Origin of the sequence: Pseudomonas sp. NFX183 (genome assembly GCF_047943075.1) — a bacterium.
GTDB lineage: Bacteria > Pseudomonadota > Gammaproteobacteria > Pseudomonadales > Pseudomonadaceae > Aquipseudomonas.
This window is the reverse complement of sequence record NZ_CP181333.1, coordinates 5,607,930-5,838,615: the sequence shown is the minus strand read 5'-3', so window position 1 is coordinate 5,838,615 and position 230,686 is coordinate 5,607,930. Positions and strand designations below refer to the sequence as shown.

The 230,686-nt window shown below is 62.0% G+C and carries 187 protein-coding genes and 4 pseudogenes (2 of these 191 only partly in view); 86 read left to right on the top strand and 105 right to left on the bottom strand.

All coding sequences use genetic code 11. The features are described 5' to 3' along the window. Together ACM530_RS27195 and ACM530_RS27190 are read left to right on the top strand one after the other, a co-directional pair. Positions 1-456: the 3' portion of a PP2C family protein-serine/threonine phosphatase gene (locus ACM530_RS27195; protein ID WP_416363648.1), read on the top strand. It extends 276 nt beyond the left edge of the window; the window shows 456 of its 732 coding nt (coding positions 277-732); its start codon lies off the left edge, out of view; it ends in the stop codon at positions 454-456. Continuing rightward, a complete protein-coding gene (locus tag ACM530_RS27190) occupies positions 453-1,295 on the top strand; it encodes a serine/threonine-protein kinase (RefSeq protein ID WP_416363647.1) in 843 nt (280 codons plus the stop codon). The genes ACM530_RS27195 and ACM530_RS27190 overlap by 4 nt, the downstream gene beginning before the upstream one ends. Positions 1,296-1,303: 8 nt before the next feature. Here ACM530_RS27190 and ACM530_RS27185 read toward each other — a convergent pair whose 3' ends face one another. The 4 genes and pseudogenes from ACM530_RS27185 to ACM530_RS27170 form a co-directional block, all read right to left on the bottom strand. Continuing rightward, positions 1,304-1,633, bottom strand: a complete 330-nt coding sequence (locus ACM530_RS27185) for a DUF6388 family protein (RefSeq protein ID WP_106577839.1) — start codon at positions 1,631-1,633, stop codon at positions 1,304-1,306. Between the two features lie 51 nt (positions 1,634-1,684). Beyond that, positions 1,685-1,924, bottom strand: coding sequence for a hypothetical protein (locus tag ACM530_RS27180; protein ID WP_416363646.1), 240 nt, complete (start codon positions 1,922-1,924; stop codon positions 1,685-1,687). 121 nt (positions 1,925-2,045) lie between these two features. Beyond that, positions 2,046-2,501 (bottom strand): annotated as a pseudogene (locus tag ACM530_RS27175) (6-aminohexanoate hydrolase); the annotation flags it as partial. Further along, a complete protein-coding gene (locus ACM530_RS27170) occupies positions 2,423-2,704 on the bottom strand; it encodes a hypothetical protein (RefSeq protein ID WP_416363645.1) in 282 nt (93 codons plus the stop codon). The pseudogene ACM530_RS27175 and the gene ACM530_RS27170, both read right to left, overlap by 79 nt. Before the next feature lie 248 nt (positions 2,705-2,952). Between ACM530_RS27170 and ACM530_RS27165 the strand changes: the two genes are divergently transcribed. Continuing rightward, positions 2,953-5,025, top strand: a complete 2,073-nt coding sequence (locus ACM530_RS27165; RefSeq protein WP_416363644.1) for a PTS sugar transporter subunit IIC/EAL domain-containing protein — start codon at positions 2,953-2,955, stop codon at positions 5,023-5,025. Here ACM530_RS27165 and ACM530_RS27160 read toward each other — a convergent pair. From ACM530_RS27160 to ACM530_RS27150, 3 genes are read right to left on the bottom strand one after another with little or no spacing between them, the layout of a single operon-like run. Continuing rightward, positions 5,022-5,870 (bottom strand): metal-dependent hydrolase, encoded by an 849-nt coding sequence (locus ACM530_RS27160; protein ID WP_242197269.1) that lies wholly within the window; start codon positions 5,868-5,870, stop codon positions 5,022-5,024. The two genes, ACM530_RS27165 and ACM530_RS27160, sit on opposite strands and share 4 nt — an antisense overlap. A 15-nt stretch (positions 5,871-5,885) precedes the next feature. Beyond that, the gene (locus ACM530_RS27155) at positions 5,886-6,776 is read right to left on the bottom strand and encodes an SDR family NAD(P)-dependent oxidoreductase (RefSeq protein ID WP_145164432.1); all 891 of its coding nucleotides are present in this window, start codon (positions 6,774-6,776) and stop codon (positions 5,886-5,888) included. Continuing rightward, positions 6,773-8,308: a flavin-containing monooxygenase gene (locus ACM530_RS27150; RefSeq protein ID WP_416363643.1), complete on the bottom strand. Its 1,536-nt coding sequence runs from the start codon at positions 8,306-8,308 to the stop codon at positions 6,773-6,775. Before ACM530_RS27150 ends, ACM530_RS27155 begins: the two co-directional genes overlap by 4 nt. Before the next feature lie 275 nt (positions 8,309-8,583). Between ACM530_RS27150 and ACM530_RS27145 the strand changes: the two genes are divergently transcribed. The 11 genes from ACM530_RS27145 to ACM530_RS27095 all read left to right on the top strand — a co-directional run bounded on the left by ACM530_RS27145 (position 8,584) and on the right by ACM530_RS27095 (position 22,783). Beyond that, positions 8,584-9,582, top strand: a complete 999-nt coding sequence (locus tag ACM530_RS27145; RefSeq protein WP_416363642.1) for an alpha/beta fold hydrolase — start codon at positions 8,584-8,586, stop codon at positions 9,580-9,582. A 258-nt stretch (positions 9,583-9,840) separates the two neighbouring features. Next, complete coding sequence (locus ACM530_RS27140) at positions 9,841-11,121, top strand: alkane 1-monooxygenase (RefSeq protein WP_145164426.1); 1,281 nt, start codon at positions 9,841-9,843, stop codon at positions 11,119-11,121. A 134-nt stretch (positions 11,122-11,255) separates the two neighbouring features. Continuing rightward, positions 11,256-11,750, top strand: a complete 495-nt coding sequence (praA, locus tag ACM530_RS27135) for an alkane oxidation protein activator PraA (protein WP_416363641.1) — start codon at positions 11,256-11,258, stop codon at positions 11,748-11,750. Between the two features lie 134 nt (positions 11,751-11,884). After that, entirely contained in the window at positions 11,885-12,370 is a 486-nt protein-coding gene (praB, locus tag ACM530_RS27130) for an alkane oxidation protein activator PraB (RefSeq protein WP_145164422.1), read from the top strand. Between the two features lie 125 nt (positions 12,371-12,495). Then, entirely contained in the window at positions 12,496-12,990 is a 495-nt protein-coding gene (locus ACM530_RS27125) for a hypothetical protein (RefSeq protein WP_416363640.1), read from the top strand. 116 nt (positions 12,991-13,106) lie between these two features. Next, the gene (locus ACM530_RS27120) at positions 13,107-14,561 is read left to right on the top strand and encodes an outer membrane protein transport protein (protein ID WP_145164418.1); all 1,455 of its coding nucleotides are present in this window, start codon (positions 13,107-13,109) and stop codon (positions 14,559-14,561) included. 280 nt (positions 14,562-14,841) lie between these two features. Next, entirely contained in the window at positions 14,842-17,367 is a 2,526-nt protein-coding gene (locus ACM530_RS27115; protein WP_416363639.1) for an acyl-CoA dehydrogenase, read from the top strand. A 149-nt stretch (positions 17,368-17,516) separates the two neighbouring features. Continuing rightward, positions 17,517-18,860 (top strand): 3-oxoacyl-ACP reductase, encoded by a 1,344-nt coding sequence (locus ACM530_RS27110; RefSeq protein ID WP_416363638.1) that lies wholly within the window; start codon positions 17,517-17,519, stop codon positions 18,858-18,860. Between the two features lie 3 nt (positions 18,861-18,863). Continuing rightward, positions 18,864-19,754 (top strand): MaoC family dehydratase, encoded by an 891-nt coding sequence (locus ACM530_RS27105; protein WP_416363637.1) that lies wholly within the window; start codon positions 18,864-18,866, stop codon positions 19,752-19,754. Beyond that, entirely contained in the window at positions 19,751-21,049 is a 1,299-nt protein-coding gene (locus ACM530_RS27100; protein WP_416363636.1) for an acetyl-CoA C-acetyltransferase, read from the top strand. Before ACM530_RS27105 ends, ACM530_RS27100 begins: the two co-directional genes overlap by 4 nt. 30 nt (positions 21,050-21,079) lie before the next feature. Beyond that, the gene (locus ACM530_RS27095) at positions 21,080-22,783 is read left to right on the top strand and encodes an AMP-binding protein (protein ID WP_404488008.1); all 1,704 of its coding nucleotides are present in this window, start codon (positions 21,080-21,082) and stop codon (positions 22,781-22,783) included. Positions 22,784-23,231: 448 nt separating this feature from the next. On the opposite strand, the gene ACM530_RS27090 is transcribed toward ACM530_RS27095, so the two are convergent. The 5 genes from ACM530_RS27090 to ACM530_RS27070 form a co-directional block, all read right to left on the bottom strand. Further along, positions 23,232-24,209, bottom strand: a complete 978-nt coding sequence (locus tag ACM530_RS27090; protein WP_262206574.1) for a 2-hydroxyacid dehydrogenase — start codon at positions 24,207-24,209, stop codon at positions 23,232-23,234. Next, a complete protein-coding gene (locus ACM530_RS27085) occupies positions 24,206-25,504 on the bottom strand; it encodes an MFS transporter (RefSeq protein ID WP_106577856.1) in 1,299 nt (432 codons plus the stop codon). Before ACM530_RS27085 ends, ACM530_RS27090 begins: the two co-directional genes overlap by 4 nt. 45 nt (positions 25,505-25,549) lie before the next feature. Continuing rightward, on the bottom strand, positions 25,550-26,491 hold the full coding sequence (locus ACM530_RS27080) for a sugar kinase (RefSeq protein WP_262206573.1): 942 nt from the start codon (positions 26,489-26,491) through the stop codon (positions 25,550-25,552). After that, a complete protein-coding gene (locus ACM530_RS27075; protein WP_416363635.1) occupies positions 26,484-27,266 on the bottom strand; it encodes a sugar phosphate isomerase/epimerase family protein in 783 nt (260 codons plus the stop codon). The genes ACM530_RS27080 and ACM530_RS27075 overlap by 8 nt, the downstream gene beginning before the upstream one ends. A gap of 86 nt (positions 27,267-27,352) precedes the next feature. Continuing rightward, a complete protein-coding gene (locus ACM530_RS27070) occupies positions 27,353-28,411 on the bottom strand; it encodes a LacI family DNA-binding transcriptional regulator (protein WP_347341001.1) in 1,059 nt (352 codons plus the stop codon). A gap of 369 nt (positions 28,412-28,780) precedes the next feature. On the opposite strand from ACM530_RS27070, the gene ACM530_RS27065 reads away from it, so the two are divergent. The 3 genes from ACM530_RS27065 to ACM530_RS27055 all read left to right on the top strand — a co-directional run bounded on the left by ACM530_RS27065 (position 28,781) and on the right by ACM530_RS27055 (position 35,388). After that, positions 28,781-30,646: a hypothetical protein gene (locus tag ACM530_RS27065; RefSeq protein WP_416363634.1), complete on the top strand. Its 1,866-nt coding sequence runs from the start codon at positions 28,781-28,783 to the stop codon at positions 30,644-30,646. A gap of 132 nt (positions 30,647-30,778) precedes the next feature. Next, the gene (locus tag ACM530_RS27060) at positions 30,779-32,854 is read left to right on the top strand and encodes a hypothetical protein (RefSeq protein ID WP_416363633.1); all 2,076 of its coding nucleotides are present in this window, start codon (positions 30,779-30,781) and stop codon (positions 32,852-32,854) included. A gap of 251 nt (positions 32,855-33,105) precedes the next feature. Next, on the top strand, positions 33,106-35,388 hold the full coding sequence (locus ACM530_RS27055) for an autotransporter outer membrane beta-barrel domain-containing protein (protein WP_416363632.1): 2,283 nt from the start codon (positions 33,106-33,108) through the stop codon (positions 35,386-35,388). Positions 35,389-35,460: 72 nt separating this feature from the next. Here ACM530_RS27055 and ACM530_RS27050 read toward each other — a convergent pair whose 3' ends face one another. From ACM530_RS27050 to ACM530_RS27040, 3 genes are read right to left on the bottom strand one after another with little or no spacing between them, the layout of a single operon-like run. After that, entirely contained in the window at positions 35,461-36,102 is a 642-nt protein-coding gene (locus ACM530_RS27050; protein ID WP_106577860.1) for a DUF1345 domain-containing protein, read from the bottom strand. A gap of 52 nt (positions 36,103-36,154) precedes the next feature. Next, positions 36,155-39,244, bottom strand: a complete 3,090-nt coding sequence (locus ACM530_RS27045; RefSeq protein WP_416363631.1) for a multidrug efflux RND transporter permease subunit — start codon at positions 39,242-39,244, stop codon at positions 36,155-36,157. Positions 39,245-39,262: 18 nt separating this feature from the next. Beyond that, positions 39,263-40,420: an efflux RND transporter periplasmic adaptor subunit gene (locus ACM530_RS27040; protein WP_416363630.1), complete on the bottom strand. Its 1,158-nt coding sequence runs from the start codon at positions 40,418-40,420 to the stop codon at positions 39,263-39,265. Between the two features lie 288 nt (positions 40,421-40,708). Here ACM530_RS27040 and ACM530_RS27035 point away from each other — a divergent pair, with 288 nt between their 5' ends. Both ACM530_RS27035 and ACM530_RS27030 read left to right on the top strand, forming a co-directional pair. After that, positions 40,709-41,410 carry a response regulator transcription factor gene (locus ACM530_RS27035; RefSeq protein ID WP_145165677.1) on the top strand — a complete coding sequence of 234 codons (702 nt, stop codon included), beginning with the start codon at positions 40,709-40,711 and terminating at the stop codon, positions 41,408-41,410. Positions 41,411-41,413: 3 nt separating this feature from the next. Continuing rightward, positions 41,414-42,715 (top strand): ATP-binding protein, encoded by a 1,302-nt coding sequence (locus tag ACM530_RS27030; protein WP_242197208.1) that lies wholly within the window; start codon positions 41,414-41,416, stop codon positions 42,713-42,715. Here the strand turns inward: ACM530_RS27030 and ACM530_RS27025 are convergent, their stop codons facing one another. The 3 genes from ACM530_RS27025 to ACM530_RS27015 all read right to left on the bottom strand — a co-directional run bounded on the left by ACM530_RS27025 (position 42,716) and on the right by ACM530_RS27015 (position 44,604). Continuing rightward, positions 42,716-43,390 carry an anti-sigma factor domain-containing protein gene (locus ACM530_RS27025; protein WP_416363629.1) on the bottom strand — a complete coding sequence of 225 codons (675 nt, stop codon included), beginning with the start codon at positions 43,388-43,390 and terminating at the stop codon, positions 42,716-42,718. Further along, positions 43,387-43,914: a sigma-70 family RNA polymerase sigma factor gene (locus tag ACM530_RS27020; RefSeq protein WP_416365131.1), complete on the bottom strand. Its 528-nt coding sequence runs from the start codon at positions 43,912-43,914 to the stop codon at positions 43,387-43,389. The genes ACM530_RS27025 and ACM530_RS27020 overlap by 4 nt, the downstream gene beginning before the upstream one ends. A 168-nt stretch (positions 43,915-44,082) precedes the next feature. Then, positions 44,083-44,604: a DUF3455 domain-containing protein gene (locus tag ACM530_RS27015; protein WP_416363628.1), complete on the bottom strand. Its 522-nt coding sequence runs from the start codon at positions 44,602-44,604 to the stop codon at positions 44,083-44,085. Between the two features lie 137 nt (positions 44,605-44,741). Between ACM530_RS27015 and ACM530_RS27010 the strand changes: the two genes are divergently transcribed. Further along, positions 44,742-45,521 (top strand): methyltransferase domain-containing protein, encoded by a 780-nt coding sequence (locus tag ACM530_RS27010; RefSeq protein ID WP_416363627.1) that lies wholly within the window; start codon positions 44,742-44,744, stop codon positions 45,519-45,521. A gap of 81 nt (positions 45,522-45,602) precedes the next feature. After that, positions 45,603-46,388, top strand: coding sequence for a sulfite exporter TauE/SafE family protein (locus tag ACM530_RS27005; protein ID WP_145165672.1), 786 nt, complete (start codon positions 45,603-45,605; stop codon positions 46,386-46,388). Positions 46,389-46,963: 575 nt separating this feature from the next. Here ACM530_RS27005 and ACM530_RS27000 read toward each other — a convergent pair. Beyond that, positions 46,964-48,202 (bottom strand): acyl-CoA dehydrogenase family protein, encoded by a 1,239-nt coding sequence (locus ACM530_RS27000; protein WP_416363626.1) that lies wholly within the window; start codon positions 48,200-48,202, stop codon positions 46,964-46,966. A 265-nt stretch (positions 48,203-48,467) separates the two neighbouring features. On the opposite strand from ACM530_RS27000, the gene sfnG reads away from it, so the two are divergent. Further along, entirely contained in the window at positions 48,468-49,553 is a 1,086-nt protein-coding gene (sfnG, locus tag ACM530_RS26995) for a dimethylsulfone monooxygenase SfnG (protein ID WP_242197192.1), read from the top strand. On the opposite strand, the gene ACM530_RS26990 is transcribed toward sfnG, so the two are convergent. Beyond that, positions 49,537-50,637 carry a GNAT family N-acetyltransferase/peptidase C39 family protein gene (locus tag ACM530_RS26990; RefSeq protein WP_145165669.1) on the bottom strand — a complete coding sequence of 367 codons (1,101 nt, stop codon included), beginning with the start codon at positions 50,635-50,637 and terminating at the stop codon, positions 49,537-49,539. The genes sfnG and ACM530_RS26990 overlap by 17 nt on opposite strands. A gap of 94 nt (positions 50,638-50,731) precedes the next feature. On the opposite strand from ACM530_RS26990, the gene ACM530_RS26985 reads away from it, so the two are divergent. Beyond that, positions 50,732-52,318, top strand: coding sequence for a RimK family protein (locus tag ACM530_RS26985; RefSeq protein ID WP_416363625.1), 1,587 nt, complete (start codon positions 50,732-50,734; stop codon positions 52,316-52,318). Positions 52,319-52,324: 6 nt separating this feature from the next. Continuing rightward, positions 52,325-53,263 carry a magnesium transporter CorA family protein gene (locus tag ACM530_RS26980; protein ID WP_416363624.1) on the top strand — a complete coding sequence of 313 codons (939 nt, stop codon included), beginning with the start codon at positions 52,325-52,327 and terminating at the stop codon, positions 53,261-53,263. 628 nt (positions 53,264-53,891) lie between these two features. Here the strand turns inward: ACM530_RS26980 and map are convergent. Beyond that, complete coding sequence (gene map, locus ACM530_RS26975; RefSeq protein ID WP_416363623.1) at positions 53,892-54,647, bottom strand: type I methionyl aminopeptidase; 756 nt, start codon at positions 54,645-54,647, stop codon at positions 53,892-53,894. Continuing rightward, entirely contained in the window at positions 54,647-54,847 is a 201-nt protein-coding gene (locus ACM530_RS26970) for a ParD-like family protein (protein WP_003190946.1), read from the bottom strand. Before ACM530_RS26970 ends, map begins: the two co-directional genes overlap by 1 nt. 271 nt (positions 54,848-55,118) lie before the next feature. On the opposite strand from ACM530_RS26970, the gene ilvA reads away from it, so the two are divergent. Together ilvA and ACM530_RS26960 are read left to right on the top strand one after the other, a co-directional pair. Continuing rightward, positions 55,119-56,141 (top strand): threonine ammonia-lyase, biosynthetic, encoded by a 1,023-nt coding sequence (gene ilvA / locus ACM530_RS26965; protein WP_416363622.1) that lies wholly within the window; start codon positions 55,119-55,121, stop codon positions 56,139-56,141. Positions 56,142-56,361: 220 nt separating this feature from the next. Next, positions 56,362-56,625 (top strand): DUF1652 domain-containing protein, encoded by a 264-nt coding sequence (locus ACM530_RS26960; RefSeq protein WP_145165664.1) that lies wholly within the window; start codon positions 56,362-56,364, stop codon positions 56,623-56,625. Between the two features lie 90 nt (positions 56,626-56,715). Here ACM530_RS26960 and ACM530_RS26955 read toward each other — a convergent pair whose 3' ends face one another. The 10 genes from ACM530_RS26955 to ACM530_RS26910 all read right to left on the bottom strand — a co-directional run bounded on the left by ACM530_RS26955 (position 56,716) and on the right by ACM530_RS26910 (position 68,146). After that, positions 56,716-56,985: a DUF2790 domain-containing protein gene (locus tag ACM530_RS26955; protein ID WP_416363621.1), complete on the bottom strand. Its 270-nt coding sequence runs from the start codon at positions 56,983-56,985 to the stop codon at positions 56,716-56,718. Between the two features lie 221 nt (positions 56,986-57,206). After that, the gene (locus tag ACM530_RS26950) at positions 57,207-58,145 is read right to left on the bottom strand and encodes a carbohydrate kinase family protein (protein WP_416363620.1); all 939 of its coding nucleotides are present in this window, start codon (positions 58,143-58,145) and stop codon (positions 57,207-57,209) included. A gap of 12 nt (positions 58,146-58,157) precedes the next feature. Further along, positions 58,158-59,639 (bottom strand): xylulokinase, encoded by a 1,482-nt coding sequence (gene xylB / locus ACM530_RS26945; protein WP_416363619.1) that lies wholly within the window; start codon positions 59,637-59,639, stop codon positions 58,158-58,160. A 138-nt stretch (positions 59,640-59,777) separates the two neighbouring features. Continuing rightward, a complete protein-coding gene (locus ACM530_RS26940) occupies positions 59,778-61,259 on the bottom strand; it encodes a mannitol dehydrogenase family protein (RefSeq protein WP_242197165.1) in 1,482 nt (493 codons plus the stop codon). A 16-nt stretch (positions 61,260-61,275) separates the two neighbouring features. Further along, positions 61,276-62,379: an ABC transporter ATP-binding protein gene (locus tag ACM530_RS26935; protein ID WP_416363618.1), complete on the bottom strand. Its 1,104-nt coding sequence runs from the start codon at positions 62,377-62,379 to the stop codon at positions 61,276-61,278. Between the two features lie 39 nt (positions 62,380-62,418). Next, positions 62,419-63,249: a carbohydrate ABC transporter permease gene (locus tag ACM530_RS26930; protein WP_016968929.1), complete on the bottom strand. Its 831-nt coding sequence runs from the start codon at positions 63,247-63,249 to the stop codon at positions 62,419-62,421. 10 nt (positions 63,250-63,259) lie between these two features. After that, complete coding sequence (locus ACM530_RS26925) at positions 63,260-64,186, bottom strand: carbohydrate ABC transporter permease (protein ID WP_106577881.1); 927 nt, start codon at positions 64,184-64,186, stop codon at positions 63,260-63,262. A gap of 191 nt (positions 64,187-64,377) precedes the next feature. Then, a complete protein-coding gene (locus ACM530_RS26920) occupies positions 64,378-65,661 on the bottom strand; it encodes an ABC transporter substrate-binding protein (RefSeq protein WP_404488404.1) in 1,284 nt (427 codons plus the stop codon). A 217-nt stretch (positions 65,662-65,878) separates the two neighbouring features. Beyond that, a complete protein-coding gene (locus ACM530_RS26915; protein WP_416363617.1) occupies positions 65,879-66,784 on the bottom strand; it encodes a helix-turn-helix domain-containing protein in 906 nt (301 codons plus the stop codon). Between the two features lie 72 nt (positions 66,785-66,856). Beyond that, positions 66,857-68,146, bottom strand: a complete 1,290-nt coding sequence (locus ACM530_RS26910; protein WP_416363616.1) for a glycosyltransferase — start codon at positions 68,144-68,146, stop codon at positions 66,857-66,859. A gap of 171 nt (positions 68,147-68,317) precedes the next feature. Between ACM530_RS26910 and tpx the strand changes: the two genes are divergently transcribed. The 7 genes from tpx to ACM530_RS26875 all read left to right on the top strand — a co-directional run bounded on the left by tpx (position 68,318) and on the right by ACM530_RS26875 (position 81,157). After that, a complete protein-coding gene (gene tpx, locus ACM530_RS26905) occupies positions 68,318-68,818 on the top strand; it encodes a thiol peroxidase (protein WP_416363615.1) in 501 nt (166 codons plus the stop codon). Between the two features lie 229 nt (positions 68,819-69,047). Beyond that, the gene (locus ACM530_RS26900; RefSeq protein ID WP_145165656.1) at positions 69,048-70,352 is read left to right on the top strand and encodes an MdtA/MuxA family multidrug efflux RND transporter periplasmic adaptor subunit; all 1,305 of its coding nucleotides are present in this window, start codon (positions 69,048-69,050) and stop codon (positions 70,350-70,352) included. Then, positions 70,349-73,450, top strand: a complete 3,102-nt coding sequence (locus ACM530_RS26895; protein ID WP_145165655.1) for an MdtB/MuxB family multidrug efflux RND transporter permease subunit — start codon at positions 70,349-70,351, stop codon at positions 73,448-73,450. Before ACM530_RS26900 ends, ACM530_RS26895 begins: the two co-directional genes overlap by 4 nt. Beyond that, positions 73,447-76,554: an efflux RND transporter permease subunit gene (locus tag ACM530_RS26890; RefSeq protein WP_416363614.1), complete on the top strand. Its 3,108-nt coding sequence runs from the start codon at positions 73,447-73,449 to the stop codon at positions 76,552-76,554. Before ACM530_RS26895 ends, ACM530_RS26890 begins: the two co-directional genes overlap by 4 nt. Then, positions 76,551-78,020, top strand: coding sequence for an efflux transporter outer membrane subunit (locus tag ACM530_RS26885; protein WP_416363613.1), 1,470 nt, complete (start codon positions 76,551-76,553; stop codon positions 78,018-78,020). The genes ACM530_RS26890 and ACM530_RS26885 overlap by 4 nt, the downstream gene beginning before the upstream one ends. Positions 78,021-78,259: 239 nt before the next feature. Next, entirely contained in the window at positions 78,260-80,356 is a 2,097-nt protein-coding gene (locus tag ACM530_RS26880; protein ID WP_416363612.1) for a putative bifunctional diguanylate cyclase/phosphodiesterase, read from the top strand. Between the two features lie 54 nt (positions 80,357-80,410). After that, complete coding sequence (locus tag ACM530_RS26875; protein WP_416363611.1) at positions 80,411-81,157, top strand: SDR family oxidoreductase; 747 nt, start codon at positions 80,411-80,413, stop codon at positions 81,155-81,157. 246 nt (positions 81,158-81,403) lie between these two features. Here ACM530_RS26875 and ACM530_RS26870 read toward each other — a convergent pair whose 3' ends face one another. The 5 genes from ACM530_RS26870 to ACM530_RS26850 form a co-directional block, all read right to left on the bottom strand. Then, positions 81,404-81,910 carry an N-acetylglucosamine transferase gene (locus ACM530_RS26870; RefSeq protein WP_416363610.1) on the bottom strand — a complete coding sequence of 169 codons (507 nt, stop codon included), beginning with the start codon at positions 81,908-81,910 and terminating at the stop codon, positions 81,404-81,406. A 6-nt stretch (positions 81,911-81,916) separates the two neighbouring features. Further along, on the bottom strand, positions 81,917-82,573 hold the full coding sequence (locus ACM530_RS26865) for a hypothetical protein (RefSeq protein ID WP_416363609.1): 657 nt from the start codon (positions 82,571-82,573) through the stop codon (positions 81,917-81,919). 103 nt (positions 82,574-82,676) lie between these two features. Next, complete coding sequence (gene mapR / locus ACM530_RS26860) at positions 82,677-84,086, bottom strand: GntR family transcriptional regulator MpaR (RefSeq protein ID WP_416363608.1); 1,410 nt, start codon at positions 84,084-84,086, stop codon at positions 82,677-82,679. A gap of 72 nt (positions 84,087-84,158) precedes the next feature. Then, complete coding sequence (gene ccoG / locus ACM530_RS26855; RefSeq protein WP_416363607.1) at positions 84,159-85,568, bottom strand: cytochrome c oxidase accessory protein CcoG; 1,410 nt, start codon at positions 85,566-85,568, stop codon at positions 84,159-84,161. Between the two features lie 184 nt (positions 85,569-85,752). After that, positions 85,753-85,992: a DUF3203 family protein gene (locus tag ACM530_RS26850; protein ID WP_242197143.1), complete on the bottom strand. Its 240-nt coding sequence runs from the start codon at positions 85,990-85,992 to the stop codon at positions 85,753-85,755. Between the two features lie 123 nt (positions 85,993-86,115). On the opposite strand from ACM530_RS26850, the gene ACM530_RS26845 reads away from it, so the two are divergent. Then, on the top strand, positions 86,116-86,631 hold the full coding sequence (locus ACM530_RS26845; RefSeq protein ID WP_416363606.1) for an MgtC/SapB family protein: 516 nt from the start codon (positions 86,116-86,118) through the stop codon (positions 86,629-86,631). Here the strand turns inward: ACM530_RS26845 and ACM530_RS26840 are convergent. Together ACM530_RS26840 and ACM530_RS26835 are read right to left on the bottom strand one after the other, a co-directional pair. Then, a complete protein-coding gene (locus ACM530_RS26840; protein WP_416363605.1) occupies positions 86,620-87,636 on the bottom strand; it encodes a M10 family metallopeptidase C-terminal domain-containing protein in 1,017 nt (338 codons plus the stop codon). The genes ACM530_RS26845 and ACM530_RS26840 overlap by 12 nt on opposite strands. A 244-nt stretch (positions 87,637-87,880) precedes the next feature. Further along, positions 87,881-88,039 carry a hypothetical protein gene (locus ACM530_RS26835; RefSeq protein WP_178119749.1) on the bottom strand — a complete coding sequence of 53 codons (159 nt, stop codon included), beginning with the start codon at positions 88,037-88,039 and terminating at the stop codon, positions 87,881-87,883. 204 nt (positions 88,040-88,243) lie between these two features. Here ACM530_RS26835 and ACM530_RS26830 point away from each other — a divergent pair, with 204 nt between their 5' ends. From ACM530_RS26830 to ACM530_RS26815, 4 genes are all read left to right on the top strand, one after another. Then, positions 88,244-90,232, top strand: coding sequence for an alpha-1,4-glucan--maltose-1-phosphate maltosyltransferase (locus tag ACM530_RS26830; protein WP_145165644.1), 1,989 nt, complete (start codon positions 88,244-88,246; stop codon positions 90,230-90,232). A gap of 90 nt (positions 90,233-90,322) precedes the next feature. Continuing rightward, complete coding sequence (gene treS, locus ACM530_RS26825) at positions 90,323-93,670, top strand: maltose alpha-D-glucosyltransferase (RefSeq protein WP_416363604.1); 3,348 nt, start codon at positions 90,323-90,325, stop codon at positions 93,668-93,670. After that, positions 93,667-95,904, top strand: a complete 2,238-nt coding sequence (glgB, locus tag ACM530_RS26820) for a 1,4-alpha-glucan branching protein GlgB (RefSeq protein WP_416363603.1) — start codon at positions 93,667-93,669, stop codon at positions 95,902-95,904. Before treS ends, glgB begins: the two co-directional genes overlap by 4 nt. Before the next feature lie 90 nt (positions 95,905-95,994). After that, positions 95,995-97,122, top strand: coding sequence for a diguanylate cyclase (locus tag ACM530_RS26815; protein ID WP_416363602.1), 1,128 nt, complete (start codon positions 95,995-95,997; stop codon positions 97,120-97,122). A gap of 3 nt (positions 97,123-97,125) precedes the next feature. Here the strand turns inward: ACM530_RS26815 and ACM530_RS26810 are convergent, their stop codons facing one another. The 3 genes from ACM530_RS26810 to ACM530_RS26800 all read right to left on the bottom strand — a co-directional run bounded on the left by ACM530_RS26810 (position 97,126) and on the right by ACM530_RS26800 (position 100,594). Then, complete coding sequence (locus ACM530_RS26810; RefSeq protein ID WP_416363601.1) at positions 97,126-99,312, bottom strand: response regulator; 2,187 nt, start codon at positions 99,310-99,312, stop codon at positions 97,126-97,128. Positions 99,313-99,484: 172 nt separating this feature from the next. Beyond that, positions 99,485-100,336: a CAP domain-containing protein gene (locus ACM530_RS26805; RefSeq protein ID WP_145165639.1), complete on the bottom strand. Its 852-nt coding sequence runs from the start codon at positions 100,334-100,336 to the stop codon at positions 99,485-99,487. Between the two features lie 81 nt (positions 100,337-100,417). Next, positions 100,418-100,594: a hypothetical protein gene (locus ACM530_RS26800; protein WP_416363600.1), complete on the bottom strand. Its 177-nt coding sequence runs from the start codon at positions 100,592-100,594 to the stop codon at positions 100,418-100,420. Positions 100,595-100,602: 8 nt separating this feature from the next. Between ACM530_RS26800 and ACM530_RS26795 the strand changes: the two are divergent. Next, positions 100,603-100,779: pseudogene (locus ACM530_RS26795) on the top strand (LysR family transcriptional regulator); the annotation flags it as partial. Between the two features lie 56 nt (positions 100,780-100,835). Next, positions 100,836-101,507 carry a GNAT family N-acetyltransferase gene (locus ACM530_RS26790; RefSeq protein WP_416363599.1) on the top strand — a complete coding sequence of 224 codons (672 nt, stop codon included), beginning with the start codon at positions 100,836-100,838 and terminating at the stop codon, positions 101,505-101,507. A 63-nt stretch (positions 101,508-101,570) separates the two neighbouring features. Here ACM530_RS26790 and ACM530_RS26785 read toward each other — a convergent pair. Together ACM530_RS26785 and ACM530_RS26780 are read right to left on the bottom strand one after the other, a co-directional pair. Next, a pseudogene (locus ACM530_RS26785) lies at positions 101,571-101,948 on the bottom strand (hypothetical protein). 112 nt (positions 101,949-102,060) lie between these two features. Further along, entirely contained in the window at positions 102,061-102,663 is a 603-nt protein-coding gene (locus ACM530_RS26780) for a TetR/AcrR family transcriptional regulator (RefSeq protein WP_416363598.1), read from the bottom strand. Between the two features lie 81 nt (positions 102,664-102,744). Here ACM530_RS26780 and ACM530_RS26775 point away from each other — a divergent pair, with 81 nt between their 5' ends. Further along, the gene (locus ACM530_RS26775) at positions 102,745-103,344 is read left to right on the top strand and encodes an NAD(P)H-dependent oxidoreductase (RefSeq protein WP_416363597.1); all 600 of its coding nucleotides are present in this window, start codon (positions 102,745-102,747) and stop codon (positions 103,342-103,344) included. 1 nt (position 103,345) lies between these two features. Here ACM530_RS26775 and ACM530_RS26770 read toward each other — a convergent pair whose 3' ends face one another. Both ACM530_RS26770 and ACM530_RS26765 read right to left on the bottom strand, forming a co-directional pair. Then, a complete protein-coding gene (locus ACM530_RS26770) occupies positions 103,346-103,735 on the bottom strand; it encodes a hypothetical protein (RefSeq protein WP_145165634.1) in 390 nt (129 codons plus the stop codon). A 32-nt stretch (positions 103,736-103,767) separates the two neighbouring features. Continuing rightward, positions 103,768-105,024 (bottom strand): 3-phosphoshikimate 1-carboxyvinyltransferase, encoded by a 1,257-nt coding sequence (locus ACM530_RS26765; protein WP_106577909.1) that lies wholly within the window; start codon positions 105,022-105,024, stop codon positions 103,768-103,770. 329 nt (positions 105,025-105,353) lie between these two features. Here ACM530_RS26765 and ACM530_RS26760 point away from each other — a divergent pair, with 329 nt between their 5' ends. After that, on the top strand, positions 105,354-105,983 hold the full coding sequence (locus ACM530_RS26760) for a lytic polysaccharide monooxygenase auxiliary activity family 9 protein (protein WP_145165632.1): 630 nt from the start codon (positions 105,354-105,356) through the stop codon (positions 105,981-105,983). 7 nt (positions 105,984-105,990) lie between these two features. Here the strand turns inward: ACM530_RS26760 and ACM530_RS26755 are convergent, their stop codons facing one another. Beyond that, on the bottom strand, positions 105,991-106,545 hold the full coding sequence (locus ACM530_RS26755) for a UPF0149 family protein (RefSeq protein WP_369302290.1): 555 nt from the start codon (positions 106,543-106,545) through the stop codon (positions 105,991-105,993). A 60-nt stretch (positions 106,546-106,605) separates the two neighbouring features. Then, positions 106,606-107,874, bottom strand: coding sequence for a chloride channel protein (locus ACM530_RS26750; protein ID WP_416363596.1), 1,269 nt, complete (start codon positions 107,872-107,874; stop codon positions 106,606-106,608). Positions 107,875-108,066: 192 nt separating this feature from the next. On the opposite strand from ACM530_RS26750, the gene ACM530_RS26745 reads away from it, so the two are divergent. Both ACM530_RS26745 and nudC read left to right on the top strand, forming a co-directional pair. Then, complete coding sequence (locus ACM530_RS26745) at positions 108,067-108,879, top strand: crotonase/enoyl-CoA hydratase family protein (protein WP_369302288.1); 813 nt, start codon at positions 108,067-108,069, stop codon at positions 108,877-108,879. A 5-nt stretch (positions 108,880-108,884) separates the two neighbouring features. Next, positions 108,885-109,718, top strand: a complete 834-nt coding sequence (gene nudC, locus ACM530_RS26740) for an NAD(+) diphosphatase (RefSeq protein WP_119741944.1) — start codon at positions 108,885-108,887, stop codon at positions 109,716-109,718. Here the strand turns inward: nudC and ACM530_RS26735 are convergent. The 3 genes from ACM530_RS26735 to ACM530_RS26725 all read right to left on the bottom strand — a co-directional run bounded on the left by ACM530_RS26735 (position 109,686) and on the right by ACM530_RS26725 (position 112,440). Continuing rightward, entirely contained in the window at positions 109,686-110,465 is a 780-nt protein-coding gene (locus ACM530_RS26735; RefSeq protein WP_119741946.1) for a TSUP family transporter, read from the bottom strand. The genes nudC and ACM530_RS26735 overlap by 33 nt on opposite strands. 194 nt (positions 110,466-110,659) lie before the next feature. Continuing rightward, positions 110,660-111,376, bottom strand: coding sequence for a phosphatidylcholine synthase (pcsA, locus tag ACM530_RS26730; protein ID WP_145165627.1), 717 nt, complete (start codon positions 111,374-111,376; stop codon positions 110,660-110,662). Positions 111,377-111,525: 149 nt separating this feature from the next. Continuing rightward, on the bottom strand, positions 111,526-112,440 hold the full coding sequence (locus tag ACM530_RS26725; protein WP_416363595.1) for a class I SAM-dependent methyltransferase: 915 nt from the start codon (positions 112,438-112,440) through the stop codon (positions 111,526-111,528). Between the two features lie 191 nt (positions 112,441-112,631). Here ACM530_RS26725 and mdeB point away from each other — a divergent pair, with 191 nt between their 5' ends. Then, positions 112,632-115,310, top strand: a complete 2,679-nt coding sequence (mdeB, locus tag ACM530_RS26720; protein ID WP_416363594.1) for an alpha-ketoglutarate dehydrogenase — start codon at positions 112,632-112,634, stop codon at positions 115,308-115,310. A gap of 125 nt (positions 115,311-115,435) precedes the next feature. Here the strand turns inward: mdeB and ACM530_RS26715 are convergent, their stop codons facing one another. Next, positions 115,436-115,924 carry a DUF1289 domain-containing protein gene (locus ACM530_RS26715; RefSeq protein WP_416363593.1) on the bottom strand — a complete coding sequence of 163 codons (489 nt, stop codon included), beginning with the start codon at positions 115,922-115,924 and terminating at the stop codon, positions 115,436-115,438. A gap of 152 nt (positions 115,925-116,076) precedes the next feature. Further along, the gene (locus ACM530_RS26710) at positions 116,077-117,327 is read right to left on the bottom strand and encodes a ribonucleotide-diphosphate reductase subunit beta (RefSeq protein ID WP_034108883.1); all 1,251 of its coding nucleotides are present in this window, start codon (positions 117,325-117,327) and stop codon (positions 116,077-116,079) included. A 328-nt stretch (positions 117,328-117,655) separates the two neighbouring features. On the opposite strand from ACM530_RS26710, the gene ACM530_RS26705 reads away from it, so the two are divergent. Both ACM530_RS26705 and ACM530_RS26700 read left to right on the top strand, forming a co-directional pair. After that, entirely contained in the window at positions 117,656-117,994 is a 339-nt protein-coding gene (locus tag ACM530_RS26705) for a GNAT family N-acetyltransferase (RefSeq protein ID WP_416363592.1), read from the top strand. 32 nt (positions 117,995-118,026) lie between these two features. Beyond that, a complete protein-coding gene (locus tag ACM530_RS26700) occupies positions 118,027-118,653 on the top strand; it encodes a helix-turn-helix transcriptional regulator (RefSeq protein ID WP_145165623.1) in 627 nt (208 codons plus the stop codon). On the opposite strand, the gene ACM530_RS26695 is transcribed toward ACM530_RS26700, so the two are convergent. Beyond that, positions 118,641-119,021 carry a RidA family protein gene (locus ACM530_RS26695; RefSeq protein ID WP_416363591.1) on the bottom strand — a complete coding sequence of 127 codons (381 nt, stop codon included), beginning with the start codon at positions 119,019-119,021 and terminating at the stop codon, positions 118,641-118,643. The genes ACM530_RS26700 and ACM530_RS26695 overlap by 13 nt on opposite strands. Continuing rightward, positions 119,018-119,983: a threo-3-hydroxy-L-aspartate ammonia-lyase gene (locus tag ACM530_RS26690; RefSeq protein ID WP_416363590.1), complete on the bottom strand. Its 966-nt coding sequence runs from the start codon at positions 119,981-119,983 to the stop codon at positions 119,018-119,020. The genes ACM530_RS26695 and ACM530_RS26690 overlap by 4 nt, the downstream gene beginning before the upstream one ends. A gap of 113 nt (positions 119,984-120,096) precedes the next feature. On the opposite strand from ACM530_RS26690, the gene ACM530_RS26685 reads away from it, so the two are divergent. From ACM530_RS26685 to ACM530_RS26675, 3 genes are all read left to right on the top strand, one after another. Beyond that, positions 120,097-120,714 (top strand): LpxA family transferase, encoded by a 618-nt coding sequence (locus ACM530_RS26685; protein WP_404488405.1) that lies wholly within the window; start codon positions 120,097-120,099, stop codon positions 120,712-120,714. Positions 120,715-120,806: 92 nt separating this feature from the next. Then, the gene (locus ACM530_RS26680; RefSeq protein ID WP_416363589.1) at positions 120,807-121,325 is read left to right on the top strand and encodes a sigma-70 family RNA polymerase sigma factor; all 519 of its coding nucleotides are present in this window, start codon (positions 120,807-120,809) and stop codon (positions 121,323-121,325) included. Next, complete coding sequence (locus tag ACM530_RS26675; protein WP_416363588.1) at positions 121,322-122,242, top strand: FecR domain-containing protein; 921 nt, start codon at positions 121,322-121,324, stop codon at positions 122,240-122,242. The genes ACM530_RS26680 and ACM530_RS26675 overlap by 4 nt, the downstream gene beginning before the upstream one ends. Before the next feature lie 7 nt (positions 122,243-122,249). On the opposite strand, the pseudogene ACM530_RS26670 reads toward ACM530_RS26675, so the two are convergent. After that, positions 122,250-122,327: pseudogene (locus ACM530_RS26670) on the bottom strand (hypothetical protein); the annotation flags it as partial. A 275-nt stretch (positions 122,328-122,602) separates the two neighbouring features. On the opposite strand from ACM530_RS26670, the gene ACM530_RS26665 reads away from it, so the two are divergent. Continuing rightward, positions 122,603-122,818 carry a TOBE domain-containing protein gene (locus tag ACM530_RS26665; protein WP_003173733.1) on the top strand — a complete coding sequence of 72 codons (216 nt, stop codon included), beginning with the start codon at positions 122,603-122,605 and terminating at the stop codon, positions 122,816-122,818. A gap of 527 nt (positions 122,819-123,345) precedes the next feature. On the opposite strand, the gene ACM530_RS26660 is transcribed toward ACM530_RS26665, so the two are convergent. Both ACM530_RS26660 and ACM530_RS26655 read right to left on the bottom strand, forming a co-directional pair. Next, the gene (locus ACM530_RS26660; protein WP_416363587.1) at positions 123,346-126,693 is read right to left on the bottom strand and encodes a hypothetical protein; all 3,348 of its coding nucleotides are present in this window, start codon (positions 126,691-126,693) and stop codon (positions 123,346-123,348) included. A 188-nt stretch (positions 126,694-126,881) separates the two neighbouring features. Then, positions 126,882-128,027 carry a MalY/PatB family protein gene (locus ACM530_RS26655; protein ID WP_416363586.1) on the bottom strand — a complete coding sequence of 382 codons (1,146 nt, stop codon included), beginning with the start codon at positions 128,025-128,027 and terminating at the stop codon, positions 126,882-126,884. Between the two features lie 98 nt (positions 128,028-128,125). On the opposite strand from ACM530_RS26655, the gene ACM530_RS26650 reads away from it, so the two are divergent. Continuing rightward, complete coding sequence (locus tag ACM530_RS26650; RefSeq protein ID WP_416365141.1) at positions 128,126-128,287, top strand: hypothetical protein; 162 nt, start codon at positions 128,126-128,128, stop codon at positions 128,285-128,287. 40 nt (positions 128,288-128,327) lie between these two features. Here ACM530_RS26650 and ACM530_RS26645 read toward each other — a convergent pair whose 3' ends face one another. From ACM530_RS26645 to ACM530_RS26620, 6 genes are all read right to left on the bottom strand, one after another. Further along, entirely contained in the window at positions 128,328-129,404 is a 1,077-nt protein-coding gene (locus tag ACM530_RS26645; RefSeq protein ID WP_416363585.1) for a nucleoside hydrolase, read from the bottom strand. 28 nt (positions 129,405-129,432) lie between these two features. Then, positions 129,433-130,743: an MFS transporter gene (locus ACM530_RS26640; RefSeq protein WP_416363584.1), complete on the bottom strand. Its 1,311-nt coding sequence runs from the start codon at positions 130,741-130,743 to the stop codon at positions 129,433-129,435. A 295-nt stretch (positions 130,744-131,038) separates the two neighbouring features. Continuing rightward, the gene (locus ACM530_RS26635) at positions 131,039-131,671 is read right to left on the bottom strand and encodes an N-carbamoylsarcosine amidohydrolase (protein ID WP_416363583.1); all 633 of its coding nucleotides are present in this window, start codon (positions 131,669-131,671) and stop codon (positions 131,039-131,041) included. Between the two features lie 195 nt (positions 131,672-131,866). Further along, positions 131,867-132,619 carry an Asp/Glu racemase gene (locus ACM530_RS26630; protein WP_145165612.1) on the bottom strand — a complete coding sequence of 251 codons (753 nt, stop codon included), beginning with the start codon at positions 132,617-132,619 and terminating at the stop codon, positions 131,867-131,869. A gap of 14 nt (positions 132,620-132,633) precedes the next feature. Further along, complete coding sequence (locus tag ACM530_RS26625; RefSeq protein ID WP_416363582.1) at positions 132,634-133,431, bottom strand: alpha/beta fold hydrolase; 798 nt, start codon at positions 133,429-133,431, stop codon at positions 132,634-132,636. Further along, a complete protein-coding gene (locus tag ACM530_RS26620; protein ID WP_242197067.1) occupies positions 133,428-134,561 on the bottom strand; it encodes an FAD-dependent monooxygenase in 1,134 nt (377 codons plus the stop codon). The genes ACM530_RS26625 and ACM530_RS26620 overlap by 4 nt, the downstream gene beginning before the upstream one ends. Positions 134,562-134,867: 306 nt before the next feature. Between ACM530_RS26620 and ACM530_RS26615 the strand changes: the two genes are divergently transcribed. The 4 genes from ACM530_RS26615 to ACM530_RS26600 all read left to right on the top strand — a co-directional run bounded on the left by ACM530_RS26615 (position 134,868) and on the right by ACM530_RS26600 (position 140,815). Further along, positions 134,868-135,920 carry a 2,5-dihydroxypyridine 5,6-dioxygenase gene (locus ACM530_RS26615; RefSeq protein WP_416363581.1) on the top strand — a complete coding sequence of 351 codons (1,053 nt, stop codon included), beginning with the start codon at positions 134,868-134,870 and terminating at the stop codon, positions 135,918-135,920. Positions 135,921-136,045: 125 nt separating this feature from the next. After that, positions 136,046-136,480: a MarR family winged helix-turn-helix transcriptional regulator gene (locus ACM530_RS26610; RefSeq protein WP_315975600.1), complete on the top strand. Its 435-nt coding sequence runs from the start codon at positions 136,046-136,048 to the stop codon at positions 136,478-136,480. Between the two features lie 319 nt (positions 136,481-136,799). After that, positions 136,800-137,291 carry a (2Fe-2S)-binding protein gene (locus ACM530_RS26605; protein ID WP_242197058.1) on the top strand — a complete coding sequence of 164 codons (492 nt, stop codon included), beginning with the start codon at positions 136,800-136,802 and terminating at the stop codon, positions 137,289-137,291. Beyond that, positions 137,288-140,815, top strand: coding sequence for a molybdopterin cofactor-binding domain-containing protein (locus tag ACM530_RS26600; RefSeq protein ID WP_416363580.1), 3,528 nt, complete (start codon positions 137,288-137,290; stop codon positions 140,813-140,815). The genes ACM530_RS26605 and ACM530_RS26600 overlap by 4 nt, the downstream gene beginning before the upstream one ends. A gap of 123 nt (positions 140,816-140,938) precedes the next feature. Here the strand turns inward: ACM530_RS26600 and ACM530_RS26595 are convergent, their stop codons facing one another. Beyond that, positions 140,939-141,586, bottom strand: a complete 648-nt coding sequence (locus tag ACM530_RS26595) for a TetR/AcrR family transcriptional regulator (protein WP_262206458.1) — start codon at positions 141,584-141,586, stop codon at positions 140,939-140,941. 159 nt (positions 141,587-141,745) lie between these two features. Between ACM530_RS26595 and ggt the strand changes: the two genes are divergently transcribed. Continuing rightward, positions 141,746-143,470, top strand: coding sequence for a gamma-glutamyltransferase (ggt, locus tag ACM530_RS26590; RefSeq protein ID WP_416363579.1), 1,725 nt, complete (start codon positions 141,746-141,748; stop codon positions 143,468-143,470). Here the strand turns inward: ggt and ACM530_RS26585 are convergent. Then, complete coding sequence (locus tag ACM530_RS26585; RefSeq protein ID WP_262206460.1) at positions 143,464-143,625, bottom strand: hypothetical protein; 162 nt, start codon at positions 143,623-143,625, stop codon at positions 143,464-143,466. The genes ggt and ACM530_RS26585 overlap by 7 nt on opposite strands. Before the next feature lie 197 nt (positions 143,626-143,822). On the opposite strand from ACM530_RS26585, the gene xth reads away from it, so the two are divergent. Then, a complete protein-coding gene (gene xth / locus ACM530_RS26580; RefSeq protein WP_416363578.1) occupies positions 143,823-144,617 on the top strand; it encodes an exodeoxyribonuclease III in 795 nt (264 codons plus the stop codon). On the opposite strand, the gene ACM530_RS26575 is transcribed toward xth, so the two are convergent. From ACM530_RS26575 to ACM530_RS26560, 4 genes are all read right to left on the bottom strand, one after another. Beyond that, on the bottom strand, positions 144,614-146,122 hold the full coding sequence (locus ACM530_RS26575; protein WP_416363577.1) for an FAD-dependent oxidoreductase: 1,509 nt from the start codon (positions 146,120-146,122) through the stop codon (positions 144,614-144,616). The genes xth and ACM530_RS26575 overlap by 4 nt on opposite strands. Positions 146,123-146,204: 82 nt before the next feature. Next, positions 146,205-146,726 carry an AAA family ATPase gene (locus ACM530_RS26570; protein WP_145161200.1) on the bottom strand — a complete coding sequence of 174 codons (522 nt, stop codon included), beginning with the start codon at positions 146,724-146,726 and terminating at the stop codon, positions 146,205-146,207. Beyond that, a complete protein-coding gene (gene pnuC / locus ACM530_RS26565) occupies positions 146,723-147,286 on the bottom strand; it encodes a nicotinamide riboside transporter PnuC (protein WP_262206463.1) in 564 nt (187 codons plus the stop codon). The genes ACM530_RS26570 and pnuC overlap by 4 nt, the downstream gene beginning before the upstream one ends. 830 nt (positions 147,287-148,116) lie before the next feature. Continuing rightward, positions 148,117-149,751, bottom strand: coding sequence for a methyl-accepting chemotaxis protein (locus ACM530_RS26560; RefSeq protein ID WP_416363576.1), 1,635 nt, complete (start codon positions 149,749-149,751; stop codon positions 148,117-148,119). A 229-nt stretch (positions 149,752-149,980) separates the two neighbouring features. Here ACM530_RS26560 and ACM530_RS26555 point away from each other — a divergent pair, with 229 nt between their 5' ends. Then, the gene (locus ACM530_RS26555; RefSeq protein WP_416363575.1) at positions 149,981-150,811 is read left to right on the top strand and encodes an undecaprenyl-diphosphate phosphatase; all 831 of its coding nucleotides are present in this window, start codon (positions 149,981-149,983) and stop codon (positions 150,809-150,811) included. Beyond that, a complete protein-coding gene (locus ACM530_RS26550; RefSeq protein WP_416363574.1) occupies positions 150,808-151,191 on the top strand; it encodes a DUF1294 domain-containing protein in 384 nt (127 codons plus the stop codon). Before ACM530_RS26555 ends, ACM530_RS26550 begins: the two co-directional genes overlap by 4 nt. Here the strand turns inward: ACM530_RS26550 and ACM530_RS26545 are convergent. From ACM530_RS26545 to ACM530_RS26535, 3 genes are all read right to left on the bottom strand, one after another. After that, on the bottom strand, positions 151,180-151,536 hold the full coding sequence (locus tag ACM530_RS26545) for an MmcQ/YjbR family DNA-binding protein (protein ID WP_145160428.1): 357 nt from the start codon (positions 151,534-151,536) through the stop codon (positions 151,180-151,182). The two genes, ACM530_RS26550 and ACM530_RS26545, sit on opposite strands and share 12 nt — an antisense overlap. Continuing rightward, a complete protein-coding gene (locus ACM530_RS26540) occupies positions 151,533-152,441 on the bottom strand; it encodes a LysR substrate-binding domain-containing protein (protein WP_416363573.1) in 909 nt (302 codons plus the stop codon). The genes ACM530_RS26545 and ACM530_RS26540 overlap by 4 nt, the downstream gene beginning before the upstream one ends. 112 nt (positions 152,442-152,553) lie before the next feature. Then, positions 152,554-153,933 carry an NAD-dependent succinate-semialdehyde dehydrogenase gene (locus tag ACM530_RS26535; protein ID WP_416363572.1) on the bottom strand — a complete coding sequence of 460 codons (1,380 nt, stop codon included), beginning with the start codon at positions 153,931-153,933 and terminating at the stop codon, positions 152,554-152,556. A gap of 158 nt (positions 153,934-154,091) precedes the next feature. Here ACM530_RS26535 and ACM530_RS26530 point away from each other — a divergent pair, with 158 nt between their 5' ends. Then, entirely contained in the window at positions 154,092-155,018 is a 927-nt protein-coding gene (locus ACM530_RS26530) for an AraC family transcriptional regulator N-terminal domain-containing protein (protein WP_416363571.1), read from the top strand. Here the strand turns inward: ACM530_RS26530 and ACM530_RS26525 are convergent. Beyond that, positions 154,984-156,174, bottom strand: coding sequence for an MFS transporter (locus ACM530_RS26525; protein WP_416363570.1), 1,191 nt, complete (start codon positions 156,172-156,174; stop codon positions 154,984-154,986). The two genes, ACM530_RS26530 and ACM530_RS26525, sit on opposite strands and share 35 nt — an antisense overlap. A gap of 233 nt (positions 156,175-156,407) precedes the next feature. Here ACM530_RS26525 and ACM530_RS26520 point away from each other — a divergent pair, with 233 nt between their 5' ends. Together ACM530_RS26520 and ACM530_RS26515 are read left to right on the top strand one after the other, a co-directional pair. Further along, a complete protein-coding gene (locus ACM530_RS26520; RefSeq protein ID WP_106577978.1) occupies positions 156,408-157,019 on the top strand; it encodes an FMN-dependent NADH-azoreductase in 612 nt (203 codons plus the stop codon). 241 nt (positions 157,020-157,260) lie between these two features. Next, positions 157,261-158,298, top strand: a complete 1,038-nt coding sequence (locus ACM530_RS26515) for an alpha/beta hydrolase family protein (RefSeq protein WP_369302260.1) — start codon at positions 157,261-157,263, stop codon at positions 158,296-158,298. Here ACM530_RS26515 and ACM530_RS26510 read toward each other — a convergent pair. The 3 genes from ACM530_RS26510 to ACM530_RS26500 all read right to left on the bottom strand — a co-directional run bounded on the left by ACM530_RS26510 (position 158,292) and on the right by ACM530_RS26500 (position 162,728). Further along, on the bottom strand, positions 158,292-159,467 hold the full coding sequence (locus ACM530_RS26510) for an MFS transporter (RefSeq protein ID WP_145160442.1): 1,176 nt from the start codon (positions 159,465-159,467) through the stop codon (positions 158,292-158,294). The genes ACM530_RS26515 and ACM530_RS26510 overlap by 7 nt on opposite strands. A 293-nt stretch (positions 159,468-159,760) precedes the next feature. Next, a complete protein-coding gene (locus ACM530_RS26505) occupies positions 159,761-161,347 on the bottom strand; it encodes an ABC-F family ATPase (RefSeq protein WP_106577981.1) in 1,587 nt (528 codons plus the stop codon). 142 nt (positions 161,348-161,489) lie between these two features. Further along, complete coding sequence (locus tag ACM530_RS26500) at positions 161,490-162,728, bottom strand: MFS transporter (RefSeq protein WP_242197904.1); 1,239 nt, start codon at positions 162,726-162,728, stop codon at positions 161,490-161,492. Positions 162,729-162,883: 155 nt separating this feature from the next. Between ACM530_RS26500 and ACM530_RS26495 the strand changes: the two genes are divergently transcribed. Beyond that, positions 162,884-163,696 (top strand): class I SAM-dependent methyltransferase, encoded by an 813-nt coding sequence (locus ACM530_RS26495; RefSeq protein WP_416363569.1) that lies wholly within the window; start codon positions 162,884-162,886, stop codon positions 163,694-163,696. A 137-nt stretch (positions 163,697-163,833) separates the two neighbouring features. Here the strand turns inward: ACM530_RS26495 and ACM530_RS26490 are convergent, their stop codons facing one another. Beyond that, a complete protein-coding gene (locus tag ACM530_RS26490) occupies positions 163,834-164,220 on the bottom strand; it encodes a TIGR03067 domain-containing protein (RefSeq protein ID WP_145160446.1) in 387 nt (128 codons plus the stop codon). Between the two features lie 372 nt (positions 164,221-164,592). On the opposite strand from ACM530_RS26490, the gene ACM530_RS26485 reads away from it, so the two are divergent. After that, positions 164,593-165,936, top strand: a complete 1,344-nt coding sequence (locus ACM530_RS26485; RefSeq protein ID WP_416363568.1) for an LPS O-antigen chain length determinant protein WzzB — start codon at positions 164,593-164,595, stop codon at positions 165,934-165,936. Positions 165,937-166,191: 255 nt separating this feature from the next. Beyond that, positions 166,192-167,091 (top strand): lipid A hydroxylase LpxO, encoded by a 900-nt coding sequence (gene lpxO / locus ACM530_RS26480; protein ID WP_145160448.1) that lies wholly within the window; start codon positions 166,192-166,194, stop codon positions 167,089-167,091. An 18-nt stretch (positions 167,092-167,109) separates the two neighbouring features. On the opposite strand, the gene ligD is transcribed toward lpxO, so the two are convergent. Both ligD and ACM530_RS26470 read right to left on the bottom strand, forming a co-directional pair. Beyond that, positions 167,110-169,620, bottom strand: coding sequence for a DNA ligase D (gene ligD, locus ACM530_RS26475; protein WP_416363567.1), 2,511 nt, complete (start codon positions 169,618-169,620; stop codon positions 167,110-167,112). A 24-nt stretch (positions 169,621-169,644) separates the two neighbouring features. Next, positions 169,645-170,496, bottom strand: coding sequence for a Ku protein (locus ACM530_RS26470; protein WP_416363566.1), 852 nt, complete (start codon positions 170,494-170,496; stop codon positions 169,645-169,647). Positions 170,497-170,679: 183 nt separating this feature from the next. On the opposite strand from ACM530_RS26470, the gene ACM530_RS26465 reads away from it, so the two are divergent. Then, positions 170,680-170,994: a hypothetical protein gene (locus tag ACM530_RS26465; protein WP_416363565.1), complete on the top strand. Its 315-nt coding sequence runs from the start codon at positions 170,680-170,682 to the stop codon at positions 170,992-170,994. 12 nt (positions 170,995-171,006) lie between these two features. Continuing rightward, positions 171,007-172,164 (top strand): PQQ-dependent sugar dehydrogenase, encoded by a 1,158-nt coding sequence (locus ACM530_RS26460; RefSeq protein ID WP_416363564.1) that lies wholly within the window; start codon positions 171,007-171,009, stop codon positions 172,162-172,164. A gap of 47 nt (positions 172,165-172,211) precedes the next feature. Here the strand turns inward: ACM530_RS26460 and ACM530_RS26455 are convergent, their stop codons facing one another. Then, entirely contained in the window at positions 172,212-172,706 is a 495-nt protein-coding gene (locus ACM530_RS26455; RefSeq protein WP_416363563.1) for a DUF1348 family protein, read from the bottom strand. Positions 172,707-172,759: 53 nt separating this feature from the next. Then, a complete protein-coding gene (locus ACM530_RS26450) occupies positions 172,760-173,323 on the bottom strand; it encodes a TetR/AcrR family transcriptional regulator (RefSeq protein ID WP_145160461.1) in 564 nt (187 codons plus the stop codon). A 124-nt stretch (positions 173,324-173,447) separates the two neighbouring features. Between ACM530_RS26450 and pssA the strand changes: the two genes are divergently transcribed. Both pssA and ACM530_RS26440 read left to right on the top strand, forming a co-directional pair. Beyond that, the gene (gene pssA / locus ACM530_RS26445; protein ID WP_416363562.1) at positions 173,448-174,791 is read left to right on the top strand and encodes a CDP-diacylglycerol--serine O-phosphatidyltransferase; all 1,344 of its coding nucleotides are present in this window, start codon (positions 173,448-173,450) and stop codon (positions 174,789-174,791) included. A 372-nt stretch (positions 174,792-175,163) separates the two neighbouring features. Continuing rightward, on the top strand, positions 175,164-175,508 hold the full coding sequence (locus ACM530_RS26440; RefSeq protein WP_416363561.1) for a hypothetical protein: 345 nt from the start codon (positions 175,164-175,166) through the stop codon (positions 175,506-175,508). Between the two features lie 75 nt (positions 175,509-175,583). Here the strand turns inward: ACM530_RS26440 and efeO (ACM530_RS26435) are convergent, their stop codons facing one another. Genes efeO (ACM530_RS26435) through efeU form a run of 4 tightly spaced genes read right to left on the bottom strand, consistent with a single transcriptional unit; the run spans position 175,584 to position 179,806 of the window. Next, positions 175,584-176,402: an iron uptake system protein EfeO gene (gene efeO, locus ACM530_RS26435; protein ID WP_145160465.1), complete on the bottom strand. Its 819-nt coding sequence runs from the start codon at positions 176,400-176,402 to the stop codon at positions 175,584-175,586. Between the two features lie 26 nt (positions 176,403-176,428). Beyond that, on the bottom strand, positions 176,429-177,733 hold the full coding sequence (efeB, locus tag ACM530_RS26430; protein WP_404488130.1) for an iron uptake transporter deferrochelatase/peroxidase subunit: 1,305 nt from the start codon (positions 177,731-177,733) through the stop codon (positions 176,429-176,431). Between the two features lie 14 nt (positions 177,734-177,747). After that, entirely contained in the window at positions 177,748-178,950 is a 1,203-nt protein-coding gene (gene efeO, locus ACM530_RS26425) for an iron uptake system protein EfeO (RefSeq protein ID WP_145160469.1), read from the bottom strand. Positions 178,951-178,960: 10 nt separating this feature from the next. After that, positions 178,961-179,806 (bottom strand): iron uptake transporter permease EfeU, encoded by an 846-nt coding sequence (efeU, locus tag ACM530_RS26420; protein WP_145160471.1) that lies wholly within the window; start codon positions 179,804-179,806, stop codon positions 178,961-178,963. 167 nt (positions 179,807-179,973) lie between these two features. On the opposite strand from efeU, the gene ACM530_RS26415 reads away from it, so the two are divergent. From ACM530_RS26415 to ACM530_RS26405, 3 genes are all read left to right on the top strand, one after another. Further along, entirely contained in the window at positions 179,974-180,990 is a 1,017-nt protein-coding gene (locus ACM530_RS26415; protein ID WP_416363560.1) for an AraC family transcriptional regulator, read from the top strand. 188 nt (positions 180,991-181,178) lie between these two features. Further along, complete coding sequence (locus tag ACM530_RS26410; RefSeq protein ID WP_416363559.1) at positions 181,179-182,609, top strand: glutamate decarboxylase; 1,431 nt, start codon at positions 181,179-181,181, stop codon at positions 182,607-182,609. Positions 182,610-182,677: 68 nt separating this feature from the next. Then, positions 182,678-184,378 (top strand): aspartate:alanine exchanger family transporter, encoded by a 1,701-nt coding sequence (locus tag ACM530_RS26405; RefSeq protein WP_416363558.1) that lies wholly within the window; start codon positions 182,678-182,680, stop codon positions 184,376-184,378. 291 nt (positions 184,379-184,669) lie between these two features. On the opposite strand, the gene ACM530_RS26400 is transcribed toward ACM530_RS26405, so the two are convergent. The 18 genes from ACM530_RS26400 to ACM530_RS26315 form a co-directional block, all read right to left on the bottom strand. Further along, complete coding sequence (locus tag ACM530_RS26400; protein WP_145160480.1) at positions 184,670-186,085, bottom strand: efflux transporter outer membrane subunit; 1,416 nt, start codon at positions 186,083-186,085, stop codon at positions 184,670-184,672. Continuing rightward, complete coding sequence (locus ACM530_RS26395) at positions 186,082-189,261, bottom strand: efflux RND transporter permease subunit (protein ID WP_416363557.1); 3,180 nt, start codon at positions 189,259-189,261, stop codon at positions 186,082-186,084. The genes ACM530_RS26400 and ACM530_RS26395 overlap by 4 nt, the downstream gene beginning before the upstream one ends. Before the next feature lie 15 nt (positions 189,262-189,276). Then, positions 189,277-190,518 (bottom strand): multidrug efflux RND transporter periplasmic adaptor subunit MexE, encoded by a 1,242-nt coding sequence (gene mexE / locus ACM530_RS26390; protein WP_145160484.1) that lies wholly within the window; start codon positions 190,516-190,518, stop codon positions 189,277-189,279. Between the two features lie 208 nt (positions 190,519-190,726). Continuing rightward, positions 190,727-192,070 carry a TolC family outer membrane protein gene (locus ACM530_RS26385; protein WP_145160485.1) on the bottom strand — a complete coding sequence of 448 codons (1,344 nt, stop codon included), beginning with the start codon at positions 192,068-192,070 and terminating at the stop codon, positions 190,727-190,729. A 22-nt stretch (positions 192,071-192,092) separates the two neighbouring features. Then, entirely contained in the window at positions 192,093-193,610 is a 1,518-nt protein-coding gene (locus ACM530_RS26380; RefSeq protein ID WP_145160487.1) for a DHA2 family efflux MFS transporter permease subunit, read from the bottom strand. Continuing rightward, entirely contained in the window at positions 193,607-194,674 is a 1,068-nt protein-coding gene (locus tag ACM530_RS26375; RefSeq protein ID WP_145160489.1) for an HlyD family secretion protein, read from the bottom strand. Before ACM530_RS26375 ends, ACM530_RS26380 begins: the two co-directional genes overlap by 4 nt. Positions 194,675-194,701: 27 nt before the next feature. Next, on the bottom strand, positions 194,702-195,508 hold the full coding sequence (locus tag ACM530_RS26370) for a DUF3050 domain-containing protein (RefSeq protein ID WP_242196963.1): 807 nt from the start codon (positions 195,506-195,508) through the stop codon (positions 194,702-194,704). 62 nt (positions 195,509-195,570) lie between these two features. Then, positions 195,571-196,521 carry a fatty acid desaturase family protein gene (locus ACM530_RS26365; RefSeq protein ID WP_369302246.1) on the bottom strand — a complete coding sequence of 317 codons (951 nt, stop codon included), beginning with the start codon at positions 196,519-196,521 and terminating at the stop codon, positions 195,571-195,573. Between the two features lie 10 nt (positions 196,522-196,531). After that, positions 196,532-197,359 carry an SDR family NAD(P)-dependent oxidoreductase gene (locus tag ACM530_RS26360; protein ID WP_416363556.1) on the bottom strand — a complete coding sequence of 276 codons (828 nt, stop codon included), beginning with the start codon at positions 197,357-197,359 and terminating at the stop codon, positions 196,532-196,534. Beyond that, positions 197,356-198,498: an acyl-CoA dehydrogenase family protein gene (locus tag ACM530_RS26355; protein WP_145160497.1), complete on the bottom strand. Its 1,143-nt coding sequence runs from the start codon at positions 198,496-198,498 to the stop codon at positions 197,356-197,358. The genes ACM530_RS26360 and ACM530_RS26355 overlap by 4 nt, the downstream gene beginning before the upstream one ends. A 3-nt stretch (positions 198,499-198,501) precedes the next feature. Then, complete coding sequence (locus ACM530_RS26350; protein ID WP_145160499.1) at positions 198,502-198,945, bottom strand: type II toxin-antitoxin system RatA family toxin; 444 nt, start codon at positions 198,943-198,945, stop codon at positions 198,502-198,504. Positions 198,946-198,961: 16 nt separating this feature from the next. Beyond that, positions 198,962-200,227, bottom strand: a complete 1,266-nt coding sequence (locus ACM530_RS26345) for an aspartate aminotransferase family protein (protein ID WP_416363555.1) — start codon at positions 200,225-200,227, stop codon at positions 198,962-198,964. Then, positions 200,224-201,288, bottom strand: coding sequence for an SDR family oxidoreductase (locus ACM530_RS26340; protein ID WP_145160503.1), 1,065 nt, complete (start codon positions 201,286-201,288; stop codon positions 200,224-200,226). The genes ACM530_RS26345 and ACM530_RS26340 overlap by 4 nt, the downstream gene beginning before the upstream one ends. A gap of 182 nt (positions 201,289-201,470) precedes the next feature. Further along, positions 201,471-202,199 carry a helix-turn-helix domain-containing protein gene (locus ACM530_RS26335; protein WP_145160505.1) on the bottom strand — a complete coding sequence of 243 codons (729 nt, stop codon included), beginning with the start codon at positions 202,197-202,199 and terminating at the stop codon, positions 201,471-201,473. 84 nt (positions 202,200-202,283) lie between these two features. Then, positions 202,284-203,681 (bottom strand): isochorismate synthase, encoded by a 1,398-nt coding sequence (locus tag ACM530_RS26330; RefSeq protein ID WP_416363554.1) that lies wholly within the window; start codon positions 203,679-203,681, stop codon positions 202,284-202,286. Then, positions 203,678-203,983, bottom strand: a complete 306-nt coding sequence (locus ACM530_RS26325; RefSeq protein WP_416363553.1) for an isochorismate lyase — start codon at positions 203,981-203,983, stop codon at positions 203,678-203,680. Before ACM530_RS26325 ends, ACM530_RS26330 begins: the two co-directional genes overlap by 4 nt. After that, positions 203,983-204,738, bottom strand: a complete 756-nt coding sequence (locus tag ACM530_RS26320; RefSeq protein ID WP_416363552.1) for a thioesterase II family protein — start codon at positions 204,736-204,738, stop codon at positions 203,983-203,985. Before ACM530_RS26320 ends, ACM530_RS26325 begins: the two co-directional genes overlap by 1 nt. Then, positions 204,735-206,390, bottom strand: a complete 1,656-nt coding sequence (locus ACM530_RS26315) for a (2,3-dihydroxybenzoyl)adenylate synthase (RefSeq protein ID WP_416363551.1) — start codon at positions 206,388-206,390, stop codon at positions 204,735-204,737. Before ACM530_RS26315 ends, ACM530_RS26320 begins: the two co-directional genes overlap by 4 nt. 224 nt (positions 206,391-206,614) lie before the next feature. Between ACM530_RS26315 and ACM530_RS26310 the strand changes: the two genes are divergently transcribed. The 12 genes from ACM530_RS26310 to ACM530_RS26255 all read left to right on the top strand — a co-directional run bounded on the left by ACM530_RS26310 (position 206,615) and on the right by ACM530_RS26255 (position 229,044). Next, on the top strand, positions 206,615-207,508 hold the full coding sequence (locus ACM530_RS26310) for a helix-turn-helix transcriptional regulator (protein ID WP_145160513.1): 894 nt from the start codon (positions 206,615-206,617) through the stop codon (positions 207,506-207,508). Positions 207,509-207,663: 155 nt separating this feature from the next. Further along, complete coding sequence (locus ACM530_RS26305) at positions 207,664-211,932, top strand: amino acid adenylation domain-containing protein (RefSeq protein ID WP_416363550.1); 4,269 nt, start codon at positions 207,664-207,666, stop codon at positions 211,930-211,932. After that, entirely contained in the window at positions 211,929-217,259 is a 5,331-nt protein-coding gene (locus ACM530_RS26300) for an amino acid adenylation domain-containing protein (RefSeq protein WP_416363549.1), read from the top strand. The genes ACM530_RS26305 and ACM530_RS26300 overlap by 4 nt, the downstream gene beginning before the upstream one ends. Beyond that, positions 217,256-218,305 (top strand): Gfo/Idh/MocA family oxidoreductase, encoded by a 1,050-nt coding sequence (locus tag ACM530_RS26295; RefSeq protein ID WP_416363548.1) that lies wholly within the window; start codon positions 217,256-217,258, stop codon positions 218,303-218,305. The genes ACM530_RS26300 and ACM530_RS26295 overlap by 4 nt, the downstream gene beginning before the upstream one ends. Beyond that, the gene (locus tag ACM530_RS26290) at positions 218,302-220,029 is read left to right on the top strand and encodes an ABC transporter ATP-binding protein (RefSeq protein WP_416363547.1); all 1,728 of its coding nucleotides are present in this window, start codon (positions 218,302-218,304) and stop codon (positions 220,027-220,029) included. Before ACM530_RS26295 ends, ACM530_RS26290 begins: the two co-directional genes overlap by 4 nt. Continuing rightward, the gene (locus ACM530_RS26285) at positions 220,026-221,714 is read left to right on the top strand and encodes an ABC transporter ATP-binding protein (RefSeq protein ID WP_416363546.1); all 1,689 of its coding nucleotides are present in this window, start codon (positions 220,026-220,028) and stop codon (positions 221,712-221,714) included. Before ACM530_RS26290 ends, ACM530_RS26285 begins: the two co-directional genes overlap by 4 nt. 158 nt (positions 221,715-221,872) lie before the next feature. Further along, the gene (locus ACM530_RS26280) at positions 221,873-223,948 is read left to right on the top strand and encodes a TonB-dependent siderophore receptor (protein ID WP_416365130.1); all 2,076 of its coding nucleotides are present in this window, start codon (positions 221,873-221,875) and stop codon (positions 223,946-223,948) included. Next, positions 223,948-224,217, top strand: a complete 270-nt coding sequence (locus tag ACM530_RS26275; RefSeq protein WP_145160526.1) for a hypothetical protein — start codon at positions 223,948-223,950, stop codon at positions 224,215-224,217. Before ACM530_RS26280 ends, ACM530_RS26275 begins: the two co-directional genes overlap by 1 nt. Next, the gene (locus ACM530_RS26270; protein ID WP_416363545.1) at positions 224,214-225,701 is read left to right on the top strand and encodes a PepSY-associated TM helix domain-containing protein; all 1,488 of its coding nucleotides are present in this window, start codon (positions 224,214-224,216) and stop codon (positions 225,699-225,701) included. The genes ACM530_RS26275 and ACM530_RS26270 overlap by 4 nt, the downstream gene beginning before the upstream one ends. A 13-nt stretch (positions 225,702-225,714) precedes the next feature. Beyond that, positions 225,715-226,941, top strand: coding sequence for a RhtX/FptX family siderophore transporter (locus ACM530_RS26265; protein WP_416363544.1), 1,227 nt, complete (start codon positions 225,715-225,717; stop codon positions 226,939-226,941). Further along, the gene (locus ACM530_RS26260; protein WP_347340999.1) at positions 226,938-227,204 is read left to right on the top strand and encodes a LysR substrate-binding domain-containing protein; all 267 of its coding nucleotides are present in this window, start codon (positions 226,938-226,940) and stop codon (positions 227,202-227,204) included. The genes ACM530_RS26265 and ACM530_RS26260 overlap by 4 nt, the downstream gene beginning before the upstream one ends. Before the next feature lie 121 nt (positions 227,205-227,325). Continuing rightward, positions 227,326-229,044: a hydrogenase maturation protein gene (locus tag ACM530_RS26255; protein ID WP_416363543.1), complete on the top strand. Its 1,719-nt coding sequence runs from the start codon at positions 227,326-227,328 to the stop codon at positions 229,042-229,044. A 17-nt stretch (positions 229,045-229,061) separates the two neighbouring features. On the opposite strand, the gene ACM530_RS26250 is transcribed toward ACM530_RS26255, so the two are convergent. Next, entirely contained in the window at positions 229,062-229,976 is a 915-nt protein-coding gene (locus tag ACM530_RS26250; RefSeq protein ID WP_028616088.1) for a LysR substrate-binding domain-containing protein, read from the bottom strand. A gap of 247 nt (positions 229,977-230,223) precedes the next feature. Here ACM530_RS26250 and ACM530_RS26245 point away from each other — a divergent pair, with 247 nt between their 5' ends. Beyond that, positions 230,224-230,686, top strand: the start of a protein-coding gene (locus tag ACM530_RS26245) for a zinc-dependent alcohol dehydrogenase family protein (protein WP_416363542.1). Its footprint extends 560 nt past the window's final position; the window shows 463 of its 1,023 coding nt (coding positions 1-463); its start codon is at positions 230,224-230,226; its stop codon lies beyond the right edge, outside the window.

Sequence of the window (230,686 nt, the reverse complement as noted above, 5' to 3'; positions counted from 1 at the left end):
TCTGACGCGCACGGCGACGTCACGATGGGCAGTACGGTGGTGGCATTGCTGCTTGAGCAGGGGCGTGCCGCCTGTGTGTGGGCGGGGGACAGTCGATGTTATCTGTGGCGCGAGCGAAGGCTTTACCAATTATCGCGCGATCATTCACTGCAGCAGCGCCTCATGGATGAGCGCCAATTGAGTGTGGCGCAAGCTCGGGCCCACCCGGAGGCCAGGGCATTGACCCGGGCCATCGGTGCGCGAGCGCTGCTGCAGCTTGAGGTGCTGGAGCTCAGCACCCGGCCAGGGGACGTATTTCTGCTGGCCAGCGATGGGTTGTATCAGGCGCTCAGTCACGCTGACCTGGGGCGTGCGTTGAGCGTGGGCACGCCGCAGCAGGTGGTCGACCGTTTATTTGCAACGGTATTGCGCAGGCCCGCGCGGGATGATTTGACCGCCGTGGTGGTACAGCCATGAATGACACATCAATGGCGCCAGGCTTACTCGCCGGGCGTTATCACCTCGAACGCGAATTGGGCAGGGGCGGGATGGGCGTGGTTTATCGCGCTCGTGACTTGTTGCACGAGCAATTTGGTGCGTCCTGCTCCAGCGTGGCAATCAAGCTTTTGGGCGAGACTTTGTCTCAGTGCCCGGACGCGCATGTGCTGCTCTACAGCGAGTTTTCCCTGACCCGCAGCCTGCGCCACCACGGTGTGGTGCGGGCATTTTCCTTCGAGGTTGATACAACCAGCCAGGCCGCGTTTTTCACGATGGAATTGATGCATGGCATCACGCTTGACCGGCTGCTGCCCGAGTGCCCCGCCGGTTTGCCCTGGCGAGAACTGCAACCGATGATCCTACAGCTTTTGGATGCACTGGTTTACATCCATCAGCAGAACGTACTGCACGGCGATATCAAACCCGCCAATGTCATGGTCAGCGAAGAAGGTGTGCGGTTGTTTGATTTCGGCCTGGGCCATCAGCAAGTGCCGGGGGCGGCGGGGTTGCCGAGTTTGAATCGCGACCGTTTCAACGCGTGGACACCCGCGTATGTTGCCCCGGAATTACTCGCCGGCGGGGCGCTGAGCGCCGCCGCCGACCTGTATGGCGTGGCTTGCGTCGTGTACGAGCTGGCCCATGGGCAACGCCTGGGTGGATGTCAGCCCATGCACGCGTTGGTTCGGCCTCGGCAACTGCCCAAGCGCTGCTGGCCAGCCTTGCGCTCGGCCCTGGCGGTTGACCCTGAACGCCGAGTGCTGAGCGTCGCCGAGTTACGCGAGGCGATAGCCAGCCACCCTCGACGCGGGTGGCTGTAACCCAACGCTCAATGGGCCAGGCCATGCAGTTGGCAGTAGTCGGCCCAGCTCAACCCGGCCATTTGTGCGACTTCCTTGTGCACTTCAAGGCGCTGGGCTTCGAAGGCCTCGGGTGAATCGGCCGTCAACTTGAGTGTCAGCTCCCAGGCAAACAGGTTCTGTCGTTCAGCTTCGGCTTCGAAGGCTTCATGCAGGCGTTCGGCGCGATACTGCTCCAGGGTTTCGCGCTTGGCCTGAGCGGCCAGCGGGTTCAGGGTGTCCAGTTGCGTGGCCACCTCCGGATGTTCGGTCAAGAATCTGTCCAGGGCGCGCTGGTGGTTATCGCCGGGTTGGGACAAGGTAAAACTCCTGGGGGCTTGGGCGCCGGTAGCGGGCCTGTGGTGAGGTGTTCAGCGTCGCAGGTATTTGCGAAAGCGGCGGCTTATGCGATTTCGTATCGGCTCAAGCAAGAAAAATAACAGGTAGGCACCCAGCATCACTGCCAGGTCCAAGTCCAGCCAGGTTTCTTCGACGGGTCCGGTGAGGTGTTCGATGGCATTTCTTGCCATGAACAACAAAGTGACGCCGACGACCCACAGCAGGGCGTTGAACATCAGTGGACGCAGGTTGTGGGACAGCTTGTATTGCATCTTGAACAGTTCTCCTTGATGTTGGGCTCCGTTTCCTACGGGAGCCAAAACACGCCGATAGTACATTTTGAGGAGGGCTCACGACTTGGCGCAGATCATGTTGCCCGATGATGGATGTTGCTCAGGTGCTCGGGTTTTCGAGCAGGTAGCGTGCCAGGGCCGCATAGGCCGGCAAGGTGACACCGTCGTTCGCGGCACTGGCCGCAACCGGATGGGAGGCAAAGCGCACAATCACCATCTCGGCCGCGGGGTGGATGTAGATACTCTGGCCGTGGACGCCGCGGGCCATATAGGCGCCATCGGGGTTGTGAGTGACCCACCACATGGCACGATAACTCCATCCCTTGAGTTGACTATAGCCTGCCTTGGCAAAAGCCTCTTTATCGCCGCCCTGGCGAATATCCTTGACCACGCTTTCAGGCACGATCTGCTGGCCATTGAAGCTGCCGCCATTGCGCAGCATTTCACCGAAACGGGCCATGTCCCGCAGCCCGGCGTTCAAGCCGCCACCGGCAAACGGTGTGCCGATGGAGTCCACGGTGAAATAGGCGTCCTGTTCACTGCCCAGCCGGCTCCAGTTCGCCAGCGCATGGCGGGGAAGCGAAAATAGCTGCCATCGTCAAAACGCACGGTGCGGTCCGGCGGCGGCGGGGCGCCGACCATCCATTTGAGGCGAGCAGGACCGCTGGCCTGGGCGTCAGGAAAATCTGTAACGCTGGCGTAGACGGCGGCGCTTGAAAAACCCAGTAATACAAAGGTCAGCGGCAGGATTGCTCGCATCGGCAGGCACCTTGATGGCGTATAAAGCACAGGGAGCAAGGCCTGGGCTCGAGTCCGTTCGAGAATTAAGCTGCAAAGGATGGGCTAACTCACCCTGACCAACAAGGATCAGGGGGGTTAAATTAATTCTGAATAATTGCGCGTGTCACGGCAAAAGCCTTTCGCTCCCGGTCTCTGGCCGTGTAGCGTTGCAGGGGATTTCGAGGCTGCCGACCACGGGCAGAGGGCGATGGGCAGGGGGACGGGTCATGGCGCAAACGCTGTTCAAACTTTTCCTCACCCAGCGCCTTGCGGCCTTGGCCAGCACGGAATCGTTACGGGCCATCCGTGAAGGCCTGTTGTGGATTTTGCCGTGTTTGCTGGTGTCGGCCGGTTTCCTGATTCTTTCCGAGTGCGCCAAGGCGCTGGGGTTTGATCCGCAGGTGGTGGCCTTTTTGTCTGGGCTGCATAACCAGATCAGCTCGGTGATCCCGCTGTTGGTGGCAGCCTCCATTGGTTACATGCTGGCGATCCAGTATCGCCTGCCGCAATTGCCGGTAGCGTTCCTGTGCCTGGCGCATGTGGTGGTCGCCACGTTCGTCTTGCGCGATTACCCGCGGGCGTCGGCGACGTTTGTACTGTTTATCGCCATCGCCTCGCCGTTGCTGAATGTACCGGCGGTGGCCTGGCTGCATCGCTTTCGCTGGACGCGTCTGGTCAACGAAGACCTGGTGGGCCATAACCTGCGGGGCACCATCAACATGGTGGTGCCGGGGACTATCACTGCGCTGTCGCTGGTGGCGATGTTGTCGTTGCTGTTGCAGATACCGTCCGTGGCGCAGCTGCAAGGGCCGCAGGTGCTCGATGCGCTGCAATCGCCCTATGGCAGCGGTTTGTTTGTGACCCTGATGAATTCTGTGCTGTGGTTTTTTGGCATTCACGGCGCGTATGCCCTGCAGCCGTTGTTCGATGTGCTGGACCAGGCGGTGCTGCTCAATGGCGCCGCGCTGGCGGCGGGTGAGCCGATCAAATACGCGCTCAACAGCGGCCTGCTGGGGTGTTTCGCGTTTATCGGTGGGTCGGGCGGTGCACTGTGCCTGTTGCTGGCGATCCTGCTGTTTTCCAGGAGCCAGTCCATGCGCCTGCTGGCGATGGCCAGTCTGCCGTTGTCGTTATTCAATGTCAGCGAGGTGCTGCTGTTCGGCTTGCCGATCATTCTCAATCCGCGCTTGTTCATTCCGTTTTTACTGGTGCCGGCGTTCAATGCCATGCTGGCGCTGACGGCGGTACACCTGGGCTGGGTGTCACCGGCGGTGGCCAGCGTGCCGTTTACTGCACCGGTGCTGCTCAACGCCTACCTCAGTACCCACGGCGACCTGGCGGCCGTGGTGCTGCAAGTGGCGCTACTGGGCATCGGCACGCTGGTGTATGCGCCTTATGTGCGCGCCATTCATCGCCAGTCCAGTGGCGGCAGCACCGTGTACCTCAAGTCGCTGGACATGACCTTTCGCGGCCTGGAGGAGAAGGGCCGGCTGCTGGAACTGGACCCGGTGCTGGCATCCCACAAGGTGCTGGCGCGCCAGGCCGTCGAGCTGAGCCGTATCCAGCAGATCAGCGACTATGAGTTCTACCTCGAATTCCAGCCTCAGGTCTCGACGCGCACTGGGTTGTGCACTGGCTGCGAAGCACTGATGCGCGCCCGCGACAGCCAGGGCACAGTGCACTCACCCTGGGAGTTTCTGCAGTGGCTGGCGCAGGCGCGGTTGATGCCGGACGTGGATGTCTGGGTGGCCTCCCAGGCCGTGCGCCAGTACCAGCATTGGAAGAAAATCGGCTTTGCCCTGCCGATGACCATCAATATCTCCAGTACCACCCTGACGAATGCGGCCTATGGCGAGCGCCTGGTGGGCATTCTCGCCCAGGCCCATGGGCAAGTGTCGGTGGAGATCACCGAAGATGCGTTGGTGCGCGATGTTCCGGCCACACGCCAGACGATCCAGAAATTGCAGGCGATTGGCGCCAAGGTCTATATCGACGACTTCGGCACCGGGTTTTCCGCGTTGAGCTATCTGCACCAGTTTCCGGTGGACTTCATCAAGATCGACCGCAGCTTTGTGGTGGCCCAGCACGACCCCCAAGGCGCCCGTGTGCTGACCGGCATGCTGCGTTTTTGCGAGGCGCTGAACCTGGGGGTGGTGGTCGAAGGCGTGGAGACCGCCGAGCAATTGGCCTTCCTCAATACCGGCACCGAGCTGTTTGTTCAGGGCTGGTATTTCAGCAAGGCGCTGCCCGGCGATCAGCTGGAGCGCTTTGTGCGCGAGCGTGCGGCCACTCGGGATTAAGCTGGCGTGGCGGCGAATTCACGCTGCGTTTGCTCGATTTCTTCGACCAGCTTGTCGATTTGCGCCAGCCGCGCGCGGTTGTCGTGGTCCCAGGGGTGAAAACTCGGTTTGAAGTAGTGCAGCCATGGCCGCAGCATGCGCGGGAACACGCCCTTGGGCCCGTAGAGAAACTTGAGCATGCGCCAGAAGCCCTTCACGTGCCCACCGGCCTTGCGGTCGGCAATCAGCAGGCGCAGGTGGAAATCCATCACCACCAGCCAGAACAACACCGTGGTGGTCAGCATGGTGCCGGTGCGCAGCAGGTAACGCCCAGGCCCGGGCTTGATCACAGTGTTCCACACATCGAACGCCACGGCTTTGTGTTCGGTTTCTTCGAGGGCGTGCCAGTACCACATTTGCTGGTAGCCCTTGAGTGACTCGCCAAAGCGCGTGGGGTCGCTCAGCAGGATTTCCGCGAGCATTGCCGTGTAGTGCTCGAGGGCGATGGTCACCGCCAGGTTGAACGACGGTGGCAGGTGTTTTTTTTGCAGGTCGAGGATGAATTTGAGGCGCCGGTCCAGGGTGTGCGCCGGTAGGCCGGCAGCTTGCATCAGGTCGTTATAGGCCACGTGCTCGCGGCTGTGCATGGCTTCCTGGCCGATGAACCCCTGGATCTCCTTTTTCAACTCCGGATCGTCGATGCGCTGGCGGTAGTGGCGCACGCTGTCCATGAAAAACAGTTCGCCCTGGGGAAACAACAGCGACAGTGCGTTGAAGAAGTGCGTGATGAACGGGCCTTGTTCGTGCCAGTTCTTGATGCGCTCGGCAGGCAACGCAAAACGGATATCGCGACGGATGGGCAGCATCGTGGGTACTCCTGTTCAGAGACGAGGTTCGTCGTTGGTTTCAAACACCTGCGTGCGCTGTTTGGGCGCCATGCGCTTGCTGGCAAACACCACCAGAGCTTGATAAGCGGCAGGCAGGCAACGGGCGAGCAGGTCGAGGAAATACGCGTCGCGGCCGATCAGCACGCGGCGTTTGTTGTGGCGCACGCCCTGCAGGATGACCTTGGCGGCCTGGTCGGCGTCGGTGATGAAGAGCTTTTCGAAGTCGGCGCGGGCCTGTTGCTCGTTGTGGATCAGAAAGCCGGTCATGTTCGCGTCGATGCGGCTGCTGCGGCAGATATCCGTACGGATTCCCCCGGGGTGTACACAGGTGGCGGACACCCCGCAGCGTTGCAGATCGAGTTCCTGGCGCAGCGATTCGGTAAAGCCGCGCACCGCAAACTTGCTCGCGTTGTAGCCGCTCATGCCGGGCTGGGCAAACAGGCCGAACACACTGGAGGTGTTGACCACGTGTCCGTCGCCGCTGGCCTTGAGGTGCGGCAAAAATGCCTTGGTGCCATGCACCACGCCCCAGAAGTTGATGCCGATGATCCACTCCAGGTCTGCGTAGTCGACGCCTTCGACGGTGCTCGACAGCGCCACGCCGGCATTGTTGAAAATCAGGTTGACCTGACCGTGGTCGGCCACGCAGCGGGCGGCCCAGTCGTGCATGGCCTGGCGATCGGACACATCCAGCACGTGGGTGGTGATAGTCACCGGGGACAGCGTCGAGGTCTTGATCAGCGCCAAGGTCTGTTCCAAACCCTGGCTGTTCTTGTCCGCGAGCGCCAGGTGGCAGCCTTCGCGTGCCAGCGCCAGGGCCAATGCGCGACCCATGCCGGACGCCGCGCCAGTGATTGCCGCCACGCGGCCGTTGAATGACTTCATGACAGGCTGCCTTCTGCGGTGGAGTGGGGCGTCGAAACCGGGCGGGGTGTCGAGGCGGGCAACGGCTCGGCGACGTAGTCCTTGAGCGCGAAGTGCCGCGTGTCACGTTTGAACCGCCAGGTTGAACCGGGCCACAACGTGGTGTTTTTGCCGGTGCGCGGGTCGAGGTACCAGCTCTGGCAGCCGCCGGTGTTCCAGATGGTGCGCTTGAGCCGGGCTTGCAGCTGCTGGTTATAGGCCAGCTCCACGGTGGGTTTGACCTCGACCGTGGCGATGCGCTGGCGCTGCATTTGCGTAATGGCATCCAGGATGTAGGTGACCTGGGCCTCGATCATCAGAATCATCGAGTTATGCCCAAGGCCGGTGTTCGGCCCAACGATCAAAAACAGGTTTGGATAACCCGGCACGGTGGTGCCCTTGTACGCGTGGGCGCCGTCGCGCCAGGCGTCCATCAGGTCGATGCCGTCGCGACCGATGATGCAATCGCGGGGCAGCGGGTCGGTGGCCTGGAAACCGGTGCCGAAGATCAGGCAATCGGCCGGGTGCTTGATGCCATCGGCCGTGATCACGCCATCCGCTTCGATGCGCAGCACCGTGTCGCTGACCACCTCGACGTTGCTGCGCGACAGCGCCGGGTAGTAGTCATTGGAGATCAGCACGCGCTTACAGCCGATGGTGTAGTCCGGGGTGAGGGTCTTGCGCAGGGAAGGGCGCGCCACTTGTTTGCGCAGGTGGCGCAGGGCGATTTTCTGCACCATTTTCATCAACCGCGGGTGCAGGGCAAACCCCACCACGCGGCCTTCCAGCGCCCAGTAGAAGGCGCCGCGCACCAGGCGTTGGGTGAAGGGCAGGTGCTTGAAGGCCCAGCGCTCGACCCGCGAAATTTCGCGGTCGGGCTTGGGCATGATCCAGGGCGGCGTGCGCTGGAACAGGTCCAGATGCGCCACCTGCGGCGCGATCTGCGGGACGAACTGGATGGCACTGGCGCCGGTGCCGATCACCGCCACGCGCTTGCCCTTCAATGAATATTCGTGGTCCCACTGCTGGGAGTGGAAGCGCTTGCCCTTGAAGCTGTCCAGCCCCGCAATATCCGGCAGCGCCGGGCGCGACAACCCGCCCATGCCCGACACCAGCACCCGCGCGCTGATCTTGCGGCCATCGCTGAAGCTCAGTTGCCAGCGTTGCTGCTGTTCATCGAACACCGCACGTTCAAGGCCCATGTTGAAGCGCAGGTAGGGCGTCAGCTTGAAACGCTGCGCGCAGTGTTCAAGGTAGGCGCGGATCTCCGCCTGCGGAGCGAACTGCCGCGTCCAGTTGGGGTTGGGCGCAAACGAAAACGAGTACACATGCGACTGCACATCGCAGGCGCAGCCTGGGTAATGGTTGTCGCGCCAGGTGCCGCCGAGCGTCTCGGCCTGTTCGGCGATAAAGAAGTCGGTGATCCCGGCTTCCTTGAGTTTGATCGCCATGCACAGGCCGGCAAAACCGGAACCGATGATGGCGATGTCGATTGAATCGCTGTGGGCATTCATGGCTTGTCCCTCGTGGGCATCGATGTGCTCCTGTTTTTGTTGTGTCTTTTAGATAGAACACCATTGCAAAGAAAAATTGAATTAATTATTTTAAAAAAGATTTTAAATAATCTACCTGAAAATTTCGCCTACGCTAGGACCTTGTTACGCATGTGCGACTTGTCCGACGGACGAGCACGGTATGCATGAAGTTTAGGTCCAGGGTGTGGACGATGGCTGAGGCCTTGATCAATACCGGTCAGGTCGCCAGCGGCAGGGAAGCAGAGGACCGAGCTATGGCTGTTGAATGGGTTGTCGCTGCGGGCGTGTTAGGAGTGGCGAGTGCGCTGTTGTGGGGCTTCAGTGCCTGGATGACGCGGCGTATAGAAGCCACTGTTCCGATCAACGGGCGCTTCGTCGAGGTCGATGGCGAGCGCTTTCATTATGTCGAGGAAGGCGCAGGCCCGCCGCTGGTGATGATTCACGGGCTGATGGGCAGCAGTCGCAACCTGACCTATGCCTTGTCCGCCCAACTGCGTGAGCGTTTTCGCGTGATCACGCTGGACCGTCCGGGTTCGGGCTATTCCACCCGGCAAACGGGTACTGCGGCAGACCTGCCGGCCCAGGCTCGGCAAATCGCGGCCTTCATCAAAACCCTGGACCTGGATAAACCGCTGGTGCTGGGGCATTCCCTCGGCGGGGCGATTTCGCTGGCGCTGGCGCTTGACCATCCACACGCGGTGTCCGGGCTGATCCTGGTGGCGCCGCTGACGCATCCCCAGCGTATGTTGCCGCCGGTGTTCCTGTCCCTGGCGGTGCGCCCGGGCTGGTTGCGACGGTGGATGTCACACACACTGACCGTGCCCGTCGGCCTGCTGACCAGAGGCGCGGTGGTGAAGGGCGTGTTCGCCCCAGATGCCGCGCCGTCAGACTTCGCCACGCGTGGCGGCGGGCTGCTGGGTATGCGTCCGGACAACTTCTACGCCGCCTCCACCGAGATCAATACGGTTAACGACCATTTGCCCGACATGGTCAAGCGCTACCCGCAACTGACCCTGCCAATCGGCCTGATCTATGGGGCGCGCGACAACGTGCTGGACTTTCACAAGCACGGCCAGGCCCTGGCAAGCAAAGTGCCCGGGCTGAAGATGCAGGTGGTGGAGGGGCGTGGCCATATGCTGCCAATTACCGCCACAGAGCGCGTGGCTGCGCTGGTGGAGCAGGTGGCCAAGCGCGTTCGCCCTCCGCAAAGCGCTGCTGTGCTGCACCCGCCATTTGCCTTGGCGAGCAAATAATGGTGTCACCCGACTCGCGGCACAACGGCGTCGATGCCTGCTTTAGACACCTGACCAAACGGCTGAAAAAGAGACTGGCCGGTCACGTCAAAAAGCCTTCGAGAAACTAGTTGACGACCTAACGATTCCGCGCTATTTATTTAAAAAAATTATTTCAATGTATAATTTGAAACAATTTTTGAAGTGCCTAAGAGCGAATAAAATAATGAAAAAAACGCCTTTTATCGCATCTCCAAGCTGTCTCGTCCGGAGGCTGCCATGAACCAGACTCTGGTCACTTCCACCGTCTGGACCGACGGCAAACGTCATTTGTGGTGGCTGGGCATCATGCCCCTGGCGACCCCATTGCTCTCCGGCGCCCTGGCCATCACCACAGGCGTACAGCAATTGTGGTGGGTCGGCGTGCTGGTGATCTTCGGCTTGATTCCATTGATCGACGGCCTGCTCGGTGAAGACGTCAGCAACCCGCCAGAATCCGCCGTCAGCAACCTTGAATCGCAAAGCTACTACCGCTGGATCGTCTACACCGGCGTGCTGTTCGTGATCACCTCAGTGGTAGTGACCGGCTGGCTGGCCGCCGGTGGCATCGACTGGATCATTAACGGCGGCCTGCTCAATGCCACTGCAAGCCTTGATCCGTCGAGCTGGCTGGCGAAGACCGCAGCGTTTATTACCGCGCGCACCGAGTTGCACGGTGAGATCACTTGGTTCACCTACCTGGGCATGGCGCTGTCCACCGGCGCCGCCACCGGCATTGCAATCAACACCGCGCATGAGCTGGGGCACAAGCCCAAGCCGCTGGAAGTGTTCCTGGCCAAGGTCACCCTGGCGCCGACCTTCTACGGGCACTTCTACACCGAACACAACCGTGGCCATCACGTACGCGTGGCCACACCGGAAGACCCGGCCAGCTCACGTCTGGGTGAGAGTTTCTGGGCGTTCCTGCCGCGCTCGGTGTGGTTCAGCGCGGTGTCGGCCTGGAACCTGGAACGCGAACGTCTGCGCAAACTCGGCCTGCCGGCACTGCACTGGAAGAACGCCGTACTCGGCGCGTGGATGTACAGCGTGGTGTTGTGGGGCGCGATGATTGCCTGGCTCGGCGCGGCCGTGATTCCCTTCCTGATCATTCAGGGCATCTACGGGTTCTCGTTGCTGGAAGTGGTGAACTACGTCGAGCACTACGGGCTTAAACGCCAGAAGTTGCCCAACGGTCGCTATGAACGTTGCTCGCCGCGGCACTCGTGGAACAGTAACCGTATTGTCACCAATATCTTTCTGTTTCAACTGCAACGGCATTCCGATCACCATGCCAACCCCACCCGTAGTTATCAGTCATTGCGCCACTTTGATGAGTCGCCGCAACTTCCTTATGGTTACGCGAGCATGATTGTCTGGGCCTATGTGCCGTACTTGTGGCGACGTCGCATGGACCATCGTGTGTTGAATCATTACGCCGGCGATATCACCTTGACCAATCTTCAACCGTCACAACGTTTGAAGTATCTGGAGAAGTACAGCAACAGCGCCAAGCCGTTTTGAGGTGAAGTAACACAGCCGTGGGTGAACTCGGGATCTGTGTATCGCGCAGGTTTTTATCGCCCAAGGTTTATCAGTTTGATGGCAAGAAAGTTGTTTGACCCTACAACAATAACTTCAAGGGAAGGACGTACATAATGCACAGCCCTGCCACGTTCACCGCACATATCATACTGGCCGCACTGGGCCTGATTGTTTACCACCAGGCCCAGGCCGCACGCATCGAGCCGGCCGGCAGCGCCTTTACTGCCCAGGGCCCGATCAGCTTTTCCAAGGGTGCGCTGATCAGCGCCGATTGCACCATCAAGGTGGCCGGCAAGGTCGCAGCCGATGGTTCATCGGTGAATGTCGATAAAGTTGAATTCGACGGCGGCCTTAAATGCAGCCGCGTCGAGGCAACCAACTTGCCCTGGGTGTTAGTTGCCAAAGACGCCAAAAGCGGCTCCATGTCAAAGATCAGCGTCGATGTTCACGCCTTCGGCCTGGGCGGCAAGTGCGGGCCTTCTACGGCCGATGGCACGTGGGACAACGCCACCCGAAAGTTGGAAGCCACCAATGTTCCGATTGGCGAAGACTGCAAGATCAAAACGGTGTCGATCACGATGCCGCCGACCTTCAAAGTGGTCGAATAAACCGATTAATAAGATGCAGCGGTAATTGAATTGAGATTTGGCTGGAAAGGGAAGTTCTGCAGTTTCACCGTGACCTCTCGATCATGGCCATTACCCCTGGCGAAATGACTCGCCATAACATGTGAGGAAAAACAATGAAAAGCTTGAAAACCCTCGTTTGTGCAACTTCTTTTGCTCTGTGCTTTGGCGCCGCTTCGATGGCCAGTGCGGCGTCCATCACCCCGGATGGTCCGTTCACGACCAACCCCGGCACCATCGTTGTGAAGTCGCCCTCGTCGTTCGGTGCGGCCGTAACCTGCGGCATCACCTTTACCGGCAACGTCAGCGGTGGCGTGGCGTCCATCAACGGTGCTTCGCTGACCGGCGGCGGTCTCTGCGCCTTGCCGACGCTGACCAACCTGCCTTGGGTGCTGACCGCTGCAACCGGCACCACCGGTACCGTGACCAACGTCGGCTACAAGATCACCTCGCTGCCCTCCACCAACTGCGGTCCTACCCCTATCGCTGTGGCGTGGACTGCGGCCAGCAAAACCCTGTCGGCCAGCAATCAATCGCTGAGTGGCAACTGCACCGTGGTGTCCCTGAGTGTTGTGGCGCCAACGCTGACGGTTAACCCGTAAGCGCGCAACTGCGTAAAGGGCTGATCACCCGTTGAAAGGCCGGTGCCTCGCGTGAGGCGCCGGCTGCGGGAAAACCACCGGCGGAGCCGGTTGGGTACGGTACTTATTGTCTGGGGAACATGACAATGCAAAGCCTTAAGAAAACGGCCCTCCTGGGTTCGATGTTATTCACCCTGGGCGCTGTCTCGTCCACTGCAGGCGCAGCCACCTTTGTCCCGGCGGGCGCTGCATTTACCGCCTCGGGCTCAATCGCCACCGCGGTAAAGCTGCTGGTGTTTACCCCGGTTCCATGCACGATGACACTCAGTGGCCAAGTCGCGGCGGACGGCTCAAGCGCATCGATCACCGGTGCCACGTTCACCGGTAATGCGCTGTGTGGTATTTCCGGCCCGTTGAACTTGCCGTGGACACTGGTGCCGACCAATGCCACCACCGCAACGCTTTCTGGCTTTACCGAAAAGTTTCCGTATGACAGCTGCCTGACGCCAAGTGTGCTGACCACACAATGGAGTGCCGCCGACGGCACGTTCAGCATTGCCGGCCCACACACGGTGAACGCCACCTGCAGGGTCACGGCCTTCAACTTCAAACCTTCACCTGCCCTCACGATTAATCCTTGAAAACATCAACGCTTTAGCGCGTGGGCGCGCACAACGTGAAACACGATCCCTGATCGAACGAACAGAAAGACGAGACGGCTGGGCCGGCTCAGAGTGATAACAATAAGGAGTGCCTCATGAATAATAAAAAACAACAGGTGCAGGCTTTACTGGGGTTGGCGTTGATGGGCGGGCTGATGGTAGCCGTGCCTGTGCAAGCCGGCGGTTTTTCCACGCCGACGTATGGCGCACCGGGCTGGGGGCGAGCGTTCGGCGGGGGTTCCTTGTTCAAGAACGACCCGAGTTCGGCGTTCAACAACCCGGCGGCAATGGCTTTTGTTGACCATAACGTTGCGCAAATGACCGTCGATTACGCGCGGATCAAGATCAAGTACAAAGGCCAGGCCAATGACTACCAGGGCAACCCGGTATCCAATACACCGTTTAACCCCGATGGTACTTTCGACCCCGCGCAGGCCGTGCTGAATAACAATGACGGCGGCCAGGGCGGGTTCACTGCATGGCTCCCCACCGGGTTCATGGTGATGCCGCTGGGTGATCGGTTTTCATTCGGTCTGGCCCAAGTCGTACCGCAGGGCATGCGCACCACCTGGGATGAAGGCTCAAAGTTTCGTGACTTTGCAGTGGACACCAAGATTGAGACCGTAGGGTTGACCGGGTCCTTGTCGTTCAAGGTGCGCGATGACCTTTCCATCGGTGCCGGGATGATCGTTCAGCACAGTAAAGGCTTCGTCAGCCAGAATATCGATTTGCTCGCCGCCGCTGCCAACTCCAAGTCTGAATTGGGCGGCATTCCGTTCCCGGCTGGCCTGGGTACGTCGCTGATTCGGGTCAAAGTCGATAATACGTCGGTGGGTTGGTTCACGGGGGTGGTCTGGAAACCCACCGAGCAAGACAGCCTCGGCCTCAATTACCACGCCAAAATCAAGAACAAGATGGAGGGCAAGTACAATATTCGCGCCGACGCCTTCTCCTATCAGCTGATGACGGCCCCGAGCCCGTTCGGCGGTACCGGGACTATCCCGGAAGTGGCCTATCCGGGGCTGAAATTGATGCCCGACGGCGCCAATGCCAGTACTCAACTGGACATCCCGGCAACAGCGGGCCTGGACTGGGTGCACCAGTTCAATGACCGCCTGACCATGGGTGTGAGTGCGGTGTGGACCCAATGGTCGTCCTTCAAGGACCTGACCCTCAAGTCCGACGGCAACACGATCGTGTCCATCCCCTACAACTACCGCGACTCGTGGATGTACTCCATTGGTGGCGATTTCAAAGCGACCGATGAGCTGACATTGCGTGCCGGTGTGGCGTCCGACCAGACGCCGACCCGTAACTCTACACGCGACCCGCGGATTCCGGACGGTGACCGGTACTTCCTGTCGCTGGGCGCAGGTTACGACGTGAAGGCGATTCCAGGCTTGACGCTGGATCTGGCGTATTCCCATCAGTTCGTGCAGGAGGTCAATCTCAAGACCAAGAACGTGGACCGATTGGGCGCCGCGAGCCTGGACGGTAAGGCCGAATCGTCTGGTGACGTAGTGGCTGTTTCGGCAACCTATGCCTTTTAAGTCCGTCACGCAGCGCTGAGGATAAGGGCGGCAAGCGCATCTTGGCGCCCTTGTTCAAAGGCTCTAGAGCGGGGGGTCGCCCTCGCAAGGTGTGCAGCACCGCATTTTCTGATTCAACAGGCTGACGTGCTCAGCCTGGTTTTTTTTGCCAAGGCATTAAATAAAAATTTCAAAACAAAATTTGAATTTGTCTTTTCAAGTTTGTAGTGTGGCTTTACGCCGCCGCTCATTTCGAGCGGCCTGCGCATCGCCCATGCCCTGATTAGGTAGAGGTATCCCCATGGTTATCTGGTTATTAGTGGGTGTCGCAGCAGCGATTGCCCTGGCGTATCGACAAGCCGCGGCTGCGCTGTGGCTGGGCGTTGGCTTGATCTGGCTGGCGCTTGGTTACCTGTTCAACGTGGTGGCCGGTGTGGGCACCAGCGTTGCGGCGCTGCTGGTGGTGGTGCCCGCGCTGCTGCTGACGATCAAACCCTTGCGTCGCACGCTGTTGACCAGCAAGGCCTTGGGCCTGTTTCGTACGATCATGCCGGCCATGTCCGACACCGAACGCGCCGCCATCGAATCCGGCACCGTGTGGTGGGACGCCGAGCTGTTCAGCGGCAAACCCAATTGGGATCGCCTGCTCAACGCTGCGCCGGCCAGCCTCAGCGCCGAAGAACAAGCCTTCCTCGACAACGAGGTCGAAACCCTCTGCGACATCGCCAACGACTGGGAAACCACCCAGATCTGGCAGGACATGTCCCCCGAAGGCTGGCAGTACACCAAGGACGCCGGGTTCCTGGGCATGATTATTCCCAAGCAATACGGCGGCAAAGGCTTCTCCCACTACGCGCATTCCCAGGTGGTGATGAAGCTGTCGACACGCTGCTCGGCGGCGGCGATTTCGGTGATGGTCCCCAATTCCCTGGGCCCGGCGGAATTGCTGCTGCATTACGGCACCGATGCCCAACGCAATTACTACTTGCCCCGCCTGGCGCGGGGCGAAGACATCCCGTGCTTTGCCCTGACCAGCCCGTATGCGGGCTCTGATGCCGGCGCAATTCCGGACGTGGGCGTCGTCTGCAAAGGCCTGCACGAGGGCGAGCAAGTGCTGGGTTTCAAAGTGACCTGGGACAAGCGCTACATCACCCTCGGCCCCATCGCGACGGTGCTGGGCCTGGCGTTTCGCGCCGAAGACCCGGAGGGCCTGCTGGGCAAGGCGGGCTCGCTGGGCATCACCTGCGCGTTGATCCCAACGTCTCACCCAGGCGTCAACAGCGGTCGTCGTCACTGGCCTCTGAACGCGGTATTCCAGAACGGTCCTACCACCGGCAAGGATGTGTTCATTCCCCTGGAATGGGTGATCGGCGGCCGCGAACAGGTCGGTAACGGCTGGCGCATGCTGATGGAATGCCTGGCAGCCGGGCGGGCGATTTCTCTGCCCTCGGCCAACGTCGGCCTGGGCAAAGTCGCGGTACGCGGCACCAGCGCCTACGCGGCGATGCGCAAGCAGTTCGGCCTGCCCATCGGCAAGTTCGAAGGCGTGCAGGCGCCGCTGGCGCGCATGGCCGGGCATTTGTATGCCTGCGACGCGGTGCGCAAGGTCTCGGTGGCGTCGCTGGATGCCGGCGAAAAACCTTCGGTGATCTCGGCCATTGCCAAGTACCACGTCACCGAGCGCGCGCGGATCATTGTCAACGACGGCATGGACATCGTCGCCGGCAAAGGCATCTGCATGGGCCCCAACAACTTCCTGGCCCGTGCCTACCAGCAAAGCCCGATTGCGATCACCGTGGAGGGTGCGAACATTATGACCCGCTGCCTGATCATCTTTGGCCAGGGGCTGATTCGCTGCCATCCGTACGTATTCCGCGAAATGGAAGCCGCGCGTAACCCGGACCGGCGCCAGGCACTGGAAGCCTTCGACCGCGCGATGTTCGGCCATGTGAGCTTTGTCGTCGCCAATGCCGTACGCGCCGGGGTGCACTCGCTGACGGGTGGCCGGCTGCTTTCTGCACCGGCCAAGACCGAGCCGGCGCTGGCGTCCTACTACCGCCAGGCCAATCGGCTGTCGGTGGTGCTGGCGTTGATCTCGGATGTGTCCATGGGTGTGCTCGGGGGGGCACTCAAGCGCAAGGAAAGTATCACCGGGCGTCTGGGCGATATTCTGTCGCAGTTGTACATCCTGTCCTGCGTGCTCAAGCGCTTTGAGGACGACGGCCGGCCCCAGGCCGACCTGCCGCTGGTGCACTGGGCCGCCCAGGATGCGCTGTTACGTGCGCATGAAGCGCTGGCCGAAGTGCTCGATAACTACCCCTCGAACGCTGCTGCGGCAGTGGTGCGTGGCTTGAGTTTTCCGTTCGGTATTCCCCTGCGCAAACCGTCGGATCGCTTGCTGGCCCAAGTCGCCGAGGTGGTGCAGACGCCAGGCGAAACCCGCGACCGCCTGTTGGCCAATTCCTACATCCCGCGCCCGGAAATCGACAAGCTGGCCTACGGCGAATTGGGCTTGCGCCTGTTGCCGCAGGTGGAGCTGATCGACGCTCGCCTCAAGTCGGCCGTCAAGCAAGGCCTGATCGAACCGATGCCGATTTCCGCCACCGCGTTCAGCGGCTGGCGCGTCAAGGCGCGGGCGCTGGACCTGATCAGCGACGAGGAAGACATCTTGCTCGGCCGCTATGTGGAATACGCCGACCATGGCATCCAGGTCGATGATTTCCCGCAGGACTTTGGTTTGCTCGAGGCGTTGCAGCAGCGCAAACAAGCCTTGGAGCCGAGCGCCAAACGTCGCACACCCCAAAGCGAAAACGCCTCGGTCAACTAGGAGAAACACGATCAAGGTGGGAGCGGGCTTGTCTGCGATGGCAGCGCCTCGGTGCCTGTGAACGACCGAGTCGTCTGCAGCCCAGGCAAGCCAGCTCCCACCGGCATCGGGTTTATAAAGCCAGTGTGTGTTGTGAGTGAATGCTTACTATGAGTGACAGCTACCTTTCCTTCGTCAACTCCCCTTGGGGCCGGCGCCTCGCCCGGGCCATCGGCCTGCCGCAGCCGTTGCCGTTGCAGCGCCATCGCAGCGGCCAGCAGGGCCTGGTCAACCCGGTCATCGTCGCCGGGGCAGGGCGGTTATCCACGCAGGTGCAACAGATTTTTGCCGCCACCGACACCGTCGCGGCCACGCCGGCGACGCTCCGGGCGCCGTCCACGGTCAAGGTGCAGGGCGCGGTGTTCGATGCCACGGCGGTGCTCGATTTGCAGCAGCTCGACGAGCTCTATGTCTTCTTCCACGCCAACGCCAAGCGCCTCAGTCAGCATGGCCGCGTGGTGGTGCTCGGCACTGCGCCCGAACATTGCCGGGACTTGCCCCAGGCCATCGCCCAACGCGCCCTCGAAGGCCTGGTGCGCTCACTGGCCAAGGAGCTGCGCCGGGCGATCACCGTGCAATTGATCTATGTCGCGCCGGGCGCCGAAGACGCCCTGGACAGCAGCCTGCGGTTTTTTCTGTCGCGCCGTTCGGCCTATGTGTCCGGGCAGGTCGTGCGCCTGCAAAAACCGGTGGATGGCGAGGTTGCCGTCAACTGGGATAAGCCGTTTGTTGGGCGCCGCGCATTGGTCACCGGCGCGTCGCGTGGGATTGGTCTGGCCATCGCCCAGGTGCTGGCCCGCGACGGCGCCCACGTGGTGTGTGTGGACGTGCCCCAAGCCCATGCAGCGCTGCAGCAGGCCGCCGCCAGTGTCAACGGTTCGGCCTTGCCGCTGGACATCACCGCAGCCGACGCGGCCGCGCTGTTGCAGGCACATGTCGAACAGTACGGTGCTTTTGATGTGGTGGTGCACAACGCCGGGATCACCCGTGACAAGACCATTGCCAAAATGACCGAGGCGGCCTGGCGCAGTGTGCTGGCAGTCAACCTGGAAGCGCCGTTGCAGTTGAGCAATGCGTTGCTGCACCACCAGGGGTTGAGCCCGGGCGGGCGGATTGTGTGCGTGTCGTCGATCTCTGGCATTGCCGGCAACCTGGGGCAGAGCAATTACGCCACCTCCAAGGCCGGTGTGATTGGCTTGGTGCACGGCCTGGCACCGTTGGCGGCAGCGCAGCAGGTCACGGTCAACGCCGTTGCGCCCGGTTTTATCGAGACACAGATGACCGCCAGGATTCCACTGATGATCCGCGAGGCGGGGCGGCGCATGAACTCGATGTCCCAAGGCGGGCAACCAATTGATGTGGCCGAGACCATTGCCTGGCTGGCGCACCCGGCGTCCGGCGGGGTCAACGGCCAAGTCGTACGCGTGTGCGGCCAAAGCCTGCTGGGAGCCTGAGCCATGGACTACGTGACGCAAATCATCGACCCGCCACCGTCGCGCACCCAGTTGTTGCTCGATGGCGTGCGCGCGCTGCGCAAACCCAAGCTTGAGGGTGCGCCGTTGCTGCCCAGGGAATGCCTGGTGCGTTCGGCGGTGGCGCTGTCGGCCAGCGCTATCGCCGCGTATGGCCACGCCTGTGGTTTCCGGCGCGAGCAGGGCGTGCCGCTGTCCTATCCGCACGTGCTGGCGTTCCCGTTGCACCTGATGCTGCTGACACGGCCGAGCTTTCCGTATCCGGCCAGCGGCATGGTGCACCTGGCCAATCGGATTCATCAGCACCAGCGTTTGCACGAAGGCCAGGCGTTGCGCCTGGAAGTAGGTTGCGAGCGCTGGGTGGCGCACCCCAAAGGCCAGGCGCTGATTATCGCCACGCGGGCCTACGGCGCCGACGCGCTGGTGTGGCAGAGCGACAGCCTGTACCTGCGCCGTGACGTGAAAGACCCGGTCGGCGAACCGTGGGAAGACGTGCTGACGTTGCAGGAAGACGGGCTGTTGCGCAGCCAGCGCTGGGCAGTGCCGGCCGACCTGGGCCGACGTTTTGCCAAGGTGTCGGGGGACTTCAACCCGATTCACACCTCGGTGATCGGCGCCAGAATCTTTGGCTTTCGCCGCGCCATCGCCCACGGCATGTGGACCCTGGGCCGCGCACTTGCCGCTCAGCAACCGCCGGGCGGCCTGGAACACGCCCAGGCGCATTGCGACTTCAAACTGCCGATCTTCCTGCCCGGCCAGGTCACCCTGTGGAATCGCCCCGTTACCGGCCCGCGCCGTGAGTTCGAAGTGCGCAATGCGGCGGGCGATAAACCGCATATGCGTGGGCTTTTTGTCTGGAATGAGAACCGTCAATGAGTGACTACAGCTTCAACCCGGCCCCGACTCGCCGCGTGGCGATTATCGGCGGCAACCGTATCCCGTTTGCCCGCTCCAACAGCGTGTATGCCCACGACAGCAATCAGGACTTGCTGGTTGCCGCCCTGCAAGGCCTGGTTGACCGCTACAACCTGCATGGCCAGCGCCTGGGCGAGTTTGCCGCGGGGGCGGTGATCAAGCATTCGCGCGATTTCAACCTGGCGCGCGAGTCGCTGCTGTCGACCACATTGTCGCCCGAAACCCCTGCGTACGACGTGCAACAAGCCTGCGGCACGGGCCTTGAAGCGGCGTTGCTGGTGGCGAATAAAATCGCCCTGGGCCAGATCGACGTCGGCATTGCCGGCGGTAGCGACACCACCTCGGACGCGCCCATCGGCATCAACGAATCCCTGCGCCACACCTTGCTCACGGCCAACCGCGCCAAGGGCATGGGCGATAAGCTCAAGGCGTTGCTGAAGGTGCGCCCGTCGATGTTGTTCAAGCCGTTGCTGCCGCGCAATGGCGAGCCACGCACCGGCCTGTCGATGGGTGAGCACTGTGAAGAAATGGCCAAGCGCTGGCAGATCAAGCGGCTGGCCCAGGATGAGTTGACCCTGACCAGCCACCAGCGCCTGGACGCCGCTTACACCCGTGGTTTTTTCGACGATCTGATCAGCCCTTATCGCGGCCTTGCGCGCGACAACAACCTGCGGGCTGACACCAGCCTTGCGAAACTCGCCGGGCTATCCCCCGCCTACGACCGTCAGAACGGTACGCTCACGGCGGGCAATTCCACGCCGCTGACCGATGGCGCTTCGGTGGTGCTGTTGGCCAGTGAGGCCTGGGCTGCCAAACACGGCTTGCCGGTGCTGGCCTACCTGCGTACCGGCGAAACAGCGGCGGTGAATTTTGTCGATGGCACCGAAGGCCTGTTGATGGCCCCGGCCTATGCCGTTCCACGCATGCTCAAGCGTGAGGGCCTGAGCTTTGCCGACGTTGACTTCTTCGAGATTCACGAAGCGTTTGCCGCCCAGGTGCTGTGCACGCTCAAGGCCTGGGAAGACGCCGATTACTGCCGTGAGCGCCTGGGACTGGACGCACCGCTGGGCGCCATCGACCGCAGCAAAATGAACGTCAACGGTGGTTCGCTTGGCTGTGGCCACCCGTTCGCCGCGACCGGTGGCCGGCAGTTGGCGGCACTGGCCAAAACCATCCATGACAATGGTGGCGGGCGCGGCTTGATTTCGATCTGCGCGGCGGGCGGGCTGGGTGTTACGGCCATCGTCGAAAAGTAGTGCGATAAAAACAACAACAAGGAGACTGCCATGAACGCTGTAAGCCTGGAACGTACCGAACGGATCTGGTTGAACGCTTACCTGCCCGGCGTGCCGGCGGACATCGAGGCCGGTATCGAGGACTACCCGTCGCTGCGCGAGGTGTTCCTTGAACACCTGGAGAAATTTCGCGAGCGCGTCGCTTACGTCAGCATCGGCACCGAAATGACCTATGCCGACTGGCGGGTGCAAGGCATCGCGTTTGCCGCGTGGCTGCAGGGTCAGGGCGTGAAAAAGGGCGACCGCGTGGCCTTGATGATGCCCAACTGCTTGCAGTACCCGATCTGCCTGTTGGGCACCATCCTGGCCGGCGCGGTGGTGGTCAACGTCAACCCGCTGTACACCTCCCATGAGCTCAAGCATCTGCTCAAGGACAGCGGCGCCGAAACCGTGGTGATCTTCGAAAACTTCGCCCACACCCTGGAAAAGGTCGTGGCCGGCAGCAGCGTCAAGCGCGTGGTGGTGGCGGCCATTGGCGACTTGCTGGGCACCTTCAAGGGCGCGGCGATGAATTTCATCTTGCGCCGTGTGCAAAAGCAGGTGCCCGGTTTTAACCTGCCCGGCGCGGTGCGCTTCAATCGGGTGCTGAAACAGGGGCGGGCGCTGAATCACTTCCCGGTGGCCATGAACCTCGACGACCTAGCCTTTTTGCAATACACCGGCGGCACCACCGGGGACGCCAAGGGTGTGATGCTCAGCCACCGCAATATCATCGCCAACCTGTTGCAGGCCAAGGCCTGGGTCGGCGACCAACTGGACCAGGACCAGCAGGAAACCAACGTCACCTTGCTGCCGCTGTACCACATCTTTTCGCTGACGGTGAACTGCCTGATGTTCATGTGCCTGGGCGGGCGCAACATCCTGATCGCCAACCCGCGTGATGTGAAACGCGTGCAGATGATCCTGCGCAAGGAGCGCTTCAACGGCATTGCCGGGGTCAACACGCTGTTTAATGGCTTGCTCGAAAACAAAGCGTTCTGCGCGCGCGACTTTTCCGCCCTGCGCCTGGTGATCGCCGGCGGCATGGCCACGCACACGGCGGTGGCCAAGCGCTGGAAAGAAGTCACCGGGCTGCCGATCATCGAGGGCTATGGCCTTACCGAGTGCTCGCCGGTGGTGAGCATCAGCCCGATCAATATCGCCCGCATGCGCGAGATGGAGTTCACCGGCAGCATTGGCGTGCCGTTGCCCTCGACCTGGGTGCGTTTTATCCGCGAGGACGGTGAACTGGCCGACACCGGTGAGCAAGGCGAACTGCAAGTGCGCGGGCCGCAGGTGATGCAGGGTTACTGGAAGCGCCCCAAGGAAACCGCCGAGGTGCTGGATGCCGAGGGCTGGCTGTCGACCGGTGATATCGGCGTGATGGACGAGCGCGGCTATATCCGCCTGGTGGACCGCAAGAAAGACATGATTCTGGTCTCGGGCTTCAATGTGTACCCGAATGAAATCGAAGACGTGGTGGCCATGCACCCGGGCGTGGGTGAGGTGGCGGCGGTCGGCGTGGAAGATGGCGTCACTGGCGAAAGGGTGAAGATCATCGTGGTGCGCAAGGACCCGAACCTCACGCAGGAGCAGATCCTCGCCCATTGCCGCGAATACCTGACGGGTTACAAAGTGCCGCGGTATGTGGAGTTCCGCACCGCCGAGCTGCCCAAGACCACCGTCGGCAAAGTGCTGCGCCGGGCCTTGCGCTGATTTGAATGTGTCGGTGATCCAAATGTGGGAGCGGGTTTACACAGCAAGCTACGTTGGATGAACACGGTCAATGTGGGAGCGGGTTTGCCCGCGAATGCAGTGTGTCGGATTGCACATGCGGCACTGACCCACCGCCATCGCGAGCAAGCCCGCTCCCACAGGGATTGGGTTTACACAGCAAGCTAGGTTGGATGAACACGGTCAATGTGGGAGCGGGCTTGCCCGCGAATGCAGTGTGTCAGTTTGCACATTTGGCACTGACCCACCGCTTTCGCGGGCAAGCCCGCTCCCACCTTTTAAAGTGCAGTGCACCATGTAGCGGGTGTACTCGGTCACATGTGGGAGCTGGCTTGCCTGCGAAGGCATCCACTGGGTACACCTGATGTACCGAGGGGGCTGCATCGCAGGCAAGCCAGCTCCCACTTTGGGTCTGTGCAAGTCTCAGGAATCAGTGTTTCCAGGCAGCCGGGTTCACCAGGTTTTTCGGGCGGTCGCCGGCCAGCGCCGCCAGCAGGTTGTCCACCGCACATTTAGCCATCGCTTCGCGTGTTTCATGGGTCGCCGAGCCGATGTGCGGCGTGGCCACCACATTGTTCAAGCGCAATAGGGGCGAGTCGTGGTTCAACGGCTCACGCTCGAACACGTCCAGGCCCGCTGCCCGAATCGTGCGTTGCTGCAGCGCCTGAACCAGCGCCGCCTCGTCCACCACTTTGCCGCGCGAGATGTTGATAAAGATCGTCTCCGGGCCCATCAGTGCAAACTCTTCAGCGCCGATCAGCTTCTCGGTTTCGGCGGTCAGCGGCAAGGTCAGGCAGACAAAGTCGGCTTCCTTGAGCAAATCCACCAGGCTGCGGTACTGCGCGCCAAAGCGCTCCTCCACCAACGGCTTGGGCGAGTGGCTGTGGTAGATCACCGGCATGCCAAAACCAAAGTGCCCGCGTTGGGCCAAGGCTTCGCCGATGCGGCCCATGCCGATGATGCCGAGGGTTTTGCCATGCACGTCGGTGCCGAAATGGGACGGGCCGATGTTCTTGCTCCATTGGCCGGCCCGCACCATGTCGGCCAGCTCCACCACCCGGCGCGCCGTGGCCAGGATCAGCGCAAAACCGGTATCGGCGGTGGTTTCGGTGAGCACGTCCGGCGTGTTGCTGAGCAGGATGCCGCGTTGGGTCAGGTAGTCGATGTCGTAGTTGTCGACACCCACCGAGACGCTGGCCACCGCTTCAAGGTGTGGCGCCAGGTCGAGCAGCTTGGCGTCCAGGCGCAGGCTGGCACCCAGCAGGCCCTGGGCGCGGGGCAAGGCCTCGCGCAGCTTGGCCAGGCCGGGTTCGTCGAGGGCTTCGATCAGCGTGACGTCGGCCTGCTCATGCAGGCGGGCCATCAAGGGCGCAGAGAGTTTCTTGTATAAAACGACAGACTTTTTCATCGGGTTTTCACCTTCAATCCAAGGGTCGGCATCGGCGCGCGTTCACGGTCGCTGGCGCCGGGCTTGAGGAAAATCGTCAGCACCACCGACAGCATCAGCGCACCGCTCATCAGCAGGTACGAAGCGCCAGGCGAACCGGTGGTGCTGTTGAGGTAACCCACCAGGTACGAACCGCCGAACGAGCCCAGCGCGCCCATGCTGTTGATCAGCGCCATGGCGCCGCCGGCGACGTTGGCCGGCAGGATCTCCGGCACGATGGCAAAGAACGGCCCGTAGGGCGCATACATGCAGGCGCCGGCGATGACCAGCAGGCTGTAGGACCACCAGAAGTGTTCGGCGCCCAACGCGTAGGAGGCGTAGAACGCAATGGAGGCAATCAGCAGGGGTGGCCACACAAAGCGTTTACGTTTTTGCAGTTTGTCCGAGCCCCAGGACACCGCGAGCATGCCGATCACCGCCGCCAGGTAAGGCAACGCTGACAGCCAGCCGGCTTCGACCATGTCCATTTGCAGGCCGGCCTTGAGGATCGACGGCAGCCACAGCACAAAGCCGTAAACGCCGATGCTCCAGCAGAAAAACTGCAGCGCCAGGATGATCACTTTGGGCGAGCGGAAGGCCTCGGCGTAGTTCTTCACCGCCTTGATCCCGACTTGCTCGGCGGCCAGCGCGCTTTCCAGGTCTTTTTTGTGCTGCTCACTCAGCCACTTGGCGTCGGCGGGTTTTTCATCCGCCAGCTTCCACCAGATAAACGCCCAGATCACCGCCGGTATGCCTTCGATGATAAACATCCAGCGCCAGCTGAAATGCTGCACCAGATAGCCCGACACCACTGACATCCACAGCATGGTCACCGGGTTGCCGAGGATCAGGAAGGTATTGGCGCGCGAGCGTTCGGCCCGCGTGAACCAGTGGCACAGGTACACCAGCATCGCCGGCATCACGGCGGCTTCGACCACCCCGAGCATGAAGCGAATGGCGATCAGCATGTAGGCGTTGGACACCACGCCGGTCAGGGTGGCAAGGCCGCCCCAGAGGATCAGGCTGACAAAAATCAGCTTTTTAACGCTGCGCTTTTGCGCGTAGATCGCCCCCGGCACCTGGAAGAAAAAGTAGCCGAGGAAGAACAGCGCGCCCAGCAGCGAGGACATGCCGGGGGTGATCATCAGGTCTTCGGCCATCCCGGAGGCGGCGGCGAAGCCGTAGTTGGCGCGGTCCAGGTACGCCAGGCTGTAGGTGATAAACACGATAGGCATGATGTACCACCAGCGGCGGGTGGCGAGTTTCAAGGTATCCATGGAGTTGCTCCTGAGCTTGTTGTAGTTGTGGCAACAGGGTGTAAGTCATGCAACGGATCGAGTGGGTAACTCCGCACGGGTGGGCAAACCTTCCATGTCGCCGCGGCTCTGCACGGCGCGGCTGCCGATCCAGTTGCCGCGCTGTACCGCTTCGGGGAAGCTGAGATTTTCCAACAGGGCGCTGATCATGCCGACGGCAAAACCATCGCCGGCGCCGACGGTGTCGACGACTTTTTCCACCGGCACGGCGGCAACGAAGCCCTGGTCCATCTGGGTGCGGTAATAGGCGCCGTCCGGCCCAAGCTTGATGGCCACGGCCTCGGCGCCCTGGTCGAGGTAGAACGCGGCGATGTCGGCCGGGTCTTCAAAGCCTGTGAGCAAGCGACCTTCGCTCAAACCCGGCAAGACCCAATCCGCCATGGCGGCAAGGGCGTTGATTTCGGCGATCATCTGCGCCTGGCTGGCCCATAACGATGGGCGCAGGTTGGGGTCGAACGACACGCTGTGCCCGGCTTTGCGCATCTGTGTCATCAACTCGCGGGACAGCTCACGGGTGGCCTCGGACAACGCAGGCGGAATGCCGGTGGCGTGCAGGTGACGCGCCTGCAGCAGCGTGGGGCTGATGGCGGCGATGGACAGGTGGCTGGCCGCCGAGCCTTTGCGGAAGTATTCCACTTGAGGGTCTGCGCCGGCCTCTTCGCGAGACTTGAACTGAAAGCCGGTGGGGTGCAGGGGATCGACCGCCACATGCCGGCAATCCAGGCCTTCCTTTTTGAGCGTGTCGACCACAAAACGCCCGAGGGAATCATTCCCCACCCGGCTCAGCCAGGCCACATTGAACCCCAGGCGCGACAGGCCAATGGCGACATTGCTGTCGGCGCCGGCAATGCGTTTGTGGAACTGAGCCACCTGGGCCAGATCGCCGGTCTGCTCGGCGACAAACATCGCCATGGTTTCACCAAACGACAGGATATCGATCTCAGACATGGGCATTCTCCGCACGCGGTTGGCCAAGGACGGCGAGGGCGGCGACCTGTTGCGCGGTGACCTCGATCAGGTCATCGCCCTGCAACGGGAATTCCACGGCCCGGGTAATACCTTGAGTCATATGCTTGAGCAGTTGTTCCCACAGATGCAGGTCGGTGGCGCCGGGCGGCAGGGCCACCAGCTTGCCATCCTGGCGCCGGGCCACGGCCTTGCAGTGCAGGTAATCCACGTGACGACCGAGCAAACGTGCCGCGGTGAGGGCGGACTGGTCCTGCCATTGCCAGTTGCCGATGTCGAACGTCATCTTGACGGGCAGGCCCAGGCGCTCGACCTCGGTGAAGAACCGCTGCATAGGCTCTATCCGTCCGCCGTGCAGGGTCTGGTCGTTTTCCACCAGCAGTTGCACCGGGTGCCGGTTGAGCAGGGCGTGCAGGCTTTGCAGGTCGTTGGTGTCGGTGAAGTAGCCGAGGGAGACTTTCAGCCAGCGCGCGCCGAATGCCTGGGCGCGGTCGAGGGTGTCATTCAGCTCGGGGTTGGGCTGGGCGCGGCCGGCGACCCACAGTTCCAGCGGCGAGGAGTACACCGATTCCAGGCCATGCGCGGCCGCAGCCTGGGCCAGTGTGGCCGGGTGTTCGGTGGTCAGCAGTTCTTCACGCCATTCGATGCGTTGGGCGCCGGCAGCGCTCAGCACGTCGACAAAACTCAGTTGGCCCTGTTGGCGAACGAGCTCGGCGCCGTAGCTGGAAAGGCTGATGGAGACGGGGTATTTGTGCATTGTTGTTTACCTCTGAAACCGGTTTCATTTTTATACGCAAAACAATATGGGAGCGGGCTTGCCGGCGATGGCGGTGTGTCAGGCGACTACGGCTTCGCCTGGTAAACCGTCATCGCAGGCAAGCCAGCTCCCACAAGGGATTGTGTGGAACCACGGATGATTAATTCCGGCAAAAAATCCAGGGTGCGCGTCGGCGCGTCATCGCCGCGCAGGCGTTTGAGCAGGCAGTCGAAGGCACTGGCGCCGATCGCTTCAGTAGGCTGGGCGAGGGCGGTAATGCCATTGCCCACCAGCGGGTACCAGTCCAGATCATCCAGGGCGATCAGGCCGACATCCTCAAACAGCCGGCAGCCTGAAGCCTTGAGCGCACGGGTACAGGCCAGCGCGGCAATACCGTTGGCGCAGAACAGCGCTTTCGGGCCGGGCGTGGCAAGGAAGGCTTGCAAGCGGCTTTGCAGCGCGTCGTCCAGTTCCAGTACCGCGCCGGTCAGCCCTGGGCGGCTGGCGATCTCGGCCTTGAAACTGGCCTGGCGCTCCAGGCGTGAACTGGTGCCATCGGCAGCTTCGCTGACCAGCAACACGTCGCGATAACCCTGCTGTTGCAAATGTTCGACGGCGATGCGCACCGCTGCGGCGTTGTCCAGCCCCACCAGGTCGCTGTGCAATGGCTCGACCTTGCGGTCCACCAGCACCAGCGGCATTTCCTGCTGCAGTTGCAGCAGTTGGTCAAGGTGATGGCCGAGGGTGTTCACGATCAGCCCTTCGATGTTGTACGAGCGCAGGGCTGCCAAATGCTGGCGCTCCTGCTCGTCATCGCGGTCGGTGTTGCACACCACCAGGCTGTAGCCGTGCTTGCGGCAGGCGGTTTCGACGCCATGCATCACGGCAATGGAATAGGGGTTGCGGATATCGGCCACCAGCATGCCGATCAAGCGTGTGCGCCCACGTTTCAAACCACGGGCCATCTGGTTGGGGCGGTAGCCAAGTTCGCTGATGGCCTGTTCGATACGCTGCGCAATGGCGTCGGAGAGCAGGGCCCGGTCATCACCGATAAAACGCGACACGCTGGCTTTGGACACACCGGCGCGCTCGGCAACGTCAAGCATGGTCACGCGGCTGCGCTGGGCGGCGGAAAATGGAGTCACGATTACGGGCCTTTCTTATTGGAGTTAGCCGTTTCACCGCCTGAGACAGGCTCTGAAACCGGTTTCATAAAATGCCAGGCGGCGCCTTTCGTCAAGGAATATTTAGAAATAGACGCGTGCACAACGCTGAAAAAAAAACGACGAGTGGATGGGCCTACCTGTTAGTTCTGACAGTATCCGTGCGCAGGCTTTAGGCGTTTAATTTTTCCATGGCAGGCGCGAAGACCTTGCTCTCGTGACTCGCCGTGCTGAAACTTTTCCTGAGGCCGGAACATGTCAACTATCCGAAAGCCCTACACGCGTTCCCGGCCTTTAACCAAACTGGCTGTCATTGGCGACGGCTTGGATCCCGTTACGGTCCCAGGTGTTGTGACCACCGACGGCAGAGGGGTTGTGCCGCTTCAACTGCTGCTCAGCCCGTTGAAGGTGCGTATCCCCGCCTGGGAGCCGATGCCAACGCCTGCTGTCCCGGGTGACCCGGCAGATCCGGTGCATACGTGTGAACTTTGGTGGGAGAGCGATGATGGCATCAGGCTTCTCGACCGGTTCCTGATCGGGCCGCCACCACCGGATATTCCGGCGTTTTTTGAGCGTGAAATCAGCATGCTCAACCTGCGCAGCCGCACTCGAATTGCACGCCTTTACTACACCGTCCGCAACGTCGGCGGGCAGAGCACCAGTATGCCAGTGACGATCACGATCGACCTGGAACCGCCAAAATTGATCGCCCCGACGGACATGGCACGCTTTGTCGTGCCGCCAGAGCCGGCGATCAACGCCCAGTATTTGACCGACAATCAGCCCACGGCTTTTTACATTCCGGTCTACAACATCGGGGCGCCCAATGACCGTATTGAATTCTTTTTATCCAATTCGCCCGCGCCGCCGTTGAAGCTGGCGGACGGTGGCTCGCTGGTAAATTTCAGCACCACGCCACCCACGGCAACCTTGAACTCAGATGCGTTTCGCGACCTGAACAATGGCCCTGGGTACCTGTTCTATCGAATTTATGACGAGGCCGGCAATTTCAGCACGTTGAGCAGCGGGCTGCCTTTTGTGCTGTCCCTGGGGCTGCCCGCGCCGAGCATTCGTCCTCCGATCTACAACGATGAGTTGATCAAGCGCAATGACGCACGCGTGGATGAAGGCGGCGGGGTGTTCGTGCGCATAGACAGCTACCCGGGCTGGTCCGCCGCGGCCAGGCATGAAGTGATTGTGTATTGGGATGACCGGCCAACCACGCGCCGCCTGGTGACGCAATTGCCATTCGACGTGGACATCCCCTGGACGGTACTCAGGGGGCCGAGTCCGGTTCTGGCGGCACAGACCGTAGCGGTGCGCTACGAAATCTTCGGGCTCAACCCTTTGCCGACGTCGTTCAAGTCGCTTTCCGTCAATGTGAACCTGACGATCGCCGGCCAGGATCACGCCAATGCACCGGCATTGCTGAACCCGACATTGGCGCCGGTGGAAATTGTGGGCCGCACAGGCACCAACACACTGGTTGATGCGGACCGAGGTTACCCCGTGCGCGTGCGAGTGCGGCTGTTTGATACGCCCCGTGTGGGGGACTCGATGAGCCTGTACTGGAACGGGGTGGGCCCGGTGGCCACCTATGCTGTGAGCGCCGCTGATAGTGCCGGTAGCTGGGTGTTTTTCAGCGATGTGCCGTGGTCCGTGATCAGTGGCGGCACTGGCGCGGTGTACGCGGTGCATTACACCACCACGAACGGCTTTAACGAACAACGCTCCCCCGTGACCAATGTGAATACCCAGCTTGTCCCACTGCCTGCACCGGTTATACAGCACACGCTGACTAATGGTTACTTGACCTGCAGTTCGCAAACCAACCCGGTTAACGGCGTGCCCTGGTCAATGTTGAAAGATGGCGTGCGATGGTTAATAACGCCCAACCCCGCGTTACGGGTGGGCGACATGATCAAGTTTGTGTGGCAAGGCTTCAATGAGAATAACTGGAGCACATTAAATACAAGCGTTGTCGTCACTCGGTCACTGTTATGGGAGCCCGCACATACAGTCGCCGGTGCAGTTATTGTTCTGGATTCGTTTGATATGACGCTGCTGCCGGTGCGCAAGTACGGATCGGCGACCGGCAGTTATGAAGTATGGCGTGAGGGTGTGAAAGTTGGCGAGTCACTCCCGGGGCGAGTCAGGGTTGATTTGACCTACGGTACAGGGCGGTATTGTTCTGCGAATGGAATCGTGTCGGGTTGAATCATCGGTGTGTGTCATGTGTGCATTAGGTATTTGGCTTTTTACGGTAAGGCTTCGTGGTGGATAAACAAAGTTTATTCACTTGGCGAAGCGCATTTTGGTCTTAGCGGTTTAACTGTCCGGAGCAAGATAATGGAACTTACAAACAGACAAATCATAGATGCTTTTGTACCTAGGGCGCCCTCCGATTACACGCCCGAAAGATTTCAACTTGGCGTGTTTGCTGACCAAGTGATTGGATACACGGGGTTGCTGACGCGTGCGGCTTCAAAAGGACAGTCCACCAATTTGAATATTCCCCTGTGGGACGGCGCAAGTACCGACCCTGCGGCGATGGATGTATTAACTGTCGAGATTGCTCCGTACCTGGATCTGAGTGGTTTGGATGTAGAGGCCGAAGATGCCTATTTCGGCTCCAGCAGCACCCGGTTTCAACGCCGATTGACAAGTCAACCCGATCCAGTGCCGGTGGCAATACCGCAAGCCTATCGTCCCCCTGGTGTGTATTTGGTCAGGTACCGGGTGCTCATCGCCGACTCGGGCGTCGATAACTTTTCAGTCCCGCAGCTGCTGGTCGTCGACGAGACGTCTCCCTACGACCGCCCCCGCGTCAATCCGCCGGAACCCTCGCTGCCGGTGGGCTTGGTCGGGCCTCTGGACCTTGCCTATATTCAGAGTCAGCCAAACCAGACGGCGCTGTTTCCGATTCCCTATGATGCGCAAAACGGGTTATCCGATGGCGATTACGTCGAAATGTTTTTCGGCTCTTCGGATAAGCCTTACGCGTTTGCGCCGCCTAACCCGGAAACAAAATTCCGGATTGATCCGGCTGTGCCCCTGACGCTTCCGTTGCCGGCGAGTGTTGTCGCGGCTGAGCGCAGGGGCAACTACAGTATGCGCTACCGCCTGTTTGACGTGGCCGGCAACCCCTCCGAGCTCTCGTACAGCCTGGATCTGGCAGACTTGGCACAGGCGCCATTGCCCACCGAGTTTTCTGCGCCAACGGTTGAACTGGCAGTGCCCGGCGACGGCCTGATTGACCGTGCTGATGTGGTGTCGGGAGGCGGCGTGCGAGTGCTGGTTCCCAGCTACACGAATGCGCTGCGCCCCACCGATGAAATCGTCGTTACGCTGAGCTCAGCGTTCGCCTCAATTCCGGTCACGGTGGCGCTGGGCACTACTGCATTCCCGGTGCCAGCTCTGTTCACTGCGGCCAATGTGGATACGCTGTACGGGCCTCAAACCCCCGGCAAGAACCGGGTGCCTGTGACGGCTTCGTACGTCGTGCGTCGCGGCGCAACCACCTATCCGACGCCGCCTTTGGAAACACCGTTCGATCTTGACCTGTCTATCGTTGGGCCTGTGGGGCCGGTGATCGTGGGGCCTGGGAACTTGAATCCCAACCTGTCGCCAGTGGTGGTCCAGGCGATGCGCGCCGGGGGCACATTCGGGCCTGATAACCATCTGGAGGCTGATGACGTAAATCTGGCAGCAAGGGCTCGGATCCCATTGTGGACGACGCCCGCATTGCCCGCCGACTCACTGCCGTTCACAGTGACCTTGAATTATGGTGGCCGTCTGCAAGCGCAGAATGTCGTGACCCTGCCTGCCAGTGGGTTCGTGGATTTCACCATTCCCTTCAGTGACATCAGAAACTTGGGCGGCCCTACGCAGTTGGCGTCTTACACCATCACGTCGGCGGCCAGTGCAAACCCGAGTGTGTCGGTCAATACAACGGTGATCGTCGACTCTGTCATTTTGCGAATGGAAGCGCCGAGAGTCCTTAATAATACCGGTACGCTGAACTGCGACACGCTGAGGCCGATTAACAGTGGCAGACTGGTCATTCATATTCCAGGCTCGGATTATTTGAGCGCGGGGCAACTTATAAACGTGACGTTCGTCGGGTTCCAGAATAATACCCAGACACCACCGTCCGTGGTCACCGAGTCTCGAACTTTTACAGTGCCCGACGCCTCGGCTGCCAGTATTGGATGGGACCTTACATTTGACGTAAGTTCTACGGTCTTGTTTAACCCGATCAACGCCAACCGCTCGTTGTTGACCCAAGGTTCGGCAACAGTAACCTTTGATACTCAATATCTGGGGCAAACAGTGCCTTCGCTTCCCGCCAATTATCGTGTGCGGGGTTTCCGTCCTGGCACGGGAAGTTCCAACTATTGCGCCGGCGGCGTGGTGCCCGCTTAGTTTTAAATACAGGGGTAGTTACCAAAGAGGGGCGGCATCCTCTTTGGTACTCCCAACTTTGTATTGATTCCTTTAAAGGCGCAGAGGGCGCCATAGCCCCACAGCAGCTGTTGATTTTTATCAGATTGATTGGGAGAAATCCTACAGATTTTAAGCGAGTGCTCGTCAATCATGGCGCCGCTTAATGGGCTGGGTCCCACCAGATTTGGAACCCGCCCTATTGTTTCGTGCAGGAACTAGAGGTTCATTATATGTCGGCAGTATTTAACTTCAAACCAACACCCTTGAGCCTTGCGTTGTCAGCCCCGGCCGTCACGTTAATGTTCCTGGTGGCTCCCACTGCGCACGCGCAAACCCAAGTCATTTTGCCCAATACGTCGATATCGGCCGCTACGCCGCTTGATAACTATGTGCTGTCTGGCGGATCAAGCTTGATTGCGCACGGTGCGACGACCCGGCAGATTCAAATGGTTAACGCCGGTTTGACGCTGGAGCCGGGCAGCAAAACGTTAGATATCGAAGCCCGACTGCAATCGAAAGTGGTCGTTGATAACTCCCAGGTGACGGCGCGCCCCACGATCACCCAGGCCATTTCGGTCGCGGGTAACAGCAGTGCATTAATCACCAATAACAGTACGGTCACCAATGCCACGGGTTGGGGGGTGAGTGTCACCCGAACGACAGGCGGCACGGATGGTTCGTCCCTCACGGTAAAAGACAGCAGTGTTATCGGTGCAACTCGCGGTATTTCCGCCGCCGGCTACGGCACGGTGAACCTGGACAATGCCCGCGTCGACGCTACGGCTGCGACAGGTATAGGTTTGGTACTTCTTAATGCCGATGCTGTGGCGCGCAATAACAGCCTTATTACTGGCGGGGTGAACGGCGTCAATATGCGCATGGAGGGGGATCTGACGCGGACCAACTCCTTGATCCTGGATAATTCCGTGGTTCAGGGCAAAAGCGGCTCAGCCATCCTGGTCAATCCGCCGCTCACCAACAGCACCAAGGCTGATATCCAGGTTCTCAACGGTTCGAACCTGCTCAGCGGTAATGGTGTGCTGCTTCAAGTGGACAATAACTCCAGCGCCAACCTGTTCGTCGACAACAGCCAGTTGATCGGCGACGTGGTCATTGGCGCGGGCAGCACGGGCATGGTGCAACTCAACAACAATGCCTCGCTCACTGGCCAGTTGCGCAATGTCGAGCAACTCGATGTCAACAGCAATGCCCAGTGGGTGCTGGTGGGTGACAGTCAGGTCAATACCCTGAAAATGGGCGGCGGCAACGTAGTCTTTGGCGCCCCGGGCCAATTCTTTCAACTGAACACCAATAACCTGACCGGTAACGGCACGTTCAAAATGCACACCAACTTCAACACCGGCGAGACCGACCTGTTGAATGTCAATGGCAACGCCGAAGGCAATCACCAACTGTTGATTGGCGCCAGTGGCTCGGAGTTGGCCACCGGTGAGGCCATCAAAGTGGTACACACCGAAAGCGGCGGCGCCAGGTTCGGGTTGGTGGGCGATACCGTCGATGTCGGCGCTTTCGAATATGGGCTCAAGCAGGAAGGCACCGACTGGTACCTGGACACCGAGAAAAAGGGCACCAGTACCAGCGCCAAAGCCGTGCTGGCATTGGCCAACGCTGCACCTGCGGTACTGGTGGGTGAGTCGAGCATTTTGCGCACCCGCATGGGCGAAGTCCGCTTTGGCCAGGGCAAGAGCCAGGGCCTGTGGATGCGCGGCTACGGCAACAAGATTGACGTGGCGGCCAACAGCAACGGCGTGGGCTACTCACAGAACCAGACCGGCCTGACCATTGGTGCCGATACGGCGCTGGATGCGGGTGATGGCCAGTGGACGCTGGGTGTCATGGGCGGTTACAGCAACTCAACCCTGGGCCTGAGCCGTGGCAGCAGCGGTATGGTCAACAGCTACTACCTGGGTACCTATGCAACCTGGCTGGATGAAGAAAGCGGCGTGTACGTCGACCTGGTGGGCAAGGTCAACAAACTCAAAGGCCAAAGCCAGGTCAACATGAGCGACGGCCAACGTGCCAAAGGCAAATACACGCAAGACGCGGTGAGCGCATCTGCCGAGGTGGGCAGAAACATCAAGCTTGATGATGAGGGCCTGTATGTTGAACCGTTTGCCCAGTTGTCCATCGCCGCCATTGGCGGCGCCAACTACACCATGGACAACGGCCTGAAGGCAAAGAGCGATCGTGCCACGTCAGCCATCGGCAAAGTGGGGGTTACCCTGGGCAAAAATGTCCAGCTGGACAGCGGCAGCATTCTGCAGCCGTACCTGCGCACGGCGGCGGCGCGTGATTTCAGCCCGGACAACCGGGTGTACATCAACGATCAGAGGTTTAATAACAACCTCTCGGGCGCGAGCATCGAGGTCGCGGGCGGCATGGCTGTTTCGTTGTCGAAAAACCTTAGCCTGCATGCCGAAGTCAGTCACAGCAAAGGCAAGGCGTACGACATGCCTTGGGGCGCAACTGCAGGGTTGCAGTACGCCTTCTAAAGTACGTGTGCACGTGGATAGGGGAAGCGTTGGCTTCCCCTTTTTTTCGCCCGTCTGATCAGCGCGCTGGGCCTAACTGAACAAGCCTGCGGCAATGTTGATCGAAAAACCCAGAATCGCCGTATTGAACAAAAAACCGATCAACGACTGGCCCAGCACCACTTTGCGCAGACCGCGCGTGGCCACGCCCACATCGGCTGTTTGCACCGCCACGCCGATGGTGAACGAGAAGTACAGGAAGTCCCAATAGTTGGGGTTGCGCAAGCCTTCGGCAAAACGCAATGCCGGCTCCTCGCCCTCCCAGGTGTAGAAAAGGCGCGCGTAGTGCACGCTGAAAATCACCCCGGTCAACAACCATGAGCCGACCACGGTCATGCCGGTAAAGCCGTAGTGCAGCAGGCGCGCTGTGCTGTCGAGGTCTTTGCTGCCCACCAGGTTCACCGTGATGGTCGCAAGGCTGGCAATTGCCGCGATGCACACCATGAACAGCACCAGCCCGGCGTTTTCGTCTTCAATCTCGGCGATGCGTTTTACGTCGTCGGCGCGAGCACGGGTCGCCAGCCACAGCATCAGCAGCAGGTAGGTCCAGACGCCGGCGTTCCAGCCGATGAGGATTTTGCTGATCAGCGTATCGGCAGGCGCCAGAATGCCCACGGCAAGGCCGAGTACGGCGGCGGATGAAAGGCGAGGGTGGGTGCGGGCGAGGAAGGCCATAGGTGCTCACAACAAGAGAGGTTGTGAGCACCATAGCGCATTTTCGGACGGGTTATGGACGCTTGCGCACCCACTTCATGACGACCACAAAGAACACCGGCACAAACACCACTGCCAGTGTTGCGGTGATCATCCCGCCGATCACCCCGGTGCCAATGGCTTGCTGGCTGGCGGAGCTGGCGCCAGTGGCAATCGCCAGGGGCACCACGCCGAGGATAAACGCCAGCGACGTCATGATGATCGGCCGCAAACGCAGGCGCGCGGCTTTCAAGGTGGCGTCGATCAGGTCCTCGCCTTGCTCATACAAGTCCTTGGCGAATTCGATGATCAGGATCGCGTTCTTAGCCGACAAGCCGATGATGGTGATCAAGCCGACCTTGAAAAACACATCGTTAGGCATGCCGCGCAAACTCACCGCCAATACCGCGCCGAGCACGCCCAGCGGCACCACCAGCAACACCGAGGTCGGGATCGACCAACTTTCATACAGCGCCGCCAGGCACAGGAACACGATCAGCAGCGACAGGCCCAACAGCAACGGCGCCTGGGAGCCGGACAAACGCTCCTGCAGCGACAAGCCGGTCCATTCCTGGCCCAGCCCTGCGGGCAGTTGGCTGACCAGGCGCTGGATTTCTTGCATGGCTTCACCCGTGCTGTGGCCTGGCGCCGCTTCGCCGCTGATGGCGATGGCGGGGTAGCCGTTGTAGCGGGTCAGCTGCGTCGGGCCCTGGGTCCATTTGGCTTCGACAAATGCCGACAATGGCACCATCTTGCCGGTGTTGTTACGCACATTGATCTTCAACAAATCCGCCACCTGGCTGCGCTGATCGCCTTCGGCCTGCACCACCACCCGTTGCATACGGCCCTGGTTGGGGAAGTCGTTGATGTAGGCCGAGCCGATGGCTGAAGACAACACATTACCGACGTCAGCAAAGGAAACCCCCAGTGCATTGGCCTGCTTGCGGTCCACTTCCAACTGCACTTGCGGCGCCTCGGCCAGGGCGCTTTCACGCACATTGGCCAGGATCGGGTTTTTCTCGGCGGCCGCCAGCAGCTCAGTACGCGCCGCCATCAAGGCGGCATGGCCGACACCGCCACGGTCCTGCAACCGGAACTCGAAACCACTGGAGGTGCCCAGGCCATCTACCGGCGGTGGCAGAATCGCATAGGCAATCGCATCCTTGAGCTCGCTGAACGCGGCGTTGGCGCGGTCGGCAATTGCCGCCGCCGAATCGTCGCTGCTGCGTTTGGACCAGTCCTTGAGCGTGGTGAACGCCAGCGCCGCGTTCTGCCCGGAGCCAGAGAAACTGAAGCCCATGATCATGGTGGTATCGCCCACCCCAGGCTCCTGGGCGTTATGCGCCTCGATCTGCTCGGCCACCTGCACCGTGCGGTTCTTGCTCGCACCCGGTGGCAGCTGGATGTCGGTGATGGTGTAACCCTGATCTTCCACCGGCAGGAACGAGGAGGGCAGGCGGCTGAACATCCAGCCCAGGCCCACCAGCAGCACCAGATAGATCAGCAGGTAACGGCCGCTGCGTTTGAGGGCGTAGGCCACCCAGCCTTCATAACGGTCGGTCAGGTGTTCAAAACGCGTATTGAACCAACCGAAAAAACCGCGCTTGGCGTGGTGCTCGCCCTTGGCAATCGGCTTGAGCAACGTGGCGCACAGGGCCGGGGTCAGGGTCAAAGCCAGGAACGCCGAGAACAGAATCGAGGTGGCCATCGACAGCGAAAACTGCTGGTAAATCACGCCCACCGAGCCCGGCATAAAGGCCATCGGCAGGAACACCGCGACCAGCACCAGGGTGATGCCGACGATGGCTCCGGTGATCTGGCCCATGGCTTTGCGCGTGGCCTCCTTGGGCGACAGACCCTCGGTGGCCATGATGCGCTCGACGTTTTCGACCACCACAATCGCATCGTCCACCAGAATGCCGATGGCCAACACCATGCCGAACATGGTCAGCACGTTGATCGAAAACCCCAGCAACAGCATGGTGGCGAACGTGCCCATCAGCGCAATCGGCACCACCAGCGTCGGGATCAGCGTGTAGCGCACGTTCTGCAGGAACAGGAACATCACCGCAAACACCAGCGCCATGGCTTCCAGCAAGGTGTAAACCACCTTGGTGATCGAGACTTTGACGAAGGGCGAGGTGTCGTACGGGATCTTGTACTCCACATTGGCCGGGAAGTAGCGCGACAGCTCGTCCATCTTCGCCCGCACCAGCGTTGCGGTGCTCAGCGCGTTGGCACCTGGCGACAGCTGCACACTGACGGCGGTGGACGGCTTGCCGTTCAGGCGCGTCGAAAACTGATATTCCTGGCTGCCGATTTCCACCCGCGCCACATCGCCGATGCGCACGGTGGAGCCGTCCGGGTTGGCCTTGAGCACGATGTCGGCGAACTCCGCCGGCGTCGACAGCTGGCCTTTGACCAGAATGGCGGCGGTGATTTCCTGGGTGCTGGTGCCCGGCAAATCACCGATGCTGCCCGCCGAGACCTGCGCATTCTGTGCGCTGATCGCGGCGTTGACGTCGGCGGGCGTAAGGTTGAAGCCAATCAGTTTCTGCGGGTCGATCCAGATACGCATCGCACGCTCGGCGCCATACAGCTGCGCCTTGCCCACGCCCTCGATGCGCTTGAGCTCGTTCATCACGTTGCGCGCCAGGTAATCGCTGAGCGCCACGTCATCGAGCTTGCCGTCGTTTGAGGTCAGGGTGACCAGCAGCAGGAAGCCGGCGGAAACCTTTTCCACCTGCAAGCCTTGCTGGGTCACCGCTTGCGGCAAACGCGGCTCCACCGCTTTAAGGCGGTTTTGCACATCAACCTGGGCCATTTCCGGGTTCGTGCCCGGCTGGAAGGTGGCGGTGATCGTGGCCGAGCCCAGGCTGCTCTGGGATTCGAAATACAGCAGGTGATCGGCGCCGTTGAGCTCCTGCTCGATCAGACTGACCACGCTTTCGTCCAGGGTCTGGGCCGAGGCGCCCGGGTACACCGCGTAGATTTCCACCTTCGGCGGCGCGACGTTGGGGTACTGGGCCACCGGCAATTGAGGTATGGCGAGCGCGCCGGCCAGCAGGATAAACAGGGCGACCACCCAGGCGAAGATCGGGCGGTCAATAAAGAACTGCGGCATTGTCAGGTATTCCTTTGCTTAGCGGGCCGAGGCCTGGGCATTCGGCGCAGGGCTGTCGTCCACTTCGACTTTTTCACCGGGGCGTGCGTGTTGCAGGCCTTCGACGACGATGCGGTCACCGGGTTTGAGGCCGTTGCTGACGATCCAGCGATCCTCGATCACCGCGCCAAGCTCCACCGGTTGCTGGCTGACGACCTGCTCGGCGTCCAGCAAGAGCACCATCGGGATGCCGGCGCTGTCACGGGTAATGGCGCGTTGCGGCACGCTGATGCCCTGTTTGTCCACCGCCTGTTCCAGGCGCACGCGCACAAAGCTGCCGGGCAACAGGTCGAGGTCCGGGTTGGGGAATTCGCTGCGCAGGATGATCTGCCCGGTGCCGGGGTCGACGCTGATTTCGGCAAACAGCAATTTGCCCGGCAGCGGGTACAGGCTGCCGTCGTCCTCGATCAGCGTGGCCTTGGCCTGGTCCTGGCCGACCTGCTTCAAGCTGCCGGCACGGAAGGCGCGGCGCAGGTCGTTCAACTCGCGGGTGGACTGGGTCAGGTCGGCGTGGATCGGGTCCAGTTGCTGGATGATCGCCAGCGGCGTGGCTTCGTTTTGCCCGACCAGCGCGCCCTCGGTGACCAGCGCGCGGCCGATGCGCCCGGAGATCGGCGCGGTCACGGTGGCGTAGCCCAGGTTGAGTTTGGCGCGCTCGACGGCGGCTTTGTTGGCGGCGACTTCGGCATTGGTCTGGCGCACGGCGGCGCGGGCATTGTCGTAATCCTGGCCGCTGATGGCGTTGCCTTCGACCAACTGGCTGTAGCGCTGCTCCTGCAGACGCGCCTGGAACGCGTTGGCCTGCGCCTTGCTCAGGTTGGCCTGGGCGCTGTCCAGGTCGGCTTTGAACGGGGCCGGGTCGATGCGAAACAGCACGTCGCCCTGTTTCACGTCGTGACCTTCCTTGAACACGCGCTGCATGACCACACCGGCCACCCGCGCGCGCACTTCGGCAATACGCGGCGCGGCGATCCGCCCGCTCAGTTCACTGGTGATCGACAAGGGCTTGGCCTGCAGGGTCTCTATGCGCACTTTGGCCAGGGGCATTTGCGGCGCCTCGTCCGCCGACTGGTCACACGCGCTCAGGGCGAGCGCCAGGGCCAGCAGGCAAAACGGCGCAAACAGATTCTTTGACATGCTCATATCCCAATATTGACTGGCGCATCCTAAAGACACCTGCGCCGTGGTGCTGTGAAGCTGTGTAGCTCGTCTGTGAAGAAATGTAAGGCGCGACCCATAGTCGCCTGAGGGCGTATATCCTTGCACAATCCTGCAAACAGCAAAGATCACATGTGGGAGGGGGCTTGCCCCTAATGGCGGTGGATCAGCCGATAAATCTATCCACTGAACCACCGCTTTCGCGAGCAAGCCCGCTCCCACATTGGGTTTCTGTACACCTGATGAACTGCATTATTTGGAAACACCATGCCCAACATCCTCCTGGTGGAAGACGACGCCGCACTCTCCGAGCTGATTGCCAGCTATCTGGAGCGCAATGGCTACCATGTCAGCGTGCTCAGCCGTGGCGACCACGTACGCGAACGCGCGCGCCTCAACCCGCCGGACCTGGTGATCCTCGACCTGATGTTGCCCGGCCTCGATGGCCTGCAGGTGTGCCGCTTGCTGCGCGCAGACTCGGCAGGCTTGCCGATCCTGATGCTCACTGCGCGCGACGACAGTCACGACCAGGTGCTGGGCCTGGAAATGGGCGCCGACGACTATGTCACCAAACCCTGCGAGCCGCGCGTGCTGCTCGCCCGTGTGCGCACCTTGCTGCGCCGCAGCAGCCTGTCCGAACCTCAGGCGGCCAACGACCAAATCGTCATGGGCAACCTGTGCATCGACCTGTCGGAGCGCACCGTGAGCTGGCGCGAGCAGGCCGTGGAGCTCTCCAGCGGTGAATACAACCTGCTGGTGGTGCTGGCCCGGCACGCCGGTGAAGTGCTCAGCCGCGACCAGATCCTGCAGCGCCTGCGTGGTATCGAGTTCAACGGCACCGACCGCTCGGTGGACGTGGCCATCTCCAAGCTGCGCCGCAAGTTCGACGATCACGCGGGCGAGGCGCGCAAGATCAAGACCGTGTGGGGCAAGGGGTACCTGTTCAGCCGTTCCGAGTGGGAATGCTGATCCATGTTTCGTGTCCTGCTGCGCCTCTACCTGATCACCATCATCACCTTCAGTGCGGCGATCTTCCTGATTCCGCGGTTGGTGATCCAGCTGTTTGAACACCGTTACATGGACTACAACGTCGAGCAGACCCGTGGCCTGCAGACGCTCATCGTCAAACAATACCTGCGCGCGCCGGTTGAGCGCTGGTCCCAGGTGACCGAGCAATTGGGCCGCGACTTCGCGCCGCTGAAAGTCAAACTGCTGTTACGCCAGGACGCCAGCTACACGCCCGCCGAAGAAAAGCTGCTGGAGCAGGGCAAGCCGGTGATCCGCCTTGGCGAATGGGGCTGGATGGAAGAAATCAGTTCGCCGGTCAACCAGCAGTTTGCGGTCAAGCTGACGATTCCCCCCGACCCGATGGACATGAACCTGCTGTACTGGTCGATGAACGTGCTGATCGGTGCCGCGCTGCTGGCTTGCCTGCTGTTCTGGCTGCGTCCGCACTGGCGTGACCTGGAGCGCCTGAAAAGCACCGCCGCACAACTGGGCAAGGGCAACCTGGGCGAGCGCACGCAGATTCCGCCCAGTTCCAACATTGGCAGCCTGGCGTCGGTGTTCGACACCATGGCCGACGATATCGAGCGCCTGCTCAATCAGCAGCGCGACCTGCTCAATGCGGTCTCCCATGAACTGCGCACGCCGCTGACCCGCCTGGATTTCGGCCTGGCGCTGGCGTTGTCCGAAGACTTGCCCCAAGCCAGCCGCGAGCGCCTGCAAAGCCTGGTGGCGCACATTCGTGAGCTGGACGAGCTGGTGCTGGAATTGCTGTCCTACAGCCGTCTGCAAAATCCGGCGCAACTGCCGGAGCGAGTCGACGTGGTGCTCGACGAGTTTGTCGACAGCGTGTTGGGCAGCGTCGATGACGAACTGGAAAACCCCGAGATTGTCATCGACGTGGCGCTTGATTGCGCGGTGGAGCGCTTCAGCCTCGACCCGCGCCTCACCGCCCGCGCACTGCAAAACTTGTTGCGCAATGCCACGCGCTACTGCGACAAGCGCATTCAGGTGGGCGTCAAGGTGTGTGCCAAGGGCTGCGAGATCTGGGTGGATGACGATGGCATCGGCATTCCGCTAGACCAGCGTGAGCGGATCTTCGAACCTTTCTATCGCCTGGACCGCAGCCGCGACCGCGCCACCGGAGGCTTCGGCCTCGGCCTGGCCATCAGCCGGCGTGCGATGGAGGCCCAGGGCGGCACGTTAACGGCCCAGGCGTCACCCTTGGGCGGGGCACGGTTCCGGCTGTGGTTGCCCAGCGTCGGCTGATCAGAGCACCTTGACGGCGCGGCCGATCGCCTGGATCGGCCCGGTGGGTTTGCCGGTCGGCGAGCCATTCGGGTCTTCCAGGGTCAGCTCGAACAATTGGTTGGGCGCCAGTGGCGGCAGTTTGTCCAGCGGCACCGACAGCGTCTGGCCTGGCTTGACCAACCCCAGCGACACCGGGCCTTGCCAGCCATCCGCCTTGGTCCAGAACTGCAGCGCCTTGTCGGCAGGCACTTGCATCATACCCAACGGAATCAACTGGATCTGCTGAGTATTGCTGGCCTGGATCACCCAACCCGGAGCCTGGCTTTGCGGCGCCACCAATACCACCACAAAAGTGGGTTCAGCAGCGGGCGGGCGGGTCAGCAGCAGCGTCGCCAGTACCCACGTTGCCACCAGCCCCGCGCCGGCCAAACCGCGCCATAGCGCCAGCAGGTTCCACCACGGTGTGTGCAGGTCGGCGGGCGTGACGGTGCGCTCGATGCGCCGCCACAGCTGGGCAGAAGGGGGCACCGGTTCGGCCAATGCGGTCAGCGGCAAAAGGCGCTGCTCCCATGCGTCCACCGCCGCGCGCAACTCGGCATCCTCGGACAAGCGCTGCTCAACCTCGGCGCGTTGCGCGGCGGGCAGGGTGCCCAGCACGTATTCGCCTGCCAGTTCGTCCAGAGGGTTGCTCATGCCATGCACTCCCGCAGCGCAGCGAGGCTGCGTTTGATCCAGGCTTTGACGGTCCCCAGCGGGGTGTCCAGTTTCTGTGCGATTTGGCTGTGGGAATAGCCGTCGACATAGGCATGCAGGATGCACGCGCGACGGGCCGGGTCGAGCTGCTCAAGGCAGGCGTGGACCTGCCCCGAGCGCGAAGCGAATTCAACGGTGTCGGTTGTGGCGATGTGCTCGTGCGCGTCGCCCAGGGGTGCTTCGCGGTAGTGATTGCGCACGGCATTGAGCGCCAGGTGCCGGGTCACGCTGAACACCCAGCCGCGCGCCGAGCCGCGGTTGGGGTCGAAACTGCCGGCGCCCCGCCAGATCCTGATAAACGCGTCATGCACGATGTCTTCGGCCAGGGATTTGTCCCTGGCAATGCGAAAAGCCACGCCGAGCAAACGGCTGCTGTCCTGCTCATAGAGCTGGCGCAAGGCGCGTTGATCCCCACGGGCGCAGGCCAGTAGACAGGTTTCGTAATCAAAATCGGCGTCAGGCAAGGCCACGTGTTTCCACCATTGTCATAACAATCGCCACCGCACTGCAGGGCGCCGGCATGCCGGCGAAAAAGGGCACGGGCGCAGCGTAAACCCAGGTGCCCTGTGTCATCGTTGACGACCCTCGCCGGCAAGCTGGCCCTTACAAGGGCAGCGTAGCCGAGTTTGTTCTCAGTTGGCCGCCCAGAAGATGTAGTCGGCCTGGTACTTCACCACTGCCTGCGTGCCTTTGTTGGCAGCGCTGCACTCGGTGCTCGGCGCCACGCCACCCTTGAGCGCCACGCGCTGGATATAACTCACACCGCTCATTGCGCCTTTGCCTTCGGCCGGGTTGGCCTTGACCAATTGGTACGGCAGGTTGCCCGCACTGGACGGCGCCACGGCCAACTGCGTGCCGGTGATTTTCGAACCGTCTTGGGCTTGCCATGTAGCCGGTGGGCCGAAATAGGTGCCCACTGGCTTGCCGCTGCGGTCATTCAACACCGCCTTGGGGCCGACAAACGTCCACTCGGTCTGGCCGGGGGCGTTAGCTTTGTCGCGGCATTCGTAGGTGATTTCGCCGACGCCTGTGGTCTCCAGCGCCACCTTGTGCCCATCCGGCACCTTGATGCCGTCGGGCAGGCCGGTCTGGGCGAAAGCTATTGGCGCGGCGGCCAGCAGGGCGGTCAGGCAGAACAGTGCTTTAGCGTTCATCGGTGTTTCTCCATTGAGTAAAACAGCGGGGTCACTGTCAGCACTACCCAGGCCGCGCTCGATTGGATGCAGTGATTAGAAAATAAATGCACAAGGGCGCAAACTGTGCCCCCGCTTTACCCGAGGAGAGATTGGCAATGACTGGTGTTCACACGTCTGCTCAACAGGGTTTCTCTACCCAGGCCGTCACTTACGCCCAAGGCCGGCCCGACTATCCACGACAACTCACCGGCTGGCTCACTGATGCGCTGCACATCGATGCGCAATCGACAGTAATCGACCTGGGCGCCGGTACCGGCAAGTTCACCCGTTTGCTCAGCACCCTGGCGCCAACGCTGGTGGCGGTCGAACCGGTCGAAGCGATGGGCGCGCAGCTCAATAAACTGTTACCCGATGTGCGCCTGGTCAATGGCACCGCCGAATCCATTCCCCTGGAAACCGCCGTCGCCGATGCGGTGGTCTGTGCGCAGGCGTTCCATTGGTTTTCTACCGAAGCCGCGCTGGCAGAAATCCACCGCGTGCTCAAACCCGATGGGCGCCTGGGGCTGGTGTGGAATGTGCGTGATGAATCGGTGGATTGGGTCGCCGCCATCACCGACATCATCACCCCCTATGAAGGCGACACGCCGCGCTTTCATACAGGCCGCTGGCGCGAAGCCTTCACCGGCGAGTATTTTTCCGCGCCCGAAATGACCTGCTTTGCCTATCAGCATGTCGGCAGCCCTCAGGAGGTGATCATGGATCGCTTCCTGTCGGTGAGCTTTATCGCGGCGCTGCCCGCCGCCGAGAAAGCCCGCGTGACTGCGCAATTGCAGGCACTGATCGACACGCACCCTGCCTTGCGGGGGCGTGACACTGTGGCGTTTCCGTATCAGACGCAGGCCTACGTCTGTCAACGGCTGACACAAAAGGCATAAAGTCAGATCATATTGATATAAGTCGTTATAAGAAAAATCGCTATCCTGCGGCCAGAAATTTATAAGGCCGCGGGTAGCTGTATGGATGTGGGTAACTTTGGTTTTGTCATCGCCGGCCTGGTGGTTGGTTTTATCGTCGGCATGACCGGTGTCGGTGGTGGGTCTTTGATGACCCCGATCCTGTTGTGGTTTGGCATCAACCCGGCGACCGCCGTGGGCACGGACTTGTTGTACGCGGCCATCACCAAGTCAGGTGGCGTGCTGGTGCACAGCAAGAACAAGAATATCGACTGGACCATCACCGGTTGGCTGACCTTGGGCAGTGTGCCTGCGGTGCTGCTGACCCTGTGGTTCCTTGCCAGTCTGCATACCGACCCCAGCGCCATGAATGCGGTGATCAAGCAGGCGCTTGGTGTGGTGTTGCTGCTGACGGCGCTGGCGATTCTGTTCAAGAAAAGCCTGCTGGCTTTTGCACAGCGGCATGCGGGTGATGACTATCACATGAGCTCGCGCAACTTGAACCTGTTGACGGTGGTGACCGGTGCGATCCTTGGCACCATGGTTGCCCTGACGTCCATCGGCGCGGGTGCGCTTGGGACCGTGGCGCTGTTTATTCTGTACCCGTTTCTGGCGACGCGTCGGCTGGTGGGTACCGAGATTGCCCATGCTGTGCCGCTGACGTTGGTCGCGGGCCTGGGGCACGCGAGCATGGGGAATATGGATTGGCATTTGCTGGGCTTTTTGCTGATGGGGTCGTTGCCGGGGATTTACCTGGGGAGTCACATGACCGGTAAGGTTCCTGATGGTGTGTTGCGTCCTTGTCTGGCGGTTATGTTGATGACTATTGGCTATAAGTTGGCGTTCTGACGTTTTCAGGTTTCTGAGTGGGGTGAGTACATATCCGTTGCTGCGGTAGCGGCGGCTGGCGGTTCCGCTCTTACAGCGGGTCACTTTTGGCTAAATCACAGCAACACACCTCTATCTGATGCACAGACACCCAAATGTGGGAGCGGGCTTGCCCGCGAATGCGGTGGTTCAGTCAGCCCATGTGTCACTGGCACACCGCCTTCGCGAGCAAGCCCGCTCCCACAAGTTGACCGAGTTCAGCCTCCAACACCGCACTGCTTTGTTTTTCTGTGGGAGCTGGCTTGCCTGCGATGCAGGCACCTCGGTCCATCAGGCCCACCGGGTTGATGCCATCGCAGGCAAGCCAGCTCCCACATTTGATTGAGTTCAGCTTCAAGGATCAGGTCGGCTACCAGGCCGCCGTGCTCTGCTTTTGATCTCAGGCACACCGAAGCGTGAGCGAGGTGCCGAGTGCTGGGGCTAGAGCCCTTTGGTTACTTTGGGGCTTTTCCAGAGTGACCCGCCGTAAGGGCGGAACCTATCTCAGCCATCATCCAACCAACGGATATACCCCCAACCCTGAGCGATCAAAAAGCCTACCCCTTGGCCGGTCCATTCCCGATCTGCCACACAAACGGCGGCTCAGTCCCGTTAATCACCCAATCCCCCACAATCCGCGCCTTGTAGATCACCGGATTATGCGACGACACCGTCCGGGCATTGCGCCAGTGGCGATCAAGCGCTTTACCCTGGCGCACATCCGACGCCCCCAGCGCATTGAACAACTCCGTGGTGGCCCGCTGCACCAGCGCCGACACCACCACCTGTGCCGTCGCCGATTCAATCTCGGCTGCCACATTCGCCTCCCGCTCGGCCACCTCATCCCCGGCAAACCGCGCCAGGTATGCCTGTTGCGCCGGCACCGCAGCCTTCAACGCACTGGCCTCGGCGGCATACACCAGCGCCGCCACTTCACCCACCACTTGTTGAACCTGCGCATCCTGGCTGACATGCGCGGCATTGCCGTGGCTGTAAATGCGTTTGCGACTGCGCACCTGATGAGCCACGTCGCTGAGTGCCGCACGACCAATCCCGGCCAGGCTCGCCAGCAACACCAGCTGATAAAACGCGGTCTGGTACTTGAACCGGGTGGCAAAGTCGATAACGTTTTCCGCGTCCACCACAGCATCGGTAAAACGGCTGGTGCCACTGCCCGTGGTGCGCTGGCCAAAGCCGTCCCAGTCATCGCTTTGCACCACGCCAGGCTGGCGCGTGCGGGTGGCGGCGATCACATCGGCGCCGGTATCACTGCGCTGGGCGTACACGTCGATCCAGTCGGAGAAAAGGCTGCCGGTGCTGTAGAACTTTTCACCGTTGAGTTTCCATTTATCGCCGTCGGGGCTCACCTGAGTGACCACCTCGCCGATGGCCACATTGCCGATTTCGGTCCAGGCGCAGCCGACGATGTCGCCCTCGACAAAGCGCTTGAACCACAGGTCGCGGCCAGCGCTGGGTGGCGCATTCAGACGGTCCTCGGCGAAGGCGAAATGCCCGCGCAACGCCTGGGGCACATTCGAATCGGCAGCGGCCAGCTCGATCAGCAACTCGAACAACTGCGGCAGCGACGCGCCACCGCCGCCGTATTCCACCGGCACCCGCACGGCGCCAAAGCCGGCCTGCTTGAGCCATTGGATCGGTTCATAGGGCAGGGCGCGGGTCTGTTCGCGCGCTACCGCACCTGCGGCAATGCGCTGGAAGATCGGCCGAAAACGCGCGGCCAACGTGGGGTAATCGACACCCGTGGACAGCGGGTTGATGACGTGTTGTTCGGTCATGGGGGGCAGCTCCTTGGCAGTATCAGTCCTTGGGTGATTGCACAGTTCGTGCCGATGGCTGCAGCCCGTGTTTGCGGGGGATGAAAGCCATTCACTGTTGCTCCGGCAACAGCGGATCGACAAATCGGTGTAATCCATGACATTGACAGCTCAGCCCTGTGAGATGGGGATTTTTACCGCGACGCCCATGGCCAGGGCGTTTGCACCGGCCTGGCACGCTTGCTGCTCTAGCCCTGGAACATCCCTTCGTGCGAGGTACTGCCAGATGAGTCAGCAAGCCGTGAAATTTGCCTATTGGGTGCCCAACGTCAGCGGTGGGCTGGTGGTCAGCAAGATCGAGCAACGCACCCATTGGGGCATCGACTACAACCGCAAACTGGCGCAGTTGGCCGAAGCGGCCGGTTTTGAATACGGCCTCACGCAAATTCGCTTCACCGCCGGCTACGGCGCGGAGAACCAGCATGAATCCGTAGCCTTCAGCCATGCGCTGCTGGCGGCGACCACCACGCTCAAGGTGATCGCGGCCATCTTGCCCGGCCCGTGGCAGCCGGCCTTGGCGGCCAAGCAACTGGCGACGATCGACCAGCTGACCAATGGCCGTATCGCGGTGAACATCGTCAGTGGCTGGTTCAAGGGCGAGTTCCAGGCCATCGGCGAACCCTGGCTGGAGCACGATGAGCGTTATCGCCGTTCCGAGGAGTTTATCCGCGCGTTGAAAGGCATCTGGACCCAGGACGACTTCACCTTCAAGGGCGACTTCTACCGCTTCAACAATTACACCCTCAAGCCCAAGCCCCTGGGCCAGCCGGAAGTGTTCCAGGGCGGCAGCTCACGCGCGGCGCGGGACATGGCGGCGCGCGTGTCGGACTGGTATTTCACCAACGGCAACACCCCGCAAGGCATCAAGGCTCAGGTCGATGACATTCGCGCCAAGGCGGCGGCGAATAACCATTCGGTCAAAGTCGGCGTAAACGCCTTTGTGATCGCCCGCGACACCGAAGAAGAAGCCCGCGCGGTGCTCGCCGAGATCATCGACAAGGCCGACCCGGAGGCCGTGAATGCCTTTGGTGACGCGGCCAAGCAGGCCGGCAAAGCCTCACCGGAAGGCGAGGGCAACTGGGCCAAATCCAGTTTCGAAGACCTGGTGCAGTACAACGACGGCTTCAAGACCAACCTGATCGGCACACCGCAGCAAATTGCCGAGCGCATCGTCGCGCTCAAGGCCGTGGGCGTGGACCTGGTGCTGGCGGGCTTCCTGCACTTCCAGGAGGAAGTCGAGTACTTCGGCAAACGCGTGTTGCCGCTGGTACGTGAGCTGGAAGCCAAGGCCGGGATCAAGCAAGTGGCTTGAACAGCACCACCGCCGCGCGCAACTTGTTGTTGCCAAAGCGGCACATGCGTTCGAACTCCCCGTGGCTGACCGGCAAGTGCTGGCAGTCCAGGGGCTGGCGGTGCTGGCTGTGGTCTACATCCGGGTCGTGCAGGTAGACAAAGTCGTCGTCGCAATCGGTGACCATCACCCAGTGTGGCGACTTGGAGCGGGTGAGGCGGTAGCTGCTGATCAACACCAGCGGCTGCCCGCCATCGCGCAGTACCTGCGGCAAATCCAACGCGCCGCCGAACACCTGCTCGACGTCGCTGCCGGCCAGTTCTTCTTCGAACGCCTCGTGCACCAGGCGCATGACGTCCTTTTTATGTTGGTCGCGCACGCCGTCCAGAAACAGCGGGCCGCGCACATTCACCTGCATGCGTACGCGAAAGCCCCGACGCCACGCCGCCAGGGCCAAGCCTTGCGGGCTGCAGCCGCCGTGGCCGGCGGTCATGAACACCGTGGTGGCTTCACGCCAGATTTGCAGCTCTTCGCGCCGCCCGGCCACGCGCGTCGGCACCAGTGCGCCCATGGCCATCAGCAGGCACGCGGCGCCACAGGTGAAGTCGGTGGTTTGCTGGTAATACGGCACGTTTTGCGGGCGCGCGTCCTGGTGCTGGACGATGCGTTTTTCCAGGCGCAGGGCCGGTGCATGGTCTTCGTAATAGTCATTGATCAGCGCGAAGCGCCGGTAGCCATTGCGCTCGTACAGGGCGAGGGCGCCGGGGTTGTCGGTGCGCACTTCCAGGCGCAGGTAGGCGCAATCATGCGCCACGGCGCAGGCTTCGATGCGCGAAAGCAGCTGCTTGCCCAGGCCCATGCCGCGTGCGTGTTCGGCGATGGCGATGGAATACAGGCGGGCCAGTGAGGTGCCGCGATGGAACAGCACCAAGGCGTAACCGAGCAAAACGCCGTCATTTTCCGCGACTAGCAACTGGCCATGAGCGCGGCTGATCATCCACTGGAAACTGCGCGGCGAGAGCCGGTCGGTGGTGAAACAGTGCTGTTCCAGTGCCACCAGTTCGGGCACGTCAGCGGGGGTTGCAACGCGAAAGGAAAGAGCCATATGACCGCCGTAAAAGTTGCGTAACGAAACGGGACTTCTCTAAAAGATCGTGCTTAATAGAAAAGGTCGAGTTCTCTAAAGCGGATCAAATATTATGTCGGCGGTACAAAGTCATTGGCGTGAAGTATCCGAGCAAACTGTCGCGGCGACAATAACTTCCACGGGTTATTTTTCTGCTCCCCTTAAAGGCTCCAGTCAAGTCGTGATCATTGTCGAGCGCAAGGAAGATTGGGCCTCCTACTTTCCCAGCGAAGACATCGTCACCGCGCAGGAATACCTTGAACAAACCCGCGAGAGCGAGACGGGCAAGCGCGTGCAGGTGATCAACCTGTGCCGCAGCTATAAATACCTGGGGCATGGTTATTACTGCTCGCTGTTGGCCGAGGCGCGCGGGCACAAGGTGATTCCGTCGGTGCGCACCATCAGTGAACTGACGAAAAAGTCGCTGTATGGCCTGTCGCTGGATGACCTGGATAAAACCCTCGATAAAGCCTTGAGTCATCACCTCTACAGCAATACCGAAGGCTTTACCCTGACACTTTACTTTGGCCTGACCAATATAGAACCGTTGCAGGAGTTGGCCCGTCAGTTGTTTGAAACCTTCCCGTGCCCGATTCTGTTAGTTGAGTTTCGCAAGAATAACGGCTGGCACATCGAAGGGGTCAAATCCGGCGTATTGCACAAGTTGCGTGATGACCAGGAAGACCAGTTTGCCCACGCTCTGGACAACTTCAGCCGCAAGATCTGGCGCCAACCGCGTTCACGCAGGCTGGCCCGTTACGACCTGGCCATCCTGCACGATCCGCAGGAGCAATTGCCGCCCTCCAATGCCCGCGCCCTGGAAAACTTCGTGCGGGTCGGCAAGGGCCTGGGCATCGATGTGGAACTGATCGAGCGCAAGGATTACTCGCGCCTCGCCGAGTACGACGCCTTGCTGATCCGCGAGACCACCAGCGTCGATAATCACACCTACCGCTTCGCCAAAAAGGCCGAGAGCGAAGGCCTGGTGGTGATGGATGACCCGGCGTCGATCCTGCGCTGCACCAACAAGGTGTACCTCACCGACCTGCTCAACAGCCACCAACTGGGCATGCCGGCCACCGAGATTCTGTACAAGGAGCGACCGGAAGATTTCGAGCGGGTGGGCGAGCGCCTGGGCTTCCCGCTGGTGTTGAAGATCCCCGACGGCTGTTTCTCGCGCGGTGTGATCAAGGTGGAAAGCCAGGAGGCGTTGCTCAAGGCCACCGCTGAATTGTTCGAGCATTCGGTGCTGTTGCTGGCCCAGGAATTTTTCTACACCGAGTACGACTGGCGCATCGGTGTACTCAACCGCAAGCCGATCTTCGCCTGCCAGTACTTCATGTCCAAGGGTCATTGGCAGATCTACAACCACAAGGCTATCGGCCAGGACATCAACGGCGAATGCCGCACCCTGGCGGTCCACGAAGCGCCCAAGGCGGTGGTGGAGCTGGCGGTGAAGACCGCCAACCTGATCGGCGACGGCCTTTACGGTGTTGACCTCAAGCAGTCCGGCGACAAGGTGGTGGTGATCGAGGTCAATGACAACCCGAACATGGACGCCGGTATCGAAGACGCCTACCTGCAAGACGACCTGTACGCGCTGGTGCTGGAGGAGTTCGTGCGGCGCCTGGAGTTGAAGCGCCAGGGCCAGGTGTGGTGACGCGCGATGATCCAGCGCTTTGAATTGACCGGTGGAAAGTTGTGCGGCGCAGGAGGTGATGATGCGCCGATCATGTTGTTCAACAACCCGGACCTGGCCGAACGTGAATGGCTGCGCGACCGCCACAAGCTGGATGAACATGCGCTGGCCTCGGCCCTTGACCCGGATGAAGTGTCACGCATCGAATTTCACCCCGACAACCTGTTCCTGATCTGGAAACGCCCGGAAAACTACTCCGGCGGCGGCAGCCTGGTGTTTGAGGTGTCGTCGTGCGGCTTGTTGTTTTCGCAGGATCGCCTGCTGGTGATTGCCACCGATGAAACCCCGCTGTCGGGGCTCGGCGCGCGCCGGCCGCTGCACACGCCGTTGGATGTGCTGCTTGATTTGTTGCTCAACAGAATCCACCACTACCTGGGCCACCTCAAGGTGATCAAGCTGGTTGCGCGCGAATTGCAGCAACAGTTCAACGCGTCGATGAGCAACCATCATCTGATGCAGATGTTCAGCCTCAGCGAAAGCCTGATCTATTACATCAATGCGCTGCACAGCAACGGCGCGGTGCTGTCGCGGCTGCGTAATCATGCTGAAAAAGAGCATTTCAGTGCCGAGATCCTAGGGTTGATCGACGACCTGATCATCGAAAACCATCAGTGCTACAAGCAGGCGGAGATCTATTCCAATGTGTTTTCCGGATTGATCGACGCGCGTGGCAACCTGATGAACAACAGCATGAACAACCTGCTGCGCAAGTTGACCCTGATTAACGTGGTGTTCCTGCCGCTTAACCTGATTGCCAGTGTGGGTGGCATGTCGGAGTTCAGCATGATGACGGCGGGTACGCCGTGGTGGGTGTCGTACCCGCTGCTGATGGCCGCGATGGCGTTGGGGGCCGGCTTGATGGTGCTTGGGCTCAAGCGAATCGCGGGCGGGGCAAGTGTGGTGTGAGTACCTAGCCGTTGCTGCGGTAAGGCCCGCTTGGTTCTACGCTGGGGGCCTGCGTTCCACAGCGCATCACCCTGATGTCATCCGATCCAAAAATGTGGGAGCGGGCTTGCTCGCGAAGGCAGTGTGTCAGCTACACATGAGTTGACTGACCCACCGCCTTCGCGGGTAAGCCCGCTCTCACAATTTGACCGAGTTCACCTACCAGCACCGCAGTGCTTGGCTTTTCTGTGGGAGCTGGCCGAGTACACACGACCCCCATCTACCTGATGCACAGAGATCCAACTGTGGGAGCGGGCTTGCCCGCGAATGCGGTGGTTCAGTCAACTCATGTGTAGCTGACACACTGCCTTCGCGAGCAAGCCCGCTCCCACAAGTTGACCGAGTTCAGCTGCCAGCACCGCAGTGCTTGGCTTTTCTGTGGGAGCTGGCTTGCCTGCGATGCAGGCACCTCGGTCCATCAGGTACTCCGGGTTGATGCCATCGCAGGCAAGCCAGCTCCCACATTAGAGTGGGTTCAGCTTCCAAAATCAGGCCGCCTCGGCTTTGCTTGTGATCTAACCACTCAACTGCCGTCACCCCAAAAATGGGTATGCCCCAGCACCAGCCGCCACACCCACATCTACACGCTTCAATCCGCTACCTGCAAGGTAAGCACCTCAAACCCGTCGGCCGTTACCGCCACGGTATGCTCCCACTGCGCCGACAGGCTGTTGTCCTTGGTCACCACCGTCCAGCCATCTTTCAAGTCGCGCACCTTGGCGCTGCCCTGGTTAAGCATCGGCTCGATGGTAAACACCATGCCTTCACGCAGTTCCAGGCCGGTGCCGGGGCGGCCGAAGTGGAGGATTTGCGGTTCTTCATGCATCTGGCGGCCGATGCCGTGGCCGCAGTATTCGCGCACCACGCTGTAGCCGTTGGCCTGCGCATGGCTCTGGATTGCATGGCCGATATCACCCAGGCGCGCGCCGGGCCTGACTTGGCGAATCCCAGCCCACATGGCTTCAAAGGTCTGTTCCACCAGGCGCCGCGCCTTGGGCGCCACGGTGCCGATCATGTACATCTTGCTGGCGTCAGCGATAAAACCGCCTTTTTCCAGGGTGATGTCGATGTTGATGATGTCGCCGTCCTTGAGAATATCCTTGGCGCTGGGCATGCCATGGCACACCACCTCGTTGATCGAGGTGTTGATGCAGAAGGGATAGTCATATTGCCCCAGGCTTGCCGGGCGGGCTTTGAGGTCGTTACGAATGAACGCCTCGACGGCGCTGTCCAGCTCCAGGGTGGAGCGGCCGGCGGCGACAAAGCCGTCAAGCATGTCGAAAACCTGGGCCAGCAGGCGTCCGGATTCACGCATCACTGCCAGTTGGGCGGCGGTCTTGATCATCAACTGCGCCCCCGGATCAGGTCGGGCTTGTCCAGCAACAGCTTGTTGATCAGCTCGTTGTAGGGCAGGTGTGGGTTGAGTTCGGCGAGCAGGCCGATCTTGATCCAGAACTCGGCCTGGGCGTTAATGGAGCGGTCCATGGCAGCGCTGGCCAGGCGAAGTTGTTCGTGCAATTGGTCGGTGATCTTGACGATGCCCATGACGTTCACTGTGTGGTGTTGATATACAAAGCGTATACGTTTCGTATGCTGTCCGTAAACCCCTGCCGGATAAAGGTTGGTTGGGCATTGACGTGGCCGGTGAGTGGCGGTTAATTTCGTGACATGACATTTCAAGCCTTCCGCAGCCAGCCAAGCATTATTACCGCCATTCCTCATTTGGCGGGATAGCACACGGCTGTACCCAAACCCGCCCTAGAGGCGGGTTTTGTTTTTCCGTCTCAGGGCCCTGTAAAAAAGCCAGGAGATACCCATGAGCATGTGCCCCGTCCCCCACACCGCTGATACGGCATTGCTTGAACACTATGTGAAAAAGATTCTCGCCGCCCCGGTATATGACCTGGCAGTGCGCACGCCCTTGCAAGCGGCACCGGCGCTCTCGGCATTGCTGGGCAATCAGGTGTTGCTCAAGCGCGAAGACCTGCAGCCGACTTTTTCTTTCAAAATCCGCGGGGCGTACAACAAATTGGTGCAGCTCACGCAGGCGCAAAAGGCGCGGGGCGTGGTGACGGCGTCGGCGGGCAACCACGCCCAAGGTGTAGCGCTGGCGGCGCGCGAATTGGGGATCAAGGCAAGCATTGTGATGCCGTGCACCACGCCTGAGCTGAAGGTGCTCGGCGTTCGCTCCCGAGGCGCCGAGGCGGTGCTGCACGGTGAGAGCTTTCCGTTTGCCCTGGCGCATGCCCTGCAATTGGCCGAGACCTCGGGTTGCACCTTTGTCTCGCCGTTCGATGACCCGGTTGTGATCGCCGGCCAGGGCACCGTGGCGATGGAAATTCTGCGCCAGCAACAGGGCGCGCTGGACGCGATCTTCGTGCCGGTGGGCGGCGGCGGTTTGATCGCCGGGATCGCGGCGTACGTCAAATACCTGCGGCCCCAGGTGCGCATCGTCGGTGTCGAGCCTGAGGGGTCCAGCTGCCTGTTGGCGGCGCTGCGCGCGGGCGAGCGCGTGGTGTTGCCCAGCGTGGACGGGTTCGCCGACGGCACGGCCGTGGCGCAGATCGGCGCTTATGGTTTTGAAATCTGCCGCGACTGGGTGGATGAAGTCATCACTGTCAGCAACGACCAGCTGTGCAGCGCGATCAAGTTGATCTATGACGATACGCGTTCCATCACCGAGCCATCCGGGGCACTGGCGGTAGCGGGCATCCGCAAGTACGTGGCGCAAAACGCGCTGCGTGGGCAAACCTTGGTGGCGGTGAATTCCGGGGCAAATATCAACTTTGATAGTTTGCGACATGTTGCAGAAAGAGTCGCAGCGCAGGGTTCAAATTAGTGCATAACCGTTTAATCAACGCTGTTCGCCGAGAATTTGCACGCAGTTCCCAGACTTATATAACCGCGCGTGCCGCTTATGAGGAAAAGTTACAACGAGAATGGATTTTGCCGAGTACGCTGGTGATTGTAAGCGTCTTCCAGGGTCGGTAAGACGTGGCAGACACGCATCTGCCGGACATAACAATCTGTTGGCAGTCTCATGAAAGGAGAGGTTGGCCATGCTTTCGGAATTAGAACTTCGCAGTATTATTGAAGGAAGTTTCTTGCCTAAACGGTGCGAATGCACCAAAGCCGAAGATGCTTCGTTGACGATCAAAGTCTATGACGACCGTGACCGCGACCGAGTGGATTTGGAAGTAAAAGGTATAAACGCTGACAAACTCGACAGCAGTCGAGCCATTTGCAACCTGATCAGCGGGTTGCGTGAAGACCTCAAGCACACCCATTCGCCCGCTCTGCAAAGAGTGGGAGGGCGCGGCTAGTCATCAGGCGTTGTGCGAGGTTGAGTCACTGGGGAACTGCGGGCCTGGTAGAAGCCAGGCCCAATACGGTTCTGTCGCCAGTGTGAGGAATCAATTCTGGAAATCGCAGGCTTCGGACATTTTCCGGTAGCCGACGTCTTCGACTTTGCCCGCGGTGTCGACAAACTTGATATCGGCGTTGATGACTTTGCAAACGTTGGTGTCGGTTTCATGCATCGCAATCACCGTTTTAACGTTCATGGGCATGCCGTACTGGTAGGGCACCGGTTTGGACGCTGTGGCTTGGGTATCTGCCTGGGCCAGGCCCGAGACGGTTGCCAGCGCCAATGCGCCGGCAAGCATCAAAGTGCGCAGTTTCATGGTAGTTCTCCGCAAGTGGGTACACCTTCACTCTCGGCTCGCGGGATTAACCATCGATTAATTTTGCCTTGGCTGACAAAACCTTCATCTTTTTTACCAGCGCACGGTGTTGGCCGACATACAGCCCAACGCGTTGGATGTACCCGTCGCGGTCAGCAGGCTCTACTCGCCCTGACGCTGACTGCAAGCCACGAAAATACGTGGCCTGCAGTCATGGGCAATCAGCCCAGCTGAGCGCGGTACGGCAAGTCCGGCCCGGTCTTGCTGCACGTCAGGGCGGCGGCGCGAATGGCGAAGTCGAGCATGCTGTCGATCTGCTCGCGCGACAGCTGTTGCAAACCCTCTACCGAATCAAGCTGCTGCTCGGTCAGCCAGGCAATCAACGCCGCCTGGAAGGTGTCACCGGCACCCACGGTGTCGGCGATCACCACCTTGACCGCCGGTGCAGACCAACTGCCGTGCTGGCGACTGAACACCGTTGCGCCGTCGCCGCCTCGGGTCAGAAACACCAGTTGGCAACGGTGCTGCAACCAGCCTTGCAGCACGCTTTCCGGCGACTGGTCGGGGTAGAGCAGGTGCAGGTCTTCGTCGCTGACTTTGATCAGGTCGGCATGCTTGACCAACTCGCTCACGCGATCACGCCACAGTTGGATATCCGGCTGCGGGTTGAGCCGCACGTTGGGGTCCAGGCTGATCAGGCGTTTGCCGCTTTCGCGCTTGACCAGGTTCAGCAGCGTGTCGCCGATGGGTTGCACCACCAGCGAAAACGAACCGATGTGCAGCCCACGAATTTCATGGCCCAGCGTGGGCAAATGCACCACCCGCAGCTGGCGGTCGGCGCAGCCTTCGCCGCGAAAGCTATATTGCGGTGAGCCATTGGCGCCCACAGCCACCATCGCCAGCGTGGTCGGCGCGGGAAATTCCACCAGAAATTGCTCACTCACGCCCTCGTCCTTGAGCACTTGCAGCAAGCGCTGGCCGAGAAAATCATTGGACAACCCGCCGAACAACGCGGAGTCGATGCCCAGACGGCGCAAGCCTACGGCCACGTTGAACGGCGAGCCGCCGGCAATCGCCTTGTAATTGACCTTGGACGCCTGACCGCTGGCATCCTCCTCGCTGAAAAAATCAAACAGCGCTTCGCCACACACCAGATACATAGTCGTTCGCTCTTAAAGGGTTGCCACGAGTTGTTGATAGCGCTCGTAAGCGTGTTGGTAGGCAGTGACACTGGCCGCCACCGGCAGCGTGCGGCTGGCCGGGTCGACGCTGACGCATTTGTCGCACAAGCTGGCCAGGGACTCGCCGGACTGGCTCCACGCCGCCTGGATCGCCGCGCCCAGGGCGGCGGCTTCGCTTTGTTCGGTGCAGACGACTTCGGTGTTCATGATATCGGCGACCATCTGACGCCACACCGGGCTTTTTGAACCGCCGCCGATCAGGCGGATGCGCAGGCTTTGCAGGCCGGTCTGGCGCAGCAGGTCCAGGCCATAACGCAGCCCAAAGGTAGTGCCCTCGACCACCGCACGGCACAGGTTGGCGCGCGTCAGGTTGGTCATGGTCAAGCCGTGCACGCTGCCGGTGGCGTGGGGCAGGGCGGGCACACGTTCGCCGTTGAGAAAGGGCAGCATGCTGACGCCGTCGGCGCCAATCGGTGCCTGGGCGACCAAGGCGTTGAAGGCGGCCAGGTCGAGGTCGAACAATTCGCGTATCACGCCGGTGGCGTTGGTCAGGTTCATCGTGCAAATCAACGGCAGCCAACCGCCGCTGGAGGAGCAGAAGGTCGCCACCGACGCTTGTGGGCTCACAGTCGGCTGATCGGCAAACGCATACACGGTGCCCGACGAACCCAGGCTCATGGTGATCACGCCGGGCGCGATGTTGCCGGTGCCGATGGCGCCCATCATGTTGTCGCCGCCGCCGCTGGACACCCTGGCGTTGGGGTTGATGCCCAGGCGTTCGGCGATGGCGGGCAGGATCGTGCCCACGCTTTGATTCGCCTCGATCAGTTCAGGCAGGGCAGCTTGCAGGCGGCCGCTGGGGTCGATGTGCTGAAGCAGCGCCACGTCCCATTCGCGCGTGCGCACGTTGAAATAGCCGGTGCCCGACGCATCGCCGAATTCCGCGACGGCGCGGCCGGTGAGCCAGAAGTTGAGGTAATCGTGGGGTAGCAAGATATGCGCGATGCGTGCGAACACGTCCGGGTGCTGCTCGCGGGTCCACAGCAGTTTGGACACGGTGTAACCCGGTGCAATCGCCACGCCGAGGCGTTCCAGGGAGCCGCTTTCGCCACCCAGGTGTTGCAGCAGGCGGTCGTTTTCCGGTGCGGTTTCGGTGTCGCACCAGAGTTTGGCCGGGCGCAGCACCTGGCCCTGGTCATCCAGCAGCACCAGGCCGTGCTGCTGGCCGGAAACGCCGATGCCGAGGATGTCCTGGCCGTCCACGCCGGCCTGCTGCAAGGCGCGGTGCGTGGCTTCGGTAAAGGCGTCCAGCCATTCCTGGGTATGTTGTTCGCGCCGGCCATTGGCGCCGCTGATCAGCGTGTGGCTGGCGGCGCCCAGGCCCAGTACCTTGCCGCTTGTGGCGTCGAGGACGATAGCCTTGGTGCCTTGGGTGCCGCAGTCGATGCCAAGGTAAAGGTTTTGCTGGGTCATGGTGGAGTGCTCAGCAGTGTTGTTGTTTTGGATTGAAAACCCGATCAACGGTGGGAGGGGTTTGCCCCCGAAAGCAGTGGGTCAGTGAAAGGCATTTGACCGATACACCGCCATCGGGGGCAAGCCCCTCCCACATTGTTAAGCCGGTTTCTTCAGGAGGTGCTGCAGGGTTGCGGTAACGCCGTTATCGCGAAGGCTTGCATAGCACCGCTCAAACGCTGCCACAAACTCGGGAGAGTTGGGAATAGCCTTGCCAAAAATCTCCTCCACACCCAGCAACCGCTGGCTGATCAACGCATCATCGCTCACCAGTCCCTGACAGAACGCCGCGCGCGGATCAGGGATTTTGTAGCTCACGCCATTCTCATCGACGCCCTTCAAGTACAGCGCCCAGGCCGCGACCACCAGCGCCGCGCGCTCGGTCTCACGCCCATCCGCAATCAGACGGTTAATGGTCGGCACGGTGAACTTGGGAAACTTCGACGACCCGTCCGAACACACCCGCTCCAACTGGTCGGCAATCGCCTGATTGGAGAAGCGATCCACCAGGGTCTGCTTGTACTCGGTCAGGTCGATGCCCGGCACCGGCGCCAGGTTGGGTGTGACGTCCAGGTCCATATAGGCGCGCATATAAGCCACAAACACTGGGTCGTTCATGGTCTCGTGCACAAACCGGTAACCCTTGAGAAAACCCAGGTAAGTCAGGGCCAGGTGGCTGCCGTTGAGCAGGCCGATCTTCATCTCTTCGTAGGGCGTGACGTCATCGGTGAACTGTACGCCGACCTTTTCCCAGGCCGGGCGTCCATTGACGAACTTGTCTTCCAGCACCCACTGCACGAAGGGTTCGCACACCACCGGCCAGGCATCGTCGATGCCATGGTCGTCATGCAGCTGCAAGCGGTGGGCGGTGCTGGTCATCGGCGTGATGCGGTCGACCATCGCGTTCGGGAAGCTCACGTTGGCCTTGATCCACGCGTGCAGCTCGGCGTTGTGCAGGGCGGCGAAGGCCAGCAGCGCTTTGCGTGTGACGGCGCCGTTGTGCGGCAGGTTATCGCAGGACATCACCGTAAACGCCGGCACACCGGCCGCGCGACGTTGAGTAAGCGCCGCGCAGATAAAGCCGAACACGGTTTTCGGCGATTTGGGGTGCGCCAGGTCATGCTGGATCTGCGGCAGGTGGGCCATGAACTCGCCGTTGCTGTCGTCGATGCAGTAGCCGCCTTCGGTGATGGTCAACGAAACGATGCGAATCTGCGGGTCGGCCAGCTTGTCGATCAACGCCTGGGCGCCGTCTTCGGCCAGCAGCATGTCGCTGATCGAGCCGATCACGCGCACTTCGGTGTCGTCGGTATCGCCCAGTTCATACAGGGTGAACAGGTAATCCTGGCCAGCCAGGTCATCGCGAGCCTTGCGGTCTTCGGCGCGCAGGCCGACCCCACAGATGCTCCAGTCGAGGCCCTCGCCCGTGTTCATCAATGCATCGGTGTAATACGCCTGGTGCGCGCGGTGGAAACCGCCGACGCCGATATGCGCGATGCCCTGCGTGGTGCTGGCAATCGCATAGGCCGGGATCTTCACGTGCGGCGCCAGTTGGGTCAGGTTCTGTTTATTCAGTTTCATCACAAATCTCACGAAATCAGGCGGCAGCGCGCAGTGGGCGGGTCACGGCCACGCCGTCGGTGTCGAACAGATGGCAGTGCGCCGGGTCCAGGTGCAGGTGCAGGGTCTCGCCGTACTGGCTGGCCATGTCGCCACGAATGCGCATGGTCAGCGGCTCGCCGTTGGCAGTGATCACGTGGCAGAAGGTGTCGCTGCCCAGGCGTTCGCCAACGTCGGCGGTGACGGTCAGCGTGGTTTGGCCGGGCGAGGCGATTTCCAGGTGCTCCGGACGAATGCCCAAGGTCACCGCGCTGCCGACGCTCAGGGTGGCGCCGCTCAATGGCAGGCTGATGCTGGTGCCGGCGTCCAGTTGCACGTCGCAGCCATGGCCTTCGACGCGGGTGACTTTGCCCTTGAGAAAGCCCATTTTCGGCGTGCCCAGAAAGCCTGCCACAAACAGGTTGGCCGGCTGGTGGTACAGCTCCAGCGGCGAGCCGACTTGTTCAATGCGGCCGCTGTTGAGCACCACCACTTTGTCGGCCAGGGTCATGGCTTCGACCTGGTCGTGGGTCACGTAAATCATGGTCGCCTGCAGCTCTTTATGCAGACGCGCGAGCTCCAGGCGCATCTGCACGCGCAGGGCGGCGTCGAGGTTGGACAGCGGTTCATCGAACAGGAAGATCTTCGGGTTACGCACAATCGCGCGGCCGATGGCCACACGCTGACGCTGGCCGCCGGACAACTGTTTGGGCTTGCGCTCCAGCAGCGGGCCGAGCTCAAGGATGCGCGCCGCTTCGCTGACCTTGCTGTCCACCAGCTTCTTGTCGACGCCGGCCAGGTCCAGGGCAAACGACATGTTCTTGCGCACGCTCATGTGCGGGTACAGCGCGTAGGTCTGAAACACCATCGCCAGGTCGCGCTTGGCTGGGGTGACTTCGGTGATGTCGCGACCATCGAGCTCGATGGTGCCTTCGGTGACTTCTTCAAGGCCGGCGATCAGACGCAGCAGGGTGGATTTACCGCAGCCCGAGGGGCCGACAAAGACCACGAATTCCTTGTCGTTCACTTCCAGGTCGATGCCCTTGATGATGGAAAAGCCTTCGAAGCCTTTTTGCAGATTCTTGATTTTCAGGTTGGCCATGGGATGGGCCTCCGCTTTGAATTTTTTATTGAAAGACCGTTATTTCACGGCGCCGAAGGACAAACCGCGCACCAGCTGTTTCTGGCTGATCCAGCCGAAAATCAGGATCGGCGCACAGGCCAGGGTCGACACGGCCGACAATTTGGCCCAGAACAAGCCTTCGGGGCTGGAGTAGGAGGCGATCAGCGCGGTCAGCGGCGCGGCATTCGAGGAGGTCAGGTTTAACGACCAGAACGCCTCGTTCCAGCACAGGATCAGCGACAGCAATACCGTGGAAGCCAGGCCACCCTTGGCAATCGGCAGCAGCACGCGGACCATTTCCTGCCACAGCGTGGCGCCATCCAGGCGGGCGGCTTCGAGGATGTCCTTGGGAATGTCTTTGAAGTAGGTGTAAACCATCCATACCACAATCGGCAGGTTGATCAGGGTGTAGATGATGATCAGCGCAATGCGCGTATCCAGCAGGCCAAAGCTCTTGGCCAGCAGGTAGATCGGCATCAGCACGCCCACCGGCGGCAGCATCTTGGTGGACAGCATCCACAGCAGCGTGCCCTTGGTGCGCTGGGTTTCGTAGAACGCCATGGAGTAGGCGGCCGGTACCGAAATCAGCAGGCACAAGGCCGTGGCGCTGAACGAAATCACCACGGAGTTCCAGGCGTAGGCGAAGTAGTTGCTGCGCTCGTTGATGTGCAGGTAGTTCTCCAGCGTCGGCGTGAAGATGAACTGCGGCGGGGTGGCGAACGCGTCGATTTCGGTCTTGAAGCTGGTCAGCACCATCCAGAAGATCGGGAAGAAAATCAGGATCGCGATGGCCCAGGCCAGGGTGCCGAGCAACAGGCTTTGCAGGCGGCGGGATTGTTGAAGCGTCATGGCGCGGCCCTCAAGGCTTGTCAGTCAGGTTTTTGCCGATCATCCGCACCAGGATGATCGCCGCGATATTGGCGATGACCACGGCAATCAAGCCGCCGGCCGAGGCCATGCCCACGTCGAACTGCACCAGCGCCTGGTTGTAGATCAGGTAGGCGAGGTTGGTCGAGGCGTAACCCGGGCCACCGTTGGTGGTGGTGAAGATTTCGGCAAACACCGAGAGCAAAAAGATCGTTTCGATCATCACCACCACGGCAATCGGGCGCGCCAGGTGGGGCAGGGTCAGGTGCCAGAAGATCGCGATGGCGCCGGCACCGTCCAGGCGTGCGGCTTCCTTTTGTTCCTGGTCCAGGGACTGCATGGCGGTCATCAGTAGCAGGATGGCGAAGGGCAGCCATTGCCACGACACAATGATGATGATCGACAGCAATGGGTAGTGCGCCAGCCAGTCCACGGGCTCGGCGCCGAACAGCTTCCATACGGCGGCGAGAATCCCCGACACCGGATGAAAAATCAGGTTCTTCCAGATCAGCGCACCGACGGTGGGCATGATGAAGAACGGCGAAATCAACATCACCCGCACCACGCCACGGCCGAAAAACTCACTGGCCTCAAGCAAGGCGCTGATCAACACGCCGAACACCACGCTGATCAACAGCACGCTGCCCACCAGCAGCAAGGTATTGGTGGCGCCGGGCAGGAAGCCCGAGTCGGTGATGAAGTACGTGAAGTTTTCCAGGCCCACGAATTGGTTTTCGCCGGGGTAGAGCAGGTTGTAGCGGATCAGCGAAAAGTACAGGGTCATGCCCAGCGGCACGATCATCCACAGCAGCAGCAAGGCCACCGAGGGGCTGACGAGGAACCAGCCGGGGTTGGCCAGGCGGCTTTTGCGCGGCTTTTCAGGCGCGGCGGTTTGCACTTTGGCAGTGGTGGTATTCATAGGGTCAGAACCAGTCAAGTACGTGCAGAGCGAGAGTCGAAGCGCGGTCAGTGTGGGAGCTGGCTTGTGTGGGAGCTGGCTTGCCTGCGATGGCATCAACTCGGTTTAAACAGAAAGACCGAGGTGTCTGTATCGCAGGCAAGCCAGCTCTCACATAAAGCAGTTCCCACATTTACAGGGGGATGCCTGCTTTACTTGGGATAACCCGCCCGCTTCATTTCACGTTCGGTGGTGGTCTGCGCGGCGGCCAAGGCTTGATCCACCGTTTGCTGACCGGTCAGCGCGCCCGAGAAGAACTTGCCGACCTGGGTACCAATCGCCTGGAACTCAGGAATGGTCACCAACTGGATACCGATATACGGCACCGGCTTGAGGGTCGGTTTGGTCGGGTCGGCGACTTTCAGCGATTCCAGCGTTACCTTGGCGAACGGTGCGGCCTTCATGTATTCGTCGCTGTAGGTCGACTTGCGCGTGCCTGGCGGTACGTTGGCAATGCCGTCGGTCTTGGCCACGAGCTGGCTGTATTCCTTGGACGTTGCCCAACTGGTGAAGACCTTGGCGGCGTCCTTGGCTTTGGAGCTGGTGGGGATCGCCAGGCTCCAGGAGTACAGCCACGACGTGCCCTTGTCGGTCGTCTCGTGCGGGGCGAAGGTGAAGCCCACGTGGTCGGAGACCTTGCTCTGAGTCTTGTCGGTGACAAAGGAGCCGGCCACGCTGGCATCGACCCAGATCGCGCACTTGCCGCTGTTGAACAGCGCCAGGTTTTCGTTGAAACCGTTGCTGGAAGCGCCCGGCGGGCCGGATTTCTTCATGTTGTCGACGTAGAAGTTCAGCGCGTCCTTCCACTCGGGGCCGTTGAATTCGGGTTGCCACTTCTCATCGAACCAGCGCGCGCCGTAGCCGTTGGCCAGGGTCGTGATCAGCGCCATGTTTTCACCCCAACCGGCTTTGCCGCGCAGGCACAGGCCGTACTGCTCTTTGGTCTTGTCGGTGAGTTTGGCCGCGAATTCGCCGATCTGGGTCCAGGTCGGGTGCTCGGGCATAGTCAGCCCGGCGTCCTTGAACAGGTCGGTGCGGTAGTAGGTGATCGAGCTTTCGGCGTAGAACGGCAGGGCGTACAGCGAGCCCTTGACGGACAAACCGTCACGCACTGAAGGGAAAACATCATCGAGGTCGTAGGACGCCGGCAGATCTTTCATCGGCTCCAGCCAGCCTTTGGCGCCCCAGAGTGCGGCTTCGTACATGCCGATGGTCAACACGTCGAACTGTCCGCCCTGGGTGGCGATGTCGGTGGTCAGGCGTTGGCGCAGCACGTTTTCTTCGAGCACCACCCAGTTCAACTTGATGTCCGGATGCTCGGTCTCGAAGGTCTTCGAGAGTTTTTGCATGCGGATCATGTCGCTGTTGTTGACGGTGGCAATGGTCAGGGTTTGCGCGCCAAAACTGACGGCGCTGAGGGTCATGCATACAGTCATGCAAGAACAGGCAAGCAGCGTTTTTGCTGTGAACTTCATCGCGCACTCCATTTCTGCGCCCAGGGGCTACAGAAGGACAGTTATTGTTGTTGTGTCTTCCCACGAACAGTCAGGAAGAGTGTGCGTTGATTACAGCCTTCAAATGGGGTTATGACAAATCCTTGGGCGCACTTGGACTGATACTTTTTTGCACTCATCACTTTGCTTGCTGAACCAGTTAAGCCAGGTTCTGTTCCGTCAGCCGCTGCACCGCCAGGCGCCGGTAGTGGGAGGGCGTCATGCCTTTGAGCTGCTGAAAGCGCCGGTTGAAGTTGGAGATGTTGTTGAAACCCGACTCGAAGCACACGTCGGTCACGGCTTTATCGCCGTCTGCCAGCAATTCGCAGGACTTGCTGATGCGCAGCCGGTTGACGAACTCGATAAAGGTGCGCCCCGTGGCCTGTTTGAATACGCGGGAAAAATACGTCGGCTTCATCCCCAGGTATTCCGCGACTTCCTCCAGCGACAATTCGCGGGCGTAGTGGGCGAAAATGTAGTCCACCGCGCGGTTGGTGCGGTCGATGCTGTGCTCGTCCGCCAGTTGCGGGGTGGTCACGCCAGACAACAATTGGTAGTGCTCACACGCGCTCAGCACTTCCAGCAGGATAAAGAAATGCCCCAGGCGCGCCATGCCCTGGGCCTCTTCGATGCGTTGCATCAACGTCATGGCCTGGGCGATGGTTTTTTTGCAGCGGAACTCGATGCCGTATTGCGCACGTTCCAGCAACGGCGCCAGGCTCTTGAGTTCGGTAAAGATCTGACTGCCGCCCTCAAACAGCTCGTCGGTGAAGTTGACCAGCATGTCGCGCTTGGGCACGACCTCGTCTTCCTCCACCTGGCTGATCCAGTTGTGGGGCAGGTTGGGGCCGGTGAGGAACAGGCTTTCCGGATAAAAATTGCCGATGTAGTCGCCGATAAATACCTTGCCGGAGCTGGCGACAATCAAGTGCAGCTCGTATTCCTTGTGGAAATGCCAGCGCACCAGCGGGCAGGGGAAGCCGTGTTGGCGATAGATGATGGACAGACCGTTGTGATCGTCCATCAGCTCGTAGGAAGGGTCGGTGACTCGCGTTGCTCGGGTCATGCTGCCGTCGCTTTATTGTGGTTGCTGCCAAGGATAATGCCCCCTTGCGCGCGACCTCGCCAGCCTCGGTGTTTACACGCTGCGGTTTTTGGCCTCGATCCACTGGGACATGTACTGCGTACTTTTATGCGCATGGTGGCGCAGCATGCTGCCGGTGAAGTTGTCCCGGCGATGGGCCGCGAGCTGGAGGCGGCACTGCTCCAGGCATTGCACCAGCGCCGGGCCGTGCAGGGCCTTGTCGTAGCGGCGGGCAAGCAGGCGGCGGCCATCCTCCTGGGCCTGGGTCCACCGTTCGCGGTCCTGGTACAGCGCCACGGCGGCCGCTGCCAGGGCTGGCGCGCTGTGTTCGACCGCACCCGGCCACGGTTGCTCATCACCCATGCCTTCGGCGCCGATGGGCGTGGTGACATTCGGCGTGCCGCAGAGCATTGCGTCCATCAGCTTGCCCTTGATCCCGGCGCCGAAGCGCAGCGGTGCCAGGCAGATACGCGCGGCGCCCATGACTTGCAGGGCGTCTTCGGCCCAGTTCATCACATGAAAGCCCTGCGCCGGGTTGTGCAATGCCGTGGCCTTGGGCGGGGTGTAGGAACCGTAGATATGTAACTGTGCTCCTGGCAATTGCTGACGGATCAGCGGCCACAGGCTGCTCTTCATCCACAACACCGCATCCCAGTTGGGCGCATGGCGGAAATTGCCAATGCTCAGGAAGTGCGCGCGGTCCTCGAACGGTGCGAAGGGTTCGGTCGGCGGTTCCAGCATCAACGGGCACCCGTGGAGCAGGGCGGCGGGCACCTTGAACTGTTCGGTGAGCAGGCGGATTTCCACGTCGGAGATCACCAGGCTGATATCACAGCGGTAAATCGCTGCGATCTCGCGCTTGGCCAGGTCGGTGTCGGCCATCCGCCGGAATTCTTCCTTTAACGCTGGATTGAACAGTGCGCTGAAGTCATCGCTCTCGGGGTGGGCCTTGAGGTGGTCCTTGAAACGCTGGTGGCGAGCGTCCCGCAAGCTCTGCAAGTCGGACGTTTCCAGCACGCGCAGGGCGTCCGGGCAGCATTTCTCCACGCGCCAGCCGAATTGCTCTTCCATCATGAAACGGTCGAACACCACGATATCCGGGGCCAACTCACGAATAAAATCATCGAAACTGCTGTTATTGAGCTGGATGGCGCATTCGGTGATGCCCAGCGCCGGCAAGTCGGCCTTGTGCTCGCCCACGGTTGCCGGGCTGCTGAACGTGATGTCCCAGCCCTGGTCCAGGAAGCTCTGCAATATCTGCATCATGTGCCCGCCGGCGGCCGAGGAGCGTGGTTCCGGCCAGACATAACCAATGACCAGGACTTTGGTGGCGGGCTGATTCATCAACAACGAATTCCTTGAAGGGCGGGCGAAAAGCGCGCAATTAAACCATAGCCGTTGTTAATCGGGCGCCCGCGTGACAATTTACGCCCGGCCATAGGTAGCTTCGCCCGTTTGTGGTTAACTTCCGCGTCTCGAATTCGTTTCAATAAACCCAGCATAAGGATTCTCTTCATGGCTCAAGTCACCCATCGTGGTAACCCAATCAAGGTTGAAGGCGAGCTGCCGCAAACCGGTACCCAGGCCCCCGATTTCATCCTGACTGCCGGCGACCTGTCGGACGCAACCCTGGCCACCTTCGCCGGCAAGCGCAAAGTACTGAACATCTTCCCAAGTGTTGACACCCCAACCTGCGCCACTTCGGTACGCAAGTTCAACGCCCAGGCCAACGACCTGAACAACGCCGTGGTGCTGTGCATTTCCAGCGACCTGCCGTTTGCCCAGGCCCGTTTCTGCGGCACTGAAGGCCTGGAAAACGTGAAGAACCTGTCGGATTTCCGCGACCCGGGCTTCGCCGTTGACTTCGGTGTGTCGATTGTCGAAGGCGCGCTGCGCGGCCTGACCGCCCGTGCCGTTGTGGTACTGGACGAAAACAACAACGTGCTGCACAGCGAGTTGGTCAGCGAAATCGGCCAAGAGCCGAACTACGAAGCCGCCCTGGCTGTTTTGAAGTAACTGTTTCAGCGCATTACTGTCTTTTCGCAGTAACACGCTTGATAGATGATTGCGGCCTGGCCTAGTCCAGGCCGTTTTCATTTAGAGTCAGCGGCTTAGCTAAATAGCCCATAAACTAAGGCCAGAAGTTAAAAGTTGTAATCCAAGGTAAATAGCCGGTAAAGGCGCTTTTCTTAATGCGCCTCAGTGCTTATCTTTCAGCCTCCCAAAGTAGAAGCTCTCGCGCCCAATGGTTGATCACTCCATGCAATCCTCCCCCCGCAACTCCCGCCGCTGGCTGTTCGGCCTGCTCGTGCTGCTGGTTATCGCCGTCCTGTGCTGGAAATTCTGGCCCGGCAGCCATAAGGATGCCGGCGAGAAAAAACCGGCCGGGCATGCCGGCAAGTCGGGGATGATGCGCCCGGGCTTCGGCGGTTCCACCGGCCCGATTCCCGTGCGCGTGGCGCCGGCGGTGCTGGGTGAGTTCCCGGTGTACTACAAGGCCTTGGGCACGGTCACCGCGCTCAATACCATTAACGTACGCAGCCGGGTGGGCGGTGAGCTGGTGAAGATTGCCTTTGAAGAGGGGCAGATGGTCAAGGCCGGCGACCTGCTGGCGGAAATCGACCCGCGCAGCTACCAGAATGCCTTGCTGCAGGCCCAGGGCACGCTGTTGCAGAACCAGGCGCAGTTGAAAAACGCCCAGGTTGATGTCCAGCGTTACCGCGACCTGTATGCCCAGGACAGTATCGCCAAGCAGACCCTGGACACCGCCGAAGCGCTGGTCCTGCAATATCAGGGCACGGTCAAGACCAACCAGGGCGCGGTAGACGACGCCAAGCTCAACCTCGAATTCACCAAGATCCGCGCGCCTATCGGTGGCCGGGTGGGCTTGCGTCAGGTCGACGTGGGCAACCTGGTGGCGGCCAACGACACGACCTTCCTGGCGGTGATCACCCAGACGCAGCCGATCAGTGTGGTCTTCACCCTGCCGGAAAACACCCTGGACACCGTCCTCGCCCGTTACCACGCCGGCAACAAGCTGCCGGTGGAAGCCTGGGACCGTGGCGACGCCAAAAAACAGGCCGTGGGTGTGCTGCAAAGCCTGGACAACCAGATCGACGTGACCACCGGTACCCTGAAATTCAAGGGCCGTTTCGATAACAAGGACCAGGCGCTGTTCCCCAACCAGTTCGTCAACGTGCACCTGCTCGCCGACACCTTGCACAACGTGGTGCTGGCACCGTCTGCCGCGATTCAGTTTGGCAACAACGGCACCTTCGTCTACAAGCTCGACGGCGACAAGAAGGTCAAGGTCCAGCCACTGGTGGTCGGCGATACCGATGGCGACAACACCGTGATCAAGGAAGGCCTGGCGGCCGGCGACCGCGTGGTGATGGAAGGCACCGACCGCTTGAAGGATGGCAGCGAAATCGAAGTGGTCAACGACAGCAGCGAGGTGCCGACCACCCCGACCGAGCACCTGCAAGGCAAGCCTGCGGCAAAAGGGGAGACCGGCGCTAACGCCGGCAAGGCGCAAAAGGTCGGTTCATGAACCTGTCGCGGCTGTTTATCCTTCGCCCGGTTGCCACCACGCTGAGCATGCTGGCCATTGTCCTGGCCGGCATTATTTCCTATCGCTTGCTGCCAGTATCGGCCTTGCCTCAGGTGGATTACCCGACCATCCGGGTGATGACCCTGTACCCCGGCGCCAGCCCCGATGTGATGACCAGCGCGGTCACCGCGCCGCTTGAGCGCCAGTTCGGGCAAATGCCCGGCCTGACCCAAATGGCGTCCACCAGCTCGGGCGGTGCGTCGGTGCTGACCTTGCGTTTCAACCTCGACATCAATATGGATGTCGCCGAGCAACAGGTGCAGGCCGCGATCAACGCCGCGACCAACCTGCTGCCCAAGGATTTGCCGGCACCGCCGGTGTACAACAAGGTCAACCCCGCGGACACCCCGGTGCTGACCCTGGCAATTACCTCCAAGACCATGCTGCTGCCCAAGCTCAACGACTTGGTGGATACGCGCATGGCGCAAAAAATTGCCCAGATCAGTGGCGTCGGCATGGTCAGCATCGCCGGCGGCCAACGCCAGGCCGTGCGCATCAAGGTCAACCCCGAGGCCCTGGCCGCCAATGGCTTGAACCTGTCGGACGTGCGCACGCTGATCGCCGCGTCCAACGTCAACCAGCCCAAAGGCAATTTCGACGGCCCGACGCGGGTGTCGATGCTGGACGCCAACGACCAGTTGGTCTCGCCCCAGCAATACGCCGAATTGATCCTGGCCTACAACAATGGCGCGCCGCTGCGCCTCAAGGATGTGGCACAGATCGTCGACGGCGCCGAAAACGAGCGCCTTGCCGCCTGGGCCAACGAAAACCAGGCCGTGCTGCTGAATATCCAGCGCCAGCCGGGCGCCAACGTGATTGAGGTCGTCGACCGTATCAAGGCGTTGCTGCCGAGCATCACCGACAACCTGCCGGCCGGCCTGGACGTGACGGTGCTCACCGACCGTACCCAGACCATCCGCGCCTCGGTCACCGATGTGCAACATGAATTGCTGATCGCCATTGCGCTGGTAGTGATGGTGACGTTTCTGTTTTTGCGCCGTGTCAGCGCCACGATCATTCCGTCCATCGCCGTGCCGCTGTCGCTGATCGGCACCTTTGGCGTGATGTACCTGGCGGGCTTCTCCGTCAACAACCTCACGCTGATGGCCCTGACCATCGCCACCGGGTTTGTGGTCGACGATGCCATCGTGATGCTGGAGAACATCTCGCGCTATATCGAGGAAGGCGAGACGCCGCTCAATGCTGCGCTCAAGGGCGCCAAGCAGATCGGCTTCACCCTGATTTCCCTGACCCTGTCGCTGATCGCGGTGTTGATCCCGTTGTTGTTCATGGCTGACGTGGTGGGGCGGCTGTTCCGCGAATTCGCGATCACCCTGGCGGTGGCGATCCTGATTTCCCTGGTGGTCTCGCTGACCTTGACGCCGATGATGTGCGCGCGGCTGCTCAAGCGCGAACCCAAGGAAGAAGAACAGGGCCGTTTCTACAAGGCCAGCGGCGCCTGGATCGACTGGCTGATCGAAGCCTACGGGCGCAAGTTGCAGTGGGTGCTCAGGCACCAGCCGCTGACCTTGCTGGTGGCCATCGCCACCCTGGGTCTGACGGTGGTGCTGTACCTGGTGGTGCCCAAGGGCTTCTTCCCGGTGCAGGACACCGGGGTTATCCAGGGTATTTCCGAAGCGCCACAGTCGATTTCGTTTGCCGCGATGAGCCAGCGCCAGCAAGAGCTGGCCAAGGTGATCCTGGCTGATCCAGCGGTGGAAAGCCTGTCGTCCTATATCGGTGTGGATGGCGATAACGCCACCCTCAACAGCGGGCGCCTGTTGATCAACCTCAAGGCGCACGGCCAGCGCGACTTGAGTGCGGCCCAGGTGATCACACGGCTGCAGCCGGAAATCGACAAGCTGGTGGGCATTCGCCTGTTCATGCAGCCGGTGCAGGACCTGACGATCGAAGACCGCGTCAGCCGCACCCAGTACCAATTCAGCATGTCGTCGCCCGACGCCGACCTGCTGGCGCTGTGGAGCGACAAGCTGGTACACGCCCTCAGCCAGTTGCCGGAACTCACGGATGTGGCCAGCGACCTGCAGGACAAAGGCCTGCAGGTGTTCCTGGTGATCGACCGCGACGCCGCCTCGCGCCTGGGCGTCAGCGTATCGACCATCACCGACGCACTGTACGACGCCTTCGGCCAGCGGCAGATTTCCACCATCTACACCCAGGCCAGCCAGTACCGGGTGGTGTTGCAGGCGCAATCCGGTGAAACCCTCGGCCCGGCGGCGCTCAACCAGATCCATGTGAAAACCACCGACGGCGGCCAGGTGCGCCTGTCGAGCCTGGCCCACGTGGAGCAGCGTCAGGCGCAGTTGGCGATCGCGCACATTGGCCAGTTCCCGGCGGTGATGATGTCGTTCAACCTGGCCCCCGGCGTCGCGCTGGGCAAAGGTGTGGAACTGATTAATCAGACCCAGAAAGACATTGGCATGCCAGTGGGCGTGCAGACCCAGTTCCAGGGCGCGGCGCAGGCGTTTGAGGCGTCGCTGTCGAGCACCTTGCTGCTGATCCTGGCGGCGGTGGTCACCATGTACATCGTGCTGGGCGTGCTCTACGAGAGCTACATCCACCCGATCACCATCCTCTCGACCTTGCCATCGGCAGCGGTGGGGGCCTTGCTGGCATTGCTGCTCAGCGGCAATGACCTGGGCATGATCGCGATCATCGGCATCATCCTGCTGATCGGTATCGTGAAAAAGAACGCGATCATGATGATCGACTTCGCCCTCGACGCCGAACGCAACCAGGGCCTGGACCCGCAGACCGCGATCTACCAGGCGGCGCTGCTGCGTTTCCGGCCGATCCTGATGACCACCCTGGCCGCCCTGTTTGGTGCAGTGCCGTTGATGCTGGCCACCGGCTCCGGCGCCGAGTTGCGCCAGCCCCTGGGCCTGGTGATGGTCGGCGGCTTGCTGGTGAGCCAGGTATTGACCCTGTTCACCACGCCGGTGATCTACCTGTACTTCGACCGTCTTGGCCGCCGCTGGCGCAAAGAGCCGCAAAGCCTGGAGCCGGTTGAGTCATGAACCTGTCCGGACCGTTCATTCGCCGGCCGGTAGCGACCATGCTGCTGAGCCTGGCGATCATGTTGCTCGGCGGCGTCAGCTTCAACTTGCTGCCAGTGTCGCCGCTGCCGCAGATCGACTTCCCGGTGATCGTGGTCTCCGCCAGTTTGCCCGGGGCCAGCCCCGAGGTGATGGCGTCCACCGTGGCCACGCCGCTGGAGCGCTCGTTCGGCGCGATTGCCGGCATCACCACCATGAGCAGTTCGTCGAGCCAGGGCTCGACGCGGGTAATCCTCGCCTTTGACTCCGACCGTGATATCAACGGCGCGGCGCGCGAAGTGCAGGCGGCCATCAACGCCTCGCGCAACCTGCTGCCCAGCGGCATGCGCAGCATGCCGACCTACAAGAAGATCAACCCGTCCCAGGCGCCGATCATGGTGCTGTCGCTGACCTCTGACGTGCTGCAAAAGGGCGAGCTGTACGACCTGGCCTCGACCATTCTTTCGCAAAGCCTGTCGCAGGTGCCGGGCGTGGGTGAAGTGCAGATCGGCGGCAGTTCCCTGCCGGCGGTGCGCATCGAGCTGGAACCCAAGGCCCTCGACCAGTACGGCGTGGCCCTGGACGACGTGCGCAACACCATCGCCAACGCCAACCAGCGCCGGCCCAAGGGCTCGCTGGAAGACAGTGAGCGCAACTGGCAGATCCAGGCCAACGACCAACTGGAAAAGGCCAAGGATTACGAGCCGCTGCTGATTCGCTACCAGAACGGCGCGGCCCTGCGCCTGGGCGACGTGGCAAAAATCAGCGACGGCGTTGAAGACCGCTACAACAGCGGCTTTTTCAACAATGACTCGGCGGTGCTGCTGGTGATCAACCGCCAGTCCGGCGCCAACATCATCGAGACGGTCCGGCAGATCAAGGCCCAGCTGCCGGCGTTGCAGGCGGTGTTGCCGTCCAGCGTCAAGCTCAACCTGGCCATGGACCGTTCCCCGGTGATCACCGCGACCCTGCATGAAGCCGAGATGACCTTGCTGATTGCCGTGGCCCTGGTGGTGCTGGTGGTGTACCTGTTCCTGGGTAATTTCCGCGCTTCGTTGATTCCGACCCTGGCGGTGCCGGTGTCGTTGGTGGGCACCTTTGCGGTGATGTACCTGTTCGGCTTCTCGCTGAACAACTTCTCGCTGATGGCGCTGATTCTGGCCACGGGCCTGGTGGTGGACGATGCCATCGTCGTGCTGGAGAACATTTCCCGGCACATCGACGATGGCGTGCCGCCGATGAAGGCGGCGTATCTGGGCGCGCAGGAAGTCGGCTTTACCTTGCTGTCGATGAACGTGTCGCTGGTGGCGGTGTTTCTGTCCATCCTGTTTATGGGCGGTATCGTCACCAACCTGTTCCGTGAGTTCTCCATCACCTTGTCGGCGGCGATCATCGTCTCGCTGATCGTCTCGCTGACCTTGACCCCGATGCTCTGCGCGCGTTGGCTCAAACCGCACATCAAAGGGCATATGAGCGGTTTGCAGCGCTGGAGCCACAGGGTCAACGAACGCATGGTGGCGGTGTATGCCACCAGCCTGGACTGGGTACTGCGCCACCGACGCCTGACCCTGCTGAGCCTGTTGCTCACCGTGGGCGTGAACATCGCGCTGTACGTGGTGGTGCCGAAAACCTTCATGCCGCAACAGGACACCGGTCAGTTGATCGGTTTTGTGCGCGGCGACGACGGGCTGTCGTTCAATGTGATGCAGCCGAAGATGGAGACCTTCCGCAAGGCGGTGCTCAAGGACCCGGCAGTGCTCAGCGTGGCCGGCTTTATCGGCGGCAACAACGGCACCAACAACGCGGTGATGCTGGTGCGCCTCAAGCCTATCGCCGAGCGCAAGATCTCGGCCCAGGCGGTGATCGAGCGTATTCGCAAGGAAGTACCGCTGGTGCCGGGCGGGCGCTTGTTCCTGATGGCCGACCAGGACCTGCAATTTGGCGGCAGTCGCGACCAGACCAGCGCGCAGTATTCCTACATCCTGCAAAGCGGTGACCTGGCCGCGTTGCGCCTGTGGTACCCGAAAGTGGTCGCCGCGTTGCGCGAGCTGCCGGAGCTGACCGCCATCGACGCCCGTGAAGGCCGTGGCGCGGCGCAGGTGACGCTGGTGGTCGACCGCGACCAGGCCAAGCGCCTGGGCATCGACATGAGCATGGTCACGGCGGTGTTGAACAACGCCTACAGCCAACGGCAGATTTCCACCATCTATGACAGCCTCAACCAGTACCAGGTGGTGATGGAGGTCAACCCGAAATACGCCCAGGACCCGATCACCCTGAACCAGATGCAGGTGATCACCTCCACCGGCGCGCGGGTGCCGCTATCGACCATTGCCCACTACGAAAACAGCCTGGCCGACGACCGGGTCAGCCATGAAGGCCAGTTCGCCTCGGAAAACATCGCGTTTGATATGTCGCCCGGGGTCACGGTGGAGCAGGGCACGGCCGCCATCGAGCGCGCGATTGCCAAGGTGGGCTTGCCCGAAGACGTGATCGCCAAGATGGCCGGCACCGCCGACGCGTTTGCCGCGACCCAGAAGGGCCAGCCGTTCATGATCCTCGGCGCGCTGGTGGCGGTTTACCTGGTGCTGGGCATTCTGTATGAAAGCTACATTCACCCGCTGACCATCCTCTCGACCTTGCCGTCGGCCGGTGTCGGCGCGTTGCTCTCGATCTACCTGCTGGGCGGCGAGTTCAGCCTGATCTCACTGCTGGGCTTGTTCCTGTTGATCGGGGTGGTGAAGAAAAACGCGATCCTGATGATCGACCTGGCCCTGCAGCTGGAGCGCCATGACGGCATGAGCCCGGTGGAATCGATCCGCAGCGCGTGTCTGTTGCGCCTGCGCCCGATCCTGATGACCACGCTGGCCGCCATTCTCGGCGCCTTGCCGTTGCTGCTCGGCTCCGGCGACGGCGCGGAGATGCGCCAGCCGCTGGGCCTGACGATTATTGGCGGCCTGGTGTTCAGCCAGATCCTGACCCTTTACACCACCCCGGTGGTTTACCTCTATCTTGACCGCGCGCGCCACCGCTTCAACGCCTGGCGCGGCGTGCGTACCGATGCTGCCTTGGACACTGCGCTATGACCGATTCAACCTTGACCCAATTGGCCATGAGCATGCCCCGTGGTTTGCGCGTTGCCAGCCTGCTGCTGTGCGGCGCGTTGCTCAGCGCCTGCGCCATCGGGCCTGACTACAAACGTCCGGATGTCATCGAGCCGGTGCAATTCAAAGAAGCCCAGGGCTGGAGCCAGGCCACGCCCAGCGATTCGCTGGCGCGGGGCGCCTGGTGGGAGCTGTACGGCGACCGCCAGCTGAATGACCTGGTGACGCGCCTGAACAACGCCAACCAGACCGTGGCCCAGGCCGAAGCGCGTTTTCGTCAGGCCCAGGCCCAGGTGCGCAGCGCGCGCGGTGCGTTCTTTCCAACGGTGGACCTGAGTGTCGGAAAAACCCGCGCCAGCCAGGGCACCGGCAGCAGTAACGCCAGCCTGAGCAGTTCCAGCAGCGGTATCCGCGACACCCTCAACGCTCAACTGGGCGTGAGTTGGGAGGCGGATGTGTGGGGCAAATTGCGCCGCGGTCTGGAGGCCAATGAAGCCACGGCCGAGGCCAGCTCGGCAGACCTGGCGGCGATGCGCTTGAGCCAGCAATCGGAGCTGGTGCAAGACTACTTGCAACTGCGTGTCATGGATGAACAGACGCGGTTGTTGCAAGCCACGTTGGACACTTATCAGCGTTCGCTGCAAATGACCGAAAACCAATACCGCGCCGGTGTATCCGGCAAGGATGCGATCGCTCAGGCGCAAACTCAGCTCAAGACCACCCAGGCCAGCCTGATCGACTTGATCTGGCAGCGGGCCCAGTTGGAAAACGCCATTGCGGTATTGATCGGCGAGGCACCGGCCAACTTCAACCTGGCGGTGAGCAAAGATATTCCAGCCTTGCCGCAGATTCCCGTGAGCCTGCCGTCGCAACTGTTGGAGCGCCGTCCGGACATTGCCTCGGCTGAGCGCTCGGTGATCGCGGCGAACGCAAATATCGGTGTGGCCAAGGCGGCTTATTATCCGGATTTGACCTTGAGTCTGGCCGGCGGCTATTCCAGCAGCACCTACGCCGACTGGATCAGCTTGCCGAACCGCTTCTGGTCGGTGGGGCCGAAGTTGGCGATGACGTTGTTCGACGGTGGGCAGCGTTCGGCGGAGGTTGATCGCAGCGTGGCCTCGTATGACGAGACGGTCGCCAAGTATCGCCAGACGGTGCTGGATGGTTTTCGCGAGGTTGAAAACTACATGGTGCAGTTGAAGGTGCTGGAGGATGAGGCGGTTGTCAGCAATGAAGCGCTGGAAGCTGCGCGCGAATCGCTGCGGTTGACGCAGAATCAGTACAAGGCCGGGTTGATTGCGTATCTGGATGTCGTCACGGTGCAGGCCACGGCCCTTAGCAATGAGCGGACCGTGCTGACGTTGTTGCAGACGCGGTTGGTGGCGAGTGTGCAATTGATCGCGGCGCTGGGCGGTGGGTGGGATGGGCAGGTGGCGTTCAAGGAGTGATTGAGCCGCTGTCCGTTGCTGCCCTCTAGAGCTGGGAGGGGGCAAGCCCCTCCCGAAGTCGCCGATCCAGACGCCACTTCAAGCCCCGACCACCGCAACGTTAAGCCAGTAGATTGACGTCAAAGCGCCACTAATTGCCCCATGGTAATTAATCAACGCGCCCATAATTATTCTCGCTACAATCGCCCGCTTTGCCACTTGGCACGGGCGCTCCAGGCCCGTCAGTTCTGAGACATTCCATGCTGATCGGTAGCTATTCCCCCTCCTTGGTCGTGATTTCCTTGTTCGTCGCGATCCTGGCGTCCTACACCGCGCTGGACCTCGCCGGCCGTCTCGCGACCGCCAGGGGCCGCGCCGTGTATGTGTGGATGACGGGCGGCGCATTGGCGATGGGCGTAGGCGTGTGGTCCATGCACTTTATCGGCATGTTGGCCTTGCGCCTGCCGTTTGCCCTCGGGTTTGACCTGGGCGTCACCGCGCTGTCCCTGCTGATCGCCGTGTTGTCCAGCGGCTTTGCCTTATGGTTGGTCAGCCAGCCACGCCTGCCTGCGTGGCAACTGGCGTTCGGTGCGCTGATCATGGGCGCGGGCATCAGCAGCATGCACTACACCGGCATGGCCGCGATGCGCATGACGCCGGGCATCGACTACGACCCGACCCTGTTCGGCGCTTCATTGTTGATCGCGGTCATCGCGTCCGGCGCTGCGCTGTGGATCGCTTTCAACCTGCGTCGCAACACGCCTTACGTACGCCTGGCACGCGGTGGCGCAGCCGTGGTGATGGGCATCGCAATCGTGGGCATGCACTACACCGGCATGGCCGCCGCGCGCTTTGATGACAACAGCTTCTGCGGCGCCGCACTGACGGGCCTGAGCGGCAAGGGCCTGGACAACCTGGTGCTGGTGACCACGCTGGCGGTGTTGGTCATCGCGCTGCTGACTTCGTTGCTCGACGCTCGCCTGGAGGCGCGCACTGCCGTACTCGCCGACTCCCTGACCCTGGCCAACCAGGAACTGACGCACCTGGCCCTGCACGACATGCTCACCGGCCTGCCCAATCGCACCTTGCTCGCCGACCGTATTCAGCAAGCCATTCAGGCGGTGAAGGAGCAGGGCGGTTGCTTTGCCCTGATGTTTATCGACCTGGACGGGTTCAAACCGGTCAACGATGCGTTTGGTCATCACATGGGTGACCAGTTGTTGCGCGAGGTTGGCCTGCGTTTGCGCGAGGACCTGCGCGGCCATGACACGTTGGCCCGTATCGGCGGGGATGAGTTTGTGTTGCTGGTGCAATTGACGCAGCCGGATGACGCCGTCGGCCTCGCCGAACGTCAGGTCGGGCTGATCAACCGTGCCTTCAAGGTCGCCGAGCATGAACTGAAAATTTCCGCCAGCATCGGTATCGCGCTGTTTCCGGGCAACGGCGATAACCCGCAAGAGCTGTTGATGAACGCCGACGCCGCCATGTACCACGCCAAGGGCATGGGCAAGAACGGCTACAGCTTCTTTGATGCGTCGATGAACACCAACGCACGCAAGCAGTTGCAGTTATTGCAGGACCTGCGCAACGCCCTCGAGCACGAGCAATTTCGTCTGTACTACCAGCCCAAGTTCGATGCGGTGAGCGGCATACCGGTCGGCGCCGAAGCGTTGCTGCGCTGGGAGCATGGGCAGCAGGGTTTGTTGTTGCCTGCGACGTTTATCGACCTGGCGGAAAAGACCGGGTTGATTATTCCTATCGGCGAGTGGGTGTTGAACGAAGCCTGTCGTCAGATGCGTCTGTGGTATGTGCAGGGCTATGAAGACTGGCGCATTGCGGTGAACCTGTCGGCCTTGCAGTTTTGCCATCCGGGGCTGGTCAAGAGTGTTGCCGCAGCCCTCGACCGTCACCAGTTGCCGGCCAATAGCCTGACCCTGGAAATTACCGAAACCACCGCCATGAGTGACGCCGACGCGAGCATGACGGTGTTGCAGCAGTTGTCGGACATGGGCGTAGACCTGTCCATCGATGACTTCGGCACCGGTTATTCGAGCCTGATGTACCTCAAGCGCCTGCCCGCCAATGAGCTGAAGATCGATCGCGGGTTTGTCCGCGACCTGGAACACGACAGCGACGATGCCGCTATCGTTTCCGCCATCGTCGCCCTCGGTCAGGCCCTGGGGCTGCGGATTGTCGCCGAAGGCGTGGAGACTGATGTGCAGCAGAGTTTCCTCACCCGCCTGGGGTGCAACTCGCTGCAAGGCTTTCTGTTGGGGCATCCCTTGCCGGCTGACGGTTTCATGGCCGACATCCAGCGTGTCGAAGAGGCGGTAGCGCCTGACAAAAGCCGTGCGTGACGAGTATTCTTGGCCCCAACCCTAACCATCAGGTTGAGTCAGGAGACCGCACGCATGGACAAAGTCGTCATCATCACTGGGGGCAGCCGTGGCATCGGCGCTGAGACGGCATTGCTGGCCGCTCGCGAGGGCTACCGCATCTGCATCAACTATCAGTCCGACGAAAACGCCGCCCGTAGCGTGCTCGAACAGGTTCGCGCCCTCGGCGCCCAGGCGATTGCAGTGCGTGCGGATGTCAGCATCGAAGATGAAGTGGTCGCGCTGTTCAGTCGCGTGGATGCCGAGCTGGGCCGTGTCACCGCGCTGGTGAACAACGCCGGCACCGTGGGGCATAAGTCGCGGGTCGACGAGATGTCCGAATTCCGCATCCTCAAGATCATGAAGACCAACGTGCTCGGGCCGATCCTGTGCGCCAAGCATGCGGTGCTGCGCATGTCGCCAAGGCATGGCGGGCAGGGTGGCAGTATCGTCAACGTGTCGTCAGTGGCGGCGCGCCTGGGTTCGCCGGGTGAATACGTCGACTATGCCGCCTCCAAGGGCGCACTGGACACCTTCACGCTGGGGCTGTCGAAAGAAGTTGCCGGCGAAGGGATCCGCGTTAACGCCGTGCGGCCCGGCTATATTTTTACCGACTTCCACGCCCTGAGTGGCGACCCGGACCGGGTCAGCAAACTGGAATCCGGCATTCCGATGGCCCGTGGCGGGCGCCCGGACGAAGTGGCCGAGGCGATTATCTGGTTGCTGTCGGACAAGGCCTCGTACACCACCGGCACCTTCCTTGACCTGGGCGGCGGTCGCTGATCAGCGCTGTTGACCGGCTGCTGAGTGAGGCGCCCAAAGGGCGCCTCACTGCGACGCTCAGGGCAGCTTGATCTGATACGCCGCCAACTGCGCCTTGTGTTGCGCCTCCACCGTGCTTGGGTCGACGCGTTTGGCGAACTGGGTCAAGTCGCGTCGGGCGTTTTCCTTGTCGCCCAGCCGGTCATAGGCCAGCGCTCGCTGGTAGTAGGCCCACGCGTAGTCAGGCTGTTTGATCAGTCCGGCGCTTTAGGCTTCGGCGGCTTCGCGGTACTGGCCGAGGTCGTAGAGCGCCAGGCCCAAATGATAGAACGTCGGCATGTTGAACCCGGCGCCTTTGCCATTCTCACCCAGGCCGGCATCCAGATTGGACTGCACCAGTTCGAGGGCTTTTTGCGGGTTGCCATTGAGGCGGTACAGGTAGCTCAGTTCCAGGGTCGAGCGCGGTTCGGGGTGTGGGTTGGTGGCAATGGATTTTTCGCGTGCGCTGATGGCTTGCGGATACTGCTTGAGGTTTGTGTAGGCCACTGACTGCAACAGGTACACGGTGCTCTTGATTTTGGGCGGCAGAGTGTTCTTCGTCAGGCACAGGTCTGACTCTTGAATCACCTGCTGATTTTGCTCGGCTCTCATGGCCTTGCTGGTGTTGACGCAATGCTGCAGGTTGAGTTCGGCGGGGGTTGGCTGGTGCGCGCAACCGGTGACGACTGCGGCAACGGCCAGCAGGGCGAAACCACGAATAGAGGCGTTAGGCATGCTTGGTCAGTCCAGCAGATTGGCGTTGAGGTCGGGGCGATAGACTTGCAGCAGGGCGGGCGTGACGGTGCCTTGCAAGGAGCAGAAGACCTTCGTACGGCCCTCGGTCGGCCCTTTTTCCAGGCTCAGCGTACGCTCTACAAAGCCAAAGGGCGTGGCCACGCCCGGTCCCGCCAAGCCTTCGGTGCGCCACTGGCCGATCGGGTCGCCTACCCGGCGAATATCGGCGCGGCTGACGCTGCCTCGTTCTGCTACCAGGCGTGCGTGGTCGGCGATCAAGGGTTTGAGGCGCTCGGCAACATCGCTCACCGAACCTTCGGCGACGAATCCCCAGAACAGCAAATTACCGACATTGGGCAGCGACATGGCTTCATTGTGATACCCCACAAGGCGCACGCCGTTGACCACCAGTGGTTGCTCAAAGGCCTGATAGCGGCCACCTTCCTGCAGTGGGTTCATGACCACTGGAGCGCTGACGTTGCCCTGTTTGGCCACGCGCAAGGTGCCGGCGGGCAGGGGGGCGGCGTTGAGGGTTTCGAAAAAGCGTGCGTCACAGCGGGAGAAATCGCTGAACAGCTGATCGGGGGTGGCGGCAGTGGTTTGGCCCTGGGCCTGGCTGGCAAGCGCCAGCAAGCAAAGGGCGGATAACAGTGGGCGAAGCATCGGCGTCATCCATGAGCGTTGAGGGGCGGCGAGTGTAACAAGGCCCAAACGTCTGCGCTAACCGGATAAGCCTTGCCCGGCGGTCTGGCTGCGGCAAGCCTGTTCAAAACGAGCGCACGATCCGCCCCAGCGTTTCCATCGCTTTCTCCGACGCCTCGGTCCACGGGCTGCCGTAATTCAAGCGAATGCAATTTCTGAAGCGCTGGGTCGCCGAGAAAATCGGCCCCGGCGCAATGCTGATGCCTTGGGCCAGGGCCATTTGGAATAGCTTCAGCGAGTCGGTTTGCTCCGGCAGTTCGAGCCACAAAAAATACCCGCCAGCCGGCTGGCTGACCCGTGTCTGGGCCGGGAAATAGCGGGCAATGGCCGCCAGCATCGCGCTTTGCTGTTCTTCCAGGGCATAGCGCAACTTGCGCAAATGGCGGTCATAACCGCCGTGCTGCAGGTAGTCGGCAATCGCCGCCTGCGCCGGCATTGAAGGGCACAACGAGGTCATCAGCTTCAAGCGCTCGACCTTCTGCGCATAGCGCCCGGCGGCCACCCAGCCAACGCGGTAACCCGGGGCCAGGCTTTTGGCAAAGGAGCCGCAGTGCATCACCAGGCCTTCGGTGTCGAAGGCTTTGGCCGGTTTGGGCGCTTGCTGCCCGTAATACAACTCGGCGTACACGTCGTCTTCGATCAGCGGCACCTGGTGACTGCGCAGCAGTGCCACCAACGCCTGCTTTTTGGCCTCCGGCACGGTTGCGCCCATCGGGTTCTGGAAGCTGGTCATGGTCCAGCAGGCCTTGATCGGGTAGCGCGCAAGGCTTTGCGCCAAGGCGCTGAGGTCAATGCCATCGCGTGGGTGCACCGGAATTTCCACGGCCTTGAGCTTCAGACGCTCCAGCACTTGCAGGCAGGCATAAAACGCTGGCGCTTCGATGGCGACCAGGTCGCCCGGCTCGGTCACGGCCTGCAGGCACAGGTTCAGCGCCTCGAGCGCGCCGTTGGTGATCAGCAACTCTTCCATCGGCAGCATCAGGCCGCCGACCATGTAACGCAGGGCAATTTGCCTGCGCAGCTGCGGGTTGCCCGGTGACATGTCGGTCACGACCAGGCGCGGGTCCATTTCGCGGCTGGCACTGGCCAGCGAACGTGCCAGGCGTGGCAAAGGGAACAGCATCGGGCTGGGAAAGGCCGAGCCGAAGGGCACGGTGTTGGGGTCTTTGATGGAGTCCAGTACCGAGAACACCAGTTCACTCACATCGACTTCGGTGGATTCGTGCACATGCTCACTCACCACCGGCTCGGAAAACGGGCTCGGTGCGTGGGTGTTGACGAAGTAACCGGAACGCGGCCGCGCGCGAATCAGCCCACGGCGTTCGAGCAGGTAGTACGCCTGGAACACCGTGGACGGGCTGACGCCGTAGGTCTGGCTCGCATAGCGCACCGACGGCACGCGCTGGCCGGGCCCGAGCACGCCGGAGCGGATCAGTTCTGCGATGTCATCGGCGAATTTTTCGTAGCGTTTCATGAAGGCCTTAAAAACAGTTTTCTCATTATGAACACAGGGCAAACAGTGCTACGGGCCTGTGTCAGTTGGACCTCAGCGGTTCATCGGCGCCACAAAGCGGCTGTCGGCCGCACTGTAGATCCAGGGCTCATCCACATCCGTCACCTTGAACCGCAAGGTCTGTGAACTGCTCGCCGGCTTGTCGGCAAGCAACGCCACCGACACCGGCACATCGCTGATTTCCCCTGGCGCCAGGCTGAGCTCGGTCTTGCCTTGCAGCACGAACCCCTCGGCGTCCACCAACGCCAGGCGATAGTGCTGGCGCTGCTGGGTTTTGTTGATGACCTTGAGGCTGTAAATGTTTTCGATCAAGCCCTGGCTGTTTTCGCGGAACATACCGCGGTCCTTGGTGACGTCGAGCGATACCATCGGCCGTCCTACCAAGGCCACCACCAGTGCGGCGATCATCACCAGCAGCACGGCACTGTAGCCGATCAGTCGCGGCCGGAGCAGGTGGGTTTTGCCGCCCTGCAGTTGATGCTCGGAGGTATAGCTCACCAGCCCGCGGGCATAGCCCATTTTGTCCATGATCGAATCGCAGGCGTCGATGCAGGCCGCGCAGCCGATGCACTCCATCTGCAAGCCGTCGCGAATATCAATACCGGTGGGGCACACCTGCACGCACAGCTGGCAGTCGATGCAGTCACCCAGGCCGACGTCAGCGGGCGTCACGTCTCGTTTGCGCGGGCCGCGGTGTTCTCCACGCGCCGCATCGTAAGAAATGGTCAGGGTGTCCTTGTCGAACATCACGCTCTGAAAGCGCGCATAGGGACACATGTGCATGCACACCGCCTCACGCAGCCAGCCGGCATTGATGTACGTGGCCGCGGTGAAAAACAGCACCCAGAACAGGCTGACGCCGCCCATTTGCCAGGTCAGCAGCTCCAAGGCCAGGGGCCGGATGGGCGTGAAGTAGCCGACAAACGTCAGCCCGGTCAACACGCTGATGCCCAGCCACAACGTGTGTTTGGCCGAGCGCCGCGCCAGCTTGTTCAGGCTCCACGGCGCCGCGTGCAGCTTGATACGCTGGTTGCGTTCGCCTTCGGTGACCTTTTCACACCACATGAACAGCCAGGTAAACGAGCTTTGCGGGCAGGTGTAGCCGCACCACACCCGGCCTGCGAACACGGTGACGGCAAACAGGCCGAAGGCGCAGATGATCAGCAGCGCCGACAACAGGATGAAGTCCTGGGGCCAGAAGGTTGCGCCGAAGATGTGGAATTTGCTCTCGGCCAGGTCCCACAGCACGGCTTGGCGCCCACCCCAGTTCAGCCATACGGTGCCGAAAAAAGCCAGGAACAGCACCGCGGCGCCGGCTACGCGCAAAGTACGAAACAGGCCGGTGAAGCTGCGGGTATGGATCAGGGTGTCGCTGGATTTGGCCTTCACCTTCTTTGGGTGTATGGGCTCAAAGGTTTCCACGGTTGGGATTCTTTCGCTCATGGTCGTTCGCTCATCAGCCTCCATCAGGCGGATGAACTATGGACGCCGCTCTGTGTGCATAACAGACTCAGCTAGGGCGATAAAAAGCGGATCAGATGGGGTTCTTCTACAAAACTGCGGCCAGTTGCTGCACTCCGTGGTGCCAGGAGTGCAGCGGCAATAAGCGCACATTGATACAGATTAATCAAATCACCGAATCACTGTCGGTCGCCTTCAAGTGTTTGCGTCCATCCACGGCACCGGCGACGGTCAAGGCATCGGCTTCGGCCTCGGTGATGTAGACCCTGTCGTTATCCAGCGTCACAAAAGACATGGCCTTGAGGCTGTCGGTGCTGACCGTTACCTCGGATGCAGGCAGGCTGCGCTCCTGGCCGTTTTCATCGACCTTGAAGTAGCACGTCTGGTTATCGATACGTACAGGCATGGTGATCTCCTTTTCCATTGGCGGGTGATCATTAGGGGTCACCCGGTTGCCCGGCGTTCCAGGCAACTGACTGGCGGTCGCCGTTGTCCATGCTTAACCCATAATCACAAAGGACCGCTTTCCATGGATGCCTGGTGGAGCGAAGTGTGGCAAACCCTGCAAGCCGAATTTGCCGACATCGGCGATGCGAAACAACTCACCCAGATCACCGTGCGCTTGCTGATCGCCGCGCTCCTGGGCGGCATTCTCGGGTTCGAACGGGAACAGAAGGGCAAGGCGGCGGGTGTACGCACCCACATGCTGGTGGCGTTGGGCGCCGCGCTGTTTGTACTGGTGCCGCAGACGTCCGGCAGCCAGGCGGATGCGATGAGCCGGGTGCTGCAAGGCGTGATTGCCGGCATCGGATTTCTCGGCGCCGGCACCATTCTCAAAGGCAAGGAAGATGAGCAGGGCCAGCACGTCAAAGGCCTGACCACGGCTGCCGGCCTGTGGATGACGGCGGCAATCGGGGTTGCCGCCGGCATGGGCCGCGAATCGACAGCGGTGCTCAGTACCTTGCTGGCCTTGGCGGTATTCAGCGTGATGCCCCGGATCGTCAGGGCGTTCGAGCATGATGATGACCGCCGATCAGGTGAGTAGATCGGTTTCCTTCACCTGGCCAAATATCTTCGCAACCAGCGCAGGCTCCCCTTGGTTGCCGGAAATCACCAGCACGCTGGCGTTGTGCGCACGCGAGTATTTCAGCTGCATCTCACCACTGGCGCCGGATAACTGGTTGACCCAGTGCAGCGGTTTATTCAGTTGCCGGCGAATGCCGGTGACGTCCAGCTTGTCCCGGTCGGTGACGAAGTTTCTGATTTCACACGGGTGGTCAAGCGTGGACTCAAGCGTGTGAGTGAAACTGTAGGTTTTGGGGTGGTTTTTACAGTCGGCCTCGTAGTGATCCCGTCGCTGCCAATCCTCAAGATGCGCATATTGCAACGGCTCGGTCACCTTGCGGACCTGAGTGGCAATGTCGCAGAGGTGTTTACCCTTGGCCTCCAGGCTGCGCATGGAGTCCTGAATGCTGATCAGGGGCGCGTGCTCCTGGCGGGCGAACGCGCGAACCATGTCAAAGCGACTGCCCGGCGAGGCTTTCATCAAACTGGCTTTCAACGCGAACAGCGCCGCCTCCACGTAGTTGCGATAGGCGCCGACCTGCTCGGTTTCGATGGGGCTCAAGACTGCGTCGATCGAATCTTTGTTGAGTTGGGTTTCGATCCTGGCAAGGATCTTGAAGCAGGACGTTGCGTTGGGGCCGCTTAACAGGCAGTTGAGGTTGTCTGGGGTCAACAGCCGGTCGATGGTGTTGAAGTTGGCTGTTGACTCTCTGGACCCAGGGTCGCGCATCAGGCGCTCAACGGTTTTGCGGTCCAACTGGTCGCAGAGCTGCTTGAGCTGTTTTTCCAGGGCAGCCTGGTCGGCGGCTGGGGGTGGGGCTCCGTCTGCACGCATCGGCTCGCGGGTGGTGCTTGGTGCCGACCGCAGCAGGGCGTCCAGTGCTTGAGCAGACACGCTTACGGGTGAGGGTGAAATGGGGTGGGCGTGAAGATGGCCTGGGGTGACTTCGGCGCGGGCGCGCGACGGCTGATGGATGGTCGACATGATAAATCCTCAAAAACAAATCGGACGAGCGCTGGGGCCAGGGGCTTGGAAATGGAATCAGCGCAAAATCAGTATGAGAACGACCACGTCAGTTGGGGTTAGGGGTTTGCCTTTTAAGTGGGTGGGAATTTTCTGCGTCAACGCCCGCTCGCGAGTCACGGTTCAGCGGCCAGTGCTGCGCCGGAGTACCAGGCTGACCCGCGAACTAACCCCGCGAGCGGATGCAGAAACTGCAACATCTGCGTCACAGAATGACCGGTGGCTCGCTTGTTGGCGGTTCCTGCACCGGCGGTGGGTCGTTTTCAGGGGGTTCCTGTTCGGGAATCGGCTTCGGCTCAGCGGGCGGTAACGTTGGGTCGTCGATGTTCGGATCAGGTGTTTCAGCCGGAATCGGGATATTCATCGGTGTGGCCTCCTTTGTGCTTTGCTCTACCGGTGGACATCCGCCTGGGGGAATTGATTCCCCGCCCAATGGCGACATATCCACCTGAACTTTTCACCTGACGCCAGGCTCGGACCTATTACGGCCTTGCTCAGGGAGAGCGTTGCCCTATCAGAATTCGGATCAAGCAAAGAGCGTCCACAGGGCGTAAGGGGAAGATGCTCGATGACTGCTGAAACACTGGCTCCAGACGATTCCATTTTGCCGCTATCCCAGGCGTTGTTATTGCCCAGGATCGCTATCGAAAGTACCGCGCCTGTAATCGACGGCGGCGAATTTGCCGTGAAAGCCGTGGTCGGCCAGCGCATCAATGTCACCAGCAAGGTCTTTGCTGACGGCCATGACAAGCTTGCCGTACTGATCCGCTGGCGCCCGTTGCAGGACGAAAGCTGGCACAGCGTGGTGATGGCCGACGTCGGTAACAATGGCTGGGAAGGCGCGTTCACCGTGACGCAGCAAGGCCCCCACGAATATTGCATTGAAGCCTGGATCGATACCTTTGCCAGCTTTTGTTATGAGCTGCGCAAAAAACACGAGGCCGGCGTGCCGGTCAGCCTTGAGCTGCAGGAAGGTCGCAGCCTGGTGTTGCAGGCCGCCGAGCGCAGTGACAACGAGCTGCGCGATCGCCTGATGCTGCTGCACCACGAACTGTCGGGCTTGCTGGAAACCGAGCAGGTCGCGCAGTTTCTGCACGAAGACAGTGCACACCTGATGACCCAGGCCGACCATCGTGCCTACTTGAGCGTCAGCCCGGTTTACCCGGTTGATGTGGAGCGCACAGCGGCGCAGTTTGCCAGCTGGTACGAGTTGTTTCCGCGCTCGATCACCGACGATCCTGCCCGCCACGGCACGTTCAACGACGTTCACTCGCGCCTGTCGATGATCCATGACATGGGCTTTGACGTGCTGTACTTCCCGCCGATCCATCCGATCGGGCGCAGCCATCGCAAAGGCAAGAACAACTCTCTGACCGCCGGCCCCGATGATCCCGGCAGCCCGTACGCGATTGGCAGCGAGGAGGGCGGCCATGAAGCCATCCACCCGCAACTGGGCAGCCGCGATGACTTCCGCCGGTTGGTCAAGGCCGCCGCCGACCACGGCCTGGAAATCGCTCTGGATTTTGCCATCCAGTGCTCCCAGGACCACCCGTGGCTCAAGCAGCACCCGGGCTGGTTCAACTGGCGCCCGGACGGCACGATCAAATACGCCGAGAACCCGCCGAAGAAATATCAGGACATCGTCAACGTCGACTTCTATGCCGCCGATGCGATCCCCAGCCTTTGGACTGAGCTGCGCGACGTCGTGCTGGGCTGGGTGGAAGAGGGCGTGAAGACCTTTCGGGTCGACAACCCTCACACCAAACCGCTGCCCTTCTGGCAATGGCTGATCAGTGACGTGCGCGGCAAGCACCCGGACGTGATCTTCCTCGCCGAAGCATTCACCACGCCTGCAATGATGGCGCGTCTGGGCAAAGTCGGTTATTCGCAGAGTTACACCTACTTTACCTGGCGCAATACCAAGGCCGAGTTGAGCGAGTACTTTGCGCAGTTGAACGAATCGCCTTGGCGCGAGTGCTACCGACCGAATTTCTTCGTCAACACGCCGGACATCAATCCCGGCTTCCTGCACGAATCCGGGCGGCCGGGCTTCTTGATCCGCGCCGCACTGGCCACCATGGGCTCGGGCCTGTGGGGCATGTATTCAGGGTTTGAGTTGTGCGAAGCCGCGCCGGTGCCGGGCAAGGAAGAGTACCTGGATTCAGAGAAGTACGAGATCCGCCCGCGTGATTTCACCGCGCCCGGCAACATCATTGCCGAGATCGCGCAGCTCAATCGTATCCGCCGACAGAACCCCGCGTTGCAGACGCACTTGGGGTTGAAGCTCTACAACGCCTGGAACGACAACATCCTGTACTTCGGCAAACGCAGTGAAGACGGCAGCAATTTCATTCTCGTCGCGGTGAACCTTGACCCGTTCAATGCCCAGGAAGCGCATTTCGAGTTGCCACTGTGGGAACTGGGCTTGCCGGACGATGCCCAGACCCAAGGCGAAGACTTGATGAACGGGCATCGCTGGACCTGGTACGGCAAGACTCAGTGGATGCGGCTGGAGCCGCACATGCCGTTTGGAATTTGGAGAATCACCACCTCCTGAAACCAGCCAGTCACCTGCGGGCGTCGGTACACGGCGCCTGCAGGGAGCGCGCTCCACCAGTTGGTTTTTCAGCATTTTCAGGAGTTACCAATGGCGAAGAAACCCAAGGCTGCCACCTTTATCAAAGACCCGCTCTGGTACAAGGATGCGGTGATTTATCAGGTTCACGTCAAATCCTATTTCGACTCCAACAACGACGGCATCGGTGACTTTCCCGGGCTGATCGCCAAGCTCGATTACATCGCCGACCTGGGCGTAAACACCATCTGGCTGTTGCCGTTCTACCCCTCGCCACGCCGTGACGACGGCTATGACATCGCCGAGTACCGTGGCGTGCACAGCGACTACGGGACCATGGCCGACGCCAAGCGTTTTATTGCCGAAGCGCACCAACGCGGCCTGCGGGTCATCACCGAACTGGTGATCAACCACACCTCCGACCAGCATCCCTGGTTCCAGCGTGCGCGCAAGGCCAAGCCGGGTTCGGCCGCGCGCGACTTCTATGTGTGGTCCGATGACGACCAGAAATACGACGGCACCCGGATCATCTTTCTCGACACCGAAAAATCCAACTGGACCTGGGACCCGGTCGCTGGCCAGTACTTCTGGCACCGGTTCTATTCTCACCAGCCAGACCTTAACTTCGACAACCCGCAGGTGATGAAGGCGGTGCTGTCGGTGATGCGTTATTGGCTGGACATGGGCATCGATGGCCTGCGCCTGGACGCCATTCCGTACCTGATCGAACGCGACGGTACCAATAACGAAAACCTCCCGGAAACCCATGACGTCCTCAAGCAGATCCGTGCCGAGATCGACGCGCATTACCCCGACCGCATGCTGCTCGCCGAAGCCAACCAATGGCCGGAAGACACGCAGCTGTACTTCGGTGACAAAAAGGGTGACGACGGCGATGAATGCCACATGGCGTTCCACTTCCCGCTGATGCCGCGCATGTACATGGCGCTGGCTCAGGAAGATCGCTTCCCTATCACCGATATTTTGCGCCAGACCCCGGAGATTCCCGCCAATTGCCAGTGGGCGATCTTCCTGCGCAACCACGATGAATTGACCCTGGAAATGGTCACCGACAAAGAACGTGACTACCTGTGGAATTACTACGCCGCCGACCGTCGCGCGCGGATCAACCTGGGTATTCGTCGACGCCTGGCGCCGCTGATGGAGCGTGATCGCCGCCGTGTCGAACTGCTCAATAGCCTGCTGCTGTCGATGCCGGGCACGCCGACCCTGTATTACGGCGATGAGATCGGCATGGGCGATAACATCTACCTGGGCGACCGCGACGGCGTGCGTACCCCGATGCAGTGGTCCATCGACCGTAACGGCGGCTTTTCCCGCGCCGACCCGGCGAGCCTGGTGCTGCCGCCGATCATGGACCCGCTTTACGGCTACCAGTCGGTCAACGTCGAAACCCAGGCCCAGGACCCGCACTCGTTGCTGAACTGGACCCGGCGCATGCTCGCGGTGCGCAAGCAGTCCAAGGCCTTTGGCCGTGGCAGCTTGAAAATGCTCTCGCCGAGCAACCGCCGCATCCTGGCCTACACCCGTGAATTCACCGGCGAAGACGGCCGCACGGAAATCATCCTGTGCGTGGCCAACGTGTCACGCAGTGCCCAGGCCGCCGAACTGGACCTGTCGGCGTTCGCCGGCATGGTGCCGGTGGAGATGCTCGGCGGGAATGCCTTCCCGCCGATTGGCCAGCTCAATTTCCTGCTGACCCTGGCGCCTTACGGTTTCTACTGGTTTGTACTGGCGGCGGAAAACCAGATGCCGAGCTGGCATGTGGAACCGGCGCAAAGCATCCCGGACTTCACCACACTGGTATTGAAAAAACGCATGGAAGAACTGCTCGAAGAACCGTGCCGCAGCACCCTGGAACAAACCTCGCTGCCCGCCTGGCTGCCCAAGCGGCGCTGGTTTGCCGGCAAGGACACCGCCATCGACAGCGTGCACATTGCCTACGGCGTGCGCTTTGGCGACCCGCAGCACCCGGTGCTGCTCAGCGAGATCGAGGTGAGCAGCGCTGGCCAGGTCAGCCGCTATCAGCTCCCGTTCGGCTTTCTCGGCGAAGACCAGCTCACCAGTGCGCTGCCCCAGCAATTGGCGCTCGCCCGTGTACGCCGTGCGCGTCAGGTCGGTTTGGTGACCGACGCCTTCAGCCTTGAGCACTTTATTCGTGCGGTGATCCATGGCCTGCAAGCCGGCACCGTGCTGAACACCGGCGAAGGTGATTTGCGCTTTGAGGCCACGCCGCATCTGGCCAAACTGCAACTGGGCGACGAGCCGCAGGTGCGCTACCTGGCCGCCGAACAGTCCAACAGTTCGGTGGTGGTAGGCGAAAGCCTGGTGCTCAAGCTCATCCGCAAAGTCAGCGCCGGCGTGCACCCGGAGCTGGAAATGAGCGCTTACCTGACCGAAGCCGGTTACCCCAATATCTCGCCGTTGCTGGGCTCGATGGTGCGTCGTGACGGTGAAGGGCAAGACAACCTGCTGATGATTGCCCAGGGCTACCTCAGCAACCAGGGCGATGCATGGGCCTGGACGCAAAACAGCCTGGAGCGGGCGATTCGCGACGAATTGGCCGAAGCCATGTCCGAACAGGAACAGCACTACAACGCCCTCGGCGAACTGCAAGACTTTGCTGGTTTGCTCGGCCAGCGCCTGGGTGAAATGCACGCGGTCTTGGCGGCAAAAACCACCAACAAGGACTTCAAGCCTGAAGTCACGAGCGTCAAGGACACCCAGGCCTGGGCCAAGGACGTGGGCGCGCAGATCGACCGCGCGCTGCACCTGCTCAAGCTTCATCAAAGTCAATTGAACCCTGCCGATCAGGCGTTGGTCAGTGAATTGCTGACGCAGAAAAAAGCCATCGGCACGCACGTTCAGGCCCTGGCGAAAGCCACGGCTGGCGGGTTGCGGATCCGGGTTCATGGTGACTTGCACCTGGGCCAGGTACTGGTGGTCAAGGGCGATGCTTACTTGATCGACTTTGAAGGCGAACCGGCGCGGCCGCTGCATGAGCGGCGCGGCAAGCACAGCCCCTATAAAGATGTCAGTGGCGTGCTGCGCTCGTTCGATTACGCCGCCGCCATGGCCTTGAATGTGCAAGGTGTGGATCACTCGCCCGAAGCGGACATTGCCCGCAAGCGCGTGACCGACCGGTACTTGAGTGAAGCACGTCAGGCATTTACCCAGGCTTATCATCAGGCGACGTCTACACTGGCGCATGACTGGCAGGATGCCAAGGGCCAGAGCGCTGCGCTGACGTTGTTCAGCCTGGAAAAGGCCGCGTACGAAGTGGCCTACGAAGCGGAAAATCGCCCGACCTGGTTGCCGGTGCCGTTGCAAGGTTTGCACGGTCTGCTCAGCGGGCTAACACCTATATCGAAAAATGCACGCGGTGGGGAGACGTCATGAGCTTTACAAATAAAGAACCGCTGCAACCGAAACTGACTGCAATGCCGGCGTCCAAGGACGTCGAAGCACTGGTACGCGCCGAACACCATGACCCGTTCTCGATTCTCGGGCCACATGATGACGAGCAAGGCGGCCAGTTCATCCGCGCGTTTCTGCCCGAAGCCCTGAGTGTTCAGGTGCTGGCGCGAGACAGCGGTGAGACGCTCGGCAACCTGGACGCCAGCCCGGTGCCAGGTTTGTTTGTCGGCCACTTCAAGACACGCCAGAGCTACCTGCTGAAAATCCAGTGGGCCGGCGGCGAGCAGATCACAGAAGACCCTTACAGTTTCAGCCAGTTGCTGCTCGGTGAAATGGACTTGTACCTGTTTGCCGAAGGCAATCACCGTGACCTGAGCAGTTGCCTCGGCGCGCAAGTGACCAGTGTCGATGGCGTGCAGGGTGTGCGCTTTGCCGTGTGGGCGCCGAACGCCCGGCGCGTGTCGGTGGTGGGTGATTTCAATATCTGGGATGGCCGTCGCCATCCGATGCGGTTGCGTCACCCCTCGGGCGTCTGGGAAATCTTCATTCCACGCCTGCAACCGGGTGCGGCCTACAAGTACGAGATTCTCGGTGCCCACGGCATCCTGCCGCTCAAGGCCGACCCGATGGCGCTGGCGACCCAGCTGCCGCCCGACACCGCCTCGAAAGTCGCCGCCCCGTTACAGGTGGACTGGCAGGACCATGAGTGGATGCAGTCGCGCGCCGACAAGCAGAAACCCTCGGCGCCGCTGTCGATTTATGAGCTGCATGTCGGTTCCTGGCAATGCGAGCTCGACGAGGCCGGTGAAGTCTCCCGCCAGTACGGTTGGCGCGAGCTGGCCGAGCGCTTGGTGCCGTATGTGCAGCGGCTGGGCTTCACCCACGTTGAGCTGATGCCGATCATGGAGCACCCGTTCGGCGGTTCCTGGGGTTATCAGGCGTTGTCGCAGTTTGCTCCGAGCGCGCGCTTTGGCTCGCCGGAAGATTTCGGCTTCTTCGTCAACGCCCTCCATCAGGCCAATATTGGTGTGATCCTCGACTGGGTACCGGCGCATTTCCCCACCGATACCCACGGTTTGGCCCAGTTCGACGGCACCGCGCTGTACGAGTACGCCAACCCGCTGGAAGGCTTCCATCAGGATTGGGACACGCTGATCTACAACCTGGGCCGCACTGAAGTGCACGGGTTTATGCTGGCCTCGGCGCTGCACTGGCTCAAGCACTTCCATATCGACGGCCTGCGGGTGGATGCCGTGGCGTCGATGCTGTATCGCGATTATTCGCGCAAAGCCGGCGAGTGGGTGCCTAACCGCCATGGCGGCCGCGAGAACCTGGAAGCCATCGACTTCCTGCGTCATTTAAACGACGTGGTGGCGCTGGAAGCACCGGGCGCACTGGTGATCGCCGAAGAATCCACCGCGTGGCCGGGTGTGAGCCAAAGCACCCAGCAGGGCGGGTTGGGCTTCAACTACAAGTGGAACATGGGCTGGATGCACGATTCGCTGCATTACATCCAGCAGGATCCGGTGTACCGCGCCCATCATCACAACGAGCTGAGTTTTGGCCTGGTGTATGCCTGGTCCGAGCGCTTTATCCTGCCGATCTCCCACGATGAAGTGGTGCACGGCAAGCATTCGCTGATCGACAAGATGCCCGGTGACCGCTGGCAGAAGTTTGCCAACCTGCGCGCATACCTGAGTTTCATGTGGATGCACCCCGGCAAGAAGCTGCTGTTCATGGGCTGCGAGTTTGGGCAGTGGCGCGAGTGGAACCATGACCAGCAACTGGATTGGTACCTGCTGCAATACCCTGAACACCAGGGCGTGCAGAAACTGGTTGGCGACTTGAACCGCCTGTACCGTGAGGAACCGGCGCTGCATGAGCAGGATGATGCGCCCCAAGGTTTCCAGTGGCTGATCGGCGACGATGCGATCAACAGCGTCTATGCCTGGCTGCGCTGGAGCAAGGACGGCAAGCCGGTGCTGGTCGTCGCTAACTTCACCCCGGTGCCGCGTGAAGCCTACGCCGTCGGCGTGCCGTTTGCCGGGCGCTGGAGCGAGGTGATAAACAGCGATGCCGACATGTACGCCGGTTCCAACTACGGCAACGGTGGGGAAGTGTTCACGCAGGAGGAACCACGTCATGGGCAGCCGGTGTCACTGTCGTTGAATGTGCCGCCATTGGGTGTGCTGATTCTGCGGCCGGAAACGCTTTAAGGGCGCCAAGGTGCTGGATTCTGTTGTCCGCAGTACTGGCAGGGTGCCACAATGGCGCCCTAGTCGCGGGAGTCGAAGCAGGCGTATTGAATGAACGGCCTAGAGCATGGGCAGGACCAGGATGGTTTGATAGAAGAACTGGTGCGAACCGACCGTTTGCATCTGCTGTTTCGTCAATCCTTCGCTGCCATTTTCGGCAGTTACCTGGCCGCCGTCATGCTCTGCTGGTTGTGCTGGGACCGCTTTGACCACACCGTCATGCTGGTCTGGTTATCGGTGCTGGCAGTGACCTCGCTGCTGCGGGTGCAGATGTTCATGCAATGGTTTCGCTGCCCGAACAGCGAACGTACCCCCGACCGCTGGGAGCGCCGTTACTGGGTGACGTTGATGCTATCCGCGGGTGTTTGGGGCATTGGCGCCCTGGCGGTGATGCCCACCGACGACCGCGTCTCCCAGGTGCTGGTCATGTTGTTCACCGTGGGCATGTCGGTCAGCGCCGTCTCGTGTTATTCCGCTTACCGTTACATGACGCTGGGCTCCATGGCCCTGGTGCTGTTCCCCTGCACGCTGTGGCTGCTGTTCCAGCCCTCGTCGATGCAAGTGGGCGTGGGCGTGGTGGTGCTGGTGTTCTCGACCTTCGCGGCAAGCGCCACGCGTAAATTGGCGGATGCCCTGGAAAAAGCCTTTCGCCTGACCCGGCAGATGGAACGTGCGCACACGATTTCGACGCGCGCCGCCCAGACCGACGAACTCACCGGATTGATGAACCGCCGCGCATTCTTCGAACATGCCCAAGTGCTGTACGCGCAATGTCGCCATAACCAGCAGCCGTTATGCGCGCTGATGATGGACATGGATCACTTCAAAGCCATCAATGACACCTACGGTCACCAGGCCGGCGACCAGGTCTTGCGCCAGATTGGCGAGGTGATCAGCGCATCGTTTCGCCAGGCTGATGTGTACGGGCGGCTCGGCGGCGAGGAGTTTGCGGTGTTGTTGCCCAATACCTCGCTGGAAACCGCACGGGATATCGCCGAGCAACTGATCAAGGCCATCTCTGGCCTCGCTGCCGAACCGGTGCAGGGCCTGACCGCCAGCCTCGGTGTGGCGACGACCCGCAGCCTCGATCAGGACCTGCATAGCCTGATGAACACCGCCGACCAGGCGCTGTATCGCGCCAAGGCCATGGGCCGTAACCAGGTGGCAATCGCGGAGTAGGCGTCAGGCGCGCTGCATCGACTTGGCCAGCACGCGCGCCACCTGGTCGGCAGAGTAGGGCTTGGCCAGGAACTCGACCCCTTCATACCCACTGTCGGCCAATTCTTCGCTGTAGCCGGAGGTCAGCACCACCGGCAGGTCCGGCCGACGCTGGCGCAGCAGTCTGGTCATCGCCACGCCGGTCATGCCCGGCATTACCACATCGGAAAAAATCGCGTCGAAGCCCATCACATCGGCACCGGCCAATGCGAGTGCCTGTTCGGCGTCGGTGGCCCAGGTGGTCTGGTAACCGAGGTCCTGCAGGATCTGATTGGCAAAGCGGCCCACTTCGAGGTTGTCTTCGACGATCAGAATATGCCGCTGCGCGGTATCGTGGACCAGCGAGCCGTCCTCCTGGGGCAGGCTGGCCTGCACCGTCTCGGCCTCTGCTTCGGGCAAGTACAGGGTAAACACGCTGCCTTGCCCGAGGGTGCTGGACACGTCGACGTTACCGCTCGATTGCTTGGCGAACCCGAACACCTGCGACAAGCCAAGGCCCGTGCCTTTGCCCACCGCCTTGGTGGTAAAGAACGGCTCGAAAATGCGCTCGACAGTGTCGTCGGCAATGCCGCTGCCGGTATCGGCCAGCGCAATCGCCACAAACGGCTGCTGTACTTGCACATCGCCACGGATCAGTGGCAACGCTGCCACCGTGGCGACGCGCAGTGTCAGGGTGCCGCGGCCGTCCATGGCATCGCGGGCATTGAGCGCGATATTGATCAGCGCGGTTTCAAACTGGCTCGGGTCAACGCGCACATAGCATGGCAGGCGCGGCAGTTCGATCTGCACAGTGATACGCGCGCCGGTCACGCTTTCAAGCATCTCGCCGATGTTCTTGACCCGCTCGCACACATCGAAGACTTCCGGGTTCAACGGCTGGCGCCGGGCGAAGGCGAGCAACTGGCTGGTGAGCTTGCTGGCGCGCTCGACGGTGTCTGAAACCGCGCTCATGTAGCGTGTGCGTCGCTCTTCAGACAGCCCCGGCTGGCGCAGAAAATCCACCGAGGAGCGAATGATCGTCAGCAGGTTGTTGAAGTCATGGGCCACGCCGCCGGTCAACTGGCCGATCGCCTCGAGCTTTTGCGACTGGTGCAACGCCGCTTCAGCCTGGGTCAATGCGGCGGTGCGTTCTTCCACGCGTTGTTCCAGGGTGGCATTCAGTTCGGTGATCGCCGCCAGGCCGTCGCGTACGGCGGCGTCGGCGCGCACACGTTCTATATGCGCCCAGGAGCGCTCGGTGACTTCACCCACCAGCGCCAGGTCGTACGGTGACCACAGGCGCGCGAATTTATGGTGCACGGCCATCAGTGCCGTCAGGCGCCCATCCTTGATCAACGGAAAACACACCGTCGCCGTCACGCCCAGCGACTGGTAGGCGGCGGCTTCCTCGTGGCTGAACTCCACGCGGTTGTCATTCACCACAAACGGCTCGCCTGCACGCAGGCACCTTACGGCCTGCTCGCCGAAATCCGCCAGGCTGTAACGCCCAACAATACTCGGCGAGCCCGGTGCGGCCCAGTTGTCGCGGATGGTGAAGCTGTCTTCGTCGGCTTCCATGTCGGCGTAGGCGCAGATGGACACCTGCATGTGCTCGGCGAGCAGGCGCGTGGTGAGGGTCATGATGGCTTCGGCGTCGGTGGCGTTGGCCACCGCGCTGCCAATCGCATCCAATACGGCCAGGCGACGGCTGAGGAATACGGTTGCGGTGGTTTCGGTGACGGTATTGAGCATGCCCACGACCGCGCCCAGCGGGTCGCGCACAGGGCTGTAGCAAAACGTGAAATACGATTGCTCCGGGCCGTTGCCACGTTCAATCACCAGCGGGTAATTCTCGACATAGGTCGCGTGCCCTTCAAAGGCCGCGTGGGCGATGGGGCTTACTTCATCCCAGACTTCGCGCCAGGTTTCACTGAAAGGACGGCCCAACGAGTAGGGTTTATCGCCAAGAATGGGGACAAACGCATCGTTGTAGAGCGTGATCAAGTGTGGCCCCCAACTGATGGACTGGGGGAAGCTTGAGGCAAAGCACAGCGCGACCGTTGTTTTGAGTACGTCGGGCCAGTGTTCCAGCGGACCCAATGGCGTACTCGCCCAATCATGCTGACGCACGCGTTCGGCCATGTCGCTGCTGCCTTGCAGCCAATTCATCATTGGGAGAACACCTTGTTTGCCAGAGTCTTCAGCGCGCCTGAACATTCATGGCGCCCAGCTACAGACACAGTTGATCGTCAGCAGTTCAGCGCAATTATCGGCAAGATGGCACTTTGATTTCCTACGCGTTCGAGCAGGCTTGCTTCGGCCGGGTTGGGCGCTTGCCCAACCGCTATTGCGTGCCGAACAAACCGGTCCAGTAAATGCCCGCGTCACTCTTTGGGTCCATCGCATAAGCGGCGCCCAACTCGCGAAATTGCGGGTTCATCAGGTTGGCGCAATGCCCTGGGCTGGCGAGCCAGCCATCCACCACCTTGCGCGGCGTGTCGAGGCCGGCGGCGATGTTCTCGCCGATATTTTTCGCGATATAGCCTGCCAGTTCGGCGCGATCACCCGGGGTGCGGCCGTCGTGGTCCAGGTGGTCGAAGAAGTTGCCGTTGGCCATATTGCGCGTGTGGCTGTTGGCGGCGCTGGCCAGGTCGTCGTTCCACGACAATGGCGTGGTCGCGGCAAATGCCTGGGTGCCGCACTGGCGCGGCTGTTCACGGGCGGCGTTGATCAGGTTGAGCAGCTGCCGGCCTTCGGTCTGCCAATCACCCAAACCGCTGGAAAGCAGCGGGCGGGCAAGCACAATGCGCCAGTCCTCGCCGCTGTTGCTCACGCCGATGTCGACAAATTGCGGGTCCAGCACCACGCGGCAGAAACTTTCACGCACCGCCTTCATGGCCGCCTGGGCATCCTTGGGCCCCGACAGGCTGATGGCTTGCACGTTGACCATCGGGTACGCAGCCCGCGCGAGCGCTTGCTGCAAATCGCCGACATTGGTGGCCGGCAACACCAGCCGCGTGTCGCTGGCCAGCGGTGGCAGTTCCTGTGAACCCTGGTCACCGCAGCGCTGCACCTGGCTGCGGTACTGGTTGATCTGTTGCACCAACTGACTTTCTTCATTCGCCATCGCGCTGGCGCAGAACGCCAGACTGGCGGCCAGCGTCGTAAGACCCATCATCAATGACAGAACGCGCATGGACGTTACCCTTGAGCTTGAAAGTGCCCATGATGCGCGATGTAACCCGGTCTGGCGCAACGCCTTTTTTGTTTTTTTGCCTCAACGGGTGTTCTGCGTGCCGTTCACGGCGCTGTGGCGGCGCCAGGCAAAGCGGCTTGCAAGGATGATCAAGACCAGTGCCACGGCAAAGGTCACGTGCAGGCCATTAGCCACGGTTTGCGCGGTTGCATGGGTGAGATCGGGGCTGGCCCAGGCAAATACTGCGCCCAGGCCCAAGGTGCCGACTGATCGCCAGCGTGCCCGAACGCTACACCGCCCACCAGCGCGATGGGCTGTACAGCTTTACGCTGCCGCTGACGCTTGCGTCGTTTACCGTGGCCATGCTCTGACACCCGTAGCTGGATGCCGACCTGGCCCATCGCTGGTTGCGTGGTTGTTTGCGCGAGGTGTGCGGGCAATGAACCGGTCGCAGCAGGTACAATCGCCGCTGCCTTGACGCGAAACCCCAGGAATTTGCATGTTCAGCCTTACCCGCTACACCGCGCCGTGCCCCGAGCCGATCAACAGCCAGATCCTGCAGATGGTGGTGGATAACCTCACCGACATCAGCAGCGTCGCGCTGCCGCCCAGCAACCTGCTCTACAACATTTACCAGTACACCACCGGCTTTGAGGTGCACCTGTACCTGCAAGCGCTGGATGGCTCGAAGGGCATCGCCGTTGAGCTGGTGGTGGCGATGGATGAGGACACGCTGGTCGGCTTTTGCCTCTATCTGCCGGTGAAAGACGACCCGCAAGCCTGCGGTATCGCGTTCATGGCGGTGCAGGCGGGTAGGCGCCGCCAGGGTGTGGCGCGCGCAATGATGCAGGACGTGCTCGCGCGTTATCCCCATGCCGAGTTGGCGTGTGCCGTAGAAAAGGTCCCGGCGTTCACGGCCATGGGCTTTCAGGTACGCGGCGCGCGCGACACGCAGGTGCTGATGAACACGCGCGATTACGGCACTGACGGCCTGATGGGCGTGCTCGACGTGGCGGCGATCTATCGCTCGCTGGAGGTGCGGCAGATTCATACCTATCTGCTGCAAAAATACGGCAAGCGCGCGATGGTGGATGCCGAGAAGCAACGCGACCGGCATCTCGATCAGCTGGCGCGCAAGGTGCAGCTATATGTGAATGAGCACTTGGCGTGAAACGGCCAACCGGTGGCGAGGGCGCTTTCCCTTGCCACCGGTACGCTGTATTGGCCTCAAGCCTTATGGCTTGGCCAGGTTCCAGTTACCGCCAACGCCGTCACCGGTGATGTCGCCCGGCTTGCTGTCCTTGACCCAGGTGTACAGCGCCTGGCCTTTTTAGGCCCATTGCCTGCTGCCGTCGTCGCGGGTGATCACGCTGTAGCCGTCGGCTTCTTTCGCCGCGGCCTGGGCAGTGAACGCGGGCCAGTTGGCCAGGCACTGGCCGTTGCACGCCGATTTGCCGGCACTGTCTTTGGCGAAGGTGTAAAGGGTCATCCCCTGGCTGTCCACCAGCACTTTGCCCTTGGCGCTGTCGGCCACCTTGGCCGGGGCGGCGAACGCCGTGGAAGCCGCACAGGCAATCAGGACGGCAGCAGCGAGGGAGAGTTTTTTCAGCATGACGAGCTCCTGGGGGTTTTTGGATTTGGGTACCGGCCTTGTGCTGTATTCACAAGCCGTACTCAGGTAAACACCCGTCACGACGCTTTATTCCTGCGGCGCAAATAATGATTTACCCGCGGCTGCGATTGACCATGCCCAGGATCGTCGCGAGCAGCTCCTGCTGCGCCTCATCGCGGCTGATCTCGCCGCTGGCTGCCGCCTGGGACAGCGCCTCCGCCGCGCCCAGCATTGCCCGCAAGCCGGCTTGCGACACGGTGGCGCCGGGTGCAAACGGCGCCAGGGCGTCGCGGCACTTGTCGAGAAAGATCGCCTCGTATTTGCGCTTGAGGGTTTCCAGTTCCGGCGAACTGCTCAGCGCGGCAATCACCCCCGGAATTTCCCGCCCCTGCAGCAACACACAATCGACATAGCACGCGGCGATCACCTGCGCGCGGTCATCGAGTGTTGCGCCACTGCTGTCGAGGGCTTCGGCAAACAGCTGGTTCTGGCGCCCGTCGAAATCTTCGTACAGCGCGGCGAGCAAGCCTGCGCGGGTGACGAAATGGTCATAGACCACCGGCTTGGTGACGCCCGCCAGTTCCGCGAGACGGCCCAGGGTCAGCGCTTCGGTGCCTTCCTCGCGCACCAGTTGCCAGGCCACATCGAGCAGTTGGCGCAGACGATCTTCGCGCGCAAGGCGCCGGCGTGGAGCAGGGGATTCTGTGCTTGACATGCTTATATACCAAAAGTAACTTGATGGAGTAACTTACTAAAAGTAGTTTAGCCCAGCCTAAACGCAAAGGGAGTCAATGTCATGCATGCTCTGATCGTTGTTGCTCATCACGACCCGCAATCGCTCACCCACAGCCTCGCCGCGCAAGTGGCGGCAGGGCTCACCGAGGCCGGCCACACGTTCGAGATCGCCGACCTCGCCGCCGAAGGTTTCGACCCGCGCTACACCGCTGCCGACCACCGCGTGCACCGCAGCCGTGCCGCGCCACCGGCCGACATCCTCGCTGAACAAGCACGCATCGACCGCGCCGACGCGCTGGTCATGGTGTTCCCGATCTACTGGTGGTCGCTGCCGGCCTTGCTCAAAGGCTGGGTCGACCGCGTGTTCGTCAACGGCTGGGCCATCGACTACGGTCTCGATACGCCGGTGGTGAAAAAACTGCGGCACTTGCAGGTGCACCTGCTGGCGGTCGGTGCAGCCGATGAAAGCGCATTTGATCGCCACGGCTATGCCAAGGCGATGCGCACGCAAATTGACTACGGGATTTTTGATTATTGCGGCGCTCAGGTGGTGACGTCCGAGTTGCTGCTGGAATCCGAGAGCGGGGGAGCGCAAGCGCATTTACAGGCGGCGAAGGTCGTGGGGCTGGGCCTGTTTGAGGACGAAACCGTAGCCGGGTGATTCAACCTTCGCGAAACAGGTCGTGGGCATCGAGCAAGCGGTAGGCAATCTCCGGGCGTTTTTCCATGCCGCGACGAATCGCTGCGGGAATCGATTGCCGGGTCTTGCGACACATGCCCGGCAGGTCGTCGATGACGATCTGAATCCCGCGCATGCTTTTGACCTCGGTGTGCCCCGGTGCGACATGCACGCGGATGCCCAATTGCTCATACATCCGCTGTTGCATGTGTTCGAGGTCTTGCAGGCTTTTGAGGTCTTCGAGGCGCTCGAGCAGGCGTTTTTCTTCCTGGCGTGTCAGGTGAAGAATGCGCAGGTCGGCGTCGGGCGCTTGCAGCAGTTGCTCACGCTCGCACACGCAGGCGCCGGGTGGGCAGGGCGGGCGAATCGTCATGTGCATTCCCTCCCCATTCCGACGCCGCTGCTTCAGTAGCTCAGTGCGACCCCAAGACTGCCCAGGGCCTTCCAGTACTCAGGATAGGTCTTGGCCACGCAGTCCGGGTCTTGAATACGGATCCCCGCGACCTTCAACCCGGCCAGCGCAAAGCACATGGCGATGCGGTGGTCGGCGTGGGTGTCGATCAGCGCGTTGCACGTGGTGCCGGCCAGTGCAGGGTCGCTGGCGACCAGCAGGTCATCGCCTTCGATGGTGGCCAGGCCGGGGCGAATTTCGTTGAGGCCATCGTGCAGCGCCTGCACCCGGTCACATTCCTTCACGCGCAGGTTGGCCAGTTCAGTGAAGCGCACCGGGGTGTTATTGAAGGCGGCCAAGACTGCCAGGGTCGGGATCGCGTCCTGCATTTGCGAGCCGACCACGTTGGCCTGCATGTTCGGGAACTGGGCGATCACGGCCTGGGCCTTGGCGTCCGGCTGAGTGAAGTCCTGCGCCGCCACGCCGATGTCGATGCGCCCGCCGGTCAACACTTCAGCGGCCCACAGGTACGTTGCAGCGGAGGCATCGGGTTCGATCAGGTAGTCATGGGCGGTGTAGCCGGTGGGGGCGACGCGCCAGGTGGTGTCGTCGACCACTTCGACCTGTGCGCCAAAGGCACGCATGCAATCCAGGGTCAGGTCCACGTAGCCACGGGCGCCGATGTCCTTGCCGGTCAGCGCCACTTCAATCGGCGCTTCGCCGCAGGCGGCAAGCATGAGCAAGGCCGACACATACTGGCTGGACAAACCGCCGTCGATTTCAAAGCGTTTGGCCTGGACCTTGCCCACGCCGTGCACGGTCACCGGCGGGCAACCCGTGGGGCTGTCGACGCGGATGCCGTTCTGGCCAAGGGTGGCCAGCAGCGGGCCGATCGGGCGTTTTTGCATGTAGTCGTCGCCGTCCAATACCACGGTGCCTTCGACCGTTGCCACGGCTGCCGTGAGAAAACGCATCGCGGTGCCGGCATTGCCGAGGAACAACGGCTGCGCGGGCAATTGCAGTTTGCCGGAGCCTGTGACCACGAAGGTGGTGTCATCCGGCTCATCGATGGTCACGCCCATCTGGCGCAGGGCCACCGACATGTGGCGGGTGTCATCGCTCTTCAGCGCGCCGCTCAAACGGCTGGTGCCCTTGGCCAGCGCCGCCAGCAACAGGGCGCGGTTGGTAATGGATTTGGAGCCGGGAGGAGCGACCTTGCCGTTCAGGGGGAAATTGGGCGGTGTAACGGTCACGGTTTTCTGCGAACTCAAGGTACAAGGCTCCTGATCAAGGCAAGGTGGTGTGGAGTGGCCGACGGGCGGACCCGAATAATCAGCCAAACACGCCACGCTTGTCGAGCAGGGATCGTTGTACGGCGCGTATTACGGCGTGATCCACTTGCGGACAGGGCGTGTAGCCTTGCTGCCTTTAGCCGGGTAGGACAAGCAACCCTCGCGGTGCAGGACAACAGCCTTTACTCCGCGAAACGGCGTCGCTGTACGAATGTTCCGAAAGAAGCATCGACTGGACAATAAAACCCACCGTGGTAAGTTCGAGGCACGCCCCATGACGGGGCGCTTTCAATCAAGGAGTGAATGAAATGAACAAACCTCAGACGCAACTCAGACACGGCCGTGTCGTGACCCCCGCCAGCCGAGGCTCGGTGGCCGTGGAACGTGGGCTGCTGGGCAACTGGCAAGTCAACGAAATGGAAGGCGGCAAGAACTTCCCGGCACTCACCGCCGGGCCTTTCCCTGCGCCATATCAAACCGATGATCAAAGCGTCACGCCGCCGGCCGACGGGCACATCCTGAGCGGCGGCAAAACCGACGAGCGCGATTGCCTCAACTTCACCGACGAGGAAATGAGCAAAAAGCTCAACACCCCGTTCACTTGGCCATTGCTCAATGTCGAGGCCGGCCAGGTGTTCAAGGTGCAGTGGGAATACACCGCTGCCCACGTCACCCGGGGTTATCGCTGGCTCATCACCAAGGATGGTTGGGACCCCAAGCAGCGCATCAGCCGCGCCCAGCTTGAGGCAAAGCCATTCTTTGAAGACTTCTACACCCAGGTGCCGTATTACCAGCACGCCGATGAGATGAAAGCCAAGGTCGAACACCAGGTGACTTTGCCCAAGGGTAAAAAAGGCCGCCACGTGGTGGTGTTGATGTGGATCGTGGCCAACACCGGCAACGCCTTCTATCAGGCGTTTGACCTGGACTTCAAATAAGCCCGGCTCAGCGTTTGCTCAACCAGTAATCATGTAGCGCCCGCGCAGCCGGTTCGATTGCGCTGACCCGCTGTTGATGGGCGTTTACATCCAGGTCCGCCGGCAATTCGAAGTTGTCCTGCTCGGCGCACCAGGAAATTTTCTCCAGTTGCCCGGCCAGTTCGGCGGGCAATTCGGGCCAGTGGCCGATCGCGGCGCCACGGATATAGCCAAAGCACCATTCCTCCGCCAGCGTGACGACATGGCCCTGATGCTCCGTGTCATCAAATCGAGCCTTGAAGGCTTGCGCGTCGGTCGCCAACTGCGCGGCCAAGGTATTCATATGGCGCACGCACAGTTCGAGAAAACGTTGGGCCTCTTCCACACTTTCCCAGTCCGGGTTCTGCCCACCCCAGATCGCCGGGAACCACTCAGCGACGTCCACTTGCGCCGGGCTTGAGACCAGCGCAGTGAAGTAGCCGTCGAGTTCGGCCAGGTTCAGCACCGAGTGATCGTCGCCGTACTTGAGCAGGGTTTCTTCGATGAATTCGAAATCGGCGGGGGCGAGGGGTTGGGCGTGCATGGCAATTCCTTTGAGCGTCGAGCGCCGCTTTGGGGCGGCTTAAAGCGCGAAGGATGGCGCTTAGGCGGGCTTTTTTCCAGCGTTTTCCCAGCGCGCAAGCAGTTTGCTCACGCACAGCGAGCCGACCACCGCCAGGATGATCGGCACCAGAAAGTCATGGTCGATCCGGGTAAATTCCGCCACCAGCACAATTGCCGTCAGCGGCATGCTCATGCTCGCCGCCAGGAACGCCGCTGCGCCGATGATCGCAAACGCGCCCAGGGGCACGCCGGGCCACGCCAGGCTCCAGACGCCGCCAAGGATGATCGCCAGCAGCGCGCCATTGGCCAGGGCCGGGGTCAGCAGCCCGCCTTCGGCCCCGGCGCGCAGGCTGCTGGCCGTGATCAGCACTTTGACCAGCAGCAGGATGGCGGCCAGGCCGATTGTCAGTTCATTGTCGAAACCCAGTTGCGCCGGGCCCTTGCCGTTGCCGAGGATCTGCGGCAGCAGCATGGCCAGCGCACCGATGAGGGTGAAGTTGATCAACGCCAGTACCGGCAAACGCCAGCCGCGCGCGGCGTTTGCCCTGGCGGCACTGGTAAAGCGACTGAAACCGTAGGCCGCCACGCCAAACACCGGGCCACACGCCACGGCCCAGGCGATCAACGTCGGGCTCAGCAGAAAATGCGGCACCACGTATTGCGACTCTGCGCCAAGGCCGATCCACGCCACCGAAGCCCCAATTGCCGACGTTGCCAACGCAATCACCGCCGCTGGCCAGCTGAATGCGCCGACCAGCACTTCCAGCACAAACACCGCGCCGCCCAATGGCACGTTGTACACCGCCGCCAGGCCTGCACCCGCGCCGCAGGCGACGATCAGCCGATGCATCGACGGTTCCAGTCGCGCCCGTTGCGCTAACCATGTGGCCGCCAGCGCACCGACTTCGCGCGGCGCCACTTCACGCCCCAGCGGCGAGCCGAGGGCCACGGTGATGATTTGCAGGATGGCGTGGGCGAGGGTGGTCTTGGGCGGCATGATCGGCATCTTTTCGCCAACCGCCTGCTTGATGCTCACCAGCGGGCGGCCGTAGCGATAAATCGTCCACCAGCCCACACCCGCAACCAGGCCGCACATGACCAAGACCAGTAACCGACGCTGCGGCGCGGCTGCGGTCACGCCCAAAAGAAAGGTTTCATGGCTGATCAGGCTGTCGAGGCTGTAGCCGTACGCCAGGTGCTGAATGGCGTGCAGCAGCAATGCCAGGAGCATCCCGCCAAGCCCGGCGCCAATGCCAGTCAGCACGACCACCAGGGCCAGAATCAACGATGAGCGAAACGTGGTCGGCATAGACGGCTCCAGGAAATGGCCAAGATTGTATAGCCGATAAAGTCGCGTCCCTGGGTGAAATGTATCGGCAGGCCATGAACCGCGGCCCCACAACATTTCACTACGTTTGCCAGTCCCGTTTTTGGCCGATGCGCCGCCGCGCTCCCTTGTTATAGTTCGGCCCTTATCACTCGCCAGTCAGGGATCACTGCCATGTCCGAATACCAAGCTTTCGTCGTCGAGCTCAGCGGCAACGTCGCCCATGTGCAGATCAATCGCCCGGAAAAGATCAACGCGATGAACGCGGCGTTCTGGACCGAAATCATCGACATTTTTCAATGGATCGAAGACACCGACGCCGTGCGCGCCGTGGTGCTCAGCGGCGCCGGCAAGCATTTTTCTTCCGGCATCGACCTGATGCTGCTGGCCTCGGTGGCCAACGAGTTCGGCAAGGACGTGGGCCGCAATGCGCGCTTGTTGCGCCGCAAGATCCTCGAGCTGCAAGCCTCGTTCAACGCCGTCGACAATTGCCGCAAACCGGTGCTGGCGGCGATCCACGGCTACTGCATCGGCGGCGCCATCGACTTGATCAGTGCCTGCGACATGCGCTACGCCGCTGAAGACGCGCAGTTCTCGATCAAGGAAATCGACATCGGCATGGCCGCCGACGTGGGCACCTTGCAGCGCCTGCCGCGCATTGTCGGCGACGGCATGCTGCGTGAACTGGCTTACACCGGCCGCCAGTTCGGGGCTGAGGAAGCGCGCAGCATCGGCCTGGTCAATCGCGTGTATGCGGACCACGCAAGCCTGTTGGCTGGCGTAATGGACATTGCCCAGCAAATCGCCGCCAAGTCGCCGATTGCCGTGACCGGCACCAAGGCGATGATCAGCTACATGCGTGACCATACGGTCAATGATGGTCTGGAATACGTTGCCACCTGGAACTCGGCTATGTTGCAATCCAACGACCTGCGCGTGGCCATCGCGGCCCATATGAGTAAGCAGAAACCCGAATTCGTGGATTGACTGACATGACCCCAGGCTGGATTACCACAACGCTGCTGGACAACGACGCCCCCGGTGGCTGGGCCGTTGCCCGCAGCCGTGAAGGCTTTTTGCATGACACCAATGGCCCGCTGTTTCCGCGCGAATGGCTTAAGCGCCAGGACCTGTCGGTGTTCGCCGAACACGGCATCGGCCACCTCGACGGTGAGCCGGTGTACCTGCTGGAACTGAACTCGGCAAGTGATGTGCCGGGCTGCAGCTGGCAGGGTTTGCGCGCGTTCATGCTGCAGGGCGACCACACGCTGTACAAAGTGCTCGGCTACGCGGCGCAGATCGGCACCTGGGCGCGCGAGCACCGGTTTTGCGGCAGCTGCGGCCAGGCCATGGTCCAGGTGCCGCGTGAGCGTGCGATGCATTGCCCGGCCTGCGACCTGCGCAGCTACCCGCGCATTTCGCCGAGCATGATCGTGTTGGTGACCCGGGGCGACGAGATCCTGCTGGCGCGTTCGCCGCGTTTTGTCACGGGCGTCTACAGCACGTTGGCCGGGTTTGCCGAGCCGGGTGAGTCGGCCGAAGACTGCCTGATCCGCGAGGTGCGCGAGGAAGTGCAGGTGGAGGTCAAGAATATCCAGTACATGGGCAGCCAATGCTGGCCGTTCCCGCATTCGATGATGCTCGGCTTCCATGCCGAATATGCCGGTGGCGACATCGTGCCCCAAGCCGACGAGATCGAGGACGCGCAGTGGTTCAACATCCACGACCTGCCGCCGTTGCCGGCGTCACGGTCGATTGCGCGTTACCTGATCGACCTCTACCTGGCCCGTCGTTTAGGCCACGCTGAACCAGTGTTGCCAGGCTAGGCGCACGGTCAGGCCGAGGACCACGGTGATAAACACCGGGCGAATGAATTTGGCGCCGCCGCTGATCGCGCTGCGTGCGCCAAAGAAGGCGCCGCACATTACCGAGAAGCCCATCGCCAGACCGACGATCCAGTCCACCGAGCCGTTGAAGATGAACACCGACAGCGCCGCCGCGTTGCTGACGAAGTTCATGCTGCGCGCTACGCCACTGGCCTTCACCAGGTCGATGGGGTGCAGCAGCATCGTGCTGACCGTCCAGAACGCGCCGGTGCCGGGGCCGGCCACGCCGTCGTAGAAGCCCAGGCCGAAGCCCTGGGTGGATTGCCATTTTTTCTTGATCGGCGCGTCGGCATCCAGCGGCGCCTTGGGCGTGCCGCCAAACAGCAGGTACACACCGCAGCCGAATACGATCACCGGGAGCATTTTGTTCAGGGTTTCGGCGGGCAGGTAGTGCGCGACCACCGCACCAGCGAGGGCGCCGATCAGCGTGCCGACGATGGCATGCACCCATTGGCGCGGGTGAAAGAGTTTGCGCCGGTAGAAGGTAAAGCTGGCCGTGGCCGAGCCAAAGGTGGAACTGAGTTTATTGGTGCCCAGCACCAGGTGGGGCGGCATGCCGGCGGTCAGCAGGGCTGGCGTGGTGAGCAGCCCGCCGCCGCCGGCGATGGCATCGATGAAGCCGGCGATAAAGGCCACGATGGCCAGGATGGCGAGGGTGGTGAGGTCTACGCTGAGTTCGAAGGGCATGGGCAGGGCTTATTCTTGGCAGGGCGCAGCAAAGGGGCTGCGCCAAAGGTCGCCATCTTACCTGCCGGATGTACACAGATCCAAATGTGGGAGCGGGCTTGCCTGCGATAGCGGTGGGGCAGGCCCAACTGCTGTAACTGACCCGGCGCCATCGCAGGCAAGCCAGCTCCCACCTTTAAAGCGTGCCCGCCTTGCTATTTATGGGTTCCCAGCCACTCCAGGGCTGTGCGCCACACACAAATGCCGAGGAAATACGCCGACATCAGCGACCACAACCCGAACGTCCATGGGTTGGTATTCGGGTAGTCCACCACCATCAAAAAGCTGCACAGCAACCAGATTGTGGTGACGGCAATGTTGATCGGCATAAAGCGCTTGACCCGGAACGGGTGCAAAAACTTCATCGGCGTCACGGTCAGCAGCGCCAGGCCAATCACCGTCAGCAAGGTGACCCAGGCGTCCGGCTGAATGATGTACACGCACAGGGCAACCACGTTCCAGGCGGCGGGGAAGCCGACGAAGTAGTTGTCCTTGCTCTTCATGTTCACATTGCAAAAGCAGAACAGCGACGACACCAGAATCACCGACACCGTAAACAGGTGAGTGAAGTCCGGCAGGTCGATATAGCGGTAGATGAACAGCGCCGGAATAAACACATACGTCAGGTAATCAATCACCAGGTCCAGCACCGAGCCATCGAAGCTTGGCAGTACCGTGCTGACATTCACTCGTCGGGCCAGGGAGCCGTCAACGCCATCGACTACCAGTGCCAGGCCCAGCCAGAGCAGGCAAGCCTTGGGTGAGTTTTCCAGCAGCGCAAGCGTGGCCAAAAAGGCCAGCACCACGCCAGTGGCGGTAAAGCCGTGGGCGCCCCAGGCTTTGAGTCTGGCTACATGCAGGGTCGATATCACGGGCGGTTCTCCAAAAGGTCAAACAGGGCAGCCGACAACGTAACGCCGTCGAGTCTGGCCAGGGAATGCAGGTATCGACCGGGAAGGGGGGGATAAGGTTCACCACCCCGGTGTACCACTTAGCGTAGCAAGCGCAGGACGTTTCAGCATCAACCCTGACGGAACACCAGCGCCTTCAAGCCACTTTGGGGGTCGATATCCGGAAATTCAGGCGGGTTTTGCAGCCGCTCCACAAAGCGCAGGCCCGGTGCTTCGCGGGTGACGCCGTCGATCAGGAAGTCTTCGCCAAACGCCGGGTCGTTCATGCACGCCAGTACGCTGCCCTGTGGCGTGAGCAAATCCGGCAGCCGGCGCAGCACGCGCTGGTAGTCCTTGGTCAGCAGGAAACTGCCTTTCTGGAAGGACGGCGGATCGATGATGACCAAGTCATAAGGCCCGCTGTGGGTGACCTTGGCCCAGGACTTGAACAGGTCATGGCCCAGAAACGTAACGTTGCTCAGGTCGTGACCGTTCAGGCGATGGTTGTCGCGGCCACGGCTGAGGGCGCCACGGGCCATGTCGAGGTTGACCACATGGTCGGCGCCGCCTTCGATGGCCGCGACCGAAAACCCGCAGGTATACGCGAACAAATTGAGTACGCGCTGGCCCTTGGCCTGCTCACGCACCCAGTGACGGCCATAACGCATGTCGAGGAACAGCCCGCTGTTCTGTTTTTTACCCAGATCGATCAAGTAACGCAGGCCGTCTTCGGTAATGGTCAGCTCATCAACAGCGTCACCCACCAGCCATTCGGTGGTGCTTTGCGGCAGGTAGCGGTGTTGCAGGGCGACGGTATAGGCGCTGAGCTGTTCTTTGAGCATCTGTTTCAACGCTTCCAGCTGTTCGGCCTCCGGCGCTTTGAACAGCGACACCATAATCACCCCTTGCAACCAGTCCACCGTCAGTTGTTCCAGGCCCGGCCAGCAGCGGCCACGGCCGTGGAACAGTCGCCGGGTCTCGGCGGGCGGGCTGGCCAGGGCGGTGAGCAGGTGGGCGTGCAGGGTGGCGAGTGCGTCTGGGGTCATCGGTCAGCGTCGGTCATTGAGCGGGCGGCATTTTAAACACAGTTGCAGTGTTACGTGTGGCTTGAGCACAACGTGCTGGAAAAAGGCAGATTGGCAGTGATTCATGCTCAAAATGCTCGAACCTGCGCCTGATAACAGGCAAAAAATCCTTTAGCGCCAGCATAAACTGGAAAAAAAGCCCGGAGGTGCGCATGAATGGTTTCGCCAGTGCAGTCAATCACACGGCGTTGGATCAAGTAGAGCTGGACGAGTGGCGTGACGCGCTGGCCTCGCTGGTGGCCAACGCCGGTCCCGAACGAGCGCGGCAGGTCCTCGACCTGCTGGCCCGCGAAGGCAGCGCCCCGTACATCGACTGGAAACCCCGCCACGGCACGCCTTACATCAACAGCATCAGCGTTGCGCAGCAGCCGGCGTTTCCCGGTGACCTCGCCACCGAAGAGCGCCTGGCCTCGCTGGTGCGCTGGAACGCGCTGGCCATGGTGGTGCGCGCCAATCAGGCGTACGGCGAACTGGGTGGCCATATCGCCAGCTACGCCAGTGCCGCTGATTTGTTCGAAGTGGGCTTCAACCACTTTTTCCGCGCCCGCAACCCAGACTGTGGCGGCGACCTGGTGTTCTACCAGCCGCATTCCGCGCCGGGCATTTATGCGCGCGCCTATCTGGAAGGCCGCTTGAGCGAAGACGACCTCGCACACTACCGCCAGGAGATCGGCGGGCAACAAGCGGGCGCACGGGGGCTCTCCAGCTACCCGCCCCCGTGGTTGATGCCGGACTTCTGGCAGTTCCCCACCGGTTCCATGGGGATCGGCCCGATCAGCTCGATTTTTCAGGCGCGTTTCATGCGCTACCTGCAGCATCGTGGGCTGCTCGACACCACCGACCGTCACGTCTGGGGTGTGTTCGGCGACGGCGAAATGGACGAGCCGGAAAGCATGTCGGCCCTGACCCTGGCCGCCCGCGAAGGCCTGGACAACCTGACCTGGGTGGTCAACTGCAACCTGCAACGCCTCGACGGCCCAGTGCGCGGCAATGGGCGCATCATCGATGAACTGGAGGCGTTATTTGCCGGGGCCGGCTGGAATGTAATCAAGCTGGTCTGGGGTTCAGACTGGGACGCCTTGCTTGCCCAGGACAGTGGCGGCTCGCTGGTGAGCACGCTGTCGCAGACCGTCGACGGGCAATTCCAGACCTTCGCCGCCAAAGACGGCGCCTACAACCGTGAGCACTTTTTCGGCCAGAGCGAGTCACTGGCCAAGTTGGTCGAGGGCATGAGCGACGAACAGATCGACCGCCTCAAGCGTGGCGGCCACGACATGGTCAAGATCCACGCCGCCTACCACGCCGCGCGCCGGGTCAAGGGCCAGCCGACGGTGATCCTGGCGCAGACCAAAAAGGGTTTCGGCATGGGCGAAGCCGGGCAGGGCAGGATGACCACGCACCAGCAGAAGAAGCTGGATCGGCAAGCGCTGATTGCCTTCCGTAATCGCTTCCAGTTGCCGCTGACCGACGAGCAGACCGAGTCGCTGAGCTTCTTCAAACCGGCCGACGACAGCCTTGAATTGCGTTACCTGCATCAACGCCGCCAGGCGCTGGGCGGTTACGTACCGAGCCGCAGCCAGGTCGCAGCGCCGGTGGCGGTGCCGCCAGTGACGGGTTATGCCGGTTTCGCCACGGCGGCTGACGGCAAGGAAATGTCCACCACCATGGCCTTCGTGCGCATGCTCACCAACCTGCTCAAGGACAAGGCCCTCGGCCCGCGCATCGTGCCGATCGTGGCGGATGAGGCGCGCACCTTCGGCATGGCCAACCTGTTCAAGCAGATCGGCATCTATTCCAGCGTCGGCCAGCGCTACGAGCCCGAAGACATCGGCTCGATCCTCAGCTACCGCGAGGCCACCGACGGGCAGATCCTCGAGGAGGGCATCAGCGAGGCCAGTGCCATCAGCTCGTGGGTGGCAGCGGCCACCAGTTACTCAGTGCACGGCCTGCGCATGTTGCCGTTCTACATCTATTACTCGATGTTCGGCTTCCAGCGCGTCGGCGACCTGATCTGGGCCGCCGCCGACCAGCGCGCCCGCGGCTTCCTGCTTGGCGCCACGGCCGGACGCACCACCCTGGGCGGCGAAGGATTGCAGCACCAGGACGGCAGCAGCCACCTCAGCGCCGCCAGTGTGCCTAATTGCCGCGCCTACGACCCGGCGTTTGCCGGCGAGTTTGCGGTGATCCTCGACCACGGCATGCGCCAGATGCTCGAGCACGATGTGGACGAGTTCTACTACGTAACGCTGATGAACGAAAACTACCCGCAGCCGAGCCTGCCGCAGGGTGTGGAGTCAGCAATTATCAAAGGAATGTACCGCTTGCAAGGTGCGCCAGATGCCCAAGTGCGCTTGCTGGGTTCGGGCACGCTGCTGCGTGAGGCCCAGGCTGCCGCGCAGTTACTGGCCGAGGATTGGCAGGTGGCGAGCGAGGTGTTCAGCGTCACCAGTTACAGTGAGCTGGCGCGGGATGCGCGGGAAGTGGAGCGGTGGAATCGCTTGCATCCCCAGGACGCCAAGCGCGTCAGCCATGTAAATGACTGTCTGCCCAACGGCGCGCCGGTGATTGCGGCGTCCGACTATGTGCGGGCGGTGCCGCAGATGATCGCTTCTTACCTGAGTTGCAGCTACACCGTGCTCGGCACCGACGGTTTTGGCCGCAGTGATACACGGGCGGCGTTGCGGGATTTCTTTGAAGTAAATCGCCATCACCTGGTGCTGGCGGCGCTGACAGCGTTGGCGGAGCAGGGGAGTGTGGCGCGGGAGGTGTGTCAGCAGGCGATTGAGCGCTATGGCTTGCAGACGGAGCGCGAAGCGTCCTGGGTTTGCTGACTGGCGAAAATCCAAATGTGGGAGCGGGCTTGCTCGCGAAGGCGGTGAATCAGTCAGCAGATTTATTAACTGACAGACTGCATTCGCGAGCAAGCCCGCTCCCACACTTTAGGGTTGCGGTGGTGTTAGAACGTGGCAATCAGGGCTGGCCCAAACGCCTCCTTCAGAAACCCCGGGGCGATGTAACGCTCATAGTGCGCCTCGGACAACAGAAAAAACTCGCGATCAATCGCGTCGCGTAAATCAGTCAGGTTGCGCTCCCGAAATTCCGGCAACAACGCCAGGCCATACGCATCCAGTCTGGAAATCACCCGCGCACCCCGCGCAATCAACTGGTACGCCCAGCAATACGGCGACTGGTGGGGCATAAAGCGAATCTTGCGGTCTTCCAACTGCTGGCGCAGGCGTTGTGGGTCGAACACTTCCAGCTTGCTGGCCATCACCTGCACCAGCAACTGCTCCAGGCGCAGCCACACGGCCTGCTTTTCGTCGGCGTTGTAGCCGTTCCACTGAATCACTTCATGGTGATAACGCTTGCAGCCCCGGCAGACCAGGTCACCGTAAACGGTGGAGCACAGGCCGACGCAGGGCGTTTTGATGGTTTGATTGGGCATAAAGGGCAATTTGCAAAGTCTATAGAGCACCGCAGACCCAATGTGGGAGCGGGCTTGCTCGCGAATGCGGTGAGTCAGTCACCGGATGCATCGACTGACACACTGTATTCGCGAGCAAGCCCGCTCCCACACGTTTAGATCTGTGTTGTTGATCAGTCCCAGCTCAGCGCGCCGCCGGTCTGGTACTCGATCACGCGGGTCTCGAAGAAGTTCTTCTCTTTCTTCAAGTCCATAATCTCGCTCATCCAAGGAAACGGATTCGTCGTCCCTGGATACTCTTCCTTCAACCCAATCTGCGACAGTCGACGGTTCGCGATGAATTTGAGGTAGTCCTCCATCATCGCCGCATTCATCCCCAACACCCCACGCGGCATGGTATCCCGCGCATATTCAATCTCCAGTTGAGTCCCTTGCAGAATCATCTGGGTCGCTTCTTCCTTCATCTCGGCATCCCACAAATGTGGGTTTTCGATTTTGATCTGGTTGATCACATCGATACCGAAGTTCAGATGCATCGACTCGTCGCGCAGGATGTACTGGAACTGTTCGGCCACGCCGGTCATTTTGTTGCGACGGCCCATCGACAGGATCTGGGTGAAGCCGCAATAGAAGAAGATGCCTTCCAGGACGCAGTAATAGGCGACCAGGTTGCGCAGCAACTCTTTATCAGTCTCGACGGTGCCGGTTTCGAACTTCGGATCGGAGATCGAACGGGTGTACTTCAGGCCCCAAGCGGCCTTTTTGGCGACCGATGGGATCTCGTGGTACATGTTGAAGATCTCGCCTTCATCCATGGCCAGCGATTCGATGCAGTACTGGTAGGCGTGGGTGTGGATCGCTTCTTCGAAGGCCTGGCGCAGGATGTACTGGCGGCACTCCGGGTTGGTGATCAGGCGGTACACGGCCAGCACCAGGTTGTTGGCAACCAGGGAGTCGGCGGTGGAGAAGAAACCGAGGTTGCGCATGACGATGCGGCGCTCGTCGTCGGTCAGGCCTTCGGGGTTTTTCCACAGGGCGATGTCGGCGGTCATGTTGACCTCTTGCGGCATCCAGTGGTTGGCGCAGCCGTCGAGGTACTTTTGCCAGGCCCAGTCGTACTTGAAGGGCACGAGTTGGTTGAGGTCGGCGCGGCAGTTGATCATGCGTTTTTCGTCAACGGCGACGCGGGCGGCGGAGCCTTCGAGCTCGGCGAGGCCTTCGGCGACGTCGAGTTTGTCGAGGGCGGCCTTGGCGCGCACGATGGCGGCGGAGTCGTTGGCAGTCACATTGCGCGCTTCCAGTGCGGCCGCGGCGCCGGCGCCGTCAAGGCGGTCCATGTTGGCTTCGCTGGCATGCCCGGCGTTGGCGCCCTTGATCACCGCTGCACCGGTGTCTTCGTTGTCGACTTCATCCCAACTCAGCATTGAAATACTCCTTCCTGATCTGTTCTGACGGCGTGTTAACCCGTCCAAAAATATGCGGTTTGCAGGCTACCTGGCATTGAAATGCTGCGCATAGTGTGGTCGGTAATTACCGATACTGCACACTATGTAGTGGTCTGTTTTGTTTGTGGGCACACTATATGGTGTGTAACAAAGTAGGTCAACGCACAAGATGTGCGGTCATCGGTCGCTGCCCGGCGCCCATTCAGCTATAAAGCCTGGGTTCACTGGCCACACACGCAAACTCAAGGGAATGAAAAAAATTCTGATCCGCGCAGCCGCCCAGGAAGACGCCTAAAGCATCTTCGCCGTGCATCAAAACTCGGTCGAAAACCTGTGCAACGCCGATTACGGCCCTGAGCAGATTGCAATGTGGCTCGATGGTCGCTCGCCTGAGACGTACCGCGCGGCCATTGCCGCGGGCAGCCTGTGGCTGGCGTATACCGATAGCCTGCAAGGTTTCGTCGAGATTGACGGCCATCAAATCAGCAAATTGTTCGTGCGCGGTGATGCGGCCGGGCAGGGCATTGGTGCGCGTTTGCTATGTGAAGCCTTGCAGCACATCCAACACGCGGGCCATGCCAAGGCCTACCTGGAAGCAACCCTTCCATGGTTGAAACGCCACAATGAGGGACAGCGGTCAAATTGACGTCCTGTCCAGGACTGGATATGTTGTCTTGCATGAAAAAGACCTCTCCCGAACAAACCACGCTGATCAGCCAGCTCGAACAGATCGCCGAAGGCTTGAGCAAAACCTTCAGCCCGTTCTGCGAAGTGGTGCTGCACGACTTGCGCGACCCACAGCACGCGATCCTGGCGATCCACAACAACCTCTCCGGGCGCCAACCCGGTGACCCGGCCACCGAACTGGGCCTGGCGCGCATTGCCGACCCGGACTACCCGCAGGTCCTCGCCAACTACCAGAACCAGTTCGCCGATGGGCGCCAGGTCAAAAGCACATCGATCGGCATCAAGGACACCAGCGGCAAGTACGTCGCGGCCTTGTGCATGAACGTCGATCTCTCGTTGTTCCGGGGCTTGCAGAGCATGCTGGAGCAGTTTGGTTCAGTCAGTGGCGACCAGCCCAATGAGTCCCTCGACCCGTCCGGCGCCGATGTGATTCGTGCGCGAATCGACCAGTTCGCCGCACGTCTGGCGACCACGCCGCGGGCACTCAAGGCGGCGGATCGGCGGCTGCTTCTGCAAGAGCTCAAAGACTCTGGTTGCATGGACGTTCGCCGGGCCATGGAAACTGTCGCCTCGCACCTGGGCGTGTCGCGCGCGGCGGTCTACACCTACGCCAAGTAACGCGCCAGCGCTTCAATCTCTACCAGATACCCGTGATGCAACTCGGGCACCGGCACCACCGCGCGGGCAGGGCGGTGCTCGCCCAGCGCGGCGGCGTAAATTCGGTCAAATTCCGGCCAGTGGTGAACCCCGGCCACGTACACCGTGACCTTCACCAAGTCCTGGGGCGAACCGCCGGCGGCTTTCAAGATCGCCAACACATTGTCCAGCGCCACCTGCGCCTGTTCGGCAAACGACGCCTCAAGGTTGTGGCGACCCTGCGCGCTGACCGGCAATTGCCCGGAGATATACAGCGTGTCGCCATGGCGGACGGCCTGCGAATAATGCCCTGCTGGCGGCGCGGCAGCCGCGGTGTGAATGATGTTCATGGCGCCTCGCTGAGCAGGGCGGCGTAGCGCTGGATATCGACGTTGCCGCCGGTGACGATAAGCCCCACGCGCTGGCCCTTGAACCGCTCGCCCAGTTGGCGCAACGCAGCCAGGCCAAGGCAGCCGGTGGGTTCCACCACCATCTTCATGCGCTGCATGAAAAAGCGCATGGCTTCCACCAACTGCGCGTCGGAGACGGTGACGATGTCGTTCACCTGATCACGGATGATCGGGAAGGTGTAGTTGCCCAAGTGTTGGGTTTGCGCACCGTCGGCAATGGTCGCCGGCGTGTCGATATGCACAATGCTGCCGGCACGCAAGGAGCGTTGGCCGTCATTGCCGGCCTCCGGTTCGACGCCGAACAGTTGGCAATCCGGCGCCAGTGCACGGGTCGAAAGCGCTGTGCCTGAGAGCATGCCACCGCCGCCCAGGCCGACAAAGAGCGCGTCCAAAGGGCCGGTGAATTCCAGCAGTTCCTTGGCGGCCGTGCCTTGGCCGGCGAGGATGTGCGGGTGATCGTAAGGCGGGATCAGCGTCATTCCTTGCTCGATGGCCAGGGTACGGCCGATGTGCTCGCGGTCCTCGGTGAAACGGTCATACAGCACCACGCTGGCGCCATATTCACGGGTCGCGGCGACCTTGGCGGCCGGCGCGTCGGTGGGCATCACAATCGTCGCCGGCATGCCCAGCAAACGCGCCGCCAGCGCGATGCCTTGGGCGTGGTTGCCTGAAGAAAACGCCACCACACCGGCCCTGCGCTGCTGCGCATCAAACTGCGAGAGGGCGTTGAACGCGCCGCGAAACTTGAACGAGCCGGTGCGTTGCAGGTGCTCACATTTGATGAACACTTCGGCGCCGGTTTCGGCGTTGAGGGTGCGCGAGGTGAGCACCGGCGTGGTGTGCGCGAAGCCCTCCAGGCGCTGGGCGGCGGCGATGACGTCTTGATAGGTAGGCAATTGCATGCGACGGACCTTGTGTGCGTGTTTGGATAAAATATCCACATCAAGACAAATAGTAAAGCTTGCTGTGTTCATGCTAGCGTTTCGAGCTTCTCTGAATGCTCGAGGGTTCGACGTTGATCCGACTCACCGACTACATCGCCAACCTTGCCCAATCACCGCTGGCGCCGTGGGCCGACCTGGCACCCTGGGTGTTGGTCGCCCAGGCGCCCGCCATCGTGCGCCAATTGCTCACCGAACTGGCGCTTGATGATTACGTCATTCACGATGAAATCGCCGTGCACCGCACCGCGACGGTCGAACCCGGCGCCTTGCTCAAGGGCCCATTGATCATCGGCGCCGAGTGTTTTATCGCCAGCGGTTCGCTGCTGCGCGGTGGCTGCTGGCTGGAGGCGCAGTGCATCATCGGGCCCGGCGCCGAACTGAAAACCTCATTGGTATTCAAGGGCAGCAAGCTGGCGCATTTCAATTTTGTCGGTGATTCGGTGCTTGGCCACGGGATCAACCTGGAGGCGGGCAGCATCGTCGCCAACTACCGCAATGAGCGGGTGGACAAGGAGGTGCTGGTGCGCATTGACGGGCAGTTACAGCGCACCGGTTGCGACAAGTTCGGCGCGTTGCTCGGCGATCAGTGCCGGATTGGCGCCAATGCGGTGCTGGCGCCGGGTGCCGTATTAGCTCCTGCCAGTGTGATCGGGCGCGGGCAAGTGTTCGACGCAGAAACGTCTGTATAAACGCAATGTTGAAAAGGGCATGGTGCACCGGCACGATATTAAATAGAATGAATCTCATTTGAGACTCACTCGCGCCGCGCAGGTCGCTTGCCATGAATGATGCTGTTGTCCCGACCCACGCCGCCGAACCCACCTTGTCGAGCTTGTACCGCGACCACCGCAGCTGGCTCGAAAGCTGGCTGCGGCGGCGCCTGGGCAATGCCTGGGATGCGGCGGACCTGAGCCAGGACACGTTCCTGCGCGTGCTCGCCAGCGCCCAGCCGATTGCGCAGATGCAGGAGCCGCGCGCGTACCTGGTGACGGTCGGCAAGCGTTTGCTGGTCAACTTTCATCAGCGGCGCAGCCTTGAGCAGGCTTACCTGACGGCCTTGGCAAGCCTTCCGCACGCCTGTGTGCCGTCGCCGGAGCAACGCTGGTTGCTGCTCGAAACCCTGCAGGCGCTGGATGAGTTGCTTGACGGCTTGCCCGTGCTGGTGCGCCGCGCATTTTTGTGGAGCCAACTTGAAGGCCTGGGTTATCGCGAGATTGCCGAGCGGCTCGACGTTTCTGAGCGCACCGTGAAGCGCTACATGGCGCAAGCTTACGAACATTGTTTGCTGGCCGAGCTGTGAGCCGCGAGGTCGCGCGCGCCGCCGCGCAGTGGCTGGCCTTGCTGGAATCCGGCGCTGCCACCGAACGTGATCACGCCGCGTTGCAGCAGTGGCGCGACAGCCACCCCCAGCACGAACAGACCTGGCAGAAAGCCCAGACCCTGCGCCAGCGTTTCAGCGACGTGCCGCCGGCATTGGCAATGGCCAGCCTCGACCGCCCGCAACCGTCGCGGCGGGCCATTCTCAAGCGTGCGCTGGGTGTGGCGGCGCTGGTGCCAACCGCGTGGCTGGTCAGCCGGCAGTTGCCCATCGAGGCGTGGCGGGCCGACGTGCACACCGCCACCGGCGAGCGCAGGCGCCTGCCGTTGGCCGATGGCAGCAGCGTGCAACTCAACACGGCCACGGCGGTGGATGTTGATCTCCAGCAGCGGCGCATCACGTTGGTAGACGGTGAGCTGGCCGTGAATGTGCCGGGCGCGGCGTCGATGACCGTGAACACCCGCTACGGCGAGGTTCACGTCAGCCAGGCCGAGGTGTGTGTGCGCCAATTGGCGTCCGGTTGTTTGGTCTCGGTGCTCAAGGGCGTGGTGCAGGTGCGCGACGTGCAGGGGCACGTGGCGACGTTGAGCAGCGGGCAGCAGGCGCCGTTGCAGGCCAAAGGGCTTGGCGCCTGGGTAGCGTTCGATGCGCTGCAACTGGGCTGGCGCGACGGCGTGTTGACCGCACAGAACCAGCCGCTGGGGGATTTTCTGCGCGAACTGTCGCGTTATCGCCCAGGCGTATTGCGCTGGGACCCGAGCCTGGAAATGCTACGCGTCACCGGCAGCTTCCGGCTGGACGACACCGACCGCATCCTCACGCTGCTGTCCCAGACGTTGGGGTTTGAGGTGCGAGCGCGGACGCGGTATTGGGTGACCTTGAGCCGCACGCTGGTTTGACGCTTTAACCCTTGGTGGCCGCGATCAACTCGGCCGCCACCAGGAACATCCACGCCAGGCTCGGGATCGAGCGCAGCCCGGCAAACGTGGGCTCCAGAATGGTATGTTCCTTCATGCTTTATAGGAATATGCAGTCTCTGTGCCATCTGCCTCCACGGCGCATTTGCTCAGGTTTACGCCGCCGCTGCTGCGATGGCAGCGGGCAGTTTGTTGATCAGCTGTTGCCAGGCGAACACTTCTTATATATCCATATAGAATAAATAAAGAGTTATATATTCCTTTTAATGTTCGGTTGGATGGCGCATTTTGAGGGCCTGCGCATTCGTGCGGATTGACCCAACAGCCAAAAGGAAAGCCGACATGACCATTAAAGCGATCAACGTGCGCAACCAGTTCAAGGGCGTCATCAAGGAGATTCTGCTGGGGGAAGTGGTGTCCGAGATCGACGTGCAAACTGCGTCCGGCATCGTGACGTCAGTGATCACCACGCGCTCGGTGCGCGACCTGGAATTGAAAGTGGGCAGCGAAGTGATTGCCTTTGTGAAGTCGACCGAAGTTTCCATTGCCAAGCTGTAAACCCGTGGTTGAAGCAAAAGCAGATTAAGTGCAGATCTGCTTTTTTGTGGGCGCTGGCTTGCCGGCGATGCGGGCACCTCGGTGCATCAGGCCTACCCAGTCGATCCCTTCGCAGGCAAGCCAGCTCCCACATTTGACCCAGTACACCCATTACCTTGATGTACTCAGATCCAATGTGGGGGCTGGGTTGCTTGGGTAGGTCACTCGGGAGGCCGGGTGCCTATCCATTGCTGCAGCCTTAGTGGTTGTCGGGGCCTGTCAGACCACGTGCAGATCTGCTTTTCTGTGGGAGCTGGCTTGCCGGCGATGCGGGCACCTCGGTGCATCAGGCCTACCCAGTTGATCCCTTCGCAGGCAAGCCAGCTCCCACACTTGACCCAGTACACCCTATGCCTGATGTACTCAACTGCAAATGTGGGAGCGGGCTTGCTCGCGAATGCGGTGGGGCATTCAGCTTTTCTGTCACTGACACACCGCCTTCTCAAGCAAGCCCATTCCCACATGGATAGAGGCCAGCCTAGTGAACCTCAGTTGATGCGCGGGCCGCCGCCGCCCGGTTGATGCGGTTGCGGTTTGTCCGGGGGCGCATCGCTGGGCAGGCTCTTGGGTGGCGTGTTGGGGTCTTCGTAGTGCTTGTGCAGGTCCCCATCCAGCCGATTGCTCGACGACCCGCCTTTTTGCGGCGTCTGGTCGAAGTGCTCCCATTCCGATTGCTGGAAGCGAAAGATGCTGTCATCGGTCGGCGTGTCGCGGCCGTGGTAATGGTGGATTTCGTAGTGGGCGTACTCGACCTTGTCGGCCCAGTTGTCCTGCAATAAGCCGTCGCCGGCCAGATCGCGGTACCAGTCGTTTTCTTTCTCGGTGGCTTTCTGCTTTTTGTTGTGGTCGACAAAGTAACCGATGATCCCGCCCACCACCGCCAGCACCACGCCCACCAGGAACAATGGCCCGGTCAAGGCCGCCGCGGTGCCTGCGCCAAACAGTGCCGCCGCGCCGAGTACCCCGGCCGACGCACCGAACGCACCGCCCGCCACCTGCAGGCCGCCAGCCGCCTGGGCCAGCGGGTCTTTACTGTCCACGCCACTTTTGATCGCCAGTGCGCCCAACACGATATCGGCGAACCCGCCGGCGATGTCCGTGGCCGGGCCGAGCACCTTGATGACCGAGCCGGCAATTTTCGCTGACTTGGACGCGCCGAGCTTGGCCGCGCCTGCAGCGGCGAGGCCATCATCCAGGTGAGTCGCCAGGCCTTCGGTGGCCTCGGTGACGGCTTTGTCGCCTTCACCAAACATCTTCGAAATGCCGTCGTACTGGCTGTCGGGCACGGCATCGAGTGCGCTGGTGATCTTGGCTTTTACATCGGAGGGCAGGTCGTTGACGCGGAACTCGAAGTTCGGCTCCTGCAGGCCGGTCTTGCCCCAGATTTCCGGCAGCGTCTTGTCCAGGCCAAGGAAGTCCACCAGGCCGCCTTTGCCCAGGGTCTCGCCGATCTTGTCGCCCAGGCGCACGAAGTGGCTGGAACCGCCGGCAAAACTCAAGAAGTCCTTGGCGATGGACATGCGCTGCGCGGGCGTTTCACCGAGCTTGCCGCCTTTGCCGACCAATTGGTAAATCGCCGAAAACAGGGTCACGCCAGCGCCGAGAGAACCCAGGATGCCCTTGCTGTTGAGGGTATGAAACACCTCGCCGAGCATGCCGCGGTCGGCGACCGGGATATAGGGTTTGCTCAACGCGGTTTTCAGGTCGGCCTCGCTGATCGAACCATTGTTCTTGTAGACCTCGCCCAACTCCTCCAGGGCTTTGGTCACGCCAGCGGATTTTTCCTTGCCCTGCAGGCCTTCGTTGAGAAATTTCTCCAGGGTTTCCTGGGTGCGCCGTGGCAGGTCGAGCAGGGTGCCTTTCAATACGCCTTTGAGCAGGCCGAACAGGTCTTTGGTGGCCAGTTCCTTGTTCTCGTCGGAGATCTTGCTCGGGTCCGAAAGGATCGCGTTGAGGTCGGTGGTCAAGCCGTCGGCCTGAATGTTCTGCGCCGCCTTGCTGGCCGCTTCCGGGTCGAACAACGACAGCGAGGTGAGGGTGTCGCTCAGGTCTTTCTGCGCCTCAGAGGTTTTGCCCTGGTCTTGCAGGTCCTTGAGGTACAGCACGTAATCCGGGCTGGACGTCAGGTCCAGGAGCTTTTGCTTGATCTCGTCCTTGTTTGGCAGCTTGTTGATCGCGTCGTCCATTTTCGACTTGTAGTCGGCCTGCACGGTCGGGTCTTTGAACAGCTCGCCGATCTGCTCCTGTACCGCCTTGCCGTCGATGATGTCGTGCATATCGGCCGAGGTCAGCTCGGTCTGCTTGTCATCGAACTCGCGCCAGGTGGTGTTGAACGGGCGCTTGGCTTCTTCGTAGCCGGTAATGCCGTGGCCATTCTGGTAGGCGGCCTGGGCTTCCAGCGCGCGCACCAGCTTGGCGCGCGGGTCGTCTTTGGGAATCGAGCCGTCCTTGACGCCGGCGCGGTAGGTGTCGATCAACTGGGTGGTGGCCAGCTCGCTGACGCTCAAGGTTGGCGACTTGTCGTCTTTCTCATCGGCATGCACGCCGGTGTCCATGTTCAGCACGTCGAGGTCACCGGCCTTGGGCAGGTTGTGCTGGGTGCGCGTGTCATCGACCGCGCCGGCACTGGAGGCGTCCCACTTGGCCTTGACGTCATCGTAGAGCTGCGGGCTGAGTTCCTTGGAGACGATGACCTTGCCTTCGCTGGTTTCGTAGCGGATCAGGCCATCGCCCAGTTCGTCGGGCGAACCGAACGTGATGTCGGTGTTTTTCAGGAAGTCATTCGGCCCGGCCAACTTATAGCCTTCGCTTTCGCTGGTGTGGATCTTGTCCCAGGTCTCGTGGGCGGTGGCGACGCTCTTGAACAGCTCGGGGCTGACGTCGGAAGACACCACCACCTTGGTGCCGTCATGCAGTTCGTAGGTGAGGATGCTGTCTTTCTGGTCGTTGTTCCAGCTGAACGTCTTGTAGTCATTCAGGCCCGGCACCGGCGTGTTGGCGTCGGCCAGGGCTGCCCCGTTATTCAGCTCGCCTTCCACCACGGCCTTTTTGCCAGGGTCGGTGTAGACCTCGTGCAGGCCCGCCAGGTAGTCGAACAGCTTGGGGTTGTCGTCACGGGCCACGACCATCTTCTGGCCGTTGCTCTCAAAGCGGATCAGGCCCGGGCCGACTTCATCCTCGGGGCCGACCGTGGTACCGGCGTAGGGCGGCCACACTTCGTTGTCGCTGGCGCGTTTGTAGCCGGCGTCTTCGCTGCTGGAGAGGCCGGTGAAGCTCGCATAGTCATCCTTGGCTTTCTGGAAGGCTTCGGGGTTGTCACGCTGGCTGACCACGACTTTGGTGCCGTCCTGGGTTTCATAGCGGATCACGCCCGGGCCGGTTTCGTCGGGCGGCCCGAGGGATTTGTAGTCGGCGAGCTTTTCCGGCGCTTTTGCATCCGCGCCAAGGCTCTGGTAGCCCGCGTTCTGGCTGGCCACCACGCCCGTGAGCGATTTGAAATCGGCACTCACTTGCTTGAACAGCTCCGGGCTGTCCTGTTCGCTGACGATGACTTTCTTTCCGTCCTGGGTTTCATAACGAATCAACCCAGGGCCGACTTCATCGGGCGGGCCGATGGCCTTGTAGTCGGCGAGGGCGGGCGGTGGTGTGGCGTCCTTGGCGGCCAGTGTATAGCCCTGTTGCTGGCTGGCATCGAGCCCCGATGGCGTCTTGTCCTGGGACTCGACTTTTTTGTGGGCGCTGTTTTTGAGCAGCACATGAAAAGCGGTGCCCGACTTGGATGGCGTGCGGGGAAGGGTTTTGGGATCGGACGAGCGATCAAGGGGCTGGGTCGCCATGCCATGAAACTCCTGCTGTTGCCGGTGGGACGGATGGGCAAAAACAGTAACAGCAGGGTTTCGGCATTCGTTGCGAAACGTTGTGAATTAACGCCGGCGACCCGCGCTAACGGGCTCATCCGACCGGGTTGTGCAAGTCGATAGCCCGAGATTCGAGGAGGGCTGGCCCCGGCGATGGGGCCAGTCGCTTAGCGGTTTTTCAGGCTGCGCTCCATACGCTGCAAGCCCTCTTCGAGCATCGCACGCGGGCAGCCGAAGTTCAGGCGCACAAACTGCTGGCTGTCATCGCCGAACTCAATGCCGGCGCTCAGGCCGACCTTGGCCTGTTCCAGGAAGAACTGCTGCGGATCGTCCAGGCCCAGGGCGCTGCAATCCAGCCACGCGAGGAAGGTGCCTTGCGGGGCATGCATCACCACGCCGGGCAAACGGGTGTGCACGGCGTTGAGCAGGTAGTCACGGTTGGCCTGCAGGTAGCTCAACAGCGCCTCCAGCCAGTCACCGCACTGGCTGTAGGCTGCGCGGGTAGCTTCCAGGCCAAGCGGGCTGACACTGTCGACCATGCCGCAACGCGCGTTATTGAAGCGCTCGCGCATCTGGGCGTTTTGCACCACGGCAAAACAGGTCTTCAAACCGGCGACGTTGTAAGCCTTGCTCGCCGACATCAGGGTGATGGTGCGCTGGGCGATTTCGGGGCTAAGGCTGGCGGTAGGCGTATGGCGACGGCCATCGAAGCACAGCTCGGCGTGGATTTCGTCGCTGATGATCAGCGCGCCGCTTTCCAGGCAGGCGTTGGCCACGGCCAGCAATTCTTCGCGCGGGAAGACTTTGCCGATGGGGTTGTGCGGGTTGCTCAACAGCAGCGCGCCGGCGCCGGTCAGCGCCTGGCGCAGGGCCGGCAGCGGCGTGAGGTATTCGCCGTTGCTCAACGCGAAGGGCACTTCGATACGCGGCAGGTTCCAGTTCGCTGGCGCCAGGCGAATCGGGCGATAGTTCGGGGTTTGCAGCACCACCGGCTGGCCCGGCTGCACGAACGCGTGCAGCGCCATGTTGAAGCCGGGTTCGACGCCGGGCAAAAACAGCAGTTCGTCTGGCAGTACGCGCCAAGCGTATTTGGCCCACAGGTCGGCAACGATGGCGTCGCGCACATCCGGCCCGGCCACGCTGTAGCCCAGGATGTGCTGGTCCAGACGCTGGTGCAGGGCTTGCAGTACGGCAGGTGGCGCGGCGATATCCATGTCGGCGATCCACATCGGCAAGACGTCTTGCGGGTAACGGTTCCACTTGGTGCTGCCGGTGCCGAGGCGGGGGTGGATCGTGTCGAAATCAAAGCTCATGGGAGGCTCGTGTCAGGGAGGCAGGCGCAAGAATGGCGCTGATTCTAGCGCCATTATTTTTATAGGCCAGCGCTGATTGCCTCATACGGCGTCGGGATTTGTGGGGCGGCTATGAAAGCCTGGTCACCGTGGCGGACACACGCGACCGTGAAAGCGCGACGGAGCGGGCGTTGAACCCGGTGGTGCGCTTGCATATCGGCTTGGAAGATGTGGCGGCGCTGATCGAGGATCTGCAGCGCGGCTTTGCCTTGGCAGGCTGAGTGAGGGGCGCTCCCACGCAAGGTGGGAGCGATCCCTTTATCAGTGCTTGACCGGAGTCGGAAGCGTCACCAGGCCGACGTAGCCGTCCCAGAATTTGTGCTGATCGACGCCAAATACCACCTTGGCTTTCTGCGTGCCCAGCGGTGCACCTTTCTGGTAGCCCAACGCACGGCCGTAGTCGGCGCCGAACGTTGCGTCCACATCCACCCACAAATCGCGGGATTCGGTGATGATGTCTGGGCTGACCAGAAACAGCGCCGGCAGGCTGTCCCAGGTGAAGCTGTGGTAGCTGGGGTCTTTGTCGAACAGCGGGCCGAATTCGTGCTTGTACAGGTCGGCAATCGCGCCTTTTTGCGCAATCACGCGCTGGTACACCGACTTGTCGAAGGTGACTTTCTCGCACACGTCATTTGGGAAAATCACGTGCTCGATCGGTGAGCGCAGGACGATCTTTGCCGCCTCCGGGTCGAACCACCAGTTGAATTCCGCCGCCGGTGTGGTGTTGCCCGGAATCTGGAACGCACCGCCCATGTACACGATGCGCTTGATCAGCGGCACGATGTCCGGCGCCGAGCGAATCGCCAGGGCGATATTGGTCAAGGGGCCGACGGCGAGGATCGTCACTTGATGAGGATTGGCGCGCACGCTTTGCACGATGAACTGCGCGGCGGTCTCGCTGCGCAGTTGGGTGTGCGTCGCCAGGCCATCCGGTGGCGCGATCAACTGCGAGGGCGAGGCAGGGCGCGGGTTTTTGAACGCGCCCGGCCAACCGGCGCCAAACAGCGCTTTCTCTGCCTCGTAAGTGGCGTAGTCATGCAGCAGCGGGTAGGCGGCGCCGGAATAGACGCCCACCTCTTTTTCCACGCCCATGCGTTCCACGGCCTTGAGGGCATCGACCTGTTCCTGGTCGACCCAGGCGTTGCCGCTGACCAGGGTCATGCCCAGCAGCTCGATGCGTTTTTGCGCATGCAGCTGGGCGAGCATGATAAAGGCCTGGCCGTCATCGTTGAGCACGTTGAAGTCGGTGTCGAAGATGACTTTTTCCGCCGCTTGCGCGGTGCCGGCACACAGGCCGACCGCGACAAGCAGCGCACAGCTTTTAAAGAAGCCTTGCATGGTGATTCATCCGCAGAAATTGTTGTTGTTAACGGTTCACCAGTTTCGCCGGCAGGGCGATGACCAGGAAGCTGCTGAGAATCAGGCAGCCGGCGAAAAACCACAAGGCGCCCGCGCTGCTACCGGTGACGTCGATGGCCACGCCCATCAGCGAGTTGCTTACCAGGCCGGCGATGTTCGCCACCGAGCAGGCGAGGGCAAAGCCGGTGGCTGCTGCGGTGCCTTTGAGAAAGGTTGCCGGCAGGCTGAAAAACACCGGCACGGCGCCGATGATCGCGGCCGAGGCGATGGCGAACAGCACCACCGTGGCCACCACGTTATGGGTAAAGAATGTGCTGGTGGCCATCGCCGCCGCGCCGATGAAAAACGGCACGATGATGTGCCAGCGACGTTCACGGTGTTTGTCGGAGCTGGCGCCGATCAGCAGCATGCCGAGCAACGCCGCCACGCTGGGTAATGCGGTCAGCAGGCCGATGTGGAAGGTGTCGGTAATCCCGGCGTTGCGGATGAACGTCGGCATCCAGAAACCCATGGCGTAGGCGCTGAGCAGGATCGAGAAGTCGATACCGCCGAGCATCCACACTTTGAGGTTGAAGAAGCCGTCGCGGAAGCTGTGCTTGCTGCCGGTGGCGTCGGCTTCGTCCTTGCGCAGCTCACTTTCGAGCAGGGCCTTTTCGTCGTCCGACAGCCATTTGGCTTGCTGGAAAGTATTGGGCAGCGCCCAGAAGGTCAGCACGCCGAGCAAAACGCTGGGCACCGCTTCGATCAGGAACAGCCACTGCCAGCCGCGCAGGCCGCCCAGGTTGTCGAAGTGGCCCATGATCCAGCCGGACAACGGGCCGCCGATCACGCTGGACAGCGGCAGGCCGATCATGAACAGCGCGATGATGCGGCCGCGCCGATGCGTCGGAAACCAGGTGGTCAGGTAATACAACACACCCGGCAAAAACCCGGCTTCGGCGGCGCCGAGCAGAAAGCGCAGGATGTAGAACTGCGTGGTGGAGGTGACCAGCATGGTGCAGGCCGAGAGCAGGCCCCAGGTGATCATGATGCGCGCGATCCAGATCTTCGCGCCGACCCGTTCCAGCACCAGGTTGCTGGGCACTTCAAAGATGATGTAGCCGACAAAAAACAAGCCGGCGCCAAGGCCGAACGCGGTTTCGCTGAAGTGCAGCTGGTCGAGCATCTGCAGTTTGGCGAAGCCGATGTTGATGCGGTCCAGATAAGCGGCCAGGTAGCAGAAACACAGAAACGGAATCAGCTTCCAGGTGATCTTGTGGTAGAGCGTGGTGACGGGGTCGACGACGGTGGTCGCGGGCGCTGCATTCGCAATGGGCATTGGGGTGTCTCCTGGCGGTGACTTATGGTTTTTATACAGCCGCTTTTGTTCCAGCACTTCGGAGTGCTGTAAAAGCGACTTCCAAAGGCAGTGTCAGAAGACTGAGATTTCCCTGCTGGAGGAGATCAAGTGTGGGAGCGGGCTTGCTCGCGAAAGCGGTGGATCAGTCAGTACATTTTTGACTGACAGATCGCATTCGCGAGCAAGCCCGCTCCCACATTCGATTGCATTCCAAAGTGGGAGACGCTCAGTTTTTTTCCGGACCACGCTCTTTGTCGTGGTTCCTGGTCAATCGTTATTGCTCCCTGAACTTGCTCATCGCCTCCTGCTTGCTCACCACATCGCCATACTTGCTGTCGATGTCGAACAGGTTGGCTTCGTGGGGCGCCGGGTGTCGGTCGCCGACGCATTCGCGCACGACGATGGTGCGAAACCCGTGTTGCACCGCATCCACCGCCGTGGCGCGAATGCAGCCGCTGGTGGAGCAGCCGGCGAGTACCACGGTGTCGATGCCTTGAGCGTGCAGCATCGGGGCCAGGCTGCTGCCGAAAAACGCGCTGGCGTACTGCTTGGTGATCACCACTTCATCGTCCTGGGGCAGCACCTCGGCGCAGAACGCCGCCAGTGGGTTGCCCTCGACCATGTCTTTCATCACCGGGGCTTTCTTGACCCAGATGCCGCCATCGGCGAAATGGCCGCGATGGTAGCGGATATTGGTGTGCACCACCGCAATCCCATGCTGGCGCGCACTGGCCAGCAACTCGACGCTTTCGGCCACGGCTGAGACCACGCCTGGCGCGAACAGTGGCGCGCCTTCAGTGGTGTAGCCCTGCATGAAGTCGATCATCAGCAGCGCGGCCTTTTTGCCGAAGCCGATGCGGTTGCCCCAGACGCCTTGGTAGTTGGCGTCGGCAGATTGTTCGCTCATTTGTTTTTCACCTCATTCTCTATGTGTGGCGAGCGGGCTTGCCCCGCGTTGGGCTGCGAAGCGGCCCCAAAACCTGCCTGCGGTTTGCCTGACGAATCCCATTGCCTGGACGAGGGGCCGCTTCGCGCCCCAACGCGGGACAAGCCCGCTCGCCACGACAAGCCCGCTCGCCACAGGACGCCCGCTCGCGGTGAGTCAATAAGCGCCGGAGAGCAGGGCGCCGGCACCGGGCACGATTGGCTCCAAATCCAGCGCCTTGAGCATCGCGTAAGTAGTGGCGATGGCAGCGGTGAGCACCGGTTTGCCGGTTTGTGCCTCGACCTTGGCGACCACTGGCAACGACTGCATCTGCACGCAGGCCGAGAGCACGATCACATCGACGCCTTCCAGGTTCATGCCCGCGACGATGGCCGGCAGGTTGGCCGGGTCGTGGCGCGCAACTTGGAGGTTGTCGGGGATTTCCAGCGCCCGCCAGTCCACCACCTCAAAGCCTTCTTCGCGGATGTAATTCACCACCAGTTCGGTCAGCGGCTTCATGTACGGCGCGACGATGGCGATGCGTTTGGCACCCATGACGTTGAGGCCTTCGATCAGTGCGCCGGCGCTGGTGATCACCGGGGCATTGGCGTCGTTATCGGCAGTGGCTTGGCGCAGGCGCTGCTCGGATTTGCGGTGATAACCCAAGCCCATGGCCATGATCGCCACCAGGCAGGCATAACCCAGCACATCCACCTTGGCGTCCGACAGCTCGATGGCGCAGCGGTCGGACTCGCCGTCCATTGCCGCCAGTTCTTCCTTGCGCACCTGCTTCATGCGCATGCGGCTGGAGTGGAAGGTAAAACGCTCCGGGCGGATCGCCTGGCGCGCGTTGAGCATCGCCGGGATCTCGGTTTCCATGGTGGTGTTGGAACTCGGCACGATCTGGCCGATGCGGTAAGGCTTGTGCATGGTGGTCTCCGTTCTTAGTGGGTGAGGAAATCGCCGAGCGCGTCGAAGAAGCCCTCGAGGTCATCCCACGGAATCATGTGCCCGGCGTTGGGTACGCGAACGACCTGAATGGCCGGTTGCAGGTCCTGGATTTCGGCGATGTCTTCATCGAGGATCACGCCGCCGCGCCCGGCCACCATCAACAGGGCAGGGGCCTTGAGGTGGGGCAGGTCCTGATGGAAGTCCACCGTGTGAAAGTCATTGAAGGCGCGCACGATGGCAGGCTCAAAGCAGGTGTGCAGCCATTCGGCGCGCAGTTGCAGTTGCTCGGGTGTCCAGGTGGCGCAGAAGGCGCGCATGGCCTGTGCATCCATCCCAACCAGGGATTGGCGGATCGAATCGACGTACCACGGCAATTTGCTCGGGTATTCACGACGACCGGGGCCGGACACTGGTGGGTCGATCAGCACCACACGGTTTACGCCTTGCGGATGCTTGACCGCACTGCGCACGGCAAAGCGCGCGCCCATGGAGTGGCCGACCAGGTGGTAACGGTCCAGATTCAGTGCATCGGCGAATGCACCAATGTCATCGCTGCAGGTGTCGGCGCTGTAGTCCAGCTCGGGTCCGGTGAACGACAAGCCGCGCCCGCGTACATCCAGCACGTACGTGTCGAACTGTGCGCCAAGGCGTTCGGCCACAAACCCCCAGGTAATCGCCGGGCTGGTGATGCCCGGAATCAAAATCAGCGCCGGGCCGTTGCCGCCGTAGCGCAGGTAGTGCTGGCGAATGCCGTTGGCCTGGACGTTGCCGCCATAGAGAAAGGTGCTCACGCGGCCACCCCCGATTTCAGTGGCTGCGCGTACAGGTCATAGCCGTACACCCAATCCGGGTCTTCCTGGGTGCGCAACCACGTGTTGGCGTTGGACACCGCCTGCACGCGGGAGGCGCGTTCCTTGCGGTTGGCTTCGTAGAGCTGGAACGCGGTGCGGTAGTCGCTGATGCCGGTTTCCTGCAGGCAACGGGTGAGCATGGCGGCGTCTTCGATGGCCATGCCGGCGCCCTGGGCCATGTGCGGCTTCATTGGGTGGCAGGCGTCACCGAGCAGCACCAGGCGACCTCGGCTCCACAGCGGCAGCGGGTTGCGATTGCGCAGCGGCCATTTGGTCACGCTTTCGGTGGACTCGATCAGGGCCTGCACGGTGGGGTGGTAGCCCTTGAACGCTTCGAACATCTCTTCGCGGCTGCTGTCCACGAATGCGCCCTGAAAGTCCCATTCAGCATGCGGCACGCCAGTGACGTAGTAGTACTCGTCGCGTTTGCCGGTGGTGTAATACACCATCATGTGGCGGTCTTCGGTCCACCACTTGATGCAGTCTTCGAACGTAAGGTCGTACTTGGCCAACTGGTCGCCACGGATCAATGCGCGGTGCGCGACCCAGCCGCTGTACAGCGGTTTTTCCACGCCGAGCAGTTCTTCACGAATTTTCGAGTTGATGCCGTCGGCGCCGATCACGATGTCGGCATAGGTCACTTCGCCATCGGCGAAGGTCAGGCGCACTTGGGTGTCGGTTTCTTCGAGGGTTTCCAGGCGCTTGTTGAAATGCAGGGTGCCGGGCTTGAGGGTGGACATCTGCAGGGCGTGCAGGTCGCCGCGGTGCACGGTGACATACGAGGCGCCGTAGCCGGTGAGCGGGATGCGCGAGAGGTAGTCGCCGGTTTCGCCGCAACGGCTGAACCAATGCTCTGGGTGCGAGCCCATCAGGTCCAGCTGCTGTTCGATGCCCATGCGGCGGAAGATTTTCATGATGTTGGGGCCCATGTGGATCCCCGCGCCCAACCGGGAAAACTCCGGCGCCTGCTCGTAGACGTCCACGTCAAAACCGGCCTGCTGCAACAGGGTAGCTGCGGCGGCGCCGCCCAGGCCGGCACCGACGATGGCGATTTTTTGTGTGCTTCCCATGGGGCGTGATCCTCTGTTTTTTGATTGTCGGCGGCATTTGTCCGCAAGGTTTTTAAAGTGTATACGCTCATTTTTTAAAATGGGAAGCCCGCTTCTGCAAATTTATTTTTTGGCCTAGCTGAACCTGTGTAATGCGATATTCCCAATAATTGCTGGGTTTGTTTCGATAGGTAACGTTTTGGCGCGCCGCTTGCAGTCCGCTTTCAATTCAGGTCTTATCGTTATTAATTGGCGTATACGCTATAAAAGTGCATTAGAGTGAAGCGCGGTGCTTGAACTTGGTGCAGCCCCACAGGAGACAGGAAAATGCCGGTAAGCGATTGCGAACTGACCCAGATGTTTGAACACGTGCTGAAGCTGTCGAAGGTCGACCCGACCCAGAGCGTTGCCGTGCTCAAGAGTCATTACTCCGACGCACGCACCGTGCGCGCGGCGATGGAGGCGGCGCAGCGCCTGGGGGCCAAGGTGTATGCGGTGGAGCTGCCGTCGTTCAATCACCCGCGGGCAATGGGCAATGACATGACCGCCTACTGCGGCGACACCGCGCTCACCGGCAACATCGCCGCCCAGCGTGCGCTGGAAGCCGCCGACCTGGTGGTTGACACGATGATGCTGCTGCATTCGCCGGAACAGGAGCAGATCCTCAAGACCGGCACGCGCATCCTGCTGGCCGTGGAACCGCCGCAAGTGCTGGCGCGCATGCTGCCCACCGAAGAAGACAAGGTGCGTGTGCTGGCGGCCGAGCAATTACTGAAAAAGGCGCGTTCGATTCACGTCAAATCCCGCGCCGGCAGTGATTTCCGCGCTGCCTTGGGGCAGTACCCGGCGGTGACCGAATACGGTTTTGCCGATGAGCCTGGGCGCTGGGACCACTGGCCCAGCGGCTTCCTGTTCTCCTGGCCCAACGAGGAAACCGCCGAGGGCGTGCTGGTGCTGGACGTCGGTGACATCCTCCTGCCATTCAAGACCTACACCCGCGAGAAGATCACGCTGGAAATCGAGAAGGGCTTTATCACCAGTATCCACGGTGGTTTCGAGGCCGAGTACCTGCGTGATTACATGAAGTACTTCAACGATCCGGAGGTGTACGGCATCTCCCACATTGGCTGGGGCTTGCAGCCAAAAGCGCAGTGGACCGCCATGGGTTTGCATGACAAGAACGATGGCATGTGCATGGACGCGCGGGCGTTCTATGGCAACTTCCTGTTCTCCACCGGGCCGAATACCGAAGTGGGCGGCACGCGCAAGACGCCGTGCCACATGGACATTCCGCTGCGTCATTGCGATGTGTACCTGGATGACGAGGCGGTGGTTATCGCCGGTGACGTAGTCGCCCCAGCAGCCTCTCTGGCCCGCTGAAGATCCTAATGTGGGAGCGGGCCCGCTCCCACAGTTCTAACCGTGTTTCCTCAATGAGAAACTTGAGTCGATCCGGTAAGCCAGCCATCATGCCTCCCCATCGCCAATCACCCACCGAGCCCGCCGTGCCTGATTCCTACGTTTTCTCTGAACAAGTTGGCCACCTGCTGCGCAAGGCCTACCAGCGCCACCTGGCGATCTTTCAGCAGAATGTCGGCGACTCCCAGCTCACCGCCGTGCAGTTCGTCACCTTGTGTGCACTGCGCGATCAGGGTGCAAGTTCCCTCACCGAACTGGTCAAGGCCACGGCCGTTGACCAGGCGACCATTCGCGGCATTGTCGAGCGGCTCAAGGCCAAGGAACTGATCACGCTGGAGCCGGACCCGCAAGACAAGCGCAAGGTGGTGGTGGACCTGTCTGCCGCAGGCGCCGACCTGGTCGCGCAAACCGCGCCGCGCGCCGCGCAGATCAGCGAACTGACCCTGAGCAACCTCAACCCGGCGGAACGGGTGGCGGTGTTGTTCCTGCTGCGCAAAATGATCGACGACCCGCAGGAATAGTGGGCTTGTTGTGGCGAGCGGGCTTGCCCCGCGTTGGGCTGCGCAGCAGCCCCCAAACCCGCCATGAGCTTTACCTGAATAACCCCATCGCCTGGACGAGGGGCCGCTTCGCGCCCCAACGCGGGGCAAGCCCGCTCGCCACAACCACCATAAACCTGCATACGTCAGGATAATCCCAACCCCTTGGCATCGTTTTTGCTCGGTGTTGATGTAGTAGCCACTTCACGATTCAAGTGTGTCGCGAGACCCCAGGTCCGCGATGCTTTTTTTTGACTGTTTCGTGTAGTGGCTACTTCACCAACTGACACAGGCGAAGCGAATGATCAGTCCCTCCATCACGGTTGCCCTTGAGGTCAATGGCCACACCCGCGAAGTCAGCGCCATGGCGGACACGCCGCTGTTGCTGGTGCTGCGCAATGACCTGGCACTCAACGGCCCCAAGTACGGCTGCGGCCTGGGCGAGTGCGGCGCCTGCACGGTGATCATCGACGGTGTTGCGGCACGTTCATGCGTGTTCCCGCTGGCGGGCGCGGCAGGGCGTGAAATCGTCACCCTCGAAGGCCTCGGCACACGCCAGGCGCCGCACCCGGTGCAGCAAGCGTTTATCGACGAGCAAGCCGCGCAATGCGGCTACTGCCTCAACGGCATGATCATGACGGCCAAGGCCTTGCTCGACCGCAATCCCAACCCCAGCGAAGCCCAGATCCGCAACGAACTCTCGGGCAACCTCTGCCGCTGCGGCACCCATATCGAAATCCTGCGCGCCGTATTGCGTGCTGCTCACCTCTTGACCGTGGATGGCCGACCATGACCGATAGCCCACTTTCCCGTGACCAGTGGCTGACCAAGACGGGCGTCTTGTTGATCGTCGACGATGTACTGCCGCCCTCCGGCCCGGTGGCCAAGGGCGGCACGCCGACCGTGAAACCCAAAGAGCTGGGGCTGTTTATCGCGGTCAACGATGACGGCCTGGTTTATGCGTTTAACGGCCATGTGGACCTGGGCACCGGCATTCGCACCTCGCTGGCGCAGATCGTCGCCGAAGAACTCGACCTGACGATGGACCAGGTCACCATGGTGCTGGGCGACACCGAGCGCGTGCCGAACCAGGGCGCGACGATTGCCAGCGCGACCTTGCAGATTTCGGCGATCCCGCTGCGCAACGCTGCCGCCGAAGCACGACGTTTTTTGCTGGCGCGGGCGGCGGGGCGCTGGGGCGTGAGCACCGCCAGCCTCAAGGTCGAAGCGGGCGTCATCCAGGCGGCAGACGGGCGCGCCACCACTTACGGCGAGTTGGTCAGCGGCCAGCATGACCAGTTACGCATCAGCGGCGATGCGCCCTTGAAAGCCATCGAGAATTACCGCTTGGTGGGCAAGGGCGCCGCGCGTGTGGATATTCCCGGCAAGGCCACGGGCGAGCTGACCTACGTGCACGACATGCGCGTGCCGGGCATGCTGCACGGCCGCGTCGTGCGCCCGCCGTATGCCGGTCTGGACTGCGGGGATTTTGTCGGCAATAGCCTGCTGAGTGTGGATGAGGCGTCCATCGCACATATCCCCGGCATTGTTGCGGTGGTGGTGATCCGCGATTTTGTGGGCGTGGTCGCGTTGCGCGAAGAGCAGGCGATCAAGGCCGCCCATGAGTTGCAGGTGCAGTGGAAGCCCTGGAATAACGCCTTGCCGGACATGAGCGATGTCGAGCAGGCGATCCGTGACAACCCGCGGGTACGCCGCACGGTGCTCGATCAGGGCGATGTCGATACAGCCCTGGCGGGCGCCAGCCAGCGGATGCCGCGCAGTTACCTGTGGCCCTATCAAATGCACGGCTCAATCGGCCCGTCGTGCGCCGTGGCCGACTATCAGGCCGCGGGCAGTCGCGTGTGGTCGGGCAGCCAGAACCCGCATTTGCTGCGCGCCGACCTGGCCTGGTTGCTGGACTGTGATGAAGCGCTGATCGACGTGATTCGCCTGGAAGCCGCCGGTTGCTATGGGCGCAACTGCGCCGATGACGTCTGCGCCGACGCGTTGCTGTTGTCGCGCGCGGTGGACAAACCGGTGCGCGTGCAACTGACCCGCGAGCAGGAACACCTGTGGGAGCCCAAGGGCACGGCGCAGTTGATGGACGTGGACGGCGGCCTCAACGCCGACGGCAGCATTGCCGCGTACGATTTTGAAACCAGCTACCCCTCCAATGGCGCGCCGACCCTGGCGCTGTTGCTGACCGGCCGCGTCGAGCCCGTGGCGGCGATGTTCGAAATGGGCGACCGCACCTCGATCCCGCCGTATCACATCGAAAACATGCGGGTGACCATCAACGACATGGCGCCCATCGTGCGCGCCTCATGGATGCGCGGCGTGTCGGCATTGCCCAATACCTTTGCCCACGAATCCTATATCGACGAGCTGGCATTTGCCGCCGGTGTCGATCCGGTGGAGTACCGCCTGCGCTACCTCAAGGACGAGCGCGCCATCGACCTGGTCAAATCCACCGCCGAACGCGCCAACTGGTCACCGCGCACCGCGCCCATGCAAACCGCCAACGACGACCATCTGTTGCGGGGCCGTGGGTTTGCTTACGCGCGCTACATCCACAGTAAATTCCCCGGTTTTGGCGCGGCGTGGGCCGCCTGGGTGGCGGATGTGGCCGTCGACAAACACACCGGCGACGTGTCGGTGACGCGGGTGGTGATCGGCCACGACTCGGGGATGATGATCAACCCGGCGGGTGTGCAGCATCAGATCCACGGCAATGTGATCCAGTCCACCAGCCGCGTGTTGAAGGAGCGGGTGACCTTTAAGGAATCGACGGTGGCCAGCAAGGAGTGGGGCGGTTACCCGATCCTGACCTTCCCTGAAGTGCCGCAGATCGACGTGCTGATGATGCCGCGCCAGGACCAGCCGCCGATGGGCGCCGGTGAGTCGGCCTCGGTGCCCAGCGCGGCGGCGATTGCCAATGCGATCTATGACGCCACCGGCATTCGTTTTCGTGAGTTGCCGATCACCCCCGAGCGGGTGTTGGCAGCGCTGAATGCCGGCACCCTCGGCGAGCCTGCCACGTCGCCACAGAAACGCAAAAAATGGTGGTTCGGCGCGCTGTTTGCGACGCTGGGCGCCGTGATGGCCACGGCCTGGCCGTTTCACGGCGCGATCGCACCGATCGCCCCGCCCAGCGCCGGCACGTGGTCCAAGGCCACCCTGGAGCGCGGGCGTTTGCTGGCGGCGGTGGGCGATTGCGCGGTGTGCCATACGGCACCGGGCGGCGCGACCAATGCCGGTGGGTTGGCGATGGAGACGCCCTTCGGCACCCTGTACAGCAGCAATATCACCCCGGATGTGAACACCGGCATCGGTGCCTGGTCGTACCCGGCATTCGAGCGGGCGATGCGTGAGGGCATTGGCCGTGACGGGCGCAATTTGTACCCGGCGTTTCCCTATACGGCGTTTCGCAATATCAATGAGGCGGACATGCAGGCGCTGTATGCCTACCTGATGTCGCAAGCGCCAGTGAGCCAAGCGCCGACGCCGAATGCCATGCGCTTTCCGTTCAATATCCGGCCGTTGATGGCGGGGTGGAATGCGCTGAATCTACGGCGCGGTGAAATCACGCTGCAACCGGAGCGCGGCGAGCAATGGAATCGCGGCAATTATCTGGTCAATGGTCTGGGGCACTGTGCGGCGTGCCATTCGCCGCGCAACCTGATGGGCGCCGAGAAGGGCGGCAACGCCTTCCTGGCCGGCGGCAACGTCGATGGCTGGGAGGCGCCGGCACTGAACGGTGTGTCCAAAGCACCGACGCCATGGACCGAAGATCAATTGTTCACCTACCTCAGCACCGGCTATTCCGACGCCCATGGCGTGGCGGCGGGCCCGATGGGGCCGGTGGTGAGTGAGTTGGCGAAGTTGCCCAAGGCCGACATTCGCGCGATGGCGGTGTACCTGGCGTCGCTCAAGGGCGAGGCGACGGCTGAGGCGCAAACCGTGGCGGCAGCGACGGTGCCCAATCCCAATGGCCGGCGTGTGTTTGAAGGGTCGTGCAAGGCCTGTCACGCCGATGGCCTGGGGCCAAAGCTGTTTGGGGTCAGCCCGTCACTGGCGACCAATACCAATGTGCACAGTGATCAACCGGACAATTTGATCAAGGTGATTCTGCAAGGGATCAGCAACCCGGCGACCCAGGATCTGGGGTACATGCCGGGGTTCAAGGACAGTTTGTCGAATACGCAGGTGGCGGATTTGGTCGCCTATTTGCGTGGGCAATTTGCGCCGAATGCGCCGCAGTGGAAGGGGTTGGAGCAGAAGGTGGCGCGTTTGCGGGCTAACCCGGGCACTCATTGACACAATGCGGTCAAAACTGTGGGAGCTGGCTTGCCTGCGATAGCGGTGTGTCTGCACCGAAAATACTACCTGACACATCGCCATCGCAGGCAAGCCAGCTCCCACAGGGATTAGAGCCGGTTTCTACAGTGAGCTTGGGGAGACGCCCCTCAGCACCAAATCAGTGATAAACCCCAGCCAATCCTGCTGCTGCCCCTTATCCGCCAGGTCTTCACCCAGAAACGAACTGAGGGTATGGCGGTTGGAGTTATAGAAGTAGCAAAGCGAAGCGATCATCAAGTACACGTGCTTGAGGTCGATGTCCTGGCGAAACACACCCTGGGCCTGGCCGGCCTCAATGATCGGTTTCAACACGCCAACCGCTTCGCCCGACAATCGGCGCATCTCCCCGGACTGTTGAGCGTGTTTGCCTTGGTGCAGATTCTCGATGCTCAGAATCGCCACAAACTCGGGGTGCTTGACGTAGTAATTCCAGATAAACGCCACCAGGTCCTGCAGCGCCTGCACGGGCGCCTCCAGGTTGAGCTTGAGTTTGCTTTCGGCCTGGTTGAACTGCTCGTAGATGTGTTCCAGCACGCAGATGAACAGGTGTTCCTTGCTGCCGAAATAGTAATAAAGCATGCGGTCGTTGGAGTCGGCTTCCTTGGAAATGGTGTCGACGCGCCCGCCGGAATAACCGTCGCGGGTGAACACCTTGACCGCCGCCTGCAAGATGCGCGCGCGTGTCTGGTCGGCCTGCTGAGCCCGAATACCGGTCTTCTTGATCACCATCTCAACGCGCCTTGCAGCCAGTCTGGGCGCGAAATATAGCATGGGCTTTTTCGCGGCCGTTCTGTGACCGACAAGTTCTGTAATAAAAACGCCATTGCGCTGGGGATTGGATCCGAGTCGGGCTATTTTGGTGCGTCCCAATAACTAGAGTAGCCATGGATGAAATACCAACCCTTCAGCCGCACCTTAATCGCCACCGCTCTGGTGCTGACGGTCAGCGGTGTGCACGCCGCTTCCCAGGCCCCGGTGGGCGGTGAAAACGGCATGGTAGTCACCGCCCAGCATTTGGCCACTCATGTAGGGGTGGATGTGCTCAAGGCTGGCGGCAACGCAGTCGATGCGGCCGTGGCCGTGGGCTATGCGCTGGCGGTGGTGTACCCGGCGGCGGGTAACCTCGGTGGCGGCGGCTTCATGACCGTGCAACTGGCGGATGGGCGCAAGACCTTCCTCGACTTCCGCGAAAAAGCCCCCCTGGCGGCCACCGCCGACATGTACCTGGACAAAGACGGCAAGGTCGTCGAAGGCCTCAGCGCCAAGGGCCACTTGGCGGTCGGCGTGCCCGGCACCGTGTCCGGCATGGAAACCGCGCTGAGCAAGTACGGCACTCTAAAGCGCGCCCAAGTGATTGCCCCGGCGATCAAGCTGGCGGAAAACGGCTTCGAACTGGAGCAGGGCGATGTCGACTTGCTGCACACCGCCACCGGCGAGTTCGAGAAGGACAAAGACCTGCGCGGGATCTTCCTGCACAACGGCCAACCGCTGCAGGTTGGCCAGAAACTGGTGCAGAAAGACCTGGCCAAGACCCTCAAGGAAATCTCCGCCAAGGGCACCGACGGCTTCTATAAAGGTTGGGTCGCCAAGGCCCTGGTGGATTCCAGCCAGGCCGGCAAGGGCATCATCACCCAGGCCGACCTCGACAAGTACAAGACCCGCGAACTGGCGCCCATCGAGTGCGATTACCGTGGCTACCACGTGGTCTCGGCACCGCCACCGAGCTCGGGCGGCGTGGTGATCTGCCAGATCATGAACATTCTCGAAGGCTACCCGATGGCCGACCTTGGCTATCACTCGGCCCAAGGCCTCCACTACCAGATCGAAGCGATGCGCCACGCCTACGTGGACCGTAACAGCTACCTCGGCGACCCGGACTTCGTGAAGAACCCGATTGCCCACCTGCTGGACAAGGACTACGCCGCCAAGCTGCGCGCTGCCATCGAACCGCAGAAGGCCGGGGATTCCCAGGCGATCAAGCCGGGCGTGTCGCCGCATGAAGGCAACAACACCACGCACTATTCCATCGTCGACAAGTGGGGCAACGCGGTGTCGGTGACCTACACCCTCAACGACTGGTTCGGTGCCGGTGTGATGGCGAGCAAGACCGGGGTGATCCTCAACGATGAAATGGACGACTTCACCGTCAAGGTCGGCGTGCCGAACATGTACGGCCTGGTCCAGGGCGAAGCCAACGCCATCGCACCCGGCAAGGCGCCGCTGTCGTCGATGAGCCCGACCATCGTGACCAAGGACGGCAAGGCCGTGATGGTGGTCGGTACGCCAGGGGGCAGCCGGATTATCACCGCGACCTTGCTGACCATCCTGAATGTCATCGACTACAAGATGAACATCCAGGAAGCCGTCGATGCGCCGCGTTTCCATCAACAGTGGATGCCTGAGACCACCAACCTCGAGACCTTCGCGGTGAGCCCCGACACGCAGAAAATCCTCGAGAGTTGGGGCCACAAGTTTGCCGGGCCTCAGGATGCCAACCACCTGGCCGCAATCCTGGTGGGCGCGCCGTCCCTGGGTGGCAAGCCGGTGGGCAACAACCGTTTCTACGGGGCCAACGACCCGCGCCGCAATACCGGCCTGTCCCTGGGCTACTGAGGCGTGAGGTGGTGATGCAGGTGGGCCAGGGACAGCGCCAGGCTGTCATGGGATAACTGGGTGGCGGCGCCTTCGGCGCTGTCTCTGGCGGCCGGCATCACACGCTCGAACATGTGGTTTTCATAGGCCTGCACTGCTGCCGAGCAGTCGAGCATGGCGCAGCAGCTGCTTGATCACCCTAACCGACGCGGTGCGTGAATGCATGCGTGCCGCTGCAGGGCTTCAGCGCTGAGGAAGAGGCGACGCTGCTGGCGTTATTGCTGCGCGTGAATGCCAACCTGGAGCGTGGTTTGGATTGAACATCCGCGCGGCTTTCAGGCTCTATCCCAAGAGCCCTGAAAGGACCGGACCGATGAAAGCGCTGAAAATCGCCACCTTCAATATCAACGGCATCCGTGCCCGTCTGCCCAACCTGCTGCAATGGCTTGAGCGCGAGCAGCCGGATATCGTCTGCCTGCAAGAGCTCAAGGCGCCGCAAAGCCTGTTTCCCTATACCGACTTCGAAGCGGCCGGCTACGGTGCGATTTGCCTGGGCCAGGCCTCGTGGAACGGCGTGGCCATTTTGGCGCGCGATGCCCAGCCGCTGGAGAGCCGGCGCGGTTTGCCGGGCGATGACAGCGACACGCAAAGCCGTTACCTGGAGGCTGCGGTGCATGGCGTATTGGTCGGCTGCCTGTATCTGCCCAATGGCAACCCGCAGCCAGGGCCTAAATTCGACTACAAGCTGGCCTGGTTCGAACGGCTGATCGCCTATGCCCAGGCGCTGCAAGCCAGCGAACATCCGGTGCTGCTGGCCGGGGATTTCAACGTGGTGCCCACCGACGTGGACATCTACAACCCGCGCTCCTGGCTCAAGGACGCTTTGCTGCAACCCGAAAGCCGCGCGTGTTATCAGCGTCTGCTGGAGCAGGGTTGGACCGATTCGCTGCGTCATCTGTACCCCGAAGAGCGCGTCTACACCTTCTGGGATTACTTCCGTCAGCACTGGCAGACCAACTCCGGGCTGCGTATCGATCACCTGCTGCTCAATCCCGCGCTCAAGCCTTACCTCAAAGATGCCGGCGTGGACGCCTGGGTGCGCAACGAGCCGCACGCCAGCGACCATGCGCCGACGTGGATTCAATTGAGCACCCGCAAAAAGCGCTAACCGGCGCGAATAATGGCCAAGGCCTCGGCCTTGCCCAAGGGGTGCTGCATGCGTTGTGACAGGCGCGCCATGGCTTGCTGATGTTCGCAGGCAATCACGGCTTCCACGTGATCATCCCGGCACAGCAAGGCAATGAAGTCGTGACGATTCACCTCACCCTCTACGTGCAGGCGATTCCAGTGCTGCGGGTGGCCGAGCACTTCAAAGGTTTTGCCGAAGTGGTAGGTCCAGAAGAAAGGCACGTCGGCGTAGACCTGCGTATCGCCGAGCATATTGCGCGCGGCCAGCACGGCCAGCTGCTGGGCCACGCGCCAGTGCTCGATGCGTGTTGGCTGCTGACGCCAGTCAAAGGTCACGTTGTCGCCGGCCGCCCATAACCCGGGCGCCACCTGTAAATGAGTGTCTGCGTTCAGCGACTGGTCCTCGGCTTTGTCTACGCCGTGGATAAAGCCGGTGGCGGGTGTGACGCCAACGCCGATCACGACCAGGTCTGCCGCCAGGCGCTTGCCGTTTTTAAGCAGCACGGTACTCACTGCGCCGTGACCGTCGAAGCGTTCGGGCTCGGTGTTGCAGTGGAAGATCACGCCATTGTCTTCGTGCAATTGGCGAATGGCCGCACCGATACGCTTGCCCAATTGCGCGGCGAGAGGAATGTCATGGCGGCTGACCACCTGCACCACCAGGCCACGTTGGCGCAAGGCGGACGCGGCTTCCAGACCGATAAAGCTGTCGCCGACAATCACCGCGCACGCTGCCGATTGAGCTGCTTCGTTGATACGCGCCGCATCCTCGCGGCTGCGCAGCACAAACACTTGGCTCAATACCGCGCCGGGGATGTCCAGCAGTTGCGCTTCGCCCCCGGTGGCGACCAGTGCCGCGTCATAGTCAAAGTGACGACCGTCGGCGAGTTCGATGCGTTTGGCGTTGGCGTCCAGGCGCTGAACTTCGCCGTGAATGCCGATGGGCTGCTTATCCAGCAGTGGCGGCGTGTCTTCGGGCGTCATCTGGCCTGCGATCACGAATTTGCTCAGGGCGGTGCGGTCGTAGGCGGGAGCCTGTTCACGGTCGATCCACAGCAATCGCCCGCTGAAGCCTTGCTGATGCAACGTCGCCACGGCGGCAGTGCCTGCCGCGCCAGCGCCGATGACCGCAAAGCAGCGTTGTTCATCCCGCGCCGGCGCGGCTTCGGCTGCCATGGGCTCGTCGCCAACACTGACCACGCCATCGTGCACCTGCACCGGGTATTGCTTGAGCCCGACCAGCGCCGGAGGTTCGATCACGGCGCCGCTGTCCACGGCAAACGCGGCTTTGTGCCAGGGGCAAATGATCCGCCCGTTACAGATCACACCTTCCTCCAGCGGTGCGCCGGCGTGCGGGCACTCGGCCTGGAAGGCGCGCACCCGATCGCCGACACGCACCAGCAGGACAGGATGCTTTGCCGCGGTGACGCGAACGCCACGGTTTTCCGGCAAGTTAATCAGGCGGGCAACAATGCGCATGTTCATAGGCCAATCTCCTTTAGAAGATTGACTGGCGCCGAAGGAAATGGACTGCGTTGACCCGATGGTCGGTAATCAGGACTGGGCCTTACGCCAGCAGCTGCGCCACCGCTTCAAATGCCTTGGCACGCCGCGCTTGCCAATGGCCGCCAATGATTACGGCGGGCTGCTGGTGCTGTTCGATCCACGCCAGGCTGGCCTGGAAAAACGCCCGACGATCAGCCAGTTCCGGTTGGCAGCGCTGGCCGTCGGCGGTCCATTCCACGTCCTCGGGGGACAGCAACAGGTGCAGGTCGTAATGCCGGGCCAGGAGTTCGTCGTCCAGCCAGGCGGGGTAGTCGCCGAACAGCGTCTGGCTCCACAGTTTGTTGGTCAACAGGTGAGTATCGAGCACCAGCAGGTTGGGCTGTTCGGCGCGGGCCGCGTCTTCCCAGGCCAGTTGGCCGCGGGCAATCGCCGGAATGTCCGCCAGGGTGGTGTCGCGTTGATGATGGTCGATGAAATACCGCACGTATTCGCCAACCATCAGCCCGCCAAAGTGTGCATGCAGTTCAGCCGCCAGCCAGCTTTTACCGCTGGATTCGGGGCCTGCCAGTACCACCACTTTCATGCGTGCAACGCCGGATCGCTGCGCCATTCACGCCAGCCTTGCACGGCGATCGCGGTGAACAGGGCGTAAAGCGCGGCGGTGAGGTACAGGCCTTTGTAGAGGAACAGGCCGACGAAGATCACGTCCACGGCGATCCACAGCGGCCAGCATTGCACGCGTTTTTGCGCCATCCACATTTGCGCCACCAGGCTGAAGCCAGTGAGGGCGGCGTCGAGCCACGGCTGGGCGGCGTCGGTCCAGTGGGCCATGGCCGCGCCGAGCAGCAAGCTGAAGACGGCGCCGATGGCCAGGCTGCTCATGATCGCGGGTACGCCGAGGCTGCTGACCTGGCGGCCTTGCTTGACCTCGCCGGCGCGGGTCCACTGCCACCAGCCGTAAAGTTGCAGGGCGGCGTAGACCACTTGCAGGAGCATGTCGGAATAGAGTTTTACGTCGAAGAACACCCAGGTGTAGAGCAACACCATGACCAGGCCTATAGGCCAGCACCAAGGGTTTTGTTTGACCGTCAGCCAGACAGCGATCACCCCCAGGGCGGCGGCGAACAATTCAAGCCCGGACATGGCGGTTCCTTGGGAGAGTGGGAGAGGGCGGTAATTGTAACCAGAGGTGAGGAATGTTTAAACGTGGATGTGGAGACATACACATCGCTGCGGTCATGGCGGCTGGCGTGGTTTAACGGGGCGTGTGAGATCAGCGTTAAAGGCAGAGCATGGCGTGAGTGGCAGAGGTAAAAGCTGAGTAACACCCCTTCAACCTGAAGCACCGAGAACCAACTGTGGGAGCGGGCTTGCTCGCGAAGGCGGTGTGTCAGTGACATATGAGCTGACCCACCGCCTTCGCGAGCAAGCCCGCTCCCACAAGTTGACCGAGTTCAGCCGCCAGCCCCGCACTGCTTGGCTTTTCTGTGGGAGCTGGCTTGCCTGCGATGCAGACAACTCGGTCCAGCAGGTACACCGGGTTGATGCCATCGCAGGCAAGCCAGCTCCCACATTTGAATGGGTTCAGCTTCAAGGATCAGGTCGGCTGTCAGGCCGCCTCGCTTCCGCTTTTGATCTAACCACTCAGGTCGGCTACCAGGCCGCCGTGCTTTTGATCTTGATCTTAGGCGCCCCGTTAAACCACGCTGGCCGAACGCAGGTAGTACGGAGCGGGTAAACCGGCAGGACGCCGGTTTAGCCGCGACGGGGCAGGGACGCCCCGTCGCGGCGGCCCGCGGAGTAATGCCTGCGTGAGGGCACACCGAGCCTAGGCGAGGTGCCGAGTGGTGGGGCAAGAGCGTTTTGGTTACTTTTGCGCTTTTCAAAAGTGACCCGCCGTAAGTGCGGAACCAAAAGCCACCATCACCCAAACAACGGATATGTACACCCCGCTCTAACCCCCCCAAAAAAAGCTAAACCTTGAACTGCCGCAGCAACCCGCCCAACTCCTCACTCAACCCACGCAAATGCGCACTCGCCACGCTGGATTGCTCCGCCGCCAGCGCAGTGCTGTGCGACAACCCGGCCGCCTGCGTGACGTTCTGGTTGATATCCTCCACCACATGCGCCTGTTGCAAGGTCGCGCTGGCAATCGAGGCATTCAGCCCGTTGAGGTTACGCAACGCCTGGCCAATGGCGGTAAGACTCGCACGGGCCTGCCCAGCCTGTTCAATCGTCAGCTGCGAAGCGCTATGGCTGTCACTGATCACCTTGACCGCCGCTTCCGAGTGCCCCTGCAGACGCTCAATCATCACTTGGATTTCAGCAGTGGATTTTTGCGTACGCTGAGCCAGCAAGCGCACTTCATCGGCGACCACTGCAAACCCACGGCCCTGTTCCCCGGCACGCGCGGCCTCAATGGCCGCGTTAAGCGCCAGCAGGTTGGTCTGGTCAGCGATGGAGCGGATCACTTCCAGCACACCACCAATCTGCGTGCTCTCGCTGGACAAGGTGCGAATCACCTCCACGGCCTGGCTGATGGTGCCGGAGAGCTGGTCGATCTGCTGCAAACTACCGTCGATATTCACTTGGCCCTGCTGCGCCTGGGCCTGTGCATCGCGCATCTCACTGGCCGCGTGTTCGGCGTTTTTCGCCACGTCCTGCACGCCATAAGTCACTTCATTGATCGCCGTCGCCACCAATTCCATCTGCTGCGACTGCTGCTGGCTGCGGTCATGCGCCTGGCTGGCGTTGTTGCCCAGTTCCGTGGACGACTGGCCCAACGCGTTGGCGCACACCTGCAACTGGCCGACCACCTGGCGCAGCTTGGCGGTAAAGCTATTGAAGTGCCGAGACAACTGGGTGACTTCGTCGCGCCCGTGGGTGTCGAGGCTGCGCGTCAGGTCGCTTTCGCCACTGGCGATATTGGCCATGGCGTTTACCGCCGCCTGCAACGGCGTCACGATGCTGCGCGCAATCAAGGTGACCAACACGGCCATCAGCAGGGCGATGCCCAGGCCAATCAGCGAGGCCTTCCACACTTGGCCTGTGAACTCGGCCTGCACATCATCCACGTACACGCCGGAGCCGATAATCCAGCCCCAGGGTTCGAACAGCTGGATGTACGAGGTTTTTTCCACGGGCGCTTCGGCGCCGGGTTTGGGCCAGCGATAGTTGACGATGCCGGCGCCCTTGGCCTTGGCCAGGATCACGAATTCGTTGAACACCGCAAAACCGTCCGGGTCGCGGATCGCCGAGAGGTTCTGGCCATCCAGCTTGGGGTTGGCCGCGTGCATGATCATCACGGGCGTCAGGTCGTTGATCCAGAAGTAATCGTCGTGGTCGTAGCGCAGGCCACGCACCGCGCTCAGGGCCTGCTGCTGTGCGGCTTCACGGCTGAGCACGCCGGTTTTCTCAAGGTTCTGGTAATAGGCCAGCACCCCGCTGGCGGTCTGCACCACGTGCTGGGTCTGCTGGCGTTTGGCCTGGTAAAGGTCGCCGTGGATCTGCTTGAGCATCAACAGCCCCAACGTCAGCAGCATCAACACGGCGACTATCAGGATCAGCCAGAGGCGGCGGCTGATCGACATGCTGCGCAAACTGTTCATCGTCCTGTCACTCCATGCTTTTTATAATTGTGGGCGCCGCATCGACATTTCCGGCTTGTCTGATAGGCTTTCGGCCTGTAATTGAAAAACCTGAGTACTCCCTGATTTTTCACGAAATTTTTGCAGGCCGATGTTGAAAATCAGCAGCGGAACTTGAGTGCGCTTGTCGTCAGTGAACTATTAAAAAGACAGTCAAGGCATGCCGACAGGCATGACCTTTGGGGGATACATGGATTTTTGGACCGCCATACAGGCAGTGATTCTTGGCGTGGTGGAGGGGCTGACAGAGTTCCTGCCCATATCCAGCACCGGGCACCAGATCATCGTCGCCGACTTGATCGGCTTCGGCGGCGAACGCTTTGATGCGTTCAACATCATTATTCAATTGGGCGCGATCCTGGCGGTGGTCTGGGAGTTTCGGCGCAAGATCCTCGACGTGGTCATCGGCTTGCCGACCCAGCCCAGTGCCCGGCGTTTCACGGCTAACCTGATCATCGCGGTGGTGCCGGCCATCGTGCTGGGGGTGATTTTTGCCGACCTGATCAAGCATTACCTGTTCAACCCGATCACCGTGGCCACCGCCCTGGTCGTGGGTGGCGTGATCATGTTGTGGGCCGAGCGCCGCGACCATGCGGTGCATGCTGACACCGTGGACCAGATCACGTGGAAAGACGCGCTCAAGGTCGGCCTGGCCCAGTGCCTGGCGATGATTCCCGGCACCTCACGCTCCGGCGCCACCATCATTGGCGGCCTGTTGTTCGGCCTGTCACGCAAGACCGCCACCGAGTTTTCGTTTTTCCTGGCGATGCCAACCATGGTCGGCGCGGCCCTGTATTCGGGCTACAAGTACCGTCACTTGTTCCAGCCCGATGACCTGCCGGTGTTTGTCATCGGGTTCGTCACCTCGTTCATCTTTGCGATGATCGCGGTCAAGGCCTTGCTCAAGTTCATCGCCAGCCACAGCTATGCGGCGTTTGCCTGGTATCGCATCGCGTTCGGCGTGCTGATTCTGGCGACCTGGCAGTTCGGCTGGATCGACTGGTCGGCGGTCAAGCCATGAGCATTCAGCATCCGCGCCTCAAGGCGCTGCTCTTTGTGCTGTTGTGCGCCGCGCCGCTGCTGGGGGCGGCGCTGGTGTGGCATCGCGGTGAAACAGTGATCCCGCTGACCGCCTATGGCGTGGTCAGCGTGGTAGCGTTTTTTCTCTACTGGGGTGACAAGCGCAAGGCTCAGACAGCAGGCCCGCGCGTTCGCGAAAACATCCTGCACGCCGTGGAACTGGCCGGCGGATGGCCCGGGGCGTTAATCGCCCAGCAGGTGTTCCGGCACAAGACGCGCAAAGTGTCGTACCAGGTACTGTTCTGGGTCATCGTGTTGCTGCACGAGGTGTTCTGGCTCGACCAGTTATTCCTGGGCGGCACGCTGCTTTCAATCTTCTAGCAACAGCCCGATCTGCGTGCGCTTGGGCAGTTTGCTCACCACCAACTGGTGAGAACGCTGCAACAGGCCACGCAGTTCCTCGGCGCCCAGCGGGTAGGGCGTGTTCATGATGATCCACTGTGCCCGCGCCAGATAAGGCGCCGGATGAATGCCGGGGCGGTCGACGTGGCCGAGGAACAGGTCCTTGTCGACCTTGAACGCCAGCGATTCGCCCCGCAGGTTCTGCACGGCGAACATCTTGTTGCCAGCAATCGAGAACACCCGCACGCCGCCCCATTTGTAGTCTTCCCGCGCGCCGGGCAGGCTCAGGCAGAAGGCGGCGACGTGTGCTTCAGTCATTTTCATAGCAAGCGGTCTCCGCAGTCCTTGAAGGCTTCTTCCAGGTAGTCGATCCAGGCACGAATGGCCGGCAGCACGCCACGGCGATGCGGGTAAACCGCCTGCAACCAGCCGCCCGGTGACGACCAATGCGGCAGCAGCTGCACCAATTGGCCGCTGGCCAATTCCTCTTCGCAGTACATCATCGGCAACACCGTGAAGCCCAGGCCCTTGAGGGCACAGGCCTTGCGCACGATGAAGTCGTCGATGCCCAGGCGGGCTTCCAGCGCGAGGTCCTGGGCGTTGCCTTGCGGGTCGATCAGGCGCAGGTGGACCAGGCGGTCGGCCTCCAGGGCGCCGAGCACCGGTAGCTGTTTGAGGTCTTCGAGGCTGTCGATGTGCCGACCCTGGATGAATTCAGGGCTGGCCACCAGCAGGGTCTGGGCCTGGCGCAGGCGCTTGGTCACCAGCAGCGGGTCTTCATCGCCCGACTCGCGCACGCGCAGGGCCACGTCGATGCCTTCAGCCACCAGGTCGACACGGCGGTTCACCAGCGTCATCTCCAGCTGTACCAGCGGGTGGGCGGCGAGAAAACCGGCAACCATGCCCGGCATCATGTGCTGGGCCATGCCCACCGGGCAGCTTACCCGCAGGCGCCCGCGCGGTTCGCTGGACATACTGGCCACGGCCTCGTCGGCCATTTCCGCTTCCAGCAGCATGGCCTGGCAATGGCGCAAATAACGCTCGCCGACCGCAGTGAGGGTCAATTGGCGGGTGGTGCGCTGCAACAGGCGCGCGCCGAGGCGTCCTTCCAGCTCGGCAATACGCCGTGACAGCCGTGACTTGGGAATCCCCAGTAGCCGGCCGGCCGCCGCAAAGCCGCCGGCCTCGACGACTTTGGCGAAATAGTAGAGGTCGTTGAGGTCTTGCATGGTCAACCTATTGTCCTGTCAGTGGGACGAACTATCCGCGTCTGGCGAGGGCAAATCCACTACAAAAAAAGCGAGCGCCGTGTGGCTGCTCGCGTTGGACGTGATTAAGCGCTTAGAACTGCGCGCCCGCCATCAGCACATACTTCACATGCACGTACTCTTCGATCCCGTAGTAGCTGCCCTCACGGCCATAGCCGGATTGCTTGATGCCGCCAAAGGGAACCGACGCGGTGCCGACCGAACCCGAATTGAGGATGACCATCCCCGCCTCCAGTTGGCGCGACAGCCGCAACGAACGCCCCAGCGCGCTGGTGTAGGCATACGCCACCAGGCCAAACTCGGTCTGGTTGGCGCGCGCGATGACTTCCTCTTCATCCTTGAATGAGTAGATGGCGAACACCGGCCCGAAGATTTCCTCAGTGGCCAGCGGTGAGTCGTCGCGCAAACCGGTCACCACGGTGGGTTCGTAGAACAACCCGCCCCTGGCGTGGGGCTTGCCACCCATCAGCACGTTGGCGCCGGCGGCTTTGGCGTCTTCCACCAGGCGCACGACTTTGTCAAAACCCAGTTGATTGACCAGCGGCCCGACCACAAAGTCTTCGCGCAGGCCTTGATCGACATCGATTTTGGCAACGGCCGCCTGCACGCGTTGGACGAAGTCCTCGAGGATGCTGTGCTGCACAAAAATCCGGTTCGGCGAGATGCACACCTGGCCGCTGTTGCGCAGTTTGGCGCTGACCAGGCCCTTGACGGCCTCATCCAGGTTGGCGTCCTGAAACACGATAAACGGCGCGTTGCCGCCCAGTTCCAGGGTCATTTTCTTGAGGGTGGCCGCGCATTGCGCCGCAAGCAATTTGCCGACAGCGGTGGAGCCGGTAAAGGTGATTTTGCGAATGCGCGGGTCGGCGGTGAAGATCAGGCCGATCTCCTTGGGATCGCCGACCACCACTTCCAGCACGCCGGGTTCGATACCGGCCTTGCGCGCGTATTCCAGCAGCTTGAAGGCGGTGAGCGGCGTGTCTTCGGCAGGCTTGATGACCATGGTGCAACCCGCCGCCAAGGCTGTGGCGACTTTGCGCGTGATCATCATGAACGGGAAGTTCCACGGGGTGATCGCCGCAACAGGGCCGACCGCTTCCTTGGTCACCACCACGTTGGCGTTGCGGTCGTGGGTGGGCTGGGTGTCGCCATACACGCGCTTGGCTTCTTCGGCGTACCACTCGATAAAACCCAGGCCGTAATCGATTTCGCCACGGGCTTCGGTGAGGCACTTGCCGTTTTCGCGGCACAGCAGTTCGGCGAAGGCTTCCTTGTCGGCCTTAACGGCGTCGTGCCAGCGGCGCAGGATCTCGCTGCGCTCTTTGGCGAGCTTGGAAGACCATTCCGGGAAAGCCGCGCAGGTACGCTCGACCGCCGCTTTGACTTCAGCCGAGGTGTTCCTGGCAACGCGGCCGATTTCTTCACCGGTGGCGGGGTTGTAGACGATTAGCATGAGGGCATCTCCGAGGGCTGAACGTGTTGTTTCAGGCTACGGAAACGGGCGGTTTGAGCGAATATCCAAACCAATCTGCTGATTGCCTATTCCTATGAGTACATAGCCACGGCGACGATTGCACAGTAACGTGCGGTTTTCGCCAGGAGCCTTGCACCATGGGCCGTACCCAACGAATCATCGAACTGATGGGCACCCTGGCGCCTGTCGAAGGCTATAACCTGACCGCGTTAGATGACGTGCGCTTTTTGCGTTCCAACCGGCCTTTGCATCGGGTTCCGGTGCTCTACGATCCCGGCATTGTGATTGTCTGCCAGGGGTGCAAGCGCGGCTTTCTGGGGGAAGACATTTACCTGTATGACGCGCAGCATTACCTGGTGGTCTCGGTGCCTGTGCCGTTCACCATGGAAACCGAGGCCAGTGAAGAAGAGCCCATGCTGGCGGTGTACCTGCGGCTGGATTTTACCCTCGCCGCCGAATGGATGGTGGCGCTGGATGACTTCCCTGACCTGGTTGAGGCCAAGCCCCGCGGCATGTATTCATCGCCCATGGATGAGCCGCTCAGCGAGTCGTTGCTGCTTTTTCTCGAAGTGATGCGTGTGCCGATGGACGCGCAGCTCCTCGGCCCGTCGCTGGTGCGCGAAATCTACTACCGCATCCTCACGGGCGCGCAGGGCGGCTCGATGCGCGCCGCGCTCAACCAGCAGGGCCAGTTCGGCAAGGTCGCGCGGGCGATCCGCAAGATTCACGGCTGCTACCACCAGCACCTGGACGTGGAGACCCTGGCGGCGGAAGCCAGGATGAGTGTGCCGAGTTTTCACGCGCACTTTCGCACGGTCACGGACACCTCACCGATGCAATACCTCAAGTCCACGCGCCTGCACCAGGCGCGCTTATTGATGTTGCGCAACGACATCACCGCCGCCACGGCGTGTGCCAGGGTCGGCTATGAAAGCGCCTCGCAGTTCAGCCGCGAGTTCAAACGCTTTTTCGGGCGCACGCCGCAGGCAGAGATCCAGTGGATGAAGCGCACCTATGCATTGCCGGCGCCTACGTCGGCGTCGATTTATGTGTCGTCCCACTGAACAGGGTCATCAGCAAGGCCAGCCCGGCAAAGGCCGCGCCGGTGAGGGCCTGTCCCTGCCAGCCGTAGTGCTGCGAGGCGAAAGCGCCCGCCGCCGAACCCAGGGCGCCGCCGATAAAATAGACCACCATGAACACGGTGTTCAGGCGGCTGGTGGCTGAGGGTTCCAGCGCCAATACGCGGGTCTGGTTGGCCAGTTGGTTGGTCCGGTTACCCAGGTCAAGGAAGGTTGCCGCAATCAGGATGGGCCACCACCAGCCGCTCAGCCCAAGGCTGTAGATCAGGATAAACGCCACCAGCACCGTGGTGATGCCGGCGCGTTCGAGCAAGCGCCCATGGCGCCGGGTTTGCTGGCCAATGGTCGAGGCGCAGAGGATGCCGACGATGGCCGACAGCCCCACAAGGCCTGCCTGGGCGCTCGTAAAGCCATACGGCGGCAAGGCCAGCAAGGCGGCCATCGAGCCCCAGAACACATTCAATGCACCGAATACCAGGGCGCCCTTGAGCGCCGATTGGCGCAGGGTCGGGTATTGCCTGGCCAGGCCCCACAGGGATTTGAGCAAGGCGCCATACGCGAGTTTGCTGGTGGAGATCGACACCGGCATGCGCGTCAGGATTGCCATAAACAGCAGCACATCCAGCGCCGCGGCCACCGCAAACATGCCGCGCCAGCCCAGCCAGCCGCTGATCACGCCGCTGACGGTCCTGGCCAGCAAGCCACCGGCCGACAAGCCGCTGACCATAAGGCCCAGCACCGCGCCTTTCTGTTCGAGGGTACTGAGGTCGGAAGCGGCGGGAATGATCACCTGCGCGCTGATACCCGACAGCCCCAGCAGCCCGCTCGCCACCAGCAGCCAGGTGTAAGACGGCGCCGTGGCCGAGGCCAGCAGGCTGATGAAGTTCAGACACAGCACGGCCAGGATCAATGTGCGTCGGCTGATCCGGTCGCCCAGCGGTACGAACAGCAGCAGGCCGCAGGCATAGCCCAGTTGCGTGAGCATCGCGATCTGCCCGACGTGCGCGGTGGACACCGCAAAGGTATTGGCGATCAGCGGCAGCATGGCCTGGTTGTAGTAAATCGTGGCGACCGAAAACCCGCAGCAGATGGCGAGGATCAGGGTCAGGCTCTTGGTCAGGACGGGAGAGGGTGGGTGCATGGCGTGGCCGGTGGCTGTCGGATCTGCCGGCGAGAATGAAGCGAAGCGCGGGCGAAATCCAGTGCGTCAGCGCTTCAGGCAATAACCTTGTCGGATTGAATATTGGCGGTGAAAGGATTGTCCTGCTGGCAGGACGAACAATCGCATTTAAGCTGGCTAATCGTTTATTGGGTTCATGTGTAGGATCAACCTCATTCGATCGCCTAGCCGCGATCCTCACTTGGAGATCCCGCATGAAACTGTTGCATATCGATTCCAGCATCCTCGGCGACAACTCGGCTTCGCGTCAGCTCAGCGCTGGTGTGGTCAAGGCCTGGCAAGCGGCTGAGCCGGGTGTGGAAGTGACTTACCGTGACCTGGCAAGCGAAGGCATCAGCCACTTTTCGGGCCTGACCCTGGGTGCCCTGGGCACCGCGGCTGAATTGCGCGACGCGGTACAACAGCACGAGGCTGAACTGAGCGCGTCGTCGCTGGCTGAATTCATCGCCGCCGACGCGGTGGTGATCGGTGCGCCGATGTACAACTTCTCGGTGCCCTCTCAGCTCAAGGCCTGGATCGACCGCATCGCCGTCGCCGGCCAGACCTTCCGTTACACCGAAGCCGGCCCTGAAGGCCTGTGCGGTGGCAAGAAGCTGATCATCGTCTCGACTGCGGGCGGTCTGCACGCCGGTCAGGCAAGCAACGTCGGCCACGAAGACTATTTGAAGCTGGTGTTTGGCTTCCTTGGCATCACCGACATCGAGTTCGTCCGCGCCCAAGGCCTGGCCTACGGTGAAGAAGTGCGCAGCAAAGCCCTGAGCGACGCCAACGCCGTGATCAACGAACAATTGTTCGCCGCCGCGTAAGGCTTGTGTAAATTTCGCGTCTGCTCGGTTCCAATCTGAAGTCGGGCGCCTAAACTCTGTATTCTGATCGCCTCAAAACGACTGGAGTACGGAGTTTTTTCGTTTACCCGCTGTCACTACTTTGGCCCAGGTTATGCACGCATGGGTTTATCACCCGCTGTGAGCGCCTTGAACCATGGACTTTTCATATAGATCTGCCGCGGGTGTTGAACGTGGTCGCGCAGCAAAGGTGGACATCCCCATGATGCGTCTTTGTGCTGTTTTGGTTCTCTCCCTGCTCGGTGGCCTGATTTCAGTGCACGCCGCCCCAGCGCCGCACCCGCATTGGAGTGTGGGCTTCCATCGCATGACGTTTCTCGACCCGCTGGACCAGCAGCCGATGAAGGCCATCGCGTTTTATCCGTCGACCGACGATGAACACAGCACTGCGTTGGGCGCCTATCACGTCGCCGCCACCGAAGACTCCAAGGTCGCCATCGGCCGCTTCCCGATGCTGATGCTGTCCCACGGCAACATCGGTACGCCACTGGCCCTGCACGACCTGGCCACGTCTTTGGCGCGCAAGGGCTTTGTGGTGGTGGCCGTATTGCACCCCGGCGACAACTACAAGGATCACAGCCGCCTGGGCACCGTGAGCAACCTGTATGGCCGGCCGATTCAGATCTCCGAAGCGATCACCGCCACCCTCGGCGACCCGATGCTGTCGCCGTTCGTCAACGTCGATCAGGTGGGCGTGATCGGTTACTCCGCCGGCGGCGAAACGGCGTTGATCCTGGCCGGCGCCAAGCCGGACTTCGACCGCCTGCGTCGTTATTGCCAGGAGCGCCCGGAAGACCGCGACGCGTGCACCACCAAAGGCGAACTGGTGGTGGATCGCGACGACTTGCAGCCACAGGCCGACCCGCGCATTCATGCCTTGATGCTGATGGCGCCGTTGAGCCTGATGTTTGGCCGCCATACCCTGGCGGATGTGCATGTGCCCGTGCTGCTTTACAGCGGCGACGGCGACAAACTGGTGGCCGTGGACAAGAACGCCGCTGCCCTGGCGCGCAAACTGCCGGAGCCGCCGGATTTCAAACTGTTGGCGGGCGCCGGGCATTTCGTGTTCATGGCGCCGTGTGACAGCGACCAATTGGTGGCGATGCCGGCGATCTGCACGGATGCCGATGGCGTTGACCGCGAAGGCATCCACCGCGACCTGATTTCAGAAGCGGGGCGCTTCTTCTCCCACACGCTGGGCCAAGCGACCCGCGCCGGTATGCAGACCGCCGATCAGTAAGCGCGGCGCTTGAGCAACACGGTCAGCCCCAGCGCCGTGACCGATAACAGCGCGGCGCAAAAGAAGATCCAGCCGTAGCCGAGGTTCAGGGCCACGGCGCCCATCAATGGCCCGGCAATCGCCAGGGCCAGATCAAAAAACACCGCATACGCACTCAAGCCGGCGCCACGGCTGCTGTTGGGCACCTGCTTGATGGCTTCGACGCCCAACGCCGGGTACACCAGCGACAAGCCAAAACCCGTGAGCCCGGCACCGATCAGCGCAACCCCGGTTGAGGGCGCCAGCCACAGCAGCGTCAGGCCCAGGGTTTCGATGGTCATGCAAGCAATCGCCGCACTGAACCCGCCAAAACGGCTGATGGCGGAGATAAACACCAGGCGCGACAGGATAAAACACGCGCCAAATACCGTCAGGCAATACGCTGCCCCGGCCCAGCCGCGATTGAGGTAATACAGGGTAATAAAGGTGGTCAGCGTGCCGTAGCCAATCGACGCCAGGCACAGGCTGGTGCCAAATGGCGCAATGCGCCCGAACACCGCCCAGAAGGGCAGTCGTTCGCCGCGTACCACGGGCACCGAAGGCTTATTACGGATCAGCACCAGACCCAGCGCCGCCAGCACCGTCAAAGCGATGCCAAGGCTGGTGTAGCCATAATCCGCCACCATCACCACCCCCAGCGGCGCGCCAATCGCAATGGCGCCGTAGGAGGCAATGCCATTCCACGAAATCGAGCGCGCCGTGTGTTCAACGCCCACCGCGCCCATGCACCAACTGATGGTGCCCACGCCTATCAGCCCTTGAGCCACGCCAAGCAACAGCCGGCCGACGATCAGGATGCCCAGGCTCAGCGCGGGCAGGCTCTCGACCAGCGTCGCGAAAAACGTCAGCACACCGCTGACCAGAATACCGGCCAGGCCCAGCACAATCGCCCGCTTGGTGCCGACATTGTCGGACATGCGCCCAGCCATCGGCCGGCTGAGCAGGGTGGCCAGGTACTGCGAACCGATGGTGACCCCGGCCACCACCGCGCTAAAACCCAGATTTTCATGCACATAACCCGGGATCACCGCGATCGGCAGGCCGATGCAGATAAAGGCGATGAAGGTGTAGAAGACGATGGAGACGATCTGCAGGGTGATCGACAGTGAACTGGGGGCGGTGGCAGGCATGGTCACTCGTTCGCGGGCGGGCGGTGACGGCATGATGGCAAGGGCGTGGGGGAAAAGGAAGCAGGCTAACTAGTTTGTTTGATGGCTGGGTTTATTGTGGTGAGCGGGCTGCTTGTGGCGAGCAGGCTTGCCCTGCGTTGGGCTGCGCAGCAGCCCCAATAAAAAACACCGCGTTCTGCCTGGCAGAACGCGGTGTCTGATTTTAGGGCCGCTTCGCAGCCCAACGCAGGGTAAGCCTGCTCGCCACAACAAGCCAGCTCACAGGGCAAGCCAGCTCACTACAGTGGCGTTACTTAGAACACCACGCCTTGGCTGCGCAGGTAGTCGTCGTAGGTGCCGCTGAAGTCGATCACGCCGTTGGCGCTCAGCTCGATGATGCGGGTGGCCAGGGACGATACGAACTCACGGTCGTGGCTGACGAAGATCAGCGTGCCCGGGTAGTTTTCCAGCGCCAGGTTCAGCGCTTCGATGGATTCCATGTCCAAGTGGTTGGTCGGTTCGTCCATGATCAGCACGTTCGGCTTTTGCAGAATCAGCTTGCCGAACAACATGCGGCCTTGCTCACCACCGGAAATCACCTTGACCGACTTGAGGATCTCGTCGTTGGAGAACAGCATGCGGCCCAAGGTGCCGCGAATCATTTGCTCGCCTTGCGTCCACTGACCCATCCAGTCGAACAGGGTGACGTCGTCTTCGAAGTCGTGCGCGTGATCCTGAGCGTAGTAGCCCAGCTCGGCGGCGTCGGTCCACTTGATGCTGCCGGCGTCCGGGGTCAATTCATTGACCAGGGTGCGCAGCAGGGTGGTCTTGCCGATACCGTTCGGGCCGATGATCGCAACACGCTCGCCCGCTTCAACCTGGAAGCTGAAGTCTTTGAACAGCGGCTTGCCGTCGAAACCCTTGGCCATTTTTTCGACCATTACCGCCTGGCGGTGCAGCTTCTTGTTCTGATCGAAACGGATGAACGGGCTCACGCGGCTCGAAGGCTTGACCTCGGCCAGCTGGATCTTGTCGATCGCTTTGGCGCGGGAAGTGGCCTGCTTGGCTTTCGAGGCGTTGGCCGAGAAGCGGCTGACGAACGATTGCAGCTCGGAAATCTGGGCTTTCTTCTTGGCGTTGTCCGACAGCAGTTGCTCGCGGGACTGGGTCGCCACGGTCATGTACTCGTCGTAGTTGCCCGGGAACAGGCGCAGCTCGCCGTAGTCCAGGTCAGCCATGTGGGTGCACACGCTGTTCAGGAAGTGACGGTCGTGAGAGATGATGATCATCAGGCTGGAGCGCTGGGTCAGGATGTTTTCCAGCCAGCGGATGGTGTTGATGTCCAAGTGGTTGGTCGGTTCGTCGAGCAACAGCACTTCAGGATCGGAGAACAGCGCCTGGGCCAGCAATACGCGCAGTTTCCAGCCTGGCGACACTTCGCTCATCGGGCCGAAGTGTTGCTCCAATGGAATGCCCAGGCCCAGCAGCAGCTCGCCGGCGCGGGATTCGGCGGTGTAGCCGTCCATTTCGGCGAATTCGGTTTCCAGTTCGGCCACGGCCATGCCGTCGTCTTCGCTCATTTCCGGCAGCGAGTAGATGCGGTCGCGCTCAGCCTTGACCTTCCACAGCTCTTCGTGACCCATGATCACGGTGTCGAGCACGGTGAATTCTTCGTAGGCGAACTGGTCCTGGCGCAGTTTACCCAGGCGTACGTTCGGCTCGAGCATGACCTGGCCGCCGGACGGATCCAGGTCGCCGCCAAGGATTTTCATGAAGGTCGACTTGCCGCAACCGTTGGCACCGATCAAACCATAACGGTTGCCGGCGCCGAATTTGACCGAGACATTCTCGAAGAGCGGCTTGGCGCCGAACTGCATGGTGATGTTAGCTGTGGAGATCAATTACTTTACCTATCAATGGGTTGCGAGCGTGGCGGCAGGAGCCTTCAGGCATGCGTCAACAGCGACATCAAGGCGCGAAACCCGGTCGCTGAGCAGAAAATTTTGGATGTGTGTTGGAATTTGGCGCGCATTGTCGCATATGTCAGGCGACAGTTGTAATGCGCGCGAGCGATGGTTTCGTCAATGTCTCCGGCATTGCCAGCCATAACAAAGCCAGGGCGGCGGCGGCAACGCCCGCCAGCGTCAGGAAGGCCGCGTTGTAGCCGGCCTGTTGCACCACGAAACCGGCCAGGCTGCTGCTCAGTGCCGCGCCCAGGCCAAACACCGTGGACAGCGCGCCAAGGCTGACGTTGAACCGACCCGTGCCCTGGGTCAGGTCCTTGACGATCACCGGGAACAGCGCGCCGAAAATCCCTGCCCCGATGCCGTCGAGCATCTGCACGCCCACCAGCCAATACGGGTCGCTCGACAGCGTATACAGCACGCCACGCAGCGGCAAAATCAGGAAACCGGCCAGCAACAACGGTTTACGCCCCCACACGTCAGCTTTAATGCCCACCAGCCAGGCCATCGGCACCATGACCAGCTGCGCGGCGACGATGCAGGCCGAGGTCAGCGGCGTGGCCATTTGCAGGTTGATCTGCGAGAGTTTCTGGCTGACCAACGGCAGCATCGCGGCGTTCGCCAGGTGAAACAGCGCGCAGCAGATGGCGAACAGCAGCAGCGGGCGATTGCTCAGCAGCACCTTCACGCCGGAGGGTTGCTCATGATCGCTGCTGTGCGCGGGATCAAAGCCCCGGGCGACTTCGTGGTCAATTGCCGACGCCGAGACACAACTGACCGCCACGACACTGGCCACGGCCATAAAGGCCATCAAGTAAAACACCACCACCGGGCCGAACCAATAAGCCAGGCCACCCGCCAGCAGGGCCGCCACGGCATTGCCGGCGTGGTTGAAGGTTTCATTGCGCCCGGTGCGGCGGGTGAAGGCGCGCGGCCCGGTAATCCCCAAGGAAATTGCCGAAATCGCCGGCGCGAATACGGAGGCGGCTACGGCACTGGCCGCCTGAGTCAATGCCACCCAGCTGAACGCGCTGACAAACGGCAGCAGCAGGCAACTGACGGTGACAAGGATGGCGGCCACTGCGATCACCGCGCGCTTGCTGCGCGTGCGGTCGATCAGTGCGCCCGCCGGGCCCTGAGTGATCAAGGCCGCGATACCCGCCAGGGTCATGACCACGCCGATGCTGGCGGGCTCCCATTTGTGCACTGCCAGCAAGTAAATCGCCAGGTAGGGCCCGAGCCCGTCACGTACATCGGCCAGAAAGAAATTCAGGCCGTCCAGGGACAGGGTATTACGCAGGTCGGAGTGATTGGCCACGGCGCTGTCTTCGCTAAGGGTGTTCAGGGGATGGACACTCATTGGGCTAAAGACCTACGGGCTCAAATAGAAGTTTCGTCGCCCGAAAGGGTTTTATCTGATGGGCAATTGGCTTATTTTCCGAAGCCCGCTGTCATGACGATCTGGAGACGCAAATGGAGATGCCCTCAGCCCAACAGGCGATTGCTCGTAACAAGGATGCCTGGGATGCCTCCGCCAGGCTGCACAAAGACACCGCCACTTGGAAGACGCTGCTGGAGTCGGTCGCCCGGGCGGACTTTTCGTGCCTGGATCCAACGATCACGGCGTTGCTGCAAGACGTCGGCGTTGCCGGTAAAGACGTGGTGCAGCTGGGCTGTAACAACGGGCGTGAAAGCCTGTCACTGTTCGGCCTGGGTGCCCGCCGTGTGGCGGGCGTCGACCAATCACGGGCGTTTCTGCAACAGGCGTGGGAATTGGCCGAGGTGTCGCCGCATGACCCCGAGTTCATTGAAGCCGATATCCATCACCTGCCCGAACCTCTGCTGGGGCGTTTTGACATCGCCCTGGTGACCATTGGCGTACTCAACTGGATGCCCGATGTGGCGCTGTTCATGCGCCATGTGGCGAGTGCACTCAAGCCCGGCGGCACTCTGGTGGTCTACGAAACTCATCCATTCCTGGAGGTGTTTGACCCGAGGGCTGCCAATCCACTGCTGCCGGTGAGTTCATATTTTCAGCGCGATCCGTTCGTGCTGCAGCAGTCGATTGTCTACGAAGGGCAGGGCGAGGTTGCCGGTCCGACGTCCTATTGGTACGTGCATACCCTGGGGAGCGTGGTGAGTGGCGCAATAGCGGCGCAGCTGCAGATCGAGCACCTGCAGGAATACCCGCACTGCAACCGCGAAGAACTCTACGAGCAGTACGCCCATCAGCCGGCCCAATTGCCGCTGTGTTTCACCTTGACCGCCACCAAGCGCTGCGCCTGAGCGGTTTTCCCACGCGCAAAAAAAAGCCCGCGAGGAGAGGCGGGCCAAGTGATTCACTGGAGTAGGTAGGCCTCACCCTATAGGCCGGAAAGTGAAGGCCGTGTGAAAACCATGTCGCAAGTTCGGATGGCGGCCGATCAGCCTTTGCGCACAAAAGTGCGCATGGTTTGCCCTGGTTCCGTGCTGAATACCCTTGGCCTTGGCATGCCCGCATCGGCGGCGATAAACACAAAATCATCACCGTCCAGGCGATAGCTGGCGGGCAGTGGCTTGCCGGCATCTTCGCCGATGGCATCCACCCAGGTGATGCTTTTGGGCGAAGTGCTGCTGTCCAGCGTAAACCGGCCCGCAAGCAATACCTCGCCCTCGGTCGTCTTCACTTCGAACGTGTCCCCGGCAATCGTCGTGATTGCCCCCGGCGCGCTATGCGCGTCGGCAGGGTTGAGCACGCCACTGTCTTCGAGGGCGGTCTGCTCCCAAGCGCCTTGAAGAGTTTGATAGTCCGGATCTGAGAAAGAGTGCATGCACATTCCTTGTTGCAGGGGCTGGATTGAGGGGTGAGCACCTTAAGTGCCGAACGTTTTAACGGCGCGAATTGTAACCGCGTGGTGACCTAGATGTACCGAAAAGGGCTTTATCTGGGAGCTGGCGGAGATTTACTCAACTATTGACTACGCTTAGACATTCTCGGGCATACATTCACGATCGCCCTGCGTCGTCATCGACATGAAATAGAAACAATCTCTAATTGCGTCGGATTTTTCGCATTAGCGTGTGGTCTGACTGCAGTTGGTCACTGTGCCAGGGCGTTGTCTCTGGTCTCTCCGTCATTAGAGCCTGTGCTTGAGTTCGAATGGGGTAGTGGCTTTTTAATGTCATTTTAAGGTGTTCTTATCTTGAATCGAACTTCTCCGCTCAATTCACCTGCAACGTCAGATGAAATTGATCTGTTTGAATTGTTCCAAGCCATCTGGCGGCAAAAAAAACTGATAGTGGGTTGTACGATTCTGGCGGGGATACTGGGGACGGGTTACGCACTGCTTGCTCCCAAGACATATGAAGTCAGCAGTGTGCTGCGCCCGGCGGCCATCAATGAACTGGATGCGTTGAACCGCTCCGAAGTCTATAAGCTGCCACCCGCCGATGCGCTGGACAAGGTCGGCGCCCAGCTGGACTCCTATGGCGCTCGCCTGGGTTTTTTCAAAAGCCACGAAGAACTGTTCAAGGCCTTTCAGAAACCAGGGCGAAGCCTTGAGCAGAGCTTTGAAGACTTCAACCGCAACTCGATCAACCTGATCCTGCCAGACCCGAAGAAATCCGATTCGTTGAGCAGTTATGTGCGTCTGGAGATGCAATACCCAGCGGACGTAGACGGCGTCGCGATCCTCAACGGGTTTGTCGACTACGCCGTTGCAGCGGAACGTGAGCAGGTCGGCGCCGACCTCAAGGTCATCGTCAATAACCGTTTGACCGAGCTTAGAGGCAAGATTGATGCGGCCCGCGCCAACTACGATACCGAGAAGGAATCGAAGATCGCCACGCTGCTTGAAGCTGACCGGGTCAAGCGCGCCCGCTTGCAGGATGAACTCAGCGGGCTGCGCCTGCAGATGAAAATGGAGCGCACCGACCGCTTGGCGGAACTGGCCGAGGCGATCTCGATTGCCAAGTCCATGGGCATCAAAAAGCCTACGACGCCATCGTCCATGGCCGACACCACACGAGCCGGTTCCAGCCAGGTGGTGCGCACCGAGATCAGCAACCAGAAGATTCCGTTGTATTTCCTCGGCACTGAGGCTCTGGAAGCCGAGCGAACCGCATTGCAACAGCGCACCAGCGATGACTTCACCAATAGCCGCATCGCGGAAATTGGCAAAGAGCTGCAATTGCTTGAAACCAACCGTGAGGTTGAAGTCCTGCAAAAGCGTGGGAATGAGGACATCTTCCTGCAAGACGTTGAGCCGCTGCGGGCCGAAATCGCCCGTTTGAAAGGCCTCAATATCGACATGAGCAATCTGAAGCTGGTGTCCATCGACCGTCGTGCTCAGGAGCCGCTGACCTCGATCAAGCCGAAAAAGCTGCTGATTGTCGGGGTGAGCCTGTTCGTCGGGCTGTTCCTGGGCGTATTGGCTGCATTGATCCGTCACTTCGTGCTGACGCATCGCAAGGCTGAACCGTACGCGACCCAAGAAACCAGCAGCCGCCCACACCGTGAGCCTACGGACGATCAACGGCTGCCGTGAGCATGACTGTCAATGGGCCAGCGTCAATGCTGGCCCACGCTGGCTCCGAGCCGGTCTGTGGACAGCTTTTCACAATTCTTAGTTAACCTTTGGTTACAAACTGTGGCTAAATAACGGCCAATGGCCTTGGTCCGGATTGTAACCAACCCGTCCAGTCGCCTATGTGTAATCGTGATTTCAGGTGCTGCTTATCCATCCTCGGCCGTTGTGGGCACGCAGGAGCAGCCTGTTCTCTTCTGACGTGTGACGAATCCCTTGAAACTCATCATTGTTGCTCTCTACGTTGCCTCCATTGCGTATGTCCATCTGCGTGGCCGGGTGCGACACAAGTTGGGCCGCCAGCTTAGCGATCACTCGACGTTCCTTGCGCCGATCAACTGCTTCCTTTACCTGTTTTCCAAGCAGCCAAGCCGTCCCTTTTTGTCGCCCGGCGATTTTCCCGACCTGAGCCCGTTGCAAGAGCACTGGCAAGAAATCCGCCAGGAAGGCCAGAACCTGATGCGCATGGGCGAGATCAAGCGTTCCGAGCAGTACAACGATGTGGGTTTCAATTCGTTCTTCAAGTCGGGCTGGAAGCGTTTCTACCTCAAGTGGTACGGCGACAGCCACCCGTCGGCGATGAAGCTGTGCCCGCGCACCACCGAGCTGGTGCAGAGCATTGGCTCGATTAAGGCAGCGATGTTCGCCGAGTTGCCGCCAGGCTCCAAGCTGGTGCGCCACCGTGACCCGTACGCCGGCTCCTACCGCTATCACCTGGGTCTGGACACGCCTAACGATCCTGGCTGCTACATCAATGTGGACGGCGAGAGCTATTACTGGCGCGACGGCGAGCCAGTAATGTTTGATGAGACCTACATTCATTACGCGGAAAACACCACGCAGCAGAACCGCATCATCTTGTTCTGCGACATTGAGCGGCCGATGAAATACCGCTGGGCCGCGGCGTTCAACCGTTGGTTCAGCCGCAACGTGATGGCGGCGGCCGGTTCGCCCAATGATGATGGCGACAAGACCGGCGGCCTGAACCGCGCGTTCACCCGCCTGTACAAGATTCGCCTGCGCGGTAAAGAGCTGAAAAAGCGCAATCGCGCGCGCTATTACCTGGAAAAGTGGGCGATCTTCGCCGGCCTGGCGTTGATCTTTATCCTTATCTGAAACCCGCCCGGGCGCGAATCACGCGGGTGGTTTCGCGCCCAATTTGTCCCACATCTTCTTCGTGATCTTCTGCCGATTGGCGTAGCCGGCCCATGGGTCGGCTTTGAGTTTATCCAAGCGTTCATGCAGGTTGGCGACGGTCCACTGCTGGGCGCCGCGCAAACCATTCAACTCCTCTCGACTCACCGGTACCGATACCGGCAGGCCAGGCCGTGCGCGCACCGAATAAGCGGCCACCGTACTCGCGCCGCGTGCATTACGCAGGTAGTCGATGAAGATCTTGCCGATGCGGTTTTTTGGGCCCGACGTCGCGGTAAACCGTTCCGGCAACTGCGCTGCCATGAACTGCGCGATGGCCTTGGCGAAGGCTTTGACGCTGTCCCAGCCGTCCCGGCGCGCCAGCGGCACCACCAGGTGCAAGCCTTTACCGCCGCTGGTTTTGACAAACGCTCGCAGACCAATCTCATCCAGAACCGACAATGTGAGTTGCGCCGCTTCCAGCATGGCTTTCCACGGCAGCGCCGGGTCCGGGTCAAGGTCGAGCACGAACAGGTCAGGCGTTTCGATTTTGTCGACCGTCGCGCCCCAGGTGTGCAATTCGACGGTGCCCATCTGCACAGCGCCGACCAGGGCGTCGGTGGTGTCGATCTCCAGCAGGCGCGCATGACCGGGGTCCAGTGCCGGGTCCAACTGTTTGATATTCGGAATAGCCAGGCGCTCGGAATGTTTTTGGAAGAACTGCTCGCCCTCAATTCCTTCGGGAGCACGCAGCAGCGACACCGGGCGGTGCTGCAGAAACGGCAGAATCCACGCGCTGATGCCTTGATAGAAGTCGGCCAATTGCTGTTTTTGCGTACCGCTCTGCTTGTCGATTACGCGGTCAGGGTGCGTGATGGTCACGCCGCTGCTGACCTTTTTGGCCTTGGGGGCCGCTTTGGTGACGGACGTGGCTTTGCGCGGTAACTCGTGAATGATCTGCGCCACCGGCTTGTCGGTGCGCAACGCAATAAATGATGCTTGGCGCACCACGCCTTCGCGGGTCCACTCCGCAAAGTTCACCTCGCCAACCAACTGAGGTTCCACCCAGTGCACGCCGCGCGCCTGGGCGCTGGTCAGCGGCTTGTGCAGCGGCGAGGTCTTGCGTTCCAGGGCCGTGAGCTGTGCATAGATAGCCTTCAACGATGTCTGATCAAACCCGGTACCGACGCGCCCGGCATAGACCAGCCCGGAATCGTCATTGACAGCCAGCAACAGCGCGCCAAAGCCACTGCGCGAGCCCTGAGGCCGCGTGTAACCGATGATCACAAACTCCTGGCGCAAACGGCATTTGAGTTTGATCCAGTCGGCATTGCGGCTCGACACATATGGGCTGCCGACGCGCTTGCCGATCACGCCCTCCAGCGCCAGGTCGCAGGCGCTCTCGAAAATGTCGCGCTGGTTGGCGGCGAAGGCTTCGGAGAACCGCAGCAGTTTGCTGCGGCTTGCGGACAGCGCGGCCTTGAGCGCAGCGCGGCGCTCTTGCACCGGTGCGCTGCGCTGATCCTGGCCGTCGAGAAAGGGCGCGTCGAACAGGTAATACACGATGTCCAGGCTGCGGCCGATGTCGAAGGCATTTTGCAGCGCCTGGAAGTCCGGCAACCCCTCGCCATTGAGGCTGACCACTTCACCGTCGAGCCAGCTGTCCTTGAGCTTGAGGGTTTGCAGGGCCTTGACCTGACGCGGCAGGCGGTCGGTCCAGTCATTGCCGTTACGGGTGAACAGACGCACTTCACCGTCGCGAATGCGCGCCAGCATGCGGTAGCCGTCGAACTTGATTTCGTATTGCCAGTCACCTTCGGGCGCGCGATCGACCAGGGTCGCCAACTGCGGGGCAAATTGCTCGGGCAAGGCCTCGGCGCGTTTGGCGACGGGGGCTTTTTTAGCGGCCGCGGCTTTCTGGCGTTTTGCCGGCGGCCTGGATTTGCCGACCAAGGCGTCGCTGAGCACGCTTTTGGGCTCGGCCTCGACGATGTCGTAGTCATTGGAGGGGCGCGCCTGCTGGTCCTTTTCCTTGATCAGCAGCCACTGTTGCTTGTCGCCGCTGCCTTTAAGACGGGTGCGCACCAGGGCCCAGTCGCCGGAGAGTTTTTCGCCGACCAAGGTGAACTTGAGTTTGCCGGCCGCGTAGGCCTTGTGCGGGTCTTCATGGGGCTGCCAGACACCGCGGTCCCACACGATCACATCGCCCGCGCCGTATTGCCCCGCCGGAATGTTTCCCTCGAAATTGCCATAGCTGAGCGGGTGATCTTCAACGTGCACCGCCAGACGTTTCTGGGTGGGGTCCAGGCTGGGGCCTTTGGGCACCGCCCAGCTTTTGAGCACGCCATCGAGCTCCAGGCGAAAGTCATAGTGCAGGTTGCGCGCGTCGTGTTTTTGAATCACGAACGACAGCGCCGAGGCTTTGCGTTTGCCTGCGGGCGCACTGCCGGCTGGCTCGGCGGTAATCCCGAAATCACGTTTGCGGTTGTATTCGCTCAGGGGCTTTGCCATGTCGTTCTCCAGCAAAGATCGGACTCAAGAGGCCTTTTTGGCGGATTTCTTCGCGGCAGGCTTTTTCGTCGCGGGCTTGGCGGCGGGCTTGCCGGCCAGGCTGCGCTTGAGCAGTTCGGTGAGGTCGATGACATCCGCCGATTTGCGCTCCTCGCTGCCTTCCTGGCTTTCCACATCTTCGATCTTGCCGGCCTTGGCCTTCTTCGCCACCAGCGCCATGATTTTGTCCTGGAAACTGTCGCGGTATTTGTCGGGCTGCCAGTCGGCGCTCATGTCCTCCACCAGGCGTTTGGCCATGTCCAGCTCGCCTTTGGCCAGGCTCGGCTTGGTGACGTCGCTGCCCAATTCCAGTTCGTCCAGGCTGCGCACCTCGGCAGGCCACCGCAGCATCACCAGCACCAGCGCCGATTCCAGCGGCATTAAGGCCGCCAGGTGCTGCTTGGTGTGCAGCACCACGTTGGCCAGGGCCACCTTGCCGGTTTTTTTCAGGGTTTCGCGCAGCAGTGCGTAGACCTTGCCGCCGCGTTTGTCCGGGGCCAGGAAGTAGGGCGTGTCGATGTTTTGCAGCGGGATCTGGTCGCTGGCGACAAAGGCGATGATTTCGATGGTCTGGGTCGACTTGGGGTGCGCCGAGCGAATTTCGTCCTCGCTGAGCACCACGTAGCGGCCTTTCTCGAACGCCACGCCCTTGACGATGTTCTCTTTGGTGACTTCCTTGCCGGTGGTCTTGTTGATGCGTTTGTAGCCCACCGGGTCCATGCTGCGTTTGTCCAGCCAGTCAAAATCAACGCCTTGGGAAGACGTGGCTGAGACCAGTGATACCGGGATATGGACCAAGCCGAAGCTGATCGCGCCTTTCCAGATTGCCCTTGGCATGCCTGCAATTCCTTGAGAAGAGACTGTGTTCTGGTGACTCACAGGCGCCGGGAAAAGTTTCGGCGAGCAGATGCGCGGACAGATTGTGTTACACCTGATGAGAAACTATTTAGTGTCGAAAGCCGAACCCAAGGCGTAGCGTGTTATCGAAAGCACGTACCACTGCCCCAGAGAGGCTTTGTCATGAACAGCTGTGTGCGTCACCTTGCAGTACTGGCGTTGGGCCTGGCGGTTACGCCATTGGCCCAGGCGCAAAATCTGCCTGGCAGCTACGACTCCAACAACAGCCCTATTCATCGGGCCAACCCCAACAGCATGCAGGGCACCCAGCCCAATGCGCCGGCGACACGCGGGATTCAGACCGGGCCGACCAGCCCCGCACCTACCGTGCAAAACGGCGGCATTGGCAATCGCTATCCCAAGCGTGAGGCCGCCCCGAGCCGTCCCACGACCGACACCAAAGCCCCCACCTATGATGCCAACGGCAATCGCCGGTAAGGACTCCGTCTTATGTTGCTACGCAAAACCCTTCTAGCCGCTATTTGCGCAACCACGTTGCTGCCACTGGCTGCGGTTCACGCCGCCGATGCCCAGCAATTCCCGAGCGAACAAGGCAGCATCACCGCGACCCCAATCGTCAAAGGCCTCGACCACCCCTGGGCAGTGGCGTTTCTACCGGACAAGCAAGGCTTTCTGGTGACCGAGCGCCCAGGTCATCTGCGTTTTGTCAGCCCCGACGGCAAGCTTTCTGCACCGTTGACCGGCGTGCCCCAAGTGTGGGCCAAAGGGCAGGGCGGTTTGCTGGATGTGGTGCTGTCGCCGGACTTCAAGCAGGACCGCATGGTCTACCTGTCGTACGCCGAAGGCGGCGGCGAGGGTGGCAAGGCCGGCACCGCCGTCGGACGCGGGCGCTTGGCTGATGACCTGAGCGGCCTGAAGGATTTCAAAGTGATCCTGCGCCAGGAGCCCAAGCTGTCCACCGGCAATCACTTTGGCTCGCGGTTGGCCTTCGACCGCGATGGCTACCTGTTCGTGACCCTGGGTGAAAACAATGATCGCCCGACCGCCCAGGACCTGGACAAGCTGCAAGGCAAGGTGGTGCGGATCTTCCCGGACGGCCGCGTGCCGGAGGACAACCCCTTTGTTGGTCAGCAGGGCGTACGCCCCGAGATCTGGTCCTACGGCCAGCGCAACCCGCAAGGGCTGGCGATGAATCCCTGGAGTGGCACCATCTGGGAAAACGAACACGGGCCACGCGGTGGGGATGAAATCAACATCATCGAGCGCGGCAAGAATTACGGTTGGCCATTGGCGACCCACGGCATCAATTATTCGCTGACACCGATTCCCGAGGCCAAGGGCAAGACGGTGGAAGGCACCGTGGCGCCTCATCACGTCTGGGAGAAATCACCGGGGATCAGTGGCATGGCGTTTTATGACGCCGACCGCTTCAAGGCGTGGCAGCACAACCTGTTCATTGGCGCATTGGCCAGCCAGGAGTTGATCCGCCTGCAGTTCGACGGCGACAAGGTGATCCATGAAGAGCGTTTGCTCGCAGGTTTGAAAGCGCGCATCCGCGATGTGCGGCAGGGGCCGGATGGGTTTCTGTATGTGCTGACTGATGAGGATAACGGTGTGCTGTATCGGGTCGGCCTGAACCAGGACTGAATGCGAGAGCGGGGTTGCCCGCACCCACATTTTGCATGGCAACCGGCTTAAAGCCCGAGGTCGGACAGCCCCGGATGATCATCCGGGCGCCGGCCCAGCGGCCAGTGAAACTTGCGTTCGCTGGCCTTGATCGGCAGGTCATTGATGCAGGCAAAGCGGTTGGCCATCAGACCGTTCTCGTCGAACTCCCAGTTCTCATTGCCGTAGGAGCGGAACCAGTTGCCGGAATCGTCGTGCCATTCGTAGGCATAGCGCACGGCGATACGGTTACCAGTGAAGGCCCACAATTCCTTGATCAACCGATAGTCCAGCTCCTTGGCCCACTTGCGGGTCAGAAAACCCTTGGCCTCTTCGCGGTTGTGCGCAAATTCAGCGCGATTGCGCCATTGCGTGTCCGGTGTGTAAGCCAGCGACACGCGGTGCGGGTCGCGGGAATTCCAACCGTCCTCGGCCAGGCGAACCTTTTCGATGGCCGACTCGCGGGTAAACGGTGGCAGTGGCGGGCGAACTTCTGCGTCGGATGACGGTGCCTTGGGTGACATGGGGCAGCTCCTGAAAACAATTAGGCCTATCGAAAGTTGCGCAGTTGATGCGTTCAAAGTTGCAATAACGTTCGCGCCATGCATTGCGCATTATCAGCAGCTGTTGAATCACCCATCACCAGGGCAACGGTAATGGCGCCGTCGATCAAGATCAGCAGTTGCGCGGCCTGCTGTTCAGGGTCGGGGGTGCCATGTGCTTTGCACAGTTGCAGTGCGTAATCGAAGAGTTTACGTTTATGCGCCTTGGCCAGCAGGCGCACCGGGTCGTGCGGGTCGCCGGTTTCACCACTGGTGTTGATGAAGGCGCACCCGCGAAAGTCTGCCGAGCCAAACCACGCCTTGAGCGCGTCGAACAGCGCCAGCAGGCGTTCTCCACTGCCTTCACTGCGTTCGACTTCGCTGCGCAGCCACTGCATCCAGCGCTCATCGCGGCGGTGCAGGGCGGCAATCACCAACTCATCTTTATTGGCGAAGTACCGGTAAATACTTTTGCGCGAGACGCCCGCGGTTTTCACCAGCAAGTCCATGCCGGTGGCAGCGATGCCATGGCGATAGATCAACTTCTCGGTAACATCGAGGATAATATCGCGGGTGTCATTGCTGATTGATTCATTCATGCCGTGCACAGTAGAACGATCGTTCTCCATGGTCAATTAACTTTTTCCATCTCGGGCGACGAGACCTGAGCTGCCCCATGGTGTAAGCTCGGGGCCTCTTCGGATTCGACCCATTGCGAGCCTTATGCCGTCGTTCTTCAAACGCTCCCTGTTGCCAAAACTGCGTGGTTTCCCACTGTCTCCCGAGTCGATCGACGTGCTGTCCGGCGCCGATGCGTTTCGCCGTTGCCTGCTGGAGAAAATCCCCCAGGCCACGCGGCGCATCTACATCGTCGCGCTCTACTTGCAGCAGGATGAAGCCGGCCAGGAGATCTACGACGCCTTGCACGCCGCCAAGGCTGCACGGCCAGCGCTGGACATCGTGGTGGTGGTGGACTCGCTGCGCGCCCAGCGCGGCCTGATTGGCGCAGGCAAGCAACCCGGCAACAGTGCCTGGTACCAGGCCATGACCCAACGCCACGCCAGCGAAGTACCGGTGTACGGCGTGCCGGTGCAGACCCGTGAACTGTTCGGCGTGTTGCACCTCAAGGGCTTTGTGATCGACGACAGCGTGCTGTACAGCGGCGCCAGCTTGAATAACGTGTACCTGCACAAGTTCGACAAGTACCGTTTTGACCGCTACCACCTGATCCACAGCCAGGCGCTGGCCGACTCGATGCAGCATTTGCTGGAGCACGGCTTGATTGCCTCCAAGGCCGTGCATCGCCTGGACCTGCCGAACCCGCCCACCACCCGCAGCCTGCGCAACGATATCGGCGACTTGCGCAGCCGCCTCAAGCATGCGGCGTATGACACCACAGCCGGGCTGTTGCCCAACGGCCACATGCTGGTAAGCCCGCTGCTGGGCGTCGGCAAGAACAACCCTTTGAACCGCGTGATCCTCGAGTTGATCGCCAGTGCCCAGCATCAGCTGACTATCTGCACGCCGTATTTCAACCTGCCACTGCCGGTGACCCGGGAAATCAATCGCGCCCTGGCGCGCGGGGTCAAGATCGACATCATTGTTGGCGACAAAACCGCCAACGACTTTTACATCCCGCCCAGCGAGCCGTTCAAGGTGATCGCGGCGTTGCCCTACTTGTATGAAATCAGCCTGCGCCGCTTCGCCAAACGTCATCAGCCGATGATCGACAGCGGCCAGTTGAACCTGCACCTGTGGCGCGACGGCGACAACACCTATCACCTCAAGGGCATGTGGGTTGACCAGCGCTACACCTTGCTCACCGGCAACAATCTGAACCCACGGGCGTTCCGGCTCGACCTGGAAAATGCCTTGCTCATTGATGACCCGCGCGGCCAGTGGCTGGAGCCGCGGCGTACCGAACTGGCGCAGATTTTCCAGCACACCACGCGCATCGAAGGGTATCAACAGTTGCAGACCCTGGTGGACTATCCGCCGGCTGTTGGCAAGTTCCTGCGACGGGTCAGCCGCGTGCGCATCGAGCGGTTGCTTTATCGCATTTTGTGAACCCTCATGGCGTAGAGCAGCAGCCGGGTCTGATTCCGGCCCGGCTGCACCCACCCCTCAGGACAGTTCCCGCAACGCTGTACATGCGTGACTGGCAGGAGCGCCACGCCGACTGGACGGGCAACTGACGCAAGCCAGGTTTGAACAGGCCCCACTGCGCCACAAATGCGAAAGCTCAACGACCAGTACTGGCCACTCGGCCGAGGCTGAGCGCGCAGGCCGAGGCTTTCCGCAGTACATCGACGCACGCAGAGCGGATGGAAAACTGCAACAAACCCTCATTCACTGGTTGATGACTGGCGACATCAACGACCAGCCCATTCCTCGTAACGCCTCGATCCGGCTATTCATTGACGCGCTCAGCAATGCTGCATGCCCAGTGCGGTGATGAATCCGGCGAACGGCTATGCGCAACGGGTAAATGCCGCCATCAAGGGCCTATTCAAACTGTCGCATCTGGCCCCCAGCGCTTCGATGCTGGGCAAGACAGCGCCACACTTGCTCACCGTTGAGGAGAAGTTGAGGGCGTACTGGTTGGCGGGAGGGTGGGATCCCGTCCCAGCGCCTGCGCCGACGGGCGTGGCTGGAACCAGCCAGGGAATCGCCGTCATCGGGTCGAGGGGCAATGGCTTCTGGTATGCGATCAATCCAAAAACGGGGAGGGCGGATGCCACGCCATTGGCTGACTTCAAATCGACAGCCCCAATGGCCGTCTAAGCGGTCAAACCCGACACCAGGCTGAAGCAGTCCCAGGCCCTGCATTTGCGCGAGTGCAGGGCCTGGGGCTTTTTATCAGTTCAGGCCGAGCTTGCCGCGCAGGGTCGACAGGTCTTCAGCCAAGGTGTTGACTGGGCCCACCAAGGCCTTGCGGTCGTTTTCCTTCACTTTGTCGTACGTCTCGAAGCCGCCATCCTTTGTTTTGTACTTGGCCAGGATCTTGTCCACGGCAGCGAAGTTTTTGTCGACTTTGGTCAGGAAGACCTTGTCTTGCTTCTCGATCTGGCCGCGGAACAGGTCGACGATTTTCTTCGCGCCGTCGATGTTGCCCTGGAAGTCATACAGGTCGGTGTGGCTGTAACGATCTTCCTCACCGGAAATCTTGGTGGCAGCCACTTCTTCCAGCAGGGCAGCGGCACCGCCGACCACCTTCTCAGGTGGGAAGGTCAGGCCGTCAACCCGGGTTTTCAGGTCGTTGACGTCAGTGTTGAGTTTGGCGGTCAGCGCTTCGAGGCCTTTGGTGGTCTTCTCGGAGAACAGCACGTACTCGATGCGGTGGAAGCCGGTGAAGTCTTCGGCGGTCACACCTTTTTCGTGGTCGTCAACGCGCGAGTCGATGGAGGCGTCGAGGTCGCTGAACAGCTCAGCGATCGGCTCGATGGACTCATAGTGAACACGGGTCGGGGCGTAGAGCTTCTGGGCGGTGGCCAGGTCGCCCTTGTTGATGGCGTCGGTGAACGCCTTGGTCTGGGTGACCAGCTCACCGATTTCTTCGGTGACGTAGATCTTGTAGTCCGACACCGGGCCTACCAGGTCCAGGGGCGCGGTAGCGGCGAATGCTGCCAGCGGCGAGAGGGTCATTAACAACGACAACGCGATAGTCGACTTCTTCATGGGACGTTTTTCCGCTCTGGTTTGTTTTAGGTGTTGGCAGTGGTTTGAGGGTGCGTTGCAGCGAGTAGCGTGCGCCCGATGAAATCCTTGGGCCCTGTGACCCCCGGCAAGGTGAAGAAGTACCCGCCGCCGACCGGCTTGAGGTATTCCTCCAGAGGCTCGCCGTTGAGCCGGGTTTGCACGCTGATGAAGCCTTTCTCCAGGTCAGCCTGGTAGCAGATGAACAACAGCCCCATGTCCAGCTGACCGTTTTTGTTGACGCCGTTGGAGTAGTTGAACGGCCGACGCAGGATCAGGTTGGCCTGAGTCTGCGGGGTGCGCGGGTTGGCCAGGCGGATGTGGGCATCAAGCTTGGTCAGCTTGCCTTCCGGGTCCTTGCTGTAGTCGGGAACCTGGCTTTCCTTGTCGCCATCCATGGGCGCGCCGGTGGGTTTGATGCGCCCGATAATGCTTTCCTGCTCTTGCAGCGGGGTACGGTCCCAGCGCTCGACGAAATTGCGGATGATGCGCACGGCCTGGTAGCTGCCGTTGGCGGCCCAGGCGGGCTCGTCGCTGCCGGGCTGCACCCAGACAATCTGGTCCATGGCCTTGTCGTCGTTGGAGTTCGGGTTGGCCGAACCGTCACGGAAACCGAGAAAATTACGCGCGCTCTGCGCAGGCTCGCCGGGTTTAGCCGGCGCTTGCGGCGGCACGCTGCCTTCCTGTTTCCAGCGCACCAGCAGCAGGTCCGGCAGGTTTTTGACGATGTCGCGCAGGGCGTGGATATTGGTGTCCGGGGTGTTTGAGCTGAATTGCAGGCTCAGGTCGCCGTGGCACTGCGCCGGCTCCAATGCGTCGTTGGGGAAGCCGACCATGCGGCTCAGGCGCTTGGGTTTGACGGCGGTGAGGCCGAAGCGCTCATCGAACAGCGACTCGCCGACGGATACGGTGATGGTCAGGTTATCCGGCGTGACCACCGGGCCCAGAATGCCGGAATCGGTAGGCGGCAGTTTCGGGTCGACTTGCGGCACGGTGCCGCCGGTCATCAGGAAGCTGATGCGCTCGTTCAATGTGCGAAACAGACGCTCCAGGTCTTCGCGGTCACTGGCCAGTACGTCAAACGCCACCAGCATGCCGCAGGCCGGGCGTGGGGTGACGATGCCGCTCTGGTGTTTGCCGAAAAAATCGTGGTGGTCCTGCGTCTTGTCACTGCGCGGTGCAGTGGTGACTTGCTCGGCCGCAGCCGCCATGGCCGGGCAGCTCAAGCTGCTGCCGGCAATCGCGGCACCGGTGGCCGCCATGCCCAGCAGGACACGGCGACGTTGCGGGCAAAACTGTTCTGAATCACTCATCTGTTAGTTCGTCTTCACTGCAGGCCGGAAAGGCCAAGGGCGGGGTCGATTCCATCGAGTACAGCGGCCAGAGCCTTGGCCTTGTCGGCGATCTGCTTGCGCTGATCGGCGGTGACGCTGTCGTAGCGGCGGTACTGGCCGTCGACTTTCAAACCATTGAGCTCGGTATCGAAGGCGGCGAGGGCACTGTCGATTTTCGGCAGCAGGTCCGCTGCGGATTTGGTCAACAACGGGCGCATCAACTCCACCACCTTGTGGGCCGCTTCCAGGTTGGCGGCAAACCCGTTCACGTCGATATGGCTGTAGCGTTCCTCTTCACCGCTGGCGGCGCGGACATCCGCCAGGCTGTTGAGGTTGCGCACCACAATGCTCACCAGTTGTTCCGGTGGCAGCGATTGGGCCAGCAGTTGTTGCTTGAGCGTGGTGACGTCGGTGACCAGGCGTTGCGCAATCGGGGCCAGGCCCTCCAGGCTGTGCTGCTGGAACAGGCTGTATTCGAGGCGATGGAAGCCGCTGAACGCCGGGTCTTGCTCGCGCTTTTCAAAGTAGTCGGCGCGTGCGTTGATGGCGTTATCCAGCTCGGCCAGGCGTTGCGAAGCCGGCGCCAGGCGCTGGTAGGCCTCACGGGCCGGCACATAGAGTGCCTGCGCCTGAGCCAGGTCGCCGGCTTCAATGGCCTGTTGCAGCGCCGTAACGGCCTTGACCAGCGCACTGCCCTGGCCGCTCAGGTACACGCGGAACTCCGACAGCGGGCCGATAAACGCCACCATCGACGGCTTGGCCTTGGCCTGGGCGTCGGACTCAGCCGTCGGCGTCACGTGCAACGTGCCGCGCGGGTTGCTCAACAGCCCGCAGGTGATTGCATAGTCGCCGGGCAGCAGGTTGGCGTTGATCACCTGGCTCAGGCCAGGGGCGATATTTTCGCGCTCCTCGATCACCAGCACGCCGTCGAGGATTTCCCACTCCACCGCGCGGTCGGAGCGGTTGATGATGCGAAAGCTCGCGTGCCCGGCGGGCACGGTCAACGCGTTGGGTTCGCAAGCGTGGCCATGGATGGTCACCGCGATTTCATTGTGGTTGGTCTGACGTTTGGCGGCGGCCAATTGCGAGGCGTAATAGAACAGCGCACCGGCGCCGATCATCACGACCACCGAGCCGGCCACCGCCCAGCGCAGGGCGCGGGAAGGCAGAGCCGGTTGAGGGGTTGGGTTGGACAAGAGACGGTCCTTACTGGCTGGAAACGGAAGAGGTGTTAGCGACAGGCCTGGGTGGGGCGGACGGCAGGAAGAACATCACCAGCGCCACCACCAGGTAAATCAGATACGCGCCCAGGGTGCTGATGGTAGGTGCGTCCTGATAGCCGAACATCCCGGCCAGCACCGAGCCCAATGGGCCATCCATCGGCAGCGTCGCGCTGAAATCGAACAAGACGGTTTGCCAGTGGTTCCACACCCCGGCCTCGTGCAGGGCTTGTACCGAGTTGGCGAGAATGCCGGCGGCAACCACCAGGATGAACAAGCCGGTCCAGCGGAAGAACGCACCCAGGTTCAAGCGCATGCTGCCGGTGTAGATCAGGAAACCGACGATGATCGCCAGGATCAGGCCGAGCAGGGCGCCAATCGGCGCGCCCGGGCCTTCGCTCTGCTGGAACACCGCGAGCAGGAAGAACACCGTCTCCAGGCCTTCACGGGCCACGGCGAAAAACACCATGGCGATCAGCGCGATCACCTGATGCTTGGAGCCGGCCAGGGCGTGGTCGAGGGATTCGTGCAGGGAATGCTTGATGGAGCGCGCTACTTTGCGCATCCAGAACACCATGGAGCTGAGAATGCCGACGGCCACCAGGCCGACCACACCTTCGAACAATTCCTGTTGTTTTTGCGGGAATTCGGCGCTGACCAGCTCCAGGCCGCCGCCTACCAACAACGCCAGGGCAGCGGCGAGAAACACGCCGATCCACACCGCGGGCATCCACTGGCCGCGGCCGGTCTGTTGCAGGTAACTGGCGATGATGCCAACGATCAATGCTGCTTCAATGCCTTCGCGCAGCATGATTAGAAAGGGAACGAGCATTTGGCACCGCATCATGACTGGATAGGATGCTAATTTGTAACATAATGATACTCATTACTAAACAGGGAATATTGCGCTTTGCTGAACTGCGGCTGAACGGTGGTGGCGAATCGCAACCGCCCTTATGATGCACCCCATCTTTTGCAGCATTGAATAGCCCGATTCCCATGGCGGAAAAAGACACCATCTCTATCCATCTTGTGCGCGAAGCCTTGCTGCAAAGCTGCGCGCCCGGCGCGGCCACGGTGGAGGCGTTGAGCAAGGTCGGGATTGATCCGGCCTGGCTCGAGCAGCCCGGTGCCCGCGTGCCGGCCACCGCTTACGCGCGTTTGTGGCGGTTGCTGGCGCGGCGCACGGATGATGAATTTTTTGGAATGGATCCGCGCAAGCTCAAGTCCGGCAGCCTGGCGTTCCTGTGCCGCGCCGCCATGGCGCAACCCAATCTGGGCGAGGCCCTGCAAACCGGGCTGGGGTTTCTGTCGCTGATGCTTGAGCAGATGCCCGCGCAATTGGTGCACCAACAAAGCCTGGCGGAAATCGTGTTGGCTGAACCTGCGCCCAAACGCGCGTTTACCTACTTCACCTATTGGATGATTGTGCACGGCGTCGCCTGTTGGCTGGCCGGCCGGCGCATCCCGATCCTTGCGATTGAGCTGCGCTGCCCACAACCGGACTTTTACGACGATTACCGGGTGATGTTTTCTGAGAACCTGCGTTTTGATCGGCCGCGTACGCGCATGATCTTTTCTGCAGATTGCCTGGACGTGCCGATCAAGCGCAGCCCGGAAGAACTCAAGCGCTTTCTTGCCCATGCGCCGGCCAACATATTGGTCAAGTACCGCGACCCGGATAGCCTGGCCACGCGCATCAAGCACGATCTACGCCAGATGCCCGCCGATACCTGGCCGGAAACCGAGGGGGTGGCGGCCAACTTGTGTATTTCGGCGTCGACCCTGCGTCGTCGCCTGGCGGATGAAGGGCAGACCTATCAGGGGCTCAAAGACAGCGTGCGCAAAGAGCTGGCGATTGTCTGGCTGGCAGAGCCACAGGTCAGCTTCGCCGAAATCGCCGGGCGCCTGGGGTTTGCCGACACCAGTTCGTTCTACAAGGCGTTTCGCAAGTGGTCCGGGTCCAACCCCGGGCATTACCGCAGCTTGATATTGAACGAAGCATTGAGCCAATAGGTCATTGGAACGCTGCCGGGCCTGTGCGAGCAGTTACCCGCAGCTTCAATGATCCAGGTCACTCTCCGGCGCCCGTGTCCGTGTGATAGTCGGCGCAACCGTTCCATCGCTTGTTTCCTGACGCAGCCTGATCGGCACTTGTCGCGATCAACGTCTACGCCATTTCCCTCATTCAAGAGCAGGATTTCATGGCACTTCACAAAACCGTAGAAACCCAAGACCAAGCCATCGAAGACGTGTATTCGAGCGGTTCGTCCCAGCACACCTTGCCCAAGTACCGTTTGCCGAATCACTCGACCACGCCGTCGGCGGCCTACAACCTGGTGCGCGATGAACTGCTGCTGGACGGTAACTCGCGGCAGAACCTGGCGACCTTCTGCACCACGTGGGTCGAGCCCGAAGTGAAGCAGTTGATGGCCGACGCCCTCGACAAAAACATGATCGACAAGGACGAGTACCCGCAAACCGCCGAGATTGAAAATCGGTGCGTGCACATCATTGCCGACCTCTGGCACGCGCCCAAATCCTGGCAAACCGTGGGTTGTTCGACCACAGGCTCCAGCGAAGCGGCCATGCTTGGCGGCCTGGCCCTGAAATGGAGCTGGAAAAAACGCCGCGAAGCCGCCGGCCTGTCGACTGACAAACCGAACTTCGTGTGCGGGCCGGTGCAGATCTGCTGGAAAAAATTCGCCCGCTATTTTGACGTGGAAATTCGTGAAGTGCCCCTGCGCGGTGACGCCTTGGGCCTGCTGCCGGCCGACCTGCGGGAGTATTGCGACGAGAACACCATCGGCGTGGTCGCGACCCTGGGCGTGACCTTCACCGGTATCTACGAACCCGTCGCCGCGCTGGCCGCCGAGCTGGACGCGATGCAGCGCGACCTCGGCCTGGACATCCCGATACATGTTGATGCGGCGAGTGGCGGGTTTATCGCCCCGTTCATCCAGCAAACGCTGCAATGGGATTTTGTGATCGAACGGGTCAAGTCGATCAACGCCTCGGGCCACAAATACGGGCTGGCGCCGCTTGGCGTGGGCTGGGTGATTTGGCGCTCTACCGAAGATTTGCCGGAAGAATTGATCTTCTACGTCGACTATCTCGGCGGCAACATGGCGACCTTCGCGCTGAATTTCAGCCGGCCGGGCGGTGAGATCATTGCCCAGTACTACAACTTCCTGCGGCTGGGGCGCGACGGCTACACGCGTATTCAACAAGCCTGCTCCGACACGGCGCAGTGGCTGGCCGCGCAAATCGGCAAGTGTGCTCCGCTGGAATTGGTGTATGACGGCAAAGACGGGCTGCCGGCGGTCTGCTACAAGCTCAAGGACGGCATCGACCATGGCTTCAGCCTGTATGACCTGTCCGAGCGCGTGCGCATGCGCGGGTGGCAGATCGCGTCCTACCCACTGCCTTCAGACCGCCAGAACATCGTGGTGCAACGCATCCTGGTCCGCCATGGCGTGAGCCGCGACCTGGTGGCGCTGTTGCTTGATGACCTGCGCAAGGCTATCGAGTATCTGCAGAAAAACCCGGTGGCCAATTCCGACGCCGGGCCGAGTTTCAGCCACGGCGCGATCGCCGACCCCGTGATCCCGGCAGACACTCCCAACCTGGCCTGACACACCTCACGCTCACCGGGCCTTGAGGCTCGGTGCCTTAAGTGTTTGCCTGCCGGGTGTGAATCATCGTGACTGCCATCTTCAGTTTCTTGCACGACAACCCCTATATTCTGCTGTTCCTGGTGGTCGGCCTGTCCGTCTGGGTCGGGCGCGGCACCATCAAGGGGTATGGCTTGGGGGCGGTGGCCGGGGCCATCGTCATTGGGTGCGCCATTGCGACCTGGGCGTCTTACTACGGCGTGCATTTTGAGCTCGATAACTTCACCAAGAGCCTGTTTTATTACCTGTTCATGTACGGCGTCGGGCTGCGCGTGGGGCCCTCGTTTATCAATAGCCTCAAGGGCGATGGGCTGAAATTCACCTTGCTGGCGATACTGTCGTCGTTCCTCGGCCTGGGCATCGTGGTGCTGGGTGTGAAGCTCTTGTCGCTGCCGGTGGGCGCCGCTGGCGGTATTCTTGCCGGTTCACAAACCATGTCCGCGGCCATTGGTTCGGCGGAGCAAGCCCTTACCTCCGGCGTCGTCCCGCTGCCGCCGGGCACCACGGTCGCCGCGGCGACGGCCATGATCGCGTTGTCCTATGGCATCACCTACATCTGGGGCACGGTCGGCATCATCCTGATCTGCAAATACCTGCCGCGCTGGTGGGGGGTGGATGCACGCGCAGCGGCCAAGGCGTATGAAGTCGAACACGGCGTGCCCAATGTCGATGACGCCGGGCTCAGTGGCTATCGGCCTTTCGACTTGCGCGCGTACCGATTGGTGAACAGTGAATGGGCGGGGCAGACCATCGCGCAGTTCCGCCAGCAATTTGCGCTGTACCAGATTGAGAATGTCGAGCGCGGCGATCAGTTGCTCGGCGCCGATCCCGCACTGGTGCTGCAACTGGGCGATATCATTGCCCTGGGCGGCAGCCTCGATGCGCTGACCGATCACATGGGCCTGATCGGGCCGGAAGTGCCGGACGCCCGGGCGCTCAACATCCCGCTGGATGAGGCGGTGATTCTGGTGACCCACCGTGATGCGATCGGCAAGCAGCTCAAGCAGTTCAGCCAGTCATCGATTGCCGGGCAGGTGCAACTGGTGGGCATCGAACGCGGCGGCGCGCCCATTCCTCTGGGGCTGGAAACACGCCTGCAACGCCTGGATGTGATGCACCTGATCGGCTTGCGTACCGCCATCGACAAAGCCACGGCGTTACTCGGCAAGGCGGGGCGGCCGAGTACCGCGACCGATCTGCTGACGCTGTCACTGGGCATGGTGCTGGGGTTGCTGATCGGTCTGATCCAAGTGCCGGCGTTCGGTGCAGCGGTGGGCCTGGGCAACGCGGGCGGCTTGCTGGTGTCGGGGATTATCGTCTCGTCACTGGTGTCGCGCGTGCGCTTTTTTGGTAATACACCCAACGCCGCCCGCAACATTCTTGAAGACATGGGGCTGATTTTCTTTGTCGCAATCGTGGGGGTGAACGCCGGCGCTAACCTGGTTTCACAAATCAGCCCGATCATCGCGTTGAAGGTCTTTGTGCTCGGCTTTGTCGCGTGCACCGTTCCGCCGTTTATCGTCTGGGCGTTGGGGTTTCATGTGTTCAAGATCAACCCGGCGATCCTGATGGGCGGCGTGGCGGGCGCGCGTAGCCACTCCGGGCCGGCGCGTGAGGCCGCCAAGGAAATCGACAGCAGCGTGCCCTGGATTGGTTTTCCTGTGGCGTATGCGGTGTCGGGCATTTTGCTGACGGTGTTTGGCTACTTCGCGATGGTCCTCGCACGCTGACGCTGGCTCAAGAGGCGCCTGGCCCCACACACTGTGCGCAGCGTCGATCGTCGGCGGTGCAGCCGGCGTCCGCCACTGCTTGCTTATAGGCCGCAGGGTCAAGCAGCGCCATGTAGCAAACACGCCATGAAACTGCAGGGTTCTGTTTCCTTGTGACGTCATCACTGTGAAAAATTGAAGCACAACCTTGGCGTTAACCCTGGCGACTCAGGCATAAAAAAAGCCCCACGACCGAAGGGGGCGTGGGGCTAAAAATTGGCTGGATGCGACCAACCAAAGGAGCGCTTTACATCATTTGCTGCTGGCGACCACCGTGTCCGGCTGCCAGCCACCACCGAGGGCCTTGTAGATCGCGACAATCCCGCGATACAAGTCCACTTCGGCCTGGGCCTGGGAGTCTTCAGCGGCCAGGCGCTCACGTTGCGCGTCAAGCAGCACCAGGAAATCCACCGTGCCTTCGCGGTAGCGGATCGCCGCAAGGTCGGCCGCCGCGCGACTTGATTCACTCTGACGGATCAGCGAGACCAGGCGCTGCTGGCGTTTGCCGTAATCACTGAAAGCATTTTCCGATTCTTCCAACGCCAGCAGCACTTGTTGCTCATAGGTTGCCAGGGCGCCATCGGCCTCGGCGTTCGCGCCGCGCAACCGCGCTCGCACGCTGCCCAGGTCAAACGCCGCCCAGGTGATGCTTGGGCCAAGCGACCAGGCATTCGCTGCGGCGGACCCGATCTGCGAACCGCGCCCGGCCGTGAAGCCGAGGAAGCCGCTGAGGCTGACCCGTGGGAACAGGTCGGCCTTGGCCACGCCGATACGCGCGGTGGCGGCCGCCAGTTTGCGTTCGGCACTGAGGATGTCCGGGCGACGCTGCAGCAGTTGCCCCGGGTCGCCGATGGGCAGCGCCTTGGCAATCGCCGGCAGGTCTTTGGGGCTCAGGTCCACGCTCAGCTTGTCGGGGCGCTGGCCGAGGAGGGTGGCGATGCGGTTGCGCTCGCGCACTTGCTCGGCCTGCAGTTGCGGCACGCTGGCTTCAACGGCCGCCAGGCGCGCGTCGGCGCGTTCTACGTCGAGCTGATCACCGACGCCGGCATCGCGCAGGCTGACGGTAATGGTGCGCGACTCCTGCTGGTTCTTCAGGTTGTCCAGGGCGATGCGTTCACGCAATTGCGCACCGCGCAGTTGACCGTAGGCGTCCACCAGTTCGGCAATCATGGTGACTTGCAGTTGGTACAGGTCGGCTTCAGCAACTTGTTGGTCAGCATCGCTGGCTTCCAGGTTGCGGCGGATGCGGCCGAACAAGTCCACTTCCCAGGCCATGTCCAGGCCCAGGTCGTAGCGCTCGCTGTTGACGCGCTTGGTGGTCTGGCCCGGGATCTGGCCTTTGCCCACGTCGCTGCTGGCCCGGCTGGTGACCACCGGCATGATGTCGTTGGCCGCGTCATCGCGAATCGCACGCGCCGCTCGCAGACGGGCAAAGGCTACGCGCAAGTCGCGGTTACCGCTCAACGACTGGGTCACCAGTTGGTCGAGGGTCGGGTCGTCGAACTGCTGCCACCAGATGCCTTCGTACTTGGCGTGGTCATAACTTTTGGTGTCGGCGGCGGCCGTGATGTTGGCCGCCTCCAGCTTCTCGGTTTTGTAGTCCGGGCCCACGGCACAGGCGCTCAGCGCCAGCACCAGCAAGCTCGGTAGAAAGACTTTCACGCTCATTGCTGTGTCTCCAGCTTCAAGGCCTTGGCCGCTTTGCGCGCGTCCTGGCGCTCCACATAGCGACGGATCAGTACGTAGAACACTGGCGTCAGCAACAGACCGAAGAAGGTCACGCCGATCATCCCGGAGAACACCGCCACACCCATGGCATGGCGCATCTCGGCACCAGCACCGCTGGACAACACCAGGGGCACCACGCCCATGATGAACGCGAACGAGGTCATCAGAATCGGCCGCAGACGCAAGCGGCAGGCTTCGAGTACCGCGGCCAGTGGGTCGAGCCCCTCGGCCTGTTTATCCTTGGCGAATTCGACGATCAGAATCGCGTTCTTACACGCCAGGCCCACCAGTACGATCAAGCCAATCTGGGTGAAGATGTTGTTGTCGCCGCCCGAGATGATTACCCCGGTAATGGCCGACAGCAGCGTCATCGGTACGATCAGGATCACCGCCAGTGGCAGGCTCCAGCTTTCGTATTGGGCGGCCAGTACCAGGAACGCCAGCAGTACGCAGAGCGGGAACACGAACAGCGCGGTGTTGCCCGAGAGGATTTGCTGATACGTCAGGTCGGTCCACTCGTAGGTCATGCCGTTGGGCAGTTCCTCTTTCAACAGTTTTTCAATCGCGGCCTGGGCCTGGCCGGAGCTGTAGCCCGGTGCGGCGTTGCCGTTGATTTCAGCGGTGATAAAGCCGTTGTAGTGCATCACGCGGTCCGGGCCCGAGGTGTCGCTGACCTTGATAAAGGTCGCCAGCGGGATCATCTCGCCCTTGTTGTTACGCACTTTCAGCTGGCCGATCTGGTCCTCATCCTGGCGAAACTGTTGCTCAGCCTGCACGTTGACCTGGTAGGTACGCCCGAAGCGGTTGAAGTCGTTGGCATACAGCGAACCCAGGTAGATCTGCAGGGTGTCGAAGATGTCGCTGACAGCCACGCCGTGGGTCTTGGCCTTTTCGCGGTCGATGGCGGCATCGACCTGCGGCACGTTGACCGTGTAGCTGGTGAACAGGCCGAACAACTCAGGCACGCCACGGCTTTTGGTGATGACGTTCTGCACTTCTTTGTACAGCTCGTCGTAACCCAGGTTGCCACGGTCCTCGATCTGCAGGCGGAACCCGCCAATCGTGCCCAGGCCCTGTACCGGCGGCGGCGGGAAGATCGCCATGTAGGCTTCTTCGATGCTGCTGTATTTGCCGTTCAGTGCACCGGCAATCGCGCCGGCCGACAGGCTCGGGTCTTTACGCTCATCGAACGGCTTCAAGGTCACGAACACGATGCCGTTGTTCGGGCTGTTAGTAAAACCGTTTATCGACAGGCCAGGGAAGGCGATGGCGCTTTCCACGCCCGGCTGCTTCATGGCGATGTCCGACATGCGCTTGATCACATCTTCGGTGCGGTCCAGGCTCGCGGCGTCCGGCAATTGCGCGAAGGCCACCAGGTATTGCTTGTCCTGGGCCGGTACGAAACCGGTGGGCGTATGGGCGAAACCCAACCAGGTCAGCACCATCAGCCCGGCGTACAGGAACAGTGCGATACCGCTGCCGCGAATCACCCGGCGTACGGTGCCGACGTAACCATGGCTGGCTTTCTCGAAGAACCGGTTGAACGGACGGAACAACCAGCCGCCGAACACCTTGTCGAGTGCCTTGGAGAAACGGTCCTTGGGGGCGTTATGACCCTTGAGCAAGACGGCAGCCAGGGCTGGGGACAAGGTCAGCGAGTTGAACGCCGAGATCACCGTCGAAATCGCAATGGTCAAAGCGAACTGCTTGTAGAACTGCCCGGTCAAGCCGCTGATAAACGCCGCCGGGATGAACACCGCACACAGTACCAACGCGGTGGCGATGATCGGGCCGGTCACTTCGCTCATGGCTTTTTCAGTGGCCGGGAACGGTTCCAGTCCAAGCTCGATGTTCCGCTCGACGTTCTCCACCACCACGATGGCGTCGTCCACCACGATACCAATCGCCAACACCAGTCCAAACAGCGACAGCGCATTGAGCGAGAAGCCAAACAGGTGCATTACCGCAAAGGTACCGATCAACGAGACCGGTACTGCCACCAGCGGAATGATCGACGCGCGCCAGGTCTGCAGGAACAGAATCACCACCAGCACTACCAGGATCAGTGCTTCAAACAGGGTGTGAACCACGGCTTCGATGGAGCCGCGCACGAAGACCGTCGGGTCATAGGCAATGCGGTAATCCATGCCTTCCGGGAAGCTCTGCTTGAGCTCCGCCATCTTGGCGCGCACTTCATTGGAGATCTCGATGGCGTTGGAGCCCGGGCGCTGGAAGATCGGGATCGCCACGGCCGGTTGGTTGTCGATCAACGAGCGCAGGGCGTACTGGCTGGAACCCAGCTCAACTCGCGCGATGTCTTTCAAACGCGTGATTTCGCCGTTGGCACCGGCACGAATCACGATATTTTCGAACTCTTCCTCAGTGACCAGGCGGCCCTGGGTGTTGACCGACAGTTGGAAGCTGGTGTCATTGGGCGCAGGTTGCGCGCCCAGTGCACCGGCCGCCACCTGGCGGTTCTGCTCGCGAATGGCCGTGACCACATCGGTGGCGGTCAGGTTGCGCGAGGCGGTCTTGTTCGGGTCCAGCCATACACGCAGCGAGTAGTCGCCCATGCCGAACAACTGCACATCGCCCACGCCGCCCAGCCGCGCCAACTCATCCTTGATATTCAGGATCGCGTAGTTGGACAGGTAGAGCATGTTGTAGCGCTGATCCGGGGAGGTGATGTGCACCACCATGGTCAGGTCGGGCGACGCCTTGTCTACGGTGATACCGATGCGCGTGACTTCCTCAGGCAGTTTTGGCTGAGTGCGTGTCACACGGTTCTGCACCTGCACCTGCGCGTTGTCCAGGTCGGTGCCCAGGGCAAAGGTGATGGTCAGGGTCAGTTTGCCGTCGGCGGTCGACTGCGAGGACATGTACAGCATGTTCTCGACGCCGGTGATGGCTTGCTCCAGCGGAGCGGCCACGGTTTCACCGATGACTTTAGGGTTGGCGCCCGGGAAGTTGGCGCGTACCACGACGGTCGGCGGTACCACTTCCGGGTATTCGCTGATCGGCAGTTGGAACAGCGAGATCGCGCCGGCGATCAGGATCAACAGCGACAGCACCGCTGCGAAGATCGGCCGCGAAATGAAGAACTTGGAAAAATTCATCTTGAGTTGTATCCCTTAACCGCGTGGAGTCGCGACGCTGGCAACTTTTGGCGCGGCTTTATCCGGCGCCACTTGTTCCAGGTTGCTGGCTTCAAGCGCTTGTCGTTGTTGTGCCAAGGCGGCGAGGGTTTCCTTGCTGGCCATCGGGATCGTTTCAGGTTGCACAGGCGAGCCCGGACGAATGCGCTGCAGGCCCTTCACGACGATGGTGTCGTCCTTGTTCAAACCGCTGCGCACGATGCGCAGGCCTTCGATCTTCGGCCCCAGTTCCACCGAGCGATACGCCGGCTTGTCGCCGTCCATCACCAACACGAATTTCTTGCCAAGGTCAGTGCCGACGGCTTCGTCGTTGATCAGCACGGCGGAGTAAGTGCCGCTGCCGACCAGCTTCAAGCGTGCATACAGGCCCGGGGTGTATTCGCCTTTGCTGTTATCGAACACGGCGCGACCACGGATGGTGCCGGTGGCCGGGTTGACCTGGTTGTCGACGAAGTTCATCTGGCCCAGGTGCGGGTTGCCGGTTTCGTTGGACAGGCCCAGGTACACCGGAGTGGTGGCGCCACGGCGGCCTTCGCGCGCCAGCTGGGTGTACTTGAGGTACACGCGCTCATCGGCGTCGAAGTAGGCGTAGACCTTGTCGGTGGAGACCACGCTGGTCAGCGCGGTGACGTCGGCGGTCACCAGGTTGCCGGCGGTGATTTCGGCACGGCTGACACGCCCGCTGATCGGTGCGGTCACGCGGGTAAAGCTCAGGTTCAACTTGGCCAGGTCCAGCTGCGCCTGAATCCCGGCCACTGCGGCGCGGGCTTCCTGGGCGGCGGTGGTGCGCGAGTCGGCCAGTTCGGCGGAGATCGCATTGCTCTGACGCAGGCGGTCGCCACGTTGCGCTTCGTTATCGCTACGGGTGGCGGCGGCTTTGGTTTGGGCAAGCTGGGCTTCGAGGCGGCGCACTTCAGCCTGGAACGGACGCGGGTCGATCTGGAACAGCAAGTCGCCCTTTTTCACCAGGGCGCCTTCGGTGAAGGCCACCTGGTCGATCTGGCCGGACACGCGCGGACGAATCTGCACGGTTTCCGGGGCTTCCAGGCGACCGGTGAATTCGTCCCACTCGTTGACCGGTTGTTCGAGCACCTTGGCCACACTGACTTTCGCAGGAGGCATGGCGGCCGCTTGTTCTGGGGTCTTGCCGCACGCGCTCATCACCACCACGGCCAAAATCGCCAAGGGGAAGCGCAAATGTTTGAGTGACTGTTCCATGAATTGCATCCGCCAATGTATTTGAGATGGGCGGATCATGCGCGGCGAGGTGCTATGTCACGAATCGAATGAAGCAAAGGTAACTATCATTCGGAATGATATAAGCGCGAGATTAGCCCTCTAGGATGCGGGTTTCGTTAGGAAGCTATCAATAGGAGTGATGACAAAAGACTGTTGCGCGGGCTGCAAGGAACGCCCGCGCGGTTTTTCAGTCCAGCAGGCGGCTGACTTCGCGCAAACGCACCTCGCTCAGGTTGCCGGTGGAGGCCAGCAGGTTCAATTGGGCCAGCAAGATGCTGTAGCGCTGCTGAGCCAGACGCTGCTGGGTGTCGGTGACTTTCTGCTGCGCATCCAGCACGTCGGTGTTGATGCGTGAGCCGGCTTCAAAACCGTGGGTGACCGACGCCAGGTTAACCTGGCTGGACTTGAGCGCCTGCTTGAGCGCCTGGTATTGGCTCATGCCGCTGGTAACTTGCAGGTATGCCTGGCGCGCCATCAACCCGGCGTTGCGGCGCGCGTCTTCGACCTCATCCAGAGCCTTGCTTTGCAGCGCATGGGCTTCGCGCACGCGGCTGCTGGTACGGCCACCGCCGTAAAGCGGCACGCTCAACTTGACCCCGACCACGGTCTGGTTATAGCGGTTTTCCGGCAGCGTGACGTCGTACACATCGCCGCCCACCGAGGCAAAGCGGCCGTGGGCGGCGATCAGGTCGAGGGTCGGCAAGTGGCCGGCCTGTTCCTTGTCGATGTCCATTTCGGCCAGGCGCTGGGTGATCTGCGCGCGCTGCACGGCGAGGTTGCCTTGTTGCGCGGTAGTTGCCCATTCACCGATGGCCGCAGGCACCGGGGCGCTGAATGGCGGCTCCTTGCCCGACCACGGTCGCGCCTGGGCGGCGGTCAACTGGGTGAGCGTTTCGGTAGCGATGTCCAGCGCGCCGCGTGCGGCAATCTGCTCGGCGAAGGCCTGGTCGTACTTGGCCTGCACCTGTTCGAGCGCATTGGCGGTAGCGGCGCCGTCGGCCAGTAAGCGCCGTGTGCGGTCCTGGCTCTCCTGCAAGGTTTGCAGTTGTTGTGTGCGGGTGTTCAACAGCTCCTGGTTGAGCAACACATCAAAATAGGCGCGGGCCACGCGCAGCATCAGGTCCTGGCGCGCCTGTTCGGTCTGCACTTCGCTGGCGCTGATCAGCAATTTGCTTTGGTCGTGGGCGATTACGTTCTGCCAGCGCAACAGCGGCTGAGTGAGCACCACGGCGTAAGCATTGGTGTTGTTGCGGTTGCGGTGGTAATCGTTGGAATCCTCGGCATCGACCCAGGCGGCGCCGCCCGTGACGGACAGGTCCGGCAGCAGGTTGGCGCGGCTTTGCGGTTCTTTTTCCGCCGTGGCCAGTTGCTGGGCCTGCGCGGCGGCGAACTTCATGTCGTGGCTCAGCGCTTTTTGATACAGCTGGTACAAGTCCTCTGCCGACACGGAGGTCGGGCAGCAGGCGAGGGCAAGCCCGCCCAGGCAGGTGAGCAGGGTGAGGTGTTTTAGATGCAGCCCTGGAATACGCAAGGGTAGGTGCTCCACAAAAAAATTATCGGCTGAGGGTGCTTCTGCGCATCATCAGCACCATGGGAATGCCGATGGCCATAACGGCGCCCAAGGTGCCGAACAGCATGCTGAAGGCCAGCATTTGCGCTTGTTCACGCGCTTGCAGGTAAGGCATCAGGGCCAAGGCTTGTTGATGGCTGGCAAGGTTGAGCGAAAGGAACAGCGGGTTGGATTCCACGCCGCCCCAGCCGTTGGCGATCAGGCTGGACTCGGTCACGTGCTCGGAGAGCAGGCGATAGCGCTCCCACGAAAACCGTGTGAGCAGCGTTGCAGCGATGGCGATGCCGACGCTGCCGCCCAGTTGGCGCATCAGGTTCAATACCCCCGAGGCGCCGGAGATCAACGTCAGCGGCAGGCGTCGCATGGCCAGGTTGGTCAGCGGCACGAAGATCATGCCCAGGCCCAGCCCGCGGATCACCAGCGGCCAGTACAGCGTGTCCGGGTTGCTGTCGAGGGTGAACTGGGTGTGCAGGAACATCGCGTAGCAGTACATGACGATGCCCAAGGTCACGAACACGCGTTCGTCGATCTTGTTTTCCTGGGACAGCTTGCCGATCACCAAGGTACTGATGGCGCTGGCCACCGCCCCGGGGAAAATCACCAGCCCGCTCTGGTACGCGCTTTGCGCCAGCAACGTCTGCAGAAACAGCGGCACCATAAACAAGGTGCTGTACAGCCCGAAGCCCACGCAAAATGCGCAGATGCAGCCCATCAGGAACTCGCGGTTCTGAAACAGCGCGACGTTGACGATCGGGTTGACCGCGCGCCGTTCCCACCAGAAAAAACCCACCAGGCTGAAGCTGCTGAGCAACAGGCAGGCCACCGTCCAGTTGGATTCCAGCCAGTCCCAATGCTCGCCGCGCTCGAGCAGGATCTGCAAACTGCCGACCCCCAGCGCCAACAGGCAGAAACCGCTGTAGTCGACACTGCTGGGTTTTTGCTCGTTGGCCGAATCGCCGATACACAGCCAGCACAGCAACAGGGCCACGGCACCGATGGGCACGTTGATCAGGAAGATCCAGTGCCATGACAAGGTGTCGATCAGGTAACCACCGACCGTCGGCCCAAGGGTCGGCCCCATCATTACGCCGACGCCGTACAGCGCCATGCCGCTGCTGACCTTTTCCTTGGGGAACACGTCGTAGATGATCGCCTGGGAAATCCCCAGCAAGCCGCCGCCCGCCAACCCCTGCAGCACGCGAAATGCCACCAGTTGCCACAGCTCAGCGGAGAACGCGCAGCCCACCGACGCCAGCACAAACACGGCGGTGGAGACCAGGTAATACCGGCGCCGCCCGAACCAGGCAGACAACCAGCCGCTGACCGGCAGAATCACCACGTTGGCCACCACGTAGCCGGTGGAGACCCACGAGATTTCATCGACCGACGCCCCATAGGTGCCCATCAGGCTGGGAATCGCGACGTTGACGATGGTGACGTCCAGCAACTCCATCATCGACACCAGCGTCACGGTGAACGCAATCAGGTACGGCGACCTCATAGCGTTTGGCTGGCGTTGTGTGGCGTGGCGACTTCGACGAAGGCGCTCATGCCGGGGCTCAACAAGCCCTTGTAGTCATCCGGCACGTCTTTGAGCGCAATCCGCACCTGGACGCGCTGCACCACCTTGGTGAAGTTGCCCGTGGCGTTTTCCTGGGGCAGCAGCGAGAACTTCGCCCCGGTCGCCGGTGCCAGGCTTTCGACCACGCCGTCGAAGGCGTGGCCGGGAAACGCGTCCACCGTGACCTTGGCGTGTTGGCCGACGCGCACGCGGCCAACTTGGGTTTCCTTGAAGTTGGCGGTGATCCACAGCGGGTCGGTGGCAATCAGGCTCAAGAGCTTCTGGCCGGCGACCACGAACTGGCCGGGTTCGACCTCTTTTTTCGAGACAATACTGCGCACCGGCGCAGTCTGGCGGGCGTCATGCAACTTGATGCGGGCTTGCTCGAGTTCGGCTTGCGCCGCCGCGATCCGATAGTCCTGCACCTTGAGCTCGGCCTTGTTGGCCAGCGTGCTTTGCGCGGCGGCCTGGGCATTGCTGCGGGCCGCTTCCTGGGCATGGCTCAACGCGTCGAAACGCGCTTTGGCCAGTTCCAGGTCCTGAGTGCTCAGCACACCCTGGGCGCCCAGGCGCCGGGCGCGCTGGTAGTCGTTGCGCGCCTGCTCAAGGTTGGCGCTGGACTGTGCCAGCGCCGCTTGTGCGGCCTGGCGCATGGCAACTGCGCCGAGAATCTGGCTGTCCAGCGCACCCGGGCTGCCGCTGCGTCCGGCAGCGGCGAGCAAGGCTTGCCACTGTGCTTCGCGCTGCTGCACCTGGTATTGATATTCGCTGTCGCGTATCTGAAACAGCAGGTCACCGCTTTGCACGGTGACGTTATCCATCACCGGCACGCTCATCACCACACCCGACAGCTTGGCCCGCACCGGGATGATTACGCCGTCGAGTTCCGCGTTGTCGGTGCTCACGTAGGCGCTGGAATACTGCCAGCGCTGCCAGCCGAGCAGCAGCAACCCGCCCACCACGGCGACGCACAGTGTCATTTTTATAAGCTTGCCTTTGGTCATGTCCTACTCCCTGTGTTCATGCGAGGCTCAGACGCTGTGTTCAACCTGACGCACAGGGCGGTCCGTGGCGCGTTGCGCTTTTTCCTGGAGGAAGTGATGCACGCCATCCCACAGGTCGATGCGCGAGTTGATCGCGGTCTTGGCGCTTTCGATCATGTGCTGGTGTTGCGCGGGCGTGGTGACGATTTCGGCGATGATGCGCTTGGCCGCCGGGCCGTGATCGTCGCCGTCCATTTCGATGTGGCGCTTGAGGTAATACGTGAGCATCGGCACCTCGGTTTCACTCACCGACCATTGCGACAGCAGGCGGCCGAACATGTCGGGGATGATGTCTTCACGGCCAAAGAAGAAGTACGCCAGCACCGCTTCGGTCGAGCCGTGCTGCGCGACATCGAGGGTCTGGCACATGAACACTTTGGCGGCCAGCGGAATGTCGCGGTCGCTGAGCGCCTTGGCCAGCGGCACCTGGGCCTGGATGGCAGCGAGGAAACGCCGGAACACTGAACTGTCGGCGCCGATTTCATCCATGGCCGTGAGGTACAGGTCCAGGTGGCTGATAAAGCCGCCGTCCGGGTGTTCGTCGGTTTCTTCGCCCACCACGATTTCATTGATCAAGCGCGCGGCGGTGATGTGCACCGGCGGCACCCACGGCAACTCGACGCAGGTGAGGTCGCGCTGGATGCGCTTGAGCAAGGTCATGAAATCCCACACGGCGAACACATGGAATTCCATCAGCGTGCGCACGTCTTCAACCGTGCGGATAGTGGCGAACAACGGGTGGCTGAATAACTGCTCGCGTTCGGTTTCGATGTGGCTGTCGATATCAAAAGGCATACATGCTCCTGCAGCCTGAGTCTTCAGGCGGGAAAATCCATTCGGAATGTTTGAGTGAGTGTTCAGTCGTTTACCGTGTCTCCACGGTAGGGGTGGCGGCTGGTGGCGTACTTGAAGGACGCGACGAAGTGCTTTTCCAACAAGTACTGCCGGTCTGTGTACCAGCCCGCGTCCAGCAGTTGGCGGTGCACTTTTGGCAGTCGCCAGCACGGCACCGCGGGATAAAAGTGATGCTCCAGGTGAAAGTTCGCGCCGGCGTGCAGCCAGGTGCACAGCCGCGAGGTGCGCGAGCGCGCAGGCGGTGGTTCATCGCCTTCGCTGAACGCATGTTCCTGATAGGCATTGAAGGCCGACACCAGAAACGCCACCGCCAGGCTTCCGCAAAACCCCAGCAGCAACCCGTCGATCTGCCACAGCGCCACGGCGTACACGCACAACCAGCCCACTTGGCAGGCGATGTTGCAGCGCGCCAGCCGTTGCACCTGCGCCGCGCTCAAGGGCAGCGGCGAAGGGCTGCTCAGTGGGCCGAACGCCAGCCGCACGGTGGCGTGCAGGTAGTTCGAGGTTGCGAGCAAACGCGACAGCGCGATGCGGCTTGCCAGCGTGCGATAGCGCGAGAAGTGCCGATAGTCCGGGTCTTTTGCGCTGTTGCTGTAGCGATGATGTTGCCAATGGTCGACGAAGTAACCGGTCACGCAAAACCCCGGCAGCAGCGAACTGGTAAGAATGCCCAGGTAGCAGCTGTGCATCGGGTTACCGCTCAGGTTGAAGTGGAAGCCTTCATGCCCAAGGATCGCTTGCAGAAACAATCCGTACCCGGCCACCACCAGCAAGGGCGAACACAGCAGCACCCACACGGTGGGCGCCGTGTTTGCCACCCACACAAACAGGGCAAGGGGCAGCAGGTACAGGCACACCGCGTAAGCGATGATCAGCAGCGACTCGCCCGTGCGCGCCTTGAACAAGGCGCGGTCGAGACGGACCTGGGGCTTGGGGTGCAGTTGTCTGGCCATTGGCGAGGCGTTACTCGATCAGTTCAGGTTTGAGCGCCAGGTGCCCGCCGCGTGTGAGCGTGCGCAGGCGCATGGCGATAAAGGCGTCGACCACACTTGGCGCGATGCGCGCGGTGTACATGGCCAGCGTGCCCATGAAGGTCAGCCCGCGATTGCGCAAGCCGTTTGTGCGGCAGGCGCGCACCAGGCCGTCAGAGGCTGCATCGAGTTTTTCTTCCAGAGACAGCAGGGTCTTGTCACCCCGCTTGAAGGTCACCAGGCGCTTGACCGACAGCCCCACCCGCTGGGCCGGCAAGTGAATCGCCGTGTCGATGAACCCCGGGTACACCGTGACCACATCCAGCTGCCCGCGATACTGCATGCGCAGCACGTCCGAGTAGGCGCTCAACGCGCGTTTGCTGGCGGCGTACGCGGCCACATAAGGCGCATTCACCAGGGCGAACAGCGAGGATACGTTGACCACTTTGCCGCGTTTGCGCAGCAGCCCCGGCAAGAACCCGGCCACCAACTGCCACGGTGCGAACAGGTTGACATCCACTGCGCGGATGACTTCGTCGGTGACGCCGGTTTCACCGCGTTCCAGGGTCAGCGTGCCGGCGTTATTGACCAGAATGTCGATGTCGCCGAAATCGGTGGAGATGGCGCCGATCACCGACGCCAGCGCGCTGCGGTCGCACAGGTCGACCTGATAAAAACCGTCCAGCAGTTCCGCTTCCTGCGGCGCCAGAATGTCCAGGCCAATCACCGTGGCGCCTTGTTGCTTGAGTTTGCGGGCGGCGGCATGGCCCAGGCCACGCGCGCAGCCGCTGATGACGATGATTTTTCCGAGCAGGTTCATGGGTGCGCTCCGGCGATGCTGAAGGTTGAGTGGGACAAATAGGTGTCGAGGTTGCTCGCCATCGAGATCTTCGCCGGCGGGTGAAATTGCAGGCCGCGGCAGGCCATCAACCCATTCGAACTCTGGTTGCTGGTGATAAATGCCATGCCGCCGAGCATCGCGTGGGCCTGGTCCGACAGCTCGGTCAGCAGCTGCTCGATGCCGTAACGCACCAGCAGTAGACGGGCCAGCACGTTCGGCAGGTCTTGGGGGTTGCGCTCGATATCCAGCGCCGCGCCTTCCAGCGCGCTGATTGCCAATTGCAGGTTGGCCGCCAGGTCCACGCGGTGATGCGCGGTCCAGCGTCCTGCGTCGGTCACCGTCTCGATCAGGCCGGCGCAGGCACCCACGTAGGACGCGCAAATCAACAGTTCGAACCAGATGAAACCGACGGTTTGCACGTCGCCCAACAGGTGCTTGTAGCCGGCGGAAAACAGCATGCGTTCGGGCACCAGCACTTCATTGAGGCGTACCTCGATGCTTTCGGCAGCGGCCAGCGCGCTGTTCTGCCAGAACGGCGCGCGGCTGATGCCTGGCGCGTTGGCGGGAATCAACGCCACCATCAGCTCTTCGCCCTGTGGGGTCTGGCGGGTATAGCTGGCGGTGAGCAAGTCCATCGAGCGGCCGAGGCAGCAGGGCTTTTTGCTGCCACTGAGCAACACGCCCTCGGGGGTGTGCACGGCCTGCATGTTCGAGTCGAGGATGCCCGCGCCCGAGTTGCCCTCGGCAAACCCCGAGGACAGCAACAAACGATTCTGTGCAACGGCCGCCAGCAACAGGCCTTCGGCGCCGCCCCCGTTTTGGGTGAGCGCCAACAGGCTCGCCACCGAAAACTGGTGCATGGTGCTGGCCACCGCCAGCGAGGGCGAACGCGCGCCCAGGGCGATCTGCACATGCACGGCATCGAGGATGCCTGCACCCAGCCCACCGGCGGCGCGGTTGACCAGCAACCCGACCGGCCCGTGTTGCTTGAACAGGGCAATGACGCTGCTCTCGGGCGCCTCGCGTTCGGCGACGGCGAGGGCGGCCAGGCGCGCGTCAAATTCCGGGGCGTAGCGGTCAAGCAAGGCGCGCGAGCGGTTTAACAATGACAGTGACATGGCTCAGGCCTTCAGGTAGCTCGCCGGGAACAGGCCGGTGATGATCGAGTGGATGTTTTCGCGAATGGCCTTCTGCGCGACGGGGTCGAGCATGTCGGCGAGCATCGGCAGGCCCAGGTCAAAGCGCGAGGTGAAGGTGATAATCGCGTCCTTGCCATCGGGCAGGACTTGCCAGGTTCCGGAGAAGTGATCGACATCGCCGGCCATTTGCTCAAAGTGAATCTCGCGGGTCTGGGCGTTGAACGTGTCGCGCTCCTGCCACTTGAGAATGCCGCTGTGGAAGTTGACCTCCCAGGAGGTGAACGACACGTCGTCGCTGACCTTGTTGATGGTAATATTGCGCACCGAGTCGCACAGCTCGACGTAGTGGCTGAAGTCGCTGATCACGGCGAAGACTTCATCAGCGCAGGCATGGGGGATATGTGCCTGGACATTGACTTCTTGCATGGGGTAACTCCAAAGATCAAAGGGGTGAGACAGAGGTGGTGAGCGCCTGGGCGAATCCCTCGATCAACCAGTTGCAGTCCTGGGTGGTGAGCAACGGCGACGGTGTAAGCCGCACGACGCGGTGGTCATTGAGCGAGTGGCACACGATGATGTGCTGCTCGATCAGGGCCATGACCATGTTCGCGGCAATCGAGGCGTCGCTGAACTCAAAGCCCAGCAGCAAGCCGGCACTGCGCAGCGTGACGCGCTCGGCCAGGCCCATGCGCTGCAACAGCGCGCTGAAACGTGCGTGCAGGTCCTGGCCCAGCAGCCGTGCCCGCGCCACCAGGTCCTCTTGCACCATCACCTGCAGCGTGGCCTGCACGGCCGCCATGGCCAGCGGGTTGGCGCCAAAGGTGGAGGTGTGCACCGTGGGGTTGCGGTTGAACGGCGCATAAATGGCCGCGCTGGCGACCATGGCGCTGACCGGCACGCAGCCGCCGGACAGGCTTTTGCCGACCAGCATGATGTCGGGCACCACCTGTTCCTGGTCGCACGCCCACCAATGGCCGGTACGGCCCAGCCCGGACTGGATTTCGTCGATGATCAGCACGGCGCCGTACTGGTCACACAGCTCGCGTACCCGCGTCAGGTAACCCGGTGGCGGCAGGATCACGCCGGCTTCGGCCTGGATCGGCTCGAGAATCACGCAGGCTTTTTCCGGCGAGGCGAGCAGTTGCTGTTCCAGCGCGGCGCTGTCGCCGAACGGCACGAATGCGCTTTCGCTGAGCAGGCCACTGAACGGTTCGCGGTAGCTTTCGCGGCCGGTAACGGCCAGCGCGCCGAGGGTCTTGCCGTGGAAACCGCCGAGTGTCGACAGCGTGCGACGGCAGCCGTTAAGCCGGGCGAGTTTCAGGCCGGCTTCGGTGGCTTCGGCGCCCGAATTGCAAAAGAACACGTAGTCCAGGTTGCCCGGGCAACGCGCTGCCAGCGCTTGCGCGGCCAAGGCTTGTTGCGGGTTGAGCAACAGCTTGCTGGCCAGCGCGTTTTGCTGCAGTTGGCGGGTCACGGCATCCACGACAACCGGATGGCCGTGGCCGAGGAAAAACACCCCATAGCCGCCGGCATCCAGGTACTGGCGGCCTTGGCTGTCATAGATGTAGACGCCCTGGCTTGAGTGTTCGATCGGCAGGTTCATCAAGGACGCGAGGCGTGCGTAGCCCGAGTTCACATGCTGGCGAAAATACTGGTCAATCTGTTCGGCGTCGGCGGCGGGTTCCAGTTCTGTCAGGTGCGAGTTCATGCCACGGATGCCTCTGCGACAGGTGGAACCGGCTGTTTAAGCATCCGCGTCAAGGCACCGAGCTTGGGGGCCAAGTGATTGAGTGACAGCAGCAATTCGCGGCTGACGTCGCGTGCACCGAAGGCCGGCTCACCGAGCAACTCGGGCAACGAAGTGGGCAGCGGCGTGCGCAGGCAGGCATAGCGGCACAGCTGGTTGGCGCGACCCAGTGCCGCCTGGACGGCACCGGTCAGTGCCGGCAGAAACACCGGGCGGATCAGGCGTTCATAGATGTCCGGCGCCATGCAACGAGGCCGTGTGAACGGTTGCGCCTGGGCTTGCATGGACTCGCACATCAGGTCCAGCAGGCCGGTGAGGTCCAGCGCCTGTGGGCCGCTGGTGAGGAAGTAGTCCGCGCCGATCAAGCGCCGGTGCAAGGCGTTGGCAATTGCCTGCGCCGCCACGTCGCGGGCAATCAGGTCGATGTAGCCGGCAGGCGGACAGGGCACGATAGGCAGCACGCCGGACATCATCAGCCCCATGGTCATGTGAAAACCCTGGAAGTTGGGCATGTGCCCGGTGTCGGAATTGCCGATGATGATTGACGGGCGAAAAATCGACACGTCGATACCGGAAGAACGCACCAGCGTTTCGGCCTGGCGCTTGGCGACTTCGTACGGCGTCTCGGCCTGCACGCCTTCGTAGTAGTCACATGGGTGGGTGAAGGCGGTGCTGATGTGGTAGAGCGGCACCTTGGCTTGCTGCACAAAGCGCACGACGTTCTCGGTACCCAGGTAATTGACCGAAAAAATCTGGTCGATGTCGCCATCCATGCGGGTAACCGCTGCGGCGTGAATGACCCAGTCGACGCGCTGCAGGAGCGCTTCATAATCCTCGGCAGCCAGCCCCAGCCGGGGGCGGCAGATATCACCGCTGAGCACTTGCACCTGCGGGTGGCGGATGCGGCTTTTGCGCGCCAGGCAGACCAGGTTGAAATCCTCTGCCAGGCAGTCGATCAGTGACTCGCCGAGTACGCCCGAGCCTCCTGTGAGAAGGACGGTTAATTTTTGCTGTTCTGACATGTAGGACGCTTCCTGCGGACTCATCGAAAGAATTAACGGTGCGTTCCGCCGAATCCCAGGCACACGTGCCCCTGGCGAACACTCTTGTATCCACTTTCGGTGGCGCTGACGTGCGTTGGGGGAAGGCAGTCAGCGCTTAACGTTTTCGCGAATAAGATGCGATCGATATTGGCCTTTTGATATCACCGCGTCTTGAACGAAACGCTTGTCTTGCGCAAAACCTTGGCCGCCGTGAGCGGGGTCATGCCGATCATGCGGCGCATCATGCGCGCCAGGTGCGCCTGGTCGGAGAACCCGCCATCGGCGGCGGCGTCCGACAAGCTGGCGCCGCCGGCCAGGGATTTGGAGGCGCGCTCGAGTTTGTTCCAGATGATCCATTGGGACAGGGAAACGCCCATCTGGTGCGTCGCCACACACCGCAGGCGCGGGCTGGACAGGCCGACCGCATTGGCGGCGCGGCTGACGGAACCGGGACCGTCGCGGTCCAGGCGCAGGATGTTCAAGGCTTTATAGAGGCGTTGGTCGATGGGCGGCGTAATCGCCAGCAAACGCGCGAGCGCGTCGACAAACTGGGGCAGGGAGGTGGTACGGCGAAAGCACTCCAGCAGTTCGTCACTGGCCAGGGCGATGCCATTGTCTTGCAGCAATGCGTTGAGTGCACGGCCCAGTGGTGTGTCCGGATTGACGTACACAAACGCCACCGGATGACTGTCGGCCACGGCGCGGTGTTCGACGTTGGGGCCGATGATCACTCCCGCCGCGCGGATCAACTGGCCGGGCAGTTCCAGGGTGACCGGTTGGTGCACGCCGATGCACAGCTGAATGGCGACATGGGAATGGGCAGAGTTCTGATCCGCGCGACCGATGTAACCGGCCCATGAATCGCCAAAAGTAACGCTGCCGTCCCACATGTAAGGTCTTCCTGACTCGAAGGGTGAGTTTTCCGTGTGCAGGGTAGGCCTGCACAGGTCTTGATTCAAGCACCGGGCGCGCAGTCAGCGTTGCAGCGCCGCACGCATGCCGGCCAGTTTGATGCAGGTTTCGTCGTATTCGCAGGCAGGGTCGGAGTGCTCCACGATCCCGCACCCCGCAAACAGGCGAGCCTGGTTGCCCTTTAACAGGGCGCTGCGCAGGCCGACGATGAATTCGCCATTGCCATGTGCGTCCAGCCAACCCAGCGGCGCCGCGTACCAGCCACGATCAAAACCCTCGAATTGGCGGATATGCTCCAGCGCCTGTTGGCGTTCATGGCCACCGACCGCGGGTGTCGGGTGCAGGAGCGCAACCATGTCCAGCAAACTGCGCCGCGGGTGCAGCGGCCCTTCGATCAGCGTGGCCAGGTGTTGCACGCGGCTGAGGCGCTTGATATGCGGCGCGGGCGGAACCTGCAGCGGGGCCACCCACGGCGCGAGGTCGCGCTGGATGATCTGCACCACCACCGCGTGTTCGTGCTGGTTCTTTTCGCAGGCGAGCAGCGCGTGCGCCAGTTGCGTGTCGTGCTCAGGGTTGGGGTCGCGGCGGGTGGTGCCCGCCAGCGCAAGGGTTTGCAGGTGGCCATTGTGCAGCTTGACCAGGCGCTCGGGAGACGCGCCGATGAAGCACGCCTGGTGTCGGCGAAAGGCAAACAAATAAGCGCCGGGGTCATTGCTGGCGAGGGTCGCCAGGGTGCGGCCGGCATTGATAGGCCGGGAAAACTCACTGAGCACTTCTCGCGCCAGCACCACCTTTTGCAATGGGGTGTCGCGCAACACATCGAGGGCGTGGGCGATTTTGCTTTCCCAGCACGCGCGCGGCAGGCACTGGTCACGGGTGTGGTGGGGCGCCGCCGTGGGGCGTGGGCCGGACACGTAGCGGTCCATCAGCGCGTTCCATTGATTCAACACGTGCTCGCAGCAGCGCTGCGCCACATCGTCGGCCGCCACCCGTTGTTGGCACAGCAACCAGCAGGCATCGCCGTCGCGCACCAGCAACAGCGTCATCAACAGCAGCGAGGCATCGCCAAAGCCCTGCCACGCAGGGCTGGCCTTGACCTGATGATCAAACCGAAAGCCGCCGCACACCGTCGGCGCCAATGGGCCGTGGACCACGGCGCCTTCGAGCCAGTCCCGCCATTGCGCATCCACCGTGGCAAAACGTTGAGCACCGGCGCCGATGAGTTCAGCCGCCACGCCCCAGCCGAACAGACTTTTGTCATCTTCCGGCGCGCGCCAGAACAGGCACTCGGCGTGCGGCTCGTCGACACGTTCGAACAGCGCCAGCAGGTCCAGCGCGGTGATGTTCAGCGCATAACTGGCCAGCACGGGTTTGCCGTGTTCGATAGCACGCTGGCGAGCGCATTCGAACACTTCGGTCAGGCCGGCGGCATGGCCCTCCAGCTGCGTAAAGGCGCTCATGCCGGTGTTCTCGTTGCGCGCCAATGCAGCACTTGCTGGCCGATGTACCAGTGGATGATCTGGGCGAACAGGGTTTCCATGAAGTGCGGATCCAGCCCGGCTTGCTCGGCCCATTCGCGGCGTTGCGGGAGCATCTGGGCCACGCGTTCAGGCGCGGCAATGCTGCTTTCGCTCGGTTTGAAATGTGCAGCGGCTTTGACGTAAGCCATGCGTTGACGCATGAGTTCGATGATCTGGTGGTCCAGTGAATCGATGGCGTGACGGATGTCCGGCAGGCCATCACAGGCGTCGGGTGTTTTCATCAACAGGTTTCCTTCAGGGCGGGCGATAGGGTCAGCAGCGTCGCGGCGATAGCGTCGATAAGTGCCTGGCGTTGCTCGATCAGGTAAAAGTGGCCGCCGGGCCAGCGCTGCAGGTGCAGTGGCTGGTGACTGGCGGCTTGCCAGGCATGGGCTTCATCCAGCTCGATTTCCGGGTCTTGCTCGGGATAGAACACCGTGATGCGGCTGTTGAGCGGCTGCGGTTGCGCGCAGGTATAGGTTTCAACCACGCGGTAGTCACCGCGCAGGCCCGGCAGGAACAGTTCGCACAGGGCCGGGTCGTCCAGCAATGGGTTGGGCCGCTCGGACAAGCGCCGCACGTCGTCGAGCAACGCCGCATCCGGCCCCAGGTGCAGGTGCCCGCCGCGCTGGCGGTGTGGTGCCGGATGGGCGGACACGAACAGGTGGTCGACAGCGATTGCGCGTTGCTCCAGGCGTGCGGCCACTTCATACGCCACCACCGCACCCAGGCTGTGACCGAACAACGCCAGTGGCCGGTCGGAGTAACCCTGCAAGGCATGGGCGGCGCCGTCGGCCAGGCGCTGCATGTCAGTCAGGCACGGCTCGCTGAAACGGTCTTCGCGGCCCGGGTACTGGATGGCCAACAGGTCGATGTCGGCAGGCAGGGCGTTGACCCAGTCACGAAAGAAACTCGCACTGCCCCCGGCATGCGCAAAACACACCAGGCGCCAGCGCGGCATGGGTGTCAGGCGGTAGGCGCGGATCCAGCGGCTCACGACGCGGCGCTCTGCAACCAGGCCTGGCGCAGGCGTTCGCGCAGGTCCTTGCGGCTGACTTTGCCCACGCCGGTGTGCGGGAACTGCGCGATAAATTCGATGCGGTCCGGCACCTTGAACGCGGCCAGGCCCTGGCCACGCAAGTGCTGCTTGAGCGCAAACGCCGACGGCGCCGGGTCGCGGGCGACGATGAACGCACAGGTGGATTCGCCCAGCACCGCATCCGGCATCGCCACCAGCGCAGCGTCGTGCACCTGCGGATGACTGATCAGCAGGTTTTCGACTTCTTCGGCGGCGACCTTTTCGCCGCCACGGTTGATCTGGTCCTTGTCGCGACCTTCAACCACCAGATAACCCTCGGCGGTGCGCCGGACCCGATCACCGCTGCAATAAAAACCGTCGGCGGTAAACGCCTTGGCATTGTGCTCGGGCAGGCGGTAATAGCCACGAATGGTGTATGGCCCGCGCACCTGCAGCTCGCCGACCTCGCCGTCGGGCACCGCTTGGCCGTGTTCATCGACAATGCGAATTTCATCATCGGCGCTCAGCGGGCGGCCCTGGGTATGCAGCAGGTGATCGGGGTGATCGTCCAGGCGGGTAAAACACAGCAAGCCCTCGGCCATGCCCAGCACTTGTTGCAAGGTGCAGCCCAGGGTCGGCGTGACGCGGGCCGCTGCGCTGCCGAGCAGCTTTGCGCCGCCGACTTGCAGCAGGCGCAGGCTCGACAGGTCGGCCTGGCGCTGGGCCTGGGCGTCCAGCCATAACATCGCCAGCGGCGGCACCAGCGCGGTGACGGTAACGCGTTGCTCGCTGATCAGCGCGAAGCAGCTTTCGGGGTCGCAGCGGCGCGTACACACCACACGCCCACCGGCCAGCAGGGTGCCGATGACGCCCGGGCAACACAGCGTGAAGTTGTGCGCCATGGGCAGCGCGGTGAGGTACACCGTGCGCGCGTCCAGGCCACACACCTCGCTGCTGGCGCGCACGTTATAGAGGTATTCGGCGTGGCGGCGCGGGATCAGCTTGGGCGTGCCGGTGGTGCCGCCCGAGAGCTGGAAACACGCCACGGCGTCAGGGTGACCGGCGTCCTGCTCCAGCGGCTCGTGGTGATACAGCGTACTCAAGGCGATGAATGCCTGCGCGTCCCCGTCGATCACCACGTGGCGCAGATGCATGCTCTGGGCGGCCAACTGACGCGCCATTTCACGGCAGTCGAAGCCGTCCAGTTCGGCGCAGCCGATGTAGGCCGTGGCCAGGGCAAACCTGCAAAAACCGCCGATCTCGTGCTGACGATGGGCGGGCAGGGCGAGGATCGGCCGGGCGCCGAGGCGGAACAGCGCAAAGCACACTTCGATAAACGCGCTGCCGTTGGGCAAGTGCACCACCACGTTATCGCCAGCTGCCACCCCCAGCGCACGCAATCCGCCAGCCAGGCGCCGGCAACGGTCCGCCAGGCTGCGGTAGTTCAGATGCAACGGGCCGTCGGTGATGGCAATCGCCGATGGGGTGCGTGCAGCCACCGCCTCCAGCGCCTGGGCGAACGTTTGGTCTTGCCAGTAACCGGCCTGCCGGTAGCGTTCGGCGAACGCGGCGGGCCAGTCTGGCGCATCGTCAACGGTGTCTGAATCGCGTGCGCAGGTGTGCAATGACATGGAATCCCCTATTTGTAGAAATAATTGGCTACAAATGTCCAAATGAGATCTATTATCATTGTCTTTCGCCGGCAGCTTCTCAACGCCAAGGCTTTCGGACCTGTGACTTTTTCATTAGATGAAATACACAGCGGCTTTAAACAGGGAGGTTTACGGTTTAAAAGCCTCCTCCTCACTCAGGTCAGGCCCCGCGTAATGGCCTTAAAGGATCAAGGGAAAACCCAATGACTATTACGATCATCGCTCCCAGCCACCAAGAGACGCAGGCCGAACCCAAGGGCAACCAACCCGGCACGGTCTACCTGGAACCGCACATGACGTTGGTCACCGGCACGCTGTGGTCACAGAGCGAAAACTGGGTGGAAGACCCGTTGGAGCGCGGCCTCAAATTGATCCTGGTGCAGAGCGGTGAGTTGTCGTGCCGCATTCCCGGGCACAGCGAGCAATCGATCAAGGGGCCCAGCCTGTGCACCATCGTCAATGACGGCGAGTTCACCTCGTCGCAGATCTACGGCACCTCCACGCCGCTGCGCTACACCATCGTGCAACTGGACCTGGAATCCCTCGACCGCCACCTCGGCATGGCCCCGCGCAAGTTGTTGACCAGTGGTGGCGGCGACCCGTACATGATGGTGCGCCCGGCGCCACGCGCGATGCAGGCGCTTGCCACACAGATTGCGACGTGCCCGATGCAGGGCCCGAGCCGTTCGTTGTACCTGGGTGGCAAAGCGCTGGAGCTGACTGCCCTGAGCGCGCAATTTTTGCTCGGTGAACGGGGTCAGCCGGAACAAAAGCTGCGCATTACCTCCTCTGACGTGGAGCGTGTCCACGCCGCACGCGATCGCCTGGTGCGCTCGTTGCTGGAGCCGCCGAGCCTGAACGCCCTGGCCAGCCATGTGGGCATGAGCCCGCGCAAACTCACCGCGGGCTTTCGCAAGGTGTTTGGCACCAGTGTGTTCGGCTACCTGCACGAGCATCGCCTCAGCGAAGCCCACCGCATGCTCAGCGACGAGGAAAGCAACGTCTCCACCGTCGCTTACGGCGTGGGGTTCAGCCCGGCGCATTTCTCGATTGCCTTTCGTAAACGCTACGGCGTATCACCCAGCGAGATCCGTTGAGCGTGGGTCGGTGTCTCTGAATCGAATGAAAAGGCCCGTGCATCTAAAGCCCTGAGCGCTTTCTGAAAACCTGCTTGCGATAGAGTTCCAATTGAGAATGGCTTCCATCTTGGTGAGCCAGGGACTTTATCCAGACGGGTCACAGGAAGCTTTTCATGAGCGAGCTGACAACAGCAGACACCCCCTCACTGCGCACATGGCTGATCGAACACCTCGCCCAGTTGCTGGGCGCCACCACGGCAGACATCCACAACCTGGGCGATGAGGAAAACCTCCTCGGCTGCGGGCTCGATTCCATCCGCCTGATGTACCTGCAGGAACGTTTGCGCAGTCACGGCTTGCACATCGACTTTGCCCAACTCAGCGCACAACCCTGCCTGGCGGCGTGGCTGGAATTGTTGCAGGGCCAGGTGCCGCAGCACCGGGTAACCGATGCTGCGCCGTTGGCAGCGCCGGATGACAGCTTTGCACTGAGCGCCGTGCAACAGGCGTACTGGCTGGGGCGCGGGCCTGACGAGGTGCTGGGCAATATCAGTTGCCACGCGTGGCTGGAGTTCGATTGCCAGGGCATTGACCCGCGGCGCCTGGAAGCGGCGGTCAAGTGTGTGCAGGCGCGGCACCCGATGTTGCGGGCAAGTTTCAATGACGGTCGGCAGCGGATTCTGGCGGCGCCAGCGTTGCCGGTGTTCGATCACCAACCCTGGCGTGACCATGCGCCAGCCGCCGCACACCAGGCCTGGCAGGCGCTGCGTGATTGGCGCTCGCATGAGTGCCTGGCGGTGGAGGCGGGGCAGGTGATGCTGGTCGGCCTGGTGCAGTTGCCAGACGGCCGTGACCGCGTATGGCTGAGTGTCGACCTGTTGGCCGTGGACGTGGAAAGCCTGCGCTTGTTGATGGCGCAGCTGGGTGAGGCCTACCAGGCACCGGCCGCGCTGGCGCCGCCGCCCACACTGCACTTTGCCGATTACCTGAGCCGGCGCCGCCAGCGGCGCGCCGACGCGTATGAGCGTGACCGCGAACACTGGTGCCAGCGCCTGGCACAGTTGCCCGATGGCCCGGCATTGCCATTGGCCCGTACGCCAGAGTCGATCCGCGCACCACGCTTCAGCCGTCAGGCGTTTGTGCTCAGCCCGGCCGAAGCCGAACGTCTGCAACGCCAGGCGACTGCCCACGGCCTGACCTTGCCCAGCGTCTTCGCCACGGCGTTCAATGCGGTCTTGGCGCGCTGGAGCGAACAGCCGAATTTTTTGCTCAACGTGCCGTTGTTCGATCGCCACGATGACCAGCACGCCGTCGACCAAGTGATTGCCGACTTCACCACCTTGCTGCTGGTGGCCTGCGAAGACGCGCCGCAGTCAGCGTTTGCCGAAGGCGCCCGGCGGTTCCAGCGCGACCTGCACGCCACCATCGACCACGCAGCGTTTCCCGCATTGGAAGTGCTGCGTGAGGCCCGTCGCCAAGGGCACCCACGTTCGGCGCCGGTGGTGTTTTCCTGCAACCTGAGTGATTCGAGCTTTGTGCCGCAGAGTTTTCGCGAGGTGTTCGGCGACCTGCATGACATGCTCTCGCAAACCCCACAGGTGTGGTTGGACCACCAGCTGTATCGGGTCGAAGACGGTGTGCTGCTGGCCTGGGACAGCCTCACCGAGCTGTTCCCCGACGGCGTGCTGGCGGCCATGTTCACCGCCTACATCGAACTGGTGCAGCGCCTCGCCGACAGCGACTGGAATCAGCCGCAGCCGGTGCTGTTGCCGCTGGCGCAACAGGCGCGGCGCGACCGGCAGAACAGCCTGCCGCCGCTGGCCCAGGGGCGTGGCTTGCTTGATGACTTTTTCCGCCAAAGCGCCGCACAACCCGACGCGGTGGCGCTGATCTGTGGTGCGCAACGCTGGACGTATCAAGAGCTGGCCGAGCACGCCCTGCGCGTGGCCGCCGGTTTGCTCGACGCGGGCATGCGCCAGGGCGAAGCCGTTGAAGTGTGCCTGCCGCGCGGACCTCGGCAGATTGCCGCCGTGTTCGGCGTGCTGGCGGCCGGCGGTTGCTACGTGCCGGTGGACACCGCGCAACCGCCCGCACGGCGTAGCCTGATCGAGTCGGCGGCGGGGATTACCCGCGTGATTGCCGATCAACCGCCCACGGGCAGTTCATTGCAGTGGCTTGACCCGGCTCGGCTGGCGCAATGCGCGCCCTTGGCCACCGCGAAAAAGACCGCGCCGCAGGCCAGCGCGTACGTGATCTACACCTCCGGTTCCACCGGCATTCCCAAGGGTGTTGAAGTCAGCCACGCGGCGGCGCTGAACACGATTGACGCGGTGCAGGCCGAATTGCGCGTCACGCCGCACGACTGCCTGCTGGCCGTGTCGGCGCTGGATTTCGATCTTTCGGTCTATGACCTGTTTGGCGTGCTGGGGCAGGGCGCGCGCCTGGTGTTACTGCCGCCTGAGGAAACCCGCGATGCGCTGCGCTGGGCGCACCTGATCAGCGAGCACCGCGTAAGCCTGTGGAACTCGGCCCCGGCATTGCTGGAGATGGCCCTGAGCATCGGCACGCAACACTGTCACTACCAAAGCCTGCGGGCGGTCTTGCTGTCAGGCGACTGGATCGCCCTGGACCTTGCCGCACGCCTGCGCCGCCACGCCACACCGCAGTGCCGGGTGTACGGCCTGGGCGGCGCGACCGAGGCGGGTATTTGGTCGAACCTGCAACGCATCGATGAAGTGCCCGAGCATTGGCCGTCGATCCCTTATGGCAAGCCGTTGGCCGGCCAGGCGTACCGCGTAGTGGACGCCGCCGGGCGTGATGTGCCGGACCAGGTGATCGGGCAACTGCTGATTGGCGGCGCAAGCCTGGCCCGTGGTTATCGCAATGACCCGGTGCTCACCGCCCAGTGCTTTCGCAGTGATGCGCGCGGACGCTGGTATTACACCGGCGATCGCGGGCGATTCTGGAGCGACGGCACCATTGAGTTTCTTGGGCGCATGGACCAGCAGGTTAAAGTGCGCGGGCAGCGTATCGAGTTGGGCGAGATCGAAGCCGCGCTCACGGCGCATCCGCTGATCGACAGCGCCTGTGCCGCCGTGGTGCACGGCAGCCTTGGCGCGGCGGTGGTGATCAACGCCGGCTGTGTGCCGGTTCAGGCGCTGCCCGCGCAGTCGATGCTGGATGACAGCCTGGCAGCCGAACACCGCGTCACGGCTGAGCTGCTGCAACGCCTGCTGCAAGACCCGCCGCCCAGTGCGCTGCTCGACACCTGGCGCGCGTGGCTCGCTGGCTACGTCGAGTCCATCAGCCTGAGCGATGCAGTGGCGCAGCTGGGTTGGCGCGAAGCCGACCTGCACCGCATGGTCGGCGCATTGCAGGTGCTGTTGCGCAGTGAAGACGGCGCCGCGCAGGTGCTGTTCGACCCGCTGCTGGCGCCCCAGGCCATGGCCTTGAACCTGCCAGCCGGTCGTCAGGTGCTGGACGCCATGAGCCGGGCCCTCCAGCAGCACGCCACACCGCTGAAGGTGGCGGTACTGGATGTGCGCGGTGGGCAATTGCTGGACCAATGGCTGAACCACGCACGCTCACGCGACCTGCAACTGACTGTGTTCGACACCAGCGCCGGCCTGCTGGCGGCCGCTGCCGGCCAGCGCCAGCGCGTGGCGAGCCAGCAGGTGGTGGACGGCGTATTGCCTGCTGAGCACTGGTCGCAGTACGACGTGGTGATCAGCTTCGCGGCGCTGCACCGCTACGCCCAGCCGGCCGATGGCTTGAACCTGGCGCAGGCATTGCTCAAACCGCACGGCCAGCTGCTATTGGCAGACCTGCTGCGCGACTCGCCATTGCGGCTGGTCAGTGCGGCATTGTTGGATTCGCGTGAGCCGGTATTGCCGGACGCTCAAGCGCTGACGCAACGGCTCGGCCAGAGCGGCTTCAGCCATTTGGAATGCCTGTGGCAAAACCCCGCGATGGTGCTGGTGAGTGCCCAGGCAACAAGCGAGGGTTTGACCTGCGAAAGCCTCAACCACTGGCTGCAACAGCGTTTGCCCCAGGCGATGCGCCCGGAACACCTGTGGTGCGTGCCGCGTTTTGCCCTGAATGCCAACGGCAAAATCGACCGTACGCGCCTGCAGGCCAACCTCGGCGACGCGTGGCAACGCCGCCAGCCTGCCCACCACGAAGACGCCGCATTGAGCACCGACCTGTTGGCACTGGCGGCCTGTTGGGAAGCCATCCTGGGGCGGCCGGTGCACAGCGCCCACGCGAGTTTTTTCAGCCTTGGCGGCGACAGCCTGCTGGCAACTCGTTTGCTGGCCAGCGTGCGTGAACAGGTGGGCGTGAGCCTGCGCATGGGCGACTTTTATCTGCAACCGACCCTGGCCGGCATGGCCGCGCTGCTGCTGCGCAGTGACGACGTGGCCATCGAGGAGGGCGTGTTATGAGCCTGGATGATTTGCTGCACCTCTGCCGTGAGCGTCAGATCGAACTCTGGGCCACTGCAGGCAAGCTGCATTTTCGCGCCCCCGAAGGCGCGCTGGACCCGGCCTTGGCCGAGCGTATTCGCGCCCAGCGTGAGGCCTTGATGGTGCATCTCTCGCCGCAGGACTGGCAGGCGCAGCCGGAACATGCGCTGCAACCGTTCGCCCTGAGCGCGGTGCAGGGCGCCTACGTACTGGGGCGCAACCCGGCGTTCGACTACGGCGGCAATGCGTGCCACTTGTACGTCGAATACCCATGGCCGGCGAATGTCGATACCGAACAACTGACCCAGGCCTGGAACGCGCTGGTGCAACGCCACCCGATGCTGCGCGCGGTGGTGCAAGACGACAGCCGTCAATGCGTGCAGGCCCAGGTGGCATGGCAACCATTGCCGGTGCATGACCTGCGCCAGGCCAGCCCAGAGGCCTTCGAAGCGCACCTGCAAGCGCTGCGTACACGCCTGGACCATGCCTGCCACGCGCTTGATCAATGGCCGATCCTGCTGCCCGAAGTGAGCCTGGGTCGCGAGCAGGCGATTGTGCATTGTTCGGTGGATTTCACCTTGCTTGATTACGCCAGCCTGCAACTGTTGCTGGTGGAATGGACCCAGCGTTACCTTGAACCGACGCGCCATTGGCCGGTGCTGGAGGCGACGTTTCGCGACTATTTGCAGCACGAACAACACGCGCGCACCAGCGCCGCCTGGCACGCCGACAAAGCCTGGTGGCTGGCACGCCTGGACAGCTTGCCCGGCCGCCCGGACCTGCCGCTGAGCGAGCACGCGGGCCTGGGCTCGACGCGCTTTATTCACCACCACGGCGTGCTCGGTACCGAGCAATGGAACACCCTGTGTTCCCTCGCCAGCGCCCAGGGCCTGAGTGCCGCGGGCGTGACCCTGGCCGCATTTGCCGAAGTGATCGGCCGCTGGAGCCAAAGCCCGGACTTTTGCCTGAACCTCACGGTGCTCAACCGCCCGAACCTGCACCCGCAACTGGGCCAGGTGATCGGTGATTTCACCGCCCTGAGCCTGCTCGCCGTGCACGGCGCCGAGGGCGCAAGTTTTGTGCAGCGCGCGCGGCGTATCGGTGCGCAGCTGTTTGATGACCTCGACCACAGCCGCTTCACCGGCGTTGACGTATTGCGCGAGCTGGCGCGGGTGCAGGGGCGTGGCGCCGACCTGATGCCGGTGGTGTTCACCAGTGGCATCGGCAGCGTCGAACGCTTGCTCGGCGATGCCGGGCGACTGTTGCAGCCGCCCAGCTACATGATCAGCCAGACCCCGCAGGTGTGGATCGACTGCCAGGTCAGCGACCAGCACGGCGGCTTGCAGATTGGCTGGGACGTGCGCGTCGGTGTGCTGCCGGACGGCATGGCCGCACAGATGTTCGAGGCCTATGTCGACCTGCTGCAACGTCTGGCCGCGGACCCACAGCTGTGGCAGGCGCGTGGCGACATCGTGTTGCCCGCGCAAGCGGCAACCCCGCAGATCGAGGCCAGCGCCCCGGCCCGCAACATCGCCGCCGGCTTCGCTCAACAGGCCGTGCGCACACCCGATGCCACGGTGATCAGCGATCGCGACGGCCGCTACAGCTACCGCCAGGTGGCCCAACACGCCGCGGCCGTGCGCGCGGCCCTGGAAGCGCTCGGCGTCGAGCGCGGTGCGCGGGTGGCGGTGATGCTGCCCAAAAGTGCCTGGCAACTGATGGCGGTCATGGGCATTACCCAGATGGGCGCGGCCTATGTGCCGGTGGACATTCGCCAGCCCGCCCTGCGCCGTGAAGCGATCCTGCGCGACGCTGGCATTGACGCCGTGATCACCCTGCACGCGCAGGCATTGCCGGACGCGCTTGAGCTGCCGCGCATTGCCATCGACAGCCTCCGGCCCGACCCTCGTTGGCCAACCTGCGAGCCGGTAGGGGTGGCGGCCGAGGCGCTGGCCTACATCATCTACACCTCTGGCTCCACGGGCACGCCCAAGGGCGTGATGCTCAGCCACGGCGCGGTGGTCAACACCCTTGACGATATCAACCAACGCTACGCGGTGAACGCCGACGACTGCGTGCTGGGCCTGGCCGAGTTGAGTTTTGACCTGTCGGTGTACGACTTTTTCGGCGCCACGGCCGTCGGCGCGCACGTGGTCCTGCCTGATCCGGAACGCGGCGCCGACCCTTCGCACTGGGCGCAATTGATGCAGGAGCACGGCATCACCCTGTGGAACTCGGTGCCGGCGCAAGGGCAGATGCTGGTGGATTACCTGGAGACCGAGCCGGCAACAATTCCCGGGCCGCGGTGTGTCATGTGGTCGGGGGACTGGATTCCCACCACGTTGCCCACCCGTTGGTGGCAGCGCTGGCCCGACAGCCAACTGTTCAGCCTGGGCGGCGCCACCGAAGCGGCGATCTGGTCGGTGGAGCATCGCATTCGCCCGGCGGACACCGCCTTGCCAAGCATTCCTTACGGGCGCGCCCTGAAACACCAGACCCTGGAAGTGCTCGACACCCTCGGCCGCCAATGCCCGGTGGGCGTGCGCGGCGAGATCCATATCGGCGGCCTTGGCCTGGCCCTGGGCTACGCCGAAGACCCGCAACGCAGCGCCGAACGTTTTATCACGCATGCCAGCGGGCGCCGCCTGTATCGCACCGGCGACCAGGGGCGCTACCTCAATGGCGATGGCCTGATCGAGTTTCTTGGCCGCCAGGACGATCAGGTGAAGATTCGCGGCCACCGCATCGAGCTGGCTGAAATCGACGCGGGCTGGCTGGCCCACCCGCAGATTGCCGCGAGTACCACGGTGTTGCTGGGCGAGCGTCACGAGCGGTCTTTATGCAGCTTCGTCACCCTGCACACCGGCGCGCCGGCGCCACAGCTGCGCGATGAGCTGCACGAGGTCCTGCGCCCGGCGCGCCACACCCTTGAGCAAGCCGATTTCGGCCCGCGTGCCGACATCGAGGCGGCATTGCTCGCGCTGGACCGCGCGGCGGACGCTTCGCTGCTGCACTGGCTGGCGGGCAGCGGTTTGCTGCTGCCAGGCCAGCACCTGGCATTTGCGTCGCTGTGCCAGGCGTTGAAGCTTCAACCCGGCCAGCATCGCCTGTTGCGACATTGGCTGACGCTGCTGGTCGAGAGCGGCTATCTGCAAACCGACGGTGATGGCTGGCGCTGTCAGGTCGCTGTTTTCGATCAAGCGCAGGCGTGGGCGCAGTTCGCCCGGCTGGCACCGGCCGCTCTGTGGTCGGCAGCCCTGGTGGATTACCTGCGCGGCAGCGCGACCCGCCTGGCCGAGCAACTCGACGGGCGCCTGAGCCCGGCCAGCCTGATGTTTCCGCAGGGTTCGGCGCACATTGCCGAGGCCATGTACAGCCGCGGTCAACACGCCCAGGTATTGCACCGGGCGATGGCCGAGGCGGTGAGCGCGATTGTCGCGCGTCAGGGCCAGCGGCGCTGGCGCATCCTCGAAGTGGGCGCCGGCACCGGTGCGGCGAGTGCGCTGATTATTCCGGCGCTGGCACCGTGGGTGGCGGCCGAGGTGCAGATCGACTACGTGTTTTCCGACGTGTCGAGCTACTTCCTCAACGCGGCCCGCGAGCGTTTTGCGGCGTATCCGTGGGTGCGTTTCATGCCGTTCGACATGAACAAACCCGCCTGTGAACAAGGGTTGCCGGCCGGGTCCCTGGACCTGCTGCTCAGTTCCGGTGCATTGAACAATGCCCTCGACACACCGCGCCTGTTGGCCGGTTTACGCCAACTGCTGCAGGCCGATGCGTGGCTGGTGATTCAGGAACTGACGCGTGAACACCGCGAAATCAGCATCAGCCAAAGCCTGATGATGGAGACGCCCGTGGATGTGCGCGCGACCAATGGGCAACTGTTTGTGCACACCGCCCAGTGGCTGGCGTGGCTGAACAGCGAGGCCGGCGATCAGGCTGAGTCGCTGGCGCCCGCCGACAGCGTGTTGAAGCTGTTGGGCTACGACGTGCTGGTCGCCCGCGTGAAAACCGACCGCCCATTGCTCAGCACAGACACCTTGCTGGCATTTATCGCCGAGCGAGTGCCGCGTTACATGGTGCCGGCGCAGGTGCGGGTGCTCGACCGGTTGCCGGTCACGGCCAATGGCAAGATCGACCGCCGCGCCCTCATCACCCAGGCCGAGCAACGGCAACTGCAGTCGGTGCAGCGCGCGAAGGTCGATGTCGCCGATGAACTGGTGCAGCGCTTGATCACGCACTGGGAGCGGGTGCTTGATTGCAGTGGTCTGTCTCCGGATCAGGATTTCTTTGCGGCCGGCGGCGACTCGCTGCTCATCGCGCAGTTGATCGCGGGGCTGCGCGAACAGGAACCGCTGGCGCAGGCGCAACCCTTCGACCGTTTGTTGCGGTGGGCGCTGAGCCAGCCGACCCCGCAAGGCCTGGCCCAGCGTTTGCGCAGTGAATCGAGCAGTGAAGCGCCGACGGCGACGACGGCGGCGCCAGTGCCGGATACGCGCCGGGCGCCGCTGGGTGGGCGCCTGCGTGTGGACGCGTTGACGGAGTTGGTCGGCGGCGAAGGCACCGCACGTGTGCTGGTGCATGAAGGGCTCGGCACCTTGTTGCCGTACCGCGCGTTGATCGCTGAACTGGCCGGTAGCGGCCCGTTGCTGGGGCTGGCGGTGCACGACAGCGACGACTATCTGCGCCTGCCTGCCGAGCATGTCAACGCGACCTTGGGCAAGCGCTACGCCCAGGCGCTGTGGGACAGCGGCCGGCGCAGCTTCGATCTGCTCGGTTACTGCTCCGGCGGGCTGGTGACCCTGGAGCTGGCCAAGGCTTTGCTGCAACTGGGCGCTGAGGTGCGCCAAGTGGACATTGTGTCCAGCTACCGCATTCCGTATCTGGTCGACGATGAAGTGCTGATGCTCTACAGCTTCGCCGCCACCCTCGGGCTGGACGGTGCGGCGCTCGGCTTGCCGTCTGCCGAACAACTGCAAGCCCCGGCGGGGCTGAACCTGGATGTGGGCTTGCTCAAGGCCCGCGTGCTCGCGGCGGCGCAAGGCATGGCCGATGAGCAGCTGTATCGCGTGTTTGTGCATTCCGTTCACGCCAGTCACTACAGCGACGGCGCGCCGTATGTGGGCGCCATCCGCCTGTTTGTGCCCAGTGTTGCCAACCCGATGATCCCCGATCATCACGCCAGTTTGCAGGCCTGGTGGCAGGCGGCGTCGCTCGCACCGTTGACGGTACACACGCTGCGCGGCAATCACTTTGAATGCCTGAACGCCGGGCTGAGTCGTTATTTGCTGGAGGAACATCCATGACGTTCGCATTGAAAACCCTGGTGGTGGGCTCGCGCTTCGGCCAGTTCTATGCGGCTGGGGTTGCCGCCGCCGAGCACTTGGAGCTGGTCGGCGTGCTGGGGCAGGGCAGTCGGCGATCCCAAGCGCTGGCGCGGTATCTGGAAGTGCCGAGTTTCGACGCCCTTGAACAAGTGCCGACCGACACGCGCCTGGCGTGCGTCGCGGTGGGCGGTGCCGCACGGGGAGAGCAGGGCCCGGCCGTGGCACAAGCGCTGATGGAGCGCGGCATGCATGTGTTGATCGAGCATCCGCTGTTGCCCCAGGAACTGCACGAGGTGCTGCGCACGGCGAGCCGCCTGCAACTGCGCTGCCTGCTCAACAGTTTTTACCCGCAGCTGCCGTGCGTGGCGCGCTTTATCGAACTGGCGCGGCAGCTGCATCGCCAGCAGGGCATCCGGCATATCGAGGCCAGCTGCGCAGTGCAAGTCTGCTACGCGACGCTGGACGTGTTGGCGGCGCTGCTGGAGTCGGTGGGGCCGTGGTCCGTGGACTGTGTGGCGCCGGCACTCTCGGCCTGGCGCGATATCAGCCTGGTGATGGCGCAGGTGCCGGTGTCGCTGCGCGTGCTCAACGAACTGGCCGCCAATGATGACGGGCGCATGCAGATGTTGCAGCGCCTGAGCATCGCCACCGACAGCGGCACGCTGTTACTGGCGTCGCCCCACGGGCCGCTGCTGTGGATGCCCGCCGTGCGCGCGCCGCAGGAGCACGCCGAGGGCGTGTTCGACCTGTTCGGCCCGTTGGCCGGCCAGCCGTTGCCCTGCGCCGAGGTGCTGGAGGCCGCCGCGCCGGATTGGGCGCAGGTTTACCGCAGCATCTGGCCGGCCGCCGCCGCCAGCGCGCTGCAACCTTTGATCACCGGTGTTGGCCTGGCGCGTCTGCAGCAGCGCAGCCTGGAAGTGGTCGGGCTGTGGCAGCAGGTGACGGCAACCATCGGTTTTCCGCAGCAGCCGGCGCAGACATTGCCCGCCGCCAACCTGGCCCAGGCGCTGGAGTGCATTCGATGAGCCCTCTGCGCGAAATCCTGCGCCCGTTTCGTGGGCGCTTATACCTGGCGGTCGCGTTGCAGGCGGTCGCGGGGATCTGTTCGCTGCTGCCACTGATCGCGCTGGCGCACTTGGCCGACAGCCTGCGCCAGGCGCCGCCGCTGGCGGCGTCGGCCATGGCCTGGGTGGTGCTGGCGGTGCTGGCATCTGCCGTGTGGTTGTGTGGCCAGACCCTGGCGCTGCACCTGACTCATCAGGTGGATGCCGACCTCTGCGACCGCCTGCGCGTGCGCCTCGCCGAGCATCTGCAGCGGCTGCCGCTGGGCTGGTTCGCACGGCTGGGGCCGGAGGGCGTGACCCGTTATGCCGAGCAGGATGTGCGGGCGCTGCATCAGTTGGTTGGGCATGCGCCGACCGACTTGGTCAACCTGTTGCTGATCCCCCTGGCGACCTTCGGGTATCTGCTGTGGAGCAACAGCGGTCTGGCGCTCTGGTGCTTGCTGCCGCTGGCGTTGGGGGCGCTGGGTTATTGGCGCCTGGGCTCGGCGCATTACCGCGAAGCGGTGGCGCAGCGAAACGGCGCGATCCAGCGCCTGTTCAGCGACTACAGCCAGTTTGCAAGCAACCTCGGCCTGGTCCGGCAATTTCCGGATGCGGGTATTCATCGCCGTGTGCAGGAGGCGGTGCAGCAGTTTGATCAGCGCTTCAGCCACTGGGTAAGCCGTGCAGGACACTTGGCGGCGTTGATCCAGGTGCTGCTGAGCGCGCCGTGGCTGTTGGCCTGGGTGGTGCTTGGCGCGTTGTTGATCGGGGTGGCGGATGTGGGAGCGGCGCAAGTCTGCGGCTTTTTATTGTTGGTGCGTGCCATGGCGGCGCCGGTGCTGGCGATGGGGCACGGTTTTGATGCGCTGAACTCGGCAGGCGAAAGTGCCCGGCGTTTGCAGGCCGTTTTGACCACGCCACCGCTGGCCGAGCCCGAGGCGCCGCAATTGCCCAGGGATGCCAGCGTGGAGATGCTTGAGGTGAATTTCTCCCACGGTGACGTGCCGGTCCTCAACTCGATTACGTTGCGCCTGGAACCCGGCACCACGACCGCGCTGGTGGGGCCATCGGGAGCGGGTAAAAGCACCCTGGCCGGGTTGATCGCACGCTTTATGGACGTGGACAGCGGGCAAGTCCGCGTGGGCGGGGTGGATGTTCGGCAGATCGCCAGTCGTGCGCTGCAACAGCACCTGGCGCTGGTGTTCCAGCAGGCGGGTGCGTTGCGCCTGTCGCTGGCGCAGAACATCGCGTTGTATCAACCCGACGCCAGTCACGCGCAGGTTCGCCGCGTTGCCAAGGCCGCTTGCCTGGACGCCTGGATCATGGGGTTGCCCAAGGGCTACGCCAGCGTGGTGGACGAAGACGTGCGCTTGTCCGGTGGCGAGTTACAGCGCCTGGCGATTGCGCGGGCGCTGCTGTCGCCTGCGCCGATCATGTTGCTGGATGAACCCACGTCCGCCACCGACCCGCACACCGAGCGCGCACTGCGCGCCGCCCTGCACAACGACGCGGCCGGGCGTACGCGGCTGATCATCGCCCATCGCCTGGAAACGATCCGCCATGCCGAGCAGATTCTGGTGCTCAGTGACGGGCGCATCGTGCAACGCGGGCGCCATGCGGACCTGTTGGCCATGGACGGCCTCTACCGACAGCTCTGGAACGAGCAAACCTCGAACGCCGATCAACTGGAGCCTGTGTCATGAGTGTTGTTTCGCTGTTGCGTCATTTGCCCGACCTCGCCCGGCGCGCGCTGCGCGGCGCCTTGGTGTGGATGCTGCTGGCCGCCGTCCTCGATGGCTTGGCGGGCTTGGCGCTGGTGCCGTTGATACTGGCCTGGTTCGAGCACCAGAACCTGCAGTCGAGTGTGCTGGTGCTGCTGGGGTTGACGCTGCTGCAGGCGGGCGTCAGTTACGTCGCGCAGCGCCGTGGTTATCTGGCCGGTGCCGGGTTGGCTGCGGGCCTGGTCTGGCAGTTGGTGCAACACTTGCCGCGCCTGCCGCTGACCCGTCGAGGCCAACTGGAAGGGCTGGTGAGCGGGCCGGTGTTCAACAGCATGGGCATTCCCGCGCACCTGCTGGCACCGTTGGTCACCGCGCTGGTGACGCCAACGGTGGTGGTGCTGGGACTGTTCTTCATCGAGCCGCGTGTGGCGCTGGTGTTGGCGCTGGCGTACCTGCCGCTGTTCGGCCTTTTACGTTGGGCCGGGCGGCGCAGCCTGGATCTTGAGCAACAGCGTCAGGCCGTGGACCGCCACGCCGCGCGGCTGCTGCAGGCGTTCGCGCAGCAACAGGCGTTGATCCGCAGTGCCGGCGACGCCAGCCTGGGCCAACGGGCCCTGCGCGAGGCGCTGCATGAGCAGCACCAGGCGACGCGCAAGCTTAATCGCCGGGGGCTGCCCGCCGGCCTTGGGTTTGCCGCCGCGGTGCAGATGGTGTTTGCGCTGGTGCTGGCAGGCGGCGTGCTGGCGGTGGCCGCGGGGCATTTATCTGGCGCGCTGCTGGTGGCGGTGCTGGTGCTGCTGGTGCGCTTTATCGAGCCGCTGTCGCAATTGGCGTATCTGGACCAGGCCCTGCGCATGGCCTGGCAGGCGCTCTCGCAAGTCTTGGCGGTGTTGGCGGCGCCGACGTTGCACAGCCCGCAACCCGGTGAGCAACCGCAGGATGCGAGCCTGGAAGGGCAGCGCCTGAACAGCTTCGGCGAGGCGGGCGAGCACCTGCTTAAGGACCTCGATGTGCATTGCGCGGCGGGCACGTTCACGGCAATCGTCGGGCCCTCGGGGGCGGGCAAAAGCACCTTGCTGGCCTTGCTGGGCCGCGGCATGGACCCGCAGACCGGGCAAGTGCGCCTCGGCCAGGTGGACATCCGCCAGATAAGCGAACACACCCTGGCCCAGCACATGACCCAGGTGTTCCAGGACAGCGGCCTGTTCGCCGGCAGCCTGCTGTGGAACGTGAGCATGGCGCGGCCGCACGCCACGCCCGCGCAATTGCAGCAAGCCGCCCGGGACGCTGCACTGGACGACGTCCTCAGCCGCCTGCCGGAGGGTTGGCACAGTGAAGTGGGGCCGGGCGGGGCATTGCTGTCCGGCGGCCAACGGCAACGGGTTGGCCTGGCGCGTGCGTTGCTGTCACAGGCGCCGGTCCTGCTGCTGGATGAACCCACCGCCAGCCTCGATGCGCGCAGCGAGGCACGGGTCAATCGCAGCCTGCAGGCGCTGCACGGTAGGCGCACCTTGGTGTTGGTGTCGCACAACCCGACGCTGGTGCGCGATGCCGACCAGATCCTGGTGCTGGAAGGCGGCAGTGTCAGCGGCTGCGGCAGCCATGAGCATTTGCTCGCCACACACCCGTGGTATGCGCAGTTCGTTGAGCAGCACCGAGGTGAATGAGTGCCGGGCAGCCATTGAAAAAGTCCCTAAATCGAAAAGTCGGCCCGCTCGTTTAAACGATACTAATGCGAATTATTATCGAATGGGGCGCGGCAATGTCACACCGGGGAGCAACAAAGGTTGGGCGGGGCTTCAAGCGTAACGGGGCACACGTGGGGATCGCGCTGGTACTGGGCCTGTGCCCGCTGGCACCGGCGCGTGCCGCCGTGCAGTTGGACAGTATCGAGATTGCCGGCGACGACACCTCCGGCGATGTGACCCCGCCGGGCGTGACCACCCTGGGCAAGCTGCCACTCACGCTGCGGGAAACCCCGCAGTCGGTGAGCGTGATCGACCACGAGCGCATCGAGCAGCAGAACCTGTTCAGCCTCGACGAAGTGATGCAGCAAGCCACCGGTGTGACGGTGCAACCCTTCCAGCTGCTGACGACTGCCTATTACGTGCGCGGCTTCAAGATCAACGCGTTCGAGCTGGACGGTGTGCCGGCGATGCTCGGTGAAACCGCCGGTTCGCCCCAGGACATGGCGGTGTACGAGCGCGTCGAAATCCTGCGCGGCGCCAACGGTCTGCTCCACGGCAGCGGCAACCCGGCGGCCACGGTCAACCTGGTGCGCAAACGCCCGCAAAAGCAATTCACCGCCAGCAGCACCCTCAGTGCTGGCAGTTGGGACCGCTACCGCGGCGAAGTTGATGTGGGCGGGCCGTTGACGCAATCGGGCAACGTGCGTGGCCGAGTGGTGGCCGCTTATGAAGACCGCGACTACTTCTACGACGTCGGCAAACAAGACACGCAGTTGCTCTACGGTGTCACCGAGTTCGACCTGAGCCCCGACACGCTGCTGACCCTGGGCGCGCAGTATCAGACCATCGACCAGGTGACCAATATGGCCGGCGTGCCGATGGCCAAGGACGGTTCCAGCCTGCACCTGCCGCGCTCCACGTACCTGGACGTGGACTGGGACCGCTTCAAGTGGACCACGCGCCGGGTGTTCGGCGCCCTCGAGCAGCAACTTGATCACGACTGGAAAGCCAAAGTCGCCGCCGAATACCAGGACGCTGACTCCAGCCTGCGTTATGCCGGTGCGTACGGCGCCATCGACCCGCTCACCGGCGATGGCGGGCACTTGATGGGCGCGGCGTATACCTTCAACAGCACTCAGAAGAGCGTCGATGCGTCGGTCGATGGGCCTTACGCGTTGTTCGGCCGCAGCCATGAATTGCTGCTGGGCAGCAACTACAGCCAGGGCGAAACCGAACAGCACAGCGCTCAGTTCACCACGCCGTTGAATGTGCCGGTGAATGTCTATCGCTGGGACCCGAGCAGCGTGCCCAAACCCGGGATCAGCGCCTACACCTCGCCGGGCTCGACCACCACCACCTCCAAAGGCGTTTACGCGCTGACCCGCTACAAACTGCTCGACCCGTTGACGCTGGTGATCGGCGGCCGTGCCAATTGGTGGGACCAGGACGCGCCGACCAGCCACTTCAAGCCCGGTCGGGAAATCACCCCGTATGGCGGCCTGATCTGGGACTTTGCGCAGAACTGGTCGTGGTACGCCAGCTACGCCGAGGTCTACCAGCCGCAAACCGGGCAAACCTGGAGCGGCGATCTGCTCAAGCCGGTCGAGGGCAAGACCTACGAAACCGGCGTCAAGGGCGAGTTGGCCGATGGCCGCTTGAATGTGTCATTGGCGGTGTTCCGCATCGATCTTGAAAACAACCCGCAGGTCGATCCCGAACACCCCGGCGCCGGGCCGAACACCTATTACATCAGCGGCGGCAAAGTGCGCAGCCAGGGCTTCGAGCTGGAAAGCACCGGCTACATCACGCCTGAGTGGAACGTCTCCGCTGGCTACACCTACACCACCACCGAATACCTCAAGGACACCAACAATGCCTCGGGCGAACGCTACGCCGAATTCACCCCGCGCCACATGGCGCGGGTCTGGACCGAATACCAACTGCCGTGGCAAGAACATCGCTGGAGCGTCGGCGCCGGCGTGCAGGCGCAAAGTGATTACTCCACGCAATCCGGCGCAGTGACCCTGGAGCAGGGCGGCTACGCCTTGCTCAACGCGCGCGTTGCTTATCGCATCGACGAGCATTGGACCGCCGCGGTGAACGGCAACAACCTGGCCGATCGCAAGTACTACCAGAGCCTGTCCAACGTCAATTGGAACAACCGCTACGGCGAACCGCGCAGCCTCAACATGACCTTGCGAGGTACGTTCTGATGCTCGGCGCCTGGCCGTTGCGCATCGGCCTGGCGTTGGCCGGCAGTCTGCTCAGCAGCCTGCAACTGGCGGTGCTGCTGGCGCGGCATTATCCGTGGGGCGACGGCCTGGAACGGCTGTATGCCGGGGTGTTCCTGGGGCTGGGTTTTCTGGTGACGGTGCTGCTGTGGTCGCTGCTGGCGCCGGATCGGCCGCGTGTGGTGTATCGCTCCAGCGCCTGGCTGCTGCTGTTTACGCCCTGGCTGCTATGGGATGGAACCTGGTCATGAAACTGATGGGAGCCCCCAGGGCGCTGGTGCAGCGCGTACATGCCGGGATGGGCGCGGTGTTTGGCGTGGTGCTGTTTGGCATCCTGCTGACCGGCGCCTGGAGCATGGCCCATGAAGACTTGCGCGCCTGGTTTCGCGGGCCTTCCGCGTTAAGCCATAAACCGGCGATAGCGGTGGAACAATGGCTGGAGGTCGCGCGTGAAAAGGGCCTGGCGCTGGACGAATTGCGCATTCGTTTGCCCGACAGCCACCACTCGGTGGTCGAGCTGTGCGCTTCGCCCGGCGATTGCAGCGTCGCGCTGGACCCGGCCAACGGCCGTGCGGTCACGTCGGGCGATGCGGCCGACATCCTGTTCAATCTGCACAAAAGCCTGTTCATCGGCTTCCCCGGACGGGTGCTGATCAGCCTGCTGGGCGTGGTGTTGCTGCTGATGATCTGGGCCGGCAGCGCCTTGCACAGCGGGCGTCTGCAAGACCTTAAACGCCTGCGCCGGGACCGTGGCGCGCGGGTGTTTGCCCATGACCTGCACAGCCTGATCGGGCGGTGGTGCGGGCCGTGGTTGCTGCTGTTCGGCGTGACCGGCGCGCTGTCGGGCCTTGGCGCGCTCGGCACGCTGGGCTTGGCCGGGCAGGCGTTTCCAGGCGCGCCGCAGCAGGCTTTCATGCACTTACTCGGCGCGCCGCCGCAGGTCAGCGCGCAGGCAAGTGCGGCGCGGGTCGACCTCGATCAGCTGTTGCGTGAGGACGCCGCTGCCCACCCCGGGTTCTTGGCGCAAAACCTCGCCCTGCACCGCTGGGGCGAACCGGGTGCCTGGGTTGAAGTCAGCGGCATCCAGCAAGGGTTGCCCAGCACCGCGGTGTTTGAACGCCATGCCTACGCAGGCGCTGACGGCGTGGCGGTGGGCACCCGCAGTGCCAGTGGGCGCGGCCTGTGGCTGCAGGCGTTCATCGCCGTGCAGCCGCTGCATTTTGCCGATTACCGCTGGGTGCCCTATGGCGGGCCGCTGCTGCGTGCCGTGCATTTCGCCATGGCGTTGGCGGCGGCGGTGCTGGTGCTCAGCGGCTTGTACCTGTGGCTGGAACGCAGGCGCCTCAAGGCGGGCGCCGGTTGGCAGGTGCTGTTGCGCCTGGTGGTCGGCGGTGGCGGCGGGTTGCTGACGGCCACCGCCGTGTTGCTGTGCGCGGGGGCGCTGGGCAGCGGCGCGTTGGCGGGGTGGTTCTGGGGCAGTTGGCTCGCCAGCCTGTTGCTGGCGTGCGTGATGCCGCCGCGCCGTCAACCGCTGCACTTTTTGTTGGCGGTGGCGGGCCTGGCCTTTGTCGCTGCGGGCGTGGTGCACATGGTGGAGAGTGTGAGGCAGGGCGGTCTACCGCTGTGGCCCATCGACCTGGTGTTGTTGCTGTGCGGTGCGAGTGCCTTGTGGGCATTGCGCCGGTTGATTTCTTTTACGCGTGCGGCACGGGCTGCCGCCGCCAACGTTGCCTGATGGGAGAGTTGTGATGCTGGAACTGTTGAAACACTGGCGCATGGTGCTGACCTTCGCACTGCTGTACCTGTCCCAGGGCATTTGCTTCGGCATTGCGATGGACGCCTTGCCGACCCTGCTGCGCCATGACGGCGCTGCACTCCATGCGCTGGCCTTCCTGCCGTTGGTGGGCTTGCCGTGGGTGATCAAATTCATCTGGGCGCCCCAGGTGGATAACCACTGGAGCCCGCGACTGGGACGGCGGCGCAGCTGGATCATACCGATGCAGGTGCTGGTCTTGCTGTGCATCGTCACCCTGGCAAGCATCGGCCTGAGCGTGGCCACCGCAGGCGTGGCCGTGGGCCTGTTGATTGTCGCCTCGCTGGCCAGCGCCACGCAGGACATCGCCACCGACGGCATGGCCGCCGAGTACTTCACCGACAACATGCTGGCGCGGATCAACGCCATTCAAGTCGGCGGCACCATGGTCGGCTTTTTCGTTGGCGGCGCCGGCACCTTGTTGCTCAGCGGGGCTTTGGGGCAAACCACGGCGTTCAGCCTGCTGGCACTGGTGCCGTTACTGAGCCTGGTGTGCGTCGGCTGGCTGCACGTGGCCCCCGCCAAAGACACACAACCGGACGTGGCGCATGCTTCGCTGTGGCGGTTTATCAAGCGCCCGAAGGCGCTGGCGCTGGTGCTGCTGGCGCTGTTGTCAGCGATGACCTCGGTGTCCGGTTTCGGCTTGTCCAAACTGTTCTTGAACGACGCCGGCTGGTCGTTGCAGGCCATCGGCCAACTGGGCATGAGCGGCGGCATGGTCACTGTCGTCCTCGGTTGTGGCGGCGGCGCCTGGCTGATCCGTGTACTGGGGTTGTGGCCGACGTTCATGCTCGCGGTCGGCATGGCCGGTGTGGCTGCGTTGACCTGGCTGTTGCAAGCCACCGGCATGCTCGCCACGCAAACCGGGCTGATCTGGCTGGCGGTAGGCCTGGGCTCGTTTGCCACCGGTGCGACCTCGGTGGTGATCATGACCGCCTCCATGGCCTTCGCCGCCCAAAGCGATCAGGCGGGGACAGACATGACGGCCGTGCAAAGCACGCGGGATTTGGGTGAGATGCTGTCCTCGACCTTGCTGGTTGGCTTGACCGCGCAGGCGGGGTATAGCGGCGGGTTTATTGCGGGAATGGTCATGGCCGTGCTGGCGCTGCTGGTGGCGTTGAACCTGTCGCGCCAGGGCAGGCGGGAGAGCGTTGCGGGTTGAGGCGCCAGGTTGAGCGTCTTTCCTTCTCTGACGGCCATCTCGACCCGTTCAAGGAGGGCGTGGACATTGCACTGCGCATTGGTGACGGCCACGCCTGGCCGCACACGGTGGAGCATCGGCTGCTGACGCGTGAGTGGCACGTGTTTTGTGCATCGCCGGCGTACCTGGCTCGCCATGGCACGCCGTTGTCCGACCGCGACCTGGAGCAGCACCAGTGCATTGCCTATGGCTTTGCGGATGGCCACGAATGCGCGATTGGCTGACACAAGATTGATCCTGATCAGGTGACCTGCCTGGCAGCGCCTCTAACCTTATGCTTCCATCAAAGGCCAGGGAGGGCTCAATGAGTGCCTCGGGTCGCGTATTCTCAAGGAAGAGTCAGCTATGCGGTCATTGAAGATCCTGTTGTTATCGTCGGCGTTCAACGGTTTGACCCAGCGCGCCTGGCTGGACTTGCGCCAGGCGGGTCACGCGCCCAGCGTAGTGCTGTTCACCGATGCCGCCACGGTGTGCGAGCAGGTTGAGGCGTCAGGCGCCGATGTGGTGATCTGCCCGTTTCTGAAGGACCGTGTGCCACAGCAGCTGTGGAGCAACCCGGAACGCCCGGTCGTGATCATCCATCCGGGGATCGTCGGCGACCGCGGCGCCAGTGCGCTGGACTGGGCCATCACCCGGCAGGTCAGCCGCTGGGGCGTGACCGCCCTGCAGGCGGTGGAGGAAATGGACGCCGGGCCGATCTGGTCGACGCGTGAATTCGACATGCCGGCCGACGTGCGCAAATCCGAGCTGTACAACGGCCTGGTCAGTGACGCAGCCATCGATTGCATCCGCGACGTGGTGGCAAAATTCGCCCGGGGCTTCGTCCCGGCGCCGCTTGATTACACGCAGCCCAACGTCATCGGGCGATTGCAGCCCAACATGACCCAGGCTGACCGCAGCTTCAGTTGGTTCGATTGCGCACGCTTCATCAAACGCAACATCGACGCCGCCGATGGCCAACCCGGTGTGCTGGCGAGCATCAGGGGCGGGCAGTATTACGTGTACGACGCGCACCTGGACTCACGCCACGGCACGCCGGGCGACATTCTGGCAGTACAGGACGACGCGGTGCTGGTGGCGGCCGGCGATCACAGCCTGTGGATCGGCTCGCTCAAACGCAAAGCCCAGCCCGGTGAGGAAACCTTCAAGTTGCCGGCCCGTCACGTGCTGGCCGAAAAGCTCGCAGGCATTCCCGTGCTGGACAGCACCCTCGCCAGCCAAACGTGGGATGAACAGGCCTATCAACCGATTCGCTACCGAGAGTCAGGGCCTGTCGGCGAACTGACGTTTGAGTTCTACAACGGCGCCATGAGCACCGAGCAATGCCTGCGTCTGGTGGCTGCATTGCGTTGGGCCAAGGCGCGAGACACCCAGGTGCTGTTGATCAAGGGCGGGCGTGACAGCTTTTCCAACGGCGTGCACCTCAATGTGATTCAGGCCGCCACGGTGCCTGGGCTGGAAGCCTGGGCCAACATCCAGGCCATCGACGAAGTTTGCAAGGAGCTGCTCACGGCCCGGCAGCTGGTGGTCAGCGGCCTGACCGGCAGTGCCGGAGCCGGCGGCGTGATGTTGGCGCTGGCGGCCGACATCGTTTTCGCCCGTGAGGGCGTGGTGCTCAACCCGCATTACAAAACCATGGGTTTGTATGGCTCCGAGTACTGGACCTACAGCCTGCCACGTGCCGTCGGCAGCGAAGTGGCGCAGCGGCTCACGCAAGAATGCCTGCCGATCAGTGCCGACCAGGCCCAGCACTACGGCATGGTTCAGGCCATCGGCCCACGGTGCCCACAGGCATTTGGCCTATGGCTTATGCAACAAGCCACCCGCGCGCTCGACGATGAGCACTACGTGCTGGCGCGCGCGCGCAAGGCAACGATGGACCTGGATCAGGTGGAACGCTGTCGCGAACACGAACTGGCGCAGATGCAGCAAGACATGGTGCACAACCGCCAACAGTTCGCCGAGAAGTGCCGCAACTTCGTGTTCAAACGCAAGACCTGCCAGACCCCGCAACGCCTGATAGCGCCATGGGCAGTGGCGCGCAAGGTGGCGTTGGTTGATTGAGGGGGGGCAGACGGCGATCAGAGGCTGTCGGGGTCGCCAAAGAACATCTGAATCCGCGAGCGCAACCAGCGCTCTCCCGGATCGTTGTCCTGCGAGCCACGCCAGGCCATGTGCAATTCGAACGAGCGTACGGGCAACGGCGGGTCTTCTGCGCGCAAACCGCCCGCTGAGGTCAGCGCCTCGGCGGCGTAGTCCGGCACGGTGGCCAGGATATCGGTGCCGGCCAGCAATGTGCCCAGGCCGTTGAACTGCGGCACGGCTAGGACCACGTGGCGTTTGCGGTCGAGTTTTTCCAGCTCTTCATCAATAAACCCGCTCAGGTCGCCGGCGAATGACACCAGAGCGTGGGGGCGGGCGCAAAAGTCATCCAGGCTCAGCGAGCCGGGCACGCTGTCGGCGCGCAGCAGTTTCGGCAGGCTGCGGCGCAGGACCTTGCGCTTGGCGTTGGCCGGCAGGTCGGCGGTGTAGCTCACGCCGATGGAAATTTCACCGGAGGCCAGCAGACCCGGCATCAGGATGTAATTGACCCGGCGCACCACCAGCACGATGCCCGGCGCTTCGGCGCGCAGGCGTTTGAGCAACTGGGGGAGCAGGGCGAATTCGACATCGTCCGACAAACCGATGCGGAACACGGCCGTGCTGGTGGCCGGGTCGAACTCGGCGGCGCGGCTCACGGCGGTGGAAATCGAGTCCAGGGCCGGGGAGAGCAGGGCGAAAATCTCTACAGCGCGGGCGGACGGCTCCATGCTGCGCCCGGTGCGCACAAACAGCGGGTCATCGAACAGTCCACGCAGGCGCGACAACGCCGCACTGATGGCCGGCTGGCCAAGGAACAACTTCTCGGCGGCACGGGTCACACTGCGCTCATGCATCAAGGTTTCGAATACGATCAAGAGGTTAAGGTCGACACGACGCAGGTCGTTACGGTTCATCTTGTGTCCTGGAAGAGTCAGCGAGCTTGACGAGAGCGGCCACATGTAAACAATGACCGGCATGAATCTTACGGGGAAAGGCTGGTACTCTGCACCGGCTAATTGAGTTTTCCTACAAGATCTGGGGTCCATTCCTCAGTTGCGGAATCAATGGCAGGCATGTCGACTATTAACGGCGACCGGTGGTCTTACCTGGAAAGCCCAGATAGAGTTCATGGCATTAGAGGTTACTTTGACGAGGTTTGCGATGTCCCGCACGATCCGTTTTCACAAGTTTGGTCCGGCCGAGGTGCTCAAGTGCGAAGAGCATGTAGCCGCGCTGCCCGCGCCGGGCGAAGTGCAGGTGCGTGTCGACGCGATTGGCATCAGCTGGTATGACATTTTGTGGCGCCAGAACCTGGCGTCTTCCCATGCACGTCTGCCGTCGGGCCTTGGCCACGAGATGGCCGGGGTGGTTGTAGCCGTCGGCGACGGCGTGGATGACTTGGCGGTGGGCGATAAAGTGGCCAGTTTTCCGGCCGAGAGCCCCAATGATTACCCGGTGTATGGCGAACAGATCGTCCTGCCCCGTTCGGCCTTGACCCGTTATCCGGACGTGTTGAGCCCGATTGAAGCCAGCGTGCACTACACGCCGCTGCTGATTGCCTACTTTGCCTATGTAGACCTGGCGCGGGTCAAGCCCGGCCAGTTTGCCCTGGTGACCGACGCCA

Excerpts from the sequence above, each read along its gene's own strand:
- ACM530_RS26910 (WP_416363616.1), bottom strand. The coding sequence starts at position 68,146 with ATGAATCAGCCCGCCACCAAAGTCCTGGTCATTGGTTATGTCTGGCCG.
- ACM530_RS27110 (WP_416363638.1), top strand. The coding sequence starts at position 17,517 with ATGAGTGACAGCTACCTTTCCTTCGTCAACTCCCCTTGGGGCCGGCGC.
- ACM530_RS26455 (WP_416363563.1), bottom strand. The coding sequence starts at position 172,706 with ATGTCACCCAAGGCACCGTCATCCGACGCAGAAGTTCGCCCGCCACTG.
- ACM530_RS27145 (WP_416363642.1), top strand. The coding sequence starts at position 8,584 with ATGGCTGTTGAATGGGTTGTCGCTGCGGGCGTGTTAGGAGTGGCGAGT.
- ACM530_RS27030 (WP_242197208.1), top strand. The coding sequence starts at position 41,414 with ATGTTTCGTGTCCTGCTGCGCCTCTACCTGATCACCATCATCACCTTC.
- ACM530_RS26990 (WP_145165669.1), bottom strand. The coding sequence starts at position 50,637 with ATGGCTCTTTCCTTTCGCGTTGCAACCCCCGCTGACGTGCCCGAACTG.
- ACM530_RS27035 (WP_145165677.1), top strand. The coding sequence starts at position 40,709 with ATGCCCAACATCCTCCTGGTGGAAGACGACGCCGCACTCTCCGAGCTG.
- ACM530_RS26545 (WP_145160428.1), bottom strand. The coding sequence starts at position 151,536 with ATGAAAATGACTGAAGCACACGTCGCCGCCTTCTGCCTGAGCCTGCCC.
- ACM530_RS27055 (WP_416363632.1), top strand. The coding sequence starts at position 33,106 with ATGTCGGCAGTATTTAACTTCAAACCAACACCCTTGAGCCTTGCGTTG.
- ACM530_RS26290 (WP_416363547.1), top strand. The coding sequence starts at position 218,302 with ATGAGCCCTCTGCGCGAAATCCTGCGCCCGTTTCGTGGGCGCTTATAC.
- ACM530_RS26380 (WP_145160487.1), bottom strand. The coding sequence starts at position 193,610 with ATGAGGTCGCCGTACCTGATTGCGTTCACCGTGACGCTGGTGTCGATG.
- ACM530_RS26620 (WP_242197067.1), bottom strand. The coding sequence starts at position 134,561 with ATGGGAAGCACACAAAAAATCGCCATCGTCGGTGCCGGCCTGGGCGGC.
- ACM530_RS26690 (WP_416363590.1), bottom strand. The coding sequence starts at position 119,983 with ATGCAATTGCCTACCTATCAAGACGTCATCGCCGCCGCCCAGCGCCTG.
- ACM530_RS26510 (WP_145160442.1), bottom strand. The coding sequence starts at position 159,467 with ATGCCTGCCACCGCCCCCAGTTCACTGTCGATCACCCTGCAGATCGTC.
- mdeB (WP_416363594.1), top strand. The coding sequence starts at position 112,632 with ATGAATGGTTTCGCCAGTGCAGTCAATCACACGGCGTTGGATCAAGTA.
- praA (WP_416363641.1), top strand. The coding sequence starts at position 11,256 with ATGCACAGCCCTGCCACGTTCACCGCACATATCATACTGGCCGCACTG.
- ACM530_RS26680 (WP_416363589.1), top strand. The coding sequence starts at position 120,807 with ATGAATGATGCTGTTGTCCCGACCCACGCCGCCGAACCCACCTTGTCG.
- ACM530_RS26470 (WP_416363566.1), bottom strand. The coding sequence starts at position 170,496 with ATGCCAAGGGCAATCTGGAAAGGCGCGATCAGCTTCGGCTTGGTCCAT.
- ACM530_RS26630 (WP_145165612.1), bottom strand. The coding sequence starts at position 132,619 with ATGCACAAGCCTTACCGCATCGGCCAGATCGTGCCGAGTTCCAACACC.
- ACM530_RS26640 (WP_416363584.1), bottom strand. The coding sequence starts at position 130,743 with ATGCCCATTGCGAATGCAGCGCCCGCGACCACCGTCGTCGACCCCGTC.
- ACM530_RS26495 (WP_416363569.1), top strand. The coding sequence starts at position 162,884 with ATGGAGATGCCCTCAGCCCAACAGGCGATTGCTCGTAACAAGGATGCC.
- ACM530_RS26645 (WP_416363585.1), bottom strand. The coding sequence starts at position 129,404 with ATGCAAGGCTTCTTTAAAAGCTGTGCGCTGCTTGTCGCGGTCGGCCTG.
- ACM530_RS26345 (WP_416363555.1), bottom strand. The coding sequence starts at position 200,227 with ATGAACTCGCACCTGACAGAACTGGAACCCGCCGCCGACGCCGAACAG.
- ACM530_RS26735 (WP_119741946.1), bottom strand. The coding sequence starts at position 110,465 with ATGCCCTTCGAACTCAGCGTAGACCTCACCACCCTCGCCATCCTGGCC.
- ACM530_RS26935 (WP_416363618.1), bottom strand. The coding sequence starts at position 62,379 with ATGGCCAACCTGAAAATCAAGAATCTGCAAAAAGGCTTCGAAGGCTTT.
- ACM530_RS26865 (WP_416363609.1), bottom strand. The coding sequence starts at position 82,573 with ATGCTTCGCCCACTGTTATCCGCCCTTTGCTTGCTGGCGCTTGCCAGC.
- ACM530_RS26340 (WP_145160503.1), bottom strand. The coding sequence starts at position 201,288 with ATGTCAGAACAGCAAAAATTAACCGTCCTTCTCACAGGAGGCTCGGGC.
- ACM530_RS26885 (WP_416363613.1), top strand. The coding sequence starts at position 76,551 with ATGACCGATTCAACCTTGACCCAATTGGCCATGAGCATGCCCCGTGGT.
- ACM530_RS27105 (WP_416363637.1), top strand. The coding sequence starts at position 18,864 with ATGGACTACGTGACGCAAATCATCGACCCGCCACCGTCGCGCACCCAG.
- ACM530_RS27125 (WP_416363640.1), top strand. The coding sequence starts at position 12,496 with ATGCAAAGCCTTAAGAAAACGGCCCTCCTGGGTTCGATGTTATTCACC.
- ACM530_RS26845 (WP_416363606.1), top strand. The coding sequence starts at position 86,116 with ATGGATGCCTGGTGGAGCGAAGTGTGGCAAACCCTGCAAGCCGAATTT.
- ilvA (WP_416363622.1), top strand. The coding sequence starts at position 55,119 with ATGAGCATGTGCCCCGTCCCCCACACCGCTGATACGGCATTGCTTGAA.
- ACM530_RS26850 (WP_242197143.1), bottom strand. The coding sequence starts at position 85,992 with ATGCCTGTACGTATCGATAACCAGACGTGCTACTTCAAGGTCGATGAA.
- ACM530_RS26595 (WP_262206458.1), bottom strand. The coding sequence starts at position 141,586 with ATGGTGATCAAGAAGACCGGTATTCGGGCTCAGCAGGCCGACCAGACA.
- efeO (WP_145160465.1), bottom strand. The coding sequence starts at position 176,402 with ATGAAGAAGTCGACTATCGCGTTGTCGTTGTTAATGACCCTCTCGCCG.
- ACM530_RS26835 (WP_178119749.1), bottom strand. The coding sequence starts at position 88,039 with ATGAATATCCCGATTCCGGCTGAAACACCTGATCCGAACATCGACGAC.
- ACM530_RS27100 (WP_416363636.1), top strand. The coding sequence starts at position 19,751 with ATGAGTGACTACAGCTTCAACCCGGCCCCGACTCGCCGCGTGGCGATT.
- ACM530_RS26655 (WP_416363586.1), bottom strand. The coding sequence starts at position 128,027 with ATGAGCTTTGATTTCGACACGATCCACCCCCGCCTCGGCACCGGCAGC.
- ACM530_RS27060 (WP_416363633.1), top strand. The coding sequence starts at position 30,779 with ATGGAACTTACAAACAGACAAATCATAGATGCTTTTGTACCTAGGGCG.
- ACM530_RS26770 (WP_145165634.1), bottom strand. The coding sequence starts at position 103,735 with ATGACGATTCGCCCGCCCTGCCCACCCGGCGCCTGCGTGTGCGAGCGT.
- ACM530_RS26895 (WP_145165655.1), top strand. The coding sequence starts at position 70,349 with ATGAACCTGTCGCGGCTGTTTATCCTTCGCCCGGTTGCCACCACGCTG.
- ligD (WP_416363567.1), bottom strand. The coding sequence starts at position 169,620 with ATGGCAAAGCCCCTGAGCGAATACAACCGCAAACGTGATTTCGGGATT.
- ACM530_RS26310 (WP_145160513.1), top strand. The coding sequence starts at position 206,615 with ATGACTATTACGATCATCGCTCCCAGCCACCAAGAGACGCAGGCCGAA.
- ACM530_RS26460 (WP_416363564.1), top strand. The coding sequence starts at position 171,007 with ATGTTGCTACGCAAAACCCTTCTAGCCGCTATTTGCGCAACCACGTTG.
- pssA (WP_416363562.1), top strand. The coding sequence starts at position 173,448 with ATGCCGTCGTTCTTCAAACGCTCCCTGTTGCCAAAACTGCGTGGTTTC.
- ACM530_RS27165 (WP_416363644.1), top strand. The coding sequence starts at position 2,953 with ATGGCGCAAACGCTGTTCAAACTTTTCCTCACCCAGCGCCTTGCGGCC.
- ACM530_RS27005 (WP_145165672.1), top strand. The coding sequence starts at position 45,603 with ATGGATGTGGGTAACTTTGGTTTTGTCATCGCCGGCCTGGTGGTTGGT.
- ACM530_RS26805 (WP_145165639.1), bottom strand. The coding sequence starts at position 100,336 with ATGCGCGTTCTGTCATTGATGATGGGTCTTACGACGCTGGCCGCCAGT.
- ACM530_RS26915 (WP_416363617.1), bottom strand. The coding sequence starts at position 66,784 with ATGACCCGAGCAACGCGAGTCACCGACCCTTCCTACGAGCTGATGGAC.
- ACM530_RS26275 (WP_145160526.1), top strand. The coding sequence starts at position 223,948 with ATGCTCGGCGCCTGGCCGTTGCGCATCGGCCTGGCGTTGGCCGGCAGT.
- ACM530_RS27040 (WP_416363630.1), bottom strand. The coding sequence starts at position 40,420 with ATGTCAAAGAATCTGTTTGCGCCGTTTTGCCTGCTGGCCCTGGCGCTC.
- ACM530_RS27120 (WP_145164418.1), top strand. The coding sequence starts at position 13,107 with ATGAATAATAAAAAACAACAGGTGCAGGCTTTACTGGGGTTGGCGTTG.
- glgB (WP_416363603.1), top strand. The coding sequence starts at position 93,667 with ATGAGCTTTACAAATAAAGAACCGCTGCAACCGAAACTGACTGCAATG.
- ACM530_RS26515 (WP_369302260.1), top strand. The coding sequence starts at position 157,261 with ATGATGCGTCTTTGTGCTGTTTTGGTTCTCTCCCTGCTCGGTGGCCTG.
- ACM530_RS26725 (WP_416363595.1), bottom strand. The coding sequence starts at position 112,440 with ATGACCCCAGACGCACTCGCCACCCTGCACGCCCACCTGCTCACCGCC.
- ACM530_RS26440 (WP_416363561.1), top strand. The coding sequence starts at position 175,164 with ATGCCCAGTGCGGTGATGAATCCGGCGAACGGCTATGCGCAACGGGTA.
- ACM530_RS26925 (WP_106577881.1), bottom strand. The coding sequence starts at position 64,186 with ATGAATACCACCACTGCCAAAGTGCAAACCGCCGCGCCTGAAAAGCCG.
- ACM530_RS26295 (WP_416363548.1), top strand. The coding sequence starts at position 217,256 with ATGACGTTCGCATTGAAAACCCTGGTGGTGGGCTCGCGCTTCGGCCAG.
- ACM530_RS26930 (WP_016968929.1), bottom strand. The coding sequence starts at position 63,249 with ATGACGCTTCAACAATCCCGCCGCCTGCAAAGCCTGTTGCTCGGCACC.
- ACM530_RS26960 (WP_145165664.1), top strand. The coding sequence starts at position 56,362 with ATGCTTTCGGAATTAGAACTTCGCAGTATTATTGAAGGAAGTTTCTTG.
- ACM530_RS26540 (WP_416363573.1), bottom strand. The coding sequence starts at position 152,441 with ATGCAAGACCTCAACGACCTCTACTATTTCGCCAAAGTCGTCGAGGCC.
- ACM530_RS26355 (WP_145160497.1), bottom strand. The coding sequence starts at position 198,498 with ATGTCACTGTCATTGTTAAACCGCTCGCGCGCCTTGCTTGACCGCTAC.
- ACM530_RS26360 (WP_416363556.1), bottom strand. The coding sequence starts at position 197,359 with ATGAACCTGCTCGGAAAAATCATCGTCATCAGCGGCTGCGCGCGTGGC.
- ccoG (WP_416363607.1), bottom strand. The coding sequence starts at position 85,568 with ATGAGCGAAAGAATCCCAACCGTGGAAACCTTTGAGCCCATACACCCA.
- ACM530_RS26775 (WP_416363597.1), top strand. The coding sequence starts at position 102,745 with ATGCATGCTCTGATCGTTGTTGCTCATCACGACCCGCAATCGCTCACC.
- ACM530_RS26745 (WP_369302288.1), top strand. The coding sequence starts at position 108,067 with ATGTCCGAATACCAAGCTTTCGTCGTCGAGCTCAGCGGCAACGTCGCC.
- ACM530_RS26255 (WP_416363543.1), top strand. The coding sequence starts at position 227,326 with ATGCGGTCATTGAAGATCCTGTTGTTATCGTCGGCGTTCAACGGTTTG.
- ACM530_RS26695 (WP_416363591.1), bottom strand. The coding sequence starts at position 119,021 with ATGAACATCATTCACACCGCGGCTGCCGCGCCGCCAGCAGGGCATTAT.
- ACM530_RS26920 (WP_404488404.1), bottom strand. The coding sequence starts at position 65,661 with ATGACTGTATGCATGACCCTCAGCGCCGTCAGTTTTGGCGCGCAAACC.
- ACM530_RS26265 (WP_416363544.1), top strand. The coding sequence starts at position 225,715 with ATGCTGGAACTGTTGAAACACTGGCGCATGGTGCTGACCTTCGCACTG.
- ACM530_RS26755 (WP_369302290.1), bottom strand. The coding sequence starts at position 106,545 with ATGCACGCCCAACCCCTCGCCCCCGCCGATTTCGAATTCATCGAAGAA.
- ACM530_RS26900 (WP_145165656.1), top strand. The coding sequence starts at position 69,048 with ATGGTTGATCACTCCATGCAATCCTCCCCCCGCAACTCCCGCCGCTGG.
- nudC (WP_119741944.1), top strand. The coding sequence starts at position 108,885 with ATGACCCCAGGCTGGATTACCACAACGCTGCTGGACAACGACGCCCCC.
- ACM530_RS26985 (WP_416363625.1), top strand. The coding sequence starts at position 50,732 with ATGTCGGCGGTACAAAGTCATTGGCGTGAAGTATCCGAGCAAACTGTC.
- ACM530_RS26955 (WP_416363621.1), bottom strand. The coding sequence starts at position 56,985 with ATGAAACTGCGCACTTTGATGCTTGCCGGCGCATTGGCGCTGGCAACC.
- ACM530_RS26560 (WP_416363576.1), bottom strand. The coding sequence starts at position 149,751 with ATGAACAGTTTGCGCAGCATGTCGATCAGCCGCCGCCTCTGGCTGATC.
- ACM530_RS26810 (WP_416363601.1), bottom strand. The coding sequence starts at position 99,312 with ATGATGAATTGGCTGCAAGGCAGCAGCGACATGGCCGAACGCGTGCGT.
- ACM530_RS26615 (WP_416363581.1), top strand. The coding sequence starts at position 134,868 with ATGCCGGTAAGCGATTGCGAACTGACCCAGATGTTTGAACACGTGCTG.
- ACM530_RS27000 (WP_416363626.1), bottom strand. The coding sequence starts at position 48,202 with ATGACCGAACAACACGTCATCAACCCGCTGTCCACGGGTGTCGATTAC.
- ACM530_RS26450 (WP_145160461.1), bottom strand. The coding sequence starts at position 173,323 with ATGAATGAATCAATCAGCAATGACACCCGCGATATTATCCTCGATGTT.
- ACM530_RS26330 (WP_416363554.1), bottom strand. The coding sequence starts at position 203,681 with ATGAGCGCCTTTACGCAGCTGGAGGGCCATGCCGCCGGCCTGACCGAA.
- ACM530_RS26400 (WP_145160480.1), bottom strand. The coding sequence starts at position 186,085 with ATGAGCGTGAAAGTCTTTCTACCGAGCTTGCTGGTGCTGGCGCTGAGC.
- ACM530_RS26465 (WP_416363565.1), top strand. The coding sequence starts at position 170,680 with ATGAACAGCTGTGTGCGTCACCTTGCAGTACTGGCGTTGGGCCTGGCG.
- mexE (WP_145160484.1), bottom strand. The coding sequence starts at position 190,518 with ATGGAACAGTCACTCAAACATTTGCGCTTCCCCTTGGCGATTTTGGCC.
- ACM530_RS27190 (WP_416363647.1), top strand. The coding sequence starts at position 453 with ATGAATGACACATCAATGGCGCCAGGCTTACTCGCCGGGCGTTATCAC.
- ACM530_RS27085 (WP_106577856.1), bottom strand. The coding sequence starts at position 25,504 with ATGGATACCTTGAAACTCGCCACCCGCCGCTGGTGGTACATCATGCCT.
- ACM530_RS26375 (WP_145160489.1), bottom strand. The coding sequence starts at position 194,674 with ATGACCAAAGGCAAGCTTATAAAAATGACACTGTGCGTCGCCGTGGTG.
- ACM530_RS26525 (WP_416363570.1), bottom strand. The coding sequence starts at position 156,174 with ATGCACCCACCCTCTCCCGTCCTGACCAAGAGCCTGACCCTGATCCTC.
- ACM530_RS26575 (WP_416363577.1), bottom strand. The coding sequence starts at position 146,122 with ATGAACATGCGCATTGTTGCCCGCCTGATTAACTTGCCGGAAAACCGT.
- ACM530_RS26555 (WP_416363575.1), top strand. The coding sequence starts at position 149,981 with ATGGATTTTTGGACCGCCATACAGGCAGTGATTCTTGGCGTGGTGGAG.
- ACM530_RS26980 (WP_416363624.1), top strand. The coding sequence starts at position 52,325 with ATGATCCAGCGCTTTGAATTGACCGGTGGAAAGTTGTGCGGCGCAGGA.
- ACM530_RS26285 (WP_416363546.1), top strand. The coding sequence starts at position 220,026 with ATGAGTGTTGTTTCGCTGTTGCGTCATTTGCCCGACCTCGCCCGGCGC.
- xth (WP_416363578.1), top strand. The coding sequence starts at position 143,823 with ATGAAAGCGCTGAAAATCGCCACCTTCAATATCAACGGCATCCGTGCC.
- ACM530_RS27155 (WP_145164432.1), bottom strand. The coding sequence starts at position 6,776 with ATGAAGTCATTCAACGGCCGCGTGGCGGCAATCACTGGCGCGGCGTCC.
- ACM530_RS26700 (WP_145165623.1), top strand. The coding sequence starts at position 118,027 with ATGAAAAAGACCTCTCCCGAACAAACCACGCTGATCAGCCAGCTCGAA.
- ACM530_RS27160 (WP_242197269.1), bottom strand. The coding sequence starts at position 5,870 with ATGCTGCCCATCCGTCGCGATATCCGTTTTGCGTTGCCTGCCGAGCGC.
- ACM530_RS27010 (WP_416363627.1), top strand. The coding sequence starts at position 44,742 with ATGACTGGTGTTCACACGTCTGCTCAACAGGGTTTCTCTACCCAGGCC.
- ACM530_RS26325 (WP_416363553.1), bottom strand. The coding sequence starts at position 203,983 with ATGAAAACACCCGACGCCTGTGATGGCCTGCCGGACATCCGTCACGCC.
- ggt (WP_416363579.1), top strand. The coding sequence starts at position 141,746 with ATGAAATACCAACCCTTCAGCCGCACCTTAATCGCCACCGCTCTGGTG.
- ACM530_RS26660 (WP_416363587.1), bottom strand. The coding sequence starts at position 126,693 with ATGGCGACCCAGCCCCTTGATCGCTCGTCCGATCCCAAAACCCTTCCC.
- ACM530_RS26585 (WP_262206460.1), bottom strand. The coding sequence starts at position 143,625 with ATGCTCGACTGCTCGGCAGCAGTGCAGGCCTATGAAAACCACATGTTC.
- ACM530_RS27075 (WP_416363635.1), bottom strand. The coding sequence starts at position 27,266 with ATGCACAAATACCCCGTCTCCATCAGCCTTTCCAGCTACGGCGCCGAG.
- ACM530_RS26395 (WP_416363557.1), bottom strand. The coding sequence starts at position 189,261 with ATGAATTTTTCCAAGTTCTTCATTTCGCGGCCGATCTTCGCAGCGGTG.
- ACM530_RS26830 (WP_145165644.1), top strand. The coding sequence starts at position 88,244 with ATGACTGCTGAAACACTGGCTCCAGACGATTCCATTTTGCCGCTATCC.
- ACM530_RS27045 (WP_416363631.1), bottom strand. The coding sequence starts at position 39,244 with ATGCCGCAGTTCTTTATTGACCGCCCGATCTTCGCCTGGGTGGTCGCC.
- sfnG (WP_242197192.1), top strand. The coding sequence starts at position 48,468 with ATGAGTCAGCAAGCCGTGAAATTTGCCTATTGGGTGCCCAACGTCAGC.
- ACM530_RS26335 (WP_145160505.1), bottom strand. The coding sequence starts at position 202,199 with ATGTGGGACGGCAGCGTTACTTTTGGCGATTCATGGGCCGGTTACATC.
- ACM530_RS27150 (WP_416363643.1), bottom strand. The coding sequence starts at position 8,308 with ATGAATGCCCACAGCGATTCAATCGACATCGCCATCATCGGTTCCGGT.
- ACM530_RS26890 (WP_416363614.1), top strand. The coding sequence starts at position 73,447 with ATGAACCTGTCCGGACCGTTCATTCGCCGGCCGGTAGCGACCATGCTG.
- ACM530_RS26365 (WP_369302246.1), bottom strand. The coding sequence starts at position 196,521 with ATGGCCAGACAACTGCACCCCAAGCCCCAGGTCCGTCTCGACCGCGCC.
- praB (WP_145164422.1), top strand. The coding sequence starts at position 11,885 with ATGAAAAGCTTGAAAACCCTCGTTTGTGCAACTTCTTTTGCTCTGTGC.
- ACM530_RS26535 (WP_416363572.1), bottom strand. The coding sequence starts at position 153,933 with ATGCTAATCGTCTACAACCCCGCCACCGGTGAAGAAATCGGCCGCGTT.
- tpx (WP_416363615.1), top strand. The coding sequence starts at position 68,318 with ATGGCTCAAGTCACCCATCGTGGTAACCCAATCAAGGTTGAAGGCGAG.
- ACM530_RS27015 (WP_416363628.1), bottom strand. The coding sequence starts at position 44,604 with ATGAACGCTAAAGCACTGTTCTGCCTGACCGCCCTGCTGGCCGCCGCG.
- ACM530_RS27180 (WP_416363646.1), bottom strand. The coding sequence starts at position 1,924 with ATGCAATACAAGCTGTCCCACAACCTGCGTCCACTGATGTTCAACGCC.
- ACM530_RS26410 (WP_416363559.1), top strand. The coding sequence starts at position 181,179 with ATGGCACTTCACAAAACCGTAGAAACCCAAGACCAAGCCATCGAAGAC.
- xylB (WP_416363619.1), bottom strand. The coding sequence starts at position 59,639 with ATGACCCAGCAAAACCTTTACCTTGGCATCGACTGCGGCACCCAAGGC.
- ACM530_RS26750 (WP_416363596.1), bottom strand. The coding sequence starts at position 107,874 with ATGCCGACCACGTTTCGCTCATCGTTGATTCTGGCCCTGGTGGTCGTG.
- ACM530_RS26715 (WP_416363593.1), bottom strand. The coding sequence starts at position 115,924 with ATGCCCAATCAAACCATCAAAACGCCCTGCGTCGGCCTGTGCTCCACC.
- ACM530_RS27025 (WP_416363629.1), bottom strand. The coding sequence starts at position 43,390 with ATGAGCAACCCTCTGGACGAACTGGCAGGCGAATACGTGCTGGGCACC.
- efeU (WP_145160471.1), bottom strand. The coding sequence starts at position 179,806 with ATGCTCGTTCCCTTTCTAATCATGCTGCGCGAAGGCATTGAAGCAGCA.
- ACM530_RS26635 (WP_416363583.1), bottom strand. The coding sequence starts at position 131,671 with ATGAGCGAACAATCTGCCGACGCCAACTACCAAGGCGTCTGGGGCAAC.
- mapR (WP_416363608.1), bottom strand. The coding sequence starts at position 84,086 with ATGAAACGCTACGAAAAATTCGCCGATGACATCGCAGAACTGATCCGC.
- ACM530_RS26600 (WP_416363580.1), top strand. The coding sequence starts at position 137,288 with ATGACCGATAGCCCACTTTCCCGTGACCAGTGGCTGACCAAGACGGGC.
- ACM530_RS27080 (WP_262206573.1), bottom strand. The coding sequence starts at position 26,491 with ATGTCTGAGATCGATATCCTGTCGTTTGGTGAAACCATGGCGATGTTT.
- ACM530_RS26605 (WP_242197058.1), top strand. The coding sequence starts at position 136,800 with ATGATCAGTCCCTCCATCACGGTTGCCCTTGAGGTCAATGGCCACACC.
- ACM530_RS27095 (WP_404488008.1), top strand. The coding sequence starts at position 21,080 with ATGAACGCTGTAAGCCTGGAACGTACCGAACGGATCTGGTTGAACGCT.
- ACM530_RS26300 (WP_416363549.1), top strand. The coding sequence starts at position 211,929 with ATGAGCCTGGATGATTTGCTGCACCTCTGCCGTGAGCGTCAGATCGAA.
- ACM530_RS26570 (WP_145161200.1), bottom strand. The coding sequence starts at position 146,726 with ATGAAAGTGGTGGTACTGGCAGGCCCCGAATCCAGCGGTAAAAGCTGG.
- ACM530_RS26350 (WP_145160499.1), bottom strand. The coding sequence starts at position 198,945 with ATGCAAGAAGTCAATGTCCAGGCACATATCCCCCATGCCTGCGCTGAT.
- ACM530_RS26490 (WP_145160446.1), bottom strand. The coding sequence starts at position 164,220 with ATGCACTCTTTCTCAGATCCGGACTATCAAACTCTTCAAGGCGCTTGG.
- efeB (WP_404488130.1), bottom strand. The coding sequence starts at position 177,733 with ATGAGTGATTCAGAACAGTTTTGCCCGCAACGTCGCCGTGTCCTGCTG.
- ACM530_RS26530 (WP_416363571.1), top strand. The coding sequence starts at position 154,092 with ATGGGCCGTACCCAACGAATCATCGAACTGATGGGCACCCTGGCGCCT.
- ACM530_RS26970 (WP_003190946.1), bottom strand. The coding sequence starts at position 54,847 with ATGGGCATCGTCAAGATCACCGACCAATTGCACGAACAACTTCGCCTG.
- ACM530_RS26815 (WP_416363602.1), top strand. The coding sequence starts at position 95,995 with ATGAACGGCCTAGAGCATGGGCAGGACCAGGATGGTTTGATAGAAGAA.
- ACM530_RS27115 (WP_416363639.1), top strand. The coding sequence starts at position 14,842 with ATGGTTATCTGGTTATTAGTGGGTGTCGCAGCAGCGATTGCCCTGGCG.
- ACM530_RS27140 (WP_145164426.1), top strand. The coding sequence starts at position 9,841 with ATGAACCAGACTCTGGTCACTTCCACCGTCTGGACCGACGGCAAACGT.
- ACM530_RS26780 (WP_416363598.1), bottom strand. The coding sequence starts at position 102,663 with ATGTCAAGCACAGAATCCCCTGCTCCACGCCGGCGCCTTGCGCGCGAA.
- ACM530_RS26840 (WP_416363605.1), bottom strand. The coding sequence starts at position 87,636 with ATGTCGACCATCCATCAGCCGTCGCGCGCCCGCGCCGAAGTCACCCCA.
- ACM530_RS27090 (WP_262206574.1), bottom strand. The coding sequence starts at position 24,209 with ATGAAAAAGTCTGTCGTTTTATACAAGAAACTCTCTGCGCCCTTGATG.
- ACM530_RS26710 (WP_034108883.1), bottom strand. The coding sequence starts at position 117,327 with ATGCTGAGTTGGGATGAAGTCGACAACGAAGACACCGGTGCAGCGGTG.
- pnuC (WP_262206463.1), bottom strand. The coding sequence starts at position 147,286 with ATGTCCGGGCTTGAATTGTTCGCCGCCGCCCTGGGGGTGATCGCTGTC.
- ACM530_RS26550 (WP_416363574.1), top strand. The coding sequence starts at position 150,808 with ATGAGCATTCAGCATCCGCGCCTCAAGGCGCTGCTCTTTGTGCTGTTG.
- treS (WP_416363604.1), top strand. The coding sequence starts at position 90,323 with ATGGCGAAGAAACCCAAGGCTGCCACCTTTATCAAAGACCCGCTCTGG.
- ACM530_RS27050 (WP_106577860.1), bottom strand. The coding sequence starts at position 36,102 with ATGGCCTTCCTCGCCCGCACCCACCCTCGCCTTTCATCCGCCGCCGTA.
- ACM530_RS26250 (WP_028616088.1), bottom strand. The coding sequence starts at position 229,976 with ATGAACCGTAACGACCTGCGTCGTGTCGACCTTAACCTCTTGATCGTA.
- ACM530_RS26950 (WP_416363620.1), bottom strand. The coding sequence starts at position 58,145 with ATGTATCTGGTGTGTGGCGAAGCGCTGTTTGATTTTTTCAGCGAGGAG.
- ACM530_RS26415 (WP_416363560.1), top strand. The coding sequence starts at position 179,974 with ATGGCGGAAAAAGACACCATCTCTATCCATCTTGTGCGCGAAGCCTTG.
- ACM530_RS26880 (WP_416363612.1), top strand. The coding sequence starts at position 78,260 with ATGCTGATCGGTAGCTATTCCCCCTCCTTGGTCGTGATTTCCTTGTTC.
- map (WP_416363623.1), bottom strand. The coding sequence starts at position 54,647 with ATGATCAAGACCGCCGCCCAACTGGCAGTGATGCGTGAATCCGGACGC.
- ACM530_RS26875 (WP_416363611.1), top strand. The coding sequence starts at position 80,411 with ATGGACAAAGTCGTCATCATCACTGGGGGCAGCCGTGGCATCGGCGCT.
- ACM530_RS26270 (WP_416363545.1), top strand. The coding sequence starts at position 224,214 with ATGAAACTGATGGGAGCCCCCAGGGCGCTGGTGCAGCGCGTACATGCC.
- ACM530_RS27170 (WP_416363645.1), bottom strand. The coding sequence starts at position 2,704 with ATGCGAGCAATCCTGCCGCTGACCTTTGTATTACTGGGTTTTTCAAGC.
- ACM530_RS26520 (WP_106577978.1), top strand. The coding sequence starts at position 156,408 with ATGAAACTGTTGCATATCGATTCCAGCATCCTCGGCGACAACTCGGCT.
- ACM530_RS26665 (WP_003173733.1), top strand. The coding sequence starts at position 122,603 with ATGACCATTAAAGCGATCAACGTGCGCAACCAGTTCAAGGGCGTCATC.
- ACM530_RS26760 (WP_145165632.1), top strand. The coding sequence starts at position 105,354 with ATGAACAAACCTCAGACGCAACTCAGACACGGCCGTGTCGTGACCCCC.
- ACM530_RS26370 (WP_242196963.1), bottom strand. The coding sequence starts at position 195,508 with ATGCCTTTTGATATCGACAGCCACATCGAAACCGAACGCGAGCAGTTA.
- ACM530_RS26790 (WP_416363599.1), top strand. The coding sequence starts at position 100,836 with ATGTTCAGCCTTACCCGCTACACCGCGCCGTGCCCCGAGCCGATCAAC.
- ACM530_RS26305 (WP_416363550.1), top strand. The coding sequence starts at position 207,664 with ATGAGCGAGCTGACAACAGCAGACACCCCCTCACTGCGCACATGGCTG.
- ACM530_RS26870 (WP_416363610.1), bottom strand. The coding sequence starts at position 81,910 with ATGCCTAACGCCTCTATTCGTGGTTTCGCCCTGCTGGCCGTTGCCGCA.
- ACM530_RS26315 (WP_416363551.1), bottom strand. The coding sequence starts at position 206,390 with ATGTCATTGCACACCTGCGCACGCGATTCAGACACCGTTGACGATGCG.
- ACM530_RS26940 (WP_242197165.1), bottom strand. The coding sequence starts at position 61,259 with ATGAAACTGAATAAACAGAACCTGACCCAACTGGCGCCGCACGTGAAG.